Source organism: uncultured Lutibacter sp., assembly GCF_947493565.1.
Classification (GTDB): domain Bacteria; phylum Bacteroidota; class Bacteroidia; order Flavobacteriales; family Flavobacteriaceae; genus Lutibacter; species Lutibacter aestuarii.
Window position 1 is genome coordinate 173,015 of sequence record NZ_CANLRG010000002.1, and the last position, 230,686, is coordinate 403,700.

Genomic DNA, 230,686 nt, shown 5'->3' on the forward strand with positions numbered 1-230,686 from the left:
ACTCACTTCTACCTGCTGCAGTAATTTGAGTTGGATTAACTCCCTTGTTTTCTAGAATTCTAACTATTGCTGTTGCCCTTTTAACAGATAAGTCCCAATTATCAATTAGTGTAGAGCCTCTATATGGAACATTGTCTGTATGCCCTTCAATTAAAACATTAATATCGGTATTTTCAGATAAAACACTTGCCAGCTGCTCTACCGCTTTTTTACCTTCAGTTCCAACAGCCCAACTTCCAGAGTTAAACAATAATTTATTTTCCATAGACACATAAATTTTTCCATTTTTATGAACTACGGTTAAGCCTTTTCCTTCAAAATTGTGCAAGGCACTTGAAATTGCATTTTTTAAATGTTGCATTTGTGCTTCTTTTGCATCAATTAAAGCTTGTAACTCATCTATTTGTTCTGAGCGTTTATTCAGTTCTTTTTGTAGATTTTCTAAACGTTCGCTTTCCATTACAAGTTTTCGTTCTTTTTCTTCAAGTTGGACTAATAATTCTTGATTTTTTTTAGATTGTTCTGCTAGCTTTTTTGAACTTTGAGTTGCTAAAACCGTATATGATTCATCTAAATTTTTGTATTTATTTTGAAGTGCTATATACTCATCATTTAAACTTTTATTTTGATTTTCTAGTACTGCATATTCATTTTGAAGCTTCTCAAAATCTTCTTCCAATGCCTTTTTAGAAACTAATAGTTGATCCTTTTCTTCAATTAAAGCGGTATTTGAAGCTCTTAATTTATTGAATTTTGTTTCTAACTCTTGATAAACTTTTTTAGAAACACAGGCATTTAAGGTAAATGCAATAACAATTAAAATTGAGGTTTTTTTAAACATATTTTTAGTGTTTTTTATTTTTCTATTTCTACTACTATTGGACAATGATCTGAATGTTTTGCTTCAGGTAAAATATATGCTCTTTTAATTTTATCTTTTAATGGCTCACTTACCATATGATAATCAATTCTCCATCCTTTATTATTATTTCTAGCATTGGCTCTATAACTCCACCAACTGTAATGATGAGGTTCTTTATTTAAATACCTAAATGAATCAATAAATCCACTATCTATAAAATTTCCAATCCATTCTCTTTCAACGGGTAAAAACCCTGAAACACCTTTCATTTTAGGGTTATGAATATCAATTTCTTGGTGACAAATATTATAATCTCCACAAATAATTAAATTGGGAATCTCTTTCTTTAAGTCATTTACATACTCTTGAAATTCATCCATATAATTCAATTTAAAATCTAACCTATCATCATTAGTTCCAGAAGGCAAGTACAAACTCATGATTGAAAATTCATCAAAATCAATACGCAAATTACGTCCTTCAAAATCCATTGATTCAATACCTGTTCCATATGCTACATAATTTGGTTCATGCTTTGATAAAATTGCTACGCTACTATAGCCTTTTTTTTGAGCTGAAAACCAATAATGGTATGGATAACCAGCTTCCTCAAACAAGTTTAAATCTAGCTGATCTTTATGTGCTTTTGTTTCTTGAATACAAATTACATCAGGTTTTGCAGATTGTAACCAATCTAAAAACCCTTTTTTTAATGCTGCTCTAATTCCGTTAACGTTGTATGATATTATTTTCATTTTATTCGTTTTCGTATAAATCTCTTAATGTTCTTCTCATTACTTTATTGGAAGCTGTTCTAGGTAATTTTTCAATTTTTACCAAATCTGAAACTTTAAATAGTGGGTTTAGTTGTTTTCTAACAACCTCTTTTGCTTGTTGTAAACGTTCTTCTTTAGTTACTTCAGTAGGGTTCTCTACATAATAAACAACTAATAAACTTGGTCCTCCATCTTTTGGTGAAACTGCAATAGCAGCAGCTTCTTTTACAAAGGAAAGTTTGTTTAAAACCGCCTCTATTTGAACAGAACTTACTTTAATTCCACCTAAATTCATTGCGTCATCAACCCTTCCTTGAGCTTTATAATACCCATTTTCTAATTGCAAAAGTTGATCTCCATGACGCCGAGTTAAATTTCCTTCAAATTTTGGAGTGTTTTTATAATATACTTCAAAATGATTTCGATTTAATAAGGTATTTGATAATCCCATTATCGGTGGAAGTAAAAATAACTCTCCTTTAGTTGTTTTATTGTTGTTTTCATCTAACAATACAAATTCTCCTCCTAAAGCTTGAGTTGAAAAAGTACTAGCTATATTTGGTTGAACAACAGTACTTGTAACATAACCTCCTCCTATTTCAGTACCTCCACAATATTCTATAACTGGTTTTTTATTTGCTAATTGCATTAAATATTCCATTTCGTTTGGATTGGAAACTTCTCCGGTAGAACTAAAACATTTTATGGTATCCCAATTAAAGTTCTCCATACACTTTGTGTGCTGCCAATATTTTACAAAACTTGGGATTACTCCCAACATAGTGACTTTTGCATATTGAACAAATTCACCAAACTCTTCACCCATAGGTGCTCCGTAATACAAAGCTATAGTAGCTTTGTTAATAAGCGCTGCAAAAACCAACCAAGGCCCCATCATCCACCCTAAATTAGTTGGCCAACAAACCACATCATTTTTATGGATATCTTGATGGTAATATCCGTCACTTGCTCCTTTTATAGGTGTTGTATGTGTCCAAGGGATTGCTTTGGGTTCTCCTGTAGTTCCAGAAGAAAATAAAATAGTAATGATATCATCTGGATGTTGAATAACTGTTTCAAATTCAGTATTAGAACTTACAAAATCAGTCCAATACATATCATGACTTCTGAGGTTGATAGTTTTTTCTGAAACTTCTAAAACAACTGCTTTTGGAGCATTAGCATCCACTATTTTTTGAAATAAAGGCAACTCTTTACCCGCCCTTTTTAATACATCTTGAGTAAAAATTATGCTAGGTTTGGTTATTTTTAATCGAACAGCTATTTCATTTGGTGTAAAACTATCTGCTATGGTAACTATTGGCATTCCTGCTTTAATTCCTGCCAAATAAATTGCTACAGCTTCTAAAGTCATAGGCATATCAATAGCAATTCTATCTCCCTTTTTTAGTCCAATTTTAAGTAGTCCATTAGCAATTCTATTAACTAATTCTAACAGTTCTTTTTGACTTACTTTTTGAAGTTGCCCTCCTTCTTTCTGAAAAATTATAGCAATACTATCATCATCATTTTGAAAGCAAGAATCTACAATATTAAGTTTGGCATTTTTTAACCACTGTGGGTTTTCTACTCCATTAGAAACATCAACAATTGAAGTATATTTTTGTTGCAATTTAATTGCTAAATTTTGAAGTGTTTCTTCCCAAAAACTATCTTTTTGTGTTACAGACCATTTCCAAAAATCTTGATAATTATTAAAACCATGTTGTTGCATCATTTTAAAAATGTTGCTGTGTTCAATTACTTTTTTTGATGGCTTCCAAAAAGGTTTATACTTCATTTTATCTTAAAATTCTATTTCCTTTTCAATAATTTCTTCAACAGCACCTTCTTTTGTTTTATTACAGTCTATCTCAATGTTTAACTCTTCAGGTTTTTCAAATTCATCTTTACTCACATTTAAGCTTGGATCTGCATACAATTTTTGATAAAATAATGCCCAAATTGGCAATGCCATAGTAGCTCCTTGCCCTTTAGTTATTCCTGCAAAATGTGTGGCTCTATCTTCTCCACCTACCCAAACACCTGTAGCTAAATTAGGTACAATTCCCATAAACCAACCATCGGATTGATTTTGTGTTGTTCCTGTTTTACCTGCAATAGGATTGGTAAATTGGTAAGGATAGCCCGTTACTACATTATCTGGGTAATTCCCCCATTTACTACGCAAACGAATCCCTGATCCAGATTCTGTAACTCCTTCTAATAAATTTATAACTACATAAGCAGACTCTTCACTTAATACCTCTTTAGAGTTAGGTGCAAATTGTTCTAAAACTGTGCCATTTTTATCTTCAATTTTTAACAACATCATTGGTTCAACTTGCAACCCTTTATTGGCAAATGTTGCATAAGCGTTTACCATTTCATATAAGGATAAATCTACCGACCCTAAAGCAATTGCTGGTACCTCAGGAATTTCACTTTTAATCCCAGCACTTTTAGCTAAAGCCACAACAGTTTGTGGATGAACCATGTCAATTAATTGTGCTGTTACTACGTTAACAGAACCCGCTAGAGCTTCTTTTAAGGTTAATTCTCCTCCATAATCGTCAGTGGCGTTTTTTGGAGTCCAATCTTCTGGCATTCCGTACTTTTCTTTTGGAATAGTGTAAGGCGCGTTTGGTAACTTATAACAGGGTGATAATTTTAATTGATTGATTGCCGAAGCATATACAAATGGTTTAAATGTAGAGCCAACTTGTCTTTTTTGTTGTTTTACAGCATCAAACTGAAAATGTTTGTAATTGATACCTCCTACCCAAGTTTTTATATGTCCTGTTTGAGGTTCGATAGACATTAACCCTGCTCTTAATATATGCTTGTAGTATCTTATAGAATCTTTTGGAGATAGTATGGTATCGATATCTCCTTTCCACGAAAATATTTTCATGTTTGTTTTTTCGTCAAAAGAAGCCCTGATCTCTTTTTCAGAAGCTCCATTTGCTTTCATTCTTCTCCAACGGTTTGAACGTTTCATTGCTTGTTCAATTGTTGAGGCTATCTGATGTTTATCAAGCTCATAAAAAGGAGCTGTTCTGTTACGTTTTTGTTCTTTAAAAAATACGCGTTGTAAATTTGCCATATGCTCTTGCATCGCTTCTTCGGCATATTGTTGCATTCGAGAATCTATAGTAACATATATTTTAAGACCATCTCTGTGAATGTTGTATTCTGAGCCATCAGGTTTTGGATTTTTTTTAATCCAATCTTTCATAAAATCACGCAAATACTCTCTAAAATAAGTAGCATATCCATCACTATGTCCCTCTCTATTTATATTCAGGTCTAATCCTTTTTGCTGCAAAGAATCTTTTAATTTTTCAGTAATAAAATTATTTCTATGCATTTGACTCAATACTACATTTCTTCGATCTCTAACCAACTCTTCTCTTCTTAACGGATTAAAATATGAAGCATTTTTAAGCATCCCAACTAACATTGCAGATTCGGAAACGCTTAAATCTATTGGTTCCTTCCCAAAATAAATACGTGAAGCTGAACGAATACCTACAGCTAGATTTAAAAAGTCGTACTTATTCAAATACATCGTTAAAATTTCATGTTTCGTGTACTGACGCTCTAGACGAACCGCAATTACATATTCTTTGAATTTTTGAAGTATCCTTTCAGGCAAATTTTTAGATCCTTCTCCGTGAAATAATAATTTGGCTAATTGTTGTGTAATGGTACTACCTCCTCCTCCTTTACCCATTTTTGCAACAGCACGCATTGTAGCTTTAAAATCTATTCCAGAATGCTCGTAAAAACGCTCGTCTTCAGTTGCAATAAGAGCCTCCACTAGGTTTTGAGGCAAGTCAGAGTATTTTACAGGAGTACGGTTTTCAAATGCATATTTTCCTAGGGTTTTACCATCAATAGAAATGACTTCTGAAGCTAAGTTTTTTTCGGGATTTTCTAACTCTTCAAATGTGGGTAGTTTTCCAAAAACACCCCAAGACGCTAATAAAAATATTAAAATTAACGAAGCTGTTCCTCCTAAAACAACCATCCAAAACCATTTTACATATTTGTTAAATTGAGTGCTTGTAGTTTCTTTTTTTGTCATTTTTTAACTTTTTCTATACTTAAACCTACATTTGTAATACCTTTTAAAGGTTCTTTTCCTTCAATATCTTGAATACTTCTTGTAGCTTGTTGAATCATAAATTTGTAATCTCCTTTTTCAGAAAATACTACATTTTCTTTATAAAAAAGTTTGTTTTCTTTAATATCTGTAAAACCAGAACCCAACCATTTTCCTGAAGCATCCGTCATTTCATATTCCAAAGTATCAACTACTTGAAAACCACTTGGAAATTCAATTTTAGTTATTAAAAACAATGAGCTAAACTCATAATCTTTATTATTTCTAATATTTATAAACACATTTTTAGATGAAATAGTATCTAGGTTTGGCACAATAAAATCTAGTTTAGCACCTGAAGGCCATTCATGATTATCAATAGATTGATATTGGTCAAATACCATGTTTGAATTACAAGAAATAAGCAGTAAGGCAATTATAATACTACTTAATTGTTTACGAATTTTTAGTATTGTTTGCACTTTTTTTAGGAGGTCTTCGTTTTTTATTTCTATTTACTTTAGTCTTTGGTTGATTTCCATCTACAGCCTCTTTTGCTTTTATAATATTTTTTTTAGGCTGATTTTTAGGAAGATTGGTATTTTGTTGATTTTTAGGCTTATTAATTCTATTTTTATTTTTGTTTTTTCTCTTCTTCTTTCTTTTTGGAATATCAAAACGAGTTAAGCTATCTTGGCCAACAACATTTTCAAAATCTGTTTTTGGATCTTCAATTAAATCAACTTCATAATCTTCTAATGAAGAAATTTTTTCTTTATTATTATTTAAAGTAATAATTTCTTGAACCTGATCTAGGGTAAGTTTATACCATTTACTTCTATTTTCTTTATAAGTATACCATAATAGGTTTTTGAAAATATCCATTTTAATAAAAACGGCATCTCCTTTCTCGGTTTTTAAAACAACATCTTGTTTAGGAAAATCAGTTAAAGCGTCTAAATAAGTATCTAGCTCATAATTTAAACAGCATTTTAATTTACCACATTGCCCTGCTAATTTTTGAGGGTTTAAAGATAATTGTTGATAACGAGCAGCTGTAGTATTTACTTTTCTTAAATCGGTTAACCAAGTTGAACAACATAACTCACGTCCACAAGAACCAACGCCTCCTAATCTAGCAGCTTCTTGACGCAAACCCACTTGTTTCATTTCAACACGAATGCTAAAAGCACTCGCTAAATCTCTAATTAACTGTCTAAAATCAACTCGTTCATCAGCTGTATAATAGAACGTAGCCTTATTTCCATCGCCTTGATACTCAACATCTGAAAGTTTCATTTTTAATCCTAAACGACTTAAAATTTCTCTTCCTCTATATTGTGTATCGTATTCTTTATCACGTGCAGCTTGCCAAATATCTATGTCTTTTTGAGTTGCTTTGCGGTATATTTTTTTTACGTCTTCACTATCAGCATCAATTCCTTTTTTCTTCATTTGAATTTTTACCAATTCTCCTGTAAGCGAAACTGTACCAACATCGTGACCTGGATTTCCTTCTACAGCAACTACATCACCCATAGAAAGTTGTAAATTATCTACATTTTTATAAAAATGTTTTCTTCCATTTTTAAAACGAACCTCTACAATTCTCATTGGTTCTTGCCCTGTAGGTAAAGCCATATTAGACAACCAATCAAAGACCGAAAGTTTATCACAGTCTCCTGTACCACAATTTCCGTTACTTTTACAACCTTTTGGAATTGTATTTATATCTGAAGAGCAACTATTACAGCTCATATATTAAATCTATTTTATTTAAGTTAAGTAAAATTGAACCTGCAATTTTACAATCTTCACTAATTTGTAAAGATATAATTAATATTACTAAAGTAAAACGTTTAAAATTGGATTTTAGGTTTGTTTTACATCAATAATTTTTACCGGACAAGCTTCCTTTGCTTTTAAACTTGCATCAAAAATAGTTTCGTCTGATGATTTAATTGTGAAAAATCCTTTTTTTTCTTTAGAATGTAGTAATACTGATTTTCCGTCTTTTTTGGACATTTGAAATTGAGCAGGAGCTAATTCAACACAATAATTACAGCCAATACATTTAGCTCTTTGCAAGGTTATAATTACCATATTAAGCCTCTACTTTATTTTCAACAATTTTATATAATTTATCTGATGGACGGATTCTAAAATCTAATGGAATGGTGCACGAATCTCCTTTTTGAGCTTTTGTACCTTCAACATCATTTACATACATTTCTTTTACTTTCATTTCTTTAGCACCAGTGGTTGGTCCTGTTATTAAAATGGTATCTCCAATAGTAATATCGTAGGCTTCAATTTTAAACTCTCCAATATTAGACTTTGGGAAATAATGCATTCCTTTTCCTAGATATACTTTCTTTTGAGAGGCATGACTTCCAGAGCCCTTGCTCCACTCTCCTAATTGTTGCCCTAAATAATATCCACTCCAAAATCCTCTATTATATACTTTTTCCAACTCTTGCATCCAAGTAATCACTTTTTCTTTGCTGTAAGTTCCTTCTTCAATACTATCAATAGCATCTCGGTAACATTTAATTACTTTAGCTACATATTCAGGAGCTCTACCTCTTCCTTCAATTTTTAACACTTTTACACCTGCATCTACAATTTCATTTAAAAAATCGATGGTACATAAATCTTTTGGCGACATAATATACTCATTATCCAACTCCATTTCAACGCCGGTTTCTTGATCTATAACGGTATATTTTTTTCTGCAATTTTGTTTGCAAGCTCCTCTATTTGCAGAGGAATTATGATTATGCAAACTCATATAACATTTACCTGAAACAGCCATACATAAAGCCCCATGTCCAAAAATTTCAATTTCAACTAAGTTTCCTGCTGGTCCCCTAACATCATCTTTTACAATTTGTTCAGTAATTTTCTTTACCTGGCGCAAACTCAACTCTCTGCTCAACACCATGGTATCTGCAAACATGGCATAAAACTTTACAGTTTCAATATTGGTAATATTTATTTGTGTTGAAATATGAATTTCCATTCCAATTTCTCTTGCCGTAGCTATTACTGCTTGATCCATCGCAATAACTGCTGTAATATTTGCGTCTTTTGCTTTTTGAATTAAGGTTTTTACTATTGATAAATCGTGGTCGTAAATAATAGTATTTAAAGTAAGATAGGTTCTTACATTTTTAGCCTTACATCTATCAGAAATTTCTTTTAAATCATCTAACGTAAAGTTAATTGATGCTCTTGCTCTCATGTTTAATTGCTCAACACCAAAATAAATTGAATCTGCTCCATTGTCTAAAGCAGCTTGTAATGATTCAAAATTTCCGGCTGGAGCCATTAATTCTATTTTTCCAGTAGTAGTCATTCTTTTTTGATTTTTTGCAAAATTACATTTTTTATGGTAAGTAATAGAATTCCAAAGCAATAATCGATTTAGAAATCCAAGTAATTATTTTTATTGATTAATAACACCTAGCTTTTTAATGAATTTTTTTTGATTTTTCAATTTTAGTCTTATTAAATTCATCAATATCTATACTATAAAGCGCTCTTGAAGGATAAAAGGAATAATTGGTTTTATTAAAACCTCCAAGAATATATAATTTATGATTGAAATAATAAAGTTTGGCTTCTTTCAAATTTAAATCTATTGAGTATTGATTTAATACATTTGTTAAAATATTGAATGTTACTATTTTATCTGCATCAAAAATATAAATCATGTGTTCATAATTTGCCAAAGCCGGTTTACTAACTCCCTCAAACAATTCTCCTTCTTTTTTCCATTTTCCAGTAATTAAATTATACGATTCAATTGAACTCAATGGTACTTTATTATAGCCTCCTATTAAATAAAATTTATCATTTACCAATACACCTTGAGCTTCTTTTGATACTGGCATGTTTCCTAAATGATACCAAAATCCAGAGTTAACTTCATATAAATGTACTGTATTTGAATATTGTTTTACTCCAAGTTTATTTTTACTAATTGAACCTCCCATTACAATAATATTTCCTTTATAAACACAAGAAGCAAAGTCAACTGCTTGATGAGGATTTGTATCATCAATTTTAATTTTATTTGTTTCTAGATTTAGAACTTCAATTTTATCATCTAAATATTCTCTTTTTTTACTTATTGATGAACGTTTACCTCCTAGAATATAAAATTTATTATCAATTAAATGCGCATTATGATAGGCTCTTTCCCTAAACTTGATGTTCAATTTTTCCCATCTATTATTATTTATATCATAACGTTGTATAGCTCCACTATAACTCTCCTTTGAAAAATTTACACCTTTCCGTAAAAAATCTTTAAAAGAAATTTCTGGATTAAACTCAATAAGTTTTTTAAATCTATCCTCTTCATAAGAAACATCTCCTCCAAAAACATAAATATGCTCATCTTTTAAAATTGATCCAAATGAATAAACCCCTTTTTTCATTTCAGCTAAGACATTGAATTTTATTGAAGGTTTTAAATTTATTTTATTTGAAACCTTTATTTCTTTAAGTGTATTAACATCTTTTAAAAGGTAGATAGAATAATTATTTTTACTAGCTATAAAAGGGATTTCTAAAATACCATATGCAACATGTGAGAATCTAATAGTATCTGATTTAACAATTTTATATGGAAATTTTAAGTGATAATTTCCTTTATGATTAGTTAAAGTGCCTCTATTTATACCTTTCATAAATACATGAACCCCTTCTATTGGTTTATTGGTTTGCGTATCTAAAACTGTACCTTCAATGTATTGAGAATAAGACCAAAAAGAGCTTAATAAAAAATATATAATTGTTGTTATCTTCATAAATATATTTACCATGGGTATCAAAAATCATACCTAACTAAATAATTAACAAACAGAAACTTGGTAGTAAATACAATATACTTATTTAACAAAAAATTATTTATTTGTTAATTTTCAAATATTTACACTTTATTGTTACATTTTTTTATAAAATTTGTAGCATTATTTTAAATCTAAAACAAAATTAAATGAAAGTAGCTGTTGTAGGTGCTACCGGAATGGTAGGAAACGTAATGTTACAAGTTCTGGCAGAAAGAAATTTTCCAATTACTGAACTATTACTAGTAGCTTCAGAAAGATCTGTAGGGAAACAAGTATCATATAAAGATAAAACATATACTGTTATTGGATTGCAAGATGCAGTTAATGCCAAACCTGATATTGCTTTATTTTCTGCTGGTGGAACAACTTCAGAACAATGGGCTCCAAAATTTGCTGAAGTTGGTTGTACCGTTGTAGACAACTCTTCTGCTTGGAGAATGGATTCAACTAAAAAATTAGTGGTGCCAGAAATTAACGGAAATGTATTAACTAAAGAAGATAAAATTATTGCCAACCCAAATTGTTCAACAATTCAGTTAGTAATGGCATTGGCACCGTTACACAAAAAATATCGCATGAAACGTGTAGTAATTTCAACCTACCAATCCGTTTCAGGAACAGGAGTAAAAGCCGTTCAACAATTAGAAAATGAAACAAAAGGTGTAAAAGGAGAAATGGCTTATCATTATCCAATTAATAGAAATGCAATTCCACATTGTGATGTTTTTTTAGAAAATGGTTATACGAAAGAAGAAATGAAATTGGTTAAAGAACCTAAGAAAATTTTAGGTGATGATTCTTTTTCTGTAACTGCAACTGCAGTTCGTATCCCTACTGCTGGTGGGCATTCTGAAGCTGTAAATGTTCAGTTTGAAAAAGATTTTGATTTGGCTGATGTTCGCAAATTATTAAGTGAAACCTCTGGAGTAATTGTACAAGATAATTTAGATACAAATACATATCCAATGCCAATATATGCCAACAATAAAGATGAAGTATTTGTAGGTAGAATAAGGAGAGACGAATCGCAATCTAATACATTAAATATGTGGATTGTAGCAGACAACTTACGTAAAGGAGCTGCAACCAATACCATTCAAATTGCCGAATATTTAGTAGAAAATAATTTGGTTTAATTAAAACTAAAAAGCCGCACAATGTGCGGCTTTGATTTTGGGGTTTCTTGAGGTTTATTTTGAAACCGATAATACATCGTTTATTATTTGCTCTAGTTGATGTTTAGGCAACGCACCTTGAGCCATTTGCGGATCTGCATCTTTAGGAACAAATAACATAGAAGGAATACTTCTAATACCAAAAGCCGCAGCTAATTCTTGTTCTGCTTCAGTATCTACTTTATAAATATTTACTTTTCCTTCGTAATCATTACTTAATTCTTCTAAAACTGGAGCTATCATTTTACAAGGACCACACCAATCTGCATAAAAATCAATAATGCAAGGCAGTTCTCCTTCAAATTTCCACTCTTTATTTTTTTCGAAATTAAAAACCTTTTCTAAAAAAGTTTCTTTTGTTAATAATTCAGTCATTTTAATATATTTTATAATTATATAGCAATTTTTATTCCGTTTTGTTTAGACGACAAAGTGACATAAAAACTTACATATTTAACGTAACAATAGTTACAGCTATTTATTAACTAAGTGCTTAATTCTTAAAAATTTCCTAAATAAAATTTATACTAATTTCAAAGGCACTTTTTTTAATTAAATTTGTTAGCAACTAAAAACAACTACAATGAAAAAAATTTTAATAGTAACAATGATTGGAGTTTTTATGATATCTTGTAAAAATTCTGAATCTGAAAAAACCAGTTTAAATTTGAAGTACCCTACAACTAAAAAAGTTGATACTATTACCAATTATTTTGGAACAGAAGTTAAAGATCCTTATAGATGGCTAGAAGATGATAGATCTAAAGAAACTGCAGATTGGGTAAGTGCGCAAAATGAAGTGACTTTTAACTACTTAACAAAAATTCCTTATCGGGAAGAGTTGAAAAATCGTTTAGAAAAATTATGGAATTACGAAAAAATTGGTTCTCCTTTTAAAGAAGGTGAATACACTTATTTTTATAAAAATAATGGACTTCAAAACCAGCATGTTTTGTACCGGTTTAAAGGAAACGAAGAACCAGAAGTTTTTTTAGATCCAAATACATTTTCTGAAGATGGTACAACATCGCTAGGCGGATTATCTTTTTCAAAAGATGGAAATACCATTGCCTATGCTATTTCTGAAGGTGGTTCTGATTGGAGAAAAATTATTATAATGGATGCTGTTTCTAAAGAAATTAAAGAAGATACCCTACTCGATGTTAAATTTAGTGGTCTTTCATGGAAAGGTAATGAAGGAATTTACTATTCTAGTTATGAAAAACCAAAAGGAAGTGAACTTTCAGCAAAAACGGATCAACATCGTTTATTTTATCATAAATTAGGCACTTCACAAAAAGAAGATATTATAATTTTTGGGGATAAACAAAAAAGAAGATATGTAGGTGGTGGTGTTACTGAAGATGGCAAATACTTAATAATTAGCGCCTCGGTATCAACTTCTGGAAATGAATTATATATAAAAGATTTATCCAACCCTAATAGTGCAATTATTCCTATAATCACTAATTTTGACTACGATACTTCTGTTATTGATAATGATGAAGATACTCTTTTATTACTCACAAATTTAGATGCTCCAAACAAACGAGTTGTAAAAGTGAATGCAAAAAATCCAACACCTGAAAATTGGATTGATGTAATTTCAGAAACTAATAATGTATTAAATGTTACTACAGCAAGCAAAAGTATTTTTGCAAATTATATGGTTGATGCTGTTTCTCAAGTACAACAATACGATTACAACGGAACATTAATTAGAGAAATTAAATTACCTGGAATAGGAACCGTTGGAGGCTTTAATGGGAAAAGCACAGATGAACTAATTTATTATTCATTTACAAACTATACAACTCCCGGTTCAATTTATTCATTTAAACCTGCAAATGGCGAATCTAAATTATATGTAAAACCTGCTATAGATTTTAACTCTGATAATTTTGAATCAACTCAAGTATTTTACACTTCAAAAGATGGAACTAAAATTCCTATGATTATTTCATATAAAAAAGGAACTGAATTAAATGGTAAAAATCCAACTATTTTATATGGTTATGGCGGTTTTAATATTAGTTTAACTCCAAGTTTTAGCATTGCTAATGCTGTTTGGATGGAACAAGGCGGTATTTATGCAGTTCCTAATTTAAGAGGTGGTGGTGAGTACGGAAAAGCTTGGCATGATGCTGGAACAAAACAACAAAAACAAAATGTATTTGATGATTTTATAGCCGCTGCAGAATATTTAATTGAAAACAACTATACCTCTTCAGGTTACTTAGCTATTAGAGGAGGTTCTAATGGAGGTTTGTTAGTTGGTGCAACAATGACTCAAAGACCTAGCTTAATGAAAGTGGCGTTACCTGCTGTTGGAGTTATGGATATGTTGCGTTACCATACTTTTACTGCTGGAGCAGGATGGGCTTATGATTATGGAACTTCTGAAGAGTCAAAAGAAATGTTTGAATACCTAAAAGGATATTCTCCTGTGCATAATGTAAAAGAAGGTGTTGAATACCCGGCAACTATGGTTACAACAGGAGACCATGATGATAGAGTTGTACCTGCACATTCATTTAAGTTTGCCGCTGAATTACAAGCCAAACAAAGTGGAAGTAATGCTACCTTAATTCGTATTGAAACCAACGCAGGTCATGGTGCAGGAACACCTGTATCAAAAACTATTGAACAATACGCTGATATTTTTGGATTTACTTTATACAATATGGGATATAAAGAATTACCTAGTAAAACAAATGTTAAAGGTTAATTTTATAAATACTTTAATAGAAAAACCGTTCAATTGAACGGTTTTTTTATCAATCAATATATTTCTATAATTTTTGTATCATTAAAAGCAATTACATCTCCAACACTACTTCCCAATAATTGTTTACCTATTGGTGAATTAATTGAAACGGCAAAATAGTCTATATTTTTAATAAGAATTTTACCTGCGCTTATTGCTAAATAATAAGTAGCTTTGTTGGTAATCACAACACTTCCTAAGCAACTTACTTTAGATGTTTTTCCAATAGATATTTTATTCAAAACTTCTTTCATTTGTTGTACTGAAGCTAATTGTTGACTAGCTTTTTCCATTTCTAATTGTAACATAGCTCTTCCCGTTTCATGCTTATCTCCTGCAGAACTCTTAGTTTCAGATAGCAGTGCTTTTTGATTCGAGTTCATCATTTGTTTAATGGTAAGCGATCTGTTATTTACAAATTGTAAACAAGCTTCAAATAATTGTTGTTTTATTTTTAATGAATCTTTCATAATTAGTTGGTAAAAATAATTTATAATCTCATTAAAAACTTAAAAACCTATATAAATAGCAATTACAATCGCTATTGCACCAACAAATAATATGGCTATTACAAACCTAAAAATAAACTTTAACCATTTATTAAAAGGAATTCCTGCAATAGCTATGACAGCCATTAATGCTCCTTGAGTTGGAAAAACTAAATCCATCATTACAGCTCCATATTGATAGGCTAATACACAAACTTGACGAGAAATTCCTATTAAGTCTGATAAAGGTGCCAAAACAGGCATTGTTAAAATTGCTTGACCCGAATAACTTGAAACAGGAAAGTGTAATAAAGATTGAGAAATCATCATTGAAATAGCAGCCAAACTTTTTGGTAAATATTGCATAGGTGTAAAAAGACCATAAATGATTGAATCTATAATTTTACCTTGTTGAAGGATGATTGAAATGCTACTAGCAAAACCAACAATCATGGCGGCAAAAACCAATTCTTTAAAACCCTCAATATAAGTTTCAATAGTGCCATTCATTCCTAATTTACCTATTAAGCCTACAATAATTCCCAAAGTAAAAAACTCAGCCGACATTTCATTAAACCCCCAATTATATTTCATCATTCCAATGATTAGCACAACAAATGCTAACCCTACTAATGCTAAAATTATAATACTTCTTAAACTTATTTTTTGGATTAATTCGTTTGGTTCAATTAGCTTGCTAACTTTATTTTTGTTAGCATATCTAATAATCATAAACATCCATATAATAAAAGCAAAAAGCATGATTAATAATCTATATACACTTCCTGATAAAAATTCTAATCCGGTTTCTTTTTGAGCAATTACCACTGCAAATGGGTTAATTGGACTAAATGAAGCTCCTAAAATTGCCGAACCATAACTAATTGCTATAGCAACAAAAGCATTATACCCTAATCGTGAAGTTAAATAAAGTAAAACAGGCATCATAGCAATAACTTCTTCTTGCAATCCACTTAAAGCTCCAGCAATTAAAAAAATTATTGAAACTAATATTAAAACCACTTCTTCTTTACCTTTTAATTTTATTGTTAAATAAGTAATCCCTTCTTTGAGTGCTCCTGTTTTTTCAATAATATAAAAACAGCCTCCTATTAAAAGAATCAATGCTATTAAATCAGCTCTGCTAACTATGCCTTCTGGAATAGCTAAAATGGTTTTGAAAACAGATACTGGTTCAGCATCAATAAGTTTGTAAGAATTTGGAATAACAGTAACTTGATTTGTATTTGGGTTAGTAACTCTTTGATATTCACCTTTAGGAATAAGATAAGTTAAAATTGCAGAGAGCAAAATAAAGCCAATCATAATCACCAAGGCATTCGGAAATTTTTTCATAGATTTAGTTAGTTTAGTCTTTATGAAGATAATAAAAAAATATAACCCTTAGGTTTTAGGTATTCTAAACAGATCCTATTATTTTTGGAATTTAGACAAAGTTGTGGAAATTACAGGAAAACGATATAATGATTATGGCTCATTTATCAAACTACATTTTGGTGAACGAGTTCAGAAAATATCTCTTGATATAGGCTTTTCTTGCCCAAATAGAGATGGTTCTAAAGGTTATGGAGGTTGCACCTATTGTAATAATAATACGTTTAATCCTGATTATTGCGAACCACAAAAAAGCATCAAAGATCAACTTGAACAAGGCATTGAGTTTTTCTCTAAAAAAGGTAAAAACAATAAATTTCTAGCTTATTTTCAAGCTTACACCAATACCTATTCAGATTTTGAGTCGCTAAAAGCTATGTATAATGAAGCTTTAAAAGTTCCTAAAGTTGTTGGGTTAGTTATTGGAACTCGCCCAGATTGTATTTCAAATGAAATTATTAATTATTTAAATCAGCTTTCAAAAAAATACTTTATTTCTTTAGAGTTTGGAGTGGAAAGTACCAATGAAAATACATTACTAAATGTAAATCGATGCCACACATTTGAAGATACAAAAGCAACTTTTGAAAAATGTAAAAATAAGAGCTTTCATCTAGGAGCTCATATTATATTAGGACTTCCAGGAGAAAATAAAAAAGATTTATTAAACCACGCAGTTGAAGTTTCAAAATTACCTATTGATACTTTAAAAATACATCATTTACAAATTGTAAAAAATTCTGTAATGGCTATTCAATACAAAAGAAATCCTGAAAATTTTAACTTATTTACCTCTAAAAAATATATAGATTTTGTTACCGAATTTATAAGTTATTTAAACCCTAATATTGTAATAGAACGCTTTGTGAGTGAAGCACCTCACGATTTATTAATTGCACCAAAATGGGGTAAATTAAAAAACTTTGAAATTGTAGCTAAAATTGATAAAAAATTAAAAGAAAAAGACACTTGGCAAGGTAAAAATTATACACTTGAACTTATTAAATAATAGTGTACTTTTAATTAAACAGAGTTTTGGAAAAGTGAACTTTCAAAAATTTTTAGTTTGGATTATTTTTTACTCTTTATCATACTAGCATTAGCTGCAGAAATTCTTGGAACCGTTGGCGGATTTGGTTCTTCATTATTTTTTGTACCTATCGCTAGTTTCTTCTTAGATTTTCATTCTGTTTTAGGAATTACAGCAATTTTTCATGTTTCAAGTAACCTAACTAAAATTGCTTTTTTTAGAAAAGGTCTTGATAAAAATTTAATGATTTGGGTAGGCACTCCAGCAATTTTGTTTGTAATAATTGGGGCTTATTTTAGTAATTTATTTAACTCCAAAATATTAGAAATTATACTTGCTTGTTTTTTAATAATTACAAGCCTTACATTTTTATTCTTTAAACAAATAATACTCAAACCAACTATAAAAAATTCTGTTTTAGGAGGAATCTTTTCAGGACTAATTGCAGGCTTAATTGGCACTGGTGGAGCGATAAGAGGAATTACTTTGACCTCATTTGGATTAACTATAGAAACTTTTATAGCTACCTCAGCTTTTATAGATTTAGGCGTTGATTTAAGTAGAAGCATTGTATATTACAACAACGGATTTGTTCATAAACACGATTTATATTTAATTCCTTTTTTATTAATTGCTAGTATTTTAGGAACTTTTATTGGTAAAAAATTACTTAATTATATTTCAGAAAATAGATTTAAATCTATCGTATTAATCTTAATATTAATTACAGGTGTTATCACCTTTTTAAAATTAACTATATTTAGCAATTAATATGTTGTATGTTTAACAAATGAAACTTCACAAGATTAAACACCTTTCAGAAATGCCTTGGATATTTATTCCTGGTTTATAAATTGAAAACAAATTCTTTAAAATTCAATTTATCTACTCATTTTAAATTTTTCTTATGATTTCAATTATTGTATTAGGCGCTGGTATGGTTGGAAGTACTATGGCAATTGATTTAGCAACAAAACACCGAGTAACAATTTCAGATTTAAATAACAATGTATTAAAAAAAGTTGCAAAAAAAGGTACAACTTTAACAACACTTCAATTAGATGTAACTAATAAAAAAGAACTTCAACAAGCACTAAAACCTTTTGATTTAGTAATTTGTGCCGTTCCTGGATATTTGGGTTTTCAAACGTTAAAAGCTGTTATAGAAGCACAAAAAAATGTTGTAGATATTTCTTTTTTTCCTGAAAACTCTTTAGAATTAGATCAACTTGCAAAAGAAAAAAATGTCACAGCTATTGTTGATTGTGGTGTAGCTCCTGGAATGGGAAACATCATTCTTGGCTATTACAACGAAAAGCTAAAACTAACTGATTTTGAGTGTTTGGTAGGAGGTTTACCTAAGGTTAAAAAATGGCCTTTCTGTTATAAAGCCCCATTCTCCCCTGTTGATGTTATAGAAGAATACACGAGACCAGCACGCTATATTGAAAATGGTACAGTAATAACTAAAGAAGCTCTATCAGATTGTGAGTACGTTGATTTTAAAGGCATTGGCACTTTAGAATCGTTTAATTCTGATGGATTACGATCTATTATTTTTACTATGCCACATATAAAAAACATGAAAGAAAAAACGCTGCGTTACCCCGGTCATGTAGAATATGTAAAAGTGTTAAAGGAAAGTGGTTTTTTTAATAAAGAAAAAATAACTATTAACGGAACTTCTATTTCTCCATTAGATTTCACTTCAAAAATATTGTTTAATGAGTGGAAACTAGGTGAAACTGAAGAAGAGCTTACCGTAATGAGAATTACATTAAAAGGATCCAACTCTAAAGGTCAATTAAAAACAATAGTTTACAATCTACATGATGAATATTGTGAAAAAACACAAACTACATCAATGGCTAGAACAACTGGTTATACAGCCACTGCGGTAGCTAATTTATTTTTAGATGGATTATTTGTTGAAAAAGGTATTTTTCCTCCAGAATTGATTGGTAAACATGAAATTTGTTTCAATTACATTTTAAATTATTTAGAAGAAAGAAATATACACTACATAAAAAAAGAAAATTAATTTATTACTTTTTTGGTAATATCAAAAAATAAATTATTTTTGTTGACTGATTAGTCAATTTTAAATGGATAAAAAAGAATTATTACTAGAAGCCGCTACCAAACTTTTTGTTGCAAGAGGTTTACATGCAACACCAACATCTGCTATTTCTAAAGAAGCAGGGGTTAGTGCAGGTATTCTTTTTCATTATTTTAAAACAAAAGATGATTTAATTGATGAATTATACCTATCCATAAAAAAAGAATTAAACTCTTCCATATTAAATGACATTAACAAAATTAATTCTGACATTGGAAAATTACGTTTAATATGGTCCAATTTATGGAATTGGGGACTAGATAATAAGCTGAAATTTAAGTTTTTACAACAAATAGATCACACTAATTGTTCAGAGAAAGTTAAACAACACCCTGAAATAATGGAAAAACAACAACATTTTAGAGCTTTCATTGAAGAATCAATTGATAAAAAAATTATAAAAAATATTGATATTCAATTTTTAATGAGTTCTATGTTTTATCTAATAGCTTCACTGGTTAATCATTTAACCATGTTTCCAGAGTTACGCCACAATCAAGTATTTATTGAACAAGCTTGGGAAATGTATTATAATAGTTTAAAACCTTAAAAAAATTTCTTTTTAATATTGAGTAAATAGTCAGTTTAAACTATAAAATTAGGATAAAAATAATTGTTAAAATATAAACAAAATTGAAAAAAGACAAAACCATTAAAAAAGTATTAAAAAAAATTATGATTGGTATTTTATCTGTTATTGGAATAATCTCTTTAGTTGGTATTACTTTTATAAATGTGAGCCCACAGTTTGGAGCTACTTCTAAAAATGGAAGTTTAGAACGCATTAGAAACTCACCCAACTTTTTGAATGGAGCTTTTAAAAATATAGAAAAAACAGTTCAAAATACTGGTTTTAAATGGAGTACTATTCCTCAGTTTTTTACAAATGGAAATAATAAAGTTCCTTCTAGTGAATTACCTTTAATAAAACTAGCAAGTTCTCATTTTAAAAATCAACCTCAACAGCCCAGAATAACTTGGTTTGGGCATTCTGCTGCTTTTGTAGAGTTGGAAGGACTAAATATTTTTATTGATCCTATGTTAGGAGATGTTCCCGCTCCAAGTCCAATACTAGGTTCAAAAAGGTTTCAAAAAGAGTTGCCAATTTCTATTGACTCTTTACCAAAAATAGATGTGATTTTAATTTCTCATGACCATTATGATCATTTAGACTATGGGTCTATTTTAAAGCTAAAAAATAAAGTAACTCAATTTTACGTTCCATTAGGAATTAAAGCTCATTTAACATCATGGGGAATTGATGAAACTAAAATCAAAGAATTTGATTGGTGGGAGAGCATTCAATTTAAAGAAATTGAGTTTGTTTCTACACCTGCTCGTCATTTTTCAGGAAGAGGAATTACCAATAGAAATAGTACATTATGGTGTTCTTGGGTTTTAAAATCTAAAAGTTCAAGTATCTTTTTTAGTGGAGATAGTGGGTATGGAAAACATTTTAAAGAAATTGGAGAAAAATATGGACCATTTGATTTTTCAATGATAGAATGCGGACAATATAACGATCAATGGGCACAAATTCATATGACTCCTGAAGAAACAATAAAAGCAAGTATTGATGTTCAAAGCAAACTTACAATGCCAATTCATTGGGGTGCTTTTAAATTAGCTTTACACAGTTGGAATGAACCAATTATAAGAGCAACCACTAAAGCAAAAGAGCTAAATATCAAATTTACAACACCTAAAATTGGAGAATCAATTTTATTAAATCACGACAATTTTCCAAATAGTTCGTGGTGGCTTAACAAAAAATAATAAGATTATGGTTTTAGTATTTAAAACAAACATTTTTCATCAATTAGAAATCCATGTTAGAGACCTGCTATCAACTTTTAGAAATATTTCAAGAATTGATTTTGATTTTGAAGACCGTGATAAAGTATTAAGAGTTGAAGCTTCAAAAGATATCAGTTCTGAAATCGTTTTTTTATTAAATTCAAAAGGGTTTTATTGTAAGGAACTTGAATAAGTTACTGCATTTAGTATTCTGTTAAAACTCAAATTTTAGCTGTACATTAATGGGTTTTTCTGGTTTCTTTTTTAAATGAATATTTAAATTGGTTACCGAAATTCCTAGTAAACGCACAGAATTTAAAACTTTTTCTTGAAACAATAATTCTTTAACGGTTTCAAATAAAATTGCTTTTTCTTTTACAAAATAAGGCAATGTTTTGCTCCTAGTTTGAGTTTTAAAATCGCTATATTTTATTTTTAAGGTAATTGTTTTTCCCGACACTTTAGATTTTATCAATCGGTTTTCTAACTCTTCAGATATTTTTTCCAATTTTTCAATCATAAAAATTTCTGAGGTCAAATTCTTTATAAAGGTATGTTCTGCAGCTACTGATTTTCGTTCTCTGTTTGGTTTTACTTTACTTTGATGAATACCTCTAACTATTTGATAATAATGTAAACCCGATTTATTAAAATTTCTAATTAAAAATTCTTCTGTTTTTTCTTTCAAATCCTTTCCATTAAAAATACCCAAGTTGTACATTTTAGCAGCAGTAACTTTACCTATTCCAAAAAACTTTTCAATAGGTAACGTTTCTAAAAATGAAATAACCTCTTCTGGAGGAATTGTTTTTTGTCCGTTTGGTTTATTAATATCTGAAGCTATTTTGGCAATAAATTTATTCACTGAAATTCCAGCAGAGGCACTTAAATTCAACTCTTCAAAAATTCGTTGTCTTATTTCTTTTGCAATTAAACTAGCCGAAGGATTTCCTTTTTTATTTTCTGTAACATCTAAATATGCTTCATCTAGTGATAGCGGCTCTACTAATTCGGTATACTCATAAAAAATAGCTCTAATTTTTTGTGAAATTTCTTTGTATCTTGAAAATCTTGGTCTTACAAAAATTAAATGTGGGCACTTTTTTTTTGCAACCACTCCACTCATTGCTGAACGCACTCCAAATTTACGAGCTTCATAACTAGCTGCTGCTACCACACCTCTTTCACTTTCACCTCCAACAACAATTGGTTTTCCTTTTAAATCTGGATTATCTAATTGTTCAACAGATGCATAAAAAGCATCCATATCAACGTGAATTATTTTTCGATATGATACGTTTTCTTTCACCTTATAAAACTACAAAACTTAAAATTCATTTATATAGTAACCTTTAATAAATTCATATATTTGTTAGATACATTTTAAACTAAAATTATAAGACTTTTTTATGGCAAAAAACCTAAAATACGCTAAAGATTTAATTAATTTTATTTACGATAGTCCTAGCCCATATCATGTAGTAAACAATGCTAAAAAAAGATTGATTGAAAAAGGATTTTCTGAATTAAAATTAACCGATAAATGGAACATTTATAAAGGTGAAAAATATTTTGTTTGCCAAAACAATACTTCTCTTTTTGCATTTACTGTAGGAACTGGAAACTTAGAAGAGAGTGGCTTTAAAATTATAGCCTCACATTCTGATTCTCCAACATTTAAAATAAAACCTTCACCTGAAATTTCAGTAGATAATAAATATATTAAATTTAATACCGAAACTTACGGAGGACCTATTTTAAGCACTTGGTTTGATCGTCCATTATCTATTGCTGGTAGGGTTAGTGTAAAAAGCGACAACCCTTTAAAACCAACATCTCATTTAGTAAATATCAAACAACCTATTCTTGTTATCCCTAATTTACCAATCCATTTCAATAGAAAAGTAAATGATGGCATTGCTTTAAACAAACAAATTGACATGTTGCCTGTAACTACCGTTGTGAGTGAGGAGTTAAATACAGACAACTTATTGGCAATCAAAATTTCTGAAGAAATAAATGTTCCTGTTAAAGATATTTTAGAAGTCGATTTAAACCTTTATAATTTTGAAAAAGGAAGTATTATAGGATTAAATAATGAATTTATTTGTTCAGGTAAATTAGATGATTTAGCAATGGTACACGCAAGTTTAAATGCTTTTTTAGATGCTCCAATATCAAACTCAACTAATATTTTAGCTGTTTTTGATAATGAAGAAGTGGGTAGTAGATCTAAGCAAGGAGCTGGCTCCCCTATACTTAAAGATATCTTAAAAAGAATAGTTACTGTCCAAAATAAAAATGAAGAAGAGTTTCAGCGTGCTATTTACAATTCATTTATGATAAGTGCTGATATGGCTCATGCATTACATCCTAATCATCCAGACAAACACGATCCTGTAACAAGACCTATTATTAATGGTGGACCTGTTATAAAAATTGAAGGAAATCAAAAATATACTACTGACAGCGATTCTAGTGCTGTTTTTGAAATGATTTGTAACAAAGCTTCAATACCTTGTCAAAAGTTTGTTAATCGCTCTGATATGCTAGGAGGTGGTACTTTAGGAAATGTTTCTGCAGGTCAATTAGCAATTCGCTCGGTTGACGTAGGAAATCCAATGTGGGCTATGCACTCTGTTATGGAAACAGGAGGCGTAGAAGATCACTCTTATATGACCAAGGCGTTGAATCAATTTTATAACTTATAGTTTAATTAAAAAGGGTTGCAAATATTGCAACCCTTTTTAATATCATCAATAAAATAATTTATTAAATAACACCTAAATCTAACATTGTATCGGCTACTTTTATAAAACCAGCAATATTAGCTCCTTTAACATAATTAATATAATTATCATCATTTGTTCCGTATTTCAAACAAGCTTCATGAATTGAACTCATAATTGTTTTTAATCTAGCATCAACTTCATCACTAGACCAATTAATTTTCATTGCATTTTGAGTCATTTCCAATCCAGAAACTGCAACACCTCCTGCGTTTGCTGCTTTACCTGGAGCAAATGGTAATTTATTGTTATGGAATACATCAATAGCTTCAGGGGTACAACCCATATTTGAAACTTCAATTACGTATTTAACGCCATTTTTTACCAACATTTCGGCATCATCTCCATTTAATTCATTTTGAATTGCTGATGGCATAGCGATATCGCAAGCAACTTCCCAAGGTTTCTTTCCTGGGAAAAATTTAGTTTCAGGAAACTCTTCGGCAAAAGTAGAAACAATATCATTATTTGAAGCTCTTAATTCTAATAGATATTCAATTTTATCAGCATCAAGACCATTTTCATCATAAATATAACCATCAGGTCCAGAAATAGTAATTACTTTACCTCCTAGCTCAGTAACTTTTAAAGCTACACCCCAAGCAACGTTTCCAAATCCGGAAACTGTTACAGTTTTACCTTCAAAAGTATCATTATTAGCTTTTAACATTTCATCAGCAAAATAAGTTGCTCCAAAACCAGTAGCTTCAGGTCTTACTAAACTTCCTCCCCAATTAAGTCCTTTACCAGTTAAAACTCCTGTATTTTCTTGCTGAAGTTTTTTGTACATTCCATACATAAAACCAATTTCTCTACCACCAGTTCCAATATCACCAGCAGGAACATCGGTATTTGGACCTATTAACCTCCATAGTTCAAGCATAAAAGCTTGGCAAAAACGCATAATTTCTGTATCAGATTTACCTTTTGGGTTAAAATCAGATCCTCCTTTACCACCTCCCATAGGTAGTGTAGTTAAGGCATTTTTAAAAATTTGCTCAAAACCTAAAAACTTAAGAATACTTAAGTTTACACTTGGGTGTAATCGAATTCCTCCTTTATAAGGACCAATTGCATTATTAAATTGAACTCTATAACCTAGGTTTACTTGAACATTTCCTGAATCGTCTAACCAAGAAACTTTAAAAGTTAAAATTCGGTCTGGTTCCACTAAACGCTCAATAATTTTTGCAGCTTCATATTGAGGATTTTCATTATAAATAACTTCAATTGATTCTAGCACTTCGTGCACTGCTTGAAGAAACTCTTTTTCTCCTGGATGCTTCGCTTCCAAGGAATTCATTATGTCATTTACATTCATGTTTTTTGGGTATAATTATATTTATTTTTTTTCTAATTTATTACAAATTTATTTCATAACAAATTTACTGAATTTTCTTTTATTTGCCTAAAAAAGATGTAGTTATATTGCTTATGTTATACTTTTTTCAAACACATTTTTCACTTTTAATTTATTACTAATTTGAAGTTCTTTCTTTTTAATTACATTTTATTTACATAAACCCATCTGGAGGTAATAAATCGATAGATTCTTCAATTATATCTTCATTTTCTTTTAAAACGAATCCTTCTTTATAAATAACTGCTTTGTTGCTTTTTCCATCCACCAAAATAGTTAAAAAGTTTTCAAAGTTAATATGTCTTAAATACTCATCTTCATAAGTTGCTTTTTGTTTATTTAAATAATCTATATCAAAAAAACCGTCTTTTATAAAAGGGTTTATGGTTAAATAACCCACTTTAAAAGAAGTTAAATTTTGAAAGAAATGAGTTCCTTGGCTAGGATCTATTCTAAAGTCATGCAGACCAGACTCAATAATTATTTTTGCTGAAGATATTTGCGGCCAAATAACAGGAATCCCCAACCAAGGATCGCTTGATCCCCAACGTCCAGGACCCACTAGAATATAATTTTTACCAGACTCTTCAAACTTTTTATTAATTTTTTCTACAGCAACTGCAATTTGTCTTGTATTGGCCGAATTAAATGTTTCAGGTTTTACATAAACAATATCGCAAATATTCTCGTATTTCCCATTTCCTAAAGCAGATTCAGAATAAATTATAGTATCTGAAAAATCGATTTTTGTTGGTAATTCATTGGTTGATTCTATACTCTCTACAATCGGTCTAATTTGCAAAAAACTAAATTCTTTAGGTTGTCCGGCCGGCACATCTAATTTAATTGCAAACTCCATTTCTATCGGATTTCTCATTTCTCGTTGTCCTACCCTCAATAAATCCTGTAATATTTCGCTTAACGGAAATGTATTGTATTTTAAAATATTATCAAATGTAATTACTCTAATTCCATCATGTAATACTCCAGGTCTGATAATATTATTTTGTAAATCGTAGGTCGAAGCTACATACTTTAATGAGCCATGGTCTTTTGCTTTTCTTAGACTAATTTTTTTCTTGTTTATGGCTTCGCTTGTAGAGGCTTTATAACTACTTGGATCCATATCTAATCCATAAAAATATTTTTGAGTTTCTCTTTGCGCAGTACCTGGTGATGATAATTGCAGTATTTTTTTGGGATGATGAGGAGAAAAACGCAACGTATTTCCACCGCCAACAATAATTTCACCTAAGCCTAAAGCAATATTAGCAATACCTTCATTTGGTTTTTCCTCTCCTAATGGATAAAAATTTATGGAACGAGCTACACCTGAAATGTTTGGATAATATACATCGTTGTATTTTTTTCCTATTACTTCTTGTAAAATAACCGCCATTTTATCTTCTTCAATAGTATGTGAAGTTGCTTTTAAATACGATTTACTATTTTGATAAAATGCAGATGCAATTACAGATTTTACTGCATTAGAAATCATTACTAACATTTTATCTAAATTGGTATTTGGAATCATATATGTAGCAAAAACTCCTGCAAATGGCTGATAATGAGAATCTTCTAAAACACTAGATGACCTAACTGCAATTGGGTTTTGTGACGTTTTTAAAAAGGCCTCAATATCGTCCATAGCCCATTTTGGAAGGTCTTTTGATACAAACATTTTTAAAATTTCTTCATCGTTGTTACATTTAGCAGCAAAACGTATTAGTTTGTGAGTTTCAATAAATTGGTCAAAAACATCGGTACTTATTACTACGGTTCTTGGAATGGAAATATTTACATTGTCGTATTTTTTAAATAACTTATTTCGTTTTAAAAAGGAATCAATAAAAGCTAAACCTCTTCCTTTTCCACCTAAAGCACCTTCTCCAATTCTAGAAAAACCAACATATTCATCGTACCTATTTTTGTCAAACTTTACAATTACTCCACGAGATCGATAAACTCGGTAGGCTTTTATAGATTTTATTAAAAATTCTCTAACTTGGTTAACGTCTTCAAAATCTTCAAATTCAATATTTCTTAACAAATCGGCTAATGGAAATAATGCTCTAGACTCTAACCATTTAGAATACTCACTTCTTTTAGCATGGTATACAATTGCTTCATTTGTGACCGCAGTTAATGCTTTTTGAAATTCACTTAAATCTTTAGTTATTGCCAGAACTTTCATTTGTTCTGGATCCCAAAACTCAAAATTTCCGAAAGAAAAATATTTTGTTATGTAATATTTTATATCAACTCCCAGTGTTTCAGAATGTTTATATAAGAATTTTCCTTTTAGTTCTAAAGTTCTTTTTTCATTATTTTTATCAGATGATTGAATTAAAAAAGGAAAATACCTTTTATAACTTCTTACATATTTTAAAAAAAGAAAACCTGCTTCAGGATTTCGTACTCCATTCTTAAAATAATTAACATCTGAAATAACTCCTAATAGCTTATCTTTGTATTTTTCAAAAAGGGTTATTCCTTCTTCATAAGTAGTTGCTAATAATATTTTAGGTCTACCACGCATTAGCATCATTTGTCTGTGTTCATTTAACCCTTCAGACATAAATGCATGGGTTTGTTTTAAAATAGTTTTATAAATAAGTGGCAAATATCTTGAATAGAACTTCAATGAATCTTCAACTAGTAAAATAGCTTTTACGCCAATATCACTAATATCATTTTCAGCATTCATTCTATCTTCCGTTAATTTTATAATTGCCAAAAATATTTCCACATTTCCATTCCAATGAAATACAAAATCTATAATTCCTGTATTTTCTTTTTGAAGCTTACTTCTTAGTTCTGATGAATAGTGGCTTAAAGCTGCAATAGGTACATTTGGGCAAGCTTCTTTAATTTGTTTAGAAGTTTCAAAAGCTTTGTAATTACCGATATCTAACCACGTTATAACTAAGTCTATTTTATTAGATTGAAGCATTCTAATTGCTCTTTTAGCAGAATTAGCATGCATAAAACTTGGAGGATATCTTAGGTGTAAAGCGGTATATTCATTAAAAATACGTTCATCAATTCTTCCATCTTCTTCCAACATATAATAATCATAATTTGAACATACAATTAATACTTTATGAATCCTATTTTGCATTAATTGATTAAACTCAAATTCTTCAAATTCATACGTTTTTAAATCTGGAAGCTGTTTGTTTTTCATAATTATCTTTAGTTTAACTTTTGCTAAGTTAAAATTTTCGTTAATAGTTTTATAATTATAACACTTAAAAAAAGACCGCCTTAAAAGGCAGTCTTTTTTGCGTAAATATAAATTTAAGGATTAAACAATACCTTGCGCTAACATTGCATCAGCAACTTTAACAAAACCAGAGATGTTTGCTCCTTTAACATAATCAATATATCCATCATCTTGTTTCCCAAATTTAATACAAGAATCGTGAATATCAGCCATAATTTTTTGAAGTCTCACATCAACCTCTTCACGTGTCCAATTAATACGTAACGAATTTTGAGACATTTCTAAACCAGAAGTTGCTACACCTCCAGCATTAGATGCTTTTCCAGGAGCATAAAGTATTTTAGCTTCTTGGTAAGCGGTAATCGCTTCTGGTGTAGATGGCATATTAGCACCTTCACTTACTACATAGCACCCATTTTTTAATAATGTTTTTGCTTCGCTTTCATTTACTTCATTCTGAGTTGCACACGGTAAGGCAACTTCACATTTTACAGACCATGGTCTTTCCCCTTTAAAAAATTTAGCATTTGGATATTTATTTATATAAGCACTAATTCTACCTCTTTTGTTATTTTTAAGATCCATTACAAAAGCAAGTTTATCGGCATCTATACCATCTTCATCATAAATATAACCTGAAGAGTCAGACAAAGTAACTACTTTAGCTCCTAATTGAGTTGCTTTTTCACAAGCATATTGAGCTACATTTCCTGAACCTGATATAGTTACTGTTTTCCCTTTTATAGTATCTTCTTTAGTTTCTAGCATACTTTGAGCAAAATATACCGTTCCATAACCTGTTGCTTCAGGTCTAATTAAAGAGCCACCCCAAGACATTCCTTTACCAGTTAATACACCCGTAAACTCGTTACGTAATTTTTTATACATTCCAAATAAGAAACCTATTTCTCTTCCACCTACACCAATATCTCCTGCTGGAACATCTGTATTTGGTCCAATATGACGGAATAACTCACTCATAAAGCTTTGACAAAAGCGCATAATTTCACCATCAGATTTTCCTTTAGGATCAAAATCTGACCCACCTTTACCACCACCCATTGGTAATGTAGTTAAAGCATTTTTAAAAACTTGCTCAAATGCCAAAAATTTAAGAATGCTTAGGTTTACTGTTGGATGAAAACGCAACCCTCCTTTATAAGGTCCAATAGCTGAGTTCATTTCAATTCTAAACCCTCTGTTTACAATAATTTCACCGCTATCATCAACCCAAGGAACGCGGAACATTAAAACCCTTTCAGGCTCCACCATTCTTAATAAAATGTTTTTGCCGTTGTAAATTTCATGGTTAGCAATATAAGGAATAACCGTTTCGACTACTTCTTCTACAGCTTGTAAAAACTCAGGTTCAAATTGGTTACGTTCTTTCACCAAATTCATAAACTCTTTAGTTTTTGATTCCATAATTTTTGATGTATTATTTTGAATTTTATTTAATTTGCTACACAAATATAGCCAATTTTTAAGGCTATATTTAAAATAATAAACTTTATTTACGAAAATATTTTAGTTTTCTAAAACGTTTTCGTAAAAGGTTATTTTAAGAATTACTTATACCTATTATAAATCCTTATTTATATATTTAAAAAGTGATATTTATCATTCATCTATTCATATTATTTATGAAAATAAAAATGCTTAAATTTGCATTCTAATTTTATACAAAATGTTAGATAAGGTAAAGGAATTGATTGAAGAAGTAGCAGCATTTAATGCAACTTCAAAAGATGAAATTGAAACGTTTAGAATTAAATTTTTAGGTAAAAAAGGAATACTTAATGATTTATTTGCTGAATTTAAAAATGTTGCCCCTACAGATAGAAAAGAATTTGGTCAGGTAATAAACACTTTAAAAAACACTGCCCAAGATAAAGTAAATGAACTTAAAGAAGCACTTGAGAAAGTTTCTGAACAAAAAGGTGTTTATGGTGATTTAACTAGGCCTGAAGAACCTATTGAATTAGGCTCTCGTCATCCAATTTCATTAGTTAGAAATCAAATAATTGATGTTTTTTCTAGAGTTGGTTTTACGGTTTCTGAAGGACCAGAAATTGAAGATGACTGGCATAATTTTACAGCACTTAACTTACCCGAATATCATCCAGCACGTGATATGCAGGATACTTTTTTTATTGAAAAAAACCCTGATGTATTACTCCGTACCCATACGTCGTCAGTACAAGTGCGTTATATGGAAAATCATAAGCCGCCAATTAGAACAATTTCTCCAGGTCGTGTTTTTAGAAATGAAGACATTTCGGCAAGAGCACACTGTATTTTTCACCAAGTAGAAGGTTTATATATTGATACCGATGTTTCATTTGCTGATTTAAAACAAACATTATTATATTTTACCAAAGAAATGTTTGGGAAATCTAAGATTCGATTACGTCCGTCGTATTTCCCATTTACCGAACCAAGTGCTGAGGTAGATATTTATTGGGGATTAGAAACTGAAACCGATTATAAAATAACCAAAGGAACAGGTTGGTTAGAAATTATGGGTTGTGGTATGGTAGATCCTAATGTTTTAAAGAACGCAAATATTGACCCAGAAGTTTATTCAGGTTATGCTTTTGGAATGGGGATAGAACGTATTGCAATGTTACTTTATCAAATTCCTGATATTAGAATGTTTTATGAAAATGATGTTCGCTTTTTAGAACAATTTAAATCAATCTTGTAATTTTCTTTATTTAAAATACTATTTTTCTTATGAAAAAAGATATTGAAATACCAGTGGTAAAAGATGTTTTTATGGCTGTTGTAAAAGAATATAATGATGAATTTAAATGTAACGATTGGAATGCTTATATTGTTAACAATAAAGCTGAACTTATTGAAATGGTATTAATTGTGTCTAAAGGATATGATGAGGACCAAATGATAGAAACAGCGGTATTGAGACATAAAATTGAAAAACTTCCTTCAAAATCTTACGCAAAAGTAGAGTTACTTCAAGAAGATGTATTAAAACTTACTAATTTTTTTAATGTTTCTTTTTTTGAAGGAACAACAATGTTCGATAAAAAATATGTGTTTAAAAAAGGAGCTATAAAAGAAAGTGCTTTAAGACACATTCCTTTATTAAATAAAAAAGGAATTATTGTACATTAAGTCAATTATTTAACCAATTATTTCTTGATTTTTGTTTAACAAGTAACTTTCCATAATAATTTTTAAATCATTTTTATTTATTGGTTTTGTAATAAAATCATTACACCCTGCATCAAACGCTTTTTCTTTGTCTTCTGTAGTTGAATATGCTGTTTGCATAATTATTGGAATTTCAGTATTAAACTCTCTAATTTTTTTGGTAGCTTCAAATCCATTCATTACTGGCATATTAATATCCATTAAAACAAAATCAATTTCACTATTTTGCTGACACATTTCAAGTGCTTCCTTACCATCTTTTGCATGTAATATATTACAGTCTACGTTTATCTTTTCTGTAATTATAATTTCAATAAATAAATAATTTACTTCTTCGTCTTCAACTATTAAAATAGTATGTTTTTTATTTTCTTTTGTTGATTTATCTTTTTGAGAATTATTATCTATTATATTATTAATTGGTTTATAAGGAATTGAAACTTTAAAAGTAGATCCTTTTCCTTTTACCGAATCAACTGAGATTATACCTCCTAAAAGCTCCGTATTTTCTTTAGCAATGGAAAGCCCTAAGCCTAATCCACCTGCATTTTGAGATAGTTCTTTTTCTTCTTGAGAAAACCTCTCGAATATGGTTTCTTGTTTGTCTTTATTAATTCCAATACCTGTATCTTTTACAAAAATTTCTAAGTTTGCACCAACCAATTGATAGCCAAAACTTATACTTCCTTCATTGGTATATTTTAAAGCGTTTTCTAATAGGTTGCTGAGTATTTTATTTAGTTTAGATTTATCTGTAAATATTGTGCTCTCAACATCAGAAAGTCCATTTTTAATGTATAATGGTATTTGGTTTTCTTTTGCTTTTAAATCAAAAATTGAGAATAGTTCTAATAGCAAATCGTTTAAACAAACTGGTTTTTCAATGACCATTACTTGTTTGGTTTCTAATCTTGAAATTTCAAGAATATCATCAATTACACGGAGTAATTGGTTACCGCTATTTTGTATGATATTGATAAAATAATTTCGTTTATCTTCAGTAATTGATGGGTCACTTAAAAATTGAGAAAAGCCTAAAATACCATTCATTGGTGTTCTAATTTCATGCGACATATTATTTAAAAACTCTGTTTTAAGCCTATTGCTTTCTTCGGCTTTTTCTTTTGCTTTTATCAGCTCAATTGTTTGTTCTTCAATTTTTGACAGTGCTTTTTTTCTAATGGTAATATCTCTATGAGAACCTAATATTCTCTCTACTTCACCTTTTTTATTTTTTATGACTTCAGCTGTTGAAAGTATCCAAATATAAGAACCATTTTTATGACGGAATCTGAACTCAGTAACATATTGTTTTTGTGGGTTTTTTAAATACTCTTTAAACTCATGTAATTTCACATCTCGTTCATCAGGATGTAAATGATCTACCCAAGTAGAAAATTCATTTTCAAGTTCATCCTTATCATATCCTATTTGTTTTTTGTAATAATTTGAAAAATGAGTTTTACTTGTTTTTACATTCATATCCCAAATTCCCAAACCAGATGCAGCTACGGCAAGTCTATAACGTTCGTCGCTTTTCTCAGCTTTTAATTTAGCAATGTTTAATTGTTTTTCAGCTTCTTTTATAGCTGAAATATCCACTACCGACACAATGGATTTTCCTTCAGAATCTATTTCAGACTTTATAATTGCTGAAATAACTTTCCCATCCATTCTTAAAAATTCTGTTTCACCATAAAACTCTTTTTTATTAAGTGCAACAGCGGTAATTTCATTTGCCAAGCTTTTAAAAGATTCTTTGGTATTAGTTTTTTGTAAAAGAACTCTTAATTCTTCAATGGATTTAGCTCCTAATAAATTAAACGTGCTTTTATTAACTCTTAAAATTTTAATTTTTGAAATGCACTCAATTAAAAAATCTTTATTTTTAATTAAGTATTTATTTAAATTTGACGCTTCAATTCCTGCATCTTTTATTAATTTTTTTACCTCTGAAAAATCTTCTTCCCATAAAGATATTGGGCTGTTGTCAAATAAGTTTTTAAATTTGTTTTTACTTTCAATATGAAGTCTGTTTTTTTCAGATAACTGTTCACTAAGTTTTCTTAATTCACTATTTGTTGCCTCTAATTTTAGGTTGGCTAATTTTAAGTTAGAAATATTGGTTACTAAGGCAAATGAACCAATACGCTCATAATTTTTATTATATATAGGTGAGGTATTAAATGAACAAGCTACATTTTGGCCATTACTTTTTAAAAGCTCAATTTCATAGCTTGTTGAAAGTCCAAATGCTCTTTTTTTAATTTCACATTTAAAAATTTTAGCATTTTCTTCGTCTACAAAGTCATAAATTGATTTGCCTATAATTTCAGATTCATCTCGTTCTAAAATTGTACACATTTTTTCATTAACCTGAAGCGTATTAGAATTTATATCGATAATCCAAAAACCTTCATTGGCAGTTTTTAAAATATTTGATAAGTAATCTTCTTTTTCTTTTAATAAATTATAGGCTGTTTTTAGTTCTTTTTCCGATTTTTTTCTTTGTGTAATATCTTCTTTTATGGCAAGAAAATTAATAATCTCATTCTTACTATTTTTAATAGGTGTTATTGTTGCTTGTTCCCAAAATAGTGTTCCGTTTTTACTTTTATTTTGTATTTCTCCTTTCCAATTTTTTCCACTTAAAATAACATCCCACATTTTTTTATAAAAATCTTTAGAATGTTTTCCTGAGTTTAAAATACTTGTATTTTTTCCTTGCGCTTCTTTTAAATTATAACCTGTAAGTTCTGTAAATTTTGGGTTTACATATTCTATATTTCCATGTATATCAGTAATAACAATAACATTTGCACTTTGTTCAACAGCTTTTGATAATTTAACATTTTCAATTTCTGATTTTTTTGATTTTGTCAAATCTTTGATAACACAAACTTTTAGTGTGTGGTTATTTTTAGATTTTACATTTCTAGATTCAATTTCAATAGGAAATACCTCTCCATTCTTTTTAATACCTTCCATTTCAAAAGGTATATCCATTTTATTAACAATATTACTTTTAATAAAAGAATGATATTTTTTTGGAAACAATTTTTCTAAAATGTCATTACCTATAAGTTCTTCACTCGAGTAACCAAACATTTTTTCAAAGGTTTCATTTATTTCAAAAACTTCACCTTTATTATGAATTAAAATTCCTTCAAGTAAAATATTTCTAAGCTTTTTATGCTTTAACTCATTTTCACTAAATAATTCTTTATAAATAGCTTTTTCAAGTATTTTTTCAACTTTTATGGCTACTATTTTTAATATGGTTTCTAAAGTTTGTGAGTTTTCTATAGGTTTAATATCCATAAAGGTTATTAAGCCAATAGGTTTTTTATTAGAACTCAAAAGAGGAATGCCAACATAACTCTCAACCTTCATTTCAACTAAAGATTTATCCAATGGAAATAATTGTTGAACTTTTGAGGAGTAACAACAAAAATCTTTATCAATTACAACATCACAAGGAGTATCTTTTAATTTATAAGTTATGTTTGGTAAAAATTTTTGGTTTCCATAAAAGGCTCGTGTTTCAACAGTATTTTCCTCTATACTGGAATAAGTGCTTATTAATACATATTCAATATTTAATAATTTTGAAAGAAACTTTACTGTTTGATTTAAAAATTCATTAATTGAAGAGTTATATCCATTCTTATAGATAAACTCTAACGTGTCATTAATGTATTTTTGCTGTATAGGCATTTTCTAGGGTTAGGGGTTAAAGCAGCAAAGATAAGCATATTATGTTATATACTTACTGACAATGGTCAATACAAATATAGCCAGATTTATAGTTGTTTTGTTTAAAAAAATAATTGTTAATGCTCTTACAATTGTTTGTTATTTTAGTTCAAAAAAGAAAATATTATCAGCATTGTCGTATCTAAAAGTATTTAAATATCCTTTGTTTTTAGAAATAAACACAACTCCCAAATCATCAAACTCCGAATTAAATACTGTTGCTTTTTGTGGTAGTTGCCATATTCCATTTATCTTAGTGATTTTAAAAATATTGAAATCTCCTTTTTCAACATTAATTTCATCAACCACTAATTTATCATTCATTCTTTTATATGTTACTTCTTTAACGTCTCCTTTAGAACTATTTGTTGAAAAATAAATAGTATTATTATTAAAAAATGTTGGGTTGATAATATCAAAATTTGATTGTGTAATAAAAATAGGTTTTCCTTTTTCCCATTTATTATCTTTTGTTCTCTTTAATTCTAACAAATGATTTTTTCCATTTTCATTTGACACAATAACCATACTTTGCCCATCTTTTGAAATTGATGGGTGCGCATAACTAAATTGATTTACACATATTGGTAATTTTTTTATTTTCTTAATTTTATACCCCTCTAAATAACCTTTGTATATCACTAAATTTTCTTGATTATTACTAGAAACAAAATCCTTTCCTGTAAAATAAATTTCATTATTAAAAACAGTAGTTGATCCAGAATAAAACTTATTGCTAACCTTTATTTTTTTCGATGTAGATTTTAAATCGGAATAATATAATTTATAAATTTTGTATTTTCCTAAGGAAATATATAATAGCCCATTTTTATAAATTGTTGGAAAAATATTTTCTTTTGAATTTTCTGAAATATAGGTGTCAAATATTCTTATACTATCTGTTTCAACGATGAGTGATGATTGTGCTTTTAGATAATTTAAGCACAATAAACATATAATAACAAGGTTTAGTTTAAACTTCATCAATGCAATTTAAGTTTTTTAACTTAAAACTAAGTTTAAAATGTGGCTAACCTTTCTCCAAATTGTTTTACTTTCTTCCAATTAGTATATTCAATTTTTGTGTTTTTATCTGTAGGTCCTTTGGTCATCCACATAATAAATTGAATCATAATTCTATCAAAAGTCTTGTATTTTTTATAATCTAACATTCCTGCAAAAACTTCTACAATTGTAGGTTTCCAAGTAATATTTTTAAAAAACTTAATAACATACGGATTGGTTTCTGCTGTATTTTTTTCTGGTTTACGTGCTACTAAGTTTACAGAAAAAAAGGCTGTTTTTATGGTATCTAATTGTGGTTTGTTTTTATTAATAAACTCAATAATTTTTTCATGATGAACTCCATACCTAATACTTGATCCAATAATTAACTTGTCAAAGTCTGAAATGTTTTTATTAAAAGTATCAATGGTAAATAAATCTACCTTTTTACCTTTTTCTTCTATAGTTTTTACAAGTTCATTGCAAATTTTTAATGTATGACCATCCACAGTAGCATAAATAATTCCAATTCTTTCGTTCATCAAAAAATCTTTTTAATTATATGCTCAAATTTACAAAACCTGCAATTTGTTTATGCTGACAAATATCACACCTAAAAATGATATAAAAAAGATTGAATGGAAGATGTTAATCTAATTCTTCTGTTAATTTTTTAAATATTTGTTTTGGGTTTTTATGCTGATATAACACCGCATAAACCGCATCGATTATTGGTGTTTTTGCTCCGTTTTTTTCGTTTAATAAATAGGCACTTTTTGCTGCATAATACCCTTCCGCAACCATACTCATCTCCATCATAGCACTTTTAACAGTGTATCCTTTCCCAATCATATTTCCAAACATCCGATTTCTACTAAAAACAGAATATCCAGTAACCAATAAATCTCCTAAATACGCTGAATTATTGATGTTTCGTTTCATCTTATGTACTTTTTTAATAAAACGCTTCATCTCTCTAATTGAGTTTGACATTATTACTGATTGGAAATTATCTCCATATCCTAGCCCATGGGCAATTCCAGCAGCTATTGCATAAATGTTTTTTAACATTGCTGCATACTCGGTTCCTATAATGTCATCAGAGGTTTTTGTTTTTATATAATCGCTCGAAATATATTTACTTAACATTCTGGCTTTTTTTCTATCTTGACATGCTATGGTTAAGTAAGATAACCTTTCCATTGCAACCTCTTCAGCATGACAAGGGCCAGTTATAACTCCAATATTTTCAATAGGAACTTGGTACATTTTATGAAAATGCTCTCCTACAATTAAGCCACTTTCAGGAACAATTCCTTTAATGGCTGAAAAAATTATTTTTTCAGAAATATTTTCTGATATTTTATCTAACTCTCCTTTTAAAAAAGCTGAAGGAATTGCAAAAATTAAAACATCTGCATAATTAACTAATTCATTAATATCATTAGATAATAACAATTTAGAAACATCAAATTCTGCTGAACTTAAATAGTTAGGGTTATGTTCATTAATTTTAATATAGTCTATTGCGTTTTCATTACGCATATACCAGCCAACTTCATTTAAATTTTCACACAACATTTTCACAATGGCTGTTGCCCAACTTCCACCGCCAAAAACGGCTATTTTAGGGTTTTTAATCATGTTGAAAGATTTTAGGTATCAAATGTAAAAAAACTTACTGAAACCAATCCTTAAAATTTAGTTATAATCGTTTTTATACTTTGTAAATACGGGTTTCCAAATAAATTTAAATGAATTAAAAGTGGATATAAATTATACAAATCTTTTCGAGTATTGAATCCTTTTTCTAAGGGATAAATTTCTTGATAGGCATTATAAAAATTCAAAGAAAATCCTCCAAATAATAAGCTCATTGCTAGGTCAATTTCTCGATGTCCATAGTATACTGCTGGATCAATAAAAACAGCCTTGTTATTTGCAGTACTAATATAATTACCACTCCACAAATCGCCATGAACTGCACTTGGTTTTTCCTTTGGAAAAATTGTTGGTAATTGTTGATATAGGTATTCAAATTTTCTAAGATCCCCTTTTGTAAGTAATTTTTTATCAAAAGCTATTTTTACCTGAGGTTTTAATCTGTTTTCAATAAAAAAGTTATCAAACTTATTAAAAAAGCTATTTTTTTGAATTAATTGTCCCATATAATTAGAATATTCTAATCCAAATTTATCGCTTTTATGTTGATGTAAATTAGCGAGTTGATGTGCAAAATTTTTCCAAAAATTATTGTTTTGAAATTCTTTATCAATCCAGCTTAACACTAAATAAATTTTAGAGTTAAAACTTCCTTCTAAAATAATTTTAGGCGTAATTGCTTCATTTAATTTTAAAAACTTCAGCCCTAAAACTTCTTCTTTAAATCCGTTTTTGAAAACCGATTTATCATTTATTTTAACAAAATAATTATGGTTGTTTGCTGAAATTTTATAGGTTAAATTAATTGAGCCTCCACTAATACTTTCCCATTTAAAAGTAAGGTTAGTATTTAACTTAATAGTTAATTGTTTTTCTATGTAATGCTGTAATTTCAAATCCATTATTTTAAAGTTACATCTTCTTATTGAAACTTAAAAATTATTTTATTGAAATGAAGTGATACTTTTGTACTTTTATAGTTTTACTTTAAAAACCCAATTTGAGCGCACTTAAACGATTTTTTAAGGATACTATTATATACGGAATTGCAGCAGTTTTACCTCGTGTAATTAACTTTTTGTTAGTAAAAGTTCATACAGATGCGTTGCCAACAAATAATTATGCGGAAAATACTAACTTTTACATTTGGATTGCATTATTTGCTGTTTTATTAACTTTTGGAATGGAAACTGCTTTTTTTAGGTTTTATAATGCCGAAAAAAAGAAAGATTCAATAGTATCAACTGCATTTATTAGCGTATTAACTTCTGCAATCATTTTTTTAATAATTGCATTTATTTTTTCTGATTTTTTTATCAAACTATTTGATTTTACAACGAATCCACTTCAGTTCAAATTATTTGTAGGAATTTTAGCCATTGATACCATAGCGGTAATTCCATTTGCGTATTTAAGAGCTTCTAACAGACCTCTTAAATATACTGCAATTAAACTGATAAATGTTGGTGTAATTGTACTTATCAATTTATTATTTTTAAAATTTATACCTTCATTTGTTGAACAAGGAAAAAATTTGCCTAAAATTTTAAATGAAACTTATAATAGTACTCCATTAGTTAATTTTATTTTTATTGCTAATAGTGTAGGGAGTGCCATTTCTTTAGTTTTATTACTTCCGTATGTTTTAAAGTTCAAATGGAGTTTTAACAACGTATTATTTAAAAAAATGGTTGCTTATTCTTGGCCAATTGCTATTGCTGGAATTGCCTATGTAATAAACGAAAACTTAGATAAAATTTTGATTGGTAAAATGATTGATAAAAACGCCATGGGAATTTATTCTGCCTGTTATAAATTGGCCATTTTTATGAATTTATACATTATGGCATTTAGGTTAGGTGCTGAACCTTTCTTTTTTAATCATTCAGGAGAAAAAACTGCAAAAGCTACTTATGCTAAAATTTTAAATTATTTTATTATTGTTGGTGCTTTAGTTTTTGTAGGAATTGTAATTTTTATAGACCTTTTAAAGCGTCCTTTTATAAATGAAGCTTATTGGGACGCAATAATAATTGTTCCAATTGTGCTGTTAGCAAATTTATTTTTAGGGATTTACCACAATTTGGCCATTTGGTATAAATTAACCGATAAAACTAGGTTTGCAATGTATTTTTCTATTTTAGGAGCTATAATTACTATTCTTGTTAATATAATTTTTATTCCTATTTTTGGATTTATAGCATCTGCTTGGGCTACTTTAATTGCTTATGCTACTATGATGCTTGTCTCATATTTTATAGGAAAAAAATACTATCCTGTTCCTTATAACCTAAAAAAATCTGGGAGCTATTTAGCTGCTTCAATTATTATTGCATTTATTTCTTTTAATTACTTTAGAGAAAATTATGTAATCTCCGTTGGGCTGGTCCTTGCTTTTGCTTTTTTAATTTATTTCAACGAAAAAAAGGAAATTTTAGCCCTTATTAAAAAGTAAATTCATGAAAAATATTCTCTTATATTTTAGTTTATTAGTATATTCTTCATTATTGTTTGGACAAAGCTTAAGTGAAAAAAAATCAACAGCAGCTAACAATGTTTTTATTTTAAAAAAAGAGTTTGTTATTCCAAATTTAAATAATAGTAGTCGTAAAATTTGGGTGTATTTACCACCAAATTATAATAGTAGTTCAAAAAAATATCCTGTTATTTATATGCATGATGCTCAAAACTTATTTGATACCTATACGTCTTATGCTGGTGAATGGGAAGTTGATGAAACTTTAAATAAGTTGTATAACACAACTAAAAAAGGGTTTATAGTAGTTGCTATAGAAAATGGTGGAACTGAAAGAATTAATGAATATACCCCTTGGGAGCATCAAAAATATGGTGGAGGGAAAGGTGAAATTTATATCAATTTTATTAAAAATACCTTAAAACCATATATTGATAAAACTTATAAAACAAAACCTCAACCAAAACACACTGCACTGATTGGAAGTTCTTTAGGCGGATTGATATCCTATTACGGCGGATTAAAATATCCTAAAACATTTGGAAAGATTGGAGCCTTGTCAACCTCCTTTTGGTTTTCTAATAAAGTAGCACATTTTACAAAGCTCTATGGCAAAAACAACACTTCAAAATTATATCTTTTAATAGGTGAAAAAGAAGGTAAAAATATGATTGAAGACACTCAAAAAATGAAAAAACTATTAATTGAATCTGGTTTTAATACTAAAAATATAAAAGTTAAAATTAATCCTGATGGTGCTCATAATGAAACCTTTTGGAAAAGTGAATTTTCAACTGTAGTAAAATGGCTATTTAACCTAAAATAACCCTAACAATTGAAAGTATGAAAGCAAACGAAACTATTATAGTAGAGGAACAATTAAGCGCTCCAATAAGTGTTGTTTGGGATGCAATTACCAATTTAAATAGCATGAAAAAATGGTTTTTTAATAATATTCCATCTTTTAAATCTGAAGTTGGATTTAAAACTCAATTCAATGTAAAATCAGAGGAAAGAAACTTTTTACATTTATGGGAAATTATCGAAGTTGTTCCTTCTAAAAAAATTGTTTATAATTGGAAGTATGCTGAGTATTCAGGCAATTCATTGGTTTATTTTGAACTTTTTGAAAACATTAACAACACCACTAAAATAAAGCTTACTTGTAAAATTACTGAAAGTTTTTCAGATGATATTCCAGAATTTAAAACCGAAAGCTGTAGAGGAGGATGGAATTATTTTATAAAACAAAATCTTAAAAATTATTTAGAAAATTCTTAAAATTAAACACCTATAATAAACAAAAAAATGCAAATACAAATCATTAATAAATCAAAACACGAATTACCAAATTATGAAACCATTGCTTCTGCAGGAATGGATTTAAGAGCTAATATTTCTGAACCAATTACGTTAAAACCATTGGAACGAACTATAATTAAAACAGGCTTATTTATTGCTTTACCTGTTGGTAGTGAAGCACAAGTAAGACCGAGAAGTGGTTTGGCTGCTAAAAAAGGCATTACCGTTTTAAATGCCCCTGGAACAATAGATGCTGATTACCGAGGTGAGATTGGTGTTATTTTAGTTAACCTTTCCAATGATAATTTTGTAATAAAAGATGGCGAACGTATTGCACAATTAGTAATTGCAAAACACGAACGTGCAGATTGGGAAGTTGTTGATGTATTAAGTGAAACCAAACGTGGAACTGGAGGTTTTGGATCTACAGGTGTTTAATTTTAATAATTCTTAATATAATACTTTTAAAAAGTGATGATAGACATTAAGGTATTGATGTAAAAACACTCTTTATTTTCTCGATAACCGTTGAATTTAGTTACAATTAATTTTTATAAACACCTCTTGATTACTATTTACCTTTGTTGAGTGTTCAAAAAAAATAGTTTTATCTTTAAATTTAGCTTCAATTAAATAAGAGTTTCCTTTAAAATAAGAACTTACCACTTTAGCTTTTAACTTAGAATTTGAAGTTAAGGTAATCTCATTTGGATATAATAATACAGTTTTGTTTAAAGTTTTCTTAGAATCAATTAACTTTAATGGAAGTTCATTTATTTCATTAAAAAATGACGCAACATACGCAGATTTTGGTTGGTTATATAACTGTTCTGGCGTTCCTTGGGCAACAACTTTTCCATTTCTAATTACTAAAATTTCATCGGCAAAAGAAAGTGCATCAGTAGTATCATGTGTTGCAACAATACACAAAATATTTTTAGATTTTAAGTACTTAAACAAACTTCTCCGAAGCTTATTTTTTCTAAAATTATCTATATGGCTAAAAGGTTCATCCAATAATAAAACCTCTGGTTCTTTAGCCAATACTTTTGCAATTGCAATACGCTGTTTTTGACCGCCACTAAGGTTTTTAACTTTGGTTTTTAAAAAATCAGTCATATCCACAACTTTTAATAATTCTAGAATCCTATTTTGTTTATTAGGATCTAAACTTGATATGTTTTTACCTACATTTTCTTCAACTGTTATATAAGGCATCAAATCAAAATCTTGCGGTAAATATTTCATAAATTCTTCACCTGGAATCAAATAAAAATTTGGTCCAAGCAATTTATTTTCATTCCAATAAACAGCTCCTTTATCTATATGTAACAGCCCATAAATAATTTCTAATAATGTGCTTTTTCCACAACCACTTTCACCTACAATGGCAATATAATCTCCTTTATTAGCTTTAAAACTAATATTTTTTATGACTTCGTTTAAAGTGTACCCAAATGAAACCTTATCTACTTTTAACATAATTTATTTTATTCAAAACCTATATGAAGTAATGCATCTCCTTGATTTACCACGGGAGAATGGTTAGCATTTAATATATAACCTTCTTGCGGGTTTTTAAAAATGGTTTCATTAGTACCAAAAGGGTCAGAGATACTTCCTAATTTAATGCCTTTTTCAACCTTTTGTCCAACGTTTATATAAGATCTATACATTCCTGATTGTTTGGCTCTTATCCATTTAGAACTTTTAATTATAATGGGTGGGTTTTCTTTAGAATGTTTTGATATTTTAGAAGAAAAATCTCTCATTCCTAAGTGATGCATTACATTAATTGCACCTTGAATACCAACTTTTGTCACTATTTTATCAAGATTTAATGATTTTCCTCCTTCAAAGAGAAGAACTTTCTTACCTAAATCTACCATAGATTTTCTAAAAGTCTTTTCTTTATTCTTGCTATAAACAATAAATGGAGATCCAAAAATTTTAGCCAATTCTAAAGTTTCGTCATCTGTACCATCAATTCTAACTTGAGAATAATTAAAACGTTGAGCCCCTCCAGTATGATAATCGATACAATAATTTACTTTTGGAATAACTTTCGTCATTAAATGATACGCAAATCTACTTGCTAACGATCCTTTAATAGATCCTGGAAAAGCTCTATTTAAATCTCTACCATCTGGAAACTCTCTTGTTTGATTTAAAAATCCAAAAACGTTTAATAAAGGAATACAAATTACAGTACCACAATTAGGCCTATGCAATTCTGAAGCTATTAATTGCCTTACAATTTCAACTCCGTTAGTTTCATCTCCATGAATGCCCCCTATTAATAATAAACAAGGTCCTTCTTTTTTACCTCTAGAAACAATGATGGGGACTTCAATTTTAGTTCCAATACTAAGCTGAGCAATATCCATTTTTAATTGTATGGTTTGCCCTAAACTTATTTTTTGATTTAGAATTTTAAACTCATTCGGCATGACGCTCAATATAATGAATTATTTTTCCAGCAATATCAACTCCTGTAGCAGCTTCAATTCCTTCTAAACCAGGAGAAGAATTCACTTCTAAAATTAAAGGACCTCTATCTGATTGTAATAAATCTACACCTGCAACACCTAACCCCATAACTCTTGCTGCTTTTAATGCAGCGTTTTCTTCATCTATAGATAATTTTATAATTTCAGCAGTACCTCCACGGTGTAAGTTTGAACGAAATTCGCCTTCTTTTCCTTGTCTTTTCATGGCGCCAACAACTACACCATCAACAATAAAAACTCTAATATCAGCTCCCTTTGCTTCTTTTACAAATTCTTGAACAATTACTCTTGCTTGTAACCCATTAAATGCTTCTAAAACAGATGTTGCTGCATTGTCATTTTCAGCTAAAACCACCCCTAAACCTTGAGTTCCTTCCAATAATTTTATAACTAAAGGAGTGCCCCCAACGTCATGGATTACATCTTCTACGTTTTTAGAATAATTGGTAAACACCGTTTTTGGTAAACCTAAACCTGCTCTGGATAATACTTGTAAACTTCTAAGCTTATCTCTAGAGCGCATTAGTGCTTGAGATTCAACAGCTGTAAAAACTTTCATCATTTCAAACTGACGCACTACAGCTGTTCCAAAAAAAGTAACCGAAGCTCCAATCCTAGGGATTACAGCATCTACATTTGTAATAAGTTCATGTTTATATCTAATTGCTGGCTTTTTCTTTTCAATAATAATATCACATTTGGTATGGTCAATTATTAACATTTCGTGATTTCTATTTTTACCTGCTTCAACAAGTCTTTTTGTAGAATATAAATTTGGATTTCTTGATAAAACAACAATTTTCATGTGAGTTTGTTTTATGAATTAGTTTTTTTAAATGATACATTTTTTTTAGCTGTATCAACAATAAATTTTTTGGATAGAAATTTTCTTCCCAACAATACTGGATATTTCATAGATCCTCTTTCTGTTAGTGTAAGCTCAATTGGATATTTTTGACTGAAAAGAATAATTTCTGTTAAAATTAGATATCTATCTTCTACCATTCCATTGGAACTTTTTACTTTTTTTTGAGTAAAATTTTCAAATAAAAAATATTTTTCATGATATTTTTCATGCTTAGGATCTAAAAACTGACATTTTAATTGATGATTTTCAATTTCTATGTGGTGACAATGAAAACTTGATGTAAATGCTCCAGTGTCAATTTTAATATCAATATCAAATAATTCTAGTTTTGGAAAATCTGCAATATCAGTTCTGCCTATAATTAATTTTTCAGTATTATTTTTCAAAAGAGATAAAGAAAGTATAAAAATTTAAAATTTATTTTTTATGATTTTTGAGTGCCAAAAGTAAACTTTTATTAAATATAGAAAAGGTTTTGAATAAAATAAATATTTTATTGATAAATAGTTAGCAAAAAAAGGATTGTTTTAAAATTTAAAACAATCCTTTTAGTTTAATATATTAAATTCGTTTATTCTTGAGAATTGATAGCTTCTTTAATTTTAGTTTCTAATTCTTCTGCTAATTCAGGATTGTCTTTAATTAATCCTTTAACTGCATCGCGACCTTGACCTAATTTAGTATCTCCATAACTAAACCAAGAACCACTTTTTTTAACAATTCCAAATTCTACACCTAAATCTAAAATTTCTCCTGTTTTAGAAATTCCTACACCATACATGATATCAAATTCAGCTGTTTGAAATGGAGGTGCTACTTTATTTTTTACAACTTTTACTTTAGTACTATTACCTATTACTTTGTCACCATCTTTTATTTGGGTTCTTCTTCGAATATCTAATCTAACTGAAGCATAAAATTTTAAAGCATTTCCCCCAGTGGTTGTTTCAGGATTACCAAACATCACTCCAATTTTTTCACGTAATTGATTGATAAAAATAACAGTACAATTGGTTTTATGAATAGTTCCTGTTAATTTACGCAAAGCTTGAGACATTAAACGAGCATGTAACCCCATTTTAGAATCACCCATTTCTCCTTCAATTTCACTTTTAGGCGTTAAAGCAGCAACCGAGTCTACAACTACAATATCAATAGCTCCAGAAGAAATTAAATTATCAGCAATTTCTAAAGCTTGTTCCCCATGGTCAGGTTGAGAAATAATTAAATTATCAATATCTATTCCTAAATTTTGAGCATAAAAACGATCAAAAGCGTGTTCAGCATCAATAAAAGCTGCAATACCTCCTGCTTTTTGAGCTTCTGCAATTGCGTGTAAGGTTAATGTTGTTTTACCTGATGACTCTGGACCATAAATTTCAATAATTCTTCCTCTTGGGTAACCTCCAACTCCTAAAGCTAAATCTAACCCTAATGATCCTGAAGAAATAGCATCTATATCATCTATTGCTACATCTCCCATTTTCATTACAGTTCCTTTCCCATAAGCTTTATCTAATTTATCTAAAGTAAGCTGTAATGCTTTTAATTTTGCTACTTTTTCTTTGTCTTCTGCCATAATATTAAAAAATATGTTTAAAATGAATGTTGCTAAAATATAAAAAAGTATTGAGTATATTTAGCCTTTGTTTAGAATTCTATTAACTATTATTAACATGAAAATAAAAAATTTATTAATTGCATTTATTGTACTAATTTCCAATAACTTAATAGCTCAAAATGATGCTATTTCTGCTTTTTTATTGAAATGGGAAAATTCTAAAAATTATTTAATAGAAATTGCAGATGCTATGCCTGAGGAATCTTATAATTTTAAACCTATTGAAAGACAAATGAGTTTTAAAGAGCAGCTACTCCATATAAGAACTAATATGGTGTGGTTAAGTGAAACTTATTTTATGAATGAAAACTTTACAAAAACGGGCAAAATTAATCCTACTACAAAAAAAGAAATTATTGAGGAATTAACTATAACTTTTAATAAAGTTTCAAAAATTATTAATCAAACTTCTTTAGATGATTTAACTACAAAAGTTGATTTTTTCGCGGGCTCTAAAAGCAAATTACAAATTTTAAATTTATTACAAGATCACGTTACACACCATCGTGGGCAATTAATTGTCTATTTAAATTTAAATAATATTACGCCTCCAAAATATAGCGGATGGTAATTAGTTTATTTACTTACACAATTTATTTAGTTGTGCATATTGTAATAGTATAACCGTTTTAGCGTCTTTAATTTCTCCTGATGAAATCATGTGTATAGCTTTGTTAAAATTAAGCTCTAACACTTCAATTTCTTCGTGTTCAGAAGCTAAGCCACCTCCATTACCAAGTTTCATTTCATCAGAATACTCTGCAATAAAATAATGAATTTTTTCTGTAACTGCTCCTGGTGTAGAATAAATTTCAAATAATTTTGTTGGATTGTTTATTTGGTAACCGGTTTCTTCTTCAGCTTCTTTTTTAATACACGTTAATGGATCATCTTCATCTAACAAACCTGCACAAACTTCAATCATCATACCATCTGAATTTTCATTTAAATACGTGGGCATTCTAAACTGTTTGGTTAAAATTACCGTGTTTTTTGTAGAATTATATAATAAAATTGCAGCTCCATCTCCTCTATCATAGCATTCTCTATTTTGTGTTTGCCATTCTCCTTTTTTGGTTTTGTAGTCAAAATTTACTTTATCTAATTTATACCAATCGTTGGCTAAGTTTTTTATATTATTAATTTTAACTTTAGAATTTTTCATTAAAAATTATGAATTATTGTTTAATTAAAGAATTGGTACCAAAACAGCTATATTCTTTGTTTGGAAAAGACACATCAAAAATGGTTTTAATTTCAGAAACACTAATTTTTTCTATGGTTAAACGTGCTTTTCCTCCTGGAACAAAATTTTCAATAAGTTCAGTTTCAAAAATAAAAATATCATCTGTTGATAATTCTTCATTCAAAATATACTGATTTACATAACCCTCATTGTTAAATTGTCTGTAAACTAATTTATTTCTAGAAGTATCAAAACTTATAAATCCTTTATCTTTATGGTGCTCTCCTTTTGGGTTTTGTTCTGTTGGTTTAAAATTAGATTCATGGGTAACTTCAATATATTTATTATTCATTATAAAATTATATGAAGCTGTAATTTCTGAGGTAGAGTTTCCAAAACCACTTCCAGTTCCTTTCCAATCTCCTATTAAAAATTGTAATTTATGTAAGCCATTATCTTGTGAAAAAGAATAAAATGTACTTAAGCTTAAAAATACTAAAATGGTTAACTTTTTCATTTAAATATAAGTTTTAAGTTAATTTTTTATCATTGCTATATGTGGAATATTATCTTCTAAATACTCATCACCTATTTGTTTAAAACCATGTGACTCATAAAAAAATTTTAAATATGTTTGAGCTGAAATTTTTATTGTAATTTCGTTAAAATAATGTTCAATTGCTTTTATAGAATGTTTTAATATAATATGTCCATAGCCATATTTTCTCTCATTAACCGCAACCACCACTCTTCCAATACTTGCATTTAAAAAATAATCATTAGGTTTAAAAATACGTGTATAAGCAACAATTTTATCATTTTTAAACCCTAAAATATGCATTGCTTTTTGATCTTTGTAATCAATATCTTGATATACACAGTTTTGTTCAACAACAAAAACCTCACTTCGAAGTTGGAGAATTGCATACAATTCATTTGTTGTTAATTCTGAGAATGATTTTACTACAACTTCTAACATATTAATCTTGTTTTATCAATTCTTTTAAATCATCTCTCTTAAATTCTGGTTGAAAATTACAATGATTAATATGAAATTTTTCCAAAAGCATAGTTTCAATAGTTTCGCAAATAATATCAAATTCAGAAAGTTTAATATCATTCATAAATTCAATATGAGCTTCAATATGAATATCGTGATCGTTCAATTGCCAAATATGAACGTGATGTATATTTTTAACTTCATTTATTTTTAAAACTTCAGTAGCAACATTATCAATCATAATATGTTTGGGTGCAAAAAGCATTAAAATTTTTACGGATGAAATTAAAATGTCCCAACTAAGGTATATTAAATAAACTGAAATTATAAGAGTTAATAAACCATCTACCCAATAAATTTGATAATATTTCATTAATAAACCACCTATTAAAACCGCTACAGAGGTTAACATATCTGATAACAAATGAATGTATGCAGAACGCATATTTAAATTACTTTGTGCATCTTTTTTTAATAATAAAACACTAAATCCATTAGCGGCAATTCCTAAAATTGCTAACCAAATAACTAAATTACTTTCTATTTCAATTGGAGCTGAAAAACGTTTAACTGCTTCAATACCTAAGAAAATTGCTACTACTATTAGAGTAGCTGCATTTATAAATGCAGCAATAATTTCGGCACGTTTATACCCAAAAGTATATTGTTTGGTTTGCTTTTTTTTACGGGTAAGAATATTAGCTATATAACTAATTATTAAGGATATAACATCTGAAAAATTATGAACAGCATCAGAAATTAATGCTAAACTTCCTGAAATAAAACCTCCAATAACTTGAGCTGTTGTAATAAGTATATTTAAAACAATTGAAAGCAATAAATTTGTTCCAGATAAAGTAGTATGACTATGTGAATGATTGTGACTCATTTTTTTAATTTTATAACACAAAATTAGAGTTTAAATTTATGCAACTTTGTTGTAAACTTCACAAATTCCTTTAATTATTATTTCGGTAGTAAAAACTTTAAAATTTTTTAACTGAATTTTTGGTAGTGACACATAATTTATACAAGTGGTAATTTTACATTTTTCGCAATAAAAATGTGGATGAATATCAGTATGCTTTTCAATTTTACAATTACTTTCACATAATGCATATTTAGTAACTCCTGTTCCATCATTAATTTTATGAACTAAAGCTTTAGTTTCAAAAGTTTTTAATGTTCTATAAAGTGTTGTTCTTTCGGAATAATAAAATTTATGTTCTAGTTGAGGTGAACTAATGGCAGAATTTTGTTCTAAAAAAAACTGCAATACTAAAATACGCATTGCAGTTTTTTTAATTTTTTTTGTATTTAAGAGCTTAGTTATTTCATTATGATAAATCATATTAACAACATTTTGTAGGTATTTTATCTACACGATTTTGATGTCTTCCACCTTCAAATTCAGTATTTAAAAAAATATCTACAAAACTTAAAGCTTGTTGTAATGAAACAAAGCGAGCAGGAATTGATAAAACATTTGCATTGTTATGTAAACGAGCTAATTCAACTAATTCATTATTCCAACAAAGTGCTGCACGAATTCCTTGATGTTTATTAGCAGTCATTTGTGCGCCATTTCCACTTCCACAAATTATAATTCCAAAAGCTGCTTTATTGTTTTCAACAGCATCAGCTACAGGATGAATCGCATCTGGATAATCCATACTATCTGAAGTATCAGTTCCAAAATTTAAAACTTTAATACCTTTACGTTCTAATTGTTTAATAATTTCAAATTTATACTCAGTACCGGCGTGATCATTACCAATTGCAATTACCATAGTTGTAGTTTTGTTAATAAGTTAGGCTACAAAAATACAAATTCACCGTTATTAACAGCAATAAAAACAAATGTTAATAGTATTTTTTATATAGTTGATTAACAATTAGTTTACATAAATTTAAGATTGTGAATAAGTTTAGAGTTAAAAAAGAAAACTATTTTTTGAATTATAAAAAGTTTTTATTAATACTAAAATTAGATTTTAACTCGCAAATTTTTTTATTGAATTTTTAAATCAAGTTTTAAACATATTTTAAAGCTGTTATTAACACTCAAATTAAAAAATATTATACAAAAAAATGGTGAATTAACACTATTAACAGCTTGTTAATAACTACTACATTTCTATTGATTTTAAACATTTTAAAATTTAAGTAAATGTTAATAGAATTTTAAAAACGATATTTCAAAATATTAAAACAAAAAGTTATTGTAGCTATTAACAACCTATAATAACAAAAAATATTTTTTAAAATTTTAAAAACTTCTTTTTATAATAATTCTAATTGTTAATAAAGTTGAAAATTTTAACCTGAGCTGCCTTTTTTAAAATTGTAGGAGAAGAAGTAACGGTTTCAATTGATTCATCTTCATTTGAAAAAAAAGTATTGATGCTCTTTATAGAAATATAAATTCCTATAAAAAAGATACAAATAAAAAAGATAATAATTTTAAATAACCGTTTCATTGTTAAGCTGTTCTGTTTTTAATAGACGAACAATTTTAACATTTGTTACAGTTTTATTAAGAAAATTTTAACTTTTATTTTTTATGGTACTATAAAATTAATTGATTTTGGTACAATAGAGACACTAAAACTACCCGAACCAATTATTTCTCCATCTGCTTGAATATAAGTGTCTTGTGTGTCTAAAACAGTAATTTTTAACTCAGAAGATTTGTAATTTTTTATTATTTTTAAATGAGTTATTTTTCCATTAAATAAACCTTTAATATTTTTTAAAAGTGTTAAAAGTGAAATATTTTTAACATAAGTTATATCAAATAAACCATCTGTTGAATTGGCATTTTGAGTTAATTGCATACCTCCACCTGAATATTTACAAATACCTATTAATAAAGCAAGTGCTTTACCTTTTAACACTGTTTTATTAAATTTTATTTCTAAATTACTTTTTTTATAAGTTGTTAAACTCACTAAAGCACCTGTTAAATACGCTAAAAAACCTAAATGTTTATACTTATGAACTTTATTAACTACATAACCATCAAATCCAATACCAGCTAAATTATTAAAGTAAATTTCTTTACCAGTTTCTTTAATATTTAGTTTACCTATATCTTGTTGAATAATTTTTTCAGCTTTAATAACTTTTATAGCTTCTTTATAATTTTTTGAAATATAATAAGTTTTTACCCAATCATTTCCAGTACCAATAGGTATAATTCCAATTTTTATATTGGAAGTATTTTTACTATTTAAACTTAAAACAGCATTCACAAAATTATGTATTGTACCATCACCACCTACACAAATAAGCTTTTTATAACCTTTATTTATTGCTTGATGAATTAGTATAATGGAATGTTTTTCATATGCTGTAAAAGCAAATTCAAATTCTATATTTTGATGATTTAATTCTTTATAAATTTTAGGCCATTTTTTTTTAGAAATCCCATTTCCTGAAGTTGGATTTACTACAACAAACCATTTTGTACTCATTTGGTATAAATTAAAAAGAGCACCAAAATACAAATTGTTATTTATATAGTTGTTATTATTTATTACACGTATAATTATTTGTATTTTTGATGAAATTTTAGCCCAATATATGTTTAGAAAAAATATAAAACTTCAATTTATATTAATAAATATAGTTCTTTTATTACTTGTAATTATTGCTTTATTTTCAATTAAACATTTAAAAAATAATTATAATAAAGAAATTGAAAAAACATTAAATACAGCATCTAGTAGCGTTCAATCAGCTTATCATTTATGGTTAGAAAATTTAAAAGTAGATATTGAACTTGTTGCAAATGATCCAGTAGTAATTAATTTTACTGAAAAACTATTAACATACCCTCTAGATTCATCAATATTAATTAATAATAATACACAGACAGAATTAAGAAAATATTTAAATCCATTTTTAAAAATACATGACTATATAGGCTTTTTTATAATATCAACAGAAAACTATGTTAGTTATGGATCTATGAGGAATTCTAATATTGGAACAAAAAATTTAATAAGTAAAGATTATCCAGATTTATTTGATAAAGCAAAAAAAGGAGAATTTTTTGTTGTACCTCCAATTGCTTCAGATGTACCTTTAAACAATAAAAATAATTTTGAAAAGGAATTAACTATGTTTATTGGTTCACCTATTAAAAATAAAAAAGGCAAAATAATTGCTATATTAACTTTTAGAATTAACCCTTTAAAAGATTTTAGTAATATCGCTAAATTTGGAACTATTGGTAATAGTGGGGAAACTTATGTAATTGATAAAAATGGTTTTATAGTAACTCAAAGTAGATTTTTAAAAAAGTTAAAACAAGATTCACTTCAAGTACATATCTCAAATTCTGAAACATTTAAAGTTACTAATCCTAGTAGTAATAAATTTAAAGAAAATAGTATTAAAATTAAAAATCAGTATTTACCATTAACGCTAGCTGCTAAAAATGTATTAAATAAAGAAACTAACATAAATACCGAAGGTTATTTTAATTATTTAGGAACTGAAGTAATTGGATTTTGGACTTGGGATGAAATTCTTCAATTAGGTTTTATTACAGAAATTAATGTTTCAGAAGCGTTAAATCCATTTTATAAATCTAGAAATATTGTTTTATTTATGTTAATAGTAACAATAATTTTAGTATTATTATTATCATATTTAATCATAAAACTAGCTAAAAAACACAGATTAAAATTAGTAAAAATTAATGAAAGTCTTGAAACTAAAGTACATGAAAGAACACTTGAACTGCAAGAAATTAATGCTACTAAAGATAAATTTTTTTCTATCATAGCTCATGATTTAGCAAACCCATTTAATTATTTAATTGGTATGACAGATTTCTTATCTGAAAATATAGAAACTGTAGATGCTGAAACGAGAGATGAATTAATTTTAAAGCTTAATGATTCTGCAACAAGTGCGTTTGATTTATTATCTAACCTTTTAGTTTGGGCTAGAAGTCAACAAAAAATGATTAAAATTTCGCCTAAAAACTATAATTTAAAAGAATTAACTGATACTAGTATAAAACCACTTATAAATATAGCTAAAGAAAAAAATATTCAATTACTAAATAAAATACAACTAAACAAAGATGTTTATATAGATCAATATATGGTTTCAACAGTTATTAGAAATTTAGTAAACAATGCCATAAAATTTACTAACTATAATGGTATAATTGAAATTGAAGCTATTAAAAATGAAAATATAGTAACTATTTCTGTAAAAGATAATGGAGTAGGTATGAGTGAAGAAATACAATCAAAAATATTTAAAATTGGTGAAAAGGTTTCAACTCATGGTACAAATAATGAATCTGGTACTGGATTAGGTCTTATTTTATGTAACGAATTTATTTCTAAAAACAATGGTAAAATTTGGGTTGAAAGTATAGTTGGAATAGGATCTACTTTTTATTTTACAGTACCATCTGCATAAAATTTTAAACTCTTAATAGTAAATAAAATTATCTTACAATATTTAATATACTTTACTATTTAATTTAAACAATCTACAAATTTTAATTTAAATAACTTATAATTAACTTAATAGAAGTACAAATAATTGTACTTTTGATTATTAAATAAAACACATGTCAAAAAGAAAAAAAATTTATAAAAAAAAAGGAAATATTATTAAAGATTTAACTAGAAAAATCTTACAAATTTTAAATCAATCACCAGGTAATAGTTTTAATTATCGACAAATTTCTGCAAAATTAGATATTACAGATGCTAATGGTAGAAATCAAATTATTCAAAAATTAGAAGCATTAAAATCACAACAAAAGGTAGAAGAAATAGAGCGTGGAAAATTTAAAATAATTCCATTTGATAAATACTTCATTGGAACTATAGATGCTACTGCAAATGGAAATGCTTATTTTATTTGTGATGAATTAGAGCATGATATTTACATACCAGCTCGTAATTTAAATAAAGCCTTAGATAAAGACACGGTTAAAATATATTTATACAATAGAAGAAATAGTAAAAAAGAAGAAGGCGATGTAGTAGAAATTATAAAACGCGCTAAAACAGAATTTGTTGGGGTACTTCAACTAAGTAAAAACTTTGGTTTTTTAGTTCCTGATGATTCTAAAATGTATGCAGATATTTTTATACCAAAAAATAAATTAAAAAATGCAGAACACGGTGTAAAAGTATTGGTTAAAATGTTAGATTGGCCAAACAATTCTAAAAATCCTTTTGGTGAAGTAATTGAAGTTTTAGGAAAGCCTGGTGATCACGAAACAGAGATTCATTCCATACTGTTAGAATACGGTTTACCTTATAAATTTCCAGAAAAAGTAGAAGCAGAAGCTGCTAACATTTCTTTTGAAATAACAGATGATGAAATTTCTAAAAGAAGAGATATGCGTAAAGATTTAACCTTTACCATAGATCCAAAAGATGCCAAAGATTTTGATGATGCCTTATCTTTCAAAGTATTAGAAAATGGTAATTATGAAATAGGAATCCATATAGCAGATGTTTCATATTATGTTCAAGAAAACACTATTTTAGAAAATGAAGCTTATGAAAGAGCTACTTCGGTATATTTAGTTGATAGGGTAGTACCTATGTTACCAGAAGTATTATCTAACGGTGTTTGCTCTTTACGCCCTCAAGAGGAAAAATTAACCTTTTCTGCAGTTTTTGAAATCAATGAAAAAGCTCAAATTATACATGAATGGTTTGGAAGAACTGTAACCTATTCAGATATAAGATTTGCTTACGAAGAAGCACAAGAGATTATAGAAACTAAACAACCTATAATTTCAAAAGAAATTTCTATAACAGGTGAAGCATATACAGTAACACCTGAAATTGTAACAGCTATATTAACATTAGATACTTTAGCTAAAAAACTTCGTAAAAAGCGATTACAGCAAGGTGCAATAACTTTTGATAGAGTAGAGGTAAAATTTAATTTAAATGAAAATGCGGAGCCAATAGGTGTGTTTTTTAAAGAATCTAAAGATGCTAATAAACTAATTGAAGAGTTTATGTTGCTTGCTAATAAAAAAGTTGCAGAATTTATTGGAAATAACAAAGGTGTACCAAGTAAAAAAACATTTATTTATAGAGTTCATGACGAGCCTGATATTGAAAAATTAGCTTCGCTTCAAACCATTGTTAGTAAGTTTGGTTATACCAATAAAATTGATACTAAAAATAAAAAAACGACTTCAGAATCTTTAAATAAATTGTTAAAAGATGTACATGGAACTGGTGAAGCAAATATGATTGAAACACTAGCGGTACGATCTATGAGTAAAGCTGAATATACAACAGAAAATATTGGTCATTACGGATTGGCTTTTGATTATTACAGTCATTTTACATCACCAATTCGTCGTTATCCAGATGTTATGACGCATAGATTATTACAGCATTACTTGGATGGTGGTAAATCTCCTAAAGCTGAAGCTTATGAAGAAAAGTGCAAACATTCATCCGATATGGAGCAACTAGCTTCTAAAGCCGAACGAGATTCCATAAAATACATGCAAGTAAAATATATGGAAGATCATAAAGATCAACAATTTGAAGGGGTTATTTCGGGTGTTACCGAATGGGGAATTTATGTTGAAATCATTGAAAATAAATGTGAAGGAATGGTTCGTATTCGTGAAATTAAAGATGATTATTATTTATACGACGAAAAACAATATGCTTTAGTGGGTCAATCAACAAATAATTTATATCAACTCGGAGATCGCGTTATCATAAAAGTAAAACATACAGATTTAGAACGTAAGCATCTAGATTTTAATTTATTAGAAAAAATTGATAAATAATTAACTAAAAAGGTATAATTATTGTTTTATAAAATAGTTATAGAAATAAATATTTATTACAATGAAAAAAATAACTTTATTACTGATACTTATTTCAACCTTAGGAATGAGTCAAGAAACCATTACCACAAAATTAGGAGATTTTCATACCTTAAAAGTTTTTAATGGTTTAACAGTTGAATTACAAAAAGCAGCAACTTCAAAAGTTGTAATTTCAGGATCACAATCTGAAGATGTATCAATTAAAAATGCGGATGGTGTTTTAAAAATTAGATTACATTTTCCAGATAGTTTTACTGCAGAAGATGTAAAAATTGTATTATTTTATTCGAAAGATATAGATGCATTAGATGCTAATGAAGGTGGTAAAATTTTTTCTGATGAAACATTAAAACAACAACATTTAGAAGTAAGAACACAAGAAGGGGCAAAAATTAATTTAGCGGTTAATACCAAACATTTAACAGTTAAAAGTGTTTCAGGAGGTATTATAGAATTAACAGGTGTAACAGAAAATCAAACAGTTGAAGCAACTACAGGAGGAATATATGAAGCATTTGAAATGCAAAGTAAGCAGGCAATTGTTACCGCTGCATCTGGTGCTAACGTTGAAGTTAGTACAAGTGAAATTTTAGATGCTAAAGTTCGTTTTGGAGGGAATATTTACTACAAAGGTACGCCTGAAGTGCTTAAAACAAAAAAAGTAATAGGCGGTAAAATTGTAGATAAAAACTAATAATAAAGTTTTTTAACCAAAAAAAATTGAGTTTTATAAAAGTTAGTATTGGTTTTGAATTAATTACTATCTTTGTAACTTAAAATTTAAACAAATGAATGCACTTTATATATTTTTAGGAATGGTTGGACCTTGGCAATGGATTATAATTGGATTGGCAATTTTATTATTGTTTGGAGGAAAAAAATTACCAGAATTAATGAAAGGCTTAGGTGGCGGAATTAAAGAATTTAAAAAAGCTACAAAAGAAGACGATGGTGAAGATGAAAAGATTGAAGATAAAAAGTAATTCATAACATGTTATTACATAAAAAAACCTGAGCAAATTTTGCTCAGGTTTTTTTATGTTCAATATTTAGAATTTTACAGCAGTTCCAGAAGCTGTAACCATTAGCATTCCTCCATTAGGGCCAACAGTTTCATAATCTAAATCCACACCAATTACAGCAGTTGCTCCTAGTCTTTGAGCTTGTTCTTCCATTTCTTTTAATGCGGTTTCTTTAGCTTCTCTTAAAACTCTTTCATAAGAGCCTGATCTTCCACCCACAATATCTCTAATTCCAGCAAAAAAGTCTTTAAATATATTAGCTCCAATAATGGTTTCACCAGTAACAATTCCAATATATTCTTTAATATTGTTGGTTTCTAAGGTATTAGTAGTTGATAATATCATAATTTAGTTTTTAGAATCTTTTTTATCATTTGCTTTTTTCATTGCTTCACCAATTTGGTTTGAAGCTGTAAACGAAGCCACCATATTATTTAACATATCACTTCCGGCTTGTGGCGAATTCGGTAATAATATTAAATTAGAATTTACGTGTTCACCAATACTTTGTAAAGTATCATAATGTTGGGTTACTACAATTAAAGCAGATGCTTCTTGAGAATTGATACCCACATTATTTAAAACATCAACCGATTCTTCTAAACCACGTGCAATTTCTCTACGTTGATCTGCAATACCTTGTCCTTGTAAACGTTTACTTTCTGCTTCTGCTTTTGCTTTTTCAACAATTAAAATGCGTTGAGCATCACCTTCAAATTGCGCTGCTACTTTTTCACGCTCTGCAGCATTAATTCTATTCATTGCTTGTTTTACTTGAGAATCTGGATCAATATCTGTAACTAATGCTTTTACTATATCGTAACCGTAATCGAGCATAGCTTCTTTTAATTCTCTTTGAATTGCAATAGCAATGTCGTCTTTTTTCTCAAAAACATCATCTAAAATCATTTTAGGAACTTCAGCTCTTACCACATCAAAAATATAGGCAGTTATTTGGTCGTGAGGGTTTTGAAGTTTGTAAAAAGCGTCGTATACTTTTTCTTTTAAGATTTGAAATTGAACAGAAATTTTTAATTGTACAAAAACATCATCTTTTGTTTTTGTTTCTACAATTACATCTAACTGTTGAATACGTAAACTAACACGTCCTGCAACTTTTTCAATTAAAGGTACTTTAAGGTTTAATCCTGGAGAATTGGTTCTTACATATTTTCCAAAACGTTCAATAACAGCAATGGTTTGTTGCTTTACTACAAATAAACCAGATAAAATAAGTACAGCAACAATAAAAATAATTACATAGGTTTCTATCATTTTAATTTTTTTAAAGATTAATAACAAATTTAAAGATACTATGTTTTAAAATTGAATTCAAAACATAATGTATTTATTTGTAGCTTGAATAATAAAAATGTTACAGTCTTTAAAAAAGCAGCGTAAGATATTAAATTAAGTTAAGGTTTCTATGGCTTTATTTATTCTATTAATGGTTGCTTGTTTACCAAGCATTTCAGCAATATCAAATAGGTGAGGCCCTTTCATAGCACCAACTAAGCTTAACCTAAAAGGTTGCATTATTTTTCCAAAACCTATTTCTTTTGATGTAATCCAATCTTTAACAATAGTTTCTATATTTTGCGAATTAAAATCTTCAATTTTTTCTAAAACAGGAATTAATTCATTCATTAAGGATGAAGTGTCTTCTTTCCAGTTTTTCTTTGAAGCTTTAACATCATAATTAACAGGGGTTTGAAAGAAATAATCACTTAATTCCCAAAAATCAGTTACAAATGTAGCGCGTTCTTTAATTAAAGAAACTACTTTGGTAATATAATTAAAGTCTTTTGATATTCCTTTTTCTGATAAAATAACTTTATATGATTTAGCTAATTCTTCATTAGATTTTAACATCATATATTGTTGATTAAACCACTTGGTTTTATCGGGACTAAATTTGGCGCCACTTTTACTAACACGTTCTAAAGAAAATGTTTGAGAGAGCTCTTCTAAAGTGAATAATTCTTGTTCAGTACCTGGATTCCAACCTAATAAGGCAAGCATATTAATAAATGCTTCGGTAAAATATCCATCTTCTTTATAACCGCGAGAAATTTCTTTTGTTGCTTCATTTTTATATTCTAAAGGAAATACAGGAAATCCTAATTTATCACCATCACGTTTGCTTAATTTTCCTTTTCCTACTGGTTTTAAAATTAAAGGTAAATGTGCAAATTTAGGAATTTCCCATTCAAAAGCTTCATACAACGCAATATGGAGTGGTAATGATGGTAACCATTCTTCACCTCGAATTACATGACTGATTTCCATTAAATGATCATCTACAATATTTGCCAAATGATAGGTTGGCATTCCATCACTTTTAAATAAAATTTTATCGTCTAAAATTTCCTTTTTAAAGGAAACATTTCCACGTATAATATCTATTGCATTAATAGTTTCAACATCTTTTTTTTGGTTGTACATTTTAAAACGAACTACATATTTTTCACCATTTGAAATACGTTTTTCAACTTCTTCTTTTGAAAGAGTTAATGAATTGGTGAGTTTTTCTCTATTGTGCCAATTGTAAATAAAGGTTTTTCCTTTTTCTTCATGGTTTTTTCTATGAAAATCTAGTTCCTCAGCAGTGTCAAATGCATAATATGCTTTTCCTTTTGTAATTAATTCTTCGGCATATTTTTTATAGATTTCTTTACGTTCAGATTGGCGATAGGGTCCAAATTTTTCATTTTTATTAGGTCCTTCATCAAATGGAATATTACACCAATTTAAGGCGTCAATAATATACTGTTCGGCATTTTTTACATAACGAGTTTGATCTGTGTCTTCAATTCTTAAAATAAAAGTTCCGTTGTGTTTTTTAGCAAATAAGTAGTTAAAAAGAGCTGTTCTAACTCCTCCAATATGTAAAGGTCCTGTTGGACTAGGTGCAAATCGTACTCTAACGTTGTTCATTTTAATTTGTTTTAAAGTGCAAAGATAATTTATAGATATAAAAATTAGCATTTATATTACAAAAAAAAGGTTGCTCGAAAGCAACCTCTAAAATCAGCCCAATAAATGATTTTAAGAACCCTTTGATAAAAATCAAAGAATACGTTAACGTAGGGATATATTAAAAGACAATTTTTTCATCTTACTAAAAACTACTATTTGTTTATTTGTTTAACAATTGGAGTTTCAGAATAATTAATTACTTTATTTAACAAATAAAAATTTAAACAAACTGCAATTAAAATGAACAATCCAATAGCAAATCTTTTAATACTCATACGTGTAAAATTTTTATTAGTAAACATTTTAACTTAGTAATTATATACTACAAATGTATGTGTGCTTGAACTAAATTTTAGCAGTAGATATCCCTGTTTTAATAGGGGAAATATCCCCTTATTAAAGTTTTTCATTTTAAATTAAAAGCGTAACTTTAACTTTTTAACCAAACGAAATATTACTATGAATAAAATTACCCCAACTAGAGCCAAAGAACTAAACCAAAATTTTGTAAAAACTCGTGGAAAAGCAATAGATATAGCTATTGGAAAAAAAGACGCTATCTCAGCTTGGTTTTCTATAGATGAATTAAAAGAATACATTGCTTTTGTTGAAAAAGAAGGCAAACAAAAAGGAGTTACAGTAAACGGATTGCGTGTATATTTTGGAGCCTATGCTGATACTGATATTGAGATACCAAAAAAGAACATGTCAACCGTATTTTTTGTACCTACTCAGGCAAATTTAGGCTCAGGAAATGGTGGAGATGGAGATAATAGCGATATTGGTGATATTGATGGATTAAATCATGGAACTATGGGTGAACCACCTTCAGCTACTTATCCTCAATAGTTTTGAATTTATACGCACTTTTTTTTCCAACGTTATATCTAATTGTTATAATTTTTGGAATTGTAAATTATAACAAAATTAAAGATGTTTTTTTCTTAAAACTCTTTTTATTTTTTTTAGTTTATTCATTTTTAACTGAAATAACTGCTTTTTATATAGGTATTTATAAAGGTATTAATACTTTTTATATTTTTAATACTTGGACTATTGTTAGCACTTATTTCTATTTATACTTTTTTTTAAATTTGGTTGGTAATAATTTTAAAAGAAACTTTTTAAAATTATTAATTTTGATTTATTCTATATTTTCAATTATTGATATCCTTTTTTTTGCAGATTTTATTTATAAAGGTTTAAATAACAATACAATTATAGCAAATATTTTTATAGTAATTAGTATTTTAATTTATTTTTCTGAGCTATTACAAAGCAGCGCTATTTTAAATATTAAGCATACTATTTATTTTTGGATTGCTATAGGTGTTTTGCTTTATAATATTGGATTTTTACCTATTATAGTGATAGCTGAGTATATTAATTATTCGGGTGTTTTTAGATATACAATTTATGTATTAAATTTTATAACGGATAGTTGTTTTATCTTAGGTTTTGTATTAAGTAAAAAAGAGTATAATAAGTTAACATTAACATCTTTAGGTGAGTAAAATTTTAAGGTTATGAAATATAATTATTAGCTTATGGATCAAAAAGAAATTCAAGTATTGGTATTAGTAGTAACTATTGTTATACTGGTTTTATCCTTAGCAGTTATTCTATTTTTTTCTTACTTTCAAAAGAAAAAAACTGCTTATTTAATTGAACAACGTGAAACCAAAAAAAGATTTGAAGAAGAAATTACCAAATCAAAAATGGAAATTCAAGAACAGGCACTTCAAAATATTAGTTGGGAAATTCATGACAATGTAGGCCAATTGCTTTCTGTTGCTAAAATGCAATTAAATATGGTTCAATTTTCTTTGCCTAATGAACAACAAATTAAAATACAAGAAACAGGAGATATTGTTGGTAAAAGCTTACAAGAGTTAAGAGGTTTAGCAAAATCATTAAACCCAGATACTATAAAAAATATTGGATTGGAAGAATCAATTGCTTTAGAGATAGGTAGATATAATAGATTAAATGTAATTAAAGCCGAATTAAAAATTCAGAAAGAACCTTTTATTTTAAGCAATGAAAAAGAAATCATTTTATTTAGAATTATACAAGAGTTTTGTAATAATACTTTAAAATATTCTAAAGCCAAAAATCTAGACATTCACTTAAATTTCAATGAAAAAGATTTAGAAATTATTGCAGAAGACAATGGTATTGGGTTTGATGTAAATGATTCAAGTTTGCAAACTGGAATTGGCTTGCTAAATATGAAAAGTAGAGCCAAATTAATTGGAGCAAAATTAGTACTTGAATCTTCTAAAAAGAATGGAACAAAGTTATATATTAGTTGCCCAAAATAAGCTTACTATGAACCCAATAAATATCATTATTGTAGACGACCATTTATTGTTTTCGAACGCATTAAAGGGGTTAATATCGAATTATAAAGAATTTAATGTAGTTGCTGTTTTAAAAGATGGAAGTGAACTGGTTGATTATTTTTCTAATAGCGATACAAAAGCACTTCCTGAAATTGTTTTAATGGATATACAAATGCCAATTATGAATGGTATTGAAGCCACCCATTGGTTAAAAGAACAGTATCCTAACATTAAAGTTTTAGCACTGTCTATGGAATGTGATGAAACAACTATTTTAAAAATGTTAAGAGCTGGTGCAAAAGGATATTTATTAAAAGATATTCACCCTACAATTTTACATCATGCCTTAATTGAAGTTCATAAAAATGGTTTTTATTATACTGAAAATGTTGCTAATACACTTTTAAATTCTATTGAAAATAAACCCATTATTAATAATGTAAAATTAAAGGAAAGAGAATTAGAGTTTTTAAAATTAAGTTGTTCTGAAATGACCTACAAGCAGATCGCAGAAGAGATGTGTTTAAGCCCCAAAACTATCGAAAATTATAGAGAAGCATTGTTTGAAAAATTAGAAGTAAAAACTAGAATTGGAATGGTGTTGTATGCTATAAAAGAAAAAATTGTGATACTTTAAGTTTAATTTTCTTTAATTTTATCCGTTATAACAATTAAAATTAAAGAATTGAGTCAATTTATAAACATACAAACAAAACTTCAACAATTTTATAAAAGGTTCTATTTAAATGAACTTATTAAAGGCTTGTTATTGTTTTTTTCTATTGGATGTTTATATCTTATTTTCACTTTATTTATTGAACACTTCTTTTGGTTAAAACCTTTAGCCCGTACTATTTTATTTTGGTTATTTATAATCGTTGAGCTGGTTTTAATTATTACCTATATAAGCATTCCATTGGTAAAATTAAGTGGATTAAAAAAAGGAATTACCGATACCCAAGCTGCAAAAATTATTGGCAATCATTTTCCTGAAATTAGTGATAAGTTACTTAATATTATACAGTTAAAACAAATCCATGATGGTTCAGAGTTGATTGAAGCTAGTATAGAACAAAAAGCGAAGCAACTTCAACCTATACCTTTTAAAAAAGCGATCAATTTTAATAAAAACAAAAAATATATTAAATATGCGTTACTCCCAATTTTAATATGGCTACTCACGTTAATTACGGGTAATATTGCTATTTTAAATTCTAGCTTTTCACGTGTAGTACATCACAACACACCTTATGAACCTCCTGCACCTTTTTTATTCAATATAGCAAATACATCTTTAAGAGTTATAGAAAATCAACCTTTTACCTTACAAGTAGAAATTATTGGGAATACGCTGCCAGAAGATGTTATTATTAACTTTAATAATGAAAATTATTATCTTGAAAATAAAGGTTTTGGTAAATTTGAATATACATTTTCGAATATTAAAGAATCACTTAATTTTTATTTAGAGGCAAATGGAGTTGTTTCCAAAAAATATACGATTACCAGTATTGAAACACCTATTATTAATAATTTAAAATTGGTTTTAAACTATCCAGCTTATACACGAAAAAAAAATGAAATATTACAAAATACTGGAAATACCATTGTTCCACAGGGAACAAATATTAGCTGGCAGATAGAAACTCAAAAAACTAGTCTAGTAAAGTTTATACGTAGTGAAATGGATACGGTAAATTTTGAACAACCTACTGAAAATTATTTTAGTTTTTCAAAACAAATCTTAAATCCTTTAAATTACCAAATAACAACTTCAAATTTAAAGTTAAGTGATTATGAATCCTTGAATTTTAATATTCAGGTAATAACTGACCAATATCCAAAAATAGAGGTGACTTCTAATATTGATTCAATTACGATTGGTCCTGTACAGTTTTATGGTCAATTAACCGATGATTACGGCATTCAAAAGCTTCAGTTAATATATTATGACAAAAACAATATAAATTCACGTAAAACACATCCTATTTCAATTTCAAAATCTTTGTTTACAGACTTTTATTATATTTTTCCTGACGGTATCGAAATTGAGGAAGGTGTAACCTACGAGTTTTATTTTGAGGTTTTTGATAACGATGCCATTCATGGTTCCAAAAAAACCAAAAGTCGTGTTTTTAGTTATTATAATAAAACTCAAAATGAGCTCAAAGAATCTTTATTAAATAATCAAAAAGTAACCATTAATAAAATTGCAAATACTTTAAAAAGTGCAAAAGAAAATAACAAAGAGGCCAAAGAATTTAAAGATGAACTTCAGAAGAAAAGTGAAGCTAATTGGAATGATACAAAAAAGCTTAAAGAGTTTTTAAAAAGACAAAATCAGTATCAAGAAATGTTTGAAAAGCAAACAACTGATTTAGAAAAAAATTTAAACGAACAACTAGAAAACGAAAGGTTAAAAGAACAGCGAGAAGATTTAAAGAACAGAATTCAAGAGGCTAAAGAATTGGTAAAAAAGGAGAAATTATTAGAGGAACTTGATAATTTAACTAAAAAGTTAACTAAAGAAAATTTAGTTGATAAATTAAAAGATATAGCCAAAAAGAATCAACAAAAAGAAAAAAGTTTAGAGCGTATTCTAGAGCTTATGAAGCGTTTTTATGTGGAACAAAAAGCTTCTCAAATTAGTCAAAATCTAGAGGAACTTTCAACTAAAGAAAAAGAATTATCCAGTCAACAAAATGAAGGTAATACCCCAACGAAGCAACAAGAGATTAATGATGATTTCAAAAAAATTAAATCTGAATTTAAAGAACTACTCCAACAGAATTCTAATTTAATTCGCCCAATGAAAATTCCAAATAGTACAGATGAAATTCAGGAAATAAATACAGATTTAGAAAAAGCTTTGGATAATTTAGAGAAGAACAATCCAACAAACGCACAAAAAAATCAAAAAAGAGCAGCAAAAAACATGAAAGCTCTAAGTAAAAAATTAGGAGCTTCTATGAGTGCTATGCAAGGAGAACAGATTGATGAAAATATTGATGATTTGAGAATTATAGTTGAAAACTTAATTGAATTTTCTTTTCAACAAGAAGCATTAATGGATAAATTTACAGCTACTGATTTTCGTCAAGCAGACTATCCAAATAACTTAAAAAAACAATTTGTTCTTAAAGAATATTTTGAACATATAGATGATAGTTTGTACTTGCTTTCATTGCGACTGTTTAAAATGAGTTCCGTTATTCAAAAAGAAGTTTCCGATGTTCATTATTATATGAATGAATCTTTAACTAATTTTACCGATAATAAGTTTAATATAGGAGTTTCCAATCAACAATTTGTTATTACTTCTGCTAATAATTTAGCAGATGTATTGAGTGATTTATTGGAAAGTTTAATGAACGCTTCATCTAGTATGGGCAAAGGAAATGGAAATTCAAAGGATTTTGCTTTACCTGATATTATACAAAAGCAAGGTGAGCTTTCAGAAAAGGTGAAAAATGGCTCTTCTAAAAAGAAAGGTTCAGATAAAATTGATTCTGAATCTGAATCACAAACAGAACAATTAAATGAAGAATTATACCAAATTTATAAACAACAATCTCAATTACGTAACGCACTACAACAAATTCTAGAAAAAGGAACTTCTAAAGGATCCAATAAAGCAAAAGAAGTTCTTAAATCTATGGAAGAGTTAGAAGCTGAAATGCTTGAAAATGGATTTTCTGATGAAGTTTTAAAAAAGATGCAACAAATCAATTACGAATTATTAAAACTTGATGAGGCTAAGGAGGAGCAAGGAGAGGATAAAGAGCGTGAATCGGTATCAAATTACATGAATTATAAGCAACGAGTAATTGATCAATTAAAGCTTCAACATGAGTATAAGAATTATAATGAAATATTAAATAGACAATCATTACCTTTGCGCTCAATTTATAAAAATAAAGTACAAGAGTATTTTAAAATCAATGATTAGTATGATTGAGTTTAATTATGAAACTGCATTTAAATTAAAAGATGAAGAAAAAATTAAGAATTGGATTTCTTCATGCATTCTTCATTATGGATTTACTGAAGGTGAACTTAATTATATTTTTTGTGACGATGCTTATTTATTAAAATTAAATGTTGAGTTTTTAGAACACGATACTTTAACTGACATTATAAGTTTTGATTACACGCTTGGTAAGCTTATAAGTGGCGATATTTTTATATCCATAGAACGAGTTAAAGAAAATGCAAAAATATTTAGTCAAACACTTGATAATGAATTAAATAGGGTTATTATACATGGTGTTTTGCACTATATAGGATATAAGGATAAAACCGAAGGCGAAAAATTATTGATGAGAGCCGAAGAAGATGCTTGTTTAAAATTATTAGAATCTTAAATGTTCCACGTGGAACAAAATTTAGTTGATTATGTTTAATACAGAATATGATGTTATAGTTGTTGGAGGAGGTCATGCTGGTGGTGAAGCAGCTGCTGCAGCTGCAAATATGGGCGCTCATACATTGTTAATTACTATGAGTTTGCAAAATATTGCTCAAATGAGTTGTAACCCTGCTATGGGTGGAATTGCGAAAGGTCAGATTGTACGAGAGATTGATGCTTTAGGTGGTTATAGTGGTATTGTAACAGATAAAACAGCTATTCAGTTTAAAATGTTGAATAAATCTAAAGGGCCTGCAATGTGGAGTCCGAGAGCTCAAAGTGATCGAATGCGTTTTGCAGAATGTTGGCGAACTATGTTAGAGCAAACTGATAAATTGGACTTTTATCAAGATATGGTCAATGGTTTATTATTTGATCAAGATACAATTATTGGTGTTAGAACTTCTTTAGGAATTGAAATAAAAGCTAAAACTGTAATTATTACTGCTGGAACTTTTTTAAATGGCTTGATTCATATAGGAGATAAAACTTTTGGTGGTGGTAGAGCAGGAGAACGTGCTTCTACTGGAATAACAGAAGATTTGGTAAAAAAAGGATTTGAAGCAGGTAGAATGAAAACAGGAACTCCTCCTAGAGTGGATGGTAGATCTTTAGATTTCTCTAAAATGATTGAACAACCTGGTGATGAAAATCCTGAAAAATTCAGTTATTTGCCTTCAACTAAACCTTTGATCAAACAACGTTCTTGTTATATGAGTTATACTTCCAAGGAAGTTCATGAGTTGTTAAGAACAGGTTTTGATAGATCGCCTATGTTTAATGGTAGAATTAAAAGTATAGGACCTAGATATTGCCCTTCTATAGAAGATAAAATTGATCGTTTTGCTGCCAAAGAACGACACCAAATTTTTGTGGAACCAGAAGGTTGGGACACGGTGGAAATTTATGTAAATGGATTTTCTACTTCTTTACCCGAAGATGTTCAGGATAAAGCATTAAGAAAAGTACCTGGATTTGAGCAGGTAAAATTCTTTAGATATGGTTATGCTATTGAATACGATTTTTTTCCTCCAACACAATTAAAGCACACTTTAGAAACTAAACGTATAAAAAATTTATATTTTGCTGGGCAAATTAATGGAACCACTGGTTACGAAGAGGCTGCTGCACAAGGGTTGATGGCAGGTGTAAATGCTGTTTTAAATATTAAAGGTAAAAAGCCTTTTATTTTGAAGAGAAATGAAGCTTATATTGGAGTTTTAATAGATGACTTAATTACTAAGGGAACAGAAGAACCATACAGGATGTTTACTTCTCGTGCAGAGTATAGGACTTTGTTACGTCAAGATAATGCTGATTTGCGTTTAACTCCTTTGGCTTTTGAGTTAGGATTGGCATCAAAAGAGCGTTTAAATAGAGTTATAGAAAAACAGGAAAAAACAGATTTATTTGTGAAGTTTTTAACAGAAACGAGTGTTAAACCTGAAGAAATAAATCCAATTTTAGAGGCTAAAAATACGGCGCCAATTTTGCAATCTATGAAGTTGTTTAAGATAGCTGCAAGACCCCAATTAGATTTTTCTGATATTAGAAAACTTGAAAGTGTTGAATCTTTTATAGAAATTAATGAGATAGATTTTGAGATTATTGAACAAACAGAAATCCATGTAAAATATGCAGGTTATATAGAGAAAGAAAAGAATCAAGCTGACAAGTTAACTAGATTAGAGAATGTTTCTATTCCTGCTAATTTTGATTATTCTAAGGTTAAATCTTTATCTATTGAAGCTCGTCAAAAGCTAACAAAAATTCAACCCATAACCATTTCTCAAGCGAGTAGAATTAGTGGAGTTTCTCCGAGCGATATTTCTGTGTTATTAGTTTATATGGGACGTTAATTGTTGTGTTCCACGTGGAACATAACCTAGTTTAAATACAAATAAACAGTTGTTATTATAATGAATAGTAAGAAAATGATTTATTTAACTTGTAAAGATTATACGGTTTCAAATGAAAAATTTGAGTTAATATATAACTCTAAATTTGAAATGTTAGAGACTTATCCTCAACCTAAATTAGATAAATTAGCATCTTATTATGAAAGTTCAACATACATTTCTCATACCGATTCTAAAAAAACGTTTATTGATAAAATATATCAACTAGTTAAAAAGTACACATTAAAAAATAAATTAAAACTTGTTAATTCATTTAAAAGCCCAGAAAAAAAAATACTCGATGTTGGATGTGGTACAGGTGATTTTTTGTTTACATGTAAAAATAATGGTTGGTCTGTTGTGGGGGTAGAACCAAATATAAATGCTAAAAGTTTAGCTGAAATTAAATTAGCTAGTTCTAATTCAAATCCTATTTTTTCAAAACTTGAGGAGTTAGAAGATATAAAATTGGATGTAATTACTTTGTGGCATGTATTAGAACATGTTCCAAATTTAGAAAAATACATTTCACATTTAAAAAGTTTATTAAAACCAAATGGAATTTTAGTTGTGGCTGTTCCTAATTTTAAGAGTTATGATGCTCAATATTATAAAAAGTTTTGGGCAGCTTATGATGTGCCTAGACATTTATGGCATTTTTCAAAAAAATCAATTCAACTTTTATTTGAAAATGAAAACATGAAAGTTGATCAAATACTTCCAATGAAATTTGATTCATTTTATGTGGCTTTATTAAGTGAAAAATATAAACATCAAAAATCTAATTTTTTAAAAGCATTTTGGATTGGATTGCTTTCAAATATTAAAGCAAGTGAGTCTAAAGAGTATTCATCTTTAATTTACATCATTAAAAACAGTTAAAACTTATTTTAAAGCGATTTTACAAACTTTATTAGCTATAGGCTTAGTATGTGTAGAAAAATCAATAAAACTCTTTTATATGAGAGTTATTAAAGTTGTTTTTAATAATAAAAAGCTATTAAATGTGTTTAATAAATAAATAAATTCAATTCTTTGAAATTATTGGTAAACCTATCCTAAATTGTTTTTATATTCGCAGCAATTTTAATAGAAGAAACCAAAACTAAAATATTTAAAAATGAAAAAACTATTATTAGTTGCTTTTGCAATAGTGTTAGCGTCATGCAACCAAACCAAAATTGCCTACATCAATGTTGAAGATTTAATGAAGGATTATGAAGGTACCAAAGCTTTAGAAGAAACTTTAAAAGCAAAACAAGATGCTATGGCTAAAGAGTTAGATAGTTTATCGGCACCTTTCCAAACCAAGGTTCAGGAATATTATCAAAACGCTCAAAAAATGTCTGCACAAAAAAGAGCTCAAACAGAACAAGGTTTACAGCAAGAACAGCAAATGTTACAGCTTAAGCAACAACAAGCATCTCAAACTTTACAACAAGAAAATCAGGAATTAAGTGAGGCAATTACTAAAAAAGTAGACAGTTTTGTAACTGAATATGCTAAATTAAAAGGGTTTAATTTAGTGTTGGGTACTTCTGGAAATGGAACCGTAATGTATGGTGATGAAACTTTAAATATAACTAACGAAATTTTAGTTATTTTAAATGAAGATTTTACTAAAAAGTAGCCTAAAATATCAAATCAAAAAAAAGCCTTTAACTTTTGCTAAAGGCTTTTTTTGATTATTTTTTTACTCCAGAAAACTGTTGCTCTTTTATTTTAAAAAGAATATTAAATGTAGTTAAACTACCATAAATTCTAGTAATGTATTGTTGTAAATCAACTTTTTCTTGGTCATCTAAATTACTACTCGAATTTATTTTTTGCTCCATAACTCTAATACGGTCTCTAACCATTACTATTTTATGAAAAAAAGTGTCGATAGGAATTTCTTTACTTGCCAAGCTAGTATCCTTGGGTTCTAAAATTAATTTGCCGCCTTTCCATCGATCTCCAATGGGAATAATTTCAGAAATGTCTGACCATTGTTTTAACATGTTTTTAAGGGTGGTTTCAACTTCATAAAAACTAATAGTATCCACTTCATCTTCAACACTTTCAATAACTTCAAACTCGCTATTTATGTCAATTGTTTCTAATCCGTTTTCAATAAATGTTACCCAATAATGTTTGGAGGTTACGTTGGTTACAACGCCAAGTCCAAATTCTAAATGTTTAATGCGTGAACCTATACCTAATAATTTCATAATCAATGTTTTAAGTTAATATGTATATGCCTATTATATTTAAAATAAAGTAAATTGTAATGTTCATAGCACCAGGATAATCCTTAGCTAACCTTTGACCAGCTAAAAATTGAATTAAAATAATTGCAGAAATTTCTAATCCAATTTTTGCTGTTAGAAAAGAAGCTTCTGTTATTAAATAATATAATCCTAGGGCTAGCACAACAAATGCTATAATTTCTAATATCACAATATGTATTAATAATATTGGAACTAGTTTATGTAGTATTGTTTTTTTAAAATGATTTGAATAATAGTTTGTTGTATTTTTCCAAGCTGTAATTTTTTCAAGTACAGATATGAAATAAGTAATTATGAAAAAAACTACAATTAATATTTGTGCTGCATTATTATTAAACATAAATTTTTAAGAAGTTTCTTTTTGATGTAAAAGCCTAGTGAGTTTGATGGATAAATCTAATAAAATAATTTTAGGATTTCCATTTCTTTCTATATGATATAAAGCATCATTTAATTCTTTAGTAATTTCAATAATATTTCCACTATGAACGAAAGGTGCAAAATTTTCAAGTTTAAAATTAGGGGATTTTGGTTGTAAAAAAACCAATTCTTCAGTTCCATAGTTTAATAACATTGCTTGTCTAAAAAATTGCAAACAATAGTTTAAAAAACGTTTTTGAGTTTCTCTACCTGTTTTAGCGATAGTTTCACTCCATTCAATTAAATTTTTAATGACAGCTGCATTTCCTTTTGCTTTAAAAGCAGCACGTATCCAAGTTATAAACCACTGTTCAAATTGTTCATCGGTATTATCATTATGCAATAAATGGAGCGCTTTGTTAAAGTTTCCATCTGCTTGTTGAGCAATATTCTGAGCAATTGGAGGATCAGTTCCTTCGCGTTCAACAAGTCCTTTGATAATATCTGTTTCAGAAAGTAATGGGAACTGTAATATTTGACAACGTGATTTAATGGTTGTTATAATTTGTTCTTCATTTTCAGCAATTAATAAAAAAACAGTTTTTTTAGGGGGTTCTTCTAAAAGCTTAAGTAATTTATTAGCCGTTGCAGCATTCATTTTTTCAGCCATCCAAATAATCATTACTTTATAGCCCCCTTCGTAACTTTTTAACTTTAAAGATTTTACAATTTCGTCGGCTTCATCAACGCCAATTTGTCCTTGTTTGTTTTCAATACCTAAAGTTTGCAACCATTCAAATAAGTTTCCATAGGGGTTTGTAGTTACAAATTTTCTCCATTCATCTAAAAATAAATTACTTACGGGTTTAGATTTAACGGTTTCATTTGTTGAAACTGGGAATGCAAAATGTAAATCGGGGTGTTGTAATTTTTTACATTTTAAAGCACAAGCTTCTTTATTAGAAGAGGTACTACATAAAATATATTGTGCATAAGCAATGGCTGTTGGCAATACCCCAGACCCTTCTTTTCCAACAAACAACTGTGCATGAGAAATTCTACCATTATCGGTAGATTTTACCAAATGATTTTTTAAATGCTCTTGCCCTAAAATTTCAGAAAAATTCATTAAAGCGAAAGTAAAACTTTTTTTTAATTTTTAAATTGTTTCGTTTCTAATTCTTTGGAGTGAAATCGCTTTCGTAAATATCTTAAACCCTTAGCTTAATTTAAGTTATATTTGTACAACAAATATTTACAAAAATGAAAACAATACAAGATATAAATTTTGAAGGTAAAAAAGCTTTGATTAGAGTAGATTTTAATGTGCCTTTAGATGAAAATTTTAAAGTTACAGACGCTACAAGAATTGAAGCAGCTAAACCAACAATTATTAAAATATTAGAAGATGGTGGTGCAGTAGTTTTAATGTCTCACTTAGGAAGACCAAAAGGTGCTGAAGTTAAATTTTCATTACAACATATTGTTGAAAAAGTTTCTGAAATTCTAGGTGTTCAAGTAAAATTTGCTTCTAACTGTGTAGGTGAAGTTGCAGAAAGCGCTGCTTTTAATTTAAAAATGGGAGAAGTTCTATTGTTAGAAAATCTACGTTTTCATACCGAGGAAACTAAGGGGGATATTGAATTTGCTAAACAGCTTTCAAAATTGGGAGATGTATATGTAAATGATGCTTTTGGAACTGCGCACAGGGCACATGCCTCAACTACCATTGTGGCTCAATTTTTTCCTAATAATAAATGTTTTGGAAACTTATTAGCACAAGAAATAATTAGTATTAAAAAAGTGTTAGAAGATAGTGAAAAACCTGTTTTAGCAATTTTAGGTGGAGCTAAAGTATCTTCTAAAATTACCATTATTGAAAATATTTTAGATAAAGTAGATCATTTAATTATTGGTGGAGGAATGAGTTTTACATTTGTTAAAGCAAAAGGAGGAAAAATTGGAAAGTCTATTTGTGAAGATGATAAACAAGCATTGGCATTGGATATTTTAAAACAAGCAAAAGAAAAAGGTGTTCAAGTTCATATTCCTGTTGATGTAGTAGCTGCTGATGATTTTAGTAACGATGCAAATACACAAATTTGTGACATTTATAACATTCCTGATGGCTGGGAAGGAGTAGATGCAGGTCCAAAATCACGCGAAATATTTGATAAAATTGTAAACGAATCTAAAACAATTCTTTGGAACGGACCGTTAGGTGTTTTTGAAATGGAAAGTTTTGCTCAAGGAACAATTGCTTTAGGTAATTCAATTGCAAATGCTACTAAAAATGGAACATTCTCTTTAGTTGGAGGAGGAGATTCTGTAGCAGCAGTAAAACAGTTTGGTTTTCAAGACAAAGTAAGTTATGTTTCAACAGGTGGAGGAGCAATGTTAGAAAGTTTGGAAGGAAAAACATTACCAGGTATTGAAGCTATTTTAAAATAAATACAACCGTATTTTATAAAATTTAAAAACGCGTTCTATTTTAGAACGTGTTTTTTTATTGTCACATTTCTAACGTTGTTTACTAAATTATTTCTTTACTTTTGGAAAGTTAAAAAAAGAATTACTACTATAAAAATTATGAAATACACCTACATTCCAAATACCGATATAAAAGTTAGTAAAATTTGTTTAGGAACTATGACTTTTGGTCAACAAAATACAGAAGAAGAAGCGCATGAACAGTTAAATTTTGCAAAGGAAAAAGGAGTAAACTTTATTGATACTGCTGAAATGTATTCCATACCAGGAAGAAAAGAAACTCAAGGTAGTACAGAGCGCTATATAGGATCTTGGTTAAAGGATCAACAAAGAGATGATTTAGTAATTGCAACCAAAATAACCGGGCCTAATGAGTATTTTAAATTTATTAGAGAAGATTTGGGTTTTTCTAAAAAGGTACTTACCGAAGCATTAAATAACAGCTTAAGTCGTTTACAAACTAATTATGTAGATATTTATCAATTACATTGGCCAGAAAGAAATACCAACTTTTTTGGGAAAAGGAATTATGTACATGATGCCAATGAAAAGTGGGAAGATAATTTTAAAGAAGTAATTGAAACACTAGATAGTTTTGTAAAAGAAGGTAAAATTCGTCATTATGGGGTTTCCAATGAAACCTCCTGGGGTGTTATGCGCCATTTATCAGAAAGCACAACGCACAATTTAACACGTTGTAAAACTATTCAAAATGCTTATTCACTAATAAACCGTTTATTTGAAATTAATTTAGCAGAAGTTTCCATACGTGAAAAGGTTGGTTTATTAGCTTACTCTCCTTTAGCTTTTGGAGTTTTATCTGGAAAATATTTACATGGAAATTTACCCGAAAATTCCCGTTTAAAATTATTCCCTCAATATAGCAGATACAGCAGTAAACAATCTTATTTTTTAACTGAAAAGTATATGGAGTTGGCAAAAGAATTAAATTTAAGTTTAGTGCAATTGGCTTTGGCTTTTGTTAATCAACAAGAGTTTGTAACTGCAAATATTATTGGAGCAACTACACTCAACCAATTAAAAGAAAATATTTCAAGCATTGAGGTAAAATTATCTTCAGAAATATTAAACAAAATAGATCAAATACAAGAATTGCAACCAAATCCTGCTCCATAAAATTCATTTCAAATAGTTTATAGTTACTTGCATAAATTTGTAACAATAATGACATAAATCATAGTTTATACATTAAATTTTAACAAATTTTGCATATCGAAAAAGCATAAAAGATAATATTGTCTTAAACTCTTTTTCTGAATTTAATAGAAACTATATGAAAAGACTATTTCGATTTTTAATTCCACCAAAACAATGGCGTTTACCAGTAATCATATTATTGGGGGCTATGTCTGGTCTTTCATTGTATGCACTTATCGAATCCAAAGCTGTTTCGTATTTATCAGATGACCCAAAAACTTGTGCAAATTGCCATGTAATGACACCACAGTACACAACTTGGCAAAACAGTTCTCATAGAGAGTGGGCCTCTTGTAATGATTGTCATGTTCCACAAGACAATGTATTTAAAAAATACCTTTTTAAAGCTAAAGATGGGATGTATCATGCCTCAGTGTTTACTACTCGTGGTGAACCTGAAGTAATTAGAATGAAAGAAGCAGGTGTTGAAGTTGTTCAAAATAATTGTATTCGATGTCATCAAGATCAAGTTACTGATGGTAGGTTAAGTGCTTCAGTTACCAATCATTTTGAAAGTAGAACTACCCGAAAATGTTGGGAATGTCATCAAGAAGTTCCGCATGGAAGTGTGCATAGCTTATCTTCTATAAAGTACTATGGAAAAGTACCTAAAGAACATCAAGAAACTGTGCCAGAATGGTTAAACAAATATTTAAATAAATCAGATAATAAAAACGACAAATAAAATGAATAATAAAAGAAAACCTTGGATGAACTGGATGCTGTTTTTTGCATCTTTAGTAGTAGTGTTTTTGTTAGGACTTTTAGTTTCTTCAATTACAGAGCGTAAAATGGAGGCTAAATTTGCATATACTCCAATGACAGAAATAAAAAAATTAGAACCAAGAAATGAAGTTTGGGGTGAAAATTTTCCTCGCGAATTTCAATCTTATTATAAAACAGCTGATACCACATTTAAATCTAAATACAATGGTGGAGCTATGATTGACATGTTAGATGTAGATCCAAGATTAGTAGTACTTTGGGCTGGCTATGGTTTTGCAAAAGATTACAATCAAGGTCGTGGACATGTGTATGCTGTTGAAGATGTAACAAATACCTTACGTACAGGTGGCCCAACAGGACCTGAAGATGGACCAATGCCTTCAACTTGTTGGACTTGTAAATCTCCAGATGTTCCACGTTTAATTAATGAAATTGGAGTTAACGAATATTATAGTGGAAAATGGGCAAGTAAAGGAGAACAAATTGTAAACCCAATAGGTTGTGCTAACTGTCATGATGAAAAATCTATGAATTTAACCATTACTCAACCTGCTTTAATTGAAGCTTTTGCACGTCAAGGAAAGGATATTACTAAATCTTCTCATAATGAAATGCGTTCTTTAGTTTGTGCACAATGCCATGTTGAATATTATTTCAATAAAAATTTACCAGATAGTAAAGGTATTCCTTACTTAGTTTTCCCTTGGGATGATGGAATGACTTTAGAAGGTATGGAAGAATATTATGATAAAGTTGGTCACGTAGATTGGACACATAAAATTAGCAAGGCTCCAATGTTGAAAGCTCAACATCCAGGATACGAAGTTTATAAATTAGGAATACATGGTAAAAGAGGAGTTTCATGTGCAGATTGCCATATGCCTTATAAAACAGAGGGTGGACAAAAATTTACAGATCACCACATTCAATCTCCTTTAAATAATGTTGCCAATTCTTGTCAGGTTTGTCACCGTGAAGAAAAAGATGAATTAATTGCCAATGTTTTTGATAACCAAGATCGTATTATTGAAAATCGTGATCAATTAGAGCGTTTATTAGTTCGTGCTCATGTAGAAGCTGGAAAATGCTGGGAATTAGGAGCAACTGAAGATCAAATGAAAGATATTTTAAAAGGAATTAGATTAGGACAATGGCGTTGGGATTTTGCTGCGGCATCTCACGGAGGATCATTCCATGCTCCAGTTGAAATAGGTAGAGTTATTGGTAAAGGAATTGATATTACTCAAGAAACAAGAATTAAGTTAGCTAAGTTATTGATGGAGCTTGGATTTAAAGGAGAAGTTCCTTATCCGCCAATTGAAACAAAAGAGGCTGCTCAAAAATTTATTGGGTTACCAATGGACAAGTTAGAAGCTGAAAAAGAAAAATTCTTAAAAGAATTACAGCCAAAGTGGATAGAAGCTGCTAAAAAGAGAGAAGCAAATTATTAATACTTTTTTATATATTTGAACTCATATGAGTGAAAATAATTACAAAGTTCAACGTAATCTTTGGGAAAATCCTTGGGGTTACGTTGAATCTTTTTTTATAGGATTTGGTTTATTGGTAACAGGCTTTTTTTTAGAAATGTTTGTCGCTTCAGATACACCGTTTACAATTTCATACCCCTATAATATTGTTTTTTTAGTTGGGTATATTATTATTTTATTTATTTTATATAAATGGTTTTCTACAACTCAATTAATACGATGGTTAACTAAAGTACCTGCATCTATTTCAAGTATAGTATTAGTTACTTTATTGGTGATGATAATGGGTATTATACCTCAAATCCCTTCTGAAAGTAATTTTATCAATAACCTTGGATTAAATCATATCACAAGTAATTGGGCTTTTTTATTAATTGTATTTCAGTTTTTAACCTGTTTGGGTCTAATTTCTATTAAAAGAATCTTACAATTTAAATGGTCTAATTTTGGGTTTATTTTGAATCATGTAGGTTTATTTTTAGCACTTGTTTCAGGAATGTTAGGCACTGGAGATTTGCAACGTTTATCAATAAATGTTTATGAAGGAGAACCAAGTTGGATTGCTACCGATGCCAAAAAAAATAAAGTTGAATTACCTTTTGCATTTTATTTAAATGATTTTGTAATTGAAGAATACCACCCAAAATTGGCTTTGGTTGATAATAAAACAGGTAGCATAGCACATAACAATGGTAAAAATTTGTATTTGGTAAATGAAGGGGAAACCTATTATTTTCAAAACTTTGAAGTAACTATAAATAAATTTTTAACTTCAGCTGGAAGAATTGGAGATCAATATTTTCCTGTAAATGAATTAGGTTCTCCTCCAGCAGCATCAATAACAGTAAAAAACACGAAAAATGACTCTATTCAAAACGCTTGGATAAGTAGTGGGAGTTTTAGATACCCTTACGAATCTTTAAAAATAAGTGAGGAATATTCTGTTGTAATGACCATTCCTGAAGTGAAAAAGTTTAGTTCCAACATTGATATTTTAACCAAAGAAGGTGAGCGTATTAGTACTGTTTTAGAAGTTAATAAACCTTTTAAATTTAAAGGATATAAAATTTACCAATTAAGTTACGATGAAAAGATGGGGAAATGGAGCAATTTAAGTGTTTTAGAGTTGGTAAAAGACCCTTGGCTACCGGTAATATATATTGGTATTTTTATGATGATTGCAGGAGCTATATATATGTTTTGGGTTGGAAATAAAATAACAAAAAATTAAAAAATGACTTGGATAGATTTTCCCTTATATAGTACTATTATTGGCATTCTTTGGGTTTTAGGCCTAATTTTTTTACTATTTTCCTATAAAAAACAAACAGTGATAAAATTTGCAAACTTGTTATTTCTCTCTGGATGGTTTGTTTTAATTGTTTTTGTAGTAAAATTATGGCTAGAGTTGGATAGACCTCCAATGAGAACTTTGGGAGAAACCCGTTTATGGTATGCTACTTTTTTGCCTCTAATAGGATTTCTAACTTATTTCCATTGGAAATATAAATGGTTTTTAGCTTATAGTATAGCAATGGCAGGAATGTTTTTAGCAATAAATTATTTAAATCCAGAAACCTATTCAAAAACATTAATGCCAGCTTTACAAAGTCCTTGGTTTATTCCTCATGTGCTTGTTTATTTATTTTCTTATGCAGTTTTAGCAGCTTCAAGTATTGTAGCAATTAAAGGGTGGTATGATAATTATAAAGGAAATTTCAATATTGAAACTTTAAAATTAGCAGATAATTTAGTATATATAGGTTTCGCATTTTTAACTTTAGGATTACTTTTTGGAGCGTTATGGGCTAAAGAAGCTTGGGGGCATTACTGGACTTGGGATCCTAAAGAGGTTTGGGCATTTTTAACTTGGATGGGCTATTTAATTTATATTCATTATCGCTATTTTCATATGCATAAATCCAAACAAGCATTAACTATTTTGGCACTTGCTTTTGTAGTTTTATTAGTCTGTTGGTTTGGTGTTAATTATTTACCAGTTGCTAATACAAGTGTACACACTTATACAAATTATTGAAACTAAACCTTTATTGTTAAAGTAGTTTCTTTAATGAATATTTAAAAGGCGGATTTTAACTAAAACCCGACTTTTAAGTGTTGTTTATATGAAGTATTTTAAACTCCTTTTTTTGCCCAACTATCTCTTAAGGGCACGGTTCTATTAAAAACTAAATTAGATTCATTAGTCTCTTTATCTACACAAAAATACCCTAAGCGTTGAAATTGAAAACGATCTAATATTTTAGCAGTTTTTAAACTAGGTTCAACATAAGCTGTGATTATTTTTAAAGAGTTTGGGTTTAGAAATTCTTTAAAATCTTTGTCTTTATGTCCATCAGGTGCTTCATCAGTAAATAAACGGTCATACAATCTAACTTCAGCTTTTACTGCATGTTTTATTGAAACCCAATGCAGTGTTCCTTTTACTCTGCGTTTACTTGCTTCTGTTCCACTTCCACTTCTACTATCCTCATCATAAGTACAATGTATTTCAGTTATTTCTCCATTGGCATCTTTAACAACTGATTCTCCTTTAATAATGTAGGCATTTTTTAAGCGAACTTCTTTACCTAAAGTTAGCCTAAAGAATTTTTTATTTGCTTCTTCTTTAAAATCTTCTTTTTCAATAAATAATTCTCTACTAAATGGAACTTCTCTGTATCCAGCATTTTCATCTTCTTGGTTGTTCTCAGCAGTTAGCCATTCTTCTTTCCCTTCAGGGTAATTGGTAATCACTAATTTGATAGGGTTTAAAACAGCCATTACACGTGGTGCCGTTTTGTTTAAATCATCTTTAATGCAGTGTTCTAATAAGGCTACATCGGTCACATTATCTCTTTTAGAAATTCCAGCAGTATCACTAAATGTTCTGATTGATGACGGGGTATATCCTCTTCTTCTTAAACCTGAAATAGTAGGCATACGAGGATCATCCCAACCATTTACAATATTTTCTTCTACTAATTGTAGTAATTTACGTTTACTCATAACGGTATAACTTAAATTTCTACGTGCAAATTCTCTTTGTTTTGGACGTAATGCTAGTTTTGTTTCATTAAAAACTTGGTCAACATACCAATCATATAAATCTCTATGACTTTTAAATTCTAACGTACAGATAGAATGTGAAATTTGTTCTAAATAATCGCTTTCACCATGCGTCCAATCATACATTGGATAAATACACCAATTATTACCAGTTCTATGGTGTGCTCTTTTTAAAATACGATACATAATTGGATCACGCATATGCATATTTACATGTTCCATATCAATTTTTGCACGTAGTACGTGGGAACCCTCTTCAAACTCACCGTTTTTCATTTTTAAAAACAGCTCCAAATTTTCCTCAACGCTTCTATTTCTATTAGGACTATTGATTCCGGGCTGAGTAGGCGTTCCTTTTTGTTTTGCCATCTCTTCAGAAGATTGATTGTCTACATAGGCTTTTCCTTCTTTAATAAGCTCAATGGTCCAATTGTACAATTGTTGAAAATAATCAGAAGAAAAAAGTATTTTATCCCATTTAAACCCTAACCATTGGACATCATATTTAATTGCATCAACATATTCCTGCTCTTCTTTTGCTGGGTTGGTATCATCAAAACGTAAATTTACAGGAGCATTGTAACGTAATCCTAATCCAAAATTCAAACAAATGGAGGCTGCATGACCAATATGCAAATATCCATTAGGTTCAGGAGGAAAACGAAAACGCAATTTCTCTTTAGGTAAACCATTAGCTAAATCATCTTCAATAATTTGTTCTATAAAATTTAGCGACTTTTTTTCTTCACTCATAATTGTAAACTAAATAAGCCACAAAATTATTGATTTTTTTACCAATACAACTATAAAATAATTCAATCAGTTAAAATAACCATTTTTTATACCTAATTCTAAGTATCTTTGTCAAAATTTTAGTACTAAATGGGAGTAATTAAAGTAAAAAATATACGTGTATACGCTTATCATGGTTGTTTAATTGAAGAAGGAAAAATAGGCTCAGATTATAGGGTAGATGTTACTGTAAAGGCAAATTTATCAAAATCGGCACAAACCGATAATTTATCAGATACTGTAGATTATGTGCATTTAAACAAAATTGTGAAGCAAGAAATGGCCATACGGTCAAAATTATTAGAAGAAGTTGCAAAGCGAATACTTAATAGAATTTTAGATGAAATTCCATTAGTTGATAAAGCAGATGTGGCAGTTTCTAAACTCAATCCGCCTATTGGTGGAAATGTAGCAATGGTTACCATTGAAATGAGTAAAAAAAGAAAGTAGATTTACAATTTAGAAATAAATCAATTTAACAAATAAACAATATTTACAAAAAATCTTGTCAGCTTATTAAAAATAGTTAAATTTGCAATCCAATTTATGGCGTCGTGGCCGAGTGGCTAGGCTGGGCTCTGCAAAAGCTCCTACAGCGGTTCGAATCCGCTCGACGCCTCTACAAAACCAAAGCAATTGCTTTGGTTTTTTTGATTTCTTTAACACATTCTTACTTATAAAATCATGTATCTTTGTAGTTATAACATGAATGTATGAAAATTTACCCTATTGAAACAGGAAACTTCAAGTTAGATGGTGGCGCAATGTTTGGTGTAGTTCCTAAAACTATTTGGCAACGTACAAACCCTGCAGACAGTAATAATTTAATAGACATGAGTATGCGATGCATGCTTATTGAAGACGGCAATCGGCTTATATTAATAGACAATGGTACTGGTAATAAACAATCTGATAAGTTTTTTGGATATTATTACTTTTTTGGAGGATTTTCTTTAGACACTTCATTAGCTAAATACGGTTTCCACAGAGATGATATTACGGATGTTTTTTTAACTCATCTTCATTTTGACCATTGTGGAGGAAGTATTCAATGGAATAAAGATAGAACAGGTTACGAGCCAGCATTTAAAAATGCTAAATTTTGGAGTAATAAAAAGCATTGGAAATGGGCTACAGAACCAAATGTAAGAGAAAAAGCATCATTTTTAAAAGAAAATATCAACCCTATTGAAGCAAGTGGACAATTAAAATTTGTAAATCTACCAGAAGTTGACTTTGGGATTAATACAGAGCTTGGTTTTGATATTTTATTTGCAGATGGTCATACAGAAAAACAAATGATACCTCACATAGAATATAAAGGAAAAACCCTTGTATTTATGGCAGATTTGTTACCTACAGTAGGACATATTCCGTTACCTTATGTAATGGGGTATGATACACGACCATTACTTACCATGGATGAAAAAGCAAAATTTCTTAACAATGCTGCAGACAAAAACTATCTGTTGTTTTTAGAACATGACGCAAGTAATGAACTTTGTACTGTAAAGCATACTGAAAAAGGAGTTCGATTAGATCAAACCTATAAATTTAACGAAGTATTTAATTAAAATAAGTAATATGAGAATATTTAAACCTATGTATGTAGCGGCACTCGCTACTATAACTCTAGCTAGTTGCGGTTCTGTAAAAAATATGGCAGTACCAACTATGGACACATCTGTTTCCTTAACTGTAGCAAAAAAAGGAACTGTAAGTGAAGAACAATTTAATCATTGGGCACATGCCGATTTAATGACTGATACAATTCCTGGTATAAGTGTTGAAAAGGCCTATAAATTTTTAGAAGGGAAAAAAGGTACAACAGTTATTGTTGGTGTTATAGATTCAGGAATTGATGTAGAACATGAAGACTTAAAAGATGTTGTTTGGACGAACCCAAAAGAAATTGCTGGAAACGGAATTGATGACGATAAAAATGGATATGTAGATGATATTTATGGATGGAATTTCTTAGGAGGGAATGGTGTAGCAGCTCCTGAACAATTAGAAATTACTCGAATTGTAGCTAAACTAAATCCTAAATTTAAAGGAAAAACTATCAATGATATTAGTGCAGAAGATAAAGCTGATTTTGAACAATACCAAAAATATGTTAAGGCATATGAAGCTTCTGGTTCTAGACATTTCCAAACGTTAGACCGTCTAGTTCAAATAGAAGAAACATTAAATGCAGTTAAAAAGTTTACTGGAAAAAGCAGCCTTACTATGGAAGACCTAAAAGCTGTTGAAACTGAAGATGAAACTTTAAAAGGACAAGTGCAAGGCTTAATTGGGTTGTTTGGAAGAGGTGTTGATGAAGAGCAGTTTTATGAGTATTACGAGGCTCAAAAGAAAAATAAAAACTACGATTTTGATTTTGACGGTAGAGCAATTGTAGGTGATAACCCTGAAGATATCACAGATACTAATTATGGAAATGGTAATGTAATAGGTTCTAAAGATGATGAAATCCACGGAACGCATGTTGCAGGTATTATTTTAGCAACTCGTAATAATGGTGTTGGAATGAATGGAGTTGCAACAAATGCAAAATTAATGTCTATAAGAGCTGTACCAGATGGAGATGAGAGAGATAAAGATGTTGCTTTAGCAATTAGATATGCAGTAGATAATGGAGCAAAAGTTATAAATATGAGTTTTGGTAAAAACTATTCTCCTAACAAAGAGTGGGTTTTTGATGCTATAAAATATGCTGAAAAACACGACGTTTTATTAGTACATGCTGCTGGTAATGATAGTAAAGATATTGATGTTAAACCAAATTGGCCAAATGATTCTGAAGATAAAATTACAGAATATGCTGATAATGTTTTAACAGTTGGAGCAATGAGTGTTAATTACAATGAAAATTTACCTGCGGTATTTTCTAATTATGGTAAAACAAATGTAGATGTATTTGCTCCTGGGGTTCAAATTTACTCTACATTCCCAAAAAACGAATATCAAAAAATTAGCGGTACATCAATGGCTTCTCCTGAGGTAGCTGGTATTGCAGCTTTGGTTAGATCTTACTACCCTCAATTATCTGCAAGTCAGGTAAAATATATTATTATGAATTCAGGAACTAAAATTGATATGGAAGTATTGGTACCAGGAGAAAAAGGGAAAAAAGCACCTTTTTCGGAACTATCAATTTCAGGAAAAATAGCAAATGCATACAATGCATTGGTTTTAGCTGATAAAATGGTAAACGGAAAGTAAACTTATAATTTTCTGTTAAAAAAGCACATTCATTTGAATGTGCTTTTTTGTTTTTATAGCTTAATGGTTATATTCGCCGCAAACTACTACTCAATGAAAAAATTATTTCTTGTAATTTTAATAATTACAACCCCTTTTTTAGCTGCTCAAAATAATACAACCTATTGGCAACAACATGTAGATTATACTATGGATGTAGATGTAGATGCTAAAAATTATCAATATAAAGGAACTCAACAGTTAGTTTATACCAATAATTCTCCAGATGTTTTAAATAAAGTGTTTTATCACTTATACTACAATGCATTCCAACCTGGAAGTGAAATGGATTTACGTTTGCAAAGTATTATAGATCCAGATAAAAGAATGGTTACTAATATAGGTTCGAGAGATAATCCTATTTATGAAAGTAGAATAGCAAAGTTAAAACCTAATGAAATAGGATATCTTAAAGTTTTATCACTTCAGCAAAATGGTATTGATGTTAGTTTTGAAACAGAAGGAACAGTTTTAGAAGTTAAATTAAATAAAGCAATTCAACCAGGTGAGAAAGTAACTTTTAATATGAGTTTTGAAGGACAAGTTCCTGTGATGATTAGAAGAGCAGGTAGAAATAGTGAAGATAATGTGGCACTCTCTATGGCACAATGGTATCCAAAAATGGCAGAATATGATTTTGAAGGATGGCATGCCGATGCTTATATTGCTCGTGAATTCCATGGTGTTTGGGGTAATTTTGATGTAACACTTCATATCGATAAAAATTATGTAGTTGGAGGTACAGGTTATCTTCAAAACCCTCAAGAAATTGGTCATGGATATGAAGACAAAACAAAACCTTTAACAATAAAAAAAGGGAAAAAGTTATCTTGGCATTTTATAGCTCCCAATGTTCATGATTTTACGTGGGCAGGAGATCCTAATTTTAAGCATGATGTTTTAAAAACAAAGAGTGGGACAACACTTCATTTTTTATATAAAAACAATAAAAAATATTTAGAAGCCTGGAAAGAAGTTCAACCTTTAACAGAAAAAGCTTTAGATTATTTTAATGAAAACATTGGTCAATATCCTTGGAAACAATACTCTGTTATACAAGGAGGTGATGGTGGAATGGAATACGCAATGTGTACATTAATTGCAGGTGGAGAAACTTTAAGAAGTATTGTTGGTACTGTTTTTCATGAGTTAGCACATGCGTGGTTTCAACATGCACTTGCCACAAATGAAAGCAAACACTCTTGGATGGATGAAGGATTTACGTCCTATATTTCAACATTAGCATCAAGTAAAATATTAAAAAATAAAGGAGATGAACCATCATCAAGCAGTTATAGAAGTTATTTTTATTTAGTAAATGCTGAAATTGAAGAACCTTTAACCACTCATGCAGATAGATTCCATACAAATTTTGCTTTTAGTACTGGAAGTTATACTAAGGGAAGTATGTTTTTAACACAATTAAACTACATTGTTGGTAAAGAAAATGTAAAAAAGATCCTAAAAAAGTATTTTCAAGAATTTAAATTTAAGCATCCAACCCCTAATGATTTTAAACGTGTTGCTGAAAAAGAATCTGGAATTCAATTAGATTGGTATTTAAATGAATGGATAGAAACTGCACATACTATAGATTATGCAGTTGCTGATGTTGAAGGAAGTACTATTACTCTAGCAAGAGTAGGTCAAATGCCTATGCCAATTGATGTAACAGTAACTTATACAGATGAAACTATTGAAAAGTTTAATATTTCATTAAAAATGATGCGTGGTGAAAAACCAACAAAAGCTACTAAACTAAAAGATTGGGCTTGGGCCAACCCGCTATACACCTTCTCAACATCAAAAGAAATTAAAAAAGTTGAAATAGATGATTCTGGATTGATGGCTGATATAGAAAGATCTAATAATATATTTATAGTAAATTAAAGTTGAATACTTTAAAATTTTAAAAACCCTTTTTTAAGAATTAAAAAAGGGTTTTTTCTATGTTTTTTAATCCACTACAAACCTTGGTAGGCTTTGAGGCAACCTGGTTAATAACTCATAATTTACTTGATCGCTAAATTCACTAAATGAGGAAACACTAATTTCTAAATCACCTTGTTTTCCAATTAAAACTACTTCATCACCTTTTTGTACTTGTTCAATTTTAGTAACATCTACTGTAATCATATTCATATTTACAACACCAATAATACTTACCCTTTGACTGTGAATTAACACACGACCTTGATTACTTAAATCTCTACTAAATCCGTGGCTATAACCCACAGGAATTGTTGCTATTTTTAAATTTGAATTGGCTAGATATGAAGTTCCATAGCCAACAAATTCTCCTGCCTTAACAGTTTTAATATCCATAACTTTACTTTTCCATGAAATAAGTCTTTTTAAAGGATGTTCGGTTATTTTCTTTTTGGTTAAGTACTCTATATATATTTCTTTATTTGGGAAAAAACCATATTGAACAATCCCTAGTCTTACCATATCCATTTGGCTTTTTGGATACCGTAATGCGGCTGCAGAACAAGCAGTATGTAATTGAAGTGGAATTACCTTTTTATCAGTAAATTTTTGTACTGATTTTTGGAAGCTTTTTTGCTGTTTTTTTATCCTGTAATAATTTGTAATGCTTTCAGCTCCAGCATAGTGAGTGCATAAACCTTTAAAAGTAATATGAGCGCTATTTTGAGTGATAAATTGGCAAATTTTACCAATATTTTTTTGACTAAAACCAGTTCTATTCATGCCAGTTTCAATTTCAATATGAATACACGCTTTTTTATGTAATTTTTTTGCTAGTTCAACCGCTTTTTCTAACCTATCAAATTCAAAAACATAAAATTCAATCTCATTTTCAATGGCCCAAGCTAATTGTTCATCTTCAACCAAACCCATAATCATAATGGTATTGTTATTTGTTGAAGATTTTTGAACTCTAAATGCTTCATCTGCGCTAAAAACTGAAAAATGATTGATACCACATGATTCAGCTAAAGGAATGTAAACTTCAATTCCGTGCCCATACGCATTTCCTTTTACTACAGAGGATATTTGTACGTTTTTACGAATATGATTTTTTAAAAAACTTAAATTATGAATTAAAGCTGATTTACTAATTTCTAAGTAGGAGGTATAAAACATAGGTTAATTTAAAAGTTGTAAACTTATTTGATGAAATAATTGAATAGTAGTTGGTAAAATTTTATCTGGGAAATCATACTCTGGATTATGTAAGGGAGCACAATGTTTTCCAGCACCAATACCAAACATAGCTCCTTTAAATTGTTGTGTAAACAACCCAAAATCTTCACCAAATTTAAAAGGTTCTTTTTTTAATTGTACCTCTAACTTTTGATGTTTGGCTGCTAACAAAATAATATTAATAGCGTCATTGTTATTTTTTGTAGCCTTAAATTCTTCAGTCCATTCAGTTTCAATTTTAACGTTGTGTTTAATTGAAATTTTCTGTAAAATAGTTATAATTGTTGAAGATAATATATTCATTTTTTCTTGAGTCCAAGTTCTTAAAGTAAACCTTAATTCGCCATATCCAGCAGCAGTACCATAGGCAATTTCTCCCATAGTTATATGAATAGGAGTTATTATTGAAAAATTTTCACTTTTAGGATGATTATTGGAAAGTGTTTCAAACGTTTGAATAATTTTGGAAATTGATAAAGCTGGATTTATTCCTTTTTCTGGTTCAGCAGCATGGGCATTTTTACCATAAATTTTTATGATAATACTTTTTACAGCAGCTGTAAAGGAATCCTTTTTAATAATTACCTGATGTAAAGTTTCTCCTGGAATGTTGTGAAAAGCAAAGATATAGCTAGGATTTAAATTTTTAAATTTAGGATCATTTATAACTCTATTGGCACCTTCTCCAGTTTCTTCCGCAGGTTGAAATAACAATATTATTTTCCCTTTTTTTGGTGGGTTTTTAGATAATAATTTTGCAAAACCTAGCAAGGTGGTTGTATGTCCATCATGACCGCATTTGTGGGAAATACCTTTAGTTAAAGATTGGTGTTTAAACGTATTGGTTTCCGTTATAGGTAATGCATCCATATCTGCCCTAAAAAGAATGGTTTCCCCCTTTTTTTTACTATCAAAAATTGCCAATATACCATATCCACCAATGTTGGTTAATAGTGTAGTTGGGGTGCAAGTTTTTAGGAATGTATAAATAACTTTTGAGGTATTAGTTTCTTTTCCAGACAACTCAGGATTTGCATGTAACTTGTGCCTTAGTGGAATTAGTTCTTGAAATAATTTTTCATCCATTATCGTTTAGAAGGTTTTTAAATTTAAGAAACTATAAAATAAAAATTACCAATAGACTTCCTAATTTAAGGGCTTTAATTTAAATTAAAATCCATTTCACTCTACCAATTTCTCCTGTTTCTAGCTGAACTTTTATACCATGTGGGTGTGATGCAGAGCTTGTTAACAATCGTTTTACAATACCTTTGGTTAATTCGCCACTACGTTGATGATGTTTTTGAACAATTTCTACTTGAGCTCCTATTCTAATATTTTTTCTAGTTTTTCCATCTATCTTTTTAATTTCCATTTCTTTAAACTGTATTTTAAGGTAGGTTTTTACCTACAGAGGCAATGTAAATTTTTAACCATTGTTCCGTACTCATAGTTATTTTTAAAGCACTCATTGCATTTTTTATTCTTTCAATATGTCGACTTCCTACTACTGGAATAATTTGGCTAGGATGTGCTAAAAGCCAAGCATAAATAACAGTATCTATATTCTCAACTTCTAATTCTGTGGCAATTTCTTTTAAAGTTTTTACAATTCTATGTTCTTTTTCAGTAGTTGGTTTAATTAATTTTCCACCTGCTAAAGGAGACCAAGCCATAGGTTTAATTCTTTTATTTAAAAAGTAATCGATATTACCATTGTCAAAATGTTCTAAGCAATAAGGTGAAATTTCTACTTGATTTGTAACTAAAGGCATTTCAACATATGAAGATAACATTTCAAATTGTTGAGGTGTAAAATTAGAAACTCCAAAATTTAATACCTTACCATGTTGTTTTAATTCATTAAAAGCTTTTGCAACTTCTTCTGGGTTAAAAAATGGAGATGGGCGATGTAGTAATAAAACATCTATATAATCTGTTTTAAAGTTATTTAAAGAGCTTTCTACAGTTGAAATAATATGATGATAGCTATAATCGTATGAGTTAATACTTCTTGTAGGAAATTTATCTGTTGCTAGTTTAATTCCACATTTGGTAACAATTTGAATATTTTGACGAAGTGAAGGCTTTAAAGCCAAAGCATCACCAAATAATTTTTCACAGGAATAATTTCCATAAATATCTGCGTGGTCAAAGGTTGTTATTCCTAATTCTTGTGTTTGTTGAATTAATTTTAAAAGCTCTTGATTGGATAAATTCCATTCTGCTAACCTCCAATACCCATGAACTATTTTAGAAAATTTTAATTGTGGTGTTAAACTAATTTGATTCATTATTTACACGGCTTTTTAAGATGATGTATTTTTGAAGATCAGAAGTTAAAATTGTTGAAAGTTCGTGTTCATTTTCGGCAGTAGTTTCTACAAAAACAAATCCGAAAATAGGATATTTTTTAAAATCTGTTTTTCTAAGAGTCAGAGGTTTTTTAAAATCTTTGAGTAACTTTTCAAAATCAAAATGTGAAATTGTATTTTCAGGAATTCCCAAACCATTATCCAGTAAAACAATGCTGTATTTTTGAGATTCTCTAGTTTTAAAAATCTCGTTCCAATCAGGTTTTTTTCCTTTTAAAAAATACTCATAAGAATTAATTCCATAAGCATACCAAGCCAAATCTCCTGTTGTACACCAACCACCAAAACGTAATGGATTAACTTCAATTGGATATACTTTTCCTTCAGGATTTACTCTAATTTCAATATGAATTGGAAAGTTTTTTAAGTTGGCTTTTTTACCTATTAATTGTAAAAATGACTGAATTTGTGTAAAATAAGTTTCAATAATTGTTTTTGAAGTAGAGTAAACACGGTCGCTTACATCATTAGCAGATGAAAAAATATGATGTAAAACATTTAATATAACAGGTTCACCTTTATTATTAAAATAACAATCTACCGCATATTCTTCTCCGTCAATATATTCTTCAATTATAAAATCGGTGATGTCAATAACTTGTTTTGGATAATGACTTTTAAAGTTGGAAACTTCATTTTCAATAGCATTTAAAACGCTTTCCCATTCCTTAGCACTATCAACTTTATGCACTGCAATACTAAAAAATCCAACGGTTGGTTTTATAATAAAAGGAAATTTTAAATGGTGAACGTTTATATTTTTTAAGTCTGTAAATTTGATACCTTTAAAAAAATACTCAGGAAAAATATCTGCTATTAACGCTCTAAATTTTAATTTGTTTTTAAACAATGAAATTTGTTGAGGCAATTTTGTAAAATGTAGATGTTCTTCAACCCAACCTATTGAATTTTCAGAATTTGAATAGATTGGAATTGTTGGATTATCTTTAATTTTTTGGATTGCTTTTTGTTCTGAAATCCAATTTAGTGAGGGATCTGCAATCATTAATTTTGCAGCCTCTGTGGCTATAATTTCAAAATTATTTTCTTTGATAGTTTGTATCAAAAAATCTGAAGCATAGGGTTTATCAATAAGTATCATTTTATAAATTAATCTTTTTTTATTCTTTGATTTCTACCAATTAAAAAATATAAGATTGTACCAATAAAACTGGTAAACAATACCACTAAAACCCAAATAAGCTTTTCGTTTCCTTTAAAGTCGCTTCTTAAAATATCAATCAATGCAATTATGGGTATTAAAAACGCGCAAAGTATTAAAATTAATTGCCAAGGGCCAATTATTCCTAAAAAATTCATCTTTTTCTATTTTTTAATTAAAGAATAAAGGTAGCTAATTAATTTCTACTATTTTTTAATTTTTTTGGTCCATACCATAACCAAAAACCAGTAATGGTAAAAAGTAGTAGAGCCAATCCCATAAGAGTTGTATAAACCAATTCAAATTGTTTATTCGAAGTTGAAAAAGTATCATCTAAAATCGATCCATCATGAATGTCTTCAAATAAATCTGAATACCTTTTTCCAATATTTAATACATTTCCAGTAGCACCATCTAATTGAATTTCCCAGTAATGATTTTCAAAAATAAACTTCACTATTCCTTTATTTTTTCTAACATCTATACGGTCAAGCTCTGATGACAAATCTGTAGAAATAGAGTCTCTTAAAATTGTGATTGCATTTTTGTGCAAACTATCTAACGGAAGCCATTTTTGTAAGTTAGTTGAAGAACCTTTATAAGATTGCGGTATCATTATATCATTACTATGGCTTTTCCATCCTAATAGGATGCCTGTTATAGCAATTATAAAAAAGAATATAAAAAGTAATGCACCAGTTATTCGGTGTATTTTTCTGAAAATTCTTAAAATTTTTGCTTGTTTTTTTCTTGAGGTATTTTTTGTCATTTATTCAACTTTTTCAATTACCTTTTTTAGGTTTAATTTTTCTTTGGGAAGAAAACCTTTAACCATTAAAGCAATTCCAAATATCATTAATAAAACTCCCATAATACGTTTTATTTTATAGGTAACTTTTGGAGTTAATTTTTTCTTTAATTGCTTGGCTAATACTATTTTTCCAACATCAGTTACTAAATAACTTATTAAAATAAGTGCAAAATAGTTGAATATTTTATTGGAATCCATTTCAAAGTTTGGACCTACCACTAAAATCATTCCTAACCAAAATGCTAAAACGCCTACATTAATAAAATTGAGCAAAAATCCTTTTAAAAACAATTTTGTATAATTTGTTTTTTCAGGCAATACCAAACTTTCATCTTGAATGGCTCTTTTTTGACTTTTATCTAAAAAAGTAATGATACCATACACTAATAAAATGAGACCTCCTATTAAAAATAAACGAGGATCATCTTTAATTTTTTCCAATAAACTTTTGCTTCCAAAATAGGCAATTAAGATAAAAACAACATCTCCTAACATAACACCTAAATCAAACACAATAGCTGCTCTAGCTCCTTTAATTATGCTTGTTTGTATTAGCATAAAAAAAACAGGACCTATCATAAATGCTAGGAAAAATCCGATTACTACTGCCTCTTTAAGTTCGTTAAAAGCCATTTTTTGTTTACTAAAATGTGAAAATACTATAAATATTAAACATCATCATAGTCAACTGTTATTTTTTCAGTTATTGGGTGCGCCTGACAGGTTAAAATAAATCCATCTTTAATTTCTTCTTCGGTTAAAATAGTATTTTTATCCATGACTGCTTTTCCTTCAGTTACTTTTGCTAAACAGCTGCTACAAATTCCACCTTGGCAAGAATAAGGTGCGTCGATACCTTCTTTTAATGCTGCGGTTAAAATAGAAGTTTTAGTTTCCATGTTAAATGAAGTTTCTTCATCATCAACTAGTACAGTAATTTGGCATGAACCTTCGAATGTTTGAGCGGGTTCATTAGATGAAGTTGGGGTTGAAAACAATTCAAACAAAATGGTGTTTTTATTAAAACCATTTTCAAGTAAAGTTTCTTTAGCGGTTTCAATCATTTGCTCTGGACCACATAAAAAAGCGCTGTCAAAAGTTAAATTTTTAAATTTATTTTTTACAATATAGTTGATGTTTCCAGTATCAACTCTTCCAAAAAGTGCATTTTCTTGTTGTTCACGACTGTAAACATATTGAACATTAAATTGATTTTGAAAATTGGAAGCCAACTCATCTATTTCAGATTTAAAAATAGTTTCACTAGTAGTTTTATTTCCATAAATAAGTGTAAAAGTACTGTTAGGCTCTTTAGCTAAAACATCTTTCACCATTGCCATTATAGGTGTAATTCCACTTCCAGCAGCAATTGCTAAATAATTTTTTGAATGTGATGTTGAGGTTTCTAAAATAAATTTTCCTTCAGGCTTTTGCACATCTAAAGTATCTCCTTCTTTTAAAATGGTATTTGCAAAGACGGAAAAAGTTCCATTATCAACTGCTTTAATAGCTATTCTAAGCTCTCCGCTATTTGGCGATGAACAAATTGAATAAGCTCTTCTTAATTCTTCTCCAGCAATTGTTTTTTTAATATTTAAATATTGTCCAGCTTTAAATTGAAATTCATTTTTTAATTCCAAAGGAATATCAAATACTAAAGAAACAGCATTTGGGGTTTCTTTTTTAAGTTCTTTTATAGTTAGTGTGTAAAATTTTGACATGGTAATTTTATTAAGGGTACAAAAGTAGTTAAACTAAATAAAAACATTTTGTTAAAAATATACCTAAGAAAGTTATACATAAGAAAATTATGTATATATTTGAATTAGTAATAAACATCACATGGGAAATCAAAAACTATACAAAGGCTCTTTACAAACCATTATTTTAAAGTTATTAGCAAAAAATGAGAAAATGTATGGTTATGAAATTACTCAAAAAGTTAAAGAATTAACCAAAGGCGAGCTCTCAATAACCGAAGGCGCTTTATATCCTGCATTGCACAAATTGGAAGCCGAAGGGTTTTTAGATGTTGAAGTAGCTAAAGTTGATAATCGTTTAAGAAAGTATTACAAACTTACTAAAAATGGGACTAAAGAAACCGTGAATCGATTGGCTGAGATGGAAGAGTTTTTAAAAACCATGCAACAAATTGTAAATCCAAAGTTTAGTTTAGAATAAAATTGCTTAGAATGAAACTAACTAAAGAACAAATTCAACAACTATATAAGTTTACACGTCAACATTATGTAGAACATTTTGATGTGCAAACTGAGTTGGTTGACCATTTAGCCAACGATATAGAACAAATTTGGAAAGAAAAACCAAATCTTTCTTTTGAACACGCAAGAGATATCAGTTTTAAAAAATTTGGTGTTTTTGGTTTTATGGATGTGTATGGAGCTAGACAAGGTACATTGCAAAAAAAGTATATAAAAATATTATGGCAGCACGCTAAAGATTGGTTTAAATTGCCAAAAATTATAGCAACTTTTACATTCTTTTATTTTTTCTACAAAGGATTAATTCAGTTTGGAGATACATTTGCACTTTCAGTTTTAGTGGTTTTAATTTTATTTGGTTTAGTAAAACATATTCTGTTATTACAAAAAGTTAAAAAAAGACAAAAATTGAATGGCAAAAAATGGCTGTTAGAAGATATAATTTTTAAAGGCCTGTTCTTAGGAGGAGGAATGATAGGCATTAATTTGTTTAATATTATTAATATATCAAGTCCAAAAGTTTATAACACATATTGGGCAATTTTTTATGCAGCTATATTTACAATAATGGTAGTTTACGTTTATATGAGTGCAGTTGTTTTGCCACAAAAAGCCGAAAATTTATTGGTTGAAAATTATCCAGAATATAAATTAGTGTAACAAATAGTTATAAATAGCTACGTATAACCCAAAGTCATAAAACCAAAACTAATGATTAAGCATTTTATAAATTTTGAATGGAAACAATTTTTTCGTTCATCCTATTGGCAAAAAAGTATAGCACTAAATATTTTAATGGCTTTTTTAGCTGTTTATTTTATGTTAGTTTTTTTGGCTTTAGGAATTAGTATTTACCCTTTATTGAAAAAGCAATTTCCAGAATCTGATCCGCTATTAATGGTAAATAGCTTTTTATTTTATTGGTTTTTAGGCGATTTATTAATGCGATTTTTCTTGCAAAAATTGCCAGTTATGAATATTAAACCTTTACTAATTTTACCATTAAAGCGAAATAAAATTTTAAACTATGTATTGGGTAGGTCTGCCCTTTCATTTTTTAATTTTTTACCACTTTTTGCAATTATTCCTTTTGGAGTTATATTAATTTTTGAAGATTATAATACTACAACAACCATAGTTTGGATGGTTTTAATGTATGTGTTCACTTTAATAATTAATTTTTTAAACTTTATTATTGAAGCAAAATCAGCCGAAACAGAATTATCTTTTTTACCATTAATACTAATAGCTTCATTATTATTTGCAGTAAACTATTTTGAATTAATTGAATTTACAACCTTACTAGGAAACGCTATCAATGTTATAGTTGAAAATCCAATTTATTTAAGTATTCCAATAGCAATTTTAGCGTTAGTATACTATTTTAATTACACGATGCTAAAAACTAAATTATATGTAGATGGTTCTTTAAAAGCGAAGGCCGATGTTGCAACAACTACTGATTTAGCGTGGACCAGAAGATTTGGTGATATAGCTCCTTTTTTACAGCTTGATTTAAAATTACTGTGGAGAAACAAGCGTCCAAGATCTTCAATATTTATTTTAGTAATTGGACTGTTGTATGGGTTGTTCTTTTACCCAAACCCAATGTATAAAGACTGGATTCCTATGTTTGTTTTTGTTGGTATTTTTGTTACTGGAATTTTTATGATCAATTTCGGACAATTTATCCCAGCATGGGACAGTGGGTATTATAAGCTATTAATGAGCCAGAATATTAAGTATAAAGAATACTTAAATTCAAAATTCTCATTAATGTTAATTAGCGCCATTATTATGTTTGTGCTAAGTATTCCTTATGTTTACTTTGGCTGGAAAATATTAACCATCCATTTTGCAGCTATGATTTATAATATTGGAATAAATTCTCATGTTTTACTCTTAGGAGGTTCTTTTAATAGAAAAAAGATAGACTTAACACAGCGTGCAGCATTTAATTACCAAGGGACTGGAGCTGTTCAATGGTTAATAGGTTTTCCTTTGCTTTTAATTCCAATTTTACTGTTTTATGTTCCCTATAAGTTTTTAGGGTTTGAAGCAGGAATTGCTACCTTAATAATTTTAGGAATTATCGGCATTGTATTTCATCAAAAAATAATGAATTTTATTACAAAAAAATACCTGAATTCAAAATATAAAATGATTAGCGCTTTTGACCAAAGTAATTAAATCTTTCAAACAACTTTAAAAATTTTACGAATGATAAAAGTAACTGAACTTTCAAAAAAATATAGCGGAAATATAGTTTTAAATATTGATGAATTAGAAATCCCAAAAGGACAAACTTTTGGTTTGGTTGGAAACAATGGAGCTGGAAAAACTACCTTTTTTAATTTATTGTTGGATTTAATAAACCCAACTACCGGACAAATAATTACTCATGAAATTCAAGTGAATAAAAGTGAAGACTGGAAACCATTTACAGCAGCTTTTATTGATGAAAGCTTTTTAATTGGTTACCTAACACCGGAAGAATATTTTTATTTTATTGGAGAATTAAGAGGCTTAAACAAAGCAGATATTGATACGTTTTTAATACAATTTGAAGAAATTTTTAATGGTGAAATTTTAGGAGGGAAAAAATATTTAAGAGATTTATCCAAAGGAAATCAGAAAAAAGCAGGCATAGTTGCAGCTTTAATTGGAAATCCTGAAGTTATTGTGTTAGACGAACCCTTTGCAAATTTAGACCCAACAACTCAAATTAGACTAAAAAAAATGCTGAAAGATTTAACAACAAATAGTCAAGCAACAGTATTAATTTCTAGCCATGATTTAGGTCATGTAACCGAAGTGTGTGAACGAATTGTTGTATTGGATAAAGGAAATGTTGTAAAAGATATTCAAACCTCACAAGAAACCTTAAAAGAGTTAGAAACCTATTTTTCAGTGTAAGTCAATTAAATACATAGTTTTTTGTATTTTTACATCCCGCTTACAATAATTTGATAACCTAATTAGTTAAGAGGGAAGTAAAAACAGATTCTATTGAAAAATATTTTTAAAATAGCAACTCCTTTTTTAGCTTTTTTTTTGGTATTAAGTTGTTCAACAAAAAAAGACGCATTTATAAATAGAAGTTATCATTCAGTTACTACAAAATATAATGTGCTTTATAATGGTAATGAAGCTTTGCGCATTGGATTAGAGCAACTAAATTCAAATTACGAAGACAATTTTTGGGAAGTTTTACCAATTGAACCTTTAAAAATTGATGTATTGGCTTTGCCTGGAATGAATGTTGATGAAGACAGCTCTCCTCAAGAATTTGAAAAGGCAGAAGAAAAAGCCGTAAAAGCCATACAAATGCATTCTATGTTAATTGCAAGACAAGAACGCAATAAACAAATTGATGATGCTTATTTGTTATTAGGTAAATCACGTTATTACTCTAAAAGATTTGTACCCGCATTAGAAGCCTTTAATTATATTGTAATCAATTATCCAAAGGCTAGTTTAATTAATGAAACTAAAATTTGGCAAGCCAAAACTCAAATTCGTTTACAAAATGAAGAACAGGCTATTGAAGATTTAAAAAAACTATTAAAAAAACAAGATCTACCTGAAGAAATAAGTGAATCAGCTCAAACAGCCATTGCAATGGCTTATGCACAAATTGGTGAAAATCAAGAAGTAATTAATCATTTAAATAAAGCAGTTTTTAAAACCAAAAAAAACCTTTTTATACCTGCAATGATTACCAAAAATAAAAAGGTTAGCAGTGAAAAAATAATAAGCACAAAAAATAACGAGCAAACTGCTAGAAATTTATTCATTTTAGGTCAATTGTATAGAGAAAAAAATGCAATAGATTCTTCAAACACAGCATTTCAAAGCCTAATTGAATTTAAAAAGGCACCGTATAAATATAAAATACAAGCTCAAATTGAAAAAGCAAAAAACGTTACCACTTCTGAAGATGAATTAGCGACTATAGAGTTATTAAAAAAATTAATAAAAAACAGAGATAATCGTCCATATTTAGGAGAACTATATTATCACCTTGGAAGCCTTCAAAAAAATCAAAATTTTGAAGTAGCTATTGAAAGTTTTAAAAAATCAATTGCAGCCAAGCAAATTTCTAAATTTCAAAAAGAATTATCCTACGAAGCAGCTGGAGATTTATTTTTTGAAAAAGCCCAGTTTTTAAAAGCAGGTTCTTATTATGATAGTGTATTAAGAGCTACAGAAAGTGAAAATTCAAAAAGAATAAGACGATTGGCTAGAAGAAGAAATAATTTAAACGAAGTTATTTTATATGAAAACATAGCTAAAACAAGCGATAGTATCCTTAAATTGGTTCAAATGAGTAAAGAGGATCAAACAGCTTATTTTAACAAGTATATAGAAAATTTAAAATCAAAAGAAGAAAAAGCAACACCCATCAAAAATACTGGAAAAGGGTTTATTTTTTCAAAAGATAATAATAAAAAAGTATCAAGTACTTGGTACTTTTATAATATACAAACTGTTGGTTTTGGAGAACAAGAATTTCAACAAATTTGGGGAAATAGACCTTTAGAAGATAATTGGCGGTTAAGTGATAAAACACAATTTAAATTAATCGATACTAAATTGAAAGCTGATGAAGAGAATTTAAATGTAGTAGAAAACGAAAAATACAATGTGGAGTATTATTTAAAAAATATTCCAACCAATACCATTGAAATAGATAGTTTATATAACGAAAGAAACAACGCTTATTTTAAATTAGGTGTTATTTATAAAGAACAATTTAAAGAAGAAAACTTAGCGCTTAGCAAATTAGAAAAACTACTCACATTTAATCCAAAAACAACTCTTTTAATTCCAGCAAAATATCATTTATATAAAATTTATAACAATCAGGGTAATGCAAAAGCAACAATATTGAAAAATGATATTGTTTCAAATTACCCAACATCAAAATATGCTAAAATAATTTTAAACCCTAATGCATCATTAATTCAAGAAAATGAAAACTTACCCGAAAATATTTATGCCGAAGTTTTTTATGAATATAAAGATGAAATGTACGACAGTGTTATAAAAAAATCTACCAATGCAATTAGCAGATTTGAAGGACACGAAATAATTCCTAAATTTGAACTTTTAAAAGCGTATGCTATAGGTAAAAAAGAAGGGATAGTTGCTTTTAAAGAAGCATTAGATTTTGTTGCTATGAATTACCCAAATACCGAAGAAGGAAAAAAAGCATTGGAAGTAATAAACACCATAAAAACAAAAATTCAATAACCCTAATAAGCACAAACATCATGTTTTCAGAAAAAAAAGAAAAGCAACCACAAGTTTTAGAACGAAATATTATAGGAAAAAACACTTCAATTGTTGGAGATGTTATCTCAGAAGGCGATTTTAGAATTGATGGAAGTGTTGAAGGAACTATTAAAACATCAGGTCGTGTAGTTATTGGAAAAGATGGAACTGTAAAAGGTAAAGTATTTTGTGAAAATGCGGATGTAGAAGGAAAATTTTCAGGAGAATTACAAGTAAGTAGTTTATTAACATTAAAAGCAACAGCCGTAATTTCAGGAGATGTAATTATAAGTAAATTATCTGTTGAGCCAGGAGCTGAATTCAATGCAACTTGTGCAATGAAAGGTTCAGTTAAGGAATTAAAAAATGAGCAATCCAAAAAAGAAAAAACAGCTTAATAAGTATCTACAACTAACTGGAGTAGCTTTTCAAATGGGCATTACTATTTATTTGGGAGTCTATTTTGGAAAATGGTTAGATAGTTATTTTGAAACTTCTAATAAAATTTACACCATAATTTTAACATTACTCTCTTTGTTTGCTGCAATTTGGAGTGTTTTAGCTCAGTTAAAAAGAATCAATGATAAATACGATTAAGCCAATTCTACAATTTTCAATACTATTATTAATTGTTTTAAGCATAGTGTTTGGAATTCATTTAGCTATTTTATCATATTTTAATTATCCTCTTTTTGAAAATATGATCATTGCTTCTTATATCGTAAATTATTTATTGGCATTTATAATTTTTATAGCTCTTTATTTTTTACGAAAAAAGTATTTAGATTTACTAGGCTTTATTTTTATGGGAGGAAGTTTTTTAAAATTTGGCGTGTTCTTTATTTTTTTCTTTCCAGTTTTTAAACAAAATGGTGAAATAAATACGTTGGAATCGGTTTCATTTTTACTGCCTTACATTACTTGTTTAATTCTTGAAACCTTCTACGTTTCAAGGCTGTTAAATAACAAGCTATAAGTCAATTAAAACCAAAAAAAATAAGATAAAAAAACATAGAAAAAATATTTTTTGGTTTCTAATATAAAACCGTACATTTGCAAAATATTTTTAGAGAACACTATTAATAAAGTGATATGCATAGAATTAACTTGGTAAAAATACTTTCGTTACTACTATTAACTGTAACAATTTCAGTAAATGCTCAACATGATGCTTCAACAAAAGCTCATGAAGAAACAACTCCTCAAGAGAAAGATCTTAAAACTGAAATTAAAGAATATATAGCACATCACTTGCTAGATTCTTACGATTTTACATTGTTTTCTTGGACTACAGACGCAGGTGAACATAAATATTTTAGTGCACCATTACCAGTAATTATTTACGATGGTGGTTTAAAAATATTTTCTTCTTCTAAGTTTCACCACGGAGAAACAGTAGCCGAAGTTGATGGTAACTACTACAAGTTATACCATAATAAAATATATAAAACAGATGCTGAAGGAACCATTTCTTATGATGAAGAGCATCACCCAACCAATGCAAAACCTCTAGATTTTTCTATCACCAAAAACGTTGTTTTTATTATTATAGTAGCGGTTTTAATGTTTTTTATGTTTACCCGTATGGCAAAATCATACAAAGGAAACCTGATGCCAAAAGGTATGGGTCGTATGTTAGAGCCAATAATTTTATACATAAGAGATGATATTGCGATTCCTAATATTGGTGAAAAAAAATATAAAAAATATATGGGTTACTTATTAACGGTATTTTTCTTTGTATGGATTATCAACCTATTGGGTTTAACGCCACTTGGTGTAAATGTTACTAACAATATTGCAGTTACATTAGCGTTGGCTTTAATCACTTATTTCCTAACAACATTTACCGCTAATAAAAATTATTGGAAACATATTTTTTGGATGCCAGATGTTCCAGTATTAATGAAAATTATATTAGCTCCAATAGAGTTATTAGGAACTTTTATTAAACCTTTTGCTTTAATGATTCGTTTGTATGCAAATATTACAGCAGGTCATATTGTATTAATGAGTATTATAGGTTTAATGTTTGTGTTTAAAAGTTGGATTGGTAGTCCATTATCGTTTGGGTTAGCATTTGCACTAGCTTTATTAGAATTATTAGTAGCAGCGCTACAAGCATATATTTTCACCATGTTATCGGCATTATACTTTGGTATGGCAGTTGAAGAACATGACGATCACTAAAAATTGAATGTTTAATTAATTAATATATATATTATGACAGGTTTAAATTTCGTAGGAGCAGGTTTAATTGTAATCGGTGCTGGTTTAGGTATCGGTAGAATTGGTGGTTCAGCAATGGACGCTATTGCACGTCAACCAGAAGCTTCTGGAAAAATCCAAACAGCGATGCTTATTGCAGCAGCACTTATTGAAGGTATTGGATTTGCTGCGTTATTTGCAGCTTAAGAAAAACAAGCAAATAGCTACAACGGTTGGTTGTAGCTATTGTTTAAACTATTAATTAAAGAATAACAAAACAAAAAAATGGAGAAGTTAATAGAACAATTTTCTTTAGGTTTATTTTTTTGGCAATTAATTTTATTTATTGCCTTAGTACTTTTATTACAAAAATTTGCTTGGAAACCTATTTTAAATTCTGTAAATGAAAGAGAAAAAGGTATAAAAAATGCATTAGATGAAGCTGAAAATGCACGTAAAGAAATGCAAAACCTAAATGCTGATAACGAGCGCATTTTAAAAGAAGCACGTGCACAACGTGATACGCTTTTAAAAGAAGCACGTGAAATGAAAGAGGGTATTATTTCTGAAGCAAAAAATGAAGCTCAAGTACAAGCTGCTAAAATTGTTGAACAAGCGCAAGCAACTATAGAGGCTGAAAAACAAGCTGCAATTACAGATTTAAAAAATCAAGTTGCTGAATTATCAGTAGGTATTGCAGAAAAAGTAGTGAGAGGTGAATTAGCAGATAAAAACAAGCAAACTAAACTTGTTGAAGAGCTATTAAAAGAAGTAACTATTAGTTAATTAATTCATAATGAGCGGATCTAGAGCAGCAGTAAGATATGCAAAAGCAATATTAAGTTTTGCACTTGAACAATCAAAAGAGGTTGAAGTGAATAACGACATGTTGTTAATGGCAAATACAATTGAAGAAAGTAAAGATTTACAACTGATTTTAAGCAGTCCAGTGTTAAAATCGGAAGAAAAAAAATCAACCTTAAAAGAAGTTTTTTCTTCAAAAGTATCTGGTTTAACTATTGGCTTAATAGATCTTTTAGTTGAAAATAAAAGATTGTCTATTTTAACTGATGTAGCAAAAAAGTACACAGTTATTTATGACGAGTTAAAAGGTATTGAAGTAGCAAAAGTTACAACAGCAGTTCCTTTAACAGAAGAGTTGAACAATAAGGTGCTTGACAAAGTAAAAGAAATTACTGGTAAAGAAGCAACCATTGAAAATATTGTAAATCCAGATATTATTGGCGGATTTATACTACGTATTGGAGATGTTCAATACGATGCAAGTATTACAAATAAATTACAAGTATTAAAAAGACAATTTGAAAAGGTTAATTAACCAATTTTCAAAATGTAAATTAAATAGATTTTAGTTTTAAAAAATATAAAAAATGGCATCAATAAAACCAGCTGAAGTATCAGCGATTTTAAAACAACAATTAGCAGGGTTTGAAGCATCAGCTTCATTAGACGAAGTAGGAACAGTATTACAAGTAGGTGACGGTATTGCACGTGTATATGGTTTATCAAACGTACAATACGGTGAGTTAGTTGAGTTTGAAGATGGATTAGAAGGAATTGTACTTAACTTGGAAGAAGACAATGTAGGAGTTGTTTTATTAGGTCATTCTATTTCAATCAAAGAAGGAGCTACAGTAAAACGTACTGAAAGAATTGCTTCATTAAAAGTTGGTGAAGGAATTGTTGGACGTGTTGTAAATACATTAGGATTTCCTATTGATGGTAAAGGTGCTATTCAAGGTGAAACTTTTGAAATGCCACTTGAGCGTAAAGCTCCAGGGGTAATTTATCGTGAACCTGTAACAGAGCCATTACAAACAGGAGTAAAGGCAGTTGATGCTATGATTCCTGTAGGTAGAGGACAACGTGAGCTTATTATTGGTGACCGTCAAACAGGTAAATCTACTGTTGCCATTGATACTATTATCAACCAAAAAGAATTTTACGATGCAGGTGAACCAGTTTATTGTATTTATGTAGCAATCGGACAAAAAGCTTCTACAGTTGCAGGTATTGCAAATTTACTAGAAGAAAAAGGAGCTTTAGCTTATACAACAATTGTTGCTGCTAATGCATCAGATCCTGCTGCAATGCAAGTATATGCTCCAATGGCTGGTGCTGCAATTGGTGAATATTTTAGAGATACGGGTCGTCCAGCTTTAATTGTTTATGATGATTTATCTAAACAAGCAGTTGCATACCGTGAAATTTCATTATTATTACGTCGTCCACCAGGACGTGAGGCGTATCCAGGAGATGTTTTCTACTTACATTCAAGATTGTTAGAGCGTGCTGCAAAAGTAATTAATGATGATACTATTGCTGCTCAAATGAATGATGTACCAAATTCGTTAGAAGGCAAAGTAAAAGGAGGAGGTTCTCTAACAGCTTTACCAATTATTGAAACACAAGCTGGTGACGTTTCTGCATATATTCCAACCAACGTAATTTCAATTACTGACGGACAAATTTTCTTAGAATCTGATTTATTTAACTCTGGGGTGCGTCCTGCTATTAACGTAGGTATTTCTGTATCTCGTGTTGGTGGTAATGCACAAATCAAATCCATGAAAAAAGTAGCAGGAACATTAAAATTAGACCAAGCGCAATATCGTGAGTTAGAAGCGTTTGCTAAGTTTGGTTCCGATTTAGATGCTGCAACTATGAATGTTATTGAAAAAGGAAAACGTAATGTGGAAATTTTGAAGCAAAATCAATCAGATCCATTTACTGTTGAAGATCAAATTGCAATTATTTATGCAGGTTCAAAAAACTTGTTAAGAAGTGTACCTGTTGAAAAAGTAAAAGAATTTGAAACTGATTACATTCAATATTTAAATGCTAAACATAGAGGAACATTAGATACGCTAAAAGCAGGTAAATTAACAGATGAAGTTATTGATACTTTAACTAGCGCGGCTAAAGAAGTTTCAGCAAAATACGCTTAAAACTATTGTCATTCCCGTAAAATCGAAGATTATGAATTCATTAATTTAAAATGTGATTCAATGAGTAAAACGGGAATCTCATGATTAGAAGCTCATATAAAAAGATTCCGTATCAAATGCGGAATGACAAATTAAATTAGAATGGCAAACTTAAAAGAAATACGTAACAGAATTACATCCATTGGATCAACAATGCAAATTACCAGTGCCATGAAAATGGTATCGGCTGCAAAGTTGAAAAAAGCGCAAGATGCAATTACCCAAATGCGTCCGTATGCTAATAAGTTAACTGAACTTTTACAAAGTTTAAGTGCTACTTTAGAAGGCGACGTTGGAGGTGTATATTCTGAACAAAGAGAAGTTTCAAAAGTACTTTTGGTTGTAATTACATCAAATAGAGGTTTGTGTGGTGGTTTTAATTCATCGGTAATTAAAGCAGCTGTGAAAAATGTAGAGGACAATTATAAAGGAAAACAAGTTGAGCTTTTAACAATAGGTAAAAAAGGAAACGATTTGTTATCTAAAGATTTTTCAGTTGTTGAAAATCACAATGAAATTTTTGACGATTTGACCTTTGATAACGTTGCTGCTATAGCGGAAACTATTATGACTTTATTTGCCGAAGGGAAATATGATAAAGTTGAATTGGTTTATAACCAATTTAAAAATGCCGCAACTCAAATAGAAACAATTGAACAGTTTTTACCAATTGAGCCTATTAAAGGAAACGTAAATGTAAACACAGATTATATTTTTGAGCCAGGAAAAGCTGAAATTGTTTTAGAATTAATTCCAAAGTCTTTAAAAACACAATTGTATAAAGCAATTAGAGATTCTTTTGCTTCTGAACATGGTGCTCGAATGACAGCAATGCACAAAGCAACGGATAATGCTACTGAATTGCGTGATGATTTACTACTAACGTACAACAAAGCACGTCAGGCAGCAATTACCAATGAAATTTTAGAAATTGTTGGTGGAGCGGAAGCCCTTAACAATTAGGCGGATTATTTATGAGCCAAATTTTTAACAGTATATAAGCTTTTAATATTTAGAAATAAAGATAATTATAACAAAGCATATTTAAAGAGTTTATCATTTTTTGATAAACTCTTTTTTTGTAGTTTGGTATATGATTTGATATAACTGTAGTATAAGTAAATAATTATGAAAAAAATAATACACTTTATAATGTTTTTAGGAGCATCATTCCTATTTACTTTTTGTGGATCATCTAAAGGTCTTAAATTACAAAAAGAACCACCTTTTAAAGTTATATCAGCAACGTATAATTCTTGGGTTGGTGGAAAACCTAATTCTAAAGGATATACAATTTCTGTTTCCATAGATAATCCAGAAATCACCTTGGATTCTGTTTTTTTTAGAGGATTAAAATCAGAATTTAAAGTTGAAGAATTTAAATCAAAATTGGTTTTTACAAGTCTTTTAACACAGCCAAAACCACATGATTATAATTTAGATATAGATGAGAAAAAAGAATTTGGAAATAAGCCACCTGAAGCAACGTCAAAAATCCCTTTTGAATTAAACGAAAATGAAGCAGTTGTTAGTTATACATTAAATGGTAAAATCAATTACTTTAAAATTACTTCGTTACAAAAAACAGCAACGGTTTATATGTATTCAAAAAATTAGTCTTCAAAATAGGTTAAATTGATTTCTTTTCTAACTAAATCTAATAAAGAAATCAATTCAATACTATGGTTATGAGACCAAAGGTTACTTTCAATTTTACCATTATTTAAGCATTTATTGCATTCTATAATCTCATGAGTATATCCTTTTCCTAATTTTGGATATTCAAATTTTTGTTTTTTTTCATCTTTAGTTAAAGTAAAACAAACTGTTTCGTTCCAAGGATTATTTATAATAATTTCACCCAAAGTACCACTAATTTTAGCAACCCTTTTTGAGCTTGAATTAAAACTACTAAAAAGTAGTGCTTGAGCATTTTTATAATTAAATATCATTGCTAATTGTGAATCTACTCCAGAGTCAAAATACGTTGCACTCGCCATAATTTTAATAGGATTTCCTAATAAAAAATAACTTAAAAAAATAGGATAAATTCCAATATCTAATAGAGAGCCGCCACCTAAACTTTTGTCATGTACACGTTGGATGGTTAAAGGCGCTTTAAAGGCAAAATCAGCATTAATGTATTTTAACTCACCAATTTCTCCAGTATCAATTCTTTTTTTTATTTCTACCATTGCAGGCATAAATCGAGTCCATAAAGCTTCCATTAAAAAGGTGTTATTTTCTTTTGAAGCATCAATCATGCTTAGAACTTGAGTTTTATTAATAGCAAAAGGTTTTTCACATAAAACTGCCTTTTTATGTTGTAAAGCTAAAACAGTAATGGATTGGTGTAAGTTATTTGGAGTGGCAATATAAATAATTTCCACGTTTTTATCTTGGATTAACTCTAGATACGATCCATAATGTTTATTTGCATAATATTTTTTAGAAAAAGAGGCTGCTTTTGAAATATCTCTTGAAGCAACAGCTTCTAATTCAATGTCTTCAAGTAACAGTAAATCATTCGCAAATTTATGTGCAATTTTTCCTAAGCCAATAATTCCCCATTTAATTTTATTCATATAAAAGCAGCTTTTTAGTATTAATTAGTAAATATAATTTTTTTGGCATAGAATTTGAAATTCCTTGAACATAACCTAAAAATAAATGAATATGAAGACTTTAAAATTACTTTTTGCAACACTGGTTTTAGGTATAACTTTTACTTCTTGTAGTATTAGAATTAATGACGATGATGATTATTATGTTTCTTTAGAAGAAATTGTTACAGATTTTGATTTATGGTATATTGATTATAACAAAACAACAGGAAACGGTGATGTGCCATTTTTATCGAAAGCTTTTACCATATCATTTATTAATGGAAAATTATATGCAAATAATAATTTAGTAGGTATAGGCTCTACAGGAAATGGTTATGGTATTCAAATAGGATACTACGACACCTATAATGGCTATTTAGAAGTGGATCACAATTTAGATGGTTATTACGATTTTGATGTGGTTCAAATAACGAGAGACAGAATAAAATTAGTGGACAATTACAACAACGTAACGTATTATTTAGAAGGGTATCAAAAATATAATTTTGATTACGATCAAATATTTTATGATAATATTGAATACTTTTTACAAGAGTATGATGCTTGGGAAAAAACATTTGTAAGCGATACAGGTGAATTAAACGAATTTGATAATGAAAACTTTTTAAGTTTTACACCAGAAAATATAACTACTTTTTATTCATCTCAAGATCAAATTGGCACGAATGTTGCTAATATTTATTGGGACTATGTAGGTAGCTACACTGTTGCAAATGTTCAAGGATATGACAATCTAAAAATTTTAACATTAGATTATGATTCTTATGGCAATGAAGAGTTTGAATTGAGCGTTATAAATGATGGAAAGATTAGTTTGTACCACATAGACTCTGGAACAACCTATGAGTTTACAGGAAGAGGTTATATTCAATACTTAAAAAATAGTTCGTCAAAAGGTACTGTAAGGAATGATGAAAGAAAACGAACTAAAGTATATAGAGAAACGAAAATTAGAAGAAATTTAAAATAAAGTTTGGTTAGTTGATTTTTGGTTGGTTATTTTTAATAACCAATTGATGAGACCGCTCCTCCCCGGAGCGGTTTTTTTGTATCTTTATATCCATAAAAAAAATTAAAAAATGAATTCAAAAACAGCATTTATAACAGGAGCAACTTCTGGTATTGGAAAAGCAACTGCAGAAATTTTTGCAAAAAATAATATGAATTTAATTCTATGTGGAAGAAGACAAGATCGACTTAATGAATTAAAAGAGCAATTAGGTAAATTAACCAAAGTTATAACTTTGCAATTTGATGTAAGAGACAAAGAAGCAATTTTTAAAGCAATTAACTCTTTACCTACAGAATTTAAAACAATTGATATTTTAATTAATAATGCAGGGAATGCCCATGGTTTAAGTACCCTACAAGATGGAAATATGGATGATTGGGATGCTATGATAGATATCAATGTAAAAGGTTTGTTATACGTATCTAAAGCCATCTTACCTCAAATGGTTGAAAGAAATCAAGGGTTTGTAATAAATATTGGCTCTATTGCTGGAAAAGAGGTGTATCCTAATGGAAATGTCTATTGTGCATCAAAGTACGCTGTAAACGCTTTAAATAAGGCTATGCGATTAGATTTAAACAAACATAACATTAGAGTTGCAGCCATACATCCAGGAGCTGTAGAAACCGAGTTTTCTGAGGTACGTTTTAAAGGGGATGCTGAAAGAGCAAAAAATGTTTATGCAGGATATAAAGCATTGCAACCTGAAGATATAGCAGAGATTATTTATTTTGTTGTTACTAGACCAGCTCATGTAAATATTGAAGATTTAATAGTGTATCCTACTGCACAAGCAAGCGCAACTATTTTACATAAAGAATAGTTTAATATGATTAACAAACGTCTTTTAATAAAAAACTTATTAGCTCATAACGATGAGAATAGCTTTTACGATAAAAAGCAAAAAATATCGTTAGACTCCAAAGAAGGAAAAGCAAAGTTTTTAAAACACGTTTGCGCATTATCAAACTCAAACCCTGAGAATAATTCTTATATTGTAATTGGAGTGGAAGATCAACTCAATAAAATTGAAGGTGTAGATTTTTTTGATGATAGTAAAATTCAAAATTTAATAAATTCGTATTTAGAAAATCCTCCCAAAATTCAATATGAAAATATAGCATTTCCAACACTTCCAAGGTACAAAGTGGTGGGCTTGGTCACGATTCAACCAAATGATAAAATAACATCATTAAAAAAACCAATTTGGAAATATGTTAGAGGAACCGTTTTTTTTAGAAGAGGAAGTAACTCAATGTCAACATTAGGGAAATTTGAATTAAAAAGTACCAATAAAGAAATAGTTGAAGCTATAGAAATTAATGCAAGTAACAATATTCAACTTACTTTAGATGGTGTTTTTGATTTTTTTAAAAGGCATAAAGAAGAATATCATCCAACCTATAAAGTTTTTAATGAACAATTTGTGTTGTGTTGGGCTGGGAAAAAGAAAAAGGTAGATGATAAAATTTTTTACTCACGAGTTGATATTGAGCTAATTAATGAGCAAGTTCGTTTATTTTATTCGGCTTTAGACGAAGTAAAAATTGAATTCAATCATAAATCATTTATCATTACCGAGTATATTTTTTTAAGAATGCAAGATGAATTTGATTTTTATCCTTTTGAAAAAACGGTGATACATTTTAAAGAAAATGGAAAACACGACATTGTTACCGAGCTTTTATTTAAACCTCCTCAATTTAATAAAACTGAATTGTACCATGTATTTAACAATTGCAATGCCATTTTATTAAAGCTGAAAAAAAACTTACCACTTACAGAAACGGAATTAATTGATTTAGAGGAGCTACCAACCAACTATTTAATTTGTGTTTTAAATAAAATACCAAATGCATTGTTAAAATTAAAAGAAGCTAAAAAATATTTAAAAGAATTAGATGATAAAACAAGTTATATAAAGTATAAGGAAGCTTTACGAGTATTACGAAAAGTTACCTATCAAAAATAACTGTTATTTTCCATTTAACTTTTGATACAACTGTAGTGCAAAACCATCGGTTAAACTAGCTACATAGCCACTTATTGCTAATAATCTTAAATATAAAGTATCTTTAGGTTGTTGTAAACTTTCAGGTAAAATTGCAATGATTAATTTGTCATAATTTGTTAAATTATTTTCATAATTATTATTTGTAGCTGTTATAAAAACATCTAATAAATTTGCAATTACATTGTAGCCTGCTAGCTCTTTTTCAATAACTTCTCTACTTTTATAAATTTTTTCAACACTAATTTTAATAATATCGTTTATTTGTGCTTCATAGTTACATTTATCAAGTAATGAGTAAGGATATTCTCCTTTTAAAATAGCTTCTTCATTTTCTAAAAATACTTTAGAAGCTTCATTAATGAGGGTGCCAATTGCTAAAGCACGTAAATAACTCAGTCTATCTTTTTTATGTTCTAATTGGTAATATTTATTAGAATCAATAGTATCTTTTACTAATTTAATTAAGTATTCAAGTGCAAATTCTTCTTCAATTAAACCTAAATTTATACCATCCTCAAAATCTATAATAGTATAACAAATATCGTCCGCTGCTTCAACTAAGTACGATAAAGGGTGTCTTTTATAGGCCATATTTCCTTCTTTACCAGAAGAAATTAAACCCAATTCTTGTGCAACTTCATTAAAAAAAGAAACTTCAGATTGAAAAACACCATATTTTTTATCGGCAATATGATTGGAAGGTTTTTTTGGTAACGATTCTTTAGGATATTTGGTAAAAGCTCCTAAAGTAGCATAAGATAAACGGAGTCCTCCTTCACTTCCTTTTTGACTTTTATTTAAAATTCTAAAGCCGTTAGCATTTCCTTCAAAGTCAATTAAATCTTGCCATTGTTTGTCTGTAAGGGATTCTTTAAATTTTTTACCCTTTCCATTTTTAAAATATTCACCAATAGCTTTTTCGCCACTATGTCCAAAAGGAGGGTTTCCAATATCATGAGCCAAAGCTGCAGTTGCAACAATAGCACCAAAGTCGTTCATTTTATAACCTTCTTTAACAAGTTTTGGGTGCTTTTTTAAAAGTTGCTCACCAACAATTCTTCCTAATGACCGAGCTACTACACTAACTTCTAAACTATGTGTTAACCTAGTATGAACAAAATCTGTTTTAGAATGCGGAATAACTTGTGTTTTGTCTTGCAAACTTCTAAATGAATCCGAAAAAATAATTCGGTCATAATCTACTTCAAAACCAAGCCTGTGTTCATCTTGTTCGCAACGCAATCTTTTATGTTTATCTCCAAAACGTTTAAGAGATAATAATTGGATCCAATTCATTTTGAATTTTTTTGAAAATTTTGTTGCAATATAGTTAATAATTTATTCTTTTTTAAAATGGATCTCTTTAATAAATTTAACATTGAATATACAAAAGGGTAAGTTACATTTAACTGTAAGTTAACATTGGTTTTGTTGCTTTGTAGCAAATAAAAACCTAGAGATGAAATCATTTTTAATTTATATAGTATTATTTTTTAGCACTTCGTTATTCAGTCAATCTTTTAATGTAAGTTCTTTAGTATCAGATGTTAATAATGAAGGAGTTATTGAAGGAGTTGTATATGACACTAATTTAACTTCCGAACTAGCTTTTGCAAATGTGTCAATTAAAAATACAACTATTGAAGTTGAAACTGATTTTGATGGCTCTTTTTCAATAAATTTAAAACCAGGAAATTATACCTTAATTTTTAGTTTTTTAGGGTATAAAACGGTTGAAGTTGATAATGTAAAAGTAACCGCTAGTGGAGTGGTAAAATGCAATCAGGTTTTAGAAGCTTTAAAAATAGAAGCCGATATTTCATCAATTAATAATAGTTTTAAAGGTTAAATTAATCTTAATTTGCTAACATTAAATTAACTCTTTTATTAACTTTATATAACAACAGTTTAACTTTTCATTTACGTAGTTGCAATTCCTTTGCAAGAAGAAATTAATACTTAAAATGAAGAAAATACTTACCGTTATATTTTTACTACTAACTATCACTATTATAGGTCAAACAAAAGGTACAATTTCAGGTACTGTATATGATAAAGAAGTTAATAATGAACCCTTACCTTTTGCGAATGTGTTTATTAAAGGAACTTCAATAGGAACAACTACCGAATTTGAAGGAACATATACCTTTCAAGCGGAACCAGGAACTTATACCTTGGTTTTTAGTTTTATTGGTTATAAAACAGTTGAAGTATCAAATGTAATTGTTAAATCTGGAGAAACAGTTATTATTAATCAAATACTAAGTGCAAGTGAAGGAGTTTCTTTAAGCGAAATTCAAATTACAGCAACGGCCAATAAAGAATCGGAAAGTGCTTTATTAACTGAGCAGAAAAAAGCCGTAGCAATTGAACAAAAAATTGGAGCTCAAGAATTATCGAGAAAAGGGGTTAGTGATGTTGCAACAGCTTTAATCAAAACTACAGGGATTTCAAAACAAGAAGGATCTGGAGGTGTATTTGTAAGAGGTTTAGGTGATCGTTATAATGTAACTACATTAAATGGATTACCATTACCATCAAATAAACCTTCAAAGAAAAATATTGATCTGGATATTTTTTCAACAGATATTGTAGAATATATAAGCATTGATAAAACGTACAATACTAAAAATTATGGAGATTTTGCAGGCGCAAATGTAAATATTGCAACTAAAAATTATAAAGGAAATGGGTTTTTAGAAATAGGGATAGGTACAGGAGCAAATATAGAAGTAATTTCTCAAAACAATTTTTATTTAAATGATGGTCCAAATTTTTCAGGATTTTATAACAAAAACCATCCTAAATTTCCTCTAAGTAATTACAATTTTACAACAAGTTGGAATCGAGAAAAAGTAAACAGCCCAATTAATATAAGTGCATCCTTAAAGGGAGGAGATTCTTATACATTTGGAGAGGACAGTAAAATAAGTTTTTTTACAGTAGCTAGTTTTGACAATGGCTACAAGTTTAGAGAAGGAATTTCAAAAGGAAGCACATCGCCTTATGGACTTACAGCCAAAGAGTTTGATTTTACTAGTTATGAGTACAATACCAACTCTACTGTAATGGGTAACATTGCATTCAGCAATCAAGGAACCACTTTAAAATATAACACTTTGTTTATCAATACTTCAAGTCAAAAGCAACAAGAGTATGATGGGATAATTGATGTGTTTGATTATGCTTCTAATGGAGGTGGATTGATTCAACGAAGTACTTTTGAAAAAACAGCACTTTTTGTAAATCAGCTTTTAGGAAATCATAAAATAAAAGAACGATTTGAAGCTGATTGGGGAATTTCTTACAATACCGTTAAAAATGATGTTCCAAATAGAAGGCAAACAACACTATCACCAGATAACCCAAATGAACCAGAAGGTCCAAAATCTTTTAAAAACGTATTAAGTACCTCAGATAATCATAGGTTTTATCATGAATTGACTGAAGATGAACTTGCAGCAAATATTTCAGGAACATATAAGTTTGATGAAAACGAAGAAGAAGAATTTAATGGAAAAGTAACTGTTGGTTATAGTGGAAAAATTAAAAACATAAATTTTGAAGCTATACAATTCAACTTTGATATTTTAATTAATAACAATGGCACTCCAATTAACCAACCAACTATAGAAGATGTATATAATCTTGATGCCTATTTTAATCAAGAAAATTTTAATGCAGGATTATTTAAAATAAATACTTTTAGAGGAGGTGCAAATGTTCCAATTGCTTTAGATCCTCAAACCTATGAAGGAAACCAAGACATCCACGCAGCTTTTGTTTCTTTTGAATATTCATTTTCTCCAAAATTAATTGTAGTTGCTGGTGTAAGAGCAGAGGAAATAACACAATTTATTAAATGGAGTACAGCGCTAGACCCTGAAGGTGGGGAAAGTGAATTTAATACTACAGAAATTCTTCCAATGTTATCGTTAAAATATAAATTAAATGATAAACAGAATTTAAAATTTGCAGCAAGTAAAACATATACGCTACCTCAATTTAAAGAAAGAGCACCCTTTTTATACGATGAAATAACACAAACATCATTTGGAAATCCAACGCTATATGCTTCTAAAGATTATAATGCAGATTTTAAGTGGGAGCTGTTTCCAAAATCTAATGAAATTATTTCTTTAGGTGCTTTTGGAAAATACATACAAGATCCTATCAATGAGTTTACTGTAAATTCAGCATCTAATGATGTAAGTTATGTTAATTCAGGAGATTATGCAGTTGCTTATGGAGCGGAACTAGAGTATCGAAAAGGTGTTTTTGAAAGTGAAATTGAAAAAGGAGATGATTTTTTAAAAAGCACGTTATCTATTGGTTTTAATGCTTCCTATATGAATACCAATCAAAAACTTGATGATGAAAAAGTTTTAAAAGAAACTACCGAAGCAGGATTTCCTTTAAGTACTTTTTTTACAAATGATGAAGATAAATTAACAGGCGCATCAGATCTTTTACTAAATGCAGATATTAGTTTTTTTAAAGAATACGCTGCAGATAAAAATTTATTATCAACACTTACATTCAATTATTTTTCAGACAGAGTTTATGCTTTGGGTACTCAAGGAAAAGGAAATTTAGTTGAGAAAGGAGTTGGTTCTTTAGATTTTATTACAAAATACCAAATGAATAAAAATTTAACAATTGGTATTACGGCTAAAAATATTTTAAACCCAACAATTAAAAGGTTTCAAGAAACACAAGATGTAACAGTTTCATCTTATAAAGCAGGGATAAGTACTAAATTATCAATATCCTATAACTTTTAATTTACATTAAATTAATCCAAAAATAAATTTTAAACAATACCTAAATTATACGAGTGCAATTAATTTGTAAAATAAATAAATAAAACAAAATGAAAAAACAACTTTTAACTTTAATGATAATGATAGCCGCAATGGCTGTTGTAATTTCTTGTGGCAATGATGATGATGAAAGTACATTAGCAACTTGTTCAGATGGAATTCAAAATGGAGATGAAACAGGAATTGACTGTGGTGGATCTTCTTGTCAACCTTGTGAGGTAAACACGACTTTAGAAGGTGAAATTACAGGAACTGTTAATTTAGATCCAAATTTAGAATATCAACTTACAGCGGCCTATGTTGTTCTTGATGGTGCTACACTTAACATCCCTGCAGGAACTGTAATTAAAGCTACAGGTGGTACTGCAGCTTATATTGCTGTTGCTCAAGGAGGTAAAATTAATATTCAAGGAACTTCTGACAATCCTGTTATTATGACTTCAGGTGAGGCTTCTCCTGCACCTGCTGATTGGGGAGGATTGGTTGTTTGTGGAAAAGCACCTACTAATAAAGGAGCTTCTGTAACTTCAGAAGTAGCAGGCCTAACTTATGGAGGAACAGAAAATAATGATAACTCAGGGTCAATCAGATACTTAAGAATTGAATACACAGGAGCTGAGTTTTCTGCAGATAAACAATTTAATGGATTGTCTTTATTTGGAGTTGGTTCAGGAACGACCGTTGAATATGTACAATCTTACAATGGAAAAGACGATGGTATCGAATTTTTTGGAGGTACAGTAAACGGTAGATATTTAATTTCTACAAATGCAGGTGATGATGGTATTGACTTTGCAGATGGATGGAATGGAAATGGTGAATATTGGTATGTTTCAGGTTCAGCCAAAGCAGGTTTAGAAGGATCAAACCTTAAAGATGAAACAGCATCCGTTAACCCTATAACAACTACTACAATTAGTAACGTTACAGTGGTTGGTCCAGTAACTGAAGGAGCACTTTACTATAAAGAAGGTGGTGGAAAATTTACAATTGATAATTTTTATACTTCAGCTGTTGATTTAGGGATTAAAGTTAAAAGTACTGATATTCCTGCTGTAACAAGAATTGAAGCAGGCGATTTAACAATAACAAATATGCAATTTGCTGAAGCTGTTTCTGGGTTAGTTAAAACAGATTATACAGGTGCAAATCAAACTTTTTACACAGAAGGAATTGCTACTGGTGCTGGTAATGGAGCAGCGGCTCCAGATTGGGCTGCAGGTTGGACAAAAGGTCTTACTAATAGTGCGGCAACTACTGAAAATCTTCAAGGTAAAATTTCAAATGAAGTATCGTTAAAATCAGAGGTAACTTATTTATTAACTAGTTCGTTGGAAATTGAAAATGGTGGAAAATTAACAATCCCAGCGGGAACTGTAATTAAAGCTACAGGTGGTACTGCTGCTTATATTGCTGTTGCTCAAGGTGGTCAAATTTTTGTAGAAGGAACTTCTGACAATCCTGTTATTATGACTTCAGGAGAAACTTCTCCTGCACCTGCTGATTGGGGAGGATTGGTTGTTTGTGGAAAAGCACCTACTAATAAAGGAGCTTCTGTAACTTCAGAAGTAGCAGGCCTAACTTATGGAGGTACAGTTATTGATGATAACTCAGGGTCAATCAAATATTTAAGATTAGAATATACAGGAGCTGAGTTTTCTGCAGATAAACAATTTAATGGATTGTCTTTATTTGGAGTTGGTTCAGGAACGACCGTTGAATATGTACAATCTTATAATGGAAAAGACGATGGTATCGAATTTTTTGGAGGTACAGTAAACGGTAGATATTTAATTTCTACAAATGCAGGTGATGATGGTATTGATTTTGCAGATGGATGGAATGGAAATGGTGAATATTGGTATGTTTCAGGTTCAGCCAAAGCAGGTTTAGAAGGATCAAACCTTAAAGATGAAACAGCATCTGTTAACCCTATAACAACTACTACAATTAGTAATGTTACAGTGGTTGGTCCAGTAACTGAAGGAGCACTTTACTATAAAGAAGGTGGTGGAAAATTTACAATTGATAATTTTTATACAACAGGTATTGATTTAGGTATTAAAGTTAAGAGTAGTGATGCTCCTGCAGTATCTAGGATTGAAGCAGGTGATTTAACAATTACAAATATACAATTTGATAGTCCAGCTACAGACTTTGTAGCAACAGATCATACAGGTGCAAATCAAACTTTTTACACAGAAGGTACTGCAACTGGTGCTGGTAATGGAGCAGCGGCTCCAGACTGGGCTACAGGATGGGCAAGATTTAATTAAGAAAGTAATCTTTTACGTATAAAAAAAGGAGCTATTTTAAAAACAGCTCCTTTTTTCTTTTAAAGAAATTTAATTTTAGGACTAATTAATAACGAGTGCTTTTTCTTCAACATTAGTTATTTTATTGTGGTTGTAAGTTACAACACTTATTTTATCTTCTTTAAAGTAGGTCCAAACACCTTCTTTAACTCCATTATTGTAATTTGCAATAACCTTTTTATTTCCTTGCAAATCGTAGCTAATCCATGTTCCATGTAATTTTTCAGCAGCATTAAAATAACCTTCTCGTTCTACCAAATTATTGTTTTCAGAAAAGTAATAGGTAGCTTTTACTAAATTGTTAGCTACTTTTTTATATTCAACTTTTTGTTCTTGAGAAAAAGCAGTAAACCCAACTAATAATACCAATGTGTATATAAATGTTTTCATAATCTATTTTAATTTTCAGTTAATGTAAAATTTAATTCTACACTAAAAATAAAAAATTTACACATAATTTACGTTTAGTTAACATTAAGTTTACATTAAATTTTTTCAAATGAAACATAATCACTTGAAAAACAGTAATTTGACGAATTGTTAATTACGACTTAAAAATTTGCATATTAATGAAATGATACTTTGTAAATAGGATGATGACTAATAAATGACCTTTAACTTTTTAAAAAATATTAATGTTTAAATAATGTTTTGGTTACATAAATTAGAGTTTATTTAATGATTTTTGTGAGTGTTATTTAAATAAGAAATAAAAATCATTTCATATTAATTTGTTAGTTTTTGTCGACTCAATTATTGAAATGTATAGGCTGCTTTTAAAAAGTGGCCTTTTTTGGTTACCAAAAAGTAGTGTAAAAATAACAACTTGATAACGTTAATTTAACAAATGTATTGGTTCTTTGCAGTGACAAAAACTAATAATTATGAAATTAAAGAATGTTCTTTTGGTAGCATTATTTTTTAGCTACTTTTTTATGAATTCTCAAGAGAATCCTTTCTCTACTAAATGGGATAATGGATTTAAAATCGAGAATGCTGATAAAAGCATTAAAATGAAATTTGGAGGTCGTTTAATGTACGATTTTGGTTTTTTCTCATTAAATAATAAGGCTGAGACCAATGGGTACACACTAGCTTCTGAAAACGGAAATGAATTTCGTAGAGCACGTTTATTTACTTCAGGAACGATTTATAAAAATATTGACTTTAAACTTCAAGTAGATTTTACAGGTGGTGAAGTTACTTTAAAAGATGCCTATATAACCTTAAAAAAATTGCCTGCTGTTGGAAACTTACGAGTTGGGCATTTTAAAGAACCTTATAGATTAGAAGCGCTTACTAGTAGTAAGTACATTACATTTATGGAAAGAGCGTTACCAATTTCAATGATTCCTGAAAGAAATTCTGGATTTATGCTTTTTAATGAAAGTGCTAATAAAAGAATGTCCTGGCAAATAGGCTTGTTTAGAGGTGCTGATAAAGCAACTTCAGACAGTCCTGAAGCAAATGGTGATTATGCCATAACATCTAGAATAGCAGGTGCCGTGTTGAATAAAGAAAATTCATTACTTCATTTAGGTCTTTCATACAGTTATAGAAAACCACAAGAAAACCATTCTTTTGGTTATTCAGTAAGACCAGAAGTTCACATCTCAAATAAATATATCCAAACAAATGTAAGTGGTGTTGATAATGTACATCTTTTCAATTTTGAAACAGCTTGGGTGGCTAATTCATTTTCATTACAAGGAGAATACTCAGCAGCCAATGTAAATTCATCTTTAAACGATGAAAACTTTACCAGTTATTATCTACAAGCTAGTTATTTTTTAACAGGAGAAAAAAGAGTGTATAAAAATTCTATGGATGGATTTGACCGTGTAAAACCTGCATCAAATTTTGGAGAAAATGGAATAGGTGCTTTAGAAGTTGCATTACGATATTCTGGAATTGATGGGATGAATAATGATAAGATGGGCAATATTACTGCTGGTTTAAATTGGCATTTAAATCCTGCAACACGAATTATGGCCAATTATGTGATTTCTAATATAGAAAATAATACTCAATACCATGGAGATGGACAATTTAACGCTTTTCAAATGCGTTTTCAAATAGATTTTTAAAGTAAAATATATTTAAAAATCTAATTATCAAATAATTAAAATTAAAAAATATTGTTGTTTTAATCATTTTAAATTAACTAAAAATTAACGTTCAGTGCATTTATTTGCAAGCAAATAATAAAAGACAAAAATGAAAAAATTAGTATTTATTTTATCACTAGCATTTATAGTAGGTGCTTGTGGAGACAAAAAATCACAAAAAGAAAACAAAGAAGAAACTACAGGAAAACTTTCAGGAACTATTAAAGTTGATGGTTCAAGTACTGTGTTTCCTATTACTGAAGCTGTAGCCGAAGAATTTAGAGCAGTTCAACCAGATGTTAAAGTAACGGTAGGTGTTTCAGGAACAGGGGGAGGTTTTAAAAAATTCTCAAGAGGGGAAACTAACCTATCAAATGCTTCTCGCCCAATTAAAGAAAAAGAAATTGCTGCCTGTAAAGAAAATAACATCAATTACTTAGAATTAGAAGTTGCTTATGATGGCTTAGCAGTATTAGTAAACCCAGAAAATGATTGGGTAGATAGTTTTACTATTGAAGAACTAAAGAAAATATGGGAACCTGCCGCTCAGGGTGTAATTATGAAATGGAATCAAATTAGACCAGAATGGCCTAATGAAGAAATTCATTTATTTGGTCCTGGAGTTGCTTCTGGTACCTACGATTATTTTACGGAAGCTATTGTTGGTAAAAGTGGTTCAAGTAGAGGTGACTTTACAGCTAGTGAAGATGATCATGTATTGGTTCAAGGTATTGCAGGAGATAAATTTGCCTTAGGATTTTTTGGATTGGCATATTACACTGAGAACAAAGATAAATTAACATTGATAGGTGTTCATAATGGAGAAGAAGTGATTAAACCAACATTAGAAACCGTAAGTAACGGAACTTATAAACCACTATCTAGACCTTTATTTGTATATGTAAATAGTACTTCTGTAAAATCGAAAGAGGTAGTAGAGTTTGTTAATTTTTACATTGATAACTCAGGTGAATTATCTAAAGATGTAGGATACATTCCTTTACCTTCTGAACTATACGTACAACAAAAAGAAAATTTTAAAAATTTTGTTGAAAACAACCAATAAATTTTTGGTTTTATTTATAAATCAGGCATTACCATAATGCCTGATTCACATTCTTTAAATTATCTTTTTAATGCGAAAAATTAGAGAACTAGTAATAGAAAAATCACTTTTAGGAAGTGCTTTAATTACTATTGCAGTTACTGTAGGTATCATTTCAGTTCTTGCAATTGAAGCAGTTCGTTTTTTTAAAGAAGTCTCTTTATTTGATTTTTTTACGGATACCCAATGGACTCCTTTATTTACAGATAAACATTACGGAATTTTACCATTACTTTCAGGAACATTTTTAACATCTTTAATTGCTATTTCTGTTGCGTTACCTATTGGGTTATCAATAAGTATTTATTTAAGTGAATATGCTCCTAAAAGTTTCAGAAAAACAATCAAACCTTTATTAGAGCTTTTAGCAGCTATTCCAACAGTTGTTTATGGTTTTTTTGCTTTAATAGTAGTAACTCCATTTTTACAACAATTTATTCCAAACCTATCTGGGTTTAACTCACTTTCTGCAGGTGTTGTTATGGGAATTATGATAATTCCATTTGTATCTTCCATTAGTGAAGATGCTTTACATGCAGTTCCAAGAGCATTAAGAGAAGCTTCTTATGGAATGGGGGCAACTAAATTGCAAACAGCTTTTAAAGTAGTGGTTCCAGCTGCTTCATCAGGAATTATAGTTTCTATAATTTTAGCTATTTCTAGAGCCATAGGAGAAACCATGATTGTTGCGGTAGCCGCAGGTCAGCAACCTCGTTTAACATTAGATCCTACTGTTCCAGTTGAAACTATAACCGCTTATATTGTTCAGGTTAGTTTAGGTGATGTTGAACATGGTTCCATAGAGTATAGGACCATATTTGCTGCAGGTATTACCTTGTTTGTGTTTACGTTTTTGTTAAACACGTTGAGTTACAGAATCAGAAAAAAATACCAAGAAAAGTATGAATAGTATTCAAAAAAATAGATTGAAAGATCAACTGTTCAAAATCTGGGGAATAGTTTGTACACTTATAGGATTGGTGTTATTGATTATTTTTATTGGAGATATTTTTATTGATGGGATAAGTAGAATTGATTGGGAGTTTATAACTGACTTGCCATCTAGAAAAGCTGAAAAATCTGGTATATATACAGCCCTAATGGGAAGCATTTGGATTTTAATTTTAACAACAATCATTTCTTTTCCAATTGGAGTTGCAGCAGGTGTTTATTTAGAAGAATATAGTAAAAAGAATAGGCTTTCAGCTTTGTTAGAAATTAATATTTCAAATTTAGCAGGTGTACCATCCATTATTTATGGATTATTAGGACTCGAATTATTTGCTAGAATTATGAATTTAGGAGCCAGTGTTTTAACAGGAAGTTTAACACTGTCTTTATTAATTTTGCCAATTATAATTGTAGCAACTAGAGAAGCTATAAAATCAGTTCCAAACTCTATTAGAGACGCTTCATTTGCTTTAGGAGCTTCCAAATGGCAAACTATTTGGCATCAAATATTACCTGCTTCTGGAGGAGGTATTTTAACAGGTGTTATTTTAGCACTTTCAAGAGCAGTTGGTGAAACAGCACCATTAATAGTTATTGGAGCTTTGGCTTATGTGCCTTTTGCACCTTCTACACCAATGGATGAATTTTCGGTATTGCCTATCCAAATATTTAATTGGATTTCAAGACCACAACATGGATTTATTGAAAATGCAGCAGCAGCAATTATTATATTATTACTTATTACATTTGTAATGAATGGTATCGCTGTTTATTTTAGAAATAGATGGCAAAAGAAATGGAAATAATGGAAAAAATTAAAGAGAAAAAAGAAGTGAAGAATATAGTTGATAATAATCAATCTAAATCTTTACAAAAAATTGATATAAAAAATGTAAAAGTTTGGTACGATGATTTTAATGCCATTAAAGGTATTGATATGAACATAAAACCAAACAGTGTAACGGCTTTTATTGGTCCTTCAGGTTGTGGAAAATCTACGTTTTTGCGATTGTTTAATAGAATGAATGATTATGTTGATGGCTTTAAAATGGAAGGTAAAATTAAAATAGATGGTAAAAATATATACAAGAAGAAGGTGAATGTTGAAGAACTTCGTAAAGAAATTGGAATGGTGTTTCAAAAACCAAACCCATTTCCTAAATCTATTTTCGAAAATGTAGCCTATGGTTTAAAAATCCAAGGAATAAAAGATAAAAAATTCATAGAAGCAAGAGTTGAAAAGGCTTTAAAGCAAGCAGATTTATGGGACGAAGTAAAAGATAACTTAAAAAAATCTGCCTTAGCTTTATCAGGAGGTCAACAACAGCGTTTATGTATTGCTAGAACCTTAGCAGTAGAGCCATCTATAATTTTAATGGATGAACCAACTTCAGCCCTAGACCCCATATCAACAGCTAAAATTGAAGATCTTATCTTTGAGCTAAAAGAAAAATATACAATTATTATTGTAACTCATAACATGCAACAAGCTAGTAGAATAAGTGATTATACGGCTTTTTTCTACCTTGGAGAATTAATTGAATACAATAAAACAAAAACAATTTTTACAAATCCAGAAAAAAAACAAACAGAGAATTATATTACTGGACGTTTTGGATAAAAAATATACATTATGGTTATAAATGCTGAACAACAAAGAGCCTCTTTAAATCAAACAGGGCTTGAAATGCTTAATTTGTGTACTTCACAATTGGAAAAAGCCACAGAAGCTTTAAAGAATCACGACAGTGATTTAGCCGAAGAAGTTATGAATGGCGAAACTCGTGTAAATGCACTTGATTTAAAAATTGAACGTGATTGTGAAAAATTTTTAGCACTTTACAATCCTGTTGCAATAGATTTGCGTTTTATCATGGCTATTAGAAAAATTAACCTAGACCTAGAAAGAATGGGAGATATAGCTTATGAGATTTCTAATTATGTGGTTGATGAAGATAAAAAAATACCTGCAAGTTTGTTTAAGGCGTTAAGTTTTGATAAAATGTACGAAACCTTAACTTCAATGCTTGAAGATATTACTGTTGCATATGAAGAAAACGATGTTAAAATTTCAAGAAAAGTTTTTAAAAAAGGAAAAGCATTAAATAAAATAAATGCCAAAGCATTTGATATTTTAGAGGCAGAAATTAAAAAGGATAATGAAATTATTAAACAAGCATTATTATTATTTGTTGTTGTAAAAAAATTAGAACGTGTTGGTGGTTTAATAAAAAATATTGCTGAAGAAATTATTTTTTATATTGATGCTGAAGTGTTAAAACACAAAAAGAAAAAGTAATAAGAATGTTATTTTATACGCAAAAAAGAGTGCTTTAAGCACTCTTTTTTTGTGCCTCATTACCATTGTTTTCAAAAATTGAATGTTTTTCATTATACAATAATTCAGCAACTTCAATAAGCTTTTTAATCATTTCGTTAACATTGGCATAGTCGTTAAAAAGTGAAGATGCCATTTCAGACGTAATTAAATTTTTTCTAATTAACCTATCAATGGATTTATTATTTTGTTTTATATTTTCTTTGGCTTGTTTTTTTAATTCAATTAATTTTTCTGCGTATTTCAAGGTTTTATCTTCAGTTCTAAACAAATAAATAATTCGTAAAACTTTAATTACTTTTTTTCTAAAACCATCATATTCTTTTAATAAGTACTTATTGTCTAAATTTAATGATTTGGTGACGTTTTTATTTAACTCTCTAACTTCTTTAATAATTTCAACCATTTTTCGGTTAGCAATTTTTATGTTGGTAATTGTAGAATTTTGTTTTTTATTTAAATGAAGTGTGTTTTGTGCAGTTGAAGCATATCTTATAATTTCTCCATAAATACTTTTTACTTTTTTATAGTACAATTCTTCAACATCAATTTGCATATCAGTTGTAGATTTTTTAACAATACTTTTAATTTTTTTATCAGAAATGATATCTTCTCTATGAATGTTTAATGCATGAGCTACAATTTCAAAAATGGCATTTTTATACAAATGTTTGGTTTCATTTATTAGTGAGGATATGACTGTTCCTGGAAATTTTAAAACGGCTTCATTTAAGTATTTAGGTTCATCTGTACCTTTAATTTTTTCTTTAAAAATTCGTAATAAAAGAGTTTCAATAGATTTAATAAAAGGAATCATTAAAATAACACCTAAAATATTAAATATAGTATGAAATAAAGCCAGTTTTAAGGTATAATCACTATATTTTATTCCAAAAATTTCAGCTAAATAATTAACTAAACTTGCTAGTGGAAAAATAAATATAAGAGCAATTATACCTGTTACAATGTTAAAAATTAAGTGAGCACCTGCCAATCTTTTACCAGAAACATTAGAGCTTATGGCTCCTAAAATAGCTGTTACTGTGGTGCCTATATTAGCGCCAATAGTTATGGCTAATGCATTTTCATAGGTTATTTGTCCAGCAGCTAAAGCTGTTAATACCAACACCAAGGAGGCAGCACTTGATTGTAGTAAAACCGTTATAATAATACCGATTGCTGTATATAATAAAACTCCTAAATATCCTGAAACGGCATATTGAGTTAAATCTATGTATTTGCTAAATACTTCAAATCCTTCTTTCATAAAATAGATACCTAAGAAAAAGAATCCTAAACCTGCTAATACATTACCAATACCTTTAAATACTTCATTTTTTTGAATAGAAAATATAATTCCAAATACTAACATTGGCATTGCTAAAGCTGATATTTTTATTTTTAAACCAAAACCAGCAACTAACCATGCGGTTGCAGTACTACCAATATTTGCTCCAAATATTAGACCTAAACCACCTGTTAAACTAATGAGTCCTGCACTAATGAATGAAATGGTAATTACGGAAACTAAAGAGCTAGATTGTAATAATGCTGTAACCAAAGCACCAACAGAAATACTTTTGTAAAGTTTATTTGTTGCTTTTTTTAATAGATTTTGAAGTGGTCCTTTAGTGAAAACTCTAAAACCTTCTTCTAACATTATCATACCAAAAAGGAGTATGGCAATACCTGCAGAAATAGTTTTAAAATTTGGATTAAGTACTAATACCACAGCTAAAACAACTAAAAAAACAATAAATAGAAGCCTCCTAAACATAAGTAAATACAAAAATTAAAAAGTAAATATAGCTAAAATAAAAAAGGCCTTCAATTAAATTTGAAGACCCTTTAAAGTATGTTTAACTAGTATTACTTGTTTCTTTCTTCCATAATATGAAATTCTTGATATAGTTGTAATAAGCTCATTAAAGCTGATATTAAATCTTTAGTTTCAAGAAGAATACCAAAATATAAAGTACTGTTTTTAGGACTTGTTTCATCGGTTCTAATTCTTGAAATTTGTTTGTCAATAGATTCAGATACATGATTGAAAATATCTTGTTTTGCATCTATAATTTGTGCCAAATTGTGGAATGTATTTTCACTAAAATCTTTTTCAATTTGATTGAATAAAACTTTCAATTCTTCGTTAATAGCTTTTAAATCATTTATTTGAGGTTTCTTTAAATGTTTGTGTTGGTTATTAACGTGTTTATAACTTGTAGTGGATATGTATTCGATAGATTGTGTAATATCTTGTAAATACCCTAAAACTAACAAATAGAACCTACTTGCTTTAACCGATGTATCATCAAGTGATTTAATAAAGTAGAAAACATCTTCTTTTAACTCATTAACTTCTTTATTTAGTTTTTTTACGTGTTTTTCAGTTTTAGAAAGCTTGTTTAAATCGTGAGTTGATAAATCGTTGACAACATTAGTAAACAGTTTATTTACTCTTCTAACTACTTCTGAAATATGATCTGTACTTTCATTTATAACTTCATTAATTGTAATCAACTCTGCACGCTCCATATATCTTTTAGCTTTCTTTTCCTTAGCTTTTCTAGTGTGTCTAATTGAACTGCGTCCAATTAAGAACAATACAATTATTAATAAAATTGATACTGATACTATTTCTCCAAGATAGATAATATATGCAAAAACTGCAGCAACGGTAAAAGCTGATAATGCAGTTAAAAACCAACCTCCAATCACATTAAATACACCAGCAACTCTGTAAACTGCGCTTTCTCTTCCCCAAGCTCTGTCTGCTAAAGAAGTACCCATAGCTACCATAAATGTAACATAGGTAGTAGATAAAGGTAATTTTAAGGAAGTACCGATAGAGATTAAAATACCTGCAACAAATAAATTTACTGAAGCTCTAACCATATCAAAAGCAGGCAACTCATATGATTTATCTTTTGGGAGTTCAATTACTGGTTTTTGAAATTTTGAATCTACCCAATCTAAAGTTTTTTGAGGAAAAATTTTATTGATTCCTTGACTAAATAAAATAGCTCCTCTTACAACTGTTCTTGAAACTACATTTGCTTGAAACTTTTCGTGCCCATCACCTTGTCTAGATAAGTTGATGCCTGTTTCAATAACTGATTTTGCTTTTTTTGAAAACCAAAGGGTAATCACCATAATCATTCCAGCTAGAAAAAGTAATGTTGGGTTTGAAGGTACTTTTTTAGCAAGTACACCCATAGAAAATTCATTAGCGGCGATACCAGATGCATCCCATTCTTGATATGAATTCCAAGCAGCAATAGGAACACCAATAAAGTTTACTAAATCGTTTCCGGCAAAGGCCATGGCCAATGAAAATGTACCAATTATTACAATAAATTTTAGAATATTTACTTTAAATAGAGAAATTAATAGCTGTGATAAAATGGTCCAAAAAATAAATCCATAAATAATAATTTGATAGGTTCTACCTTCAATTAAGTGTTTAACATCATCGTAAAAAGGAGTTCCTTTTAATCCTTTTACAAAAATAAAATAGGTAATGGCAGTGATAGCAAAACCTCCAAATAGAGCATTTACATAACTTTGTCTTTTATCAAATTGGAATGAATATAATAAACGCGACAAGAACTGTACAATAGCACCAACTGTAAAGGCTATAAAAACAGAAAGTAAAATTCCAGAGATAATAAGCAATGCTTTTTCAGAATTGATGTATTTACCTACATTTACTAATGTTTCTGCATCATTATTAGAAATTTTTATTAATGCCATAGCCACAGCTGCTCCTAATAATTCAAAAACTATAGATACTGTAGTTGATGTTGGCATTCCTAAGGAATTAAACACATCTAATAGCAAAATGTCTGTTATCATAACTGCCATAAAAATGAACATAATTTCATTAAAATAGAATTCTGAAGGATTGAAAATCCCTTTTCTTGCAACTTCCATCATACCACTTGAAGTAATAGCTCCAAGTGCCACACCTATACTGGCAATTATTAAAATAGCTTTTATTGAAACGGCTTTTGAGCCAATTGCAGAGTTTAAAAAGTTAACGGCATCGTTGCTAACTCCTACTACCAAATCAATTATTGCTAATACTGTAAGTGCAACAAGCATTAAAATGTAAATATCTCCCATTTTTTATTTTTTTAATTTTGCAAAATTACTTTCAAATATGTTAGTGTATATTAATTTAATGTTACCAACTTTAAATTAATGTTAAATTAATGTTACGTAATCATATTTTTATGATTGTTAGTTGATATTTAAAGATACTAATTAATTCAATTATTTTTTTAAAAAAGATCCCCAACTTTTAAAATAAAAGTTGGGGATTCATTAAATAAAAGGGGTGATTTTAGTATTGTTTATGATCCACACATTTCACAATCATCAGGATTATTTTGAGATGCAATTAACATGGCTTTTAATTCTTCAGGTGTTAAAGGCGCATCTTCTACTTTCTTTTTATTAGAAAGTGTAAATTGGATAGCGTTTACAGCACTTTTTGTTCTTAAATAATACATTCCTGTTTTTAAACCACTTTTCCAAGCGTAGAAATGCATAGATGTTAATTTTGAGTAATTAGCATCTTGCATAAATAGGTTAAGTGATTGAGATTGATCAATGAAATATCCTCTTTGGCGAGACATATCAATAATGTCTTTCATACTCATTTCCCAAACAGTTTTATACAAGTCTTTTAATTCTTGAGGAATTGCTTCAATATGTTGAATAGAACCATTGGCTCTCATAATACTTTCTTTCATTTCGTTATTCCACAATCCTAATTCTACTAGGTCTTCTAATAAATGTTTGTTTACAACAATAAATTCTCCACTTAAAACTCTTCGAGTATAAATATTAGAAGTATAAGGCTCAAAAGCTTCGTTGTTTCCTAAAATTTGGGAAGTAGAGGCTGTTGGCATTGGAGCTACTAAAAGTGAGTTTCTTACCCCATTTTCTTTTACATTTTTTCTAAGAGCTTTCCAATCCCATCGACCACTTAAATCATCTTCGGAAATTCCCCACATATTAAATTGGAATTCTCCTTGTGAAATTGGGGAACCTTCATAAGTTGAGTATGGTTCTTTTGCTTTTGCTATTTCCATTGAAGAGGTAACAGCAGCGAAATAAATAGTTTCAAATATTTCTTCGTTTAATTTTTTAGCTTCATCGCTTGTAAATGGCATACGCAACATAATAAAAGCATCGGCTAAACCTTGAATTCCAAGTCCAATTGGTCTGTGACGGAAGTTAGAGTTTTCTGCTTCTTTTACAGGGTAATAATTACGGTCAATAACCGTATCTAAGTTGCGCGTAATTTTTTTGGTTACTTCAAATAGTCTTTGGTGGTTGAAAAACTTCTCTCCTTTTTCATTTTCTTCTATAAACATGGGTATTGCAATTGAGGCTAAGTTACAAACAGCAACTTCATCTTTTGCAGTATATTCCATAATTTCGGTACATAAATTTGAGGAGCGAATAGTCCCTAAATTCTTTTGATTAGATTTGCGGTTGGCAGCATCTTTATATAACATATAAGGATTGCCTGTTTCAATTTGCGCTTCTAATATTTTTTCCCAAAGCTCACGAGCTTTGATAGTTTTACGTCCTTTGCCAACCTTTTCGTAACCAGTATATAGCTTTTCAAATTCATCTCCATAAGTGTCAAATAAATGAGGGCACTCATTCGGACACATTAGTGTCCAATCTCCATTTTCTTCTACACGTTTCATAAATAAATCTGGAATCCACATTGCGTAGAATAAATCACGAGCACGCATTTCTTCTTTTCCGGTGTTTTTTCTTAAATCAAGAAAATCAAAAACATCAGCGTGCCAAGGTTCCATATAAATAGCAAAGGATCCTTTACGTTTACCTCCACCTTGATCTACATAACGAGCGGTATCATTATACACTTTTAGCATTGGTACAATTCCATTTGAAGTTCCATTAGTTCCACGAATATAACTTCCTGTAGCTCTAACATTGTGAATAGATAACCCAATTCCTCCGGCAGATTGTGATATTTTAGCAGTTTGTTTCAAGGTATCGTATATACCATCAATACTGTCTTCTTGTATTTGTAGTAAAAAACATGAAGACATTTGTGGTTTTGGTGTTCCTGAATTAAATAGAGTTGGAGTGGCGTGTGTAAAAATTTTCTTCGACATTAACTCGTAAGTTTCAATCGCTTCATCAATATCTTCTTGATGAATACCAATTGCTACACGCATTAACATATGTTGAGGACGTTCGGCTATTTCTCCATTTAATTTTAATAAATAAGATCGTTCTAAAGTTTTGAATCCAAAGTAATCGTATCCAAAATCTCTATTGTATATGATGGTTGAATCTAATTTAGCTGCGTTGTCCATAATTACCTTATAGGTTTCATCAGATAATAATGGGGCTTTTTTTCCAGTACGAGGATTTACATAATTGTATAAATCCGTCATTACTTCAGAAAATGTTTTTTTAGTGTTTTTATGTAGGTTTGAAACAGCAATACGTGCGGCAAGTTTAGCGTAATCTGGATGTTGAACTGTCATAGTAGCAGCTGTTTCTGCAGCTAAGTTATCTAATTCTGAAGTTGTTACACCATCGTAAAGACCTTCAATAACTCTCATGGCTACTTTAACAGGATCCACTAAACTGTTTAATCCGTAACACATTTTTCTAACTCTAGCTGTGATTTTATCGAACATCACAGGTTCTTTTCTTCCATCTCTTTTTAATACAAACATAGGTTACACTTTATTAATTTTTAGTTAGTTTTTATTGTAATATACAAGTATGCCATTGATTTTGAAGTTTTCAAATTCAATAGGGGTTTATCTGTAATTTGATTTAAATTTTTATTGTTTTTTAGAAATCTGCATCAAAACTTATGCTTCCTGTTCCTCCACTTTTAACACCAGCTTTTTGGTATTCTGACACTCTTTTTTCAAAGAAATTAGTTTTACCTTCTAATGAAATCATTTCCATAAAATCAAAAGGATTTGAAGCATTATATACTTTTTCACAGCCAAATTCAGTTAACAAACGATCGGTAACAAACTCTAAATATTGAGTCATTAATTTAGCATTCATTCCTATTAAACTTACAGGTAAAGATTCAGTAATAAATTTACGCTCAATATCTAACGCATCAACAATTATTTCCGTAATTCGTTCTTTGGAAACTTTATTTACAATGTGGTTGTTGTGTAGGTGTACTGCAAAATCACAATGTAAACCTTCATCTCTAGAAATAAGCTCATTAGAGAAAGTTAATCCAGGTAATAATCCTCTTTTCTTTAACCAAAATATTGAACAAAAACTTCCTGAAAAGAAAATACCTTCAACTGCTGCAAAAGCAATTAAACGTTCTGCAAAACTTGGACTTTCTATCCATTTTAAAGCCCATTCAGCTTTTAATTTAATGGCAGGAAAAACCTCAATAGCTTTAAATAGTTCGTTTTTTTCTTCTTCATTTTTAACATAAGTGTCAATTAATAATGAATATACTTCTGAATGAATATTTTCCATCATTATTTGAAATCCATAAAAGAATTTAGCTTCAGAATATTGAACTTCACTTACAAAATTTTCTGCTAAGTTTTCATTAACAATGCCATCTGATGCAGCAAAAAAGGCTAAAATATGTTTAATAAAATATCGTTCATCATCAGTTAATTTCTTTTCCCAATCTATAACATCTTGGTGTAAATCAATTTCCTCAGCAGTCCAAATACTTGCTTCTTGTTTTTTGTACCACTCCCATATATCATGGTGTTGAATAGGAAAAATTACAAATCGATCTTTATTTTCTTGTAAAATAGGTTCAATAAACGACATTTATCTTTCTTTTTTGATTTTTAAATTTAGGTTAGTTTTCGTAAAGTACGAGAAAAACAAATATTGAAAAAAATAAGACACCAAAAAAGGTTTACTTATTCACATTTGCTTATAAGTTTTTAACATTTTTACTTTTTTTAATCTTTTTTCATTTTAGGTAAAATGCTGAAAAACAGTTAGATATTTTTTTAAAAACAAGCTCCCTAATTGATTTTGTTGGGTTTAAATAAAAGATCCTAAAACTTAAAAATAATTTTAAATTTTAGATTATTTTGATGTGGTTATTTTTTATAATTTTCAGCTACTTTTTCTAATTCACTATACCAATCTTTTCCAAACTTTCTTATTAAAGCATCTTTTACAAATTTATATACGGGAACTTGTAATTCTTGTCCTAAAACACAAGCATCATCACAAATAGGCCATTTGTGGTAGTTTACGGCTGTAAATTCACTATATTCCATTAACCTAACAGGATATAAGTGGCAAGAAATAGGCTTTTTCCATTTAATTTTACCTTGATTATAGGCTTCTTCAATACCACATTTAGCAATATTATTTTTATCAAAAATAACAAAAGCACAATCTTTATCATCAATTAATGGAGTTTCATATTCTCCTTCATTGGTAATAAATAAACCTTGATCTTCTATAGCTGCAATCCCTTCTTTTCTTAAAAAAGGTTTAACTTTTGGATAAATATCCAAAAGTATTTGAAGTTCATTTTCTTCTAACGGAGCTCCAGCTTCGCCATCAATACAACATTTACCTTTGCAAGCATTTAAATTACAGACAAAGTCTTTTTCTATAATATCTTCTGAAACGATTGTTTTTCCTAATTGAAACATGTGGCAAAAATAAACTATTTTTTACATTATTTTTGTTATAATTTAAATTGTGAATGTATAATTTTGCCATTTAAATAAGATAAAATGTTATGGTAGTAGATTTTAAAGAAATTTTTACAGCAACTATGGTATTGTTTGCTGTTATTGATGTTGTTGGAAATATTCCTATTATAATTGATTTAAGAGCAAAGTTTGGACATATTCAATCTGAAAGAGCATCAATTGTTGCAGCGATTATTATGATTGCATTTTTATTTTTAGGAAAAAGTATTTTAAATTTGATAGGAATTGATGTGAATTCATTTGCTGTAGCAGGTGCTTTTATATTGTTTTTTATTGCTTTAGAAATGATTTTAGGGGTTTCGCTTTATAAAGAAGACGAAACCAATGCTAAAACAGCGTCAGTATTTCCCTTAGCATTTCCATTAATTGCAGGCCCTGGAAGTTTAACATCTATTTTATCTTTAAGAGCAGAGTTTGAGACTGTTAATATTATAATAGCTATAATAATTAATATTATATTTATGTATATAGTTCTCAAAACCTCTAATAAATTAGGAAGGTTAATTGGAGACAATGGTATTTTAATTATTAGAAAAATATTTGGTGTGATTCTTTTGGCAATAGCGGTTAAATTATTTGCGTCTAATATTCAAGGTTTAATTTCATAAATTTTAGCATAATGAAAGATTTTGATGTTTTAATTATTGGTGCTGGTGCGGCAGGTTTATCTTGTGCATTAATTTTAGGATCGGCTAATAACAAGCCTTTTACTGTTGATAAAAAAATAGGAATTTTAACACACCAAAAATCTTCAGCACTTCAAAATGCAGAATTAAATAATGTGTTAGGGTTTAAAAAAGGAACCAAGGGAGTTACAATACTTAATGAAGGATTAAATCAATTGTCCAATCTATATCCTCATATAACTCAAATTGAAAAAGAAAAAGTGAATAAAATTGAAGGGAATGCGCCTAACTTTACAATTTATACCAATAAAGAAGTTTATAAAGCAAAATTAATTGTGGTAGCAGTAGGGCCTTCAAATTTATTTAATATCAAGGGCTTAGAACAATTTGTAACATTACATCCAAGTTTGCCGCCAAAAAAGGAACGAATTATGTTAAAAAACAACAATCATTTGGTAATAAATGGTATTTATGTTGCAGGAGTTTTAGCTGGCTGGAGAAGTCAGTTTTCCATTGCAGCAGGCAGTGGAGCTCAAGTGGCTACCGATATTTTGACTGCTTGGAATGATGGAAACCAAACCATGATTCATGATAGTGTTAATTAAGGATTGATAAACCCAAACAATCGTTTAAAAAAACCTTTCTTTTCTTCTGTATTTACTCCAGAAATTAAAACTCCGTTTTCATCCCATTGTTTCCATAATCCTTCAATTTTATCATCTACATAATAAATTTCAGACTTTATTTTTCCATTTTTATACCATTCTTTGTGTTGTCCAATTTTTTTACCATACTCGAACCTTCCAATCCATTTTAATTGACCATTTTGGTAATATTCCTTATTTATTCCGTGGTATTTTTCATCAGAATAGTTTCTTTCATGTTTAATTTCACCATTTTGAAAATATTCAATCCATTTGCCATCAATTTTCCCCTCATTTAAATTACCATCAACTTTAATGTTCCCTAAAGAATCTTTTATAATTAATGCTCCTGTGATGGGTTCATTGGAATTGAGAGAAACAGGATAAATTTTACTGGCATTTTGGTTTATTGAATTTGAATCGTGCGTATTTTTATGGCATCCAATAAATAGTATAAAAACACTTATTAGCTGTATAAATAAACTAAAAGGTTGCTTTCTTTTAAACATTTATAAAGAATTAAATTATTCTACAGTTACCGATTTTGCAAGGTTTCGAGGTTGATCCACATTACAGCCTCTCATAACTGCTATATGATAAGAAAGTAATTGCAATGGAATTGTTGTTAAAAGAGGGGTAAATGCTTCTTCGGTTTCAGGGATTTCAATTACATGGTCTGCAATTTCTTTTACAACGGTATCTCCTTTAGTAACAATCGCTATTATTTTACCATTACGAGATTTTATTTCTTGAATATTGCTTACCACTTTTTCATAATGTCCTTTTTTAGTTGCTATAACAACTACAGGCATAGATTCATCAATTAAGGCAATTGGGCCATGTTTCATTTCTGCGGCAGGGTATCCTTCAGCGTGGATGTATGAAATTTCTTTAAGTTTTAAAGCGCCTTCCAATGCTACTGGGAAATTATAACCTCTTCCTAAATATAAACAATTAGGAGCATCTTTATAAATGGCAGCAATTTTTTCAATTTCTGTATTAATTTTTAATAAATCCTCTACTTTTGAAGGAATTAAGCTCATTTCTTGTATGAAGTTATAATGCTCAGAATTTGAAAGTTCCCCTTTTAAATTACCTAGTTTTAATGCCATTAAAGCTAAAACGGTTATTTGAGTGGTAAATGCCTTAGTAGAAGCTACTCCAATTTCAGGACCTGCGTGCGTATAAGCACCGGTATCTGTTTCTCTGGCTATTGATGAACCAACCACATTACAAACTCCAAAAACAAAAGCGCCTTTAGATTTTGCTAATTTGATAGCTGCTAATGTATCAGCAGTTTCGCCAGATTGTGATATAGCAATTACAATATCATCTTTATTTATAATTGGGTTTCGATATCTAAATTCTGAAGCATACTCTACTTCAACGGGAATTCTTGCTAAATCTTCAAATAAATATTCTGCAACCAAACCAGCATGCCAAGAAGTACCACAAGCAACAATTACAATTCTTTTTGCATTTAAAAATTTAGCAATGTGGTTATCTACACTACCCATTTTTATAATGCCTTTATCGGCTAATAATCGTCCTCTATAAGTATCTAATATTGCGTTTGGTTGTTCATGAATTTCTTTAAGCATAAAGTGGTCAAAACCACCTTTTTCAATTTGCTCTAAATTAAGCTTTAATTCCTGAATGTTTGGTTCTACAAAAGAATCATCTTGAATTTTTCTAATTCTTATATTTTTACCTAATTTAATAATCGCTAACTCCTCGTCATCTAAATATACAGCATCTTTGGTATATTCAATAAAAGGTGAAGCATCAGATGCTACAAAAAATTCTTTATTATCTTCTCCAATTCCTATTGCAATAGGACTTCCCAAACGCGCTACAATTATTTCATCGGGTTTTTGAATGTCAAAAACAGCAATTGCATAGGCACCAACTACATTTGTTAGAGCTAACTGAACAGCTTTACCTAGTTTACAGTTGTTTTTAAGTTTTACTTCTTCAATTAAATTAATTAAAACTTCTGTGTCTGTATCACTATTAAAAGTATATCCTCTTGCTGAAAGTTCTTTTTTGATGGTATTGTAATTTTCAATAATACCATTATGAACAATCACTAGGTTTCCAGAATTGGAAAAGTGAGGATGAGAATTTATGTCATTTGGAATTCCATGGGTGGCCCAACGCGTATGCCCTAAACCTAACTTGCCTTTGGTGTTTTTATTTTCAGCAATTTTTTTTAAAGTTGCTACTTTTCCTTTAGCTTTATAAAGGTTAGTTTCATTGTCATTATTTAAAACAATTCCAGCACTATCATAACCCCTATATTCTAAGCGTTGTAAACCGCTTATTACAATTGGGTAGGCTTCTCTATTTCCTAAATATCCAACAATTCCACACACAGTAAGTTTGTATTTTAGTTATTAATTTCAGTATAAAATATTTCAAGTTTTACTTTTTTATCACCCGAAATTTCAGAACCATCATATAACACAACTCCTTTAGGATTCCAACTTTTATTTTCAATTTTAACATCGGTTATAGAGGTTGGAATATCGGTAGAGCTGTTGTATACTTTTAAACCTAGCTTAACTAATTCAGTTTCATCTTCAGAAGATAATAGACTTGAAATATAGTCTGTAATTTTAAATTTATAAAGGAATGGATTTCCATCTTCATCTCTTTCAAGAGTACCACCAACAGCAGCTATCCCTTCTGTAATTATATCCCTAATTTGAAGGTTGTCTTCATAATTATATAAAAATAATTGTTCAGGTACAATATTGCTTGAAGCGTTTTGATCTACATAAAAAGTTAAGTTAGCTTCATTAATTAACCAATTTTTACTTTTTAGATTTTCTAAATTTTCACTTTGTAATAACTCAACGGTGGCTTCTGATCCAGCAGCACCTTGAACGTACAATCTATTATCTCCACTTTCTTTAGACTGGGTATAATCTCTTGTCAATACGTTTGATTTCAAATTACTAAATAGAAATTTGAAATCATGTTTTGTACGTACACCTGTTTCTCCTGTTGTTCCATTTCCATCTAAATCTTCATCAGCATCTTCATCTTCGTCTTTAGAGTAGTAGATGGTCATTTTTGCATTGGTCATGCTTAATGAAATTAAGTGCGACTCTAAGCTGTTTAACTCAGTTGCTTCAATATATAAACCTCTAAAATAATGGTTAAAATCATCTAAACTTGAAAATTCTGAACCTGATGCGTTATCAACAAAAAGTTGTTGTATCATAGTTTCATTTAAAGGAATTTTTATTGATGGACTTACATCGGTTTCTTTAATGGTGTCGGTATCATAAACCGTAATTGCATCAGCTTTATAGCGTTTGATATAAGCAACCGTATCACTCGGATTTATTTTAAAAGCACCTGAATACAGTGGAGTATCGCCTTTTTGGAACTCTTTATCGGAATAGTAAATCGCTTTTTTTGAAGGGTCATTTGGATCGAGAGTGTTTAAAAAAGTTTTTAATTCATATACATTAATTAAAAATTCTTCATCTTTATTTCCAATGACAGAATCTATAGAGAATTTAGGTTTACCATCACTTTCATCATCTTCTTTTGTAAATTGATAGGGGATATTAATTAATACAGAATCAATAGCTGGGTTTGTTCCAAAATTGTAATTATCACCTGTTGATGGAAGTATTAATTGGCTTACTATAGAAGCCTTTAAAGAACCAAATTCTTTATCAGAATAAACACCTAATAAATATTGTTCTATTCCATTTGCAGGAACATTTTCAATATTTTTATTTTCAGTTATTACATTTGAAGTAAATTTATCGGTGCTAAATTTATCATTATCAACTAGGTTAACCCCTATACTTTCTATTTCTTTTTCACATGAAATTATTGAAAAAAATACGAAAGAAAACAATCCAGCGTATTTAAAAGTGTTTATAACTTTAGTAATCATTTATAAATTCTGATTTTTTTTATTAAACTATAAAACCTTGTTCGTATAAAATTCTGTATATGGATCTTCAAATTGTTCTACAGAAAAATATTCTAAAATTGGTTTATTAACGGCTTTTAAAAACTCTTCCAACTCACTAGGAATTGCGTCGCTTGCCTTAATAACAGCATCAGAGTTTTCAATAGCATTGATTAAAATATTTGTATAGTTTGGGTTAGAATAAGGTTCAATTTTTGTTTCACTAATACCATCAAATTTTACTTTATTGATGAGTTCAGTATTTAACGTTCCTTCAAAACCATTATTGTATAATGAAACCACAATTTTACTGTCAGAAAATAAAGGATCGTCTTTGTAATATTCTTTAATATATAAAGGGAGTAAAGAAGCCATCCATCCATGTACGTGAATAATATCTGGTGCCCAATTTAATTTTTTTACAGTTTCAACAACTCCTTTTGCAAAAAATATGGCACGTTCATCATTATCTTCAAACATGTTATTATCTTCATCAGTGAATAGTGCTTTTCTTTTAAAATATTCGTCGTTATCAATAAAATATACCTGCATTCTTTCTTTTGGAATTGAGGCTACTTTAATAATTAAAGGCATATCCATGTCGTTAATTACCAAATTCATACCAGATAAGCGAATAACTTCGTGTAATTGATGTCTTCTTTCATTAATTAAACCATAACGTGGCATAAAAATTCTGGTTTGACCGCCCTTGCCATGAATCATTTTTGCAGTTTCAAATGAGGTTGTAGATAGTTCGTTTTCAGGTAAATAAGGAACAACTTCAGAAGATACTACCAATACTCTCTTGTCTTTCATATATCAACTCTTTATTTTAAAGAATATGCAAAATTACGAAAATTTATACAGTTTTTAGCTTTAAAAATGTAAGTTTGCACGCTTTTAACGTTTATTAACAAATACGTTATGTTAGTTTTTGCTAAAATAAAATCAGTACAACAAAAGTTAAGTTCTTTTAAAAAAGGAACTACGATAGGCTTTGTTCCCACTATGGGAGCACTTCACAAAGGACATTTATCTCTTATTGAGCAAGCAAGAAAAGAAAACGACATTGTTGTTGTTAGTATATTTGTAAATCCAACTCAATTTGACAAACAAGAAGATTTAATAAATTACCCTAAAACAATAGATCAAGATTTATTGTTATTAAAATCGGTGTTTTGCGATATTGTTTTTGCTCCTTCTTCTCAAGAGATTTATGCAGATAATGTTAAATCACAATCTTTTAATTTTGATGGGTTAGAGCATCAAATGGAAGGAAAATTTAGAACTGGTCATTTTGACGGTGTTGGAACTATCGTAAAGCGTTTGTTTGAAATTGTAAGACCTAACAAGGCTTATTTTGGAGAAAAAGATTTTCAGCAACTCCAAATAATTAAAAAGATGGTGGAAAAACACCAGATACCAGTAAAAATTATTGCCTGTGATATTTATAGAGAAGATGATGGCTTAGCCATGAGTTCTAGAAATGCCAGATTGACACTCGAGCATAGAAAAGCAGCTCCATTTATTTATAAAACTCTAAAAAAGGCAAAAATTAAATTTGGCACAGAAAATGCTTTAAATATAGTAAAGTGGGTTGAAAATGAATTTAAAAATCAACCTCTATTAGAATTGGAATATTTTGAAATAGCTAACGAAGAAACCTTAAAAACAATAGAAACTAAAAGTTTGAACCAAAAGTATAGAGCTTTTATAGCAGTTTTTGCAGGAAAAATAAGACTTATTGATAATATAAGTTTATAAATATTAACAGATTAACACAAAATTATTAATTTTGCAGCATGCAGATAGAAGTAGTAAAATCTAAAATTCACAGAGTAAAAGTTACGGGAGCTGATTTACAATACATTGGCAGTGTAACTATTGATGAAGATTTAATGGATGCATCCAATATTATTCAAGGAGAAAAAGTTCAAATTGTAAATATTAACAATGGCGAACGTCTTGAGACGTATGCAATTCCAGGTCCTCGAAAAAGTGGTGAAATTACTTTAAACGGTCCAGCAGCTAGAAAAGTAGCTAAAGGAGATATCATTATCATTATTTCTTATGGAATTATGGATTTTGAAGAAGCAAAATCGTTTAAACCAACACTAGTTTTTCCAAATGAAAGCGATAATTCGTTAACATAAGTTTGAGAAAAAAAATTAAAAAAACAGCTTTTCTTATACTCCCAATTGTATTGGGAGTTTTTTTAATTTGGTACTCCATATCTCAACTATCGCCTAGCGATATTCAATCCATAAAAACATCATTCAAAACCGCCAATTATTGGTGGGTTTTATTATCAATAGTTTTTGGAATTTTAAGCCATTTGTCAAGAGCTTATCGATGGCAATTTTTATTAGAGCCTTTGGGGTATAAACCTCGTTTTGTCAATAGTGTAATGGCTGTGTTAATAGCCTATTTATTAAATTTATTTATTCCTAGATCAGGTGAATTTGCAAGAGCAGCAAGTATAAAAAAATATGAAAAAATTCCTTTTGAAAAGGCAATGGGAACCATTGTAGCTGAGCGTGTAGCAGATGTTATAATGTTATTATTTATTATGGGAATTGCTTTTTTTCTTCAAACGGATTTAATAGGAGGTTATCTTTTTAATAATAAAGAAGAAAGCAGTATTTATACTAAAATATTCTTTTTTGTAGTGATGCCAATCGTTGGATTTTTCATCTATAAATCTTTAAAAAAGTCTAGAAATCCTTTTATTGTTAAAGTTATTTCATTTATTAATGGATTAATGGACGGTGCTAAGAGTATTGTTACTATGAAAAAGAAATGGAAATTTATTTTTCATACCATATTTATTTGGGTAATGTATGTGCTTATGTTTTATGTAGTAACCTTTGCTTTACCTGAAACAACTAACTTGCCATTTGAAGCTATTATTGTAGGTTTTGTTGTTGGGGGCTTAAGTATGGCTTTAACAAATGGAGGATTAGGTACTTATCCTGTATTTGTGGCTAGTGCATTGATATTATATCACGTACAAGATAATCCTGCAAAGGCTTTTGGATGGATTATGTGGACAGCTCAAACATTAATGGTTATTGTGTTTGGAAGTCTTTCTTTTATTTTCATCCCTATTTATAATAAATACCAAAAAATATAGGTATTTCTTTATATATTTACTTCTTAAATTTTAAAAATGGCTAAAACAAAAACTTCTTTTTTTTGTCAAAATTGTGGTGCGCAATATGCAAAATGGTTAGGACAATGTAATTCTTGTAATGAATGGAATACCATAGTTGAAGAAGTTATTCGAAAAGAAGAAAAAAGAAATTGGAAGCAAACATCGTCTCCCAAAAAAGCCAACAAAGCCCTTAAAATAAATGAAATTTCTTTAAACGAAGAAGATAGAATTTCAACAAAAAACAACGAATTAAATAGAGTTTTAGGCGGTGGTTTAGTAAAAGGTTCAATGTTGTTATTGGGAGGTGAACCAGGTATTGGAAAATCAACATTACTTTTGCAAATAGCATTAACAATTCCAAAAAGAGTATTGTATGTTTCTGGAGAAGAAAGTCAGTCACAAATTAAAATGAGGGCTGAACGCCTACAAATTAAAAACACCAACAGCTTAATTTTAACCGAAACAAACACGCAACATATTTTTAGAGCTATTGAAGAGGTGCAACCTGAAGTAGTAGTTATAGATTCTATTCAAACCTTACATACCGATTTTATTGAAGCTTCACCAGGTTCAATTTCACAAATACGTGAAACTACAGCCGAGCTTATAAAGTTTGCTAAAGAAACTGCTACACCAGTACTGTTAATTGGACACATAACTAAAGATGGAAATATAGCTGGTCCTAAAATTTTAGAACATATGGTAGATGTTGTTTTACAGTTTGAAGGAGATAGAAATCATACCTATAGAATATTAAGAGCAAATAAAAATCGTTTTGGTTCTACTGCCGAATTGGGTATTTATGAAATGCAAAATATAGGTTTACGAGAAGTTAATAATCCTTCTGAAATATTAATTTCTCAAAAAGAAGAAGCTTTAAGTGGTACCGCAATTGCAGCAACATTAGAAGGAATGAGACCTTTAATGATTGAAGTTCAAGCCTTGGTTAGCACAGCAGTTTATGGAACTCCTCAGCGTTCTGCAACGTGTTATGATACTAAACGATTAAATATGTTATTGGCAGTTTTAGAAAAACGTGCAGGATTTAGATTAGGCGCTAAAGATGTGTTTTTAAATATTGCAGGTGGTATTAAAGTTGATGACCCAGCTATTGATTTGGCAGTAATAAGTGCTATTTTATCATCTAATGAAGATGAGGCAATTCCGCAAGATTATTGTTTTGCAGCTGAAATTGGTTTAGCAGGTGAAGTTAGGCCAGTAAATCGTGTTGAACAAAGAATTTTAGAAGCTGAAAAATTAGGATTTCATAAAATTTTCATTTCTAAATTTAATAAAATAAGCAATGCTAGTTTTGCTATAAAAGTGGTGAAAGTTACTAAAGTAGAAGACGTTTTTGCCAATCTTTTTTCATAAAAAAACCGAGTAATTAAACTCGGTTTTAGTAATATTTTAATGTATTTTTTATTTTTTATTTACCTCAACGATATACTTTTCTAAAGCCATTGTCATAGAAGGTGTTTCTGGTGTGGGTGCTTGAATGTTGCATTTTAATCCAGCTTGGGTTGCTGCTTTTATCGTTGAATTTCCAAAAACTGCTATTCTAGTATTGTTTTGTTTAAAGTTTGGGAAGTTTTTAAATAATGAATCAATTCCTGAAGGGCTAAAGAATACTAAAATATCGTAAAAAACATTTTCTAAATTAGATAAATCACTAACCACGGTTTTGTAAAAAATTCCTCGATTCCAATTTACGTTAAGTTCATTTAAAGTTTGAGGAACAATGTCTTTTAATTTATCAGAAGATGGCAATAAAAACTTCTCATCTTTATACTTTTTAATAATTTTTGCTAGTTCAGGAAAAGTACGTTCTCCAACATAAATTTTACGTTTACGATACACTACATATTTTTGAAGATAGTAAGCAATAGCTTCCGATTCACAAAAATATTTCATAGTGTCAGGCACAGTAAAGCGCATTTCTTCGGCAATTCTAAAAAAATGATCTACAGCATTTCTACTAGTTAAAATAATAGCAGTATAATTTCTTAAATCAATTTTTTGAGTTCTAACTTCTTTTGCAGAAACCCCTTCAACATGAATAAATGGAACAAAATCAATTTTTACTTTTTGTTTTTCCGATAATTCTGAATAGGGAGAATGTTCTGTTTTGGGAGCTGGCTGAGAAACCAAAATTGTTTTCACTTTCATAAAATTTCAATTTTGTCTTTTAAATAGTTAATTTTATTATAATTAGTAAGGGTGCTATTTCAAGAGCGCAAAGGTACAAAATAAAATAAAACAAGTTGTTAAAAATGAGCTTTTTATTGTTGGAAAGCACCAAAATGTATCTGATAGCCAATAAAATAAGAAATATTACACATGTAATTTTAAAGAAAATAATATGGAAATTCTGAGCATATATGCTTATTATTAGAAATGGAATTATCCATAAAATCAAATTATTAAAATAATTTACCTTATCATAAATAATTTTAGAGTGCTCTAACTTTAAATTAAAAAGAAATGTTAAAAATAAACCTACCAAATAGCGTATTCCAAAGTAAAGAGAAACACCTAGTAAAATAGATAAAAATTGAGTAAAATTTGACTCGTTTAATGAAGACCCAAAATAAGCAAAAGAAAAATATATGATTAATGATAGTATAAGCGATTGAACTACAAAAAGAGAAATTTGAAATACGCTTAAAATAGTACTTCTATCTTTATTGAAATGAATTAATAAATATTTTTTGGATAAAAATAAGGTTAAAATTTGTGACAATCTTTCTTTAAATAAAATTTTAAGGAACGTTAAAATCAATAAAATAGCAAAGAAAATAAGTGTCACCCAGTCTTTATTTTGATAAATTATTTCTTTTGCTTCAAACATTAAGTAACTTCTTATTTTAACGCAAAATTAGTAATTATTTGTTTTATCTTTGTCGCATAAATTTGTTATATGTCAAATACGCTTGTTATAATTCCTACTTATAATGAAAAAGAAAATATTGAAGCCATCATTAGGGCTGTATTTTCACAAGAAAAGCAATTTGATATTTTAGTTGTGGATGATAGTTCTCCAGATGGAACCTCAAATATTGTTAAAAATTTACAACAAGAATTTGCTAACCTATTTTTAGAAATTAGAAAAGAAAAAACTGGATTAGGAACTGCATATATTCATGGTTTTAAATGGGCTTTAAAAAAAGAGTATGATTATATAATTGAAATGGATGCAGATTTTTCACACAATCCAAACGACTTAATTAAATTATACAATGCTTGTGCTATTGATGGAGCAGATTTTTCTGTAGGATCTAGATATTTAAATAACAAAATAAATGTGGTTAATTGGGACTTTAAAAGGTTGTTTTTATCATACTTTGCTTCAAAATACGTACGAATAATTACTCAGATTCCAATATTTGATACTACAGCAGGTTTTGTATGTTATACTAATAAGGTATTGAAAAACATAGAATTAGATAAAATTAAGTTTGTAGGTTATGCCTTTCAAATAGAAATGAAATTTAAAGCCTGGAAAAGAAATTATAAACATAAAGAAGTTTCTATTATTTTTACCGACCGAAAAAAAGGAACATCTAAAATGAGCGGATCAATAATTTCAGAAGCTGTTTTTGGAGTTGTTAAAATGAGATTGCAAGGATTACCAAAATAAAAAGAAAAGGAAAATGAGTTTAATACTAATAAAAAATGCCCAAATAGTAAATGAAGGTGAGGTAATAGAAGGAGATGTACTAATTGATGGAGAGTATATTGTAGATATTGATACTTCTATAAGTTCAAAATCTTCTGATACAATTGTTATTGATGCGGAAGGAAAGTATTTAATTCCTGGAGCAATTGATGATCAAGTCCATTTTAGAGAACCTGGGCTTACACATAAAGCAACAATAGAAACCGAAAGTAAAGCTGCTGTTGCAGGAGGTATTACATCGTTTATTGAAATGCCAAATACAGTTCCACAAGCAACAACACAAAAATTATTAGAAGATAAATTTAAAATTGCTGCCAATTCATCTTATGCAAACTATTCCTTTATGTTTGGAGGAACAAATGATAATTTGGAAGAATTATTAAAAACTAATCCTTCAAATGTAGCTGGAATCAAATTATTTTTAGGTTCATCAACAGGAAATATGTTAGTTGACAATGAAGAAGTTTTAGAAAAAATATTTTCTTCAACTAAAATGTTAATTGCTGTTCATTGTGAAGATGAAGCTACAATACAACATAATTTAGAAGCCTATTTAAAAGAATACGGAGATGATATTCCAGTTGAGTTGCACCCTAAAATCAGAAGTGAAGAAGCGTGTTATTTATCATCATCAAAAGCAATTAAATTAGCTAAAAAAACAGGAGCGCGTTTACATATTTTTCATGTGTCAACTGCCAAAGAAACAGAGTTGTTCACTAATAAAATTCCATTAGAAAAAAAACAAATTACTGCTGAAGTTTGTGTGCATCATTTATGGTTTGATGAAGCCGATTATAAAACCAAAGGGACTCATATTAAATGGAATCCTGCAGTCAAAACAGAAAAAGATAAAGAAGGACTATGGAAAGCATTATTGGATGATAGAATTGACGTGCTTGCTACCGACCATGCGCCGCACACTAAAGAAGAAAAATTACAAGTTTATACCAAAGCTCCAAGCGGCGGCCCACTAGTGCAACATGCGTTACCTGCGTTGTTTACTGCGTTTAGACAAGGAAAAATATCAGTTGAAAAAATAGTCGAAAAATTTTGCCATAATCCAGCTAAAATTTTCAAAATTGAAAAAAGAGGTTTCATAAAAAAAGGGTATTATGCTGATTTGGTTTTAGTGGATCCAGCTTCGCCTTGGACAGTTACTAAACAAAATATTTTATACAAGTGCGGCTGGTCTCCTTTTGAAGGAACTACATTTTATTCAAAAATAACACACACTTTTGTAAATGGTTCTTTAGTTTATGAAAATGGAGTTTTTCACAATAATTTAAAAGGTAAGAGGTTATTATTTAATAGAACTCATGAATAAACTACTATACATAATAATTTTAAGCTTTCTACTTGTAGCTTGCACAAGTAATACCATTATAGAGAAGCCTGATAATTTAATTCCAAAAGATAAAATGGTTGACTTAATGACCGATTTATTATTGGCTACTGGAGCTAGAAATATTAAAAATATTAATGAAGAACGTAAAGTAAATTACTTTCCCTTAGTTTTTGAAAAATATAATATTGATAGTACACAGTTTAAAGAAAGTAATTTTTATTATACCTCTAAAATTGATGATTATGATATCATGTTAAAAGAGGTAGAAAGAAGGCTCAAAAAACTAAAGTCGGAGTTTGATAAAGAACGAGAAAAACAAGATTCTATTACCAACTACAAAGGAATTTTAATCGAAGATGAAATAAAAAATAATAGAAGAGAAATTGATTAGTTATTTTTTATAAAGCATACAAATAGTTTTAATTGTTTGTTCTATAGGTGTAAAACTATAATTTAACTGTTGTATTATTTTTTCTGAAGAATAATAATGTTTATTATGAATTGATTTTGCAGAGTTTTTTGTTAGTATTGGTGCTTTTCCCGAAAAAAAAGAAATAAAACGGCCGACTCTCCAACCAATTTCACTCATAAATTTGCTAACTTTAATTGTTGGAGGCTTTTTTTGAAAGTTTTTAGAAATTTCTAAAAATACATCTTTAAAACTTCTGTTTTCAGAAACTACAATAAAACGCTCATTTTTTATAGTACTCTCCATTAATTGAATCATAATTTCAACAACATCTTTTACTGAAACATAACCAGTAACCCCTGTTGAATAAAAAGGAAGCCCTTTGTAAATTTTAGTAAACATTTGTCCAGATCCTTGATGCCAAAAACCAGCGCCTAAAATAACTCCAGGATTCACAATTACCATATCAATTCCCTCCTGAGAAGCTCTCCAAATTTCCATTTCAGCACCATATTTGGTAATGGCATATCCGTAATTATTTTTTTCAATATTCCATTCGCAAGTTTCATCAATAGGTTTAAAGTTTAAATTTTTTTCAAGAGTAGCAATTGAACTTACAAAACACAATTTATCAATTTTATTTGCAATGCATAAATTAACAATATTAGATGTACCTTCAATATTAATTTTACGCATTGTACGATAGTCTTTTGGATTAAATGATATCATTGCAGCGGCATGATATACTTTTTTAACATTATTAAAAGCTAATTCTAACGAGTAAACATCAGTAATATCGGCTTCAACCCATTCAATTTTATTAAAAAGAGGCTCAAAATCTTTAGAGTAATAACTAAAAACGTTCTTTACAGCATTCAAATTGCTGGTATTTCTATAAATAGCTTTAATTGAATCATGTTTTAAAGAAAGATGATACAATAAATGCGAGCCTACTAAACCTGTTCCTCCGGTAACTAAAATCATAAAACGAAAGTAATAAAAATGATGGTTTAAAGTAATTTCTACAAAGTAAAATTTTATCTTTGCTGAAATTTAAAATTTTTAAAATGAATTTTGTTGAAGAACTACGTTGGAGAGGTATGTTGCATGACATTATGCCTGATACGGAAGAGTATTTATTAAAAAATAAAACAAGAGGTTATATTGGTTTTGATCCAACTGCAGACTCATTGCATATTGGAAGTTTAGTGCCAATTATTATTTTAATGCATTTTCAAAAAGCGGGTCATTATCCAATTGCTTTAGTTGGTGGTGCTACGGGAATGGTTGGAGATCCTTCAGGGAAGTCTGATGAACGTAATTTATTAGATGAAGAAACCCTAAACAAAAATGTAGCTGGCGTAAAAAGTCAACTAGCACGTTTTTTAGATTTTAACAGTGCTTCAGAAAACGGAGCAGAACTGGTAAATAATTACGATTGGATGAAAGAAATTTCTCTAATAGATTTTGTACGTGATGTTGGTAAGCACATTACTGTAAACTATATGATGGCTAAAGATTCAGTAAAAAAACGTTTTGCCCCTGATTCTGAAACAGGAATGAGTTTTACAGAATTTACCTATCAACTATTTCAAGGATACGATTTTTATCATTTGTACAAAGAAAAAAATTGTATGCTTCAAATGGGAGGTTCAGACCAATGGGGAAATATTACTACTGGAACGGAATTGATTAGAAGAAAAGCTCAAGGTAAAGCATACGCCCTTACTTGTAAATTAATAACTAAAGCTGATGGTACCAAATTTGGTAAAACTGCGGGTGGAAATGTTTGGCTAGACGCCAATAGAACTTCGCCTTATAAATATTACCAATACTGGTTAAATTCATCTGATGAAGATGCGGAAAACTATATAAAAATATTTACGTTTTTAGATAAAGAAACTATTGAAAAATTAATTGAAGAACACAAACAAGCACCACATTTACGTATTTTACAAAAAACAATAGGTAAAGAGGTTACCATTATGACCCATGGTGAAGAAGCTTATGAGAACGCAATTAAAGCTTCAAATATTTTATTTGGAAAATCAACTGCTGAAGATTTAAAAAGTTTAGATGAACAAACCTTTTTAGATGTTTTTGATGGGGTGCCACAAGCAGAAGTTAAACGTTCTGTAATTGACAATGGTTTAGAAATTGTTCCAGCTTTTGCTGAAAATGGATTTTTAAAATCTAATGGAGAGGTTAGAAGAGCTTTAAAGGAAAATTCAATTTCAGTAAATAAAGAAAAAGTAATTGAAGATTTTGTAATTACACCATCAGATTTAATTGCTGATAAGTTTGTGTTGTTACAACGTGGTAAAAAAAGCTATTTTTTATTAAGAGTAGTTTAATTTTGACTAAAATCATAAAAAAAGGTCGCATTTAATGCGACCTTTTTTTATAACACTAATAAATTACATCCTCTAATATCTGAATGGTCGAAACGACCCAATACTTCAAAGGTATTATTAGGATAAACTTTGCCTAAATCTTGTGTGGCAATAAAAGAACAAGAGTTGATATTTGCCAGATCAATGATATTTAGCCCACCAGATTTGCCTTTGGGTAAAATTGTAAGAGGGTCTTCTGTGTCACGTGTTAAAACTTTCATCCAAGGTGGACATTCAAAAATTCCATTTCCTTTAGAATAAGCTTGGCTTAATAATTCTGTCATTCCATATTCAGAATGAATTTTTTCTACACCAAATCCTTTTTGTAAAATGTAATGAAGCTCTTCTCTAATGAGTTCTTTTCGTTTACCTTTCATTCCACCTGTTTCCATTACAACGGTATTTTTTAGGTTAAATTGGTATTTTTCAATTAAATCTAACAAAGCAAAAGACACTCCTATAAGTAAAACTTTATCATTATTTTGGTCTAATTTTTTAAGATTTTCACTCAATTCATCTAAATTATTTAAAAAGAAACCACTTTTTGGATTGTTTGATTTTTGGATAAAATCATTAACCATATAAATTAATGATGACCCTTTACGCTCTAAATAAGAAGGCAATAATGCTAAAACAGTATACGCTTCTATTTTTCCATAAAAATATTCAAAACCTTTTCTAAAACTTTTTTCATAAACAGCCAAGTCAGTAACAAAATGCTTACTTTGATTATTACCTGTGGTTCCACTACTTAAAAAAACTTGTTGTTCTTTTTTAGAAGAAGAAACTACTTGATGAGTTTTAAAAAACTGAATGGGTAAAAAAGGTATTTGTTCAATTTTTTGAATGGAATTTACATTTATATTTAAAAGGTTAATAAAGTTTTTATATACGGTATTATAACTAGCTTGAAATTTAAAAATTTCAAGAGCAATCTCATTAAATTCGGTAGCAGTATGTAACTTAAATAGCGTATTTCTTTTCATAAAAATTGGGAAACAACACAAAAGTAATGTAAATTTACGCAACCTATTATCTTTTTAGGCATCTAATTAACAATTAAAACGCTAGCTTTTGGGGTTGAATAAACTCATAAAACAATGTGCAAATAATGATAGAAAGGCACAAAAAGAGATTTATCAGCTTTTTGCGGGTAAGTTATTCTCAATATGCCTTAAATATTCAAAAAACAAACAAGAAGCTCAAGACAATTTTCAAGATGGTTTTGTTACCATTTTCAATAAAATTGGGCAGTTTAATTTTGAAGGTTCATTTGAAGGTTGGTTAAAGCGCGTTATGGTAAATACAGTTTTATTAAAGTATCGTAAAAAAACTGTATTAAATATTGTTACTGAAGAGGTTCCTGATGAGGTGATTGTTGACATTGATGATGATGAAATTTCTTTAGATTTTTTATTGAATCTCATAAAAGAATTACCCGATAGATACAGAATGGTTTTTAACCTTTATGTATTAGACGGATTTTCACATAAAGAGATTGCAGAAATGTTGCAAATTGCTGAAGGTACATCAAAATCTAATTTAGCCAGAGCAAGAGCCATTTTAAAACAAAAAATTGAAATTTATCAAAATGGACAACAGTCTATTTAATAAAAGATAGTAGTGAGAGATTATAAAAATATTGATAGGTTATTCCAAGAGAATTTAAAGGACTTTGAGGTGTTTCCACCAAATAAAGCTTGGGATGCTATTGAAAAAAAATTAGTACCTATACCTAAAAGACGCAAAGTACCTTTTTGGGTTAAAATTTCAAGCGTAGCAGCGTTATTAATATTGTTTTTTAGTATTGGAACCATTTACTTTATTCCTAAAAATACACTTACCAATAGGATTCTTCAAAATAAAAATAATCCAAATGATTCTTTAGAAAGTAATACTACTAAAAAAGAGGTATTAGTAACTGAGAAAAAAGAAACTAAAGTTATACCGCTTAGAAATTCTCTTTCAGAAAAACAAGAAGTATTACAAGAAACTACCTTATCTAATAATATTGATAGTCATACATCTAGTAAAGCTGAAAATTCATTAAAAGAAAAAAACTCTTCAACAAAGTCTTTATTAGCTGATTTAGACAATATTTCGGATAAAAGTACAACTTCAACTAAAAACAATAATCTAAAAAAGGAAGTTATAGATAGTAGATTTTCGGTAGCAACTATTTATGCACCAATTTATATAAATTCATTTGGAGATGGCTCTGGAGTAGATGCTCAATTTAGTGAAAACCCTACATCTGGGAGCTCTTCATACTCATATGGTGTTAAATTTGCATATCAATTAACAGATAAATTTAGCTTACAATCAGGGGTTAATATGATTAACCTTGGGTATAAAACAAGTAATATATACATTACACCTGGAGTGTCTGTTGTTGGTTTTTCACATTTGTCATCAAATCCAGTTTTAAGTAGATCTGCAAATGTAGCTACTTCAAAAGAAAGTAACGTAGATTTAGAAGATCCAAATAAAGGAAGCTTAAATCAAGTTTTTGGATATATAGAAATTCCAGTTGAAATAAAATACAATATCACTGATGGAAAATTCGGGGTAAACTTAGTTGGAGGATTTAGTACATTACTTTTAAATAGAGATGAAGTTTTTGTTGAAACCAATAGCTTTTCTCAAAGCCTAGGATCCTCTAATAATTTACGTTCAGTTAATTTCAGTGGAAATATAGGCTTAGATGTAGATTATTCTATTAAGAAAAATTTATACATCAACATTTCTCCTATGTTTAAAGTACAAACAAATACCTTTTCTAAAAACCCTGGTAGTATTCAACCTTACTACTTAGGGGTATATACAGGATTAAATTATAAGTTTTAGTTGGTTTATTATTTGGTTGGTTACCAAATATTGAATGAAGAGAGCCATTTCAATTTTGAAATGGCTTTACTTTTATAAACACTTTTTATTTGTAGATTTGTAATAAATCAATTATTTAAATTTAATCCAATTTATGGAAATTTTAACAATACATAAAACAATAGAAAACGCTCTTGAAAAATTGGGAGTAAAAGAAGTTAATCAAGGAACTTCAACAGGAAATAATTTCTTTGGTAATGGGCAAATTATTGAGTCTTATTCACCAGTTGATGGAAAGCTAATAGGTAAAGTTATCACCACCACCAAAGAAGATTATGAAAATGTGATGGAAAGTGCTCAAAGTGCATTTAAAAGTTGGAGGTTAGTACCAGCTCCTCAACGAGGAGAAATAGTTCGTCAATTTGGAAATAAGCTTCGCGAGTTGAAACAACCTTTAGGTGAGTTGGTTTCTTATGAGATGGGAAAGTCATTACAAGAGGGCTTAGGCGAAGTCCAAGAGATGATTGATATATGTGATTTTGCAGTTGGTTTGTCTCGTCAATTACATGGGTTAACCATGCACTCTGAACGCCCAGGGCATAGAATGTACGAACAATACCATCCATTAGGAATAGTAGGCATTATTTCCGCGTTTAATTTTCCAGTAGCTGTATGGAGCTGGAACACTGCGTTAGCTTGGATTTCTGGAGATGTATGTATTTGGAAAGCTTCTGAAAAAGCTCCATTATGTAGTATTGCTTGTCAAAATATAATAGCTAATGTTTTAAAAGAAAATAATTTGCCAGAAGGTATTTCTTGTATTGTTAATGGAGATTATAAAGTTGGTGAATTTTTAACTACTGATAAAAGAATTCCATTAATTTCGGCAACAGGTTCTATTAGAATGGGGAAAATTGTTGCTAAAACTGTAGCAGAACGCTTAGGAAAATCTTTACTAGAATTAGGAGGAAACAATGCAATTATTGTAACGCCTGATGCAGATATTAAAATGACAGTAATTGGTGCTGTTTTTGGAGCTGTTGGAACAGCTGGACAACGTTGTACATCTACTCGTAGATTAATCATTCACGAATCTATATACGATAAAGTAAAAGATGCTTTAGTGGCTGCATATAAACAACTTAGAATAGGAAACCCACTTGATGAAAACAATCATGTTGGACCATTAATTGATAAAGAAGCTGTTAAAATGTATGAAAACGCCTTGATAAAAGTTGTTGAAGAAGGTGGTAAAATTTTAGTAGAAGGCGGTGTATTAAGTGGAGAAGGTTTTGAAAGTGGATGTTATGTAAAACCTGCAATTGCAGAAGCTGAAAATCATTTTGAAATTGTTCAACATGAAACATTTGCACCGGTATTATATTTATTAAAATACTCTGGAGATGTAACCAACGCTATTGAAATTCAAAATGGAGTTGTTCAAGGACTATCATCAGCAATTATGACTAATAATTTGCGTGAAGCAGAACAGTTTTTATCTCAGGCAGGCTCAGATTGTGGAATTGCCAATGTAAATATTGGAACTTCTGGCGCTGAAATTGGAGGTGCTTTTGGAGGAGAAAAAGAAACTGGAGGCGGAAGAGAATCTGGTTCTGATGCTTGGAAAATATATATGAGACGTCAAACAAATACCATTAATTATACTACAGAGTTGCCTTTAGCACAAGGTATAAAATTTGATTTATAAAGTGGCGATTTAATATAATTTTGAAAAGGCTCCTTTAAAGGAGCTTTTTTTATAAATCAAGTAAAAATTTTAATAATGCTTCATTTGACAAATGAATGCTTTGAAATAACTCATCAACTTTTCCATGTTCAATAAAATTATCTGGAATTCCTAATTGTTTTATAGAATTTGTGGAGTAATTATTTTCTGAAGCAAATTCTAAAATTGCACTTCCAAAACCACCAACAATAGTTCCATCTTCAATGGTTACGATTGTCTTAAATTTTTGAAAAATTTGATTTAATAATGTTTGATCTAATGGTTTTACAAATCTCATATTGTAATGCGCAAATTTATTTTTAGGTAAGGAATTTTGAATTTCAATTATTTTATTTCCAATGGTTCCTATACTTAAAATGGCAATTTCATTTCCTTCAGTTATACAAGTTCCTTTGCCTATTTCAATAGTTGAGAAGGGTTGTTTCCAATCAATTAAAACGCCTCTTCCTCTTGGATATCTTACGGTTAATGGGAAAGTAATGCCTAGTTGTGCAGTGTACATTATGTTGCGCAATTCTAATTCATTTAAAGGGGCAAATATGACTAAATTAGGGATGCATCTTAAATATGCAATATCAAAAGCTCCATGATGAGTTGCTCCATCTTCACCAACAATGCCAGCCCTATCTATACAAAAAACGACAGGTAAATTTTGCAAGGCAACATCATGTATTATTTGATCGTAGGCGCGTTGTAAAAAAGTAGAATAAATATTACAAAAAGGAATTAAACCTTGAGTTGCCATTCCAGCAGCTAAAGTTACAGCATGTTGTTCGGCAATACCAACATCGAAAGCTCTGTCGGGAAATTCTTCGATCATTAATTTTAATGAAGACCCTGTTGGCATAGCAGGTGTAATTCCTACTATTTTAGTGTTTTTTTTGGCTAACTCAATAATGGTTTCACCAAAAACATCTTGAAATTTTGGAGGTAGTATTTCATTACTTTTAGCAATTAATTCGCCTGTATTTTTATCAAATTTACCAGGCGCATGGTATTTAACTTGATCTTGTTCAGCTTTATCTAAACCTTTTCCTTTGGTGGTAATGATATGTAAAAACTTTGGTCCTTTTATTGATTTTAAGCGTTCTAATTCTAAAATAACGGCTTCAATATTATGCCCATCAATTGGTCCTGAATAGTTAAAATTTAAGGCTTCAATAATATTATTCTTTCTAACTTTTTTACCTGCCTTAACATTGGTAAAATAGTTTTTTAACGCTCCAACACTAGGGTCAATACCCATAGCGTTATCGTTTAAAATAATTAACAAATTAACATCTGTAACACCAGCATGGTTAAGCCCTTCAAAAGCCATACCACTAGCAATTGAAGCATCACCAATTACGGCAATATGATGTTTGTTGAAATTACCTTTTATTTTTGAAGCAATTGCCATTCCTAAGGCTGCTGATATAGATGTTGAAGAATGACCAGTTCCAAAAGGGTCATAGACACTTTCTTTTCTTTTAGGAAAGCCAGAGATGCCTCCTAATTGTCTGTTAGTATAAAAGTTTGTCCTCCTTTCTGTCAAAATTTTATGCCCATAGGCTTGGTGACCAACATCCCAAATTAACAAGTCATTAGGTGTATCAAAAACATAATGTAATGCAATGGTAAGTTCAACAACTCCTAAACTAGCTCCTAAATGGCCTTCTTTAGTTGCCACAATATCAATAATAAATTCGCGTAATTCTTTAGCAACTAAAGGAAGTTGTTCTTTTGCAAGATTTCGCAAATCTTTAGGAGTGTTAATATGGTTTAAAAAAGTTGTTTTCACAAGTACAAAACTACAATATTTAAATTGTTCAATGTGATAAAATAATTACTTTTGAAATATGATACACCCTTTTGATGATACTTATTTTATGAAACGTGCTTTACAAGAAGCACAAATGGCGTATGACAAAAATGAAGTTCCAATAGGAGCAGTTATTGTTATGAATAATCAAATAATTGCTCGAGCTCATAATTTAACGGAAACTTTAAATGATGTTACCGCTCATGCCGAAATGCAAGCTTTTACTGCTGCTGCAGATTTTTTGGGTGGAAAATATTTAAAGGAATGTACATTGTACGTTACTTTAGAACCTTGTCAAATGTGTGCTGGAGCAAGTTATTGGACACAAATTGGCAGAATTGTTTATGGAGCTTCTGAAGAAAAAAGAGGTTTTTTAGCAATGAAAACGACGTTGCATCCTAAAACAAAAGTAATTGGAGGGGTTTTAAAAGAGGAATCTGCTAAACTTTTAACTCGTTTTTTTATAGAAAAAAGGAACTTAAATTAATTGTTGTCTTCTTTTTTACGATGTTCTTCTAACTCTTTTCTGTAGTTGTCAAAAGTAAAATCTTTCAAATTTTTATTTTTATAGCGATGAAATATAAATAAAGGCATAAATACAAAAGCAATAACAAGAACACTAATTCCAATTATTATTTGACCATTAGAATCTCCCAAGTTTTGTAAATAAAACCCATAGACTAAACCTCCAAGCACCAATACAAGCAATATATTTAACACTAATTTCATAATCAGAAACAATTTAATAGTTTGTAAAGTTACAAAATGTAATACTTTTAAAACTCATTTAAATTAGGAAGTAACATCAATTAATTTTCTTCGGTAAGCAGTTAATAATCTTGATTTAGAAATGAAACCAAAATATTTTCCATCTTTAATAACAACTAAATTCCATGCGCCACTCATTTTAAATTTATTTAAAATTTCTTCTGCAGAATCTTTTTTATAATAAATTATATCAGAAGCAGCATGCATTAAAGAGCTAACCTTAACGGTATCGTAAAGTTCTTTATTAAACATAATTGATCTAATATCATTAAGTGTTAATATTCCTAAAAATTCGTTTTCTTCATTAATTACAGGAAAATGATTACGGGATGATTTTGCTACGGCATTATTAACAATTTCACCTAAAGTCATTTCTGGATAAAGCAATACAAAATTAGTTTCAATAACTTTATCAATATCTAGTAACATCAATACATTTTTGTCTTTATCATGAGTTAAAAGCTCTCCTTTTTTTGCTAATTCTGAAGCATAAATATTATGAGGAATGTATTTTTTAGTAATAATAAAAGAGATAGAGGAAACAATCATTAAAGGCACAAATAACTCATAACCTCCAGTAATTTCTGCAATTAAAAAAATAGCGGTTAAAGGAGCTTGTAAAACGCCTGCCATTAAACCTGCCATACCAACCATTGCAAAATTTGTTGATGATAATTGGTGGTTAAATAAGTTACTATAATTCATAACCATTGCAAATACATAGCCTGTAATACTTCCAGTAAATAATGTTGGAGCAAAAACTCCTCCAATACCTCCAGCACCAAAAGTCAATGAGGTTGCCACAATTTTAAACAGTATTAAGCCAACTAAAAATCCAGTAATAAGCCAAATATTATCAATAACAATATGAAATATATTATTTTGTAAAACACTTGTAATATTTCCTTTTAAAATATTATTAATGGTTTCATAACCTTCCCCAAAAAGAGGTGGAATAAAATAAACAAGTAAACCTAGTAAAACACCTCCAATTAGAAGTCTTTTATACGGGTTTTTATATTTTTTAAAAAAGCTTCCTATTGAAAAATAAACTTTGCTAAAATATATTGAAGCCATTGAGGAGCATACACCTAGTAAAACGTAAAATAACACATCGTTTAAATGAAATTTATCTTGAATGTTAAAATGAAGCAATACATCATCACCAAAAAAGAAATACGAAGTTAAAACAGCTGTTATAGAAGCCAATATTAAAGGAATCATTGAAGCTAAAGTTAGTTCTAAACTAAATATTTCAACAGCAAATACAATGGCAGCAATAGGGGCTTTAAATATTGAAGACATAGCTCCGGCTGCAGCTGCACCAATTAATAATGTTCTAGTAGTTTGATTTAAATGAAATAAACGCGAAAAATTTGAACCTAACGCTGCGCCAGTAGCTACTGTTGGGCCTTCTAATCCCACAGACCCACCAAAACCAACGGTTAATGGCGCAGTTATTATAGATGACCACATTTGAAAACGAGGCATAATTCCTTTTTGTTTAGAAATTGCATAAAGCGTTGAGGGAATGCCATGACCTACTTTTTTCTTAATAAAATATTTAATAATTAGCAATACTATTAACAATCCAATGATTGGAAATATAAAATAAAATGCTACATGAATTTCTTTTATTAATTCGCCTTCGAGTAGGTGTTGTATAAAGTGTGTAAGATTTTTTAATGTTACAGCTCCAAGACCAGCTAATAATCCAATAATGGCACTAGCAATGCCTATAAATTGTTTATTTGAGATATGTTGATATCTCCACTTTAAAAATTTACGGATTAAATTTTTTGACTGTAACGACATTTTTTTTTGAAATAAGTAAATGCAAAAGTACCAAATTTAAGTGATTATGGTTAGCGCTTAGGACAACTTTTGCACTTCTTTTCACCTTTTTTTTGATATTTTTTACAACATTCATCTTTAATTTTACCTTTGTTTTTTTTATTTGAATGCTGTTCCCATTCAAAATTATAATTAAAAATGTCTAAAGGTTTTTGCACTGTGATTTTTTATTTAGAATGATTTTAAACAAAAATACAAATACTTTGACAATCAGTCTAAAAAAATATTTTTTTTATATAATTAATCGAACTCCGCCTAATTCTTCAATTTTATAAGGAAACTTATCACTTGGAGAGCCAATAAACATAAAATTAATTGGGATATTCCATTTTTTAGAAAGCTCTTTAATTAGTTGAGGACTAAATTTACCATCTATAAGCACAAATTCAATTTTAATTTCTGGATATTCTCTTCCTAAAAAGTCTATTTCCAAAGGCAAATTATCTGGAACTTTCTGATCATTTTCTAAGGCTAAAACAATTTTAATTTTTTTAGTATGTTCATTTTTTATAATATAAAGCATTACTTTATTTAATGAAGCTATATTATCTCCTTTTGTAAAAAATACAAATTCTTGAGAATTAATTTTATTTATTGTAAAAAGTATTTTTTTATCAATTTTAAATACAAAATTTCTAACAGGATCAAAAATTGTATGTATAGTATTTAACAATAACTTTAGAAGGATTGTTCTATTCAACATAATCATTATAAAAATAATGGATGGAATAAAGTAATCAAGAAAAATGGTTAAGTTACTTGGTAAATCACCTTTAGGTTTCATAGTTATATTTCCAATAAGCGCTATGGTAACAGCAATAATGGCTAATAAAACTGACAGCCAAGATGCTTTTTCTGGTCGAGGTAATTTATTCCTTTTAACTTTTAATAAAATATTACCAATACCAAATAAAACCATTACAGATAAAAATGAAATAGTATAAACACCAGCTAACAGTTTTACATTTCCATTGGTAATTAACAATACAGAAACTGACAAAAAGAAGAACATTAAAATAATTCTATATGAGCTGCCTTGTTTGTTTTTTTTCAAGAAAAATGGAGGTAAAATTCTATCTAAAGTCATACGCTCTAATAGCCCGGAAACTCCTACAAAACTTGTAAGCACTGCTCCGCTTAGAACTAAAAAAGCATCTACAGATATTAGTGTAGCTACCCATTTTCCACCAACATGTTTCCCCATTTCAACCAATAACGTATTTTGAAATTCGGAGCTTTGTAATACTGGAACTGTAAATAAAGCTAATGCTAGTATTGCCATTAAAGGGTTGATAATACTTACAATAATCCACATGTTTTTTAATGTTTTTGGGAAAACACCTTTTTTTTGTTCTTCAACAAAATTAGCAGAACTTTCAAACCCAGAAACTCCTAACATTGAAGCTGCAAACCCAAAAAAGATAGCATTAGAAATACTTCCATTATTTTCTGAAAAATGCCAGTTTTTAATAAACAATTCAATTCCGTTGTTGGTTATTAAAAAGTATATAATAAATGTACTTAATATCAATAATGAAGTTAAATGGAAAAGGAAAATACCTATAGCTACTCTAGCAGATTCAGTTATTCCTCCAATGGTTAAAATTGCAAATAATGCCAACAATACAATTGTAGCTATAATAATAGGTAAAGAAGGAATTAAATGGTGTAAATAATGAATTCCTTCATTTGCAGAAATTACAGCTGTGGCCATATATGAAAGCAATGTTAATGTTGCAGCAAAAGAAGCCATTCTTTTACTAGTAGTATTTAGTAATGCATTGTATGCCCCACCGTTTAATGGTAATGCTCCTACAACTTCGCCATAAATTTTCCTAAAAAGAAATAAAACAACTGAAACAATAAGTAAGGTTATCCAAGCGTATTGACCTGCAAAAGCAATTGCTAAGGCAGAAACATATAAAACTGAAGAACTTATGTCGTTACCACAAATGGCTGTTGCAGCTAATTCATTTAACTTTTTATGAATTTTTTTAACTTCCATTACTCAAAATTTTTAACTATAATATTAAGAAAAAAAAACCTCGATTAATTTATCGAGGTTTTTTATTTAAGTTTTTTTTAAATCTAATTTTAAATTTAATTCATCTAATTGTTGGTCATCAATTTTTGAAGGAGCATCAATCATTATGTCTCGCCCACTATTATTTTTAGGGAAAGCTATAAAATCTCTAATGGTTTCTTGTCCTCCAAGAATGGCAACTAATCTATCCAATCCAAAAGCTATTCCACCGTGTGGAGGCGCTCCATATTCAAAGGCATTCATTAAAAATCCAAATTGTTCTTTTGCTTGTTCAGGAGTAAATCCTAAATGACCTAACATTAAAGCTTGTGTAGCTTTATCGTGAATTCTTATAGATCCTCCACCAATTTCATTTCCATTTAAAACCAAATCGTAAGCATTTGCTCTTACTTTTCCAGGATCAGTGTCTAATAGTGTCATATCCTCTGGTTTAGGTGAAGTAAATGGATGATGCATTGCATGGTAGCGTTCGGTTTCTTCATCCCATTCTAATAAAGGAAAATCTACAACCCATAAAGGTGCAAATTCATTAGATTTACGTAAACCTAAACGTTCAGCTAACTCCATACGTAAAGCACTTAATTGAGTTCTAACTTTATCAGCATTACCAGATAGTACACAAATTAAATCGCCAGATTTTGCTCCAGTTACTTGTGCCCATTTTACTAAGTCGTCTTGAGTGTAAAATTTATCAACTGAAGATTTATAAGTACCATCATCATTACAACGAGCATAGACCATACCTAAAGCTCCAACTTGAGGGCGTTTTACCCATTCAATTAATTTATCAATTTCTTTTCTAGTATAAGCATTTCCACCAGGTACTGCAATACCAACAATTAATTCTGCATTGTTAAAAACACCAAAATCTTTATGCTGTGCAACTTCATTTAATTCACCAAACTCCATCCCAAATCTAATATCTGGTTTGTCGTTTCCGTATTTTTTTATAGCCTCGTCATAAGACATACGAGGAAATTTAGTTACTTCAACACCATTAATTTCTTTTAACAAATGACGTGTTAACCCTTCAAATGTGTTTAAAATATCTTCTTGTTCCACAAAAGCCATTTCACAGTCTATTTGTGTAAACTCTGGTTGTCTGTCTGCGCGTAAATCTTCATCTCTAAAGCATTTTACAATTTGAAAATACTTATCTATTCCGCCAACCATTAATAGTTGTTTAAAAGTTTGAGGAGATTGAGGCAATGCATAAAATTGTCCTTCATTCATTCTACTAGGTACTACAAAATCTCGTGCTCCTTCAGGTGTAGATTTAATTAAGTACGGGGTTTCAACTTCAATAAAACCACTATCAGATAAATATTTTCTTGTTTCCATCGCCACTTTGTGACGGAAAATCAAATTATTTTTTACAGGATTTCTTCTAATGTCTAAATAGCGATATTTCATTCGAAGTTCATCACCACCATCAGTTTCATCTTCAATTGTAAAAGGAGGGATCACCGATTTGTTTAAAATGGTTAATTCTTTTACTAAAATTTCGACTTCACCAGTCGGTATATTTTTGTTTTTAGAAACACGTTCAATAACTTCTCCTTTAATTTGAATTACAAACTCACGTCCTAAAGTTTTAGCTCTTTCTACCATTTCTTTTGGAGTACGTTCTTCATCAAAAATTAATTGTGTAATACCATAGCGGTCACGTAAATCTACCCAAATCATAAATCCTTTGTCACGTGTTTTTTGCACCCATCCAGCTAAGGTAACTTCTTCACCAACATGTTTTAATCGTAATTCTCCGTTAGAATGTGTTCTATACATTGTTAAAATTTTATTAGAAAGTGCAAATTTAATGATTTCACACATAGATTATACACATATCACTTTATTTTTTGGAACTTCTATAGAGAAAATAGTTAATGGTTACATTTTTAATTTGGCAAGTAAATAACATCTTTCTAGAATTTGAGTTGATGTTAATACTTAGGCAATAAAAATCTTTGTAAATTTGCAACGTATGAAAGCAATTAATTTATTAGAAAAATTTCAACTTTTTAGTGAACACTGGACACCAAAAAAAATTGGAGAACTCAATGGGCAACAAGTACTATTAGCTAAATTAAAAGGAGAGTTTATTTGGCATACTCATGAGCATGAAGATGAACTTTTTTTAATTATTAAAGGAAAGTTGAAAATTGTATTTAAAGATACAACCATTGAACTTAATGAGGGGGAAATGTACATTATACCAAAAGGAATAGCCCATAAACCAATTGCTGAAGAAGAAGTTCATGTACTACTTTTTGAACCCTTAGAAATTAAACTTACAGGGAATATTACAAGTAATTTAACCGTTAAAACATTTGAAACTATATAAATGAGTGTATTACATATTGGCGAAGAGATTAGAGAAAAGGTGGCGAAGTACCAACATAAAAAAGCCATTTATTATAAAAATAATGTATCAAAAACTTGGGAAGGAATAACTTGGAACAGCTTAGGAAAAAGAGTGGAAGAACTTTCTAAAGCGCTTATAAATTTTGGAATAGAAGCAAAACACAATATTGCAATTTTTGCTGAAAATATGCCTAATTGGATTATTGCTGATATTTCAATTATGAGTATTAGGGCTGTTACCATTCCTATTTATGCAACAAATTCAAAAAACGATGTTAAGTATATTATTAATGATGCAGAGGTAAGTTTATTGTTTGTAGGAGATCAAAATGAATACGATAAAGCCTTTGAACTTTTGGAAACTTCTAAATATCTAAAGCTAATAGTTGCATTAACTCCAAATATAGTACTCCAACCTTCTAATCAGTCAATTTATTTAGAAGATTTTGTAACATTTAAGCCAAAAGAACAACTTGAAGTTGAGCTTCAAAAAAGATATTTTAATGCGGCTTCAGATGATTTAGCCAGTATTATATATACCTCTGGAACAACTGGCGAACCGAAAGGAGTTATGTTAGATCATACCAATTTTTTAGAATCATTAAAAGCCCATGATTATGAATTAAATGTTTCAGAAAAAGATGTTTCATTAAGTTTTTTACCATTAAGTCATATTTACGAACGTAGTTGGGTATTCTTTTGCTTACACAGAGGAATTGAGGTTTATTTTAATCAAGATCCTAAACAAATTGCAACGGTTTTAAAAGAGGTAAAACCTACAATTATGTGTACAGTGCCAAGAATTTTTGAGAAAATTTTTGCAGCAATTCAAGACAAAAGAAAAGAAGCTTCACCTACTAAAATGAAATTAGCAAGCTGGGCCTTAGGTATTGGAAATAACTATTACAATAAGCATAAACGATTTGCTAAAAAGATACCATTGCCGTTAAAATTAAAATACAAAATAGCCGATAAATTGGTGTTGAGTAAATTGCGTGAAGTTTTTGGAGGTCGTATAAAATTTATGCCTTGTGGAGGAGCTCCATTAGCAGCTGATATGGTTTCGTTTTTTCATTCTTTTGGATTGAATATAAAATGTGGATATGGATTAACCGAAACTACTGCTACAGTTTCATTATTTGGAGATACGCATTTTGAATTTAATTCAGCCGGAAAAACAATTCATGGCTCACAAATAAAAATTGGCGATAATAATGAGATTTTAGTTAAAGGGCCAGGTGTAATGAAAGGGTATTATAAAAAACCAGAAGAAACAGCTAAAGTTTTTAAAGATGGTTGGTTTTGTACAGGTGATGCTGGGATTATTGATGAAAAGGGGAATTTAATGATTACAGATAGAATTAAAGACTTAATGAAAACTTCGGGAGGTAAATATATAGCTCCTCAAAAGTTAGAAACCGCATTAATTAACGATTCGTTTATTGAACAAATTGCTGTAATTGGAGATCAACAAAAATATGTTACGGCATTAGCTGTACCTAGTTTTGAAAATTTAAAAAAATATGCTTTAGAACACAAAATTACGTTTAAAGATATTGAAGATTTAATTGCAAACAATCAAATAAAAGATATGTTTGAAAAGCGTATTGAAGAACTTCAAAAAGAATTTTCAAGATTTGAAAAAATAAAAAAAATTACCTTATTACCTAAAGAATTTAGTATTGAAACAGGGGAAATAACCGCAACGTTAAAATTAAAACGAAAAGTAATTCAAAAAAAGTATAAAGAACTTATTGAAAAAATGTACTCAGATTAATTTGTAATTTTTAAAATTGTAAGGGTTACTTACAGAAAAAAATTCTTTTAACTAAAATAATGTGTTATTTGTCTAATATTTTTTAGTGCTTTTTATATTTATTGGATATTTATATTTTAATAAATCATAAAACGTAATAATGATTCAATATAGTTATAAAAAGGTTTCAAGTTTAATTTTGATTCTTTTAATCACCACCGTACAATTTGCACAACAAAGAACTGGAAATATTGTAGAATATTTTGGTAAAGAAAAAGTAGATGAAATTAGTGAAGGAAAATTACTTCATGTTTTTAAAACAGGACTGGCATTAAAAATTCAAGACTACTCGTTTAACTCATCTTCATTTCCTAAAGAACCAGTTTTTGATAAATTTTTAATGAATCCTAATTTAAAAGTATCAAAAGATGAGGTTTTTGATATTGATTATTTAGGAAATGAATTAAAATGGAAAGCTATTTCAACTGATAAAAGCAATACATTTAATAATGAAGATTTAAGATCGAGTTATGTGTATTTAACCTATAAATCTAACTCTGAAAAAACAGTACTTTTTGAAGCTTCAGGGCACACAATGTTGTTGATAAATGGATTACCACATGAAGGAGATCATTATGATTTTGGATGGAACTTAATTCCGTTAAAATTAAAAAAAGGAACCAATGTTTTTGTGTTAAAAGTTGGAAGATTTCCAAGAATTAGAGCACGTTTAATTGAACCTCAAAAACTAGTTCAATTTACCTCTAGAGATCTTACTATGCCCGATTTATTGGTTGAAGAAACTAAAGAATATAAAGGAGCTATTAGAGTTATAAACGCATCTACTAATTGGGTGAAAAATTATACCATAAGTTCAGAGTTATTGGGAAATAGTAAAGACTCAAAAGTTATTGCTATTCCACCAATGAGTGTACTTAAAGTCCCTTTTTCAATAGCTTCAGTAGCAAAAGAAACAACTTTTGGAAAAGTAGATTTAAATTTGGAGTTAAAAAATAATAAAAAACAAGTTGTTTCAAAACAACAAGTTAAGTTAGAAGTTAAAACAAAACATCAGCATCATAAAAAAACTTTTGTTAGCAGTGTTGATGGGAGTGTTCAATATTATAGTGTTGCTCCTTCCACAGATAAAAATTCAGAAAAACAAGCATTATTTCTTTCAGTACATGGAGCATCGGTTGAAGCAGTGAACCAAGCAAATGCTTATGAGAAAAAAGATTGGGGAAATGTGGTGGCACCAACTAACCGTAGACCTTTTGGTTTTGCATGGGAAGACTGGGGACGTTTAGATGCTTTAGAAGTTTTAGCAGATGCCAAGTCAATATATCAACCAAATCCTACAAAAATTTATTTAACAGGTCATTCTATGGGAGGTCATGGAACTTGGTATTTAGGAGCTACGTATCCAGATAAATTTGCTTCTATTGCACCTTGTGCAGGTTATCCAGACTTGTTATTATACCGTGATAGTTTTTTGAATAGAACTTTAGAACTTCCACAAGAAGAGCTAACAGCTAGAGGAATGACGCCAGAAGTTGTTCAACGTTTAAAAACACCTTACGTTCCAACTGAAGTTGAAAAATTAATGAAAAGAGCGGGTACTCCAAGTAGAACTTTAAAATTAATACGAAACTATTTACACTTTGGAGTATATGTTTTACATGGTGAAAAAGACAATGTAGTACCAACATTTATAGCAAGGGATATGCGAGAGCGTTTGGGTAAATTCCATAACGATTTTACCTATTATGAATATCCAGACGGAACACATTGGTACGGAAATCATAGTTTAGATTGGTACAAAATTTTTAATTTCTTTAAAGAACGTACACTTAGAAACCCTAACGATATTAAAAAATTAGAATTTTATACGGGATCTCCAGGAGTTTCAGCAACATCTAATTTTATCACTATTCATCAACAAAATAAGCCTTTTGAAGTAAGTTCGTTTAACTTTTCTAAAGAAAATTCATTTAAAATAGCTACAAATAATGTTAGTTTAATGGAAGTTGATTTAACAAAACTAAGCGACACAATTACCACAATTTTTATGAATGAAAAAGAGGTTGCTGTAAACACTAATTCAAAAATATTTTTGAAAGCAGTAAACGGAGACTGGACAATTACCAAAGCTCCATCATTAAAAGAAAAAGGACCTCATAGAAACGGTGGTTTTAAAGATGCATTTAGACATCATGTAGTTTTTGTATATGCAACCAAAGGCTCGGCAAAAGAAAATGAATGGTACTATAATAAAGCGAAATTTGATGCAGAAACTTTTTGGTATAGAGCAAATGGAACTATTGAAGTGATAAAAGATACAGATTTCAATGCTAAAAAATATGCTGATAGAAACGTAATTATTTACGGAAACAAAAGTAACAATGCAGCTTGGAATAAATTATTAAAAGATAGTCCAATACAAGTTGATAACAACATAGTAAATTTTGGAACTAAAAAATTAACTGGAAATCAATGGGGTATGTATTTTACAGTTCCAAGAAATGATAGCGATTTTGCTAGTATTGGAGTGGTTACTGCAACAGGAGAAAAAGGAATGAAAGCTGCTTATGCAAATCATTATTTGGTAAATGGAACCACTTTTCCAGACGTATTATTGTTTGATGATACAGTAATTAATAATGGAGATAAAGCAGTAAAATGTGCAGGTTTTTTTGGAAACGATTGGTCTATTGAAAAAGGAGACTTTAAATGGAATTAAATTTGGTTTTTTTAAATTGATGTTTGAAAAGAGGTGTTTTAATTTTTAAACACCTCTTTTTTATAAAGCAAATAAATTGTTATATTTAAAAACAGCAGTAACTTTGTTGATTTATAAAACAACTTAAATTTTGAAATCAAAATTATATTTAGTCCCAACACCAATTGGTAATTTGGAAGATATGACTTTTAGAGCGGTAAAAGTTTTAAAAGAAGTTGATTTAATTTTAGCTGAAGATACTCGTACTAGCGGAAAATTATTGAAGCATTTCGAAATAACTACGCATATGCATAGCCACCATATGCATAACGAACATAAAACGGTTGACAACATTGTTAAACGAATACAAAATGGAGAATCGGTAGCATTAATATCTGATGCAGGAACTCCTGCCATTTCCGATCCTGGATTTTTATTAACAAGAAGTTGTATTGAAAATAATATTGAAATAGAATGCTTGCCTGGAGCCACAGCTTTTGTGCCAGCCTTGGTAAATAGTGGATTGCCAAATGATAAATTTGTATTTGAAGGATTTTTACCCGTAAAAAAAGGTCGACAAACACGGTTGACTTTTTTAGCTGAAGAAACCAGAACTATGATTTTTTACGAATCACCTCATAAACTATTAAAAACACTCACAAATTTTGCAGAATATTTTGGAGAAAATCGTCCGATTTCAGTATCAAGAGAATTGACCAAATTATACGAGGAAACGGTAAGAGGAACAGTTGCTGAGTTGATAGAACATTTTACAAATAAACCTCCAAAAGGAGAATTTGTAATTGTGGTTGGAGGTAAAAAATAATTACCGATAGAAATTAAAAAGCCAAAAAGTTTCATAAACTTTTTGGCTTTTTATGTAAATTATTTTTTTATTAAAAAAGATGAATCAATAGCTCATTTCAACTATTTTTTCAACATCACTTGGACTAACTTTTCCGTGTTCACCCAAACCTTTCCAGCCACGTTCTTCAAAGCGTTTTGAAATTTGTTGAGCAGTTCCTTGGTAATCCTCAGTATATTCCGATAATTTAGTTTTTATCCCTAATGATTGGAAAAATTCGGTTGTTTTTTTAATTCCTGCTACTGCTTTTTCTTCTGGTGTTCCTTCGGTAACATTCCAAACACGTTCAGCATATTGTGCTAATTTATCCTTTTTGTCTTCTAAATTATAGGTGTAATGACTTTCAGCAATAATAGCTAATGTTCTAGCGTGATCAATTCCAAATAAGGCGGTTAATTCATGTCCCATCATGTGAATAGCCCAATCTGACGGAACTCCTTGTTGAATCAATCCGTTTAAAGCCATAGTGCAACTCCACATAAAGTTTGACGCAGCTTCATAATCAGAAGTGTCATTTAATATGGTAGGAGCAACTTCAACCAAGGTTTGTAAAATACTTTCAGCAAAACGATCTTGTATTTTTGCATCTACTGGATAAGTCATATATTGTTCTAAAACATGAATAAAAGCGTCTGCCAATCCATTTGCAATTTGACGTTGTGGAATTGATTTTACTACTTCAGGATCTAAAACTGAAAATACAGGGAACAAGCCTGGACCACCCATTGCTAATTTTTCTTGAGTTTCAGCTCTTGTAATTACAGCACCAGAATTCATTTCAGAACCAGTGGCTGGCAAGGTAAGTACAGCGCCAAAAGGCATCCCATTTAAAGATCTAATATTTTTTGTTAAAATATCCCAAGGGGTATCTCCTTCAAATAAGGCAGCTGCTGATAAAAATTTTGTTCCATCAATAACTGAACCTCCACCAACGGCTAATAAAAAAGTAATATTTTTTTCTTTAATTACTTTTAGAGCTTCCATTAAAACAGCGTATTCTGGATTTGCTGGAATTCCACCAAATTCAATCACTTCAAAATTTGAAAGTGCAGATGTTACTTGTTCATAAACTCCGTTTTTTTTAATACTTCCACCTCCATAAAGTAATAATACTTTAGAATTTTTTGGAATTTCAGTTGAAAGGTTTTCAATTTGACCTTTACCGAATAAAATTTTTGTCGGATTTTTATATTGAAAATTATTCATAATTAAAGCTTTTTATATTTAGTATTTAGGCAATTTCGGTCACTAAATCTTCGGTGCTTTTTCTAACTTTAGGAAGATTTACTAACCAGTCGTTTTCAGCATCTCTGTAACCAATAGGTAATAGTACACAACTACGAAGCCCTTTTTCACGTAACTTTAGAATTTTATCCACAGCTTCAGGTTCAAAGCCTTCAATTGGGGTAGAATCAACGCCCTCATATGCTGCGGCAATGATAGCAGCTGAAAAAGCAATGTATGCTTGTTTTGCTGCGTGGTTAAAGTTAATTTCAGGATCTTGTTGTGGGTAAAAACTTAATAGTTTTTGACGATATGCTTCCCAGCCTTCGTTTTTAAAACCACGAACTTCATTTACTAAATCAAACATTTTATTAATTCTTTCTTCAGTATAGGTATCCCAAGCAGCAAAAACTAACAAATGAGAACAATCTGTAATCATAGATTGATTCCAAGAAACAGATTTAATTTGCTCTTTGATTTCTTGATTTGTGATGACCAAAATTTCAAAAGGTTGTAAACCGCTTGAAGTTGGCGCCAAGCGAGCAGCTTCAATAATATTATCTATTTTTTTTTGAGATACTTTTTCACCATTCATAGCTTTGGCTGCGTACCTCCATTTTAATTTATCTAATAATTCCATAATTTTTATTGTGAATTTACTTTTTTAGTTATTTTTTTGATATAATTTGATGTTATAATTTTATACTATCCCAAGCAATGTTAAAAGCTTCTTTTAGCTTTTCATTATTCAATGGGCAATGTTCTTTATGTTGAGTATTGGTTAAAAATGCTAGAGGATAAATTGTAAACGCATACATTAAATATGGTGAAACAGGCTTAATAATTTTTTCTGAAACGCCTCTTTCCCATAAGTTAACTAAAGGTTGTAAATGTTTTAACCCTTCACGTTTAATATTTTCATCAATAATAGGGGTGTTGTCACATTGAGATAAAAAATTAGATTCCTCTGTTTGGTTTAATTTAAACTTAGCAATGTTATACCATATTTGTTTAAAGCTCTCTTTAACGCATTGTTCTTCATTATAATTTTTAAATGCTTGAGCACTAAAAACAGCCTTCATTTCTAAATACAGCTGATTGATTAAATCTTGTTTGTTTTCAAAATAAATATAAATAGTTGCAGGAGACATTTCAGCCATTTTTGCAATTTTGGACATAGGAGCGTCATGAAATCCATTATTATTCACTAAGTGAAGTGTGGCTTTTAATAACGCTATCCTTTTTTTATCACATTTTTGTCGAATTGCCATAAAACTCAATTTAGTATTTTGATGCTGCAAATATACATAAAAAAACCTACAAAACGAATATTCATTCATTTTGTGAATTTAAAATTATGTTAAATTTAAAATATAGTACTTTTGTTTTTTAAAATATTATGGCAAAAATTAAGAAAAAGCAAAATTTACTTCACCCCAGAAATAAACACCAGCAAGGGTATAATTTTACAGAATTAGTTGAGATATATCCAAATTTAAAGCAAGTTGTTTTTACAAATAATTTTGGAACTACTACTATAGATTTTGCAAATGCAGCAGCTGTTAAACTATTAAATACTGCATTATTAGTTAAACATTATCAGATAAATTATTGGGAGTTCCCCAATGAAAATTTATGCCCTCCAATACCAGGAAGAGTAGATTACATACATTATTTAGCAGATTTATTAAATGAAACAAGACTTATAAATAATGTTAAAATTTTAGATATCGGTACTGGAGCAACTTGTATTTATCCATTATTAGGAAATGCAGAATATGGTTGGAGTTTTGTAGGTACTGACATTGATAAAAATTCTTTAGCAATTGTAAATAATATTGTTAAAACAAATAAATTATCCAATCAAATAAAATTAAAATATCAACAAAATAGTGCTCAAATCTTAAAAGATATTTTAACTGATAATGATAAATTTTCTGCAAGTATGTGCAACCCACCATTTTATAAATCACAAGAAGATGCAAAGGAAGCTAATTTGAAAAAGTTAAAAGGGTTAGGAAAAATGAATGAGGGGAGAAACTTTAGTGGAAAAGCACAGGAATTATGGTATAAAGGAGGAGAAAAAGCTTTTATTCACACATATTTATACGAAAGCTCATTATTTAAAACTCAATGTTTTTGGTATACTACATTAGTTTCTAAAAAAGAAAATGCAGAAAGTATGTTTCCTTCCTTAAAAAAATTAGGAGCTACAGAAATAAAAATAATTCCTATGTATCAAGGGAATAAAGTGACACGAATTATAGCTTGGACCTTTTTAACTAAGGAAGAGCAATTAAAATGGGAAACTAGTTAACACTAATGTTGATGAAAAGCGTCAGAAACAAATGATAACACAGCAGGTAAAGATTCTCTCCAATAAGTCCAAGTATGTGCTCCATCTCTAACTCTATACTCATGTGGTACGTTTTTTTTTCTTAAGGCAATATGAGCCAAGCTATTGCCTTCATATAAAAAATCGTCATCTCCACAATCAATAAACCATCTAACCGATTTTAAATCATCCAGAGTTTTATTTTCTATTAATGAAATTACATAATGTTGTTCAAAATAGGTTTGTATTTTTGTTTCATCTGTAATACTACTATTGTTGTTTTTAAGACGATTTTTAAAACTTTCTAAAGAAAGAGGCCCTAAAGAAGCACTTAATGGACATGCAGAGGAGAATAACTCTGGATGATGTAGCGCGTATACAAATGCACCTCCACCACCCATTGAGAGTCCGGCAATGGCTCTAAACCTTTTATCGCTTTTAATTCTGTATGTTTTTTCAACATATGGCATAAATTCTTTAAAAAAGAAATCTTCATACAACCAATGTTCTTCAATAGAATTAAAATAACCTTTTTTGCCAGTATTAGCATCGGGCATAACAACAATCATTGAAGTTGAAGTACCTTCTTTTATGGATTTATCAGCAATATGAAGTATTTCACCAAATTGCACCCAACCTGTTTGATCATCACCAGAACCATGTAATAGGTAAAGAACTGGATAACTACGTTGTGAAGTTTCATAATCAGGAGGTAGGTAAACAGCAAATTTACGCTCTCCTTTTAAAATTGAGCTTTTCATCGTTAAATTATCGTACACTTTTCCATTTTGACTGAAACTTATAAGAACAGAACAAATGCTAAAAATTAAAAGGAGTTTATTTTTCATTGTTTTATACGGTGATAATTAAAATACTAAAAATAATAAATTTTCAATAAAAATAGGCTCATTTTAATACGTGTTAATAATGCAATTTTGCATTGTAAATCATAAGTAAATTCATTTAATAAACTTCATTCATTTTTTGGAGAAATTGTAATTTTAATAAGAAATAATTTATTCATGTTAAACCCTAAAATTGGAATGGAAGATTTAAAATTTAGAGTACAAGCACATAGTGAAAACTCAACTAAAACAGTAGTAAAAGCAAGAGGTTTTGAAATAATACTTGATGAACCTGCAAGTTTAGGTGGTACTAATGAGGGAGCAAACCCTGTGGAATACATACTTGCAGCCTTTTGTGGATGTATAAATGTTATGGGACATGTAATTGCTAAAGAAATGAATTTTGAGCTAAGAGGAATGAAAATTAAAATGTGTGGAAGCTTAAATCCTGAACGATTGTTTGGAACTTCATTTACTGAACGAGCAGGGTATAAACAAATTGAACTTTCAATTGAACCAGATTGTGATGCTCCAATTGAAGTATTAGAGGAATGGTTAGAAAGAATAGAAGATAGATGTCCGGTTTCTGACAATTTAAGTAATAGAACTCCAATGAACTTATTGTTAAAAGGAAAATTTCATTCTATTCAAAAAATAAGTGAATTAAATTAAATAGTATTAACGAATGTTTGTTTTGAATCGCTGCTATAAGAAATTCGAAGTGTTTTTGTGTTTTAATTTAAAAATTTTTCATACTTCTGTCTTGTAGTAGCGATTAATACCATCTTTTTTTCTTCTTTTTAGACGCTTCAGATTTACGTCCTTTTTTATGTTTACTCTTTCCAGGAGTTTTATGAATTTGAGGTTTTGCTTTAGGATCTAATGGGTAAGGATGATTTTCTTCAACAGGAATTATAGTATTTATTAGTTTTTGAATATTAGTAATGTAATTTTTCTCATCAGCGGAACAAAAAGAAAAAGCATTTCCAGTATTTCCTGCTCTACCAGTTCTTCCAATTCTATGTACATAGGTTTCTGAAACATTTGGAATATCAAAATTAATAACGGCATCTAAATTATTAATATCAATTCCTCTTGCAGCAACGTCAGTAGCAATTAAAATATTTACAGTACCATCTTTAAATTTGTTTAAAGATGCTTCTCTGTCTTTTTGAGTTTTATCTCCGTGGATACTTGCTACATTATAATTATTTTTTTTCAGAGTTTTTTCCAATTTTGCGATACCAAATTTAGTACGTCTAAAAATTAGAATATTTCCTTTTAAAGTGTTTCTAAGAAGGTATAAGCATAGTTCCATTTTTTTTTGCTTTGGAACATAATAAAGTTTTTGAACTATAGTTTTTGCAGCAGAAGTTGATGGTGTGGTATCAACAGTTTCAGGATTTTTTAAAATTGAGTTTGCTAATTCAGCAATTTTTGGAGGCATGGTTGCTGAAAATAAAAGAGTTTGTTTTGCTTTTGGGCATAGGCGTTCAATTTTTTTTACATCATCAATAAAACCCATGTCTAACATTAAATCTGCTTCATCCAAAACCAACACTTCAATAAGGTTTAAATGTATGCAATCTTGTTTATGCAAATCTAAAAGCCTACCAGGAGTAGCCACTAAAATATCAACACCTTTTTTAAGGATGTCTTTTTGAGGTTCAATAGAGGTTCCACCATAAATAACGGTAGTTCTTAAATTTGAAAATTTGCCATAGCTTTTAAAACTTTCTTCAATTTGTAAAGCCAATTCCCTAGTTGGACTTACAACTAATGCGCGTATTTTTTTAGCTCTTTTACCAGCATCTTGTTTATCAAATAATAATTGTAAAATAGGTAACGCAAATGCGGCTGTTTTACCTGTACCAGTTTGAGCAGATGCAATAATATCTTTTTTTTCTAAAACCAAAGGAATGGTTTTTTCCTGAACAGGAGTTGGAGTTTCGTAACCTTTGGCTGCGATTGCTTTTAAAATAGGTTTGTTTAACTGTAGGTCTTTAAATTGCATAGGTTTTGTTTAAAACAACATTTTTGCAAAGATACAGTATTATCAAATAGATTATGGTTTCTTTAAAGTTGCATCTATAATTGATATCATTTCGGCAAATTCTTTCTCTTCGTAAAGTCGTGATAAAAAAATGATTTCTCCTTGTTTGTTCAATACAATATTTCTGGTAACACCTGCATTGGGTAATGTAAAACTTTCAAACAATGTACCATCAGAGTCTATGGCAAAAGGATAGGTTACTTTCATTTGTTCAATAAAATGCTTTACTTTTCCTGGAGTTTCTTTTAAATCAATTCCAATTAAAATAAAATCATCATTTTTAAATTGTTGCCATACTTCTTTTTCTAAATGAGGCATTTCTTTTCTACATACGCTACACCAAGAAGCTGTAAATTGTAAAACAACAACTTTCCCTTTTAAATTTTCATTGGTGATTGATGTTCCATCCATTAAAGAAAAATTTAATTTTGGAGATTGGTCACCAACTTTAACTTTATATCCTCTTGTAGAATCTTCTTGTGAGTGAGTTAATTGAGTTAAAAATAAAATGGCTACAATTAGAATATTTTTCATTTTTTAAATTTTGAAGTGTAAATATAGAAAGATATTATTAAGAAGTTCTTAAATTTTTTTCAAAACAAACGCTATTTTCAACGTTTTCATAAAATCCAAAATTAGGGGTAATAGCATAGCCACTTTTTTTGTAGAGTTCAATAGCTTCTGGCTGTTGTTTTCCAGTTTCTAATATGCATTTAGTATAACCAAGCTCTTTAGCCCACAATTCTAATTCGTTTAAAACTTTAGAAGCAATTCCTTTTCTTCTCCCTAAAGGAGAAACAAACATTCGCTTAATTTCAACAGTTTTATTTTTATGAAATTTAAATGCACCACACCCAATAGGCTTTTTATTTTCATAAGCTACTACCACATTTTTAATGGTGTCTAATTTATTAAATTGATCATAAAATGAATGATTATCTCCATCGCTAATTTTTAATTCCGCATCAAGTAATGGTATTAAATTTAAGAAATCTTTATTTTCTGTTGTTGTTCTAAGTAATTCAATCATTTTTTTGAATCGAATTTAAGTATAAATGTTCAACCTTATCTCTTGCCCAAGGTGTACGTCTTAAAAATTTAAGACTTGACTTTATGCTCGGATTGCTATTAAAGCAGTTAATTTTAATGCGAGACCCTAATTCTTCCCAGCCATAAATAGCTACTAAATATTGTAAAATTTCTGATAATTTTACTCCGTGTAATGGATTGTTAGGCTGTAAATTATGTATACTCATGTTCTCTGCAAAAGTAAATTAATATTTTAAATTTCAATAATATACTTAAAAATGAGCTTCAATATTTTGTGTACCTTTAGCAATTATGGAAAAAGACACAAAACTTGCCGTACTAATAGATGGCGATAACATTCCTTCAAAGTATATTAAAGAAATGATGGAGGAAATTACAAAATATGGAACTCCAACCATAAAACGTATTTATGGTGATTGGACCAAACCTCATTTATCAAAATGGAAAAATATTTTACTTGAAAATGCCATAACTCCAATACAGCAATACGGCTATACAACAGGTAAAAATGCTACAGATTCAGCAATGATTATTGATGCGATGGATATTTTATATTCAGAAAAAGTAAACGGCTTTTGCTTGGTCTCTTCTGATAGTGATTTTACGAAATTAGCTACCAGATTGAGAGAAGCTGGATTGGTGGTTTATGGAATTGGCGAAAAGAAAACACCAGACCCTTTTATTGTAGCTTGTGATAAGTTTATATATTTAGAAATTTTAGAATTAGAAGAAGATTCATCTAATGGAAAACAAAAAGAGAAAAAAGCGTCAATTGATAAAATTACACCGAAAGTTATTAGGTTTTTAAAGCATACGGTTGATGATGTTGCTGATGATGATGGGTGGGCATTTATGGGTGATGTTGGTACTTTAATACTAAAAAAACAGCCAAACTTTGATGCACGTAACTTTGGTTTCCAAAAGTTAACACCTTTATTTAAATCTTTAAATCAATTTGAAATTGAAGAAAGAGATCGCTCTGGTGGACGTTTTAAATTAATATATGTTAGAAATAAGAAGAAATAGTATAATTATCTTAATACCCCTCTTTTAAAAGAGGGGTATTAAGATTTGAATAATAAACAATTATTTTATTCATATACATAGCGGATAAAACAATCATCATGATGATCCATGTGTGCATCTAATGCGTTTACTGAAATTGTAATTTCATGTCCATTATGCAAGATTACACATTTTTTTGCTTCAGGTTGGCATTCAAAAGCCATAAAAAGGAACGACCCTACAACTAACATAACTACTTTGCTTAAAACATTTTTTTTCATAATTTTTATTTTTAACAGTTAGATTTCAATTAATAAAAATGGGGTAATAGATGTTAAGGGTAAAAAATAAAATGTATTACTTTGATTCAAAAGTATTATAAAGTGACCTAACAATACTATGATAAAAATCATTTAACATATTGATTTTTATTAGTTTGTGTTTTTTTAAGTATCAAAATTATTTAGAAAAAGTTATTTTGAGGTGATAGGTGTCAGTTTTCTAAGCGTGTAAATAGTAATTTACTTTTTCTTTTTAGGGTAAAATTTATAACGTTTAGGGTTGTTAGTTTCACTTTCTTTTACACGATGCTCTGCTCTTCGTTGAATTTTTTTTCGTTGATTTTTTGTGGGTTTTTTTGTAGGAGGAGTTTCTTCAATTTCATCATCTTGAAACGGATGTTTTTTAATGATTGGTATTTGCTGATTGATTAATTTTTGGATATCCTTTAAATAAGCTTTTTCTTCAATAGTACAAAAGGAAAGTGCAATTCCACTAGCTTTTGCTCTACCTGTTCTACCTATTCTATGTACATAAGTTTCAGGAATATTAGGCAAATCAAAATTAATAACTAATGATAATTCTTCAACATCAATTCCCCGAGCAGCAATATCCGTAGCAATTAATACATTTAATTCTCCTTTTTTAAAGTTTCCTAAAGCTCTTTGTCTTGCCCCTTGTGATTTATTGCCATGAATAGCTGCTGATTTAATATTGGCTTTGGCTAAAAAACGTACAATTTTATCGGCTCCATGTTTGGTTCTTGAAAATACTAATACCGATGAATTTGGGTTGTTTTCTAATAAATGTACCAATAATTTTGGTTTACTTTTTTTACTAACAAAATAAACAGCTTGTTCTACTTTTTCAGCAGTAGCTTGTTGTGGTTTTACAGTAACTTTTGTAGGATTTCCTAAAATATTTTTAGATAATTCTACAATAGCAGGAGGCATGGTAGCTGAAAAGAAAAGCGATTGTCTTTTAACAGGAAGTTTAGCAATTATTTTTTTTATATCGTGAATAAAGCCCATATCTAACATTTGATCCGCTTCATCTAAAACAAAATAGTTAATATTTTTCAAAGTAATGTGCCCTTGTGAAATTAAATCCAACAAACGTCCAGGTGTGGCTACTAAAACATCAGTTCCTCCTTTTAAAGCGTTGGTTTGTGAAAGTTGTTTGACTCCTCCAAAAACAACCACATTTTTTAAGCCAGTATATTTTCCATATGTAGTAATACTTTCAGCAATTTGTATGGCTAACTCTCTAGTTGGAGTTACAATTAATGCTTTAGTTTTTCTAAACTCTTTTTGATTAGGGTTAGTTAAATATAGCTGTTGTAGTATAGGAATACTAAAGGCAGCTGTTTTTCCAGTACCCGTTTGTGCGCAACCAAGTAAATCTTTTTTGTCTAGTAAAATAGGAATTGATTGTTCTTGAATAGGAGTTGGATGTGTATAGCCTTCAATTTTAAGTGCTTTCAAAATTGGTTCAATAATCCCTAAATCTGTAAATGTCATATAACGTAAATAAGTAGGCAAAGGTAACCCAATTGTTTTAATAAGCCATTTTTAAATGAAAAAGCTTAAAAATGTTAATCTGAAGAAGAAATCGATGAATTTTATAAATTTTAAGAAGTTAAGATTGTTTATTTTTGCAGAAGACTAAAAAATGAAGAATGAATTATAAATTAATTTGTACCGATATAGACGGTACACTATTAAATAAAGACAGAGAATTATCTACAGCTACAATTCAACAAGTTAAACGTATTTCACCTATTCCTTTTGTATTAATTTCTTCACGAATGCCAAATGCAATGAGACATTTGCAAGAAGAGTTAGAAAATAAAAACACTCCGTTAATTGCTTATAATGGAGCTTTAATTATTGCAAATGAAACGGTTTTGCATTCTACATTTATTAATAATTCAACACTTGAATTCATTATAAATAAATGTGCTAAAACAAACATTCATTTAAGTTTGTATTATAAAGATGAATGGTATGTGCCAGCAAATGATTATTGGGCAAAAAGAGAAGCCAATAATACCAAAGTAACTCCAACTATTAAGTCGAATATTGAAGTATTATCACAATGGAAAAATGAAGGAAAGGGAGCTCATAAAATTATGTGCATGGGAGAAGAGTTAGAAATAGATGCGTTATATAAAACTTTGGAACAACATTGCGCTGACGAGATTATATTATACCGTTCAAAACCTACTTATATTGAAATATCTCATAAATCAATTTCTAAAAAAACAGCTATTGAATTTTTAATAAATACCTATTATTTGGAAATTGCAATGTGTGATATTGTGGCTTTTGGAGATAATTATAACGATATTGAAATGTTAAAAGCAGTTGGGTTAGGTATCGCAGTAAAAAATGCCAATAATAAGGTGTTAGCTATTGCAAATAAAATTACAGATACCAATAAAAATGATGGTGTTGCTAAAGCATTAGCATCAATTTTTATTTAATGCTTTAAAAGCATTGTATACCGCTTTGTGTAAAATTGTTGCATGATCTTCATCTAAAATAGGTTCGTAAAAAAGAGTAATTTTACGATTGTTAGCTTCTTTTATTGCTTGAACCAACTTATCTGCCACTTGATGCATTACAGGATGTTCTTTACCTAAGGAAATAAAAACTTTTTTATTCAAATCTTTATGTTTATTAAAAAATAAATGAGCCTTATTTACAAGCTTTTGATGATCCCACCAAAGGGAAGGACTTACAATAATATAATCGGTAAATAAATGCGCTTTGGTTGTTAAAATTTCAGTCGCTAATAAACCACCCATAGATTGACCAATAATTGTTTTTCTAGCAGTTGTTTTATAATTTTTTTGAATGTAAGGCTGTAATTCATTTTCAATAAATTTTATAAATTTTTCAGAACCTCCTCCAGTTGGCAAATCTTTTTTATCTCTAGGGTCGGTGCTTGGATAAGTAAAATCTCGATATCTATCAATATTTGCAATTCCAACAACAATAGATTTAGGCATTAAATTATACATGTTCATAAATTGAACCAACCCTGCAATATGAGGAAAATCTTCATGAGCGGAACCATCTAAAACATAAATGGTAGGGTAAGTTGCAAGTGAATCTGCATTATATCCTTGAGGAAGGTAGATGTTTAAAACTCGTTCTTCTGAAAGTTCTTTAGAGTTAATTTTTTCAATAACACCAAAAGGGAATACTTCTTTATTTTGAATGGAGTTATTATTTTGTGCTTTTAAACTGCTGTTAAATAAGTAAATAGTAATTAGTATAAGAATAGATTTTTTTTTCATATAAAATTTTTAAAAAACAATAATACAAATTTTTTTTATTCATTTTTACTAAAACCATTTCTTCTTTTTAAAATAAGAAATCATTAAAATAGCTATCAGCAGCATAATTCCTAGCATAATAAAATAGCTGTATTTGTAATGTAGTTCAGGTATAAAATCGAAATTTGTACCATAAATACCTGCAATAAAAGTTAAAGGAATAAAAACAACAGAAAAAACAGTTAAAAATTTCATAGTGTCGTTTAACTTACTGCTAATTGTAGTATGGTAAATGTGTAATTGGTCTGAAAGTATTTCTCTATAACTTTCGATTGATTCTATAGATTGATGAATGTTATTTTGAAGTTCTTGTAAATGAATATAAATAGAGTCGCTTAAATACTCCGATTCCATTTTTAATAATTCTGAAATAATTTCTTTGGAAGGTTTTATAGACTTGCTTAAATAAATAATTTCTTTTTTGTAACTATTAATTTGTTCTAATACCGATACTTCAGGATTTTGGAGTAAATCAACTTCTAACGACTCAATTTTTGTCCCTATTTCACTAATAATGTATTTGTAATTGTCTAATACAACATCAATTAATGAAAAAGCTAAATAATCTACACGAGATGTTCTAATGGTTTTTTTATTTTTTCTAATACGTTCCCTTACTGGTTCAAAAACATCGCCTTTTCGTTCTTGAAAAGAGATTAATACATTTTCTTTTATAATAATTACCAAGTTTTCTGAAGAAATATAATTCATCACTTCATCATATTGTAACATTTTTAAAGAAAGGTAAATACAATTGTCGTATTCATGTATTTTGGGTCTAGCATGAGGATTCATAACATCTGAAAGAATCATAGGTTCTAACTCAAAAGTTGATGAAATTTCAGTCATTATTTTTTCATCATGTATGCCATCAATGTTAAACCACGTTACAGAATTAGTTTTGTTGCAATTTTCAATATTGTTAATTTCTTCAACAATATATTCTTCTAATTTTTGAGGGTCAAAATCAATTATTCTAAGTAAAACTGCATCGCTTTTTTTTTCACCCCTAAGTTTAAATGCTTCAGGAGATAGGCCTACTTCTTCTTTTTTTGTTTTTAAAAACCTTGCCATTAATTGCTGTGTTAATTTAATTAAAAATACAAACTTTTGTTTAGTAGTTATCTAATTTAGAAAACATTTAATAGTACTCATAAAAAAAGCCACCTTTATAAGTGGCTTTTTTTATGATTTTACTTTATAAATTAAAGAAAAACTCCCTCTTCATCGGTTTTTACTTTAATTATTTTATCACCGTTTTTTAATCGTAATTTATACTTTTTAGTGACACCTTCTTCATGATGATATTTAACCAAATAAACATCTTCATTAATAGTCCATCCAGGAAATCTTTTGGTTACTGATTGAACTACCTCTACTGGAAGTTTAATATTTTTAAATTTTTCTACAGTTCTAATAATTTTTCCGTCTTTATTATAGGCTGCTAAAATTTTTCCTTCAGGAATGTAAAATGATACAAAGTAAGAATCGTATTCATCTTCATAAAAGTCTGAATTTTTTAAATCAAAAGCAGCTACTTTTCTTTGAAGAACTTCAACAGGTATGGCAGCTTCTTTGGCATCAACTTCATTTAAATACTTATAATTAGTTGCAACAATGACTACCTCAGATAGCTTTTCAACTTTAGTTACCTGTGCAAATGCTTGGATGGTTAATCCAAAAATAAATAAACCAAAAATTAATTTTTTCATGACTTAATTCTTTTAATTAATACTTATAAATGGACGTAACTTATAGCATATTAAAATTATTAAGTCTTTAGTTTTTAGTCAATGATGCTCATCAATTAATTGAGAAATAGAACTGATGAGCATCATTTTTAAGTGAGGTTTTTTTAATAAATAGTTAACGCTTTTTAAGTTGATAAATATCTTTTCTTCTATCTTTTAAATTTCGTACACTTCCTAATTGATTTAACTCTCTTAATAAATCAATATCTACATCGGCAATTAGAATCATTTCAGAATTTGGCGTTGCTTCTGCCTTAATTCCATTGGTAGGAAACGCAAAATCACAAGGAGTAAATACCATTGATTGTGCAAATTGAATATCCATGTTATGAACCTTTGGCAAATTTCCAACGCTTCCAGAAATTGCTACGTAGCATTCATTTTCTATGGCTCTAGCTTGTGCACAGTTTCTAACTCTAGAATAGCCATTTTGGGTATCGGTTAAAAATGGCACAAATAAAATATCCATACCATCATCAGCTAATAACCTGCCTAATTCAGGAAATTCAACATCATAACAAATTAAAATTCCAATTTTACCACAATCAGTATCAAAAGTTTTTATTTCACTACCCCCTTCCATACCCCAAACTTTGGCTTCATTGGGTGTTATGTGTAGTTTTTCATAACGTTCAATACTTCCGTCGCGTTTGCATAAATACCCCACATTGTACAGTTTATTATTAATAATTTCAGGCATGCTTCCGGAGATGATATTGATATTATAGGAGATGGCAAATTCTGAAAATTTTTGAATAATGGCTGAAGTATGTTTGGCTAATTCTCTAATGGCTTCGGGTTCAGTTAAATGATTGTTTTCAGCCATTAAAGGCGCATTGAAAAATTCAGGGAATAGTGCGAAATCTGACCGGTAGCCTGAAACTGAATCAACAAAAAACTCAGCTTGTTGTAATAATTCTTCTAAATTATTATAAGAGCGCATTTGCCACTGAATAAGTCCTAAACGAACTATTTTTTTTTGTGTGGTAGGCGTTTTTTGAACTTTTTCATAATAAATATTATCCCACTCTAAAAGCACAGCATAATCATTTGAAGCATCATCACCTTCTAAATAACTTTTTAAAATTCTAGCAGGATGAAAATCATTAGAAATTTGAAAGTTAAAAACAGGGTCGTGAATTTCTTTTTTTCTTACCTTTTTAATATATTCTTTTGGTGATAATTTATTTGAATATTTATGGTAGTTTGGAATTCTTCCTCCAAAGGCAACACCTTTTAAATTAAGACGTTCGCATAATTCTTTTCTGTAATCATATAATCTTCTGCCAAGACGTAAGCCTCTAAATTCAGGTTTTATAAATACATCAATTCCGTACAACATATCTCCATCGGGAGTATGTGTGTTAAATGTGTAATCTCCTGTTATTTCTTGATAGGTATGATGTTGATCTACTTTGCTATAATCTACAATAATAGACAAAGCACAACCAGCAATTTCATGGTTCACTTTAATTACAACTTGCCCTTCAGGAAAACGATCAATTAAAGATTCAATTTGATGCTCTTTCCAGTAAGAATTTGGCATTGTTGTGTAAGATTCAATCATTGCTTTTTTTAGCTCTTGATAATCATCAATGCTTAAGAAAGTTAACTCTATGTTTTCTATATTCTTCATTATTAATAAAAAATCAGCTTATTAATTTACTACATTAAATTAAAATTACTCAAAAAGATATTTAGAGTTTTAAACAACCTAATAAGTAACTCTATGTTAGCTTAAAGTTAGTGTATTTTTTAATTAGTAAAAGATGAAGTTAAGTTAATAAAAATTGAAAATTAAAAATAGAAGAAAGGCAGCTATTGAAACTAAAATTAAAAAGAGTACTTGCTTTTTCTTTTCTTGTTTAACTTCTAGTTGAACTTTTAATTTAAATTTTTCCAATTCAGCTTTAGAAAGTTTAGGAAAGTTGTAGCTTGTTTTAGTTTTTGAACTGTTAAAATAATTAATTCCTCCTTTAAATTTTTTGCGTTTTGAATTTCTTAAAGCATTATTTTGCTTTATTTATTTAACATATCTTGTATGTGACCAGCTCCAAAACTCATTATATATTTTATTAGTGGTAAATTGGAATAAAAAGTTACAGATGAATGATAATTTTAAAACTATTTTGTAAAGTTTGTTACCAATTTAAGACTAAAATTCCTTTAAATTAGCATTTTAAAATTTAGAGATATATTATGACAAATACAATTGAAGTTAGTTGGAAAGGGCAAATGCTTTTTGAATCTGTAGCACCCGAAGGAAGCGTAATGATTGATGCTGACAAAGCAGTGGGTGGACAAGGTAAAGGATTAAGACCAAAAGCTATGATGTTAACATCGTTGGCTGGTTGTACTGCAATGGATGTTGCTTCTTTACTTAAAAAAATGCGTGCTGAGGTTGATGATTTTAAAATTGAGGTTTCTGCAAATTTAACTGAAGAACATCCAAAATATTACGATAAAGTACACGTAATATACAAATTTTTTGGAAGTGAGTTTAAAAAAGAAAAAATTGAAAAATCTGTTAATCTATCGGTAGAACGTTATTGTGGTGTTATGGAAATGTTCCGAAAATTTTCAGAAGTCACAACAGAAATTCAATACTTTGAAAAATAAATAGAGTAAGCAAGCCTATTTGAATTTTCAAATAGGCTTTTATCTAGTTCTTAAACTGAAATTTTTTAAATAAATCCCAAAGTACAACTCCACAACTTACAGAGATATTTAGAGAATGTTTGGTGCCAAATTGAGGAATTTCAATACAATAATTTGTAGCTGAAACTACTTTTTGTTGTACTCCTTTCACTTCATTCCCCATAACAATAGCATATTTTTGATTGGGTTCAATATTAAAATCTTGTAGCATAGTACTATTATCGGCTTGTTCTATTGCAGCAACAATTATATTTTCTTGCTGTAATTTTTTTACAAGTTCTAAAGTATTTTCAACGTATTCCCAATTCACAGATTCTGTAGCGCCTAAAGCTGTTTTATGAATTTCTTTATGTGGAGGTTGCGCTGTAATTCCACAGAGGTAAATTTTTTCAATTAAAAAAGCATCGCTAGTTCTAAAAACAGCGCCTATATTATTTAAACTCCTAATATTATCTAAGATAACTATTAAAGGAATTTTTGCTGTTTTTTTAAAATCTTCAACATTTAATCTTCCTAATTCGCTATTTTTTAATTTTTTCATTGTTAAATGTAATTGTTAATCTTTCAATCATTAAATTATTTCAATCTTTCAATATAAAATGTAACTTCGCAAAACTAACTTAATTTCCTAAAAAATTGGCAGCAAAAAGTAAGAAAGTCACCCCTTTAATGAAACAATACAATGCAATTAAGGCAAAATATCCTGATGCAATGTTGCTTTTTAGAGTAGGAGATTTCTATGAAACTTTTGGAGAAGATGCTGTAAAAGCAGCTAAAGTTTTAGGAATAATATTAACCAAACGAGGTGCTGGTAGCGAAACCGAAACAGCCTTAGCAGGGTTTCCACATCATTCATTAAATACGTATTTACCAAAATTGGTAAAAGCGGGTATGCGTGTGGCAATTTGTGATCAATTGGAAGATCCTAAAATGACCAAAACTATTGTTAAACGTGGTGTTACAGAGTTGGTTACTCCAGGAGTTGCATTAAATGATGAGGTTTTACAATCTAAAACCAATAATTTTTTAGCGTCAGTTCATTTTGGAAAAAAGCAATTAGGAATTTCATTTTTAGATGTTTCAACAGGAGAATTTTTAACTGCACAAGGAAATTCAGAATATATAGATAAATTGCTTCAAAATTTTAATCCAAGTGAGGTACTAGTTCAAAAGCAATATAAAAACAAGTTTTTTGAATTATTTGGAGACCGTTTTTATACATTTTATTTAGAAGATTGGATTTTTCAGTCCGAATATGCTTTAGAAACTCTAACCAATCATTTTAAAGTAAAAACGCTCAAAGGTTTTGGAGTTGATGATTTACACGAAGGAATTATTTCATCAGGCGCTGTTTTGTGTTATTTATCTGAAACACAGCATAATAAATTAGAGCATATTTCTGTAATTAATAGAATTTCAGAAGATAATTATGTTTGGATGGATCGTTTTACCATTCGAAATTTAGAATTGTATCAGTCAACTTCAGTAAATGCAGTAACGCTACTTGATGTTATTGATCAAACTATTTCACCAATGGGTGGACGTTTATTAAAGCGTTGGTTGGCATTGCCGTTAAAAGATATAAATCGTATTAAAAAGCGCCATGATATTGTAAAATATTTAATGGATAATGATGCCTTTTTTGAATTGGTAACGTATCAAATTAAACAAATAAGTGATATTGAACGTTTGGTATCAAAAGTTGCAACAGGAAAAGTAAATCCAAGAGAAGTTGTATTGTTAAAAAATTCACTAAATGCGATTATTCCTATAAAAGAAGCTGCTGAAAATAGTGATAATGAATCTTTAAAAATTATTGGAGAACAATTACAAAGCTGTACAACACTAAGAGAAAAAATAGCATATACACTAAATGAAGACGCTCCTGTAAATATTAATAAAGGAAATGTTATAGCTCAAGGGGTTTCAGAAGAATTAGATGAATTAAGAAATATTTCAAATTCGGGAAAAGAATATTTAGATAATATGTTGGCTCGAGAAACAGAGCACACTCAAATCCCTTCACTAAAAATAGCATTTAATAATGTTTTTGGCTACTATATTGAAGTTAGAAATACACATAAAAATAAGGTTCCAGAAGACTGGATTAGAAAACAAACATTAGTAAATGCAGAGCGTTATATCACTGAAGAATTAAAGGAATATGAAACTAAAATTTTAGGAGCTGAAGAAAAAATTGGCAAGTTAGAACATGAACTTTTTGCTGAATTAATTAGTTTTTTGCTAGATTATATTCAACCAATTCAGTTAAATGCCAATTTAATAGCTCAAATTGATTGTTTACTTTCTTTTGCAGAAATAGCAAAATGCCATAATTATGTGCGACCTCAAATTGATGAATCTACAGATTTGGAAATAAAAAATGGACGTCATCCTGTTATTGAAAAGCAATTGCCAATAGGAGAAGAATATATTGCTAATGATGTGGTTTTAAATAGAAATCAGCAGCAAATTATTATGATAACGGGTCCTAATATGAGTGGTAAATCAGCAATTTTACGTCAAACGGCATTAATTGTTCTCTTAGCGCAGATGGGAAGCTATGTACCTGCACAATATGCTAAAATTGGGGTGGTTGATAAAATATTTACACGTGTAGGAGCAAGTGATAATATTTCAATGGGTGAATCTACTTTTATGGTAGAAATGAATGAAACCGCCAATATTTTGAATAACATTTCTAAACGTAGCCTAGTATTATTAGATGAAATAGGAAGAGGAACAAGTACTTATGATGGAATTTCAATTGCTTGGGCTATAGCCGAATATTTGCATGAACATCCTTCAAAAGCTAAAACATTATTTGCCACACACTATCATGAATTAAATGATATGACCAATACTTTTGAGCGTGTTAAAAACTTTAATGTTTCTGTAAAAGAATTAAAAGACAAAGTTATTTTCTTACGCAAACTTGTGCCAGGAGGTAGCGAACATAGTTTTGGTATTTATGTGGCTAAATTGGCAGGAATGCCAACTTCCGTAGTACATAGAGCAACTAAAATGCTGAAGCAGTTAGAGCAAAACCACACCAGTACAGAAGTAAAAAAGACATTAAAAAATGCTTCTGAAGAAGAAATGCAATTGAGTTTTTTTAAATTAGATGACCCGCTGTTAGAAGATATAAAAGAAGAAATTTTATCTACCAACATAGATACGCTTACACCAATAGAAGCACTTATGAAGTTGAATGAAATTAAAAGAATGTTGACTAAAAAAAATGGTAAATAATTTACAACAAGGTTTTTTTGGAATTGGTATTCAAAATGGAAAAACACCTGAAAATTTAGGAGTTTTATGGCGTTCAGCTCAAAATATGGGTGCAAGTTTTATTTTTACTATTGGAAATAGGTACGCAAAACAAGCTTGTGATACTCATAAGGCAACAGGTGCGATGCCTTATTTTCATTATAACACTTTTGAAGAATTTTATAGCAACTTACCGAAAGGAGCTCAACTAGTAGGGGTAGAGTTAGATGAAAAGGCTGAGCCTTTAGAAACTTTTAAACATCCTAGGCGATGCGTTTATTTATTAGGAGCTGAAGATCACGGATTGTCTAAAACAGCAATAGACAAATCACATTTTTTAGTTAAATTTAAAACGATTTTAAGCTTAAATGTTTCTGTTGCGGGTAGTATTGTAATGTATGATCGACAATTAAAAAGTTGTTAACATTTTTATTATTGTATTAAATTAATGGTAATTATAGTATCTTTGTTATATAATTTAAAATATGATGTTTTTATTTATTAGCGGAGCCGAAATTTTTGTAATTCTCCTTATTGTTGTAATGGTTTTTGGAGCAGATAAGCTTCCAGAAATAGCACGTGGATTAGGAAAAGGGATGCGTCAAATTAAAGATGCTACCAATGATATTAAACGAGAAATTAAAAATAGTGCTGAAAAACATGATATTGACATTGATGTGGCTTCTAAAGTTAGAGATGAGATTAGTAAGGTAACAGACAATATTGAAGACTATACCAACCCTGTAAAAAAAATTAAAAATGATGTTGTTGACGAAATTACAGGACCAATTAAAAGGGATAAGTAATTTTGGAATTACTAAATTCACTTATTGAATACGACAAACAATTACTTTTATTTTTACACTCTAAAGGTTCAATAAATTGGGATAACTTTTGGTTATTTATTACCAATCCAATTAATTGGATTTGGTTATTTTTAGTTATTTTTTTTCTAGGTAACAAAGTTTTAGGCTTAAAAAAAGCACTTATAGTTTCAACTTGCTTAACCTTAAGTAGCTTGTTTGCTTTATGGTTAGTTACTATAATTAAAAATTATGTACAGCGGTTAAGACCAATAAATGATACTTCTATCAATAATTCGGTAAGGGTTTTAATTGAACAAAATGATTTTAGTTTTGTTTCTGGACATTCAACAGTGTCATTTACGATTGCTTTTTTGTCATTTTGGATATTGAAAAGGTATTATAAGTTTACCTATTTATTTTTCTTATTCCCAATATTATTTGCCTATAGTAGAATTTATTTAGCAGTACATTACCCATTAGATATTTTAGTTGGGATGTTTTTAGGCTTTTTAATTTCTTTAGTTACTTATAAAATTATGAGTATTTATATACTAAAACCCTAATATTATTTTACTCTTGTTATTGTTAAACCATCCCTAATTGGAAGTAAAATAGTTTCTAATCTATCGTCTGTATTAAGTAGTTTATTGTATTCAATAAGTGTTTTAGTATCTTTATCATTAGGTTTAATATGTTCAATAACTTTTCCGCTCCACAAAACGTTATCGGATAAAATAACACCTCCAGAATTCATTTTGTTAATGATTAAATTGAAATAGTTTGTGTAGTTTGATTTATCGGCGTCAATAAAAATTAAATCAAATTTGGTGGTTAACTTTGGAATAATATCTAAGGCATTTCCAATGTGTTGTTCTATTTGATTTTTAAATGTAGATTTTTCAAAATATTTATTTGCAAAACTTTCTAACTCTTCATTTTTATCAATAGTAATTAGTTTTCCATTAGCAGTTAAACCTTCTGCTAAACAAAGTGCAGAATAGCCTGTATATGTGCCAATTTCAAGTATGGATGTTGGTTTTATTAACTTGGAAATCATCGCTAATAATCTACCTTGATAAGCGCCACTTAGCATTCTTGGATTTAGTACTTTTTGCCAAGTTTCTTTATTTAATTGTTGTAAAAGTTCTGGCTCATTTTGTGAATGACTTATAACATATTCATCAATTTTTTCGGGTAAAAAGCTCATTGTTTTTGAATTAAAAATACAAAAAAACGGAACTTAATTTTAAGTTCTGTATATTATTTTAAATTATTTAGTAGTATTATAATTTTCTTTTAAGTTATTTTCCATGGCTTTTTTATCTTCTTTACATAAGCACTTCTTTTTATCAGAATCATATGCTCTTTTCTTTTCGTAACATTTAGACATAATGCCGTTTTGCTTAGAATAGTTACCACATTTTTTACACAACAAGATATGTAATTGTAATTTAATTTTTTCTAAAAATGAGGCTTCATTATATTGGCTTTTATCACAAATTGTAGTTGCCTCGTCACAAGTTAATTTCATGTATATGCTTTTTATTTTTTAAACCAATTTTCTTCCATACACTTTCTTAATTGAGTTCTAGCTCTATGAATGATAACCCACAAATTTGACGATGTAATTTCTAATTCCTTACAAATGTCTTCAGTTTCAAATTGTTGAATGGTTTTCATTCTGAATACCATTGCATATTTTTCAGGTAAATGATCTATGCATTTATCTAAAACTATGCTAAGCTCATCGTTTTCAATACTTTTATCAATTTCAGAACTCCAATCTGAGGGAGCTCTTTCTTCAATCCAATCCCCTTCATTTTCACCATCAGTATAAAAATTCATCCTAACCTCAGCTTTTCCTTTGGCAGAATTTATTTTACGGTAGTAATCGATAATTTTTCGTTTTAAAATTGAAATTAACCATGTGCGTTCACTCGATTTTCCTTGAAAATTTTCCATGGCTTTTAAACCAGCTAAAAAAGTTTCCTGAACTAAATCTTTGGCTAAATCATGATTGTTTACTCTAGTAATTGTATAATTGTAGAGGTAATCAGCATGGGAACTAATCCAATTTTTTGGATTTAAAATATTTTTCTTTGTTAACATGGTGTTAATTCCAACAATGGGTTAAAGTAATTATTTATTTAAAATTATTATAATTTTGATTTACAGTCTTTTTTTCTTCGTGTATCAATAATATAAATTATCTCCCAATGATTGTTATTGTTGTAATATAATTGAAAAGAGTTTGCACCGCAATGACTAAATATATCATTCAAGTAAAATTCATAAGGTATCCAAACGCTTGCTATATTGCCGTCAATTTTTATTTCAACTGACAATAGTTTTTCAAACCAAACATCTTCTTCCTTTTTGGATAAAAGTGTTGTAAAAAAATCTTTTTTAGTTGAGCTTCTCAAGATACTTTCTCCTTTACTATTGATGAAAGTAGTTTGCATTAATATATTTTTTGAAATTACACTATTAATTAATGTGGTATCAGCTGTATGTAAACCTTCAAAAAAAGTATTTATAACAGTTTTAACTTCATCATTCTGACTAAATGAATGGTGAATTGAAGCTATAAATAATATGGTAAAAAATGTCTTTTTCACAGCAACATTATGAATATTTATTAACTACTTCAAAAAGTAATTTTTTATTAATGGGTTTTGTTAAATAAGAATCGAAACCATTTTTTTTGGCATTTTCAATATCAGACTCCATAGCAAAGGCTGATAAAGCTACAATTGGAAGTTGAGGTCGCAGCTTTTTTATTTCTTTCATGGCTTCTTGACCATTTTTAATTGGCATTTTAATATCCATTAAAATTAAATTAATTTCAGGATGTTTTGTTGCTAAATCAACTGCTTCTTGCCCATTATTAGCTTCTATAATTTTATATGAAGTTTTTGAGAATAATTCATTAATATACATCATGTTATACTCTTCATCTTCAGCAACTAAAATTACAAATTCTTCATTGTTAATTTTAACCATAGGTTTTTTTTGTTCTATAACTGTTGTTATTAAATTTTGAGAAGATTTTTTATACGGTATGGTAAAAAATACACTGGTACCTTTTTGGTTTGATTCTATCCAAATTTTACCATGAAACATTTCAACCAGTTTTTTTGAAATAGCTAAGCCCAAGCCAGTTCCTTTGTGTTTTTTATTAAGAACCACGTTAGCTTGGATAAAACGATCAAATATTTGATCAAGTAACTTTTCTTCAATACCAATTCCTGAATCTTTAACAAAAAATTGAAGTGTATCATTTATTAATTTATAACCAAATTCAATGGTTCCTTTATCAGTAAATTTAAATGCATTTGAAAGTAAATTAGTTAAAATTTGATTTAGTTTAGTTTTATCAATTTTTATGATGCAATTAAAGTTATCTAAACCTTTTGAAGATATTAAATCGATATTATTTTCTTTTGAAGTAGGTTTATAAAAGGTATTTAAATTATCAATAAGCTTATTAAGATGAACGTTTTCATAGTTTAATTTTACAGCTCCTGCTTCAATTTTTGAGATATCTAATATATCATTAACAATGGATAATAATTGTTGACTACTATTGATTACAATTTTAGCATACTTCTTTCTTTCAGATTCTTGTAAATTAGGTTCTAAGAATAATTCAGAAAACCCAATAATTCCGTTCATTGGTGTTCTTATTTCATGGCTCATATTTGCTAAAAATGCAGATTTTAATTTATCTGATTCTTGGGCTTTTGCTAATGCTTCTTTTAATTCGTTTTCAAATTTTATTCTTTCAATTGAAGTACTTATTTGTTCGGAAACAAATTCTAGAAGTTGAACATCATTTTGTTTAAAAGCATTTTCATTAACATAACTTTGGACTACAATAGCTCCAATAACATCATCTTTTATTTTTAAAGGAACACCTAGCCATACTTTAGATTCAACACCTATCAAATCAACATCACCATTTTCAATCATTTTATGATGTTCTTTATTTGTTATAAACAAAGGTTTTTTTGTTTTAATAACATGCCCTGTAAGTGAGTTTTTAGCTGGAAATTCATTAAAATCCTCCATTTCATCAGAAGAAAATGGAGTATTAATCATATCTGTTTCTTTATTGTAAAGCGCAATATAAAAATTAGTTGTGTCAATAATTTTATGTAATTCATCTTTTACTAATGAGCTAAATTCTTTAAAATTATTTATTTTTTGTGAGGCGTTAGATATCGTATAAATTACTTTTTCAATTTCTTCCTGTTTAATCTTGTCAGTAATGTCTCTTACTACTGCATGAACCGTATTGTCTTTATTGCTTTCTTCAATTTTTGTTAAAGTAACTTCAGTTGGAAATACCCTACCATTATTGTCCATATGATACCAAATAAAACGATGACTTCCTTTTTCTAAAGCAATTGCAATCATTTCTTGTGATTTGATATTTGAAATACTCCCATCAGGTTGTTTTTTAGGAGAAATATCTGTTGGATTAGCTTTTAATAGTTTCTTTTTATTTTTAAAACCAAAAGTAGTTAAGGTAGCTTGGTTGCAATCTACAAAAACACCATTTTTTAAAATAAGTACTGCATCTACTGATTTTTCAAAAATTGCACGGTATTTTTTTTCTGATTTTTCTAATAGCTTTTTGGAATTTATATTTTCGGTGATATCATCAACCAAGCAGGCTCTTCCAATAATTTTATTTTGAGCATCTCTAAGCACAACAGTGTACCAATCACAAACTATGATATCACCATTTTTGGTGATGTTTTCATTGGTGTTTTTTAAGCTATCATGTTTATTAAATAATTGTTCTCTAAGTTTTTCCATCTTAGAGATTAAATGAGGAGGAGTTAATAAATCAATACTCACTTTTCCTTTTACTTCTTCGGCGGTGTAGCCAAAAATTCTTTCAGCAGAATTATTCCATTCAATAATCCTATAATCTAAATCCCACATAATTGAAGCTAAAGGAGTATTATTGAATTGATCTTTTAATCGTTGATTACTTTCAAAAAGAAGATCTTCTGTTCTTTTTCGCTCAGTAATATCTTCAACAATACCTTGTATATGTGTTATTTCTCCATGATTGTTTTTTATAGTATCAAGGTTTGTTTCTACCCATTTAATTTTTTTATTTTTAGTTATTATTCTAAAAGGTTTAGGTTTAAAACTTTTAGAGTTATTACTTTTACTTAAATTAAAAATAATAGTTCTAATATATTCAAGGTCTTGATCGTAAACTACATCATAAATGTTTAATTTATTCTGTAAAAAATCTAGGTAAGAATATCCAAATAGTTTGTCACAATTTTCAGAAGCAAAAATAACAGGGAAATCTCTTTCATTTTTACATAAAATTGCCACAGACGAGCTTTTATTAATAATATTATAGGCTGCTTTAATTTTATTTTGAGTATTCTTTTGATCGGTAATTTCATTGAAAAACATAATAATGCCTTCATTAGAAGGTATTATTCTATTTTCAAACCATCGATTCCAAGGAGCAAAGTAATTTTCAAAACTAACAGGGGTATTAGTTTTTATTGCCTTTTGATAATTGTCGTAAAATACATCTCCTTTTTTTTCTGGAAATTCTTTCCAAATATTTTTTCCAATTAAAGAGTTTGAGCTTCTTCCTAATAAATTGGCAGCTTCATTATTTATGAAAACGTAATTTGAATTGCTGTCTAAAATTACAAAGCCATCTTTAATACTTGACAGGGTATTGGATAAAATGTTTTTTGTTACATTGAGGCGTTTTTCAGCAACTACACTTTTACTAATGTCTTGTAAGATACCTAAAACTTTAACTATTCTATTATTTTCAACTACTACCGTTCTTTTTTCAAGAATATATTTTAAGACTCCATTTTTTGCTTGAATTCTGTACTTGATTTCTTGATTTTTATTCTTTTTTAAATAATCTATAGAGAAATTTTTAACCTTATCCTTATCATCTTTATGGACATAAGAAAGGTAGGAGTTTAAGTCTAAACTTTCATTTGAGGTTTCAGATTGTAATTCAAATATTTTAAAGGCTCCTTTGGACCAATATAACTTTTGTGCCTGGTAGCAATAAAACCAGCTACCTGTTTTGGCATGTATTTCAGATTCTATATGTCTATTTTCGTTATCTAATAAGGTGTTTTTCATTTTAACACTTTCTGTAATATCTTCTACAGAAACGATGACATTTTCTAACGATTTTTCAAAACCTTCAACAACTTTAAATTTCACTAAAGTATTAATGGTTTCTCCAGTAAAAGTTTTGTTAACTGTTTCAACTTCAGTTTCAGTGTTACCTATTAATAAATCTGTTACTAGTTTGGAAAAACCTTTGTTGGAATCTGGTGTAAAAACCTTGGTTAAATTTTCTAATAAATCCTTTTTATTTTTAGCTTTATACATTTTAACAGCGGTAGTATTTACTTCTTTAACGGTTACTAATGCTGCTAACTTTGGTAAGATATCAGGATTTTTATGAATATAAGTTTTTACATCTGTATTATTTTTGGAAGCTAATTCTTGAACGTAATTCTGGGTTTTAGAAAAATCTTCAATCCATAATGAAACAGGAGCATAATCAAAAAAATTAAAATATTTTTGCTCATTGAATAGATGATGATAAGATGAAGAATTAGGGTTTTTCATACTTAAGTTTGAATCTAAATTAACAAAGTTAATGTTAGTTTTTTTATTCATTATCAAGTTTTTGGGGTTTTGATATACCCAAATATACATTTTTTTATAAAAAAATGACTTTAAATAAACCTTTAAAATAAGTATTTTTTAAGATAAATACTATTTTATTGGAAGAATAATGCTAACTGAGGTTCCTTGTTCAATTATAGAGTTGATTTTGATATATCCGTTGTGAAGTTTTAAAATTTTATTTGCCAAATTTAAACTTAAACCAATACATTTTTGTTTATCTTCTGAATAGGTATTAACCACAAAAAATTCATTACATAAATTTGGTAAATCTACTTCTGAAATACCAATTCCTTGATCGGTTATTGTGGTGGTTATATTTTTTTTATCTTGTGAAATGGAGATTTTTATAGTAGTATTTGATTTAGAATATCTTATAGCATTGTGAATAATTGCTTTAAGTACTTTTAAAATTTCTGAGTGGTCTATATTTAAAAAAATAGGTTTTTCATTAAAGTTTTTAGAAAGTTCAATATTTTTTGCTGCTGCTGTTTCTTTATAAAAGGCTATGGCACTTTGAACAGTTTCTATATAGTTATTTGAAGATTTATTTAAGTTAAAATTTTGAGAATGTATTCGTGTGTAGTTGGCCAAACTATTTAAAAATTGAATAGAAAAATCAGCAGAATTGTTTATTATTTGTGCGTGTTTTTTTAACTTATCTGAAGTATAATCTTCAGCACTTTCTAACATAATTTCTGAAAAAGAAAAAATAACACCTACAGGGTTTTTTATGTTATGAATTAATTTGCTTAAAATTGTTTTATTTCTTTTTTGGACTTCCTCTAATTCTATATTTTTAGTTCTTAATTTTAAACTTAAATCAATAATTTTTTCTTCTAATTCTTCAATTTTATTTTTAGATGTTTTCTCTTTTTTATTCAAAGTTGAATGATTTTTAAGTAAAAGTAAATTTATTCTAACACTTTTCAAATTTTTTCAAGTTCATTTTATACCATATTTAAATGGATGTACATTTATACAAATCTCTTTTTTTGATTACTTTTACTTTTTGATTAATTAAAAAACAAAATATGTCTTCTGCAAAAAAAGATTATAAAAGAATAACTACCAAAAGCTTGATAGAAATGAAAAATCATGGCGAAAAAATAGCCATGCTAACAGCCTATGATTATACAATGGCAAAAATATTAGATAATGCCGGTATTGATATTATTTTGGTAGGAGACTCTGCATCAAATGTAATGGCAGGTCATGAAACTACATTACCAATTACATTAGATCAAATGATTTATCATGCAAGTTCTGTGGTAAGAGCAATTGACAGAAGTTTAGTAGTTGTAGATTTGCCTTTTGGAAGTTATCAAGGAAATTCTAGAAGTGCTTTAGATTCTGCTATAAGAATTATGAAAGAATCTGGTGGACATGCAGTAAAATTAGAAGGAGGGAGTGAAATTAGAGAATCTATTTCCAGAATTTTAACAGCTGGAATTCCTGTAATGGGGCATTTAGGCTTAACTCCACAATCTATTTATAAATTTGGAACATATTCAGTAAGAGCAAAAGAAGATGAAGAAGCACAAAAATTAAAAGAAGACGCTTTATTACTTGAAGAATTAGGGTGCTTTGCATTGGTATTGGAAAAAGTACCAGCAAAATTAGCAAAAGAAGTCGCAGTAAGTTTGTCAATTCCTGTTATTGGAATTGGAGCTGGTAATGGTGTTGATGGACAAGTTTTAGTCATGCACGATATGCTTGGAATGACCCACGAATTCCATCCTCGTTTTTTACGAAGATATCTTGATTTATATACTGAAATGACTCAAGCTTTTGAGAATTATATTAAAGACGTTAAAAGCCTTGATTTTCCTAGCGATAATGAACAATATTAAATGAAAGTACTTCTAATAGATACCAACCATGACATTCTTCAAAAAGGACTTGAAAATTTAGGATGTATTTGTGATGAAGACTATACTTCAACAAAAGAGCAAATTGAAGAAAAAATAAGAAATTATCAAGGAATTGTTATTAGAAGTCGTTTTAATATAGATCAACAATTTTTAGATAAAGCTACAAATTTAAAATTTATTGCTAGGGTAGGTGCAGGTTTAGAAAGTATAGCTGTTGATTACGCTCATAAAAAAGGAATACATCTAATTTCAGCTCCTGAAGGAAATAGAAATGCCGTGGCTGAACATGCTTTAGGAATGATACTTTCTTTATTTAATAACTTAAAAAAAGCCGATTTAGAAATAAGAGCTGGGAATTGGTTACGTGAAACAAATAGAGGTTTAGAACTTGAAGGCAAAACCGTTGGAATTATTGGTTATGGCAATATGGGAAAAGCATTTGCGAAAAAATTAAAAGGCTTTGATTGTGAAGTAATTTGTTATGATATTAAAGAAGGTGTTGGTGATGAAAACTGTAGGCAAGTTTCCCTAAAGGAGCTTCAAGAAAAAACCGAAGTTTTAAGTTTGCATACGCCATTTAACAAATGTTCTCATAACATGGTGAATTCTAATTTTATAAGCTCATTTAAAAACCCTTTTTACCTAATAAATACTGCAAGAGGTTCTGCAGTTGTAACAAATCATTTAGTTGATGCACTAATAAATAAAAAGGTATTGGGTGCTTGTTTAGATGTTTTAGAATACGAAAAATTATCATTTGAAAATTTATTTGAAAATGAACAGCTTCCAAAAGCTTTTGATTATTTAATCAAGGCTGATAATGTGCTATTATCACCTCATATAGCAGGATGGACAGTTGAGTCTAAAAAAAAATTAGCACAAACAATTGTTGATAAAGTTGAGAGCATCTTTTTTTCTGAAAATAAAAAACAAGAACCATTAAAAATTAAACGAGTAACTGGTGTTGGAGGTTTGTTTTTTAAATGTGAAAATCCTGAAAAGTTAAAAATGTGGTATCAAATTCATTTAGGGTTTAATACTGATGATTGGGGTTGTACTTTTTGGTGGAAAGATTTGGAAAATAAAAGTGCTAGTACACAATGGAGTCCATTTAAGAAAGAAACAACGTATTTTAAACCTTCGAAAAAAGACTTTATGTTTAATTATAGAGTTCATAATTTAAAGGAACTTTTAAAAAAATTAAAAGAAGAAAAAGTTACTGTAGTTGGTGAGTTAGAAGAATACGACTATGGTAAATTTGCTTGGATTTTGGATCCTGAAGGTAATAAAATTGAATTATGGGAGCCTATTGATAGTGCTTTTTTATAAAATAAACTAATAATTAAAAACAAATAATAAACAATGGATGTAATTGATGAAAATGGAAACGTAATTCCAAAAAGCAGTGAAGAAAGCAAAAGAATTATTGCAGGTATTTTAGCCATACTTTTAGGTTCTTTTGGAGTTCATAAATTTGTGTTGGGTTACACAACTCAAGGAATAATCATGTTGGCCATTACAATTGTAACTTGTGGCGTTGGAGCGGCTATTACAAGTATTATAGGTTTAGTAGAAGGGATTATTTATTTAACAAAATCTGATGAAGAGTTTGTATATATGTATCAAACCAACAAAAAAGAATGGTTTTAAACCCAATTATAAAAAAGGTGAGGATTTACTAACTTCACCTTCATTATTTTCGCAATCTGCGTTGCTTTCTAATTCAGCTTGAAACTCTTCCATTACAGGTTTTACAGTGCTTTCAGGGATGTCAGCAACTCTTATATACATAAGTCCATCTACAGCATTGTTAAATTTAGGATCAACATTAAAAGCCACTAATCGAGCATTTTGTTTTACATACTTTTTGATTAGCACAGGGATACGTAAAGCTCCTGGTTCTATCTCATCAATTACTTTGTCAAATTTATTTAAATCTGCTTTTGCTTCATCAAAAACAAAATCTTTGTCTGCATCTTTTAATTTAACCTTGTATTCTTTTTTAGGATGGATATATTGAGCAATATAAGGGTCGTAATAATGAGATTTCATAAACTCAATCATTAAGGATTTTGAAAAATTTGAAAACTGGTTACTAATACTAACTCCACCTATCAAGTACTTATATTCAGGATGTCTTAATGTAATATGAACAATACCTTTCCAAAGTAAAAATAAAGGCATTGGTTTTTGTTGGTATTCTTTAATAATAAATGCACGTCCCATTTCAATAGAGTTTTCCATCATAGTATAGAGTTCAGGCTCAAACTTAAACAGTGTATGTATGTAAAATCCTTGAACGCCATATTTTTTGTAAATATTTTTTCCAAGTCCCATACGATAAGCACCCACTAAACATTTTTTATAATCATCCCATAAAAATAAATGATGGTAGTATTTGTCAAATTCATCTAAATCTATAGATTCATTAGTTCCTTCACCAACTTCTCTAAAGGTAATTTCACGAAGTCTGCCAATTTCAAACATAATGTTTGGTATGGATTTGCTTGGGGCAAAAAACACCTCATAATTTTTACTTTTTAGCAAGCGACCATTGTTTTCTCTGAGCTGATTCACTTCTTGAATCATTTTTTCAACATTTTTTTGGCCGACAATTTGTTTAGGAGGTTTCGGTATTTTTAATGAAGACGTACTTAATGTTTTGGACTTTTTTTCAAATGGGTTAGCTAACATATATGTTTTTCTACGAATAAAGTCGCAAAAATCTTGTGTGCATTTGTATTCTTCCTGGTCAGCTACTTGTATGGCTCTTCCAATTCGAACTTTAATTACACGTTCTTTTTGTGACAAAAGTTCTGATGGAAGTTTAGCGGTACGTAATTTGGGGTTTAACTTAGATAAAAAATAAAATAATCGACTATTTTTTGCGTGAAAATAGATAGGAATAACTGGAACTTTTGCCTTTTGGATTAATTTGATAGCACCTTCTTCCCAAGGGCGATCTACAATCAACTTTCCGTCTTTATAGGTAGAAACCTCTCCTGCAGGAAATACGCCTAAAGGAAACCCTTGGTTAAGGTGATTTAAAGCATTTTTGATTCCACCTATACTAGATTGAGCATCTTTCCTATCTTCAAAAGGATTCACAGGCATTATAAATTGTCGCATAGGTTCAATTCTATGCAGCAAAAAATTTCCTATTATTTTATAATCTGGTCTTTTTTCAATTAATAATTTTAATAATAAAATACCATCAATACCTCCTAACGGATGGTTTGAAACGGTAATAAAGGCCCCTGTTTTTGGAATTCTTCTTAAATCTTCTTCAGGAATTTCAAATTTAATTTGTAAATCGCTTAACAAAGCTGAAAAAAATTCTAAATCTTTTAAATGTTTATTTTTATTATAAATTCTATTGATAGCAGAGATACGAAGAATTTTCATTAGTGACCAGCCAAAAAATGTGCCTACAAAGCCATATTTATCTAGGTTTATTACTTTTGCAACTTCTTTAGCAGTGACTAAACTCATTTATTGTAAATTAAGGGAAATACAAAAATACACTTTTATTTTATAACTAATTGAACAGTTCCTTGTGTAGATTGTTTTAAAAGAGTTTCTCCTTTTTGTTCAATTTTTTTGATAGCATTTTCTGTAGCATGTCTTATGGTGTAAAGTACTACATTTTCAAAATACGTAATAGTATAATTTAAACTAATTTCATTTAAAAATTGAGTGAAATTATTGAACTTATCTTCAATACAAACAGAGAAACTTAAAGCAGAGTTTTGAATTAAATTTACTTTTAATTTAAAGGTATGCAATACTTTAAAAATATCACTTAAATTAGATTCAACCATAAATGAAAAATCTTTAGCAGAAATTGAAACTAAAATTTGTTGTTGTTTTAAGATGAAACAAGATACCTCAGGAACTAAATAATGACCTTTGCTAACGGTGGTTCCTACATTTTTTAAGTTATCAAATGAACGAACATACAAAGGGATGTTTTTATTTTCAAGGGGTTTTAATGTTTTTGGATGTATGACTGAAGCTCCATAAAACGCCATTTCAATTGCTTCGTTATATGAAATTTGTTCTAAAAGTTGTGTGTTTTCAAAATAGCGAGGATCTGCATTAAGAACCCCTTCAACATCTTTCCAAATAGTTAGGCTTTGAGCGTTTAAACAATAGGCAAAAATTGCAGCACTATAATCAGATCCTTCACGACCTAAAGTTGTTGTGTTTTTGTTTGAGCTTTGTCCTAAAAAACCTTGTGTTATAAATAGCTTATTTTTATCTAAACGTTGGATAGTTGTAATAGTTTTTTCCCAATCTACTTTTGCATCTCTATAATTGGCATCGGTTTTTATAAAATCTCTTACATCAATCCAATTATTGGGGATGTTATTTTCATTAAGATAAAAGCTAATTATTTTGGTAGAAAGTAGTTCGCCAAAACCAACTATTTGATCATAAATATAATTATAATCTGTCGATTTATTGGTGATTAAAAATCCACTTAAATGTCCAAATAAAGTTTCTATCTCTGTGTCAATAAGATGTTTTTTTGAGTTAAATAACTCAGTAGTAATTGTTAAGTGATAGTTTTTCGTATAATTTATATGCTGATTTAAATCTTTTGATTTTTGGTAATAGGCAGTTACAATTTTTTCAAAAGCATTGGTCATTTTACCCATGGCAGAAATTACAATTAAGGTGTTTTCAAAGCCTTCTTTTTTCAATACTTTTAGTATGTTTTTTACCCCAATTGCATCTTTTACAGACGCACCACCAAATTTAAAAACCTTCATAAATTATAAGTTTTCTATGTAATTTTTAATAGCTTGTTCTTCAAGTTGAACTGTATCCCAATCTCTTAAAATAGTGGCTCCAGTTTTTTTATAAAAATCAATTGCTGGAGTGTTCCAATCCAACACTACCCATTCAATTCGTTTCACCCCTTTTTTATATCCATATTCAATAACTTTAGTATATAGAGCACTTCCAATTTTATAGCCTCTTTTTTCTTCCGTAACAATTAAATCTTCAAGGTGAATTGTTGGTCCTTTCCACGTAGAATATCTTGGGTAAAATAGTGCCATTCCAACTATTTCATTGTCCATTTCGGCAACAAAAGTTTTAAATAATGGAAATTCTCCAAACCCATCATTTGTTAGCTTTTCAATGGTAACTTCTACAGCATCAGCTTCTTTTTCAAAATGCGCTAATTCCTTTATTAATTTTAGAACAGCAGGCATATCTTTGCTTTTACCTTCTCTAATTATAAAACTCATTTTTTAAAACTTAAATTTAATTGTGTTGGCTAAAGTAAAAAATCTTTACTCAAAGTATCTTACAAACAAATGTCTTTTTAAAAATAATTTTCTCGATATTTGCATAATCACACAACTATCTGCTACAATGGAAAAAAGTAATCTCACTTTAGGTGAATTTATTATTGAAAATCAAAAACATTACAAATCTACTTCTGGAGAATTTAACCGTTTATTAAGCTCTATTAAATTAGCGGCTAAAGTTGTTAATTACAAAGTTAACAAAGCCGGATTGGTAGATATTTTAGGAGATGCTGGAGATACCAATGTTCAAGGAGAAGATCAACAAAAATTAGATGTCTATGCAAATAATGTGTTTATGCAAACACTTATAAATAGAGAAATTGTTTGTGGTATTGCCAGTGAAGAAGAAGATGATTACGTTACTATTAAAGGAAAACATGAAACCAATGAGAATAAATATGTGGTTTTAATTGATCCCTTAGATGGCTCTTCTAATATAGATGTAAATGTTTCAGTAGGAACTATTTTTTCAATTTATAGAAGAGTTACTCCAATAGGTACTCCTGTTGAAAAAGTTGACTTTTTACAACGCGGCAATCAACAAGTTGCTGCTGGTTATGTGGTTTATGGAACTTCTACCATGTTAGTGTACACATCTGGACATGGGGTAAATGGGTTTACATTAAATCCAGCAATTGGATCTTTTTATTTATCACATCCAAATATGAGATTTCCTGAAAAAGGAAAAATTTATTCTATAAACGAAGGAAATTATGTGCATTTTCCTCAAGGAGTAAAAGATTATTTAAAATACTGTCAGGAAGAAAAAGAAGACAGACCATATACTTCACGTTATATAGGTTCATTAGTTTCAGATTTTCATAGAAATATGATTAAGGGAGGAATTTATATTTACCCAACAAGTTCAATAGGACCCAAAGGAAAATTGCGTTTATTGTATGAATGTAACCCCATGGCATTTTTAGCAGAACAAGCCAATGGAAAAGCCAGTGATGGGTATAAACGCATTTTAGATATTAAGCCAACAGAACTTCACCAACGTGTTCCTTTTTTTTGCGGAAGTAAAAATATGGTTGAAAAGGCGGAAGAGTTTATGAGTAAATACCCAAAGGATGCCGATTATTAATTATAAGGAGAAACCTAATTTTAAAAAGTTAGATTGAAGTTGTAAACAGCCTAAAAAATGATTACACACCTATTTTACAATCTTGAAAGACAATCGAACTAAATTCTTCTTCAATTTTTTTTACAACTGATTGCCAATAATTTTTTGGAATTTTAAAAATAAATTCTCAAAAAATATTTTTTAAAGTTAGGAATCCTTACTATATTTGTCATGGTAATACTACCAAAACATAACTTAAAACATTAGTAAAATGGCAAAATCAATTTTTTATCACGCAGGATGTCCGGTATGCATTAGTGCAGAACACGACATCGTTAATTTAATTGGTGCTGACAATGTAGAACTTGTTCACATTGGAGAATACCGTAATCGTATTGAAGAAGCAGAAAAAGCAGGTGTGAAATCTGTTCCAGCTTTGATAACACCTAATGGAAATGTACTACATATCAATTTTGGTGCTTCTATGGCTGAGGTAAAAGGCTAAAAAATTTGCCCTGCATTGTTAGGATTGCTAACTTTACAGGGCTTTTTATTTAAAACAATATAAAGTTAGTATTAAACATTGTTTTGCTTTTAATCTTTTAATAGGATTATAGCTAACAACAAACATAAATTAAATAAAATGAAAGTAGCAGTTTGGGATACTTATGTAACAAAAAAAGATGGAAGCATCATGCACTTCGACATCATTGCTCCACAGGAAATTAAAGACACTGCCGTAATTTACAATTATGGTAGAGATTACTTAAAAGTAAAAGGACAAGGTGGACAACCTTTAACATCAAAGGAATGCAGGTTTTGCCACATTGAAACCGTCAAACCACAATGGCAAGCAGAAATAAATCAAAAAGGTTACTTCATTATTGAAATGGAAAATTGCAAATAAAGTTAGATATTACAAATCGAAAGGATATAGAACTTATAGAGAATACTTTTTATGGTAGATTAAGAAACAACTCTGTTTTGAGTTATGTTTTTAACGATATAGTCAAAATAAATTGGGGAACTCACCTTTCAATAAGGTATTCTTTTTGTGCAAGTATCTTATCAAGAGAACACAGTTTTTTGAGCAATCCAATGCAGAAGCATATTGCGTTGAGGAAGCAGACGACAATGAGTGAAGTTGAACTTTCGGATTGGCTGTCACTTTTTATCCAAACAACTGATGAGTTATTTAAAGACGAAAAAAGCCGAAGAAGCAAAAACAAGAGCAACCAATATTGCCTGATTGATGTTGTATAAAATTCAAACCATATGAATAAATCATCTTTTCACTTAACCGAGCAAAACCAAAAAATAGAAAGCCGTATTGTGGTGGCTTTAGAACGAATTTCAGAAGCATTTAGAGTGTTGCTGTGGAATGAAAGCAAACAAAATTCACTAAGTCCTATTCAAATTCAGATTTTGATATTCATCTCTTTCCATTCCGTTGAAAAATGTAAAGTAGGATATTTGGCAAATGAGTTCAACATGACCAAAGCCACTATTAGTGATAGCGTTAAAGTTTTGCTTTCTAAAGAATTAGTTACTAAAGAGATAGACCCAATTGACACAAGAAGTTACACCCTTTCGCTTACTGATGAAGGGAAAAAAATAGCAAAAAAAGCATCATTTTTTGCTTCGTCGATAGAACAACCAATTGAAAAATTGACCGAAGAACAAAAAATAATAATGCTTAACGGATTGCTGAAATTGATTTATGACTTGAACAAGTCAGGAATAATTACCATTCAAAGAATGTGTTTTAATTGTTCATATTACAAAACTGAAAAAGGATTACATTATTGCAACTTACTAAATACAAAACTTGCCGAATCTGAAATTCGAGTGGACTGCCCAGAGCACGAAACAATAACGTGAAAAAGAATAAAGGATAGCTTGTACATGACCTTATTGAGGCTTTAAAATTAGCAGTCAAATTAGTTTTAATCTTATAAAGTTAAACAATATCACTATAAATACATTCGATTTTTAAGTGTCAAAATCGTTCGTTACCTTTGAATACTTTTTAATTTTAACTAAAAAATTACAATTATGGCTTTTGAATTACCAAAATTACCGTACGCTTATGATGCGTTAGAACCACATATTGATGCAAGAACAATGGAAATACACCATACTAAACATCATGCTGGATATACCAACAATTTAAACAATGCAATTGCTGGAACAGATTTAGAAGGAAAATCTATTGAAGATATTATCACAGGATTAGACATGAATAACGCTGCAGTTAGAAATAACGGAGGAGGTTATTACAATCACTGTATGTTTTGGGAAGTAATGAACCCTGAAAATAAAGGGTACTTATCTGGAGAATTAAAAGATGCAATTATTGCTGAATATGGATCAGTAGATGCATTTAAAGATGTATTTGCTAAAGCAGCTGCAACTAGATTTGGATCTGGATGGGCTTGGTTGTGTGTTCATAAAGGAGGTAAAGTAGAAGTTTGTTCTACACCAAACCAAGATAATCCTTTAATGCCTGGAGTTGCTTGTGGAGGAACACCTATATTGGCTTTAGACGTTTGGGAACATGCTTATTATTTACATTACCAAAATAGAAGACCAGATTATATTAACGCATTTTTTAATGTGATTAACTGGAATGAAGTTGAAAAACGTTATGCTGCGGCAAAATAAAAGTACTACTACTAACTAAAAAATGAAAAGCTCACCAATTGGTGAGCTTTTTTATTGTAATGTTATTTATTAATAGGCTCTTTTATCTGAACCTTCGTAGAAATTAATGAATGAATCGTTTACTACTCTGTTTCCACCAGGTGTTGGATAATCTCCTGTAAAATACCAATCACCTAAATGATTTGGGCAAGCTTTGTGTAAATTATCTACAGATTGATAAATAATTTCAACCTCAGCATTTATTTCTTCAGTTTTCAACATTTGAGCAATTTTGTTTGAAATTTGCTCATCGGAAAAAGGCGTATATATGTCCTTAACGGAATTTTTAATTTGTGAATCTTCTAAATGTTGTTGTTGTTTACAAGTAGCATAAACTTCGTCAACAATATGGTATTGATTGGTTTCTTTAAGCAATTCTAAAGCAGCTCTAAAGGCAATAAAGTCTCCCATTTTTGCCATATCAATTCCATAACAATCAGGGTAACGAATTTGTGGAGCTGAAGAAACTATAATTATTTTTTTAGGTTTTAACCTATCTAAAATTTTAATGATACTTTTCTTTAATGTAGTTCCTCTAACAATACTGTCGTCAATAATTACTAAATTATCGTTAGGTTTTACAATTCCATAAGTTACATCGTACACATGGGCAACTAAATCATCTCTACTATTATCATCCGCAATAAAAGTTCTTAATTTAGCATCTTTTATAGCCAATTTTTCAATTCGAGGACTTTCTGATAAAATTTCTGTTACTTTTTCAGCGGATAAATTTCGCTGACCATTTAATATAGCAGCGGTTTTTTGTTGATTTAAAAATTCTTCTGCGGCTTCTCGCATTCCATAAAATGAAGTTTCTGCTGTGTTTGGAATGTAGGAGAACACGGTGTTTTTTAAATCATTATTAATTTTTTCCAAAATTTTTGGAAATACTAATTTTCCTAAACTTTTTCTTTCGGTGTATATATCTGCATCACTACCTCTTGAAAAATAAATACGTTCAAATGAACAAGATTTTTTTGGCAACGGTTTTCTAATTTCATCAATAGTAGTTTTACCGCTTCTTTTGATAATTAGTGCATGTCCAGGATCTAATTCTTTGACATCATTAATATCAACATTAAACACCGTTTGAATTACTGGTCGTTCTGAAGCAACTACAATAACTTCATCATCTTTGTAATAAAATGCAGGTCTAATTCCAGCAGGATCTCTCAATACAAAAGAATCTCCATGTCCTAATAGACCAGCCATAGCATAACCTCCATCCCAATTTTTAGCTGAACGCTTTAATATTTTTTTGACATTAATTCTTTTTTCAATTAAAGGAGAAGCTTCTTTTTTATTAACCCCTTCTTTTTTTAATTTTTGATACAGTTTTGCAACTTCATCATCTATAAAATGACCTATTTTTTCCATTACAGTTACTGTATCAGTCATTTCTTTTGGATGCTGACCAATTTCAACTAAATCACTAAACAGCCTTTTAGAATTGGTCATGTTAAAGTTACCTGCAACAATTAAGCTCTTGTGCATCCAATTGCTTTGGCGTAAAAAAGGATGAACACTTTCAATACTATTTTGACCAAATGTTCCATAACGTACATGTCCTAAAAATAAATTTCCAATGTAAGGGGCGTTATTAACTTGCCAATCTACATCATTTATTTTTTCAGGAAATTGTTCGTTTAAAGTGTTTAAACGACTGTTAATTTGAGCAAAAACATCTTGTATTGGTTGGTCTGCATTAGATCGAACACGGCTAATATAGCGTGTTCCGGGATTAACATTAAACTTAATGCTTGCCAAGCCAGCTCCGTCTTGACCACGATTATGCTGTTTTTCCATTAACAAATACATTTTGTTTAACCCGTAAAAAGCTGTTCCGTATTTGTCCTTATAATATTGTAGTGGTTTTAGCAACCTAACCATTGCAATTCCACATTCATGTTTAATAGCGTCGCTCATTTATTTAATATTAGTAGTATTTCTAAGTTAATAAAAAAATTCCGCATTTGCGCGGAATTTCATTTAACTTAATTCTATTTCAAATTGAGTTAATAGTTTAAATTGTAATAATCTTTTTTGAATTTCTTCTTGTGATAAATTCTCCATGCGTTCAGTTCCAAATTTTTCTACACAAAAAGAAGCTAAATTAGAACCTGAAATTACAGCTCTTTTCATGTTTTCAAATGAAATGTCACCTGATTTTGCCATATGCCCAATAAAGCCACCAGCAAAAGTGTCTCCAGCTCCAGTTGGGTCAAAAACTTCTTCTAAAGGTAGTGCAGGAGCATAAAATACATTTCCATTGTTAAATAATAATGCGCCGTGTTCTCCTTTTTTTATTACCACATATTTTGGCCCCATATTGTGAATTTTTTGAGCAGCTTTAACTAAAGAATATTCCCCAGATAACTGGCGAGCTTCTTCGTCGTTTATGGTAATTACATCAATTTTTGCAATTACTTCCATTAGTTCGGGTAATGTATTATCCATCCAAAAATTCATGGTATCTAAAACAACCAATTTGGGTCTGTTAGGTATTTGTTTTATAACTTCCATCTGTACCGTAGGATGTAAATTACCTAACATTAAAAAATCAGTATCCTTAAAATTTTCAGGAACTATTGGTTTAAAATCTGCCAATACATTTAAATCTGTAATTAAAGTATCTCTCGAATTTAAATCGTTATGGTATTTTCCTTTCCAAAAAAATGTTTTGCCATTTTCAACAATTTCAACACCATCTGTATTTATAAACCGCTTATTTAATTTTTTTAAATATTTTTTTGGAAAATCTCCCCCTACTACAGAAACAATTCCAGAATTAATGCCAAATTGAGAAGCAGACAATGAAATGTAAGTAGCCGCACCACCTAAAATTTTGTCTGTTTTTCCAAAAGGAGTTTCAATTGCATCGAAAGCAACTGTACCTACTATTAATAATTTACTCATAATATCAAATATCTAATACACACATTTAAAGCTTTATAATTGACTTAATATTTTTTTTTAACAGCCTATGTGTTTATTTTTGCAAAAATAAGTTTAAAAAATGACTATCAAAGAAATACAAGAAGAAATTATAGATGAGTTTTCCATGTTTGATGATTGGATGCAACGATATGAATACATTATTGAGTTAGGAAAATCACTTCCATTAATTGAAGAAAGCTATAAAGTTGATGAAAATTTAATTGTAGGGTGTCAATCAAAAGTATGGTTGCAAGCTGAAATTGAAGGTGATGATCTTCATTTTACAGCAGATAGTGATGCAATTTTAACCAAAGGAATTGTTGCCTTATTATTACGTGTTTTTGACCATCAAAAACCTGTGGATATTTTAGATGCTGATTTATATTTTATTGATGAAATTGGCTTAAAAGAACACCTTTCTCCAACACGAGCTAATGGGTTAGTTTCGATGATTAAACAAATTAAATTATATGCCTTAGCTTTTCAATCAAAATTAAGTTAAATAATGTATATTTGTACTTATTTAGAATGAATATAAAGAAAGGTTTTTATAATGAATAGTGAACGTGTAGAAGAATTAGGAGATAAAATAGTTACCATGTTAAAAACTATTTATGATCCTGAAATTCCAGTAGATATTTTTGAATTAGGTTTAATTTACGATGTTTTTGTTAGTGAAAACAATGACGTTAAAATACTAATGACGCTTACATCGCCTAATTGTCCTGTGGCCGAAACTTTACCCGTTGAAATTGAAGAAAAAGTCAATTCAATTGATGAAGTTAAAAATACAGAAGTTGAAATTACATTTGATCCAATGTGGACTCAAGATATGATGAGTGAAGAGGCAAAATTAGAACTTGGGTTTTTATAAATGGCAAACAAAATTGTAAATAGAGTAGCAAATAGTAAACTTAAAACAATTGATCTTGAAGATTTTTACCCTCAAGGTAAAAGAACGATTATTGATATTAAAAAATGGTTGTTTCAAGAACTTATTTTAAGAGAAACTGAATTTAGAGAGCATCTTAAAAATTACGATTGGACTAAGTATAATAATCACTTTGTAGCTTTAACTTGTTCAACGGATGCAATTATACCTTCTTGGGCATACATGTTAATTACAACGTACCTTTCACCGTATGCTAAAAACATTGTTATAGGAGACTTGTCTGTTCTTGAAACTTCAATATTTCAACAAATTGTTCAAAATATAAACCTTGAAGAATATAGAGGAAGACCAGTGATTATAAAAGGTTGTGCAAATAAACCTATTCCTGAAACTGCTTATTTACAGTTGATTACGAAACTGCAACCAATTGTAAAATCAATAATGTTTGGAGAAGCTTGCTCAACTGTTCCTTTATTTAAACGCAACTAAAACGTTTTCTTAACTTTTTTTAAGCAGTAGTAACATATTTTTTAATTTTGTGAGTTTAAATTATAGTTAAAAAGATATCAATTTAAATATCATGAGGAAAGCTTCATTAATAGTATTACTTATTTTAAACATTACACTCTCACACTCACAAGAAAACAAAGACACAACCCCCAAAAAAAATTGGGAAAGAAAAGGAAGGTTTACACTGTTGTTTAATCAATCTGCTTTTTCAAATTGGATTGCTGGAGGAGAAAATACATTGGCAGGAAATGTGAGTGTTAATTATAAATTTAATTATGCAAAAGGAAATACAACCTGGAAAAATAATATCATTAGCTCTTATGGAATAACAAAAAGTAAAAATACGGAGTTTGAAAAAAAGACCGATGATCGTTTAGAATTTAACTCGCTTTTGGGTATCAATGCAGATAATTATTGGTATTATTCGATTCTTTTTAATTTTAAAACTCAGTTTGCAAAAGGATATAAATATGGTAAAGATGAAAATGGTAAAGAGATTAGAACAGAATATACTAATTTCTTTTCACCTGCTACATTTTTATTAGGACCTGGTATGTTGTGGGAAAAAAATGAGAATTTTAAATTTAACATAGCACCCGCTACTACAAAATTGGTAATTGTAGATAAAGAATTCACATTACCAAAAAGCGCCTATTTTGGTGTTGAAGAAGGAGAAAATACTCGTTTAGAGCTTGGTTTTAGTGCTACGGGATATTTAAAATTTGATTTAATGGAGAATATAACTGTAGAAAATACGGTAGCGATCTATTCTAACTATTTAGAAGATACTAAAAATTTTGATTTAGATTATACCTTAAATATTTTCATGAAAATTAATAAGTATTTTACTACAAATTTAATTTTCCAAACCATATATGATGACAATGCCTACGAAGGGTTTCAGCTTCGTGAAGTTTTTGGCTTTGGATTTAAATATGACTTTTAATTCAATTTTATATAAATATTTTTAATAATTTTAAAAAAGAAAATATTTGTGACTAAAAAAACTATTATGAAAAAAATAATTCTACTATTTGTTTTTGCACTAATGCTAACAGCTTCTTTTGCACAAGATAAAGATCAAGTTAAGGAAGGATGGTCTAAAAAAGGAACAATCACTTTATTGTTTAATCAGTCAGCATTTTCAGATTGGGTAGCTGGAGGAGAAAATAATATAGCTGGAAATTTAGGAATTAATTACGATTTTAATTACGTGAAAAATAATTTTACGTGGGATAATAAAATTATAGCTGCTTATGGATTAACTAAGAGTAAAAACAGTGAGTTTGAAAAGAAAACAGACGATAGGTTTGAATTTAATTCTTTATTGGGTAAAAAAGCTTCTGGTTATTGGTATTATTCAGGGTTTTTAAATTTTAAAACTCAGTTTACAAAAGGATACGTTTATGGAAAAGATTCAAATGGAAAAGAAACAAGAGCTGAATACACCAATTTTATGTCGCCTGCTAATTTATCATTTGGACCAGGGATGTTATGGAAAAAAAGCGATAATCTAAAATTTAATTTAGCTCCAGCAACAGTAAAATTAGTTTTTGTAGATAAAAGCTTTACTTTACCTAATGATGCTTATTTTGGAGTTGAAGAGGGTAAAAGCTCTAGATTTGAGTTAGGGTTCAATGCTTCAGCATATGCAAAAGTTACTTTAATGGAAAATGTTACTATGGAGAATATTTTAAATTTATATGCTGATTATTTAGAAGACCCACAAAATATAGATTTAGATTATACGATGAATTTAGTAATGTCAATTAATAAATTCTTATCAGCCAATTTAACTTTTCAAACTATATACGATGATAATGCCTTTGAAGGTTTTCAAGTGAGAGAAGTTTTTGGAATAGGTGTAAATTATACGTTTTAAGCATAAAACCAAAACAAAATTTTAAAGACACTTTTTAGGTGTCTTTTTTTATTTCAAAATTGAAAATTATTTAGTTATTTTAGCAACTAAACATTATTAAAAATGTCGTTACTTTTATTTTACGCTATTGTATCCATTTTTTTTTCTTTTCTATGCTCAATACTTGAAGCGGTGCTTCTAAGTATTACCCCAACCTTTATAAATATAAAAAAACAAGAAAGAAAAAATTTTGCTTATACCTTAGAAGCATTAAAAAAAGATGTTGATAAACCTTTAATTGCAATATTAACATTAAACACCATAGCGCATACAGTTGGAGCTATTTTAGTGGGCGTAGAGGCAGATAAATTACCTTTTGAGATTAATATTTTAGGAGTAAATACCGTGGGAATTATTTCTGCAATTATGACTTTTTTAATATTAGTAGTTTCTGAAATTATTCCAAAAACAATTGGAGCAACTTATTGGAAACAGTTGGCTAATTTTACTTCAAAGGCATTGGTAGCTTTAATTTTTCCGTTAAAATGGACTGGAATTTTATGGTTGTTGCAACTTACTACAAAACTTATTGGTGGTAAAGGAGTTCATGGCTCTATTTTAAGTAGAGAAGATTTTCATGCAATGACAGATATTGCTCATAAAGAAGGTGTTTTTGAAGAAAGTGAAAGTGCAATTATAAAAAATTTACTTACGTTTAAAGAAGTATTAGCAAAAGATATTATGACACCAAGAACTGTAATGATTACAGCTTCTGAAAACGATACTATTCAATCTTTTTTTGAAAAATATCCTAAGTTAAGGTTTTCTAGAATTCCAATTTATGATAAAAATGCGGATAATATTACAGGTTTTGTTTTAAAAGGAGAAGTTTTAGAAGAAATTATTAATGGTAATGGAAAAGAAAAACTTTCAAAATTAAAAAGAGAAATTTTAGTAACTAACCGTAATTTACCTATTCCAGATTTATTTGAACGGTTTATTTCTGAAAGAGAGCATGTTGCTTTGGTGGTAGATGAATATGGAGCTACAAGTGGTTTGGTAACTATGGAAGATGTTATTGAAACCTTGTTAGGTTTAGAAATTATGGATGAAAGTGATGCAATTGCTGATTTGCAATATTTAGCTCGTAAAAATTGGGAAACTAGAGCCAAAAAAATAGGGCTTATTTATGAAAAGAAAAATGAAGAAGAAAACGACTAATTTTCTTCTTCATATTCTTCATATAAAAAGTCGTTATAAGGAAACCTAGTAATGTGTATTTTTTTAACTTCTTCAAAAACTTTTTTCCTAAACTCTTCTAAGTTTTCTTTGTTTAAAGCCGAAATGAATAAACAATTATTTTCATCTAGTTTGTTCATCCAGGTTTTTTTCCAATCTTCTAAAGTATAATGTTCTTTAGTTTTTTCAGTTACTAAATCATCTTCATCAATGGTTTCATATTTGTAAGCATCAATTTTATTAAAAACCATAATAGTAGGTTTATTAGCGCTTTTTATTTCATCTAATATTTTATTAACTGAAGCTATGTGATCTTCAAAATTTGGATGAGAAATATCTACCACATGTAACAATAAATCGGCTTCTCTAACTTCATCTAAGGTAGATTTAAAAGATTCCACTAACTGCGTAGGTAATTTTCGAATAAAACCAACGGTGTCTGTTAATAGAAAAGGAATATTTTTTATGACAACTTTTCTAACAGTAGTGTCAAGCGTGGCAAATAATTTATTTTCTGCAAATACATTACTTTTACTAACGACGTTCATAAGAGTAGATTTTCCAACGTTGGTATACCCTACTAATGCAACTCGCACCAATTTCCCTCGGTTTTTTCTTTGAACAGCCATTTGTTTATCTATAACCTTTAGTTTGCTTTTAAGTAGGGTTATTTTATCTCTAATAATTCTTCGGTCGGTTTCAATTTCTGTTTCACCTGGCCCACGCATTCCTATTCCTCCTTTTTGGCGTTCAAGGTGAGTCCATAATCTTGTTAATCGTGGCAATAGATATTGGCATTGAGCTAATTCAACTTGCGTACGTGCGTAACTAGTTTGTGCACGCGAAGCAAAAATATCAAGTATTAAGTTTGTTCTATCTAAAACTTTACAGTTTAAAACTTTTTCAATATTACGTAACTGTGCTGCGGAAAGTTCATCATCAAAAATTGCGGTTTCAATATGGTGAAGTTCCATATAGTTTTTAACTTCTTCTAATTTTCCTGCTCCAATAAAAGTTTTAGGGTTAGGGGTCTCTAATTTTTGAATAAACCTTTTTACGGCAACGCCACCAGCTGTTAGTGTTAAAAATTCTAATTCATCTAAATATTCGTTGGATTGATCTTCGTTTTGATGTTGGGTAATTATACCAATTAAAACAGCTTCTTCAGATGTTACTTTTTTTTCTTCAATCATATAATAAATAGCTAATTTGCTAAAGTCATTTTAAAAATTTTAATGGTCAAAAAATACTTTTGACGATTATTTTTTGACAAAGATACAATACAATGTTTACATGTAATTTTGTATTTTGTGGATTTTAAAAAATTTTTATGTTCTCATATTTCAAATCAAAAGGAAAAAATAACAAAGCTTATACCATTGCTTTTTACAATCTTGAAAATTTATTCGATACCAAAAATGACCCGAATACTTTAGATGATGATTTTACACCTGAAGGGAAAAAGAATTGGAATTATAAACGTTATAAAAGAAAAGTAAAAAAAATAGCTAATGTTATAGCTCAGCTTGGTGCTGAAAAATCGTATCATTCTCCGGTTATTATAGGGTTGGTAGAGATGGAAAACAGGGAAGTTTTAACTGATTTGATACAAACAGATCAGCTAAAAAAACACAATTATGGGATTGTGCATTATGATTCTCCAGATGAAAGAGGTATTGATGTTGCAATGTTGTATAAAAAAGAATTGTTTGAACTGTTACATTCTGAAACTTTTCCGCTGATAATAACTAATGAAAATAGGGAAAGAGATTATACCCGAGATATTTTATTGGTCAAAGGGAAATTGAATGGAGAATTGATTTTTGTGATTGTTAACCATTGGCCTTCTAGAAGAAGCGGTGAGGATGAATCTGAAGAGAAAAGAATTAAAGCAGCTCAATTAGTTGGTCATATAGTTGATAAAATTGATAAGGAGATAGAAGATCCTAAAATTATTATTATGGGTGATTTTAATGACGATCCAATAAATAAGAGTATAAAAGAATACCTAGTCAATCATAGATTTTATAATCCAATGGAACGTTTGATTTGTACTGGTAATGGAACATTGAATCATAAGCATCAGTGGCATTTATTCGATCAAATTATTTTTTCGAAAAACTTTTTAAATGTTGAAGAGGGAAGACATTCTTTTAAATATGCTGAAGTTTTTGATAAACATTTTTTGAGAGAATGGAAAGGAAAATTTAAAGGAAACCCCTTTAGAACTTATGTTGGTAAATGGTATTTAGGTGGTTTAAGTGATCATTTTCCTGTATATGTTTATTTGAAAAAAAATTGATAGACGCATAAAAAAACTCAAACTTAACAGCTTGAGTTTTTTTAAAAATAGGTTTTATTTTTCATGATGCTTTTAATTTTAAAGGCATTGTATATATTTTATCTTTTTCACCAGGAGTGTCAAATTTTTTATAGTTTAAGTTTTTTCTAATATAAGCTACAATGTCTTTGTTTTCACACCCAGGGCATAAAACTACAATTTCCCCTTCTGAACTGAATGTAAATTTTAAAGTTACGGTAATATCTTTTTCAATTACAAAATCAGGTGTTTGTAATAACTTTACAATTTGGTTTCTTAATTCTTTGTTTAAGTTTTCAGGATTTTCAGTGTTTGCTGCAAATAAACCAGCTGTACTAATTACTATGGCTAAAGCCAATAATTTAAATTTTTTCATAATAGATAGGTTTTAGTTTAACTTTGTTTTACTCAAATTTAAATTGAAATTGGATTTAATGGACTTTCTTTAACCTAATTAACACGTATTTAACGGTGTTTAAATAGTTAATTATTAGGAGTGTTTGAGCTTAGGTTGTTGATTTATGAGAAAAGATTTATAATGTTTTTAGTAAATGAAATCTGTTTTTTAACTTAAATTATGTTAAAATGTAAAAATAAAAAAGCTCAAACCAAATGATTTGAGCTTTTGAGTTAGTTAAATTGTGAGTATTATTTTTTTATCACATTAATAGGCATTACATATTGTTTATTAACTTTTCCAGGTTTTTCAATTTTTTTACCATTAATATTTTCTCTAATAAATGATAAAACTTCTTTATCAATTGATTCAACTTTTAAAACTACAATCTCACCTTCTGTATTGAAAGTAAATGTAATGTTAATATATGTATCGGCAGAGATTTTTGTACTTGAATCTTCTAGTAATTCGATAATTTGTTTTCTTATTTCATCTTTAGAAGTGTTTGGGTTTTCAATGTTATTTGCAACTAAACTTGTTGCTCCCATTACTAAGGCAATAGCCAATAATTTAAATTTATTCATAATTATTAAAATCAAATTTATAGTAGTTATTTACTATTCAAATTTACCAAATAAATGTATTGAAAATCAATGTTTTAAAAAATTACCACAACAATAAGGAAATTTTATAATATTATTAATATACTACATATAAAGTTAAAAAATTATTATATGTATAAAATAAAAGTTAAAATAGGTATTTTTATTGCATTATCTTAAATTTGGAGTATAGTCATTTGGAGCATTTTTCGGCGAATTTGGATATGAAATTAAGTCATTTGCTGCATTGGAAAAAATGGTCCATTCACTAATGGTAAAGATTGGGTTAGGTTCATTTATTTCCAAATTTCGAATAGCTCTACCATCTAAATATTCCCAGTTTGTAGCATTTCCATCTTCACCAATAATTCCAAAAATATCCATTGTATTTCCTAAGTTATCAACTAGTTCGTAAACATCGTCTCCATTTCCTGAAATATAGCTACTTTCTATATTTGGTATGTCAGAAAATATTGTAGCATAACCAGTATTTGCTATAATGGCAAAATCTCCTGGCAAAATTGTAATACCCGTTAAATCTATAGCACCACTTGAAACGGTAGTTGATCCATTAATGTATTTATTTAATTTCCAGCCAGATAAGTTAATTTCAGTTTTACCAGCATTATAAAGCTCTATAAAACGAGCTGAAACTTCGTTTTTAGGGTCAGCTACTTCAGTTATCATAATTTTAGGAATAATAATTGGACAAGTTTCAAAATTTTCTAAAAACTCAACATCTGTTGTATTTCTTATTTGTAAACTTGTGTTTAAAATTCCAATGATACTTCCGTTTCCTTTTGGAAATTGTTCGTTAGCAAACGTTGCGTTTCCATTGGTGAAAACTAATAGTTTCTCTAATTCACTACAAGTTTCTAAAGTTCTAAAAGCATCATTTTCACCAGTAAAATAGGTATATGCTTTTCCAAGTTCGTTTTCAATTAGTTGGACATTGTTAACTTTTACCAAAGTACTATTATAGGTTGGGTTATTTATTTCTGAAATTGTAATTTCTGTAGGAACTAACGTTTTGTTTACACCACTATTGAAAATGAATTGATGAATGTCTTCAGCTGTAATTTTAGTTATTTTATTACCTTTAGGATAGCCAATTGTTAAAACGCCATCAAGGTTATTCATATACAATTTATCTAATTTTATATATATTTTATCTCCAACATTAAAGTTATCAAATATGGCTTCTTGGTCTAATAATAGTTGAATTCCTGTTGTTGGATTTTCAATAGCATCTTGTATGTATAAGCTATTTTCAAAGTTGCCATTTTCATCACTTGAAATTACATAAGCTTCAACAATATAATTATTTTCAGTGCCAAATTCAACCATAGTATTGGTATACATTTGTTTAATTTCAGAGAGTGTAATGGTTGGATTAAAAGCAGTGGAATAATCACAGCGTTCGTTGGTAAGTTGAAGGTCGTCAGTATTTCTTAAATAAAATTGAAAATCATCATAATAATTGCTGAAAATTCCGATGAGAGACCCTTTTCCATTTGGCAACAATTCATTTTTAAAATTGGCGTAGCCGCTATTTCTTAAAGTAATTTGTCCATTAAATTGACAGTTGCTATCAAAACCTTCGAGTATTCTATTTACGGTTGAGGTATTATCAATATTTCCAAATGATTTGCCTAAATCAGAAGGTTTAAATTGAACATTTTCAATTTCAATTAACATTTCTAATAGTTCTTTGTTTAAGTCAGAAATAGCAACTTTTTTAGGTGTTATTTCAGCAGTTTCACAAGATCGTATGATGTGCTTTGAAACTTCTAATGCAGGAATGCTTCCTAGTTCGGTAGCTTTAGCTTTTCCAATTTGAATGCTTCCATAACTATACCCAATCGTCAAACCTTTTAATTGAACATATACTTTTCTTCCAACATCAAATTTTGTATAAATATCAGTTTGATCGATGGCTATTTTTATAGCAGAAGTTGGGTTTTTGGGCTTGTCTTGAATAGATAAACTTTTATAAATATTACCAGACTTATCACTTGAAACTACATAACCTTCTATAACAACATCTGTATTGATTAAGGTTGCTCCTCCAAATGTATACATCTCTTTTACTTGAGCGATGGTATTGGTAACAGTGATAAGAGGTTCTGTACATTCAACATTAGGAGTTGAAAAATCACTGTCTTTTACACATGCTCCAAAAAAATATTGAATTAAAAGAATAATTATAAGGTGATTTAATTTTTTATAACTTTTCATGGCAACGAGTTTTAAAATCTTATATATAGGTTTAAGTAGTAGCTTGTTTGGTTTCCATACCAATACTTTGGTCCAAAAATGGGTTTGTTTAGTTGTTTGTCTTGTTTAAGTTCAAGGTAATTTGCATTTCTAGATTGTTCAAAACCACCCGATTTAAATATGTTACCTAAAACGTTGTTAATGCTAGCAAAAAAACCAAAGTAGTAATTATTAATTCTCCAAGATTTTCCTCCAACGATGTTTACTAAAAAAGCATCTTCAAACTTTTCTTGTTTTAGTAATGAATTTACTTGTTGTTGTGTAACTTCTAATCCTGTTTCTGGATCTAAAAAAGGAATTCCATCAGCATCTAAATAAAAATTATCGGTTCGTAATAATGGAGAGATATCTAAATAATTATTGCTTAATAAATTTGAGTTTATTTGAAGCCACCAATATTTTGGATCTCTATATTCAAAACCTAAAGAGTAAGCTCTTTGAGGAGTTCCTGAAATTCGATAATTTTTTAAAAACGATTTTCCAAAATTGCTATTTTCATTAGTAAAGCTTTCAGATTCTAGATATAATTGGGGGTTATTGTTATATATAAACTGACCTACCGAACCTGCGGCTATAATTTTAAGAGTTGGTAAAACTTGGTATTCAGCACTAAACTCAATCCCTAAATTTTGTTTATCTACTCCCGTAATAATTTCATTTACAAAGTCGGCTTGATCTCCAAGTAAACCCTCAGCAAAAAAGAACGAAGTTTCAATAGCATCGTTAAATTTAGTATAGAAGGCGGTAACTCTTGATAGTAATTTGATACCTCTAAAAATATAATTTACATCTCCTGTGATAATTTTTTCACTTGTTAAATTAGGGGAAATGTTATTGTTTACTCTTGAATTTGAAAAGGTGTTTCTAATACTAGGAGCTTTAGTAATATATGCAGCATTAAAAGTAGCTAAATGCCTGCCAGTAAACTTATAAGTAAACCCTCCTTTTGCATTAAAATTTGAAAATGATTGTTTTTCGCTTTTCCCAAATGAAGAGTTAGCATAAGTTCCATTTTTGTAATGTCCATTACGTAGATAATTGGTATTTTTAAAGTTGAATCCAACAAAATAATCCAGTTTATTTTGTGTAGATTGAAATTGAACAAAAGTATTGGTAACTTTTGCTTTGATGGTATAATTATATTGAAATTTATCTCCTTCTTTAATTAGTCTATTAGGATTGTTTAAATCATTTTGTTGCGCATTACCTTCAGCGTATTGGTCTAAATCTATAAAATCATTACCTCCTAATAAATCAAGCATGTTTGCATAGTTGTTTGATGTCAAGTTTTGAAAGGAAGCACCAGCATTAAAGATCATATTTTCTTTAATATTGGTACTCATTGTAGTATTAAAAGTGAACTGAGAATCATCAACTCTATCTTCGTATAAATAATATAATGAACTTTCATTGTTTAAGTTTACTTCATATAAATCATTCCAGTTTAGTTGTCCATTAGTAATAAATTCTTGTTCAGTTAAATAAGCATTTTCATAATCTTCAAATCTTAAAGAACTACTTGGCAAATATTTCCAATATGCTGGGTCTGGGTTTGGAGCATTGAAATAAGCAAGCCTACTGTTTCCAATATGACCAAATTGATAGGCAATTGTTGTTGCTAACTCTGTATTATTTTTTTGATAAAAATGACTTAACATGCTTACAGGTTCTACAATTTCTTTAACTCTTGAATTTCTATTATCACCCTCTTGTTTTCCCCAATAAGAATTATATGTAAGACCTTTTAAATTGTAAACTTCTTGTGTGTTTGGTGATGATTTACCTCTTCTGTTAGGAGACGCAAAAGCAGTAAAGTTTAAACTATGGTTGTTATCCAACTTTTTTTCTACAGCCAAAAATGCAGACCAAGCATTGTAAGTAGTTCCTTCAAAATAACCTTCTTGCGCATACCTTCTTGAACCAGCAGCTACAAAAGCCCAATTATTTTTTGTTAGCCCTGAGGCATAAGTAGCCATAACACGTCCAATATAGCTTTTATTGGTAGATGAGAATGATATTTTTGAAACAGGTTGATAATCAGATGCTCTAGTGCTAAAATTTGTAGAGCCTAAAATATTACCAAATGAATAATTAGAAGCCGCAATACCGTTTGAAAATTCTTGATTTCTAAAAGCATCGTTTAATCCTCCCCAATTGCTCCATTGTGGTCTTCCATCAAATAGTTTATTCATTTCAATTCCATTTATTGAAATTATTCCATAGCTACTGTCGTAACCTCTTACTTTAAACCAAGTTTGACTAAAATTAAATGCTGCAGCTTTTAAAAAAGCATCTTTGGAAGATTGAAATAACCCTGCAGTATATTCAGAACTTCGCTCTCCATCATCTAATAAATCATCATTTGTTAAAGTAATTGCGTTTGTTTCTTGAATTTGGGTGAATGATTTTTGTAAAAAAATAGTTCCAAGGTTTAATTCATAATTATTGGATATTTTGATAGGAATTAATTGAGAGTCGAATTGATTGAGTGAAATATTTAGTTGATAATTTCCTAGAAGAATATTTTCAATTTTAAATTCACCATCACCGTTAGTTGTTGTAGAGAACAAAGTTTTTTCAATTGAAATAGATACATTACTCAAAGGTTTCTTTGAAAAATAATCAAGAACAATTCCTTTTAAAGAAGAGGTGTTTTGCGAACGAATATTAGAGATACCAAGAAGACACAAAAAACCTAAAATATATAGCTTTTTCATTTTCAATTTTTTCTAAATCTATAAAAAATATTGATAATTTAAAATTATTTTTAAAGTTAAGTTTCTCATAATCTATAAAATAGCTGAAAACGGTTAGTAGAATTTTCAAACTGAATAGTAGTAATTAAGTATTTGTTTGTAGATTTGATTTTATAAAAAAATGATATGTTGAGAACTTTACTTTTACTTCTATTACTAATTTCTACTACAGTTTTTAGTCAAAAAAAATATCAAATTAAAACAGTTGCTTTTTATAATCTTGAAAACTTGTTTGATACCATTAATGATCCAAATAAAAATGATGAAGCAAGTCCAATTATGGAAATTAAAGAGAATAGAAGTGAGATTTATAGGAAGAAATTAAATAATATGGCAAATGTTATTGCTGAGCTAGGCGTTAAAGAAGCCAAAAATAGTCCTGTAATTTTGGGAGTAGCAGAAATTGAAAACCGTAAAGTTTTAGAAGATTTAATAAATACAGAGCCATTAAAGGATAAAAATTACGGGATTATTCATTATGATTCTCCAGATTTGAGAGGGATTGATGTAGCCTTATTGTACCAATCTAATTTTTTTAGACCTACTCATCATGAGGTGTTTGAATTGCGTTTGTGGGATGAAAATGGTGTTAGAATTTACACTAGAGATCAATTATTAGTATCGGGTTATTTAGATGATGAATTGATTCATATTATTGTAAATCATTGGCCTTCAAGAAGAGGTGGTGAAGAAAAAAGTAGCATTAAAAGAGAAAAAGCTGCGTATTTAAACACTCAAATAATTGAAAAAATTAAACTTACCGATCCAAATCCTAAAGTTATTATTATGGGCGATTTGAATGATGATCCAAACAATGCGAGCCTAAAAAAAGTACTTAAAACTAAGTCAAAGAAAAAAGAGGTAAAGCAAGGAGATATATACAACCCGATGGAAGATATGTTTAGAAGAGGTCAAAACACACTAGTTTATAGAGATCAAATAAATTTATTTGATCAAATTATGTTTACGTCTCCACTTTTAACAACTAAAAAAGATTATTCTAGTTATAAAATGTATAAAACGGCAGTTTTTAGACCTCAATATTTAACTACTCAAAAAGGGAAATACAAAGGTTATCCATACAGAAGTTGGAGTTATAGTTCTTTTACAGGAGGTTATAGCGATCACTACCCTGTGTATATGTATTTGATAAAAGAAGATTAATTTTCTTCTTTTTTTAAGTCTTTCAATAATAATTGAAGTGAAGTATAACCATTCCAGTGGTTTTCTTCAATACAATATGTGGCTTTAAAAGAATTTCCTTGTTGTATTAAAGCGTGTTTTTTGCCCATATTAAAGCCAATAGCATTATAGGTGGTTTGGTTGGTACCTTCAAAAATACTTAATTTCAAATGGTTTTCATCAATTCCAACTTTTTTGCCATAACCATTGTCTCTTAAGCCTGAAGACATAAAAACGGGTTTCATGTTTTGAGGTCCAAAAGGCGCTAATTGATTTATTATTCTGTAAAATTTTGGAGTTATTTCAGATAGGTTTATTTCTGCATCAATTGTAATTTCGGGAGTTCTTAATTCTTCTGGCAAACTGTTTTTTACAACCTCTTCAAATTTGTTTTTAAAATTTTGATAATTTTCTTCTTTTAAAGTCAATCCAGCGGCATATTTATGTCCACCAAATTGCTCAATAAACTCTGAGCATTTTACCAAGGCTTCATAAATGTCAAATCCTTTTATTGAACGTGCAGAAGCGGCTAGTTTATTTCCACTTTTGGTAAAAACTAAGGTTGGTTTATAATAGGTTTCAATTAACCGAGAAGCAACAATACCAATAACACCTTTGTGCCAGCTTTTTTGATACACTACAGTTGAATAATTTTCATGTTCCTTATTTTCTAAAATTTGTTGCAAAGCTTCTGCAGTAATATTTTTGTCTAAATCTTTACGATCATTATTATTGTTTTCAATTTCTGAAGCAAGTTTTATAGCAGTATCAAAATCTACTTCAGTTAATAATTCAACAGCATAATTACCGTGTTTAATTCGTCCAGCAGCATTAATTCTAGGGGCAAGTATAAAAACAACATCAGTTATTGTCAATCTATCCTTTTTTATTTGATGAATCATTGCTTTGATTCCAATTCTAGGATTTTCATTAATAACTTGCAACCCAAAATAAGCTAAAATTCTATTTTCACCAGTTATTGGAACTATATCAGCGGCAATAGCTGTAGCGACTAAATCTAAGTATTCAACTAAATCATTAATGGTTTCATTTCTATTGGTTGCTAATGCTTGTACGAGTTTAAAACCTACTCCACAACCACAAAGTTCTTTATAAGGATATTCACAATCTATTTGTTTGGGATTTAAAATAGCAACGGCCTCTGGAATTTTGTCTCCTGGTCTGTGGTGGTCGCAAATGATAAAATCAATGCCTTTTTTATTAGCGTAAGCTACTTTATCAATGGCTTTTATGCCACAATCTAAAGCGATAATTAGTGAGAAATTATTATCCTCAGCAAAATCAATTCCTTTATAAGAAACACCATATCCTTCATCATATCTGTCTGGAATGTAGGTTGCAATATTAGGGTGAATTTTTTTTAAGTAGGATGCCATTAATGAAACGGCAGTAGTTCCATCAACATCATAATCTCCATAAACTAAAATGTTTTCATTGTTATTTATGGCTTGTTCAATTCGGTACACTGCTTTATCCATATCTTTCATTAAATATGGATTGTGTAGGTTGATTAAATTAGGTCTAAAAAAATTTTTAGCATCGTCAAATGTTTCAATATCACGTTGAACTAATAATTTAGCAAGTGTATATTCAATACCTAATTCTTTGGCTAATTTTGAGGTAATTTCAGGATTTGTTTCTGGTTTTAATTTCCAACGCATAGCATAGTTTTTACTCAAAAGTAAGTAAATTAGAAATAACGAATAAATTTAATAGAATTGGATTTTTAAAATCCTAAAATCATTTTTGCAATTAAAAAGTAAATTAAAATTCCAAAAATATCATTACTAGTTGTAATAAAAGGTCCTGTTGCCAAAGCGGGGTCAATATTTCTTTTATCTAAAATAATAGGAACAAAAGTGCCAATTAAAGAAGCGATGATAATCACTGAAATTAACGAAATAGCAACGGTTAAACCAACTTTAAAATCAAATCCTAAAAAATACATTCCAGCCGACATTAAAAGAATTGCTAACACAAAACCATTAAATAAGCTAAGTAAAACTTCTTTTAAAAGTCTTTTCCATAATGAACCTCTTAAACTGTCATTGGCCAAACCTTGAACAATGATTGCAGAAGATTGTACACCAACATTTCCAGCCATAGCAGCAATTAAAGGGGTAAAGAAAAATAATTCTGGAAAATTACCCATTGCGTCGTCAAACCCCCCTAAGACAGACACACTAATAAAGCCTCCAAATAATGCTAAAACTAGCCAAGGTAAACGTGCTTTTGTTAATTCCCAAATAGTATCATCGGCTTCAACATCTTGAGAGATACCTGCAGCCATTTGGTAATCTTTTTCAGCTTCTTCTTTTATTACATCAACAATATCATCGATGGTAATTCTACCAACTAAACGACCAATTTCATCAACAACTGGAATGGCTTCCAAATCATATTTCTGCATAATTCTGGCAACCTCTTCGCCTTTGTCATTTACATTTACAGAATCTACTTTTTTAATAAAAACATCTTTTATGGCAGTTTTAGTTGAAGTGGTGAGTAAATCTTTTAAAGACAGTCTTCCTTTTAGTTTGTCATGTTCATCAACTACATAAATTGAATGAACTCTAGTAACTTCTTCAGCTTGTGCTCTCATTTCTTTTACACAAGTTAATACATTCCAGTTTTCATTAACTTTCACTAGTTCTTTTGCCATTAACCCACCGGCAGTATTTTCATCGTATTTTAGAAGTTCAACAATTTCTTTGGCATGTTCTAAATCTTCGATATGTGAAATTACTTCTTCCTTTTGATCTTCTGGAAGTTCGGCAATAATATCGGCTGCATCGTCGGTGTCTAATTCATCAATTTCTTCAGCAATTTCTTTGGATGATAGTCCTTTTAAAACCTTTTCACGAGTGTCTTCATCTAATTCTGTAATTACATCGGAGGTAATATCACTATCTAATAATTTAATTAAATATATTGCTTCTTCAATATATAATTCTTCAATTATTTCTGCAACATCGGCATAATGGACTTCTTCTAACAAGGTATGAAGTCCATCGTTGTTATTGTTAGCAATTAATTGTTGAATATCTTCTATATATTGTTGTGTAATTTCAAATGGCATCTTTTTCTATTTTAGAAGTAAGATTAATGAACTCGTTTACCGATAATTGTTCTGGGCGTTTAGCAAAGATACTATCTTCTCTTAAACTATCCGATAAATTCAATGTTTTTAAACTATTGCGAAGTGTTTTTCTTCTTTGTTGAAAAGCAGTTTTTACCACTTTAAAGAAAAGTTTTTCATCAACAGGCAAGGTAAAGTCTTTTTTTCTAATGAATCTGATAACTCCTGAATCAACTTTTGGAGGAGGATTAAAAACGGTCGGGGGTACTGTGAATAAATATTCAACATCATAAAAAGCTTGTGTTAAAACCGATAGTATTCCGTAGGTTTTACTCCCTTCTTTTTCTGCAATACGTTGTGCTACTTCTTTTTGAAACATTCCTGAAAATTCAGGTATTTGATGTCTGTTTTCAAGCGTTTTAAAAACGATTTGAGTTGAAATATTATATGGAAAATTTCCAATAATTGCTAGCTGTTCATCCCCAAAAAAATCTTCTAAATTAATTTTTAGAAAGTCTTTGGAGATAATTCTATCAGTTAAATTTAAGTAGTGAGTTTGTAAATATTCAACAGATTCTGTGTCAATTTCTACAACATAAGTGGTAAGTGGTTTTTTAAGCAAATATTTAGTTAAAACACCCATTCCAGGTCCAATTTCTAAAATTTTTTGATAACCATTTTCTGTTAAACTGTTTGCTATTTGTTGTGCAATTAGTTCATCTTTTAAAAAGTGTTGACCTAGGTGTTTTTTTGCTTTTACACTCATACTTTAATTTTTTGAACTCATACTAAATTGTTCTGTAATCACTTTTAATTCGGTTCTAAAAGCTACTATTTGATCTTTAAAAAGTTGCATAGCTTCATTTCTTAATTTAGGTGCTTCGTTTTTATAATATTGTTCTAAAGTTTCTAAGCTATCTGTTGTATATTGAACCGAATAAGTGATTCCTCCCATTTCTTCGGTAATTAAAACCTGACTCATTTTAGCACTAATAAATTTACCAGTGGCAAGCATGGCAGGGAGGTGTTTTTCTTTCATCCAATGTAGCCATTCGTCATGAATGGATTCAGCTACATTTGTGGTTACGTTATAGATGTACATTTTTTATGAATGATTTTGTTCTTAATTAATAGAGTCTCCTCTTAATTTACGATATTTTTTTCTTGCATTTACTAAGTAAATACTTGAAGGATATTCAAATATAATTTTTTGATAATATTCTTTTGCTTTTTCAATGTTGTTTAATTTATTTAAATATAATTCTGCTAAAAAATAATGAGCATCATCAGCCAAAATATCTTTATTGTTTAATAATATTATTTGCAAATAATTATGTTCAGCTTTTTTTAAATTATTAGTTTTTTCAAATAGTTGTGCTTGTTTAAACAAAGCTTCATCTTCAATAGGATGCCCTTTAAAGTTTTTTAACACCAAATTAAGGGTGTCTATTGCCTGCTTGTTTTTATTTTGAAAAGAAAGCAAGTCTGCAATAGCATATTTTTTAAGTGCTATTTTTAAACTGTCTTTTACGGCATTATCAGCAATTAATAAATTTAAATCTAAAGCGTCATTTGCAATTAATTGTGAGGTTGATTTTTTTAAGACTTTTAATTGTGTTTGTGCCCATTCAAAATCTCCTTTAAAATAGGAAGTTTGTGCAATTTTAAAACGTGCTGTTTGTCCAATAGTATGGTTTTTTAAATCGTTTTGAACTTGAGTATAATAAATTAATGCTGTGCTAAATTTATTGTCATAAACTAAGATATCAGCTAATTTTGTTTTTAAAGTTCCTTTTTGAAATTGATTGATAGGTAATTTGAGAGCATCTTTTAAAACGGTTATGGCTTTTTTAGTTTCTTTTTTTCTAAATGCTAAAAATTCTGCATAAGTAGCTTGTATGTTAATGGTATTGCTATTTTTCCCATAATCAGAAAAAAGTTCTTGAAATTGTGTTTCAATTTGATTTGTTGAAACGTTTGTTTTCATATTAATTTCTAATAAATACAATTTAGAAATTAGCTCATTTCTCAATTTATCTGAATTTTCTAAAACATAATGAAATGCATTTTTTGAAGCTTCAAAATCTTGATAATTAAAAGCAATTTTTCCTAATTCAATAATTGGATTTAAATCTACCAAATTTCTTTTATGTAATGCTTTTTCTTGAATTAATGCTTTATTGTATTCTTTTTGTTGAATAAATAACCAGCTTAGCAAATTATTCCAACTGTTTTGAGGATTGTTTTGCAAGCGCTTTATCAATAGTTTTTTTAAGGTAATATTGTGTTTGTTTTCAGAGTCATCTGTAATAAATTTGCCTATATAATTTTTAACACTTGATAAATAATTATTATTGGTTTCAATTAAATTTAAATAGGTGCTAAACATATTTTCAATTTCAGCTTTTTCGCCATAAATTGTAGCTATTTGAAAATTATAATTGGCACTTGGATTTATTTCCATTATTTTTTTATACGCTAATAAAGCATAATCTAGCAAATGATTGTCTTGAAAAGTTTTTCCAATCATATAGCCTAATTTGGGCTCTTTTTCAATTGAGCTTAATGCTTTTTCGTAATAAATGGTAGCTTTTTCTTGTAAATGTTGCAACTGAAAATTATAACCTAATTTTATCCATAAATAATCTTGGTTTGGAAAGTTTTTTAATTGAAATTTAATAAGCGTTTCAACTTCTTCGAAATTTTCTAACTGTTGATGACAATCTATTAAAAAATTAAAATAAGTACTATTGTAAGGATGCTTTTTATATAAATCCTTGTACATAACAACTGCTTTTTCGTAATTACCATTTCTAAAATATTGATATGCTAATTGTTGTTCTTGTGCATTTATTTGCAAAGAAAAACCTATTAATAATATGAAAATTAGTTTACGCATTTACAGTATTATGTACTTTCAAAGATAACCAAACAAGTGTTAAAGTTTTTATAAATACCAGTTATTTTGACCTACTTGGTGTAACATTTTGGCACGAAAATTGTCTTTAAAGAAAAATAACCATTAAACTTTATATCATGAATGATTTATTACAACACTACGAAATAGCAAAAAAGAATGCTAATAAGTATATGAGAAAAGGACAATTAAATGCTTATGTTGATGCTTTAATTGAAATGAATCATTACAAAAAATTAATGAAAGCAGTTATTGCTAATTAATTATTTCAAACCCACAGTACTTTACTAAAACCTCAGGAATTTTTATACCTTCTGGTGTTTGGCAGTTTTCTAATAAACCAGCCATTACTCGAGGTAAGGCTAAAGAGCTTCCGTTAAGTGTATGTGCTAACTCTGTTTTACCATCACTGTTTTTAAATCTAAGTTTTAGTCTATTTGCTTGAAAGGTTTCAAAGTTTGAAACGGAGCTAATTTCTAACCAACGATCTTGTGCTGTTGAAAATACTTCAAAATCATAAGTCAGTGCAGAGGTAAATCCAATATCACCACCACATAAACGTAAAATTCTATAAGGTAAATTCAATTCACGTAAAATTTCTTTAACGTGGTTTACCATACTATCTAAAGCTTCATATGATTTTGTAGGATGTTCAACTCTAACAATTTCAACTTTATCAAATTGATGCAATCTATTTAAACCTCTAACA

General features: G+C 29.2%; 218 protein-coding genes and 1 tRNA gene (2 of these 219 cut by a window edge). 111 read left to right on the forward strand and 108 right to left on the reverse strand.

What is annotated here, in order from left to right:
- The 9 genes from Q0714_RS02595 to Q0714_RS02635 form a co-directional block, all read right to left on the reverse strand.
- Positions 1–841: the 5' portion of an OmpA family protein gene (locus Q0714_RS02595; protein ID WP_298262748.1), read on the reverse strand. Its footprint begins 110 nt before the window's first position; 841 of the gene's 951 nt are visible here — the first part of the coding sequence; its start codon is at positions 839–841; its stop codon lies off the left edge, out of view.
- Positions 842–855: 14 nt separating this feature from the next.
- Complete coding sequence (locus Q0714_RS02600) at positions 856–1,617, reverse strand: exodeoxyribonuclease III (RefSeq protein WP_298262749.1); 762 nt, start codon at positions 1,615–1,617, stop codon at positions 856–858.
- Position 1,618: 1 nt separating this feature from the next.
- Complete coding sequence (locus tag Q0714_RS02605; RefSeq protein WP_298262750.1) at positions 1,619–3,439, reverse strand: AMP-binding protein; 1,821 nt, start codon at positions 3,437–3,439, stop codon at positions 1,619–1,621.
- Positions 3,440–3,445: 6 nt separating this feature from the next.
- Complete coding sequence (locus Q0714_RS02610; RefSeq protein WP_298262751.1) at positions 3,446–5,728, reverse strand: transglycosylase domain-containing protein; 2,283 nt, start codon at positions 5,726–5,728, stop codon at positions 3,446–3,448.
- On the reverse strand, positions 5,725–6,228 hold the full coding sequence (locus Q0714_RS02615; protein WP_298262752.1) for a gliding motility lipoprotein GldH: 504 nt from the start codon (positions 6,226–6,228) through the stop codon (positions 5,725–5,727). The genes Q0714_RS02610 and Q0714_RS02615 overlap by 4 nt, the downstream gene beginning before the upstream one ends.
- Positions 6,203–7,504 carry a regulatory iron-sulfur-containing complex subunit RicT gene (locus Q0714_RS02620; protein ID WP_298262753.1) on the reverse strand — a complete coding sequence of 434 codons (1,302 nt, stop codon included), beginning with the start codon at positions 7,502–7,504 and terminating at the stop codon, positions 6,203–6,205. Before Q0714_RS02620 ends, Q0714_RS02615 begins: the two co-directional genes overlap by 26 nt.
- 114 nt (positions 7,505–7,618) lie before the next feature.
- Positions 7,619–7,849: a ferredoxin gene (locus Q0714_RS02625; protein WP_298262754.1), complete on the reverse strand. Its 231-nt coding sequence runs from the start codon at positions 7,847–7,849 to the stop codon at positions 7,619–7,621.
- 1 nt (position 7,850) lies between these two features.
- Positions 7,851–9,104, reverse strand: a complete 1,254-nt coding sequence (locus Q0714_RS02630; RefSeq protein WP_298262755.1) for a peptidase U32 family protein — start codon at positions 9,102–9,104, stop codon at positions 7,851–7,853.
- A 115-nt stretch (positions 9,105–9,219) separates the two neighbouring features.
- Complete coding sequence (locus tag Q0714_RS02635; RefSeq protein WP_298262756.1) at positions 9,220–10,563, reverse strand: carboxypeptidase-like regulatory domain-containing protein; 1,344 nt, start codon at positions 10,561–10,563, stop codon at positions 9,220–9,222.
- Positions 10,564–10,751: 188 nt separating this feature from the next.
- Between Q0714_RS02635 and Q0714_RS02640 the strand changes: the two genes are divergently transcribed.
- Positions 10,752–11,741, forward strand: coding sequence for an aspartate-semialdehyde dehydrogenase (locus Q0714_RS02640; protein ID WP_298262757.1), 990 nt, complete (start codon positions 10,752–10,754; stop codon positions 11,739–11,741).
- Positions 11,742–11,795: 54 nt separating this feature from the next.
- Here Q0714_RS02640 and trxA read toward each other — a convergent pair whose 3' ends face one another.
- On the reverse strand, positions 11,796–12,155 hold the full coding sequence (gene trxA, locus Q0714_RS02645; RefSeq protein ID WP_298262758.1) for a thioredoxin: 360 nt from the start codon (positions 12,153–12,155) through the stop codon (positions 11,796–11,798).
- A 208-nt stretch (positions 12,156–12,363) separates the two neighbouring features.
- Between trxA and Q0714_RS02650 the strand changes: the two genes are divergently transcribed.
- Positions 12,364–14,508, forward strand: coding sequence for a prolyl oligopeptidase family serine peptidase (locus Q0714_RS02650; protein ID WP_298262759.1), 2,145 nt, complete (start codon positions 12,364–12,366; stop codon positions 14,506–14,508).
- 53 nt (positions 14,509–14,561) lie between these two features.
- Here the strand turns inward: Q0714_RS02650 and Q0714_RS02655 are convergent, their stop codons facing one another.
- Complete coding sequence (locus tag Q0714_RS02655; protein ID WP_298262760.1) at positions 14,562–15,017, reverse strand: 3-oxoacyl-ACP synthase; 456 nt, start codon at positions 15,015–15,017, stop codon at positions 14,562–14,564.
- A gap of 39 nt (positions 15,018–15,056) precedes the next feature.
- Entirely contained in the window at positions 15,057–16,391 is a 1,335-nt protein-coding gene (locus Q0714_RS02660) for a Na+/H+ antiporter NhaC family protein (RefSeq protein WP_298262761.1), read from the reverse strand.
- A 103-nt stretch (positions 16,392–16,494) separates the two neighbouring features.
- Here Q0714_RS02660 and Q0714_RS02665 point away from each other — a divergent pair, with 103 nt between their 5' ends.
- From Q0714_RS02665 to Q0714_RS02690, 6 genes are all read left to right on the forward strand, one after another.
- On the forward strand, positions 16,495–17,439 hold the full coding sequence (locus Q0714_RS02665; RefSeq protein ID WP_298262762.1) for a TIGR01212 family radical SAM protein: 945 nt from the start codon (positions 16,495–16,497) through the stop codon (positions 17,437–17,439).
- Between the two features lie 57 nt (positions 17,440–17,496).
- Complete coding sequence (locus Q0714_RS02670; protein WP_298262763.1) at positions 17,497–18,231, forward strand: sulfite exporter TauE/SafE family protein; 735 nt, start codon at positions 17,497–17,499, stop codon at positions 18,229–18,231.
- A 136-nt stretch (positions 18,232–18,367) separates the two neighbouring features.
- Complete coding sequence (locus Q0714_RS02675) at positions 18,368–19,501, forward strand: saccharopine dehydrogenase C-terminal domain-containing protein (RefSeq protein ID WP_298262764.1); 1,134 nt, start codon at positions 18,368–18,370, stop codon at positions 19,499–19,501.
- Between the two features lie 64 nt (positions 19,502–19,565).
- The gene (locus Q0714_RS02680) at positions 19,566–20,129 is read left to right on the forward strand and encodes a TetR/AcrR family transcriptional regulator (RefSeq protein ID WP_298262765.1); all 564 of its coding nucleotides are present in this window, start codon (positions 19,566–19,568) and stop codon (positions 20,127–20,129) included.
- Between the two features lie 83 nt (positions 20,130–20,212).
- Positions 20,213–21,355: an MBL fold metallo-hydrolase gene (locus tag Q0714_RS02685; RefSeq protein WP_298262766.1), complete on the forward strand. Its 1,143-nt coding sequence runs from the start codon at positions 20,213–20,215 to the stop codon at positions 21,353–21,355.
- 7 nt (positions 21,356–21,362) lie between these two features.
- Positions 21,363–21,569 (forward strand): hypothetical protein, encoded by a 207-nt coding sequence (locus Q0714_RS02690; protein ID WP_298262767.1) that lies wholly within the window; start codon positions 21,363–21,365, stop codon positions 21,567–21,569.
- Between the two features lie 21 nt (positions 21,570–21,590).
- Here the strand turns inward: Q0714_RS02690 and dinB are convergent, their stop codons facing one another.
- Positions 21,591–22,685 carry a DNA polymerase IV gene (dinB, locus tag Q0714_RS02695; RefSeq protein ID WP_298262768.1) on the reverse strand — a complete coding sequence of 365 codons (1,095 nt, stop codon included), beginning with the start codon at positions 22,683–22,685 and terminating at the stop codon, positions 21,591–21,593.
- Positions 22,686–22,785: 100 nt separating this feature from the next.
- Here dinB and Q0714_RS02700 point away from each other — a divergent pair, with 100 nt between their 5' ends.
- Positions 22,786–24,087, forward strand: coding sequence for a M18 family aminopeptidase (locus tag Q0714_RS02700; protein ID WP_298262769.1), 1,302 nt, complete (start codon positions 22,786–22,788; stop codon positions 24,085–24,087).
- A 61-nt stretch (positions 24,088–24,148) separates the two neighbouring features.
- On the opposite strand, the gene gdhA (Q0714_RS02705) is transcribed toward Q0714_RS02700, so the two are convergent.
- From gdhA (Q0714_RS02705) to gdhA (Q0714_RS02715), 3 genes are all read right to left on the reverse strand, one after another.
- Positions 24,149–25,486: an NADP-specific glutamate dehydrogenase gene (gdhA, locus tag Q0714_RS02705; RefSeq protein WP_298262770.1), complete on the reverse strand. Its 1,338-nt coding sequence runs from the start codon at positions 25,484–25,486 to the stop codon at positions 24,149–24,151.
- A 193-nt stretch (positions 25,487–25,679) separates the two neighbouring features.
- Positions 25,680–28,712: a PEP/pyruvate-binding domain-containing protein gene (locus Q0714_RS02710; protein WP_298262771.1), complete on the reverse strand. Its 3,033-nt coding sequence runs from the start codon at positions 28,710–28,712 to the stop codon at positions 25,680–25,682.
- Positions 28,713–28,832: 120 nt separating this feature from the next.
- The gene (gene gdhA / locus Q0714_RS02715; RefSeq protein WP_298262772.1) at positions 28,833–30,176 is read right to left on the reverse strand and encodes an NADP-specific glutamate dehydrogenase; all 1,344 of its coding nucleotides are present in this window, start codon (positions 30,174–30,176) and stop codon (positions 28,833–28,835) included.
- A gap of 262 nt (positions 30,177–30,438) precedes the next feature.
- Here gdhA (Q0714_RS02715) and pheS point away from each other — a divergent pair, with 262 nt between their 5' ends.
- Positions 30,439–31,458, forward strand: a complete 1,020-nt coding sequence (gene pheS, locus Q0714_RS02720) for a phenylalanine--tRNA ligase subunit alpha (RefSeq protein WP_298262773.1) — start codon at positions 30,439–30,441, stop codon at positions 31,456–31,458.
- 29 nt (positions 31,459–31,487) lie between these two features.
- Positions 31,488–31,889: a hypothetical protein gene (locus tag Q0714_RS02725; protein WP_298262774.1), complete on the forward strand. Its 402-nt coding sequence runs from the start codon at positions 31,488–31,490 to the stop codon at positions 31,887–31,889.
- 9 nt (positions 31,890–31,898) lie between these two features.
- Here the strand turns inward: Q0714_RS02725 and Q0714_RS02730 are convergent, their stop codons facing one another.
- From Q0714_RS02730 to Q0714_RS02750, 5 genes are all read right to left on the reverse strand, one after another.
- Positions 31,899–35,645, reverse strand: a complete 3,747-nt coding sequence (locus tag Q0714_RS02730; RefSeq protein WP_298262775.1) for a PAS domain S-box protein — start codon at positions 35,643–35,645, stop codon at positions 31,899–31,901.
- Between the two features lie 138 nt (positions 35,646–35,783).
- Positions 35,784–36,668: a hypothetical protein gene (locus tag Q0714_RS02735; RefSeq protein ID WP_298262776.1), complete on the reverse strand. Its 885-nt coding sequence runs from the start codon at positions 36,666–36,668 to the stop codon at positions 35,784–35,786.
- Positions 36,669–36,703: 35 nt separating this feature from the next.
- Positions 36,704–37,231, reverse strand: a complete 528-nt coding sequence (gene hemG, locus Q0714_RS02740; protein ID WP_298262777.1) for a menaquinone-dependent protoporphyrinogen IX dehydrogenase — start codon at positions 37,229–37,231, stop codon at positions 36,704–36,706.
- A 106-nt stretch (positions 37,232–37,337) separates the two neighbouring features.
- The gene (locus Q0714_RS02745) at positions 37,338–38,333 is read right to left on the reverse strand and encodes an NAD(P)H-dependent glycerol-3-phosphate dehydrogenase (protein WP_298262778.1); all 996 of its coding nucleotides are present in this window, start codon (positions 38,331–38,333) and stop codon (positions 37,338–37,340) included.
- 50 nt (positions 38,334–38,383) lie between these two features.
- Complete coding sequence (locus Q0714_RS02750) at positions 38,384–39,253, reverse strand: fructosamine kinase family protein (RefSeq protein ID WP_298262779.1); 870 nt, start codon at positions 39,251–39,253, stop codon at positions 38,384–38,386.
- A 98-nt stretch (positions 39,254–39,351) separates the two neighbouring features.
- Between Q0714_RS02750 and Q0714_RS02755 the strand changes: the two genes are divergently transcribed.
- Genes Q0714_RS02755 through dut form a run of 4 tightly spaced genes read left to right on the forward strand, consistent with a single transcriptional unit; the run spans position 39,352 to position 42,567 of the window.
- Positions 39,352–40,806 (forward strand): polysaccharide biosynthesis C-terminal domain-containing protein, encoded by a 1,455-nt coding sequence (locus tag Q0714_RS02755; protein ID WP_298262780.1) that lies wholly within the window; start codon positions 39,352–39,354, stop codon positions 40,804–40,806.
- Between the two features lie 4 nt (positions 40,807–40,810).
- A complete protein-coding gene (locus tag Q0714_RS02760) occupies positions 40,811–41,653 on the forward strand; it encodes an alpha/beta hydrolase-fold protein (protein ID WP_298262781.1) in 843 nt (280 codons plus the stop codon).
- 17 nt (positions 41,654–41,670) lie between these two features.
- Entirely contained in the window at positions 41,671–42,108 is a 438-nt protein-coding gene (locus Q0714_RS02765; RefSeq protein ID WP_298262782.1) for an SRPBCC family protein, read from the forward strand.
- Between the two features lie 27 nt (positions 42,109–42,135).
- Positions 42,136–42,567 (forward strand): dUTP diphosphatase, encoded by a 432-nt coding sequence (gene dut, locus Q0714_RS02770; RefSeq protein WP_298262783.1) that lies wholly within the window; start codon positions 42,136–42,138, stop codon positions 42,565–42,567.
- A gap of 96 nt (positions 42,568–42,663) precedes the next feature.
- Here the strand turns inward: dut and Q0714_RS02775 are convergent, their stop codons facing one another.
- The 5 genes from Q0714_RS02775 to recA form a co-directional block, all read right to left on the reverse strand.
- Positions 42,664–43,611 (reverse strand): ABC transporter ATP-binding protein, encoded by a 948-nt coding sequence (locus Q0714_RS02775; protein WP_298262784.1) that lies wholly within the window; start codon positions 43,609–43,611, stop codon positions 42,664–42,666.
- Positions 43,612–43,619: 8 nt separating this feature from the next.
- On the reverse strand, positions 43,620–44,579 hold the full coding sequence (locus Q0714_RS02780; RefSeq protein ID WP_298262785.1) for a succinylglutamate desuccinylase/aspartoacylase family protein: 960 nt from the start codon (positions 44,577–44,579) through the stop codon (positions 43,620–43,622).
- On the reverse strand, positions 44,569–45,444 hold the full coding sequence (gene rimK / locus Q0714_RS02785) for a 30S ribosomal protein S6--L-glutamate ligase (RefSeq protein WP_298262786.1): 876 nt from the start codon (positions 45,442–45,444) through the stop codon (positions 44,569–44,571). Before rimK ends, Q0714_RS02780 begins: the two co-directional genes overlap by 11 nt.
- Positions 45,445–45,455: 11 nt before the next feature.
- The gene (locus Q0714_RS02790) at positions 45,456–45,893 is read right to left on the reverse strand and encodes a RimK/LysX family protein (RefSeq protein WP_298262787.1); all 438 of its coding nucleotides are present in this window, start codon (positions 45,891–45,893) and stop codon (positions 45,456–45,458) included.
- A 185-nt stretch (positions 45,894–46,078) separates the two neighbouring features.
- Positions 46,079–47,086 carry a recombinase RecA gene (gene recA, locus Q0714_RS02795; RefSeq protein WP_298262788.1) on the reverse strand — a complete coding sequence of 336 codons (1,008 nt, stop codon included), beginning with the start codon at positions 47,084–47,086 and terminating at the stop codon, positions 46,079–46,081.
- A gap of 97 nt (positions 47,087–47,183) precedes the next feature.
- On the opposite strand from recA, the gene Q0714_RS02800 reads away from it, so the two are divergent.
- Positions 47,184–47,699, forward strand: coding sequence for a DinB family protein (locus Q0714_RS02800; RefSeq protein WP_298262789.1), 516 nt, complete (start codon positions 47,184–47,186; stop codon positions 47,697–47,699).
- 9 nt (positions 47,700–47,708) lie between these two features.
- Here Q0714_RS02800 and Q0714_RS02805 read toward each other — a convergent pair whose 3' ends face one another.
- From Q0714_RS02805 to Q0714_RS02840, 8 genes are all read right to left on the reverse strand, one after another.
- Positions 47,709–48,293 (reverse strand): NUDIX domain-containing protein, encoded by a 585-nt coding sequence (locus Q0714_RS02805; protein WP_298262790.1) that lies wholly within the window; start codon positions 48,291–48,293, stop codon positions 47,709–47,711.
- Between the two features lie 13 nt (positions 48,294–48,306).
- Positions 48,307–48,831: a hypothetical protein gene (locus Q0714_RS02810; protein WP_298262791.1), complete on the reverse strand. Its 525-nt coding sequence runs from the start codon at positions 48,829–48,831 to the stop codon at positions 48,307–48,309.
- Between the two features lie 18 nt (positions 48,832–48,849).
- Positions 48,850–49,293 carry a GNAT family N-acetyltransferase gene (locus Q0714_RS02815; RefSeq protein ID WP_298262792.1) on the reverse strand — a complete coding sequence of 148 codons (444 nt, stop codon included), beginning with the start codon at positions 49,291–49,293 and terminating at the stop codon, positions 48,850–48,852.
- Position 49,294: 1 nt separating this feature from the next.
- Complete coding sequence (locus Q0714_RS02820; protein WP_298262793.1) at positions 49,295–50,203, reverse strand: cation diffusion facilitator family transporter; 909 nt, start codon at positions 50,201–50,203, stop codon at positions 49,295–49,297.
- Between the two features lie 36 nt (positions 50,204–50,239).
- Positions 50,240–50,605 (reverse strand): Fur family transcriptional regulator, encoded by a 366-nt coding sequence (locus Q0714_RS02825; RefSeq protein WP_298262794.1) that lies wholly within the window; start codon positions 50,603–50,605, stop codon positions 50,240–50,242.
- A gap of 61 nt (positions 50,606–50,666) precedes the next feature.
- On the reverse strand, positions 50,667–51,104 hold the full coding sequence (rpiB, locus tag Q0714_RS02830) for a ribose 5-phosphate isomerase B (protein WP_298262795.1): 438 nt from the start codon (positions 51,102–51,104) through the stop codon (positions 50,667–50,669).
- A gap of 504 nt (positions 51,105–51,608) precedes the next feature.
- Positions 51,609–51,794: a hypothetical protein gene (locus Q0714_RS02835; RefSeq protein ID WP_298262796.1), complete on the reverse strand. Its 186-nt coding sequence runs from the start codon at positions 51,792–51,794 to the stop codon at positions 51,609–51,611.
- A gap of 81 nt (positions 51,795–51,875) precedes the next feature.
- Positions 51,876–52,790, reverse strand: coding sequence for a diacylglycerol kinase family protein (locus Q0714_RS02840; RefSeq protein ID WP_298262797.1), 915 nt, complete (start codon positions 52,788–52,790; stop codon positions 51,876–51,878).
- 109 nt (positions 52,791–52,899) lie between these two features.
- On the opposite strand from Q0714_RS02840, the gene Q0714_RS02845 reads away from it, so the two are divergent.
- The 4 genes from Q0714_RS02845 to tatA all read left to right on the forward strand — a co-directional run bounded on the left by Q0714_RS02845 (position 52,900) and on the right by tatA (position 58,149).
- Positions 52,900–54,759: a sensor histidine kinase gene (locus Q0714_RS02845; RefSeq protein ID WP_298262798.1), complete on the forward strand. Its 1,860-nt coding sequence runs from the start codon at positions 52,900–52,902 to the stop codon at positions 54,757–54,759.
- A 154-nt stretch (positions 54,760–54,913) separates the two neighbouring features.
- Positions 54,914–57,124 (forward strand): ribonuclease R, encoded by a 2,211-nt coding sequence (gene rnr, locus Q0714_RS02850; protein WP_298262799.1) that lies wholly within the window; start codon positions 54,914–54,916, stop codon positions 57,122–57,124.
- A 61-nt stretch (positions 57,125–57,185) separates the two neighbouring features.
- The gene (locus Q0714_RS02855) at positions 57,186–57,860 is read left to right on the forward strand and encodes a head GIN domain-containing protein (RefSeq protein ID WP_298262800.1); all 675 of its coding nucleotides are present in this window, start codon (positions 57,186–57,188) and stop codon (positions 57,858–57,860) included.
- Positions 57,861–57,954: 94 nt separating this feature from the next.
- Positions 57,955–58,149, forward strand: coding sequence for a twin-arginine translocase TatA/TatE family subunit (gene tatA, locus Q0714_RS02860; protein ID WP_298262801.1), 195 nt, complete (start codon positions 57,955–57,957; stop codon positions 58,147–58,149).
- Positions 58,150–58,215: 66 nt separating this feature from the next.
- On the opposite strand, the gene Q0714_RS02865 is transcribed toward tatA, so the two are convergent.
- The 3 genes from Q0714_RS02865 to gltX form a co-directional block, all read right to left on the reverse strand.
- The gene (locus tag Q0714_RS02865) at positions 58,216–58,533 is read right to left on the reverse strand and encodes a heavy metal-binding domain-containing protein (RefSeq protein WP_298262802.1); all 318 of its coding nucleotides are present in this window, start codon (positions 58,531–58,533) and stop codon (positions 58,216–58,218) included.
- Between the two features lie 3 nt (positions 58,534–58,536).
- Positions 58,537–59,463, reverse strand: coding sequence for an SPFH domain-containing protein (locus Q0714_RS02870; protein ID WP_298262803.1), 927 nt, complete (start codon positions 59,461–59,463; stop codon positions 58,537–58,539).
- A gap of 135 nt (positions 59,464–59,598) precedes the next feature.
- On the reverse strand, positions 59,599–61,125 hold the full coding sequence (gltX, locus tag Q0714_RS02875; RefSeq protein WP_298262804.1) for a glutamate--tRNA ligase: 1,527 nt from the start codon (positions 61,123–61,125) through the stop codon (positions 59,599–59,601).
- Positions 61,126–61,626: 501 nt separating this feature from the next.
- On the opposite strand from gltX, the gene Q0714_RS02880 reads away from it, so the two are divergent.
- From Q0714_RS02880 to Q0714_RS02920, 9 genes are all read left to right on the forward strand, one after another.
- Positions 61,627–62,016 (forward strand): hypothetical protein, encoded by a 390-nt coding sequence (locus Q0714_RS02880; RefSeq protein ID WP_298262805.1) that lies wholly within the window; start codon positions 61,627–61,629, stop codon positions 62,014–62,016.
- A gap of 290 nt (positions 62,017–62,306) precedes the next feature.
- Positions 62,307–62,681: a hypothetical protein gene (locus tag Q0714_RS02885; protein WP_298262806.1), complete on the forward strand. Its 375-nt coding sequence runs from the start codon at positions 62,307–62,309 to the stop codon at positions 62,679–62,681.
- A gap of 33 nt (positions 62,682–62,714) precedes the next feature.
- A complete protein-coding gene (locus Q0714_RS02890; RefSeq protein WP_298262807.1) occupies positions 62,715–63,491 on the forward strand; it encodes an ATP-binding protein in 777 nt (258 codons plus the stop codon).
- Between the two features lie 7 nt (positions 63,492–63,498).
- The gene (locus Q0714_RS02895) at positions 63,499–64,149 is read left to right on the forward strand and encodes a response regulator transcription factor (protein WP_298262808.1); all 651 of its coding nucleotides are present in this window, start codon (positions 63,499–63,501) and stop codon (positions 64,147–64,149) included.
- Positions 64,150–64,197: 48 nt separating this feature from the next.
- Positions 64,198–67,461 (forward strand): DUF4175 family protein, encoded by a 3,264-nt coding sequence (locus tag Q0714_RS02900; RefSeq protein WP_298262809.1) that lies wholly within the window; start codon positions 64,198–64,200, stop codon positions 67,459–67,461.
- Between the two features lies 1 nt (position 67,462).
- Positions 67,463–67,876 carry an rRNA maturation RNase YbeY gene (gene ybeY, locus Q0714_RS02905; RefSeq protein ID WP_298262960.1) on the forward strand — a complete coding sequence of 138 codons (414 nt, stop codon included), beginning with the start codon at positions 67,463–67,465 and terminating at the stop codon, positions 67,874–67,876.
- A 31-nt stretch (positions 67,877–67,907) separates the two neighbouring features.
- Positions 67,908–69,779: a tRNA uridine-5-carboxymethylaminomethyl(34) synthesis enzyme MnmG gene (gene mnmG / locus Q0714_RS02910; protein WP_298262810.1), complete on the forward strand. Its 1,872-nt coding sequence runs from the start codon at positions 67,908–67,910 to the stop codon at positions 69,777–69,779.
- A 60-nt stretch (positions 69,780–69,839) separates the two neighbouring features.
- Positions 69,840–70,700 (forward strand): class I SAM-dependent methyltransferase, encoded by an 861-nt coding sequence (locus tag Q0714_RS02915; RefSeq protein ID WP_298262811.1) that lies wholly within the window; start codon positions 69,840–69,842, stop codon positions 70,698–70,700.
- A 238-nt stretch (positions 70,701–70,938) separates the two neighbouring features.
- Positions 70,939–71,448: an OmpH family outer membrane protein gene (locus Q0714_RS02920; RefSeq protein WP_298262812.1), complete on the forward strand. Its 510-nt coding sequence runs from the start codon at positions 70,939–70,941 to the stop codon at positions 71,446–71,448.
- Between the two features lie 55 nt (positions 71,449–71,503).
- Here Q0714_RS02920 and Q0714_RS02925 read toward each other — a convergent pair whose 3' ends face one another.
- The 3 genes from Q0714_RS02925 to Q0714_RS02935 are packed head-to-tail and all read right to left on the reverse strand — an operon-like array spanning position 71,504 to position 73,577.
- A complete protein-coding gene (locus Q0714_RS02925; RefSeq protein ID WP_298262813.1) occupies positions 71,504–72,028 on the reverse strand; it encodes a hypothetical protein in 525 nt (174 codons plus the stop codon).
- A gap of 10 nt (positions 72,029–72,038) precedes the next feature.
- Positions 72,039–72,428 carry a DoxX family protein gene (locus tag Q0714_RS02930; RefSeq protein WP_298262814.1) on the reverse strand — a complete coding sequence of 130 codons (390 nt, stop codon included), beginning with the start codon at positions 72,426–72,428 and terminating at the stop codon, positions 72,039–72,041.
- A 6-nt stretch (positions 72,429–72,434) separates the two neighbouring features.
- Positions 72,435–73,577: a DNA polymerase III subunit delta' gene (locus Q0714_RS02935; RefSeq protein WP_298262815.1), complete on the reverse strand. Its 1,143-nt coding sequence runs from the start codon at positions 73,575–73,577 to the stop codon at positions 72,435–72,437.
- A 134-nt stretch (positions 73,578–73,711) separates the two neighbouring features.
- Here Q0714_RS02935 and pgk point away from each other — a divergent pair, with 134 nt between their 5' ends.
- From pgk to Q0714_RS02965, 6 genes are all read left to right on the forward strand, one after another.
- Positions 73,712–74,899, forward strand: coding sequence for a phosphoglycerate kinase (gene pgk / locus Q0714_RS02940; RefSeq protein WP_298262816.1), 1,188 nt, complete (start codon positions 73,712–73,714; stop codon positions 74,897–74,899).
- A gap of 138 nt (positions 74,900–75,037) precedes the next feature.
- On the forward strand, positions 75,038–76,075 hold the full coding sequence (locus Q0714_RS02945; protein ID WP_298262817.1) for an aldo/keto reductase: 1,038 nt from the start codon (positions 75,038–75,040) through the stop codon (positions 76,073–76,075).
- A 157-nt stretch (positions 76,076–76,232) separates the two neighbouring features.
- Positions 76,233–76,841 carry a cytochrome c nitrite reductase small subunit gene (gene nrfH / locus Q0714_RS02950; protein WP_298262818.1) on the forward strand — a complete coding sequence of 203 codons (609 nt, stop codon included), beginning with the start codon at positions 76,233–76,235 and terminating at the stop codon, positions 76,839–76,841.
- 1 nt (position 76,842) lies between these two features.
- The gene (gene nrfA / locus Q0714_RS02955; protein WP_298262819.1) at positions 76,843–78,333 is read left to right on the forward strand and encodes an ammonia-forming cytochrome c nitrite reductase; all 1,491 of its coding nucleotides are present in this window, start codon (positions 76,843–76,845) and stop codon (positions 78,331–78,333) included.
- Between the two features lie 25 nt (positions 78,334–78,358).
- Positions 78,359–79,603 (forward strand): cytochrome c biogenesis protein ResB, encoded by a 1,245-nt coding sequence (locus Q0714_RS02960; RefSeq protein ID WP_298262820.1) that lies wholly within the window; start codon positions 78,359–78,361, stop codon positions 79,601–79,603.
- Positions 79,604–79,606: 3 nt separating this feature from the next.
- Positions 79,607–80,410: a cytochrome c biogenesis protein gene (locus Q0714_RS02965; protein ID WP_298262821.1), complete on the forward strand. Its 804-nt coding sequence runs from the start codon at positions 79,607–79,609 to the stop codon at positions 80,408–80,410.
- Between the two features lie 98 nt (positions 80,411–80,508).
- On the opposite strand, the gene Q0714_RS02970 is transcribed toward Q0714_RS02965, so the two are convergent.
- Positions 80,509–82,194, reverse strand: a complete 1,686-nt coding sequence (locus tag Q0714_RS02970; RefSeq protein ID WP_298262822.1) for a glutamine--tRNA ligase/YqeY domain fusion protein — start codon at positions 82,192–82,194, stop codon at positions 80,509–80,511.
- Positions 82,195–82,323: 129 nt separating this feature from the next.
- Between Q0714_RS02970 and folB the strand changes: the two genes are divergently transcribed.
- From folB to Q0714_RS02995, 5 genes are all read left to right on the forward strand, one after another.
- On the forward strand, positions 82,324–82,683 hold the full coding sequence (folB, locus tag Q0714_RS02975; protein ID WP_298262823.1) for a dihydroneopterin aldolase: 360 nt from the start codon (positions 82,324–82,326) through the stop codon (positions 82,681–82,683).
- A gap of 98 nt (positions 82,684–82,781) precedes the next feature.
- Positions 82,782–82,852: transfer RNA gene (locus tag Q0714_RS02980), tRNA-Cys, on the forward strand.
- A gap of 94 nt (positions 82,853–82,946) precedes the next feature.
- On the forward strand, positions 82,947–83,807 hold the full coding sequence (locus tag Q0714_RS02985) for an MBL fold metallo-hydrolase (RefSeq protein ID WP_298262824.1): 861 nt from the start codon (positions 82,947–82,949) through the stop codon (positions 83,805–83,807).
- A gap of 10 nt (positions 83,808–83,817) precedes the next feature.
- The gene (locus Q0714_RS02990; RefSeq protein WP_298262825.1) at positions 83,818–85,461 is read left to right on the forward strand and encodes a S8 family peptidase; all 1,644 of its coding nucleotides are present in this window, start codon (positions 83,818–83,820) and stop codon (positions 85,459–85,461) included.
- A gap of 93 nt (positions 85,462–85,554) precedes the next feature.
- A complete protein-coding gene (locus Q0714_RS02995) occupies positions 85,555–87,390 on the forward strand; it encodes a M1 family metallopeptidase (RefSeq protein WP_298262826.1) in 1,836 nt (611 codons plus the stop codon).
- A 66-nt stretch (positions 87,391–87,456) separates the two neighbouring features.
- Here the strand turns inward: Q0714_RS02995 and alr are convergent, their stop codons facing one another.
- The 9 genes from alr to Q0714_RS03040 all read right to left on the reverse strand — a co-directional run bounded on the left by alr (position 87,457) and on the right by Q0714_RS03040 (position 94,737).
- On the reverse strand, positions 87,457–88,608 hold the full coding sequence (gene alr, locus Q0714_RS03000; RefSeq protein WP_298262827.1) for an alanine racemase: 1,152 nt from the start codon (positions 88,606–88,608) through the stop codon (positions 87,457–87,459).
- Between the two features lie 3 nt (positions 88,609–88,611).
- Positions 88,612–89,754 (reverse strand): amidohydrolase, encoded by a 1,143-nt coding sequence (locus Q0714_RS03005; RefSeq protein ID WP_298262828.1) that lies wholly within the window; start codon positions 89,752–89,754, stop codon positions 88,612–88,614.
- A gap of 79 nt (positions 89,755–89,833) precedes the next feature.
- Positions 89,834–90,043: a YwbE family protein gene (locus Q0714_RS03010; protein ID WP_363317268.1), complete on the reverse strand. Its 210-nt coding sequence runs from the start codon at positions 90,041–90,043 to the stop codon at positions 89,834–89,836.
- A 16-nt stretch (positions 90,044–90,059) separates the two neighbouring features.
- Entirely contained in the window at positions 90,060–90,962 is a 903-nt protein-coding gene (locus Q0714_RS03015) for an aldo/keto reductase family oxidoreductase (RefSeq protein WP_298262829.1), read from the reverse strand.
- Positions 90,949–92,145, reverse strand: coding sequence for an ATP-grasp domain-containing protein (locus tag Q0714_RS03020; RefSeq protein WP_298262830.1), 1,197 nt, complete (start codon positions 92,143–92,145; stop codon positions 90,949–90,951). Before Q0714_RS03020 ends, Q0714_RS03015 begins: the two co-directional genes overlap by 14 nt.
- Before the next feature lie 8 nt (positions 92,146–92,153).
- On the reverse strand, positions 92,154–92,363 hold the full coding sequence (locus Q0714_RS03025; protein WP_298262831.1) for a PLD nuclease N-terminal domain-containing protein: 210 nt from the start codon (positions 92,361–92,363) through the stop codon (positions 92,154–92,156).
- Positions 92,364–92,401: 38 nt separating this feature from the next.
- A complete protein-coding gene (locus Q0714_RS03030) occupies positions 92,402–92,974 on the reverse strand; it encodes a PepSY domain-containing protein (RefSeq protein ID WP_298262832.1) in 573 nt (190 codons plus the stop codon).
- Complete coding sequence (locus Q0714_RS03035; RefSeq protein ID WP_298262833.1) at positions 92,975–93,649, reverse strand: LysE family transporter; 675 nt, start codon at positions 93,647–93,649, stop codon at positions 92,975–92,977.
- Positions 93,650–93,684: 35 nt separating this feature from the next.
- The gene (locus Q0714_RS03040; RefSeq protein WP_298262834.1) at positions 93,685–94,737 is read right to left on the reverse strand and encodes a ferredoxin--NADP reductase; all 1,053 of its coding nucleotides are present in this window, start codon (positions 94,735–94,737) and stop codon (positions 93,685–93,687) included.
- A 121-nt stretch (positions 94,738–94,858) separates the two neighbouring features.
- Between Q0714_RS03040 and Q0714_RS03045 the strand changes: the two genes are divergently transcribed.
- From Q0714_RS03045 to Q0714_RS03115, 15 genes are all read left to right on the forward strand, one after another.
- Positions 94,859–95,197, forward strand: coding sequence for a PadR family transcriptional regulator (locus tag Q0714_RS03045; protein WP_298262835.1), 339 nt, complete (start codon positions 94,859–94,861; stop codon positions 95,195–95,197).
- 11 nt (positions 95,198–95,208) lie between these two features.
- Positions 95,209–95,898 carry a hypothetical protein gene (locus tag Q0714_RS03050; RefSeq protein WP_298262836.1) on the forward strand — a complete coding sequence of 230 codons (690 nt, stop codon included), beginning with the start codon at positions 95,209–95,211 and terminating at the stop codon, positions 95,896–95,898.
- 51 nt (positions 95,899–95,949) lie between these two features.
- Complete coding sequence (locus tag Q0714_RS03055) at positions 95,950–97,428, forward strand: DUF5687 family protein (RefSeq protein ID WP_298262837.1); 1,479 nt, start codon at positions 95,950–95,952, stop codon at positions 97,426–97,428.
- Positions 97,429–97,458: 30 nt separating this feature from the next.
- Positions 97,459–98,154: an ABC transporter ATP-binding protein gene (locus tag Q0714_RS03060; RefSeq protein ID WP_298262838.1), complete on the forward strand. Its 696-nt coding sequence runs from the start codon at positions 97,459–97,461 to the stop codon at positions 98,152–98,154.
- Positions 98,155–98,247: 93 nt separating this feature from the next.
- Positions 98,248–100,494, forward strand: a complete 2,247-nt coding sequence (locus Q0714_RS03065; protein WP_298262839.1) for a hypothetical protein — start codon at positions 98,248–98,250, stop codon at positions 100,492–100,494.
- Positions 100,495–100,514: 20 nt separating this feature from the next.
- The gene (locus tag Q0714_RS03070; RefSeq protein WP_298262840.1) at positions 100,515–100,913 is read left to right on the forward strand and encodes a polymer-forming cytoskeletal protein; all 399 of its coding nucleotides are present in this window, start codon (positions 100,515–100,517) and stop codon (positions 100,911–100,913) included.
- Positions 100,882–101,112 carry an AtpZ/AtpI family protein gene (locus tag Q0714_RS03075; protein ID WP_298262841.1) on the forward strand — a complete coding sequence of 77 codons (231 nt, stop codon included), beginning with the start codon at positions 100,882–100,884 and terminating at the stop codon, positions 101,110–101,112. The genes Q0714_RS03070 and Q0714_RS03075 overlap by 32 nt, the downstream gene beginning before the upstream one ends.
- Positions 101,096–101,491, forward strand: coding sequence for a hypothetical protein (locus Q0714_RS03080; protein ID WP_298262842.1), 396 nt, complete (start codon positions 101,096–101,098; stop codon positions 101,489–101,491). The genes Q0714_RS03075 and Q0714_RS03080 overlap by 17 nt, the downstream gene beginning before the upstream one ends.
- A gap of 116 nt (positions 101,492–101,607) precedes the next feature.
- Positions 101,608–102,705, forward strand: coding sequence for a F0F1 ATP synthase subunit A (atpB, locus tag Q0714_RS03085; RefSeq protein ID WP_298262843.1), 1,098 nt, complete (start codon positions 101,608–101,610; stop codon positions 102,703–102,705).
- 33 nt (positions 102,706–102,738) lie between these two features.
- Positions 102,739–102,930, forward strand: coding sequence for an ATP synthase F0 subunit C (atpE, locus tag Q0714_RS03090; protein WP_089380496.1), 192 nt, complete (start codon positions 102,739–102,741; stop codon positions 102,928–102,930).
- A gap of 78 nt (positions 102,931–103,008) precedes the next feature.
- A complete protein-coding gene (locus Q0714_RS03095) occupies positions 103,009–103,509 on the forward strand; it encodes a F0F1 ATP synthase subunit B (protein WP_298262844.1) in 501 nt (166 codons plus the stop codon).
- Between the two features lie 10 nt (positions 103,510–103,519).
- Positions 103,520–104,062, forward strand: a complete 543-nt coding sequence (atpH, locus tag Q0714_RS03100) for an ATP synthase F1 subunit delta (RefSeq protein ID WP_298262845.1) — start codon at positions 103,520–103,522, stop codon at positions 104,060–104,062.
- Between the two features lie 52 nt (positions 104,063–104,114).
- Complete coding sequence (gene atpA, locus Q0714_RS03105; protein ID WP_298262846.1) at positions 104,115–105,692, forward strand: F0F1 ATP synthase subunit alpha; 1,578 nt, start codon at positions 104,115–104,117, stop codon at positions 105,690–105,692.
- Between the two features lie 141 nt (positions 105,693–105,833).
- Positions 105,834–106,694, forward strand: coding sequence for an ATP synthase F1 subunit gamma (gene atpG, locus Q0714_RS03110; protein WP_298262847.1), 861 nt, complete (start codon positions 105,834–105,836; stop codon positions 106,692–106,694).
- A gap of 165 nt (positions 106,695–106,859) precedes the next feature.
- Entirely contained in the window at positions 106,860–107,348 is a 489-nt protein-coding gene (locus Q0714_RS03115) for a hypothetical protein (RefSeq protein WP_298262848.1), read from the forward strand.
- On the opposite strand, the gene Q0714_RS03120 is transcribed toward Q0714_RS03115, so the two are convergent.
- Complete coding sequence (locus tag Q0714_RS03120; protein WP_298262849.1) at positions 107,345–108,316, reverse strand: Gfo/Idh/MocA family oxidoreductase; 972 nt, start codon at positions 108,314–108,316, stop codon at positions 107,345–107,347. The genes Q0714_RS03115 and Q0714_RS03120 overlap by 4 nt on opposite strands.
- Positions 108,317–108,407: 91 nt before the next feature.
- On the opposite strand from Q0714_RS03120, the gene Q0714_RS03125 reads away from it, so the two are divergent.
- The 3 genes from Q0714_RS03125 (at position 108,408) to Q0714_RS03135 (ending at position 111,342) form a co-directional block, all read left to right on the forward strand.
- Positions 108,408–109,328: a hypothetical protein gene (locus Q0714_RS03125; protein WP_298262850.1), complete on the forward strand. Its 921-nt coding sequence runs from the start codon at positions 108,408–108,410 to the stop codon at positions 109,326–109,328.
- A gap of 109 nt (positions 109,329–109,437) precedes the next feature.
- On the forward strand, positions 109,438–110,193 hold the full coding sequence (locus Q0714_RS03130) for an SDR family NAD(P)-dependent oxidoreductase (protein ID WP_298262851.1): 756 nt from the start codon (positions 109,438–109,440) through the stop codon (positions 110,191–110,193).
- A gap of 6 nt (positions 110,194–110,199) precedes the next feature.
- Positions 110,200–111,342, forward strand: a complete 1,143-nt coding sequence (locus Q0714_RS03135) for an ATP-binding protein (RefSeq protein WP_298262852.1) — start codon at positions 110,200–110,202, stop codon at positions 111,340–111,342.
- A 3-nt stretch (positions 111,343–111,345) separates the two neighbouring features.
- Here Q0714_RS03135 and Q0714_RS03140 read toward each other — a convergent pair whose 3' ends face one another.
- Positions 111,346–112,680, reverse strand: a complete 1,335-nt coding sequence (locus tag Q0714_RS03140; RefSeq protein WP_298262853.1) for a deoxyguanosinetriphosphate triphosphohydrolase — start codon at positions 112,678–112,680, stop codon at positions 111,346–111,348.
- A 163-nt stretch (positions 112,681–112,843) separates the two neighbouring features.
- Between Q0714_RS03140 and Q0714_RS03145 the strand changes: the two genes are divergently transcribed.
- The 3 genes from Q0714_RS03145 to Q0714_RS03155 all read left to right on the forward strand — a co-directional run bounded on the left by Q0714_RS03145 (position 112,844) and on the right by Q0714_RS03155 (position 118,483).
- Complete coding sequence (locus Q0714_RS03145) at positions 112,844–113,233, forward strand: carboxypeptidase-like regulatory domain-containing protein (protein ID WP_298262854.1); 390 nt, start codon at positions 112,844–112,846, stop codon at positions 113,231–113,233.
- A 115-nt stretch (positions 113,234–113,348) separates the two neighbouring features.
- Entirely contained in the window at positions 113,349–116,168 is a 2,820-nt protein-coding gene (locus Q0714_RS03150; protein ID WP_298262855.1) for a TonB-dependent receptor, read from the forward strand.
- 89 nt (positions 116,169–116,257) lie between these two features.
- Positions 116,258–118,483, forward strand: a complete 2,226-nt coding sequence (locus Q0714_RS03155; protein WP_298262856.1) for a hypothetical protein — start codon at positions 116,258–116,260, stop codon at positions 118,481–118,483.
- A gap of 81 nt (positions 118,484–118,564) precedes the next feature.
- Here the strand turns inward: Q0714_RS03155 and Q0714_RS03160 are convergent, their stop codons facing one another.
- Entirely contained in the window at positions 118,565–118,912 is a 348-nt protein-coding gene (locus Q0714_RS03160) for a membrane-binding protein (protein ID WP_298262857.1), read from the reverse strand.
- Between the two features lie 494 nt (positions 118,913–119,406).
- Here Q0714_RS03160 and Q0714_RS03165 point away from each other — a divergent pair, with 494 nt between their 5' ends.
- The 6 genes from Q0714_RS03165 (at position 119,407) to phoU (ending at position 124,985) form a co-directional block, all read left to right on the forward strand.
- Positions 119,407–120,609: a porin gene (locus tag Q0714_RS03165; protein ID WP_298262858.1), complete on the forward strand. Its 1,203-nt coding sequence runs from the start codon at positions 119,407–119,409 to the stop codon at positions 120,607–120,609.
- Between the two features lie 130 nt (positions 120,610–120,739).
- Positions 120,740–121,696, forward strand: a complete 957-nt coding sequence (locus Q0714_RS03170) for a PstS family phosphate ABC transporter substrate-binding protein (RefSeq protein WP_298262859.1) — start codon at positions 120,740–120,742, stop codon at positions 121,694–121,696.
- 70 nt (positions 121,697–121,766) lie between these two features.
- Positions 121,767–122,645: a phosphate ABC transporter permease subunit PstC gene (pstC, locus tag Q0714_RS03175; protein ID WP_298262860.1), complete on the forward strand. Its 879-nt coding sequence runs from the start codon at positions 121,767–121,769 to the stop codon at positions 122,643–122,645.
- On the forward strand, positions 122,638–123,492 hold the full coding sequence (gene pstA / locus Q0714_RS03180) for a phosphate ABC transporter permease PstA (RefSeq protein ID WP_298262861.1): 855 nt from the start codon (positions 122,638–122,640) through the stop codon (positions 123,490–123,492). The genes pstC and pstA overlap by 8 nt, the downstream gene beginning before the upstream one ends.
- On the forward strand, positions 123,492–124,307 hold the full coding sequence (gene pstB, locus Q0714_RS03185; protein WP_363317269.1) for a phosphate ABC transporter ATP-binding protein PstB: 816 nt from the start codon (positions 123,492–123,494) through the stop codon (positions 124,305–124,307). Before pstA ends, pstB begins: the two co-directional genes overlap by 1 nt.
- 12 nt (positions 124,308–124,319) lie before the next feature.
- The gene (phoU, locus tag Q0714_RS03190; RefSeq protein WP_298262862.1) at positions 124,320–124,985 is read left to right on the forward strand and encodes a phosphate signaling complex protein PhoU; all 666 of its coding nucleotides are present in this window, start codon (positions 124,320–124,322) and stop codon (positions 124,983–124,985) included.
- Between the two features lie 34 nt (positions 124,986–125,019).
- On the opposite strand, the gene Q0714_RS03195 is transcribed toward phoU, so the two are convergent.
- The 5 genes from Q0714_RS03195 to Q0714_RS03215 all read right to left on the reverse strand — a co-directional run bounded on the left by Q0714_RS03195 (position 125,020) and on the right by Q0714_RS03215 (position 133,702).
- Positions 125,020–126,801 (reverse strand): Na/Pi symporter, encoded by a 1,782-nt coding sequence (locus Q0714_RS03195; RefSeq protein ID WP_298262863.1) that lies wholly within the window; start codon positions 126,799–126,801, stop codon positions 125,020–125,022.
- A 92-nt stretch (positions 126,802–126,893) separates the two neighbouring features.
- Positions 126,894–129,149 (reverse strand): inorganic phosphate transporter, encoded by a 2,256-nt coding sequence (locus Q0714_RS03200; RefSeq protein ID WP_298262864.1) that lies wholly within the window; start codon positions 129,147–129,149, stop codon positions 126,894–126,896.
- Between the two features lie 230 nt (positions 129,150–129,379).
- Positions 129,380–131,761 carry a ribonucleoside-diphosphate reductase subunit alpha gene (locus tag Q0714_RS03205; RefSeq protein WP_298262865.1) on the reverse strand — a complete coding sequence of 794 codons (2,382 nt, stop codon included), beginning with the start codon at positions 131,759–131,761 and terminating at the stop codon, positions 129,380–129,382.
- 121 nt (positions 131,762–131,882) lie between these two features.
- Entirely contained in the window at positions 131,883–132,854 is a 972-nt protein-coding gene (locus Q0714_RS03210; RefSeq protein WP_298262866.1) for a ribonucleotide-diphosphate reductase subunit beta, read from the reverse strand.
- 281 nt (positions 132,855–133,135) lie between these two features.
- Entirely contained in the window at positions 133,136–133,702 is a 567-nt protein-coding gene (locus Q0714_RS03215) for a DUF3109 family protein (protein ID WP_298262867.1), read from the reverse strand.
- Between the two features lie 89 nt (positions 133,703–133,791).
- Between Q0714_RS03215 and Q0714_RS03220 the strand changes: the two genes are divergently transcribed.
- Complete coding sequence (locus tag Q0714_RS03220; RefSeq protein ID WP_298262868.1) at positions 133,792–134,373, forward strand: MarC family protein; 582 nt, start codon at positions 133,792–133,794, stop codon at positions 134,371–134,373.
- 11 nt (positions 134,374–134,384) lie between these two features.
- A complete protein-coding gene (locus Q0714_RS03225; protein WP_298262869.1) occupies positions 134,385–134,996 on the forward strand; it encodes an NAD(P)/FAD-dependent oxidoreductase in 612 nt (203 codons plus the stop codon).
- On the opposite strand, the gene Q0714_RS03230 is transcribed toward Q0714_RS03225, so the two are convergent.
- Genes Q0714_RS03230 through Q0714_RS03245 form a run of 4 tightly spaced genes read right to left on the reverse strand, consistent with a single transcriptional unit; the run spans position 134,993 to position 139,788 of the window.
- Positions 134,993–135,544, reverse strand: a complete 552-nt coding sequence (locus Q0714_RS03230) for a hypothetical protein (RefSeq protein WP_298262870.1) — start codon at positions 135,542–135,544, stop codon at positions 134,993–134,995. The two genes, Q0714_RS03225 and Q0714_RS03230, sit on opposite strands and share 4 nt — an antisense overlap.
- 15 nt (positions 135,545–135,559) lie before the next feature.
- Positions 135,560–137,410 (reverse strand): glutamine--fructose-6-phosphate transaminase (isomerizing), encoded by a 1,851-nt coding sequence (gene glmS / locus Q0714_RS03235; RefSeq protein WP_298262871.1) that lies wholly within the window; start codon positions 137,408–137,410, stop codon positions 135,560–135,562.
- Positions 137,411–137,424: 14 nt separating this feature from the next.
- Positions 137,425–138,954, reverse strand: coding sequence for a DUF4270 domain-containing protein (locus Q0714_RS03240; RefSeq protein ID WP_298262872.1), 1,530 nt, complete (start codon positions 138,952–138,954; stop codon positions 137,425–137,427).
- Positions 138,955–138,981: 27 nt separating this feature from the next.
- Positions 138,982–139,788, reverse strand: coding sequence for a glycogen/starch synthase (locus Q0714_RS03245; protein ID WP_298262873.1), 807 nt, complete (start codon positions 139,786–139,788; stop codon positions 138,982–138,984).
- Between the two features lie 108 nt (positions 139,789–139,896).
- Here Q0714_RS03245 and panC point away from each other — a divergent pair, with 108 nt between their 5' ends.
- Genes panC through radA form a run of 4 tightly spaced genes read left to right on the forward strand, consistent with a single transcriptional unit; the run spans position 139,897 to position 143,500 of the window.
- Positions 139,897–140,736, forward strand: a complete 840-nt coding sequence (panC, locus tag Q0714_RS03250) for a pantoate--beta-alanine ligase (RefSeq protein ID WP_298262874.1) — start codon at positions 139,897–139,899, stop codon at positions 140,734–140,736.
- Between the two features lie 38 nt (positions 140,737–140,774).
- Positions 140,775–141,125: an aspartate 1-decarboxylase gene (gene panD, locus Q0714_RS03255; RefSeq protein ID WP_298262875.1), complete on the forward strand. Its 351-nt coding sequence runs from the start codon at positions 140,775–140,777 to the stop codon at positions 141,123–141,125.
- Positions 141,126–141,127: 2 nt separating this feature from the next.
- Complete coding sequence (locus tag Q0714_RS03260; RefSeq protein WP_298262876.1) at positions 141,128–142,105, forward strand: lysylphosphatidylglycerol synthase transmembrane domain-containing protein; 978 nt, start codon at positions 141,128–141,130, stop codon at positions 142,103–142,105.
- A 36-nt stretch (positions 142,106–142,141) separates the two neighbouring features.
- Positions 142,142–143,500, forward strand: coding sequence for a DNA repair protein RadA (gene radA, locus Q0714_RS03265; protein ID WP_298262877.1), 1,359 nt, complete (start codon positions 142,142–142,144; stop codon positions 143,498–143,500).
- A 48-nt stretch (positions 143,501–143,548) separates the two neighbouring features.
- Here the strand turns inward: radA and Q0714_RS03270 are convergent, their stop codons facing one another.
- Complete coding sequence (locus Q0714_RS03270) at positions 143,549–144,295, reverse strand: uroporphyrinogen-III synthase (RefSeq protein ID WP_298262878.1); 747 nt, start codon at positions 144,293–144,295, stop codon at positions 143,549–143,551.
- 19 nt (positions 144,296–144,314) lie between these two features.
- On the reverse strand, positions 144,315–144,977 hold the full coding sequence (locus Q0714_RS14215; protein WP_363317270.1) for a DUF4271 domain-containing protein: 663 nt from the start codon (positions 144,975–144,977) through the stop codon (positions 144,315–144,317).
- Positions 144,978–145,046: 69 nt separating this feature from the next.
- On the opposite strand from Q0714_RS14215, the gene Q0714_RS03275 reads away from it, so the two are divergent.
- The 3 genes from Q0714_RS03275 to Q0714_RS03285 are packed head-to-tail and all read left to right on the forward strand — an operon-like array spanning position 145,047 to position 147,541.
- Entirely contained in the window at positions 145,047–145,766 is a 720-nt protein-coding gene (locus Q0714_RS03275) for a polyprenol monophosphomannose synthase (RefSeq protein ID WP_298262879.1), read from the forward strand.
- A gap of 13 nt (positions 145,767–145,779) precedes the next feature.
- On the forward strand, positions 145,780–147,129 hold the full coding sequence (locus Q0714_RS03280; RefSeq protein ID WP_298262880.1) for a dihydroorotase: 1,350 nt from the start codon (positions 145,780–145,782) through the stop codon (positions 147,127–147,129).
- Positions 147,122–147,541: a DUF4296 domain-containing protein gene (locus tag Q0714_RS03285; RefSeq protein WP_298262881.1), complete on the forward strand. Its 420-nt coding sequence runs from the start codon at positions 147,122–147,124 to the stop codon at positions 147,539–147,541. The genes Q0714_RS03280 and Q0714_RS03285 overlap by 8 nt, the downstream gene beginning before the upstream one ends.
- Here Q0714_RS03285 and Q0714_RS03290 read toward each other — a convergent pair whose 3' ends face one another.
- Positions 147,542–148,543, reverse strand: coding sequence for an NAD-dependent epimerase/dehydratase family protein (locus Q0714_RS03290; RefSeq protein WP_298262882.1), 1,002 nt, complete (start codon positions 148,541–148,543; stop codon positions 147,542–147,544).
- Positions 148,544–148,626: 83 nt separating this feature from the next.
- On the opposite strand from Q0714_RS03290, the gene tyrS reads away from it, so the two are divergent.
- Positions 148,627–149,913 carry a tyrosine--tRNA ligase gene (gene tyrS / locus Q0714_RS03295; protein WP_298262883.1) on the forward strand — a complete coding sequence of 429 codons (1,287 nt, stop codon included), beginning with the start codon at positions 148,627–148,629 and terminating at the stop codon, positions 149,911–149,913.
- Between the two features lie 47 nt (positions 149,914–149,960).
- Here the strand turns inward: tyrS and Q0714_RS03300 are convergent, their stop codons facing one another.
- Complete coding sequence (locus Q0714_RS03300; protein WP_298262884.1) at positions 149,961–150,938, reverse strand: acyl transferase; 978 nt, start codon at positions 150,936–150,938, stop codon at positions 149,961–149,963.
- Between the two features lie 88 nt (positions 150,939–151,026).
- On the opposite strand from Q0714_RS03300, the gene Q0714_RS03305 reads away from it, so the two are divergent.
- The 3 genes from Q0714_RS03305 to Q0714_RS03315 all read left to right on the forward strand — a co-directional run bounded on the left by Q0714_RS03305 (position 151,027) and on the right by Q0714_RS03315 (position 154,486).
- On the forward strand, positions 151,027–151,563 hold the full coding sequence (locus Q0714_RS03305; RefSeq protein ID WP_298262885.1) for a sigma-70 family RNA polymerase sigma factor: 537 nt from the start codon (positions 151,027–151,029) through the stop codon (positions 151,561–151,563).
- A gap of 12 nt (positions 151,564–151,575) precedes the next feature.
- Positions 151,576–152,799, forward strand: a complete 1,224-nt coding sequence (locus Q0714_RS03310; RefSeq protein WP_298262886.1) for an outer membrane beta-barrel protein — start codon at positions 151,576–151,578, stop codon at positions 152,797–152,799.
- 133 nt (positions 152,800–152,932) lie between these two features.
- Positions 152,933–154,486, forward strand: coding sequence for an aldehyde dehydrogenase family protein (locus Q0714_RS03315; RefSeq protein ID WP_298262887.1), 1,554 nt, complete (start codon positions 152,933–152,935; stop codon positions 154,484–154,486).
- Positions 154,487–154,535: 49 nt separating this feature from the next.
- Here the strand turns inward: Q0714_RS03315 and dxs are convergent, their stop codons facing one another.
- On the reverse strand, positions 154,536–156,305 hold the full coding sequence (gene dxs, locus Q0714_RS03320) for a 1-deoxy-D-xylulose-5-phosphate synthase (protein ID WP_298262888.1): 1,770 nt from the start codon (positions 156,303–156,305) through the stop codon (positions 154,536–154,538).
- 58 nt (positions 156,306–156,363) lie between these two features.
- Here dxs and Q0714_RS03325 point away from each other — a divergent pair, with 58 nt between their 5' ends.
- Positions 156,364–156,813 (forward strand): nucleoside deaminase, encoded by a 450-nt coding sequence (locus Q0714_RS03325; protein WP_298262889.1) that lies wholly within the window; start codon positions 156,364–156,366, stop codon positions 156,811–156,813.
- Here Q0714_RS03325 and Q0714_RS03330 read toward each other — a convergent pair.
- The 4 genes from Q0714_RS03330 to aspS all read right to left on the reverse strand — a co-directional run bounded on the left by Q0714_RS03330 (position 156,810) and on the right by aspS (position 162,777).
- Positions 156,810–157,055: a hypothetical protein gene (locus tag Q0714_RS03330; protein WP_298262890.1), complete on the reverse strand. Its 246-nt coding sequence runs from the start codon at positions 157,053–157,055 to the stop codon at positions 156,810–156,812. The two genes, Q0714_RS03325 and Q0714_RS03330, sit on opposite strands and share 4 nt — an antisense overlap.
- A gap of 63 nt (positions 157,056–157,118) precedes the next feature.
- On the reverse strand, positions 157,119–158,909 hold the full coding sequence (locus tag Q0714_RS03335) for a chloride channel protein (protein ID WP_298262891.1): 1,791 nt from the start codon (positions 158,907–158,909) through the stop codon (positions 157,119–157,121).
- Between the two features lie 271 nt (positions 158,910–159,180).
- Positions 159,181–160,953, reverse strand: a complete 1,773-nt coding sequence (locus Q0714_RS03340; RefSeq protein WP_298262892.1) for an APC family permease — start codon at positions 160,951–160,953, stop codon at positions 159,181–159,183.
- A gap of 66 nt (positions 160,954–161,019) precedes the next feature.
- Positions 161,020–162,777 carry an aspartate--tRNA ligase gene (gene aspS / locus Q0714_RS03345; protein WP_298262893.1) on the reverse strand — a complete coding sequence of 586 codons (1,758 nt, stop codon included), beginning with the start codon at positions 162,775–162,777 and terminating at the stop codon, positions 161,020–161,022.
- Positions 162,778–162,973: 196 nt separating this feature from the next.
- On the opposite strand from aspS, the gene Q0714_RS03350 reads away from it, so the two are divergent.
- The 4 genes from Q0714_RS03350 to rsmI all read left to right on the forward strand — a co-directional run bounded on the left by Q0714_RS03350 (position 162,974) and on the right by rsmI (position 168,654).
- Positions 162,974–163,333 (forward strand): cupin domain-containing protein, encoded by a 360-nt coding sequence (locus Q0714_RS03350; RefSeq protein ID WP_298262894.1) that lies wholly within the window; start codon positions 162,974–162,976, stop codon positions 163,331–163,333.
- Positions 163,334–165,130, forward strand: coding sequence for a long-chain fatty acid--CoA ligase (locus Q0714_RS03355; RefSeq protein ID WP_298262895.1), 1,797 nt, complete (start codon positions 163,334–163,336; stop codon positions 165,128–165,130).
- 139 nt (positions 165,131–165,269) lie between these two features.
- Positions 165,270–167,849, forward strand: a complete 2,580-nt coding sequence (locus Q0714_RS03360) for an alpha/beta hydrolase-fold protein (RefSeq protein WP_298262896.1) — start codon at positions 165,270–165,272, stop codon at positions 167,847–167,849.
- A 130-nt stretch (positions 167,850–167,979) separates the two neighbouring features.
- Positions 167,980–168,654: a 16S rRNA (cytidine(1402)-2'-O)-methyltransferase gene (gene rsmI / locus Q0714_RS03365; protein WP_298262897.1), complete on the forward strand. Its 675-nt coding sequence runs from the start codon at positions 167,980–167,982 to the stop codon at positions 168,652–168,654.
- A gap of 84 nt (positions 168,655–168,738) precedes the next feature.
- Here rsmI and Q0714_RS03370 read toward each other — a convergent pair whose 3' ends face one another.
- From Q0714_RS03370 to Q0714_RS03380, 3 genes are read right to left on the reverse strand one after another with little or no spacing between them, the layout of a single operon-like run.
- Positions 168,739–169,899, reverse strand: coding sequence for an iron-containing alcohol dehydrogenase (locus Q0714_RS03370; protein ID WP_298262898.1), 1,161 nt, complete (start codon positions 169,897–169,899; stop codon positions 168,739–168,741).
- Between the two features lie 25 nt (positions 169,900–169,924).
- The gene (locus tag Q0714_RS03375) at positions 169,925–170,557 is read right to left on the reverse strand and encodes a nitroreductase family protein (protein ID WP_298262899.1); all 633 of its coding nucleotides are present in this window, start codon (positions 170,555–170,557) and stop codon (positions 169,925–169,927) included.
- A gap of 52 nt (positions 170,558–170,609) precedes the next feature.
- Positions 170,610–171,188: a TetR/AcrR family transcriptional regulator gene (locus Q0714_RS03380; RefSeq protein WP_298262900.1), complete on the reverse strand. Its 579-nt coding sequence runs from the start codon at positions 171,186–171,188 to the stop codon at positions 170,610–170,612.
- Between the two features lie 128 nt (positions 171,189–171,316).
- On the opposite strand from Q0714_RS03380, the gene rlmF reads away from it, so the two are divergent.
- Entirely contained in the window at positions 171,317–172,234 is a 918-nt protein-coding gene (gene rlmF / locus Q0714_RS03385) for a 23S rRNA (adenine(1618)-N(6))-methyltransferase RlmF (protein WP_298262901.1), read from the forward strand.
- Between the two features lie 2 nt (positions 172,235–172,236).
- On the opposite strand, the gene Q0714_RS03390 is transcribed toward rlmF, so the two are convergent.
- Entirely contained in the window at positions 172,237–173,100 is an 864-nt protein-coding gene (locus tag Q0714_RS03390; RefSeq protein ID WP_298262902.1) for an alpha/beta hydrolase-fold protein, read from the reverse strand.
- Positions 173,101–173,274: 174 nt separating this feature from the next.
- On the opposite strand from Q0714_RS03390, the gene Q0714_RS03395 reads away from it, so the two are divergent.
- The gene (locus Q0714_RS03395) at positions 173,275–173,769 is read left to right on the forward strand and encodes an OsmC family protein (protein ID WP_298262903.1); all 495 of its coding nucleotides are present in this window, start codon (positions 173,275–173,277) and stop codon (positions 173,767–173,769) included.
- A gap of 103 nt (positions 173,770–173,872) precedes the next feature.
- On the opposite strand, the gene Q0714_RS03400 is transcribed toward Q0714_RS03395, so the two are convergent.
- Genes Q0714_RS03400 through Q0714_RS03415 form a run of 4 tightly spaced genes read right to left on the reverse strand, consistent with a single transcriptional unit; the run spans position 173,873 to position 176,406 of the window.
- A complete protein-coding gene (locus Q0714_RS03400; protein WP_298262904.1) occupies positions 173,873–175,111 on the reverse strand; it encodes a DEAD/DEAH box helicase in 1,239 nt (412 codons plus the stop codon).
- Between the two features lie 51 nt (positions 175,112–175,162).
- Positions 175,163–175,684: a TlpA disulfide reductase family protein gene (locus Q0714_RS03405; RefSeq protein ID WP_298262905.1), complete on the reverse strand. Its 522-nt coding sequence runs from the start codon at positions 175,682–175,684 to the stop codon at positions 175,163–175,165.
- A gap of 37 nt (positions 175,685–175,721) precedes the next feature.
- The gene (locus Q0714_RS03410) at positions 175,722–176,180 is read right to left on the reverse strand and encodes a GNAT family N-acetyltransferase (RefSeq protein WP_298262906.1); all 459 of its coding nucleotides are present in this window, start codon (positions 176,178–176,180) and stop codon (positions 175,722–175,724) included.
- A complete protein-coding gene (locus Q0714_RS03415) occupies positions 176,173–176,406 on the reverse strand; it encodes a VF530 family protein (protein ID WP_298262907.1) in 234 nt (77 codons plus the stop codon). The genes Q0714_RS03410 and Q0714_RS03415 overlap by 8 nt, the downstream gene beginning before the upstream one ends.
- Before the next feature lie 85 nt (positions 176,407–176,491).
- Here Q0714_RS03415 and Q0714_RS03420 point away from each other — a divergent pair, with 85 nt between their 5' ends.
- The gene (locus Q0714_RS03420; RefSeq protein WP_298262908.1) at positions 176,492–177,226 is read left to right on the forward strand and encodes an NYN domain-containing protein; all 735 of its coding nucleotides are present in this window, start codon (positions 176,492–176,494) and stop codon (positions 177,224–177,226) included.
- A 65-nt stretch (positions 177,227–177,291) separates the two neighbouring features.
- On the opposite strand, the gene Q0714_RS03425 is transcribed toward Q0714_RS03420, so the two are convergent.
- Together Q0714_RS03425 and Q0714_RS03430 are read right to left on the reverse strand one after the other, a co-directional pair.
- Positions 177,292–177,456, reverse strand: a complete 165-nt coding sequence (locus Q0714_RS03425) for a hypothetical protein (protein ID WP_298262909.1) — start codon at positions 177,454–177,456, stop codon at positions 177,292–177,294.
- Between the two features lie 270 nt (positions 177,457–177,726).
- Positions 177,727–179,004: a DEAD/DEAH box helicase gene (locus tag Q0714_RS03430; protein WP_298262963.1), complete on the reverse strand. Its 1,278-nt coding sequence runs from the start codon at positions 179,002–179,004 to the stop codon at positions 177,727–177,729.
- 158 nt (positions 179,005–179,162) lie between these two features.
- Here Q0714_RS03430 and Q0714_RS03435 point away from each other — a divergent pair, with 158 nt between their 5' ends.
- Positions 179,163–179,969: an HAD family hydrolase gene (locus tag Q0714_RS03435; protein WP_298262910.1), complete on the forward strand. Its 807-nt coding sequence runs from the start codon at positions 179,163–179,165 to the stop codon at positions 179,967–179,969.
- Here the strand turns inward: Q0714_RS03435 and Q0714_RS03440 are convergent.
- The 4 genes from Q0714_RS03440 to Q0714_RS03455 all read right to left on the reverse strand — a co-directional run bounded on the left by Q0714_RS03440 (position 179,955) and on the right by Q0714_RS03455 (position 184,214).
- Positions 179,955–180,788, reverse strand: a complete 834-nt coding sequence (locus Q0714_RS03440; protein WP_298262911.1) for an alpha/beta hydrolase-fold protein — start codon at positions 180,786–180,788, stop codon at positions 179,955–179,957. The two genes, Q0714_RS03435 and Q0714_RS03440, sit on opposite strands and share 15 nt — an antisense overlap.
- 48 nt (positions 180,789–180,836) lie before the next feature.
- On the reverse strand, positions 180,837–181,901 hold the full coding sequence (gene corA / locus Q0714_RS03445; RefSeq protein ID WP_298262912.1) for a magnesium/cobalt transporter CorA: 1,065 nt from the start codon (positions 181,899–181,901) through the stop codon (positions 180,837–180,839).
- Positions 181,902–182,032: 131 nt separating this feature from the next.
- Positions 182,033–182,539, reverse strand: coding sequence for a nicotinate-nucleotide adenylyltransferase (locus Q0714_RS03450; RefSeq protein ID WP_298262913.1), 507 nt, complete (start codon positions 182,537–182,539; stop codon positions 182,033–182,035).
- A 154-nt stretch (positions 182,540–182,693) separates the two neighbouring features.
- Positions 182,694–184,214, reverse strand: coding sequence for a carbon-nitrogen hydrolase family protein (locus Q0714_RS03455; protein WP_298262914.1), 1,521 nt, complete (start codon positions 184,212–184,214; stop codon positions 182,694–182,696).
- 563 nt (positions 184,215–184,777) lie between these two features.
- On the opposite strand from Q0714_RS03455, the gene Q0714_RS03460 reads away from it, so the two are divergent.
- Complete coding sequence (locus tag Q0714_RS03460) at positions 184,778–185,197, forward strand: OsmC family protein (RefSeq protein WP_298262915.1); 420 nt, start codon at positions 184,778–184,780, stop codon at positions 185,195–185,197.
- 43 nt (positions 185,198–185,240) lie between these two features.
- Here Q0714_RS03460 and Q0714_RS03465 read toward each other — a convergent pair whose 3' ends face one another.
- Positions 185,241–185,777: an RNA methyltransferase gene (locus tag Q0714_RS03465; RefSeq protein WP_298262916.1), complete on the reverse strand. Its 537-nt coding sequence runs from the start codon at positions 185,775–185,777 to the stop codon at positions 185,241–185,243.
- A 128-nt stretch (positions 185,778–185,905) separates the two neighbouring features.
- On the opposite strand from Q0714_RS03465, the gene mutS reads away from it, so the two are divergent.
- From mutS to Q0714_RS03485, 4 genes are all read left to right on the forward strand, one after another.
- Positions 185,906–188,488, forward strand: a complete 2,583-nt coding sequence (gene mutS, locus Q0714_RS03470) for a DNA mismatch repair protein MutS (RefSeq protein ID WP_298262917.1) — start codon at positions 185,906–185,908, stop codon at positions 188,486–188,488.
- Positions 188,478–188,930 (forward strand): RNA methyltransferase, encoded by a 453-nt coding sequence (locus Q0714_RS03475; protein ID WP_298262918.1) that lies wholly within the window; start codon positions 188,478–188,480, stop codon positions 188,928–188,930. Before mutS ends, Q0714_RS03475 begins: the two co-directional genes overlap by 11 nt.
- A gap of 61 nt (positions 188,931–188,991) precedes the next feature.
- Complete coding sequence (locus tag Q0714_RS03480; protein ID WP_298262919.1) at positions 188,992–189,312, forward strand: twin-arginine translocase TatA/TatE family subunit; 321 nt, start codon at positions 188,992–188,994, stop codon at positions 189,310–189,312.
- 2 nt (positions 189,313–189,314) lie between these two features.
- Entirely contained in the window at positions 189,315–189,875 is a 561-nt protein-coding gene (locus Q0714_RS03485) for a phosphatase PAP2 family protein (RefSeq protein WP_298262920.1), read from the forward strand.
- A 2-nt stretch (positions 189,876–189,877) separates the two neighbouring features.
- On the opposite strand, the gene Q0714_RS03490 is transcribed toward Q0714_RS03485, so the two are convergent.
- From Q0714_RS03490 to Q0714_RS03515, 6 genes are all read right to left on the reverse strand, one after another.
- On the reverse strand, positions 189,878–190,519 hold the full coding sequence (locus Q0714_RS03490; protein ID WP_298262921.1) for an O-methyltransferase: 642 nt from the start codon (positions 190,517–190,519) through the stop codon (positions 189,878–189,880).
- 63 nt (positions 190,520–190,582) lie between these two features.
- The gene (locus Q0714_RS03495; protein ID WP_298262922.1) at positions 190,583–190,843 is read right to left on the reverse strand and encodes a hypothetical protein; all 261 of its coding nucleotides are present in this window, start codon (positions 190,841–190,843) and stop codon (positions 190,583–190,585) included.
- 11 nt (positions 190,844–190,854) lie between these two features.
- The gene (locus Q0714_RS03500) at positions 190,855–191,421 is read right to left on the reverse strand and encodes a sigma-70 family RNA polymerase sigma factor (RefSeq protein ID WP_298262923.1); all 567 of its coding nucleotides are present in this window, start codon (positions 191,419–191,421) and stop codon (positions 190,855–190,857) included.
- Positions 191,422–191,468: 47 nt separating this feature from the next.
- Positions 191,469–191,930, reverse strand: a complete 462-nt coding sequence (locus Q0714_RS03505) for a nuclear transport factor 2 family protein (protein ID WP_298262924.1) — start codon at positions 191,928–191,930, stop codon at positions 191,469–191,471.
- A gap of 7 nt (positions 191,931–191,937) precedes the next feature.
- Entirely contained in the window at positions 191,938–196,011 is a 4,074-nt protein-coding gene (locus Q0714_RS03510; protein WP_298262925.1) for a PAS domain S-box protein, read from the reverse strand.
- Between the two features lie 99 nt (positions 196,012–196,110).
- Positions 196,111–196,905 (reverse strand): HAMP domain-containing sensor histidine kinase, encoded by a 795-nt coding sequence (locus Q0714_RS03515; RefSeq protein WP_298262926.1) that lies wholly within the window; start codon positions 196,903–196,905, stop codon positions 196,111–196,113.
- 149 nt (positions 196,906–197,054) lie between these two features.
- Between Q0714_RS03515 and panB the strand changes: the two genes are divergently transcribed.
- Genes panB through Q0714_RS03530 form a run of 3 tightly spaced genes read left to right on the forward strand, consistent with a single transcriptional unit; the run spans position 197,055 to position 199,544 of the window.
- The gene (gene panB, locus Q0714_RS03520; protein WP_298262927.1) at positions 197,055–197,873 is read left to right on the forward strand and encodes a 3-methyl-2-oxobutanoate hydroxymethyltransferase; all 819 of its coding nucleotides are present in this window, start codon (positions 197,055–197,057) and stop codon (positions 197,871–197,873) included.
- Entirely contained in the window at positions 197,874–199,223 is a 1,350-nt protein-coding gene (locus tag Q0714_RS03525; RefSeq protein ID WP_367181315.1) for an NAD(P)-dependent oxidoreductase, read from the forward strand.
- A gap of 33 nt (positions 199,224–199,256) precedes the next feature.
- A complete protein-coding gene (locus tag Q0714_RS03530; RefSeq protein WP_298262928.1) occupies positions 199,257–199,544 on the forward strand; it encodes a TM2 domain-containing protein in 288 nt (95 codons plus the stop codon).
- Between the two features lie 6 nt (positions 199,545–199,550).
- Here the strand turns inward: Q0714_RS03530 and Q0714_RS03535 are convergent, their stop codons facing one another.
- Genes Q0714_RS03535 through Q0714_RS03545 form a run of 3 tightly spaced genes read right to left on the reverse strand, consistent with a single transcriptional unit; the run spans position 199,551 to position 203,152 of the window.
- Complete coding sequence (locus Q0714_RS03535) at positions 199,551–201,386, reverse strand: lysophospholipid acyltransferase family protein (RefSeq protein WP_298262929.1); 1,836 nt, start codon at positions 201,384–201,386, stop codon at positions 199,551–199,553.
- Positions 201,387–201,421: 35 nt separating this feature from the next.
- Positions 201,422–202,669, reverse strand: coding sequence for an aspartate kinase (locus Q0714_RS03540; RefSeq protein WP_298262930.1), 1,248 nt, complete (start codon positions 202,667–202,669; stop codon positions 201,422–201,424).
- A 3-nt stretch (positions 202,670–202,672) separates the two neighbouring features.
- On the reverse strand, positions 202,673–203,152 hold the full coding sequence (locus tag Q0714_RS03545; RefSeq protein ID WP_298262931.1) for a GNAT family N-acetyltransferase: 480 nt from the start codon (positions 203,150–203,152) through the stop codon (positions 202,673–202,675).
- Between the two features lie 127 nt (positions 203,153–203,279).
- On the opposite strand from Q0714_RS03545, the gene fbp reads away from it, so the two are divergent.
- The 5 genes from fbp to Q0714_RS03570 all read left to right on the forward strand — a co-directional run bounded on the left by fbp (position 203,280) and on the right by Q0714_RS03570 (position 206,945).
- On the forward strand, positions 203,280–204,302 hold the full coding sequence (fbp, locus tag Q0714_RS03550; RefSeq protein WP_298262932.1) for a class 1 fructose-bisphosphatase: 1,023 nt from the start codon (positions 203,280–203,282) through the stop codon (positions 204,300–204,302).
- A 250-nt stretch (positions 204,303–204,552) separates the two neighbouring features.
- Complete coding sequence (locus Q0714_RS03555) at positions 204,553–204,786, forward strand: thioredoxin family protein (protein ID WP_298262933.1); 234 nt, start codon at positions 204,553–204,555, stop codon at positions 204,784–204,786.
- A 138-nt stretch (positions 204,787–204,924) separates the two neighbouring features.
- Positions 204,925–205,188, forward strand: a complete 264-nt coding sequence (locus Q0714_RS03560) for a DUF2024 family protein (protein ID WP_298262934.1) — start codon at positions 204,925–204,927, stop codon at positions 205,186–205,188.
- A gap of 368 nt (positions 205,189–205,556) precedes the next feature.
- On the forward strand, positions 205,557–206,162 hold the full coding sequence (locus Q0714_RS03565) for a MarR family winged helix-turn-helix transcriptional regulator (protein ID WP_298262935.1): 606 nt from the start codon (positions 205,557–205,559) through the stop codon (positions 206,160–206,162).
- A 174-nt stretch (positions 206,163–206,336) separates the two neighbouring features.
- Positions 206,337–206,945: a superoxide dismutase gene (locus Q0714_RS03570; protein WP_298262936.1), complete on the forward strand. Its 609-nt coding sequence runs from the start codon at positions 206,337–206,339 to the stop codon at positions 206,943–206,945.
- A 69-nt stretch (positions 206,946–207,014) separates the two neighbouring features.
- On the opposite strand, the gene Q0714_RS03575 is transcribed toward Q0714_RS03570, so the two are convergent.
- Both Q0714_RS03575 and Q0714_RS03580 read right to left on the reverse strand, forming a co-directional pair.
- A complete protein-coding gene (locus tag Q0714_RS03575; RefSeq protein WP_298262937.1) occupies positions 207,015–208,913 on the reverse strand; it encodes an amidophosphoribosyltransferase in 1,899 nt (632 codons plus the stop codon).
- A gap of 63 nt (positions 208,914–208,976) precedes the next feature.
- Positions 208,977–209,903, reverse strand: a complete 927-nt coding sequence (locus Q0714_RS03580) for a PfkB family carbohydrate kinase (protein ID WP_298262938.1) — start codon at positions 209,901–209,903, stop codon at positions 208,977–208,979.
- 100 nt (positions 209,904–210,003) lie between these two features.
- Between Q0714_RS03580 and Q0714_RS03585 the strand changes: the two genes are divergently transcribed.
- The 6 genes from Q0714_RS03585 (at position 210,004) to Q0714_RS03610 (ending at position 214,408) form a co-directional block, all read left to right on the forward strand.
- A complete protein-coding gene (locus Q0714_RS03585; protein WP_298262939.1) occupies positions 210,004–210,426 on the forward strand; it encodes a SufE family protein in 423 nt (140 codons plus the stop codon).
- Between the two features lie 51 nt (positions 210,427–210,477).
- Positions 210,478–210,798 carry an iron-sulfur cluster assembly protein gene (locus Q0714_RS03590; RefSeq protein ID WP_298262940.1) on the forward strand — a complete coding sequence of 107 codons (321 nt, stop codon included), beginning with the start codon at positions 210,478–210,480 and terminating at the stop codon, positions 210,796–210,798.
- Entirely contained in the window at positions 210,799–211,305 is a 507-nt protein-coding gene (locus Q0714_RS03595; protein ID WP_298262941.1) for a DUF2480 family protein, read from the forward strand.
- A 91-nt stretch (positions 211,306–211,396) separates the two neighbouring features.
- Positions 211,397–212,272, forward strand: a complete 876-nt coding sequence (locus Q0714_RS03600; protein ID WP_298262942.1) for a DUF3078 domain-containing protein — start codon at positions 211,397–211,399, stop codon at positions 212,270–212,272.
- 66 nt (positions 212,273–212,338) lie between these two features.
- Positions 212,339–213,208: a DUF3078 domain-containing protein gene (locus Q0714_RS03605; RefSeq protein WP_298262943.1), complete on the forward strand. Its 870-nt coding sequence runs from the start codon at positions 212,339–212,341 to the stop codon at positions 213,206–213,208.
- Positions 213,209–213,310: 102 nt separating this feature from the next.
- A complete protein-coding gene (locus Q0714_RS03610; protein WP_298262944.1) occupies positions 213,311–214,408 on the forward strand; it encodes a CNNM domain-containing protein in 1,098 nt (365 codons plus the stop codon).
- On the opposite strand, the gene hflX is transcribed toward Q0714_RS03610, so the two are convergent.
- On the reverse strand, positions 214,405–215,619 hold the full coding sequence (hflX, locus tag Q0714_RS03615; protein WP_298262945.1) for a GTPase HflX: 1,215 nt from the start codon (positions 215,617–215,619) through the stop codon (positions 214,405–214,407). The two genes, Q0714_RS03610 and hflX, sit on opposite strands and share 4 nt — an antisense overlap.
- Positions 215,620–215,756: 137 nt before the next feature.
- On the opposite strand from hflX, the gene Q0714_RS03620 reads away from it, so the two are divergent.
- On the forward strand, positions 215,757–216,728 hold the full coding sequence (locus Q0714_RS03620; RefSeq protein ID WP_298262946.1) for an endonuclease: 972 nt from the start codon (positions 215,757–215,759) through the stop codon (positions 216,726–216,728).
- A 61-nt stretch (positions 216,729–216,789) separates the two neighbouring features.
- Here Q0714_RS03620 and Q0714_RS03625 read toward each other — a convergent pair whose 3' ends face one another.
- The 4 genes from Q0714_RS03625 to Q0714_RS03640 form a co-directional block, all read right to left on the reverse strand.
- Positions 216,790–217,122: a hypothetical protein gene (locus Q0714_RS03625; RefSeq protein WP_298262947.1), complete on the reverse strand. Its 333-nt coding sequence runs from the start codon at positions 217,120–217,122 to the stop codon at positions 216,790–216,792.
- A 272-nt stretch (positions 217,123–217,394) separates the two neighbouring features.
- Positions 217,395–217,727, reverse strand: a complete 333-nt coding sequence (locus Q0714_RS03630; protein WP_298262948.1) for a hypothetical protein — start codon at positions 217,725–217,727, stop codon at positions 217,395–217,397.
- 189 nt (positions 217,728–217,916) lie between these two features.
- A complete protein-coding gene (locus tag Q0714_RS03635; protein WP_298262949.1) occupies positions 217,917–219,983 on the reverse strand; it encodes a DUF5689 domain-containing protein in 2,067 nt (688 codons plus the stop codon).
- Between the two features lie 11 nt (positions 219,984–219,994).
- The gene (locus tag Q0714_RS03640) at positions 219,995–222,739 is read right to left on the reverse strand and encodes a TonB-dependent receptor (protein ID WP_298262950.1); all 2,745 of its coding nucleotides are present in this window, start codon (positions 222,737–222,739) and stop codon (positions 219,995–219,997) included.
- 165 nt (positions 222,740–222,904) lie between these two features.
- Between Q0714_RS03640 and Q0714_RS03645 the strand changes: the two genes are divergently transcribed.
- Complete coding sequence (locus Q0714_RS03645; RefSeq protein ID WP_298262951.1) at positions 222,905–223,942, forward strand: endonuclease/exonuclease/phosphatase family protein; 1,038 nt, start codon at positions 222,905–222,907, stop codon at positions 223,940–223,942.
- Here the strand turns inward: Q0714_RS03645 and recJ are convergent.
- The 5 genes from recJ to Q0714_RS03670 form a co-directional block, all read right to left on the reverse strand.
- Positions 223,939–225,642: a single-stranded-DNA-specific exonuclease RecJ gene (gene recJ, locus Q0714_RS03650; protein WP_298262964.1), complete on the reverse strand. Its 1,704-nt coding sequence runs from the start codon at positions 225,640–225,642 to the stop codon at positions 223,939–223,941. The two genes, Q0714_RS03645 and recJ, sit on opposite strands and share 4 nt — an antisense overlap.
- Positions 225,643–225,707: 65 nt before the next feature.
- Complete coding sequence (gene mgtE, locus Q0714_RS03655; protein ID WP_298262952.1) at positions 225,708–227,060, reverse strand: magnesium transporter; 1,353 nt, start codon at positions 227,058–227,060, stop codon at positions 225,708–225,710.
- On the reverse strand, positions 227,050–227,826 hold the full coding sequence (gene rsmA / locus Q0714_RS03660; RefSeq protein WP_298262953.1) for a 16S rRNA (adenine(1518)-N(6)/adenine(1519)-N(6))-dimethyltransferase RsmA: 777 nt from the start codon (positions 227,824–227,826) through the stop codon (positions 227,050–227,052). The genes mgtE and rsmA overlap by 11 nt, the downstream gene beginning before the upstream one ends.
- A 3-nt stretch (positions 227,827–227,829) precedes the next feature.
- The gene (locus Q0714_RS03665) at positions 227,830–228,162 is read right to left on the reverse strand and encodes a DUF4286 family protein (protein WP_298262954.1); all 333 of its coding nucleotides are present in this window, start codon (positions 228,160–228,162) and stop codon (positions 227,830–227,832) included.
- 21 nt (positions 228,163–228,183) lie between these two features.
- A complete protein-coding gene (locus Q0714_RS03670) occupies positions 228,184–229,959 on the reverse strand; it encodes a tetratricopeptide repeat protein (protein ID WP_298262955.1) in 1,776 nt (591 codons plus the stop codon).
- A gap of 137 nt (positions 229,960–230,096) precedes the next feature.
- Here Q0714_RS03670 and Q0714_RS03675 point away from each other — a divergent pair, with 137 nt between their 5' ends.
- On the forward strand, positions 230,097–230,240 hold the full coding sequence (locus tag Q0714_RS03675; protein WP_298262956.1) for a hypothetical protein: 144 nt from the start codon (positions 230,097–230,099) through the stop codon (positions 230,238–230,240).
- Here Q0714_RS03675 and serS read toward each other — a convergent pair.
- On the reverse strand, positions 230,233–230,686 hold the end of the coding sequence (serS, locus tag Q0714_RS03680; RefSeq protein WP_298262957.1) for a serine--tRNA ligase. 821 nt of this gene lie beyond the right edge of the window; only the last 454 of its 1,275 coding nucleotides appear in the window; its start codon lies beyond the right edge, outside the window; its stop codon occupies positions 230,233–230,235. The genes Q0714_RS03675 and serS overlap by 8 nt on opposite strands.

Excerpts from the sequence above, each read along its gene's own strand:
- trxA (WP_298262758.1), bottom strand. The coding sequence starts at position 12,155 with ATGACTGAATTATTAACAAAAGAAACTTTTTTAGAAAAGGTTTTTAAT.
- hemG (WP_298262777.1), bottom strand. The coding sequence starts at position 37,231 with ATGAACGAAAGAATTGGAATTATTTATGCTACTGTGGATGGTCATACA.
- Q0714_RS03375 (WP_298262899.1), bottom strand. The coding sequence starts at position 170,557 with ATGGAATTATTAGATAAATTAAAATGGAGGTACGCAGCCAAAGCTATG.
- Q0714_RS03115 (WP_298262848.1), top strand. The coding sequence starts at position 106,860 with ATGAAAAAAATAATACACTTTATAATGTTTTTAGGAGCATCATTCCTA.
- Q0714_RS02945 (WP_298262817.1), top strand. The coding sequence starts at position 75,038 with ATGAAATACACCTACATTCCAAATACCGATATAAAAGTTAGTAAAATT.
- Q0714_RS02600 (WP_298262749.1), bottom strand. The coding sequence starts at position 1,617 with ATGAAAATAATATCATACAACGTTAACGGAATTAGAGCAGCATTAAAA.
- rnr (WP_298262799.1), top strand. The coding sequence starts at position 54,914 with ATGTCAAAAAGAAAAAAAATTTATAAAAAAAAAGGAAATATTATTAAA.
- Q0714_RS03585 (WP_298262939.1), top strand. The coding sequence starts at position 210,004 with ATGACTATCAAAGAAATACAAGAAGAAATTATAGATGAGTTTTCCATG.
- Q0714_RS03410 (WP_298262906.1), bottom strand. The coding sequence starts at position 176,180 with ATGATTGAATTACTTAGAACAACAACAGAAAATAAAGATTTCTTAAAT.
- Q0714_RS02840 (WP_298262797.1), bottom strand. The coding sequence starts at position 52,790 with ATGAGTACAAAATGGTTTGTTGTAGTAAATCCAACTTCAGGAAATGGG.
- nrfH (WP_298262818.1), top strand. The coding sequence starts at position 76,233 with ATGAAAAGACTATTTCGATTTTTAATTCCACCAAAACAATGGCGTTTA.
- Q0714_RS02730 (WP_298262775.1), bottom strand. The coding sequence starts at position 35,645 with ATGCCTATACAGCAAAAATACATTAATGACACGTTAGAGTTTATCTAT.
- mgtE (WP_298262952.1), bottom strand. The coding sequence starts at position 227,060 with ATGCCATTTGAAATTACACAACAATATATAGAAGATATTCAACAATTA.
- Q0714_RS02880 (WP_298262805.1), top strand. The coding sequence starts at position 61,627 with ATGAATAAAATTACCCCAACTAGAGCCAAAGAACTAAACCAAAATTTT.
- rlmF (WP_298262901.1), top strand. The coding sequence starts at position 171,317 with ATGGCAAAAATTAAGAAAAAGCAAAATTTACTTCACCCCAGAAATAAA.
- Q0714_RS03545 (WP_298262931.1), bottom strand. The coding sequence starts at position 203,152 with ATGAGTTTTATAATTAGAGAAGGTAAAAGCAAAGATATGCCTGCTGTT.
- corA (WP_298262912.1), bottom strand. The coding sequence starts at position 181,901 with ATGGCAAGGTTTTTAAAAACAAAAAAAGAAGAAGTAGGCCTATCTCCT.
- Q0714_RS03095 (WP_298262844.1), top strand. The coding sequence starts at position 103,009 with ATGGAGAAGTTAATAGAACAATTTTCTTTAGGTTTATTTTTTTGGCAA.
- Q0714_RS03245 (WP_298262873.1), bottom strand. The coding sequence starts at position 139,788 with ATGAAAGACAAGAGAGTATTGGTAGTATCTTCTGAAGTTGTTCCTTAT.
- Q0714_RS03630 (WP_298262948.1), bottom strand. The coding sequence starts at position 217,727 with ATGAATAAATTTAAATTATTGGCTATTGCCTTAGTAATGGGAGCAACA.
- Q0714_RS03210 (WP_298262866.1), bottom strand. The coding sequence starts at position 132,854 with ATGTCGTTTATTGAACCTATTTTACAAGAAAATAAAGATCGATTTGTA.
- Q0714_RS03640 (WP_298262950.1), bottom strand. The coding sequence starts at position 222,739 with ATGAAAAAGCTATATATTTTAGGTTTTTTGTGTCTTCTTGGTATCTCT.
- Q0714_RS03120 (WP_298262849.1), bottom strand. The coding sequence starts at position 108,316 with ATGAATAAAATTAAATGGGGAATTATTGGCTTAGGAAAAATTGCACAT.
- Q0714_RS02960 (WP_298262820.1), top strand. The coding sequence starts at position 78,359 with ATGAGTGAAAATAATTACAAAGTTCAACGTAATCTTTGGGAAAATCCT.
- pstA (WP_298262861.1), top strand. The coding sequence starts at position 122,638 with ATGAATAGTATTCAAAAAAATAGATTGAAAGATCAACTGTTCAAAATC.
- Q0714_RS03605 (WP_298262943.1), top strand. The coding sequence starts at position 212,339 with ATGAAAAAAATAATTCTACTATTTGTTTTTGCACTAATGCTAACAGCT.
- Q0714_RS03285 (WP_298262881.1), top strand. The coding sequence starts at position 147,122 with ATGAATAAACTACTATACATAATAATTTTAAGCTTTCTACTTGTAGCT.
- Q0714_RS03315 (WP_298262887.1), top strand. The coding sequence starts at position 152,933 with ATGGAAATTTTAACAATACATAAAACAATAGAAAACGCTCTTGAAAAA.
- Q0714_RS03005 (WP_298262828.1), bottom strand. The coding sequence starts at position 89,754 with ATGGATGAAAAATTATTTCAAGAACTAATTCCACTAAGGCACAAGTTA.
- Q0714_RS03480 (WP_298262919.1), top strand. The coding sequence starts at position 188,992 with ATGATGTTTTTATTTATTAGCGGAGCCGAAATTTTTGTAATTCTCCTT.
- Q0714_RS03035 (WP_298262833.1), bottom strand. The coding sequence starts at position 93,649 with ATGGCTTTTAACGAACTTAAAGAGGCAGTAGTAATCGGATTTTTCCTA.
- Q0714_RS03325 (WP_298262889.1), top strand. The coding sequence starts at position 156,364 with ATGATACACCCTTTTGATGATACTTATTTTATGAAACGTGCTTTACAA.
- Q0714_RS03525 (WP_367181315.1), top strand. The coding sequence starts at position 197,874 with ATGAAAGTACTTCTAATAGATACCAACCATGACATTCTTCAAAAAGGA.
- Q0714_RS02675 (WP_298262764.1), top strand. The coding sequence starts at position 18,368 with ATGATTTCAATTATTGTATTAGGCGCTGGTATGGTTGGAAGTACTATG.
- Q0714_RS03280 (WP_298262880.1), top strand. The coding sequence starts at position 145,780 with ATGAGTTTAATACTAATAAAAAATGCCCAAATAGTAAATGAAGGTGAG.
- Q0714_RS03330 (WP_298262890.1), bottom strand. The coding sequence starts at position 157,055 with ATGAAATTAGTGTTAAATATATTGCTTGTATTGGTGCTTGGAGGTTTA.
- Q0714_RS03355 (WP_298262895.1), top strand. The coding sequence starts at position 163,334 with ATGAGTGTATTACATATTGGCGAAGAGATTAGAGAAAAGGTGGCGAAG.
- Q0714_RS02650 (WP_298262759.1), top strand. The coding sequence starts at position 12,364 with ATGAAAAAAATTTTAATAGTAACAATGATTGGAGTTTTTATGATATCT.
- Q0714_RS03135 (WP_298262852.1), top strand. The coding sequence starts at position 110,200 with ATGATTAACAAACGTCTTTTAATAAAAAACTTATTAGCTCATAACGAT.
- radA (WP_298262877.1), top strand. The coding sequence starts at position 142,142 with ATGGCTAAAACAAAAACTTCTTTTTTTTGTCAAAATTGTGGTGCGCAA.
- Q0714_RS03160 (WP_298262857.1), bottom strand. The coding sequence starts at position 118,912 with ATGAAAACATTTATATACACATTGGTATTATTAGTTGGGTTTACTGCT.
- Q0714_RS03530 (WP_298262928.1), top strand. The coding sequence starts at position 199,257 with ATGGATGTAATTGATGAAAATGGAAACGTAATTCCAAAAAGCAGTGAA.
- Q0714_RS03465 (WP_298262916.1), bottom strand. The coding sequence starts at position 185,777 with ATGAAAAAATTAAAAAATAGCGAATTAGGAAGATTAAATGTTGAAGAT.
- Q0714_RS03670 (WP_298262955.1), bottom strand. The coding sequence starts at position 229,959 with ATGCGTAAACTAATTTTCATATTATTAATAGGTTTTTCTTTGCAAATA.
- dut (WP_298262783.1), top strand. The coding sequence starts at position 42,136 with ATGCAAATACAAATCATTAATAAATCAAAACACGAATTACCAAATTAT.
- Q0714_RS02970 (WP_298262822.1), bottom strand. The coding sequence starts at position 82,194 with ATGAGTGAAGAAAAAAAGTCGCTAAATTTTATAGAACAAATTATTGAA.
- Q0714_RS03230 (WP_298262870.1), bottom strand. The coding sequence starts at position 135,544 with ATGTTTAAAAGAAAGCAACCTTTTAGTTTATTTATACAGCTAATAAGT.
- Q0714_RS02890 (WP_298262807.1), top strand. The coding sequence starts at position 62,715 with ATGGATCAAAAAGAAATTCAAGTATTGGTATTAGTAGTAACTATTGTT.
- Q0714_RS03415 (WP_298262907.1), bottom strand. The coding sequence starts at position 176,406 with ATGAGTATACATAATTTACAGCCTAACAATCCATTACACGGAGTAAAA.
- pgk (WP_298262816.1), top strand. The coding sequence starts at position 73,712 with ATGAAAACAATACAAGATATAAATTTTGAAGGTAAAAAAGCTTTGATT.
- Q0714_RS03030 (WP_298262832.1), bottom strand. The coding sequence starts at position 92,974 with ATGACAAAAAATACCTCAAGAAAAAAACAAGCAAAAATTTTAAGAATT.
- Q0714_RS03565 (WP_298262935.1), top strand. The coding sequence starts at position 205,557 with ATGAATAAATCATCTTTTCACTTAACCGAGCAAAACCAAAAAATAGAA.
- Q0714_RS03420 (WP_298262908.1), top strand. The coding sequence starts at position 176,492 with ATGGAAAAAGACACAAAACTTGCCGTACTAATAGATGGCGATAACATT.
- Q0714_RS02805 (WP_298262790.1), bottom strand. The coding sequence starts at position 48,293 with ATGAAAAATTCTAAAGTTAAAATTAATAATATAAAAAACTTAGCCAAC.
- Q0714_RS03560 (WP_298262934.1), top strand. The coding sequence starts at position 204,925 with ATGAAAGTAGCAGTTTGGGATACTTATGTAACAAAAAAAGATGGAAGC.
- tatA (WP_298262801.1), top strand. The coding sequence starts at position 57,955 with ATGAATGCACTTTATATATTTTTAGGAATGGTTGGACCTTGGCAATGG.
- Q0714_RS03475 (WP_298262918.1), top strand. The coding sequence starts at position 188,478 with ATGGTAAATAATTTACAACAAGGTTTTTTTGGAATTGGTATTCAAAAT.
- Q0714_RS03400 (WP_298262904.1), bottom strand. The coding sequence starts at position 175,111 with ATGCAATTTAAAGACCTACAGTTAAACAAACCTATTTTAAAAGCAATC.
- Q0714_RS03020 (WP_298262830.1), bottom strand. The coding sequence starts at position 92,145 with ATGATACTTATTGATAAACCCTATGCTTCAGATTTTTTGATACAAACT.
- Q0714_RS03075 (WP_298262841.1), top strand. The coding sequence starts at position 100,882 with ATGAGCAATCCAAAAAAGAAAAAACAGCTTAATAAGTATCTACAACTA.
- Q0714_RS03455 (WP_298262914.1), bottom strand. The coding sequence starts at position 184,214 with ATGAAGAATATAGAAAACATAGAGTTAACTTTCTTAAGCATTGATGAT.
- Q0714_RS02865 (WP_298262802.1), bottom strand. The coding sequence starts at position 58,533 with ATGATATTATCAACTACTAATACCTTAGAAACCAACAATATTAAAGAA.
- Q0714_RS02870 (WP_298262803.1), bottom strand. The coding sequence starts at position 59,463 with ATGATAGAAACCTATGTAATTATTTTTATTGTTGCTGTACTTATTTTA.
- Q0714_RS03460 (WP_298262915.1), top strand. The coding sequence starts at position 184,778 with ATGACAAATACAATTGAAGTTAGTTGGAAAGGGCAAATGCTTTTTGAA.
- Q0714_RS03535 (WP_298262929.1), bottom strand. The coding sequence starts at position 201,386 with ATGAGTTTAGTCACTGCTAAAGAAGTTGCAAAAGTAATAAACCTAGAT.
- rsmA (WP_298262953.1), bottom strand. The coding sequence starts at position 227,826 with ATGAGTGTAAAAGCAAAAAAACACCTAGGTCAACACTTTTTAAAAGAT.
- Q0714_RS03575 (WP_298262937.1), bottom strand. The coding sequence starts at position 208,913 with ATGAGCGACGCTATTAAACATGAATGTGGAATTGCAATGGTTAGGTTG.
- mutS (WP_298262917.1), top strand. The coding sequence starts at position 185,906 with ATGAAACAATACAATGCAATTAAGGCAAAATATCCTGATGCAATGTTG.
- Q0714_RS03540 (WP_298262930.1), bottom strand. The coding sequence starts at position 202,669 with ATGAAGGTTTTTAAATTTGGTGGTGCGTCTGTAAAAGATGCAATTGGG.
- panC (WP_298262874.1), top strand. The coding sequence starts at position 139,897 with ATGTTAGTTTTTGCTAAAATAAAATCAGTACAACAAAAGTTAAGTTCT.
- atpH (WP_298262845.1), top strand. The coding sequence starts at position 103,520 with ATGAGCGGATCTAGAGCAGCAGTAAGATATGCAAAAGCAATATTAAGT.
- gdhA (WP_298262772.1), bottom strand. The coding sequence starts at position 30,176 with ATGGAATCAAAAACTAAAGAGTTTATGAATTTGGTGAAAGAACGTAAC.
- Q0714_RS03430 (WP_298262963.1), bottom strand. The coding sequence starts at position 179,004 with ATGACATTTACAGATTTAGGGATTATTGAACCAATTTTGAAAGCACTT.
- Q0714_RS03610 (WP_298262944.1), top strand. The coding sequence starts at position 213,311 with ATGTCGTTACTTTTATTTTACGCTATTGTATCCATTTTTTTTTCTTTT.
- Q0714_RS02635 (WP_298262756.1), bottom strand. The coding sequence starts at position 10,563 with ATGAAGATAACAACAATTATATATTTTTTATTAAGCTCTTTTTGGTCT.
- Q0714_RS02660 (WP_298262761.1), bottom strand. The coding sequence starts at position 16,391 with ATGAAAAAATTTCCGAATGCCTTGGTGATTATGATTGGCTTTATTTTG.
- Q0714_RS02765 (WP_298262782.1), top strand. The coding sequence starts at position 41,671 with ATGAAAGCAAACGAAACTATTATAGTAGAGGAACAATTAAGCGCTCCA.
- Q0714_RS02915 (WP_298262811.1), top strand. The coding sequence starts at position 69,840 with ATGAATAGTAAGAAAATGATTTATTTAACTTGTAAAGATTATACGGTT.
- mnmG (WP_298262810.1), top strand. The coding sequence starts at position 67,908 with ATGTTTAATACAGAATATGATGTTATAGTTGTTGGAGGAGGTCATGCT.
- Q0714_RS03015 (WP_298262829.1), bottom strand. The coding sequence starts at position 90,962 with ATGAATCAAATTAGTTTAACACCACAATTAAAATTTTCTAAAATAGTT.
- Q0714_RS02625 (WP_298262754.1), bottom strand. The coding sequence starts at position 7,849 with ATGGTAATTATAACCTTGCAAAGAGCTAAATGTATTGGCTGTAATTAT.
- Q0714_RS02700 (WP_298262769.1), top strand. The coding sequence starts at position 22,786 with ATGGCAAAAAACCTAAAATACGCTAAAGATTTAATTAATTTTATTTAC.
- Q0714_RS03205 (WP_298262865.1), bottom strand. The coding sequence starts at position 131,761 with ATGTTTGTATTAAAAAGAGATGGAAGAAAAGAACCTGTGATGTTCGAT.
- Q0714_RS02985 (WP_298262824.1), top strand. The coding sequence starts at position 82,947 with ATGAAAATTTACCCTATTGAAACAGGAAACTTCAAGTTAGATGGTGGC.
- Q0714_RS03600 (WP_298262942.1), top strand. The coding sequence starts at position 211,397 with ATGAGGAAAGCTTCATTAATAGTATTACTTATTTTAAACATTACACTC.
- Q0714_RS02710 (WP_298262771.1), bottom strand. The coding sequence starts at position 28,712 with ATGAAAAACAAACAGCTTCCAGATTTAAAAACGTATGAATTTGAAGAA.
- Q0714_RS03050 (WP_298262836.1), top strand. The coding sequence starts at position 95,209 with ATGAAACTAACTAAAGAACAAATTCAACAACTATATAAGTTTACACGT.
- phoU (WP_298262862.1), top strand. The coding sequence starts at position 124,320 with ATGGTTATAAATGCTGAACAACAAAGAGCCTCTTTAAATCAAACAGGG.
- Q0714_RS02640 (WP_298262757.1), top strand. The coding sequence starts at position 10,752 with ATGAAAGTAGCTGTTGTAGGTGCTACCGGAATGGTAGGAAACGTAATG.
- Q0714_RS03645 (WP_298262951.1), top strand. The coding sequence starts at position 222,905 with ATGTTGAGAACTTTACTTTTACTTCTATTACTAATTTCTACTACAGTT.
- Q0714_RS03080 (WP_298262842.1), top strand. The coding sequence starts at position 101,096 with ATGATAAATACGATTAAGCCAATTCTACAATTTTCAATACTATTATTA.
- Q0714_RS02620 (WP_298262753.1), bottom strand. The coding sequence starts at position 7,504 with ATGAGCTGTAATAGTTGCTCTTCAGATATAAATACAATTCCAAAAGGT.
- Q0714_RS02855 (WP_298262800.1), top strand. The coding sequence starts at position 57,186 with ATGAAAAAAATAACTTTATTACTGATACTTATTTCAACCTTAGGAATG.
- Q0714_RS03225 (WP_298262869.1), top strand. The coding sequence starts at position 134,385 with ATGAAAGATTTTGATGTTTTAATTATTGGTGCTGGTGCGGCAGGTTTA.
- Q0714_RS02745 (WP_298262778.1), bottom strand. The coding sequence starts at position 38,333 with ATGATTAAAAACCCTAAAATAGCCGTTTTTGGCGGTGGAAGTTGGGCA.
- Q0714_RS03040 (WP_298262834.1), bottom strand. The coding sequence starts at position 94,737 with ATGTCAAAATTTTACACACTAACTATAAAAGAACTTAAAAAAGAAACC.
- Q0714_RS03010 (WP_363317268.1), bottom strand. The coding sequence starts at position 90,043 with ATGGAAATTAAAAAGATAGATGGAAAAACTAGAAAAAATATTAGAATA.
- Q0714_RS02655 (WP_298262760.1), bottom strand. The coding sequence starts at position 15,017 with ATGAAAGATTCATTAAAAATAAAACAACAATTATTTGAAGCTTGTTTA.
- Q0714_RS03425 (WP_298262909.1), bottom strand. The coding sequence starts at position 177,456 with ATGTTAGTTGTAGGGTCGTTCCTTTTTATGGCTTTTGAATGCCAACCT.
- atpB (WP_298262843.1), top strand. The coding sequence starts at position 101,608 with ATGCATAGAATTAACTTGGTAAAAATACTTTCGTTACTACTATTAACT.
- Q0714_RS02725 (WP_298262774.1), top strand. The coding sequence starts at position 31,488 with ATGAAAAAAGATATTGAAATACCAGTGGTAAAAGATGTTTTTATGGCT.
- rpiB (WP_298262795.1), bottom strand. The coding sequence starts at position 51,104 with ATGGTAATTGCAATTGGTAATGATCACGCCGGTACTGAGTATAAATTT.
- atpA (WP_298262846.1), top strand. The coding sequence starts at position 104,115 with ATGGCATCAATAAAACCAGCTGAAGTATCAGCGATTTTAAAACAACAA.
- gltX (WP_298262804.1), bottom strand. The coding sequence starts at position 61,125 with ATGAACAACGTTAGAGTACGATTTGCACCTAGTCCAACAGGACCTTTA.
- nrfA (WP_298262819.1), top strand. The coding sequence starts at position 76,843 with ATGAATAATAAAAGAAAACCTTGGATGAACTGGATGCTGTTTTTTGCA.
- Q0714_RS03165 (WP_298262858.1), top strand. The coding sequence starts at position 119,407 with ATGAAATTAAAGAATGTTCTTTTGGTAGCATTATTTTTTAGCTACTTT.
- Q0714_RS03390 (WP_298262902.1), bottom strand. The coding sequence starts at position 173,100 with ATGAAAAATAAACTCCTTTTAATTTTTAGCATTTGTTCTGTTCTTATA.
- ybeY (WP_298262960.1), top strand. The coding sequence starts at position 67,463 with ATGATTGAGTTTAATTATGAAACTGCATTTAAATTAAAAGATGAAGAA.
- Q0714_RS02930 (WP_298262814.1), bottom strand. The coding sequence starts at position 72,428 with ATGTTTAATAATAATGCAGCACAAATATTAATTGTAGTTTTTTTCATA.
- Q0714_RS03220 (WP_298262868.1), top strand. The coding sequence starts at position 133,792 with ATGGTAGTAGATTTTAAAGAAATTTTTACAGCAACTATGGTATTGTTT.
- Q0714_RS02925 (WP_298262813.1), bottom strand. The coding sequence starts at position 72,028 with ATGAAATTATTAGGTATAGGTTCACGCATTAAACATTTAGAATTTGGA.
- hflX (WP_298262945.1), bottom strand. The coding sequence starts at position 215,619 with ATGATTGAAGAAAAAAAAGTAACATCTGAAGAAGCTGTTTTAATTGGT.
- gdhA (WP_298262770.1), bottom strand. The coding sequence starts at position 25,486 with ATGAATGTAAATGACATAATGAATTCCTTGGAAGCGAAGCATCCAGGA.
- Q0714_RS02810 (WP_298262791.1), bottom strand. The coding sequence starts at position 48,831 with ATGAAAAAGTTAACCATTTTAGTATTTTTAAGCTTAAGTACATTTTAT.
- Q0714_RS03270 (WP_298262878.1), bottom strand. The coding sequence starts at position 144,295 with ATGAAAGTGAAAACAATTTTGGTTTCTCAGCCAGCTCCCAAAACAGAA.
- aspS (WP_298262893.1), bottom strand. The coding sequence starts at position 162,777 with ATGTATAGAACACATTCTAACGGAGAATTACGATTAAAACATGTTGGT.
- Q0714_RS03170 (WP_298262859.1), top strand. The coding sequence starts at position 120,740 with ATGAAAAAATTAGTATTTATTTTATCACTAGCATTTATAGTAGGTGCT.
- recJ (WP_298262964.1), bottom strand. The coding sequence starts at position 225,642 with ATGCGTTGGAAATTAAAACCAGAAACAAATCCTGAAATTACCTCAAAA.
- Q0714_RS02610 (WP_298262751.1), bottom strand. The coding sequence starts at position 5,728 with ATGACAAAAAAAGAAACTACAAGCACTCAATTTAACAAATATGTAAAA.
- Q0714_RS03155 (WP_298262856.1), top strand. The coding sequence starts at position 116,258 with ATGAAAAAACAACTTTTAACTTTAATGATAATGATAGCCGCAATGGCT.
- Q0714_RS03590 (WP_298262940.1), top strand. The coding sequence starts at position 210,478 with ATGAATAGTGAACGTGTAGAAGAATTAGGAGATAAAATAGTTACCATG.
- fbp (WP_298262932.1), top strand. The coding sequence starts at position 203,280 with ATGGAAAAAAGTAATCTCACTTTAGGTGAATTTATTATTGAAAATCAA.
- Q0714_RS03360 (WP_298262896.1), top strand. The coding sequence starts at position 165,270 with ATGATTCAATATAGTTATAAAAAGGTTTCAAGTTTAATTTTGATTCTT.
- Q0714_RS02690 (WP_298262767.1), top strand. The coding sequence starts at position 21,363 with ATGGTTTTAGTATTTAAAACAAACATTTTTCATCAATTAGAAATCCAT.
- Q0714_RS02920 (WP_298262812.1), top strand. The coding sequence starts at position 70,939 with ATGAAAAAACTATTATTAGTTGCTTTTGCAATAGTGTTAGCGTCATGC.
- panD (WP_298262875.1), top strand. The coding sequence starts at position 140,775 with ATGCAGATAGAAGTAGTAAAATCTAAAATTCACAGAGTAAAAGTTACG.
- Q0714_RS03340 (WP_298262892.1), bottom strand. The coding sequence starts at position 160,953 with ATGGAAGTTAAAAAAATTCATAAAAAGTTAAATGAATTAGCTGCAACA.
- tyrS (WP_298262883.1), top strand. The coding sequence starts at position 148,627 with ATGAATTTTGTTGAAGAACTACGTTGGAGAGGTATGTTGCATGACATT.
- Q0714_RS02845 (WP_298262798.1), top strand. The coding sequence starts at position 52,900 with ATGTTTAGAAAAAATATAAAACTTCAATTTATATTAATAAATATAGTT.
- Q0714_RS02995 (WP_298262826.1), top strand. The coding sequence starts at position 85,555 with ATGAAAAAATTATTTCTTGTAATTTTAATAATTACAACCCCTTTTTTA.
- Q0714_RS02820 (WP_298262793.1), bottom strand. The coding sequence starts at position 50,203 with ATGAGTCACAATCATTCACATAGTCATACTACTTTATCTGGAACAAAT.
- Q0714_RS03510 (WP_298262925.1), bottom strand. The coding sequence starts at position 196,011 with ATGAATAAAAAAACTAACATTAACTTTGTTAATTTAGATTCAAACTTA.
- Q0714_RS02775 (WP_298262784.1), bottom strand. The coding sequence starts at position 43,611 with ATGTTAAAAGTAGATAAGGTTTCATTTGGGTACACTTTAAACGAAGTC.
- Q0714_RS02990 (WP_298262825.1), top strand. The coding sequence starts at position 83,818 with ATGAGAATATTTAAACCTATGTATGTAGCGGCACTCGCTACTATAACT.
- atpE (WP_089380496.1), top strand. The coding sequence starts at position 102,739 with ATGACAGGTTTAAATTTCGTAGGAGCAGGTTTAATTGTAATCGGTGCT.
- Q0714_RS02835 (WP_298262796.1), bottom strand. The coding sequence starts at position 51,794 with ATGAAACGGTTATTTAAAATTATTATCTTTTTTATTTGTATCTTTTTT.
- Q0714_RS03450 (WP_298262913.1), bottom strand. The coding sequence starts at position 182,539 with ATGAAAAAATTAATTTTTGGTTTATTTATTTTTGGATTAACCATCCAA.
- Q0714_RS03555 (WP_298262933.1), top strand. The coding sequence starts at position 204,553 with ATGGCAAAATCAATTTTTTATCACGCAGGATGTCCGGTATGCATTAGT.
- Q0714_RS03200 (WP_298262864.1), bottom strand. The coding sequence starts at position 129,149 with ATGGGAGATATTTACATTTTAATGCTTGTTGCACTTACAGTATTAGCA.
- Q0714_RS03675 (WP_298262956.1), top strand. The coding sequence starts at position 230,097 with ATGAATGATTTATTACAACACTACGAAATAGCAAAAAAGAATGCTAAT.
- Q0714_RS03045 (WP_298262835.1), top strand. The coding sequence starts at position 94,859 with ATGGGAAATCAAAAACTATACAAAGGCTCTTTACAAACCATTATTTTA.
- recA (WP_298262788.1), bottom strand. The coding sequence starts at position 47,086 with ATGGCAGAAGACAAAGAAAAAGTAGCAAAATTAAAAGCATTACAGCTT.
- Q0714_RS03060 (WP_298262838.1), top strand. The coding sequence starts at position 97,459 with ATGATAAAAGTAACTGAACTTTCAAAAAAATATAGCGGAAATATAGTT.
- rimK (WP_298262786.1), bottom strand. The coding sequence starts at position 45,444 with ATGAAAATTGTTGTTTTATCAAGAAATCCAAATTTATATTCTACAAAA.
- Q0714_RS02780 (WP_298262785.1), bottom strand. The coding sequence starts at position 44,579 with ATGCCGAATGAGTTTAAAATTCTAAATCAAAAAATAAGTTTAGGGCAA.
- Q0714_RS03370 (WP_298262898.1), bottom strand. The coding sequence starts at position 169,899 with ATGAATAATTTTCAATATAAAAATCCGACAAAAATTTTATTCGGTAAA.
- panB (WP_298262927.1), top strand. The coding sequence starts at position 197,055 with ATGTCTTCTGCAAAAAAAGATTATAAAAGAATAACTACCAAAAGCTTG.
- Q0714_RS02895 (WP_298262808.1), top strand. The coding sequence starts at position 63,499 with ATGAACCCAATAAATATCATTATTGTAGACGACCATTTATTGTTTTCG.
- Q0714_RS03395 (WP_298262903.1), top strand. The coding sequence starts at position 173,275 with ATGTTAAACCCTAAAATTGGAATGGAAGATTTAAAATTTAGAGTACAA.
- Q0714_RS02965 (WP_298262821.1), top strand. The coding sequence starts at position 79,607 with ATGACTTGGATAGATTTTCCCTTATATAGTACTATTATTGGCATTCTT.
- Q0714_RS03405 (WP_298262905.1), bottom strand. The coding sequence starts at position 175,684 with ATGAAAAATATTCTAATTGTAGCCATTTTATTTTTAACTCAATTAACT.
- Q0714_RS02750 (WP_298262779.1), bottom strand. The coding sequence starts at position 39,253 with ATGGATTTGAAATTACAGCATTACATAGAAAAACAATTAACTATTAAG.
- Q0714_RS03150 (WP_298262855.1), top strand. The coding sequence starts at position 113,349 with ATGAAGAAAATACTTACCGTTATATTTTTACTACTAACTATCACTATT.
- pstB (WP_363317269.1), top strand. The coding sequence starts at position 123,492 with ATGGAAAAAATTAAAGAGAAAAAAGAAGTGAAGAATATAGTTGATAAT.
- alr (WP_298262827.1), bottom strand. The coding sequence starts at position 88,608 with ATGTTTTATACCTCCTACTTAGAAATTAGTAAATCAGCTTTAATTCAT.
- Q0714_RS03145 (WP_298262854.1), top strand. The coding sequence starts at position 112,844 with ATGAAATCATTTTTAATTTATATAGTATTATTTTTTAGCACTTCGTTA.
- Q0714_RS02605 (WP_298262750.1), bottom strand. The coding sequence starts at position 3,439 with ATGAAGTATAAACCTTTTTGGAAGCCATCAAAAAAAGTAATTGAACAC.
- Q0714_RS02735 (WP_298262776.1), bottom strand. The coding sequence starts at position 36,668 with ATGAAGTTTAAACTAAACCTTGTTATTATATGTTTATTGTGCTTAAAT.
- Q0714_RS02680 (WP_298262765.1), top strand. The coding sequence starts at position 19,566 with ATGGATAAAAAAGAATTATTACTAGAAGCCGCTACCAAACTTTTTGTT.
- pstC (WP_298262860.1), top strand. The coding sequence starts at position 121,767 with ATGCGAAAAATTAGAGAACTAGTAATAGAAAAATCACTTTTAGGAAGT.
- Q0714_RS02935 (WP_298262815.1), bottom strand. The coding sequence starts at position 73,577 with ATGAATTTTTCTGAAATTTTAGGGCAAGAGCATTTAAAAAATCATTTG.
- Q0714_RS03570 (WP_298262936.1), top strand. The coding sequence starts at position 206,337 with ATGGCTTTTGAATTACCAAAATTACCGTACGCTTATGATGCGTTAGAA.
- Q0714_RS03240 (WP_298262872.1), bottom strand. The coding sequence starts at position 138,954 with ATGATTACTAAAGTTATAAACACTTTTAAATACGCTGGATTGTTTTCT.
- Q0714_RS02760 (WP_298262781.1), top strand. The coding sequence starts at position 40,811 with ATGAAAAATATTCTCTTATATTTTAGTTTATTAGTATATTCTTCATTA.
- Q0714_RS03490 (WP_298262921.1), bottom strand. The coding sequence starts at position 190,519 with ATGAGCTTTTTACCCGAAAAAATTGATGAATATGTTATAAGTCATTCA.
- Q0714_RS03620 (WP_298262946.1), top strand. The coding sequence starts at position 215,757 with ATGTTCTCATATTTCAAATCAAAAGGAAAAAATAACAAAGCTTATACC.
- Q0714_RS03130 (WP_298262851.1), top strand. The coding sequence starts at position 109,438 with ATGAATTCAAAAACAGCATTTATAACAGGAGCAACTTCTGGTATTGGA.
- folB (WP_298262823.1), top strand. The coding sequence starts at position 82,324 with ATGGGAGTAATTAAAGTAAAAAATATACGTGTATACGCTTATCATGGT.
- Q0714_RS03025 (WP_298262831.1), bottom strand. The coding sequence starts at position 92,363 with ATGAATTTTTTAGGAATAATTGGCCCTTGGCAATTAATTTTAATACTT.
- Q0714_RS03290 (WP_298262882.1), bottom strand. The coding sequence starts at position 148,543 with ATGATTTTAGTTACCGGAGGAACAGGTTTAGTAGGCTCGCATTTATTG.
- Q0714_RS02800 (WP_298262789.1), top strand. The coding sequence starts at position 47,184 with ATGAAAATAAAAAATTTATTAATTGCATTTATTGTACTAATTTCCAAT.
- Q0714_RS03140 (WP_298262853.1), bottom strand. The coding sequence starts at position 112,680 with ATGAATTGGATCCAATTATTATCTCTTAAACGTTTTGGAGATAAACAT.
- Q0714_RS03665 (WP_298262954.1), bottom strand. The coding sequence starts at position 228,162 with ATGTACATCTATAACGTAACCACAAATGTAGCTGAATCCATTCATGAC.
- Q0714_RS03635 (WP_298262949.1), bottom strand. The coding sequence starts at position 219,983 with ATGAAAAGTTATAAAAAATTAAATCACCTTATAATTATTCTTTTAATT.
- Q0714_RS03125 (WP_298262850.1), top strand. The coding sequence starts at position 108,408 with ATGAAGACTTTAAAATTACTTTTTGCAACACTGGTTTTAGGTATAACT.
- Q0714_RS03380 (WP_298262900.1), bottom strand. The coding sequence starts at position 171,188 with ATGGCAATTCGACAAAAATGTGATAAAAAAAGGATAGCGTTATTAAAA.
- Q0714_RS03300 (WP_298262884.1), bottom strand. The coding sequence starts at position 150,938 with ATGAAAAGAAATACGCTATTTAAGTTACATACTGCTACCGAATTTAAT.
- Q0714_RS03070 (WP_298262840.1), top strand. The coding sequence starts at position 100,515 with ATGTTTTCAGAAAAAAAAGAAAAGCAACCACAAGTTTTAGAACGAAAT.
- Q0714_RS03500 (WP_298262923.1), bottom strand. The coding sequence starts at position 191,421 with ATGTTAACAAAGAAAAATATTTTAAATCCAAAAAATTGGATTAGTTCC.
- Q0714_RS03055 (WP_298262837.1), top strand. The coding sequence starts at position 95,950 with ATGATTAAGCATTTTATAAATTTTGAATGGAAACAATTTTTTCGTTCA.
- Q0714_RS03580 (WP_298262938.1), bottom strand. The coding sequence starts at position 209,903 with ATGAGTAAATTATTAATAGTAGGTACAGTTGCTTTCGATGCAATTGAA.
- Q0714_RS03435 (WP_298262910.1), top strand. The coding sequence starts at position 179,163 with ATGAATTATAAATTAATTTGTACCGATATAGACGGTACACTATTAAAT.
- Q0714_RS03195 (WP_298262863.1), bottom strand. The coding sequence starts at position 126,801 with ATGTTTAGGAGGCTTCTATTTATTGTTTTTTTAGTTGTTTTAGCTGTG.
- Q0714_RS03625 (WP_298262947.1), bottom strand. The coding sequence starts at position 217,122 with ATGAAAAAATTTAAATTATTGGCTTTAGCCATAGTAATTAGTACAGCT.
- Q0714_RS03275 (WP_298262879.1), top strand. The coding sequence starts at position 145,047 with ATGTCAAATACGCTTGTTATAATTCCTACTTATAATGAAAAAGAAAAT.
- atpG (WP_298262847.1), top strand. The coding sequence starts at position 105,834 with ATGGCAAACTTAAAAGAAATACGTAACAGAATTACATCCATTGGATCA.
- pheS (WP_298262773.1), top strand. The coding sequence starts at position 30,439 with ATGTTAGATAAGGTAAAGGAATTGATTGAAGAAGTAGCAGCATTTAAT.
- Q0714_RS03215 (WP_298262867.1), bottom strand. The coding sequence starts at position 133,702 with ATGTTTCAATTAGGAAAAACAATCGTTTCAGAAGATATTATAGAAAAA.
- Q0714_RS03440 (WP_298262911.1), bottom strand. The coding sequence starts at position 180,788 with ATGAAAAAAAAATCTATTCTTATACTAATTACTATTTACTTATTTAAC.
- Q0714_RS03495 (WP_298262922.1), bottom strand. The coding sequence starts at position 190,843 with ATGAAATTAACTTGTGACGAGGCAACTACAATTTGTGATAAAAGCCAA.
- Q0714_RS02825 (WP_298262794.1), bottom strand. The coding sequence starts at position 50,605 with ATGCGTATTTTAGTATTGCAGTTTTTTTTAGAACAAAATTCTGCCATT.
- Q0714_RS02630 (WP_298262755.1), bottom strand. The coding sequence starts at position 9,104 with ATGACTACTACTGGAAAAATAGAATTAATGGCTCCAGCCGGAAATTTT.
- Q0714_RS14215 (WP_363317270.1), bottom strand. The coding sequence starts at position 144,977 with ATGTTTGAAGCAAAAGAAATAATTTATCAAAATAAAGACTGGGTGACA.
- Q0714_RS03350 (WP_298262894.1), top strand. The coding sequence starts at position 162,974 with ATGAAAGCAATTAATTTATTAGAAAAATTTCAACTTTTTAGTGAACAC.
- Q0714_RS03595 (WP_298262941.1), top strand. The coding sequence starts at position 210,799 with ATGGCAAACAAAATTGTAAATAGAGTAGCAAATAGTAAACTTAAAACA.
- Q0714_RS02815 (WP_298262792.1), bottom strand. The coding sequence starts at position 49,293 with ATGTTAGAAGTTGTAGTAAAATCATTCTCAGAATTAACAACAAATGAA.
- Q0714_RS03335 (WP_298262891.1), bottom strand. The coding sequence starts at position 158,909 with ATGTCGTTACAGTCAAAAAATTTAATCCGTAAATTTTTAAAGTGGAGA.